Raw genomic sequence first — 229,181 nt, 5'->3', positions numbered from 1 at the left:
GCCGAAAACGGCGCGCATACCTTGCCCCGGGTCAAGCCCGGGGTGACACGGTGGGGGTGAGGCAGGACGCTGCCCCGTCTCCGCCCCCTCACCCCGCTCCACAACCGAGGTTTTCAGCAGCCCAACTGCTTATCCCCACCATCACACCACCCCCCCAACCGTCATCCCGGCCTTGAGCCGGGATCCAGTACACTCAGCGCCTGAGCCCAAGCGCAGCGCTTCCCAAGAGCCCTCCTCCCCTTGAGGGAGAGGGTAAGAGGGAAAACACAACACCGTGCTTGTTATCCCCAGCGCTCCCCCAAGAGCCCCCTTCTCCCCTGGTGGGAGACTTCGAGCCGTCCTTTGGCCAATCGTGCCGGTGGCACGATTGGAGGTGAGAAGGCCATGAGAGCTACGCTCGAATGGCAGGGGATGAGGGGGCGCTGAGCTTCCACAAACACCGGCGCAAAAACTTATCCCCGCCCTCCCGGTTTCCCCCATACTCTCTCTCACGATCCCGCGCATATGGACGCAAGCGCTACGAACGTTTGGGCGGGATCGGTTCGGGTTCCTCACGGGTCGCCGTGGGGAAGGCCCAAAGCGGACAGATGGCCGGATGTGGATAAAAGGTGTGAGCGGACCACCAATCCAATCACTCCCACGTCGCACCGGGGAAACCCGGAGGGGCAGCGAGGGGACGGCCGGGAGGTTGGCAGAAAAAGTGGTCCCCACTTTTTCGGTTCGACCAACCGACCCACTAAACACTCTCAACAACCCCCAGCCCGAGAAGCCGCCATAAGCCAAAATCCCGGACGCATGGGGCGATGATCGCTTCATACTAACAAATACAGCACGAGGCGTTCATCGCCCCATGCCGTCTATTGAAATCGCGATGACCCGAAGGCGCCGCCGGAGGGCGGTTTGGCATGCCCTGCCGGCAGCTTACCCCACGAACTTGTTGTTGCGCGGGAAGCCCGTCGGCGGTTGCCGGCCCGCTTGCGCACGGTCTCCAACCCAATCGCGCAATTCGTCCATCGACTTCGAAAAGGTCCGCCCAGACGAGTCCGTCCAGGTCAGCCCATCCGCCGCCCGGAACAGCTTGGCATCGGAAATCCCGCCGTCCTTGTACTTTTGCAGCCGCACGCCCTTGCCTCGGCTCATCTCCGGCAACTGATCGGCAGGGAACACCAGAAGTTTGCGGTTCTGCCCGATCACCGCGACCATGTCGCCCTCGGCCGGGACGCACAGCTTGGCTTCCTGGCCGGTGGAAACGTTGAGCACCTGCTTGCCCTTGCGGGTGTTGGCGATCATGTCGTCCTCGCCAACCACGAACCCGTTGCCGACGTCCGAGGCGATCAGCCGCTTTGCGCCGGGCTTATAGACGAAGAGGTGGACGATATCGGCTCCCTCTTCGATATCGACCATGATGCGCACCGGTTCGCCATGCCCGCGCCCGCCGGGTAGCTTATCGGCGCCCAGCGTATAGACCTTGCCGCCCGTGGTCAGCACCAGCAGCTTGTCGGTCGTCTCGCAGGTAAGCGCCAGTTTCAGCCGGTCATCGGTCTTGAAGCTCTGGCTCGCGACGTCGTTGTTGTGGCCCTTGAGCGCCCGGATCCATCCCTTCTGCGACAGGATCACCGTGATCGGCTCACGCTCGATCATCGCGGTTTCGATGTCGGCGAGATCGGTCTGCGGCGCGGCGGCGAACTGCGTCCGGCGCCGGCCGAGCTCGGTATCAGGCCCATACGCCTTCTTGAGTTCGCTCACTTCCGTGGTGATCACGCCCCATTGCTTCTTTTCCGAAGCCAGCAGCCCTTCGAGATGCCCTTTTTCCTCGGTGAGCTTGTCGAACTCGGTGCGGATCTCGATCTCTTCGAGCTTGCGCAAGCTGCGCAGCCGCATGTTGAGGATCGCATCGGCCTGAACCTCCGTGAGGTCCCAGCGCGCCATCATCACCGCCTTGGCATCATCCTCCTCCCGGATGATCCGGATCACCTCGTCGAGGTTGAGATAGGCGACAAGGTAGCCGCCCAGCACCTCGAGACGATGTTCGATCTGTTCGAGCCGATGCTGCGAGCGGCGGATCAGCACATCCTTGCGGTGGTTGAGCCAAGCCTTGAGCGCTTCGGCAAGGTTCATCACCCGAGGGGTAACGCCCTTGTCGAGCACGTTCATGTTCAGCGAGAACCGGCTTTCCAGCTCGGTCAGCTTGAACATCGATTCCATGAGCAGCACCGGATCGACGGTCCGCGCCCGTGGCTCGAGCACCAGCCGGATATCCTCGGCGCTTTCGTCGCGCACGTCCTTCAACAGCGGCAGCCGGCGCGCCAGCAGCAGTTCGGCGATCTTTTCGACCAGCCGCGATTTCTGCACGCCATAGGGAATTTCGGAGATGACGATGTTGTAGGTGCCGCGTCCGTTGTCTTCCACCTCCCACTTGGCACGAATACGGAAGCCGCCGCGCCCGGTGGTATAGGCCTGCTCGGTCGCCGCGGGATCATCCACCAGGATGCCGCCGGTCGGGAAATCCGGCCCGGGGACGAAGCGGATCAGGTCCTTTGCCGTCGCGTCGGGATTGGCCAACAGGTGCAGGCACGCGTCGCACAGTTCGGCGACGTTATGGGGCGGGATCGAAGTAGCCATCCCCACGGCGATGCCACTCGAACCATTGGCGAGCAGGTTGGGGAAATTGGAGGGCAGGACGACAGGCTCTTCATCCTCGCCGTCGTAGTTCGGCCGGAAATCGACGGCGTTCTCGGTGATCGCCTCGAGCAGCCGCGAGGCCACCTCGGTCATCCGGCTTTCGGTATAGCGCATGGCCGCTGCGCTATCGCCGTCGATCGAACCGAAATTGCCCTGCCCGTCCACCAGCGGATATCGCACGGCGAAATCCTGCGCCAGACGCACCAGCGCGTCATAGACCGACTGGTCGCCATGGGGGTGGTACTTACCGATCACGTCACCGACGATACGCGCCGATTTCTTGTACCCCTGCCCCGGATCGAGCTTCAAAAGCCGCATGGCGTGCAGGATGCGCCGGTGCACGGGCTTGAGGCCATCACGTGCATCGGGCAGAGCGCGCTGGGTGATCGTCGAGATCGCATAGGAAAGATAGCGCTCCTCTAGCGCACTCCTCAGATCGACGATGCGCTCATCCCCACCGGGCGGTTCCATGATGTCGGCCATAAGCCATCCTTGCGTGTTGGCGAATCAATTGCAGATTATAGCGCCGGAGCGATCCGATCGGCGCTGGGAAGAAAAAATCTTGTCCCCGTGTCGGCCAAGCTGAAGCACTATCGTCCTAGAAGCGCAATGCCGAAAACGGCCTCAAGGAGAGATCAATGCCCAAGATGATTTTCATCAACCTTCCCGTCACCGACCTGGCCGCCTCGGCCAAATTCTACGAAGCCCTCGGTTGTGAGAAGAACGCCCAGTTCAGCGACGAGAATGCCACATCCATGGTGTGGTCAGATGCCATTACCTTCATGCTCCTGAAACGCGACTATTTCGCCACGTTCACCAGCCGGCCCGTCGCCGAACCCAAGGATGCGGTCGGCGTGCTGCTCGCGCTTTCGTGCGACAGCCGCGAGGACGTGGACAAGACCGCCGAGGCTGCCGGCGCGGCGGGCGGCAAGCTCGACGTGCGCGAACCGCAGGATTTGGGCTTCATGTACCAGCGCGCCGTCGAAGATCCCGACGGGCACACCTTCGAGCTGGCCCACATGGATATGTCCAAGGTCGATTGGTAACGCTCACGCGCTCCGGGTCAGTTGCTCAATCAACCATTCCCGCGTCGAGGGCGGCTCGATCTGTCGGGCCGCCCAGACGTGCCGATCGAGGAAATGACCGGTCAGCCGGAATGCGGCGGCGACATCGCCATCATCGAGCGGCGCATTGCCCATTAGAAAACCGGGGAGTCGGAGCAGCCTGTCGCCATAGGGCTCGGCGGCTTCGCGGCATACCGCCCGGCCCGTCCGGGGCGAAACATGGGTGAGATTTTCATGCACCCCGGTCACCGCGCAGGTTTCCAGATCGAGCCCGAACCCCAACTCTTCCAAGAGGAACATCTCGAAACGGGCCAGTTCCGCCCCCAGCCACCGCCCTTCCCACTCGCCGTCGATCAGCGCCACGACCTCGCGCAGCAGCTCGTCATGCGGATCGCGCTCGGGCAAAAGCCGCAAATGGTCGGCCAGCAATTGCACGAGATAGAGCCGCTGGCGATCGGCCAGCATCTGGGCAGCCCGCACGCGCGTGGCTTCGGCCGTAAACGTCCCCAGATGGTCCTCAAGCCTTGCACGCCATGTCAACTGCGCCGAATTCCCCGGCTGCAGAAACGCCGCCTGCTTGGGCGACCGCCCGCCCCGCACCAGCCCCAGGCAGCGGCCGCGCTGGGGCACCATGGCTTCGAGGATAAGCGCCGACTCCCCGTGCCGCCTCACTCCGATGATCAGGCCTTCAGCAGACCATTCCATCTATTTCGTCCAGTCGAGACCCATCTCGCGGTAGCGCTCGGGATCGTCGGCCCAGTTGGCTCTCACCTTCACGAACAGGAACAGATGCACGTCGGTCTCGAACATCTCGATCAGCTCCTTGCGCGCCTCGGCCCCAATCGTCTTGATCGTTTGTCCCTTGGCACCGAGCACGATCATCTTATGGCTGTCGCGGGTGACATAGACCACCTGCTCGATCCGGTAGCTGCCGTCCTTCTGGACCTTGAAGCTCTCCGTCTCGACGGTGGCCTGATAGGGAATCTCATCGTGGATGCGCAGGAAAAGCTTCTCCCGCGTCACCTCGGCCGCAGTCAGCGCCAGGGTCAGGTCGGTCAAATGCTCCTCGGGGAAGTGCCATTCGCCCAGCGGCGCCTTTTCCCTGCACCATGCGATGAAATCGGCAACGCCGTCACCATTGAGCGCCGAGATCATGAAGGTGGTCTCGAACCGCGCTTTTTCGTTGATCGTTTGGGACAGTGCCAAAAGCGTGTCGCGCTTGACCTTGTCGATCTTGTTGAGCACCAGAACCTTGGGCTGGCGGATATTTTCCAGTCCGGCCAGCAGCGCCTCGACTTCGCCGTTCAGCCCTTTCTGGGCATCGACGATCAGCGCCACCATGTCGGCGTCCCCCGCTCCGGTCCAGGCCGACTGCACCATGGCGCGGTCAAGCCTGCGCTTGGGGGAAAAGATGCCCGGCGTGTCGATGAAGACGAGCTGCGTCTCATCGGTCGAGACAACGCCGCGCACCTGCGCCCGCGTCGTCTGCGCCTTGTGGGTGACGATCGACACCTTGGTTCCGACCAGCGAGTTCAGAAGCGTCGATTTACCGGCATTCGGAGCGCCGACGAGCGCCACGAAACCGCATTTGCTGGCCAATGTCTCGTTCTCGCTCATGCCTGGCTCTTCCATACGCCCTCGCGGAGCAGAAATCTTTCGGCCGCCTGGTGTTCGGCCAGTTTCTTCGACGTGCCTTCGGCCGTGATCGGCTCATGCCCGCGGACGACCACCGAAATGGTGAAAACAGGCGCATGATCGGGGCCCGACCGCGCGGTTTCCAGATAGGTTGGAGGTTCGAGCCCCTTGGCTTGCGCCCATTCCTGCAGCGCGGTTTTCGCGTCCGCCCTGCGGGCCTGCGCGACGTCGAGATTATCCCCGAACATGCGCGAAACAAAGGTATAGGCCGGCTCCAGCCCGCCATCGGCGTAAATTGCCCCGATCACCGCCTCGCAAACATCACCCAGGATCGCGTCCTTGTCGGCGCCCCCAGTCCGCGCTTCGCTCTCGCCAAGCTTGACGAACGAGCCCATGCCCAGCCGGCGGGCGACCTTGGCGCAGGTTTCCTTGCGCACGAGGCTGTTGAGGGTGCGCGAAAGCTCGCCCTCATTGGCCTTGGGCAGCCGTTTGCTGAGCATGTCGGCAACCACCAGCCCCAGCACCCGATCGCCCAGAAACTCGAAGCGTTGATATGATTCCGCTGTCCGTTTGGAAGGCGATACAGCGCTCGAATGGGTCAGGGCGCGCTGGAGCAAGGCGGGGTCGGCAAAGACATAACCCAGCCTGGCTTCCAGTGTTTCCCGATCGCGCGCCCGCAAACTCATTCGTAGACCGAGGTGAACATCCGGTCGAGACGGACGTTGCCCGGCCAGCGCCAGATCTGCCAGGGCGGGATGTTGTCGTTGATCGAGAAGAACCGCCACTCGGCCTTGCCCACGAAATTCTCGAACGGCACGAAGCCGACCGAGGACAGCGAGCGGCTGTCGAGCGAGCGGTCGCGATTGTCGCCCATCATGAAATAATGCCCCGGCGGAACCGTATAGACCCCGGTGTTGTCGAACTGGGTGTTGTCGGAAATTTCCTGAACCGTGTAGCTCACCCCGTTGGGCAGCGTTTCGCGATAGATGGTAACGGGCAGATCGACCCCGGTGCTGTCGCGGTCGGTGGTGGTGCCCACCTGCTCGCGCGGCACGGCCTCGCCGTTGATGTGCAGGATTCCCTCGATCATCTGGATCTGATCACCCGGCAGGCCGATCACGCGCTTGACGTAGTTGTCGCTCTGGGGCACCGGCCGGAAAACGGCGATATCGCCACGATTGGGCGCATTGCCCAGGATGCGACCATTCCAGGGCACCTCTGAATAAGGCAGCGAATAGCGCGAATAACCATAGGTGTATTTGGACGCCAGAATATAGTCGCCAATCAGCAGGTTGGACTGCATCGAGGCAGTCGGAATGGAGAACGGCTCAAAGGCGAATGTGCGGAAAACCAGGGCGATCAGCAGCGCTTGAACGATGATGACGATGGTTTCGCGCAATTCACCCTTGCCGGTCTTCTTCTTGGCGGCGTCCGACATAGGGGTACTCATGGTGCGAAAGATCTCGGGGCTCGTGTTACGGGACCGGTCCGGCCGGGTCAACCGGCAGGGCCTCGATGATGACGAAGGCCTGTGCCATGCCGTTATCGTCTGTGATGCTGACGTGAATATGGGCCGTATGTCCAGCAGGCACAAGGCGTGCAAGGCGCCGAGCCGCTCCGCCAGTCAGATGCATGGTCGGCTTGCCGCTGGGCAGGTTAACCACGCCCATGTCGCGCCAGAAGACACCGTTGGAAAGTCCAGTGCCCAAGGCTTTGGCACAAGCCTCCTTGGCGGCAAACCGCTTGGCGTAAGAAGCTGCGCGCAGACGGCGCCTGTCCGATTTCGCCCGTTCGATTTCGGTGAAACACCGATGCGTGAACCGCTCGCCGAAGCGCGCAAGCGTGCGCTCCACATGCGCGATCTCGCAAATGTCATTGCCCAATCCGATGATCATGCCGGCTCATCCTCGCTCTCCTGCGCCTTGGGTTCAAGCGCTCCCTCTATGCCCGAGATCGCATTGGCCTGGGCAAGACTGGCGCGTTGGACCCTCGATAGGCCCGGCGTGCGCTTGAGGGTGGCCAGAACGTCGGTCAACTGCGTCAGGTCGCGCACATCGAGTTCGAAGATCAACTCGTGCGAATCCGCAGCTAGGGCCCGCATCACAAGGTTGGAGATGTTGGCGTCGCACGCTGCGATGGCGCCGGTGATCTGGGCGAGAGAGCCCGGACGATTCTGCGAATACATCGAAACGATCGCCTTGAAGGTTTGCTCGGGCTTGCCCTTGAGGTCCCAGCGGACGTCGATCCAGCCCACATCCTTGTCATGGAAATCAGCCAGCGCTTCGGAATCCATGGGATACACCTCCATGCGGCCGCTCTGGTGGAAGATGCCGATGATGCGATCCCCCGGCACCACGCCTTCACGCGAAATATCGACCGGCATGTTGAAATCAAATCCCACCAGCGCCGCGAACTTCTTGATCGAGCTGTGTTGCCCGCCCGGCATGCGGAACTTGAAGTATTGCGCATTGCGCAGCGAGAACCATCCCTCGGCGTCATTGGCGACCGGCAGCGTCAGGCGCCCCTTGCGGCGGCGTTTGCCCTTCAGAGCGGTCGTTTCCTCGGCCAGATCGTCGGCGGTAATCCGCCCCTCCCCGATCGCGGCCAGCATCGAATTGCGGTCTCCGATATTGAAGCGGGCCGCAAGCGCCACGATCTCGTCCTCGTTGAGGTCGAGACCTTCGCGTTCGATCACCGCCATCAGCACCTGCTCGCCCAGGGAGATTGCCCGCTGGAACGCACCCGCTCGCACAGCACGGCGGATCGCGGAACGCGCCTTGCCGGTTACCGCGATATTTTCCCAATTGGGTGGTGGGGTGTGATTGGGATCACGCAGGATTTCCACTTCGTCCCCCGAATGGAGCTGGGTGATGAGCGGCATGACCGTGCCGTTGATCTTGCAGCCTACGCAGGTGTCGCCGACATCGGTATGGACGGCATAGGCGAAATCGATCGGCGTTGCTCCCCTGGGCAGCGCAATCAACCGACCGCGCGGGGTAAAACAGAACACCTGGTCCTGGAAGAGTTCGAGCTTGGTGTGCTCGACGAACTCTTCGGGGTTATCACCCTCGGTGAGGCGGGCGATCGTCGAACGCAGCCAGGTATAGGCCTGGCTTTCTTCCTCGAGCTTGTGCATGTCGCCCGAGAGCGCTTCCTTGTAGAGCTGGTGCGCCGCGATGCCGAATTCGGCGATGGCGTGCATTTCCATGGTGCGGATCTGCAGCTCCACCCGCTGCCGTCCCGGCCCCACGATCGTGGTGTGGATCGAGCGATAATCGTTGGCCTTGGGGACGGAGATGTAGTCCTTGAACCGGCCGGGCACGACCTTCCAGCTCGTGTGGATCACGCCCAGGGTCCGGTAACACTGATCGATGGTATCGACGATCACGCGAAAGCCGATCATGTCGGAAAGCTGTTCCAGAGCGATCGCCTTGCGCTCGATCTTGGAGTAGATCGACCATGCCGATTTGAGCCGGGCCGACACCTTGGCCTTGATCCCCTGCTCGCTCAGATGGTCTTCCAGTTCGGCCCGGATTTCGGCGATGATCTCCCGGCTCGATGTTTCCATCTGCGCCAGACGGCTGGTGATGGCGTTGTAGTGCTCGGGGTGAAGCGTCTTGAACGAGAGATCCTCAAGCTCGTTGCGCATGTCCTGCATGCCCATGCGGCCGGCAAGCGGCGCATAGATATCCATGGTTTCCTGGGCGATGCGGGCGCGCTTGTGCACCGGCATGAATTCGAGCGTGCGCATGTTGTGCAGCCGGTCGGCCAGCTTGACCAGCAACACACGCACATCCTGCGATATGGCCAGCAGCAGCTTGCGTAGGTTCTCGGCTTGCGCCTCTTCCCTGGAAACGAGATTGAGCCGCTCGATCTTTGTCAGCCCGTCGACGATCTGGCCGATCTCGGTGCCGAACATCTCATCGATTTCGGCGCGGGTGGCGTCGGTATCCTCGATGGTATCATGGAGCAATGCGACGGCGATAGTCGCGTCGTCGAGCTTGAGGTCGGTCAGGATTGCGGCCACTTCGAGCGGATGGGCGAAGTACGGATCTCCCGAGGCGCGTGTCTGGCTGCCATGCTTTTGCATGCCATAGACATAGGCCTTGTTGAGCAGATTTTCGTCGGCGTGGGGATTGTAGGCCAACACGCGTTCGACAAGCTCGTACTGACGCATCATGCGTCCGAATACTCCGAAAAAAGGAACCGCAAACTAGAAAGGCGCCCGACCGTGAGCCAGACGCCTTTCTAAAATATATAGATAAAGGCTTGCGCCGATCAATCGTCGCGACGCTCGGGGGGCGCCAGCGACTCGATGCCGCGGAGCAGTTCTTCTTCGCTGATCGTGTCGAACACCGGTCCATCCTCGTCCGAGGAGGTCTCGATACGCGGGGCGATTTCCTGCTCGGGCTCGTCCACTTCGACGTATTTCTGCAGCGAGTGGATCAGATCTTCCTGGAGATCGTCGGGCGAAATCGTGCCGTCACCGATTTCGCGCAGGGCAACGACCGGGTTCTTGTCGTTGTCGCGATCCACGGTGATCGCGCCACCCGAGGAAATCATGCGGGCGCGATGGGCGGCCATGAGAACCAGTTCGAAGCGGTTCGGAATCTTTTCGATGCAATCTTCTACGGTGACGCGTGCCACAGCCGGTCTCCATTGCTTTGAGGGAAGCGAGCGGCCCTCTTACACGAGTGTCCGGTCAATGACAAGCATGCGTTCGCCCGAAGTCCTCACCCTAATTTTACACGGGCGGCGTGAACTTCTTTCCAACCTGCGGCGTTGAGCGAGATACACGCCTGCAAGATTTTTTCTGCCTTGATATTGTTTGGAGCTTTTGCCGGTAATGTTCGATCCACGGGAAAAGGTGGTCCTCTTCATCGACGGCGCCAATCTCTACGCCACGTCCCGGGCGCTCAGCGTCGATATCGACTATAAGCGGCTTCTGAGCCAGTTCCAGGATACCGGCTATTTGTTGCGCGCCTACTATTATACCGCCCTTGTCGAAGATCAGGAATATTCCTCGATCCGGCCCCTCATCGATTGGCTGGACTATAACGGCTATACCGTCGTCACCAAACCCGCCAAGGAGTTCACCGATGCCCAGGGCAGGCGCAAGATCAAGGGCAACATGGATATCGAGCTCACCATCGATGCGCTGGAAATGGCGCCCTATTACGACCATCTCGTGTTGTTTTCCGGCGATGGGGATTTTACGGCCCTGGTGGCGGCCCTCCAGCGCCGCGGCAAGAAGGTGACGGTGGCCTCCACCCTCACTACCCCTACCCCCATGATCTCGGACGATTTGCGCCGCCAGGCCGACTATTTCCTTGAGATCGCAACCCTCGCCAAAACGGTAGGCCGGCCCCAGGTTGACCGGCAGCAATCGGCCAAAGAGGATGTCACGCATTGATTCCAAGGCGTGAGACAACTCGTTCGTGACCACTCCCAATCCGCCATCCGATTGCCCCCTCTGCCCCCGGCTGGCCGAGTTCCGTCATCTCAACCGCGCCCAGTTTCCCGGCTGGCACAACGCACCGGTAGACAATTGGGGCGATGCAGCCCCCAGCCTTTTGATCGTGGGCCTCGCCCCCGGCCTGCGCGGCGCCAATCGCACCGGCCGCCCCTTTACCGGCGACTATGCGGGCGATCTCCTCTACGACACGCTCAAGATGTATGGGTTGGCTCAGGGCGAATACCGCGCCGACCCCAATGACGGGTTCGAGCTTGTCGACACCATGATCGTCAATTCGGTGCGCTGCGTTCCCCCGCAGAACAAGCCGACCGGGCCTGAGATCGCCACTTGCCGTCGGTTCCTGATCGCCACGTTGGCGGCAAACCCGCAGGCCAAAGCCTATTTTGCCCTCGGCCGCATCGCTCATGATTCCCTTCTGAGCGCGCTTGGCGAGCGCCGCGCGGCCTTCCCCTTCTCACATGGGGCCGAGCACAGGCTGAGCGATGGCCGAACGCTGATCGATAGCTTCCATTGCTCGCGCTACAACACCAACACCGGCCGACTGACGCCGGAGATGTTCCAAAGCGCCATGGGGAAAGCTGTAGCGGTGATAAGGAACTGATTTCTGGCGTTCTTTGCCGGAAGGATGCGGGGCAAGCAGAGGCGGAGCCCCGCCTACCCCTGCTTCAACAACCGTTGCTTGTCGCGCGACCAGTCCCGATCCTTCTGGACCTCACGTTTGTCGTAGGATTTACGCCCCTTGGCGAGCCCGATCGACAATTTGGCCATGCCGCGCTCGTTGAAATAGAGCTTGAGCGGCACGATGGTGTTGCCCTGCCGCTCCACGCCGCGGGCCAGCTTGGCCATTTCGCGTGCCGAAACCAGAAGTTTGCGCCGGCGCTTCTCGTCATGGTTGAAGCGGTTGGCCTGTACATATTCAGGGATATTGGCGTTGATCAGCCAAAGCTCCCCATCTTCGGGCGAAACATAGGATTCCGCGATCTGCGCCTTGCCGTTTCGCAGCGACTTGACCTCTGTTCCGCGCAGGACAAGGCCCGCTTCGAGCGTTTCGAGTATCTCATAGTCGAACCGGGCGCGGCGGTTCTCCGCCACGACCCCGGTCTCGAGCAGTCCTTTTTCTTTCTTCGGTGCCATAATAGACCGATCAGTTGATTAGGCCCGCGTGGACCAACGCTGCGTCGATGACCTGCTTGGCGCCCTCGGAGACCGGCACCAGCGGCAAGCGGACCTCGTCACCACAGAGCCCCAGGCGCGAGGCGGCATATTTCACGCCCTGCGGATTGGGTTCGATGAACAGCGCCTTGTGCAACGGCGCCAGACGGTCCTGAATGGTGAGTGCAGTGGCGAAATCGCCGGATTGGCACGCCGCCTGGAAGGCTGCGCAAAGCTTGGGAGCGACATTGGAGGTCACCGAGATGCACCCCCTGCCGCCATGAGCATTGAATCCGAGCGCGGTGATGTCCTCACCCGAAAGCATGATGAAATCGGGGCCTAGAGCCGCCCGCGTCATGCTTGCCTTGCTCATATCGGCGGTAGCGTCCTTGACACCCACTATATTGGGGCACGCATCGCGCAGGCGCTTGATGGTATCGACAGCGATATCGACCACCGTCCGCCCGGGCACGCTATAAAGGATCACCGGCAGGCTGGTGGCCTTGGCGATGGCGGAGAAATGCTGGAACAGCCCCTCCTGACTGGGCTTGTTGTAATAGGGAACGATGGTGAGAATCCCGTCGGCCCCGGCCTTTTCCGCGAACTCGGCGAGGTGGATCGCTTCCCGAGTGGAGTTGGAACCCGCCCCGGCGATGACCGGCACCCGGCCCTTGGCGACATCGATGGTGATCTCGATTACACGCCGGTGTTCTTCGTGGCTGACAGTGGGACTTTCGCCGGTGGTGCCGACCGGAACCAGCCCGTTCGTCCCCTCGTCGATCTGCCATTTGACGAAACGCGCCATCGCATCTTCGTCAACAGCACCATTGTGGAACGGCGTTATCAGCGCCGTGATCGACCCGCTAAACATGCGAAACAGTCCTCGATTTGAACCGCCGGCGCGCCCGACAGCCCCTCATTATACGTATCGGTGTCAACCGTTGCGGCGGACACCCTCTTGATGACGCGAGATGACGAATTTGTCACCCCGAAAACTGGCGCACCATAGTGGCACTTGCATGGCGCGACAAGCGTATGCGCGCCGCTCTCAGGCTAGAGGAACCGAGATTGTCCAACGCGCTGGGCATGCTATGAAGCGTCATGCTCAAGCGCGCCAAGACAATGCCGGAAAGTCCGATCTTTTCTCAGTTGCCCGTCCGGATGATTACAAGCGGCCCGGCCGGAGTGCAGGTCGCCGTCCATGTCCATGGAACCCTTAGCGACGATATTTTACCTGTCATCTGCATCCCCGGCTATGTCCGCAACATGGCCGATTTCAGGCATTTGCCGGCGGCCATCAACCAGGTCCCCGGCACGGGGCTGGCGTTCGTGTTGGTCGACCTGCCAGGCCGCGGCCGCTCTACTCCTCTCCCCAGGGATTTGGCCTATTCCACATTGCTGGACGCCGATTGCGTCCTTGATGTCCTCAACGCGCTGGACATCGGCCCCGCCGTGTTGATCGGCGAAGGCCATGGTGGGCAGGTGGCGATGCTGGCGGCGGCGCGTCAGCCGACCAGGATCGCGGGCACCGTTCTTGTCGATTCCGGACCGGTTACCGACTCCAGGGGGCTGGTGCGTACCCGCACCAATTTCCGCCACATCACCGATTTGCGGAGCCCTCCCGCCGCCCGAGCGGCACTCCACAAGATGCTGAGCACCGACTACCCCGGCGAAAGCGAAGCGCGGCTCGATGAGCTTGCCGAAAGGCTCTATGTGCAAAATCCGCGTGGGCGCCTCGAGGCACTGTTCGACGATCGGCTCATCGAACAACTCGAGCAGTTCGAATTCGATGATGTGCTCGAACCGCAATGGCAGTTGTTCAGCGCCCTTGCCCATGCACCACTGATGATCGTCCGCACTCAGCTCAGCGACCAACTCCGCCGCGCGACATTTGACGAAATGCTGCGCCAGCGACCGGATGCAGCAACCCTGGCGATCTCGGGCCAGGGTTCACCGGCGCTTTTGGACGGAGCAGAAGAGCGCGACGCTCTAGCTCAATTTCTTATCGAGGTTTGCCGATCGCCTTCGGACGAAAACTAATGAGCTTCGTCCCTGACGATCGCCTGGGCCTGCGAAACCCAACGCTCTCGCTCGATCCGCCCCCTAAACGATAGCCGGTCGTTCATGACGGCAATTGCATGCTCATCCCAAGCGGCGATCTGGTGAAAATGGTAGATGCCGTTCTCATGCAGAACCGCTTCAAGTTTCGGTCCTATCCCCTTGATCTTCTTAAGGTCGTCTGGTCGCCCCTCCAACGGAGCTGAAAGCAGGCCGAGGCCGGTATCGTCAGCATCAGGCGCGGCGGCGGGTTCGGCAGTTTTGGCTGGCGCCTGTTTCGGACCCAACATGCGCTTGAGCAGATAGCCGATCACGCAGCCGATAAGGAATGCGGCCAGCAGAAGCAAAGCGCTGGGAATAATGTGCGGCGTGGGATTCATTGCGGGGCCCTCACTCCAAATCTTCGGGCGCGCCATACCATCCGGCAGCAATGCCGATGAGCAGCGCCATGAGCAGGAAAGGCCAGTTGATGATGATGAGATAGGCGATATCGCTCAATGCCCTGCCCCCGTTTCTGTGCCAGCCGCATCTTCAAAGCTGAAGACGATCCGGCGATTGGCTGCCTTGCCCGCTGCCGTTTCGTTCGATGCGACCGGCAGGCTTGCGCCATAGCCTACGGCGTAGAGCCGCTGCGGGTCGATACCCAATTCGGTCAGTTTGAAGACGACAGCTTCGGCCCGCGATAGCGAAAGGATCAGATTGGCGTCCTCCCCACCATCGGCGTCGGTATGACCTTCTACATAAACGGGGGCCGATGGACAATCGGCGAGAATCTCGGCCACACCCTCCAGGGATTCTTCCGACTCCGCCGTAAGGCGCGCGCTCCCCGAGGCAAACAGAATGGATCGACCGGCCATAAAATCATCGATCCTGTCGCGGCAAAGCTGGTCCCGATCGTCTCCGGTCATCGACGTCGCTCGTTCCGCTTCCATCGTTGCCGCATCTTCGGCGACCGGATCGCCGGCAATCGCTTCCGCAGGTGATCCAGCATCGCCGACCGCCTCAATGTGTGCCGCCTCGTCGCCTAGATCGATGCTCGTTTCCGTGTCTTCGGATAGCTCTCCCGTCGCGGGGGTCTCGATCTCGGAATCCTCGGCACGCACCGGCTCGTAGCCGGTCTCTTGCTCAGCGACGGCATTCGAGTCGCCTTCGTTAAGCGGCTCCGGCTTGAGCTCGATTTGCCAGTCAGATCCCAGGCCGGTCTCTGCCCCCAGTATAGTCTCCACCGAGGAGCGTTCGCTGGGGTGGATCAGTATGCCCGTTATCGTCCAGTCGCCGTCCTCATAGGTGACGGCTCCTTCGTCGAGCAACCCGCTCACTTCGACCGCCTTGACAGCGTCGGTGAAAAACCCGGAAGGTGCTCCTTCGGACACTCCCATGCGATCGATCGCCTGCTCCCCTGCCCGCTGGATCAGCATCTCCTTGACGGTCAGGTGGGGAACGTCGCCGGCCAGTACGGTTTCACCATTCGCAACGCGCACCGACCACGAAAACTCAGCTTCCACCGGACGCTCTTCATCGGCTACGTCTCCAAGCGTCTGAAACTGCGCCACCGCAGGCCCGCTCGCGAGCAGAACAACCGAAATCAATGCAAGAGTGGTAAGCCTGGGCGAAATCATGGACCGTTATTATCTGAAGGGCAGCATGCGAGGCCGGGAATGCCCGACTCATGAAACGCGCACAGTGTAGTGCAGTTAACTTCCCGGTGTCGCGGCGATCTCTTCAAGTGGCCGTGAGCTCCACAGACTATTGCGACGAGTGAGGGGCAATCTCTGATTACCACACCTTTGCGCAGCGCTTAGGCTCTCCGAACTGCCAAAGGTTTGCCGAAAATATTCCAAAAGCAAAAGAAAAGGGCCCGGCAAGCCGGGCCCTTCATAATTCCAGTTCGGTAGAACCGAATTAGAACGTCTTTTCCATCGAGAAGACGACCTGGTAGTTTTCGTTGGAAGCAACGAAACCTTCGAGGCTGGTTTCGAAATTGCCACCCGGAGCGTAGGTCACGCCGCCAGCACCGTAGACGTAGTCGTCCAGGCCTTCCGGATCGGTGTAACCGAGTTCGGCAAAAGCAGTGATGGTTTCCGTCACGTCCACATCGACACCGCCGTAAACGGTGAAGATCTCGACAGAGGCAAGCTCTTCATAGCCAGCGCCGAGGTAAACGGCCACGGTTTCGGTCGCGTCGAACGAACCTTCACCCATGATCGCGAAGTCTTCGTCATCGTTGAACAGCGCATCGGCCTTCAGCGAGAACATGTCGAAGGTGGCGTCGGCGCCGACGTTCGCAACCCAGTTGCCGTCATCGTCGGCGATGAAGCCGGCGCGAGCAGCGAAGTTGTCGAACTCAGCCGAAACCTTACCGTAGTAGTTGACCTGCTGGTCAGTGCTACCCAGCGGGTCGGCATTGCTGTAAAGATTACCGAACAGAACACCGGCTTCAGCGGAGATACCGGAAGCGTCATAGGCAACGCCGAGACCGGCAGTGCCATCACCTTCGAGGTCTTCGAGCGAAGCAAGAACGGTGAAACCATCAGCAACAACGGCTTCAAGCTGAATGCCGTGGCCACCGGTGGTTGCGGCAAACTCTTCACCGAAAGCTTCTTCGTTGTCGATTTCGAAATCGAACCAGTCGTGCTTATCGTTGCCGTAGGTGTCATCGAAGATTTCGGTATCGAAGATCGAGTCACGCAGGCCAGCCGACAGGGCAGTACCGTTGGAAAGGATGAACTGAGCATAGGCTTCGTTCACGTTGATGTCGTCGGTGCCATCTTCGTCGAACGAAATATAAGCAACAGCAACGCCGTCATCGGTCTGGGTCTGAGCTTCGAAAGCCAGGTCCCAGTTCAGGTCCGACTCGGTATCAGCAACGTCGCTAGCACCGAAGGAGAAGTTCTCCACGGTGTAGTCATACTGCACGCCGCCCGAGATGAGCAGGCAGGTGTCGTCGGATTCGATGGTCAGGCCGGACATGCCGAGCGCATCGCAAACGCCGAGCGAGACGAACTCGACGACCGGATCAGCGGCCTGGGCACCCGTCGACAGGGCCAGAACGGCTGCAGAACCCAAAAGAAGGCTCTTAAGTTTCATAATTGACCTCCAAAGTCAGTCATTCAGTTTTGTTGCCGGGCTATCCGGCAGTTTGTCGAAACGCGACCACATTTTTGTTTGGTGTCGTGTGTTGCCGCCGCGTTGCGACCGACAAACGATCCCATGCATGGATTCGCAAGACCCACTCTAGCGATGGCGGATGCCCGTGCAACAGCCGTTATACGCCTTCAACAGGCCCTAGCATGGGTTGCGAAGTGAATGTTGCAAAATGTCCACACATCCGGAAACCACTCGTTAAGACTTTTGGCAAATAGCGTTAACAACCCGTTTAGACTTGCCCTGCGACAAGCGATCTCGCCTCCCGATCCGTAAAACAGCCACATTGGTCATATGCTAGATTTGAGGGGCCTCTATCGTTGGGAAGGACCACTTTTGCCTGATCGATTGTCCCCTCGCCTGGGCGCATGCATTGCCATTGCTCTTTTTGGTCTTGCCTGCAGCGACGTGGCGGTTGGTCAGCAGCCCAGCGGCAGCGAGCAGATGCTGATCGACATCGATGCGCTGATCGTGGGCACCGAAGTCACGACCCGTTGCGCCCTGTTCGATTCCTCGCTTCAATATCTCACGCCTCTCGAACAGGTCGGCGCGACGCTTCGGCTGCAGGAAATCGTTGTCGCCGCCTCCTCACTTGTCGAAGACATGCCCGACCGTGTCGCCCGCATGCATGCAGATGCCGCCGAGATCGAGTGCGGCAACAGCGATCTGGTGCCTTACATGGATTTCAGCCGGCAGATCGCGCGCGATATGATCGACATCGCGCTCGTGGCTTGGCGATCCATCGATATCGACCGGTGCAACTATTTCGCCGACGATGGTTTCATGGTCGCCGTCGATCGCGCGCGCGCAGCGGCCGAACAAGCCACGATCGAGGGCGAGGCGAACCGGGTGGCCTATATCGAGCACGGAGCTGCGATGTGGGTAGAGATATTCAACGACAATTGCAGGAACCTGCAGTTCGAGCCGGTGGAAACCGTTCCCGGCCAGATCGCCCTCGCCCTTCCGACAGAATAGTCGTTTGACCCTCTTCCAGTGCCAAACAAATTGCGATAATAGCGGTCGCTGAATGGGGCTGTAGCTCAGTTGGGAGAGCGCGTCGTTCGCAATGACGAGGTCAGGGGTTCGATTCCCCTCAGCTCCACCATTCATTCTTCCTCGAATTTCCGAAATTTAGTCGGTCGGCTTAAGCGTGTAGCCGATTGTTTGGCCGCCGGCACCACTGCATGTCGAAAGCGCCCCAAGTAGGACGCCGGCAATGACCGACGACGACAGAAGTACCCGTACTATTCGCAAGTAAAATCCACTAAAACGGCCTAATCATTACGATTTAGAATCGCCCATTTTAGTGGCCGCATTATTGACAGCATTTCTGCTCGAGGGCGCAAAAAGCGCCGTGCAGGCTTGGTGCGACGTGCGCAAAAAACGTCGCCCAAAACTGGCCGCACCTACATCTATAGGCGGAAGTGCGCCCGCGAGCCAATGCTCGTAATGTCGATGGGAGGCGAAAAGCGGGAGCAGTCGCGCGCCATGTCGACGGGAGCAGTCGCAACAACGTTATTTCTCGGGCTCGAGTTCGAAGCCTCGGGGGCCGTCTTGCGACCGCGGACCGAGACGGAACTCCTCGCCATGGAAGCGCTCTCCCGGCTCGACGAGGAGTCCGGCGACCTCTCGATCATCGACATGTGTTGCGGCGCGGGCAATCTTGCCGCCGCCATTCAGGTAAACAGGCCGAACGCAAGGGTGTGGGCCTGCGATCTCACCGATGGCGCCATTGAAGCAACGCGGAGCAACATAGGGCGGCTGGGCCTGGGGCAAAAGGTGTCTGCGTGTCAGGGAGATCTGTTCGCCGCCCTGGACGGCCTGACTCTCGAAGGCTCGATCGACATGATCATTGCCAATCCTCCCTACATCTCCACCAAGCGGCTGACCCAAGGCGATCGCGCATATCTGCTCTCAAAGGAGCCGCGGGAAGCTTTTGATGGTGGCCCCTATGGCATTGCACTGCATCAACGGATTCTTGCCGATGCCCCGACCTTCCTCAAGGCGGGCGGATGGCTGGGGCTCGAGTTCGGGCTCGGCCAGGCCCGCCAGATCTTCGCGCTGATCAAACGCTCAAAGGTGTGGAGCGATCCGCAGTGGGCCCATGACGCGGACGGTCAGGAACGTGTCGTCTTCATCCAGTTAATCGCCCGAGGCCGTGGATGAACGCGCCGGTAAACACAGTGCGGGGCGACTTGATCCGGCCCTTCGCGCGCAAGGACGCCGAAGCGGTTTCGCTGCTCTTCCATGCCTTGATGCACCATGCCAGGGACGCTGCACCCAGGCGTCTTGCGGCCTATCTCGGCTCACATTTCATCGACGGGCCTTTTGCCGATCCCGAAATCCCCTCCCTTGTCTATGTTTCGGATGAGGAAGAAGTCGAAGGGTTCGTCGGGGTCGTGGTGCAGCCGATGGTTTATCGCCAAAAGACGATCCGCGCGGCGATCCTCGGGACGCTGATGGTAAAGGGACATGACCGGGCTCCCACGATCGGCGCCCGCCTGCTCAGAAAGGCCGTAAGCGGGCCGCAGGATGTCACGCTCAGCGAAACGGCCGGAGAGGCCTCGCTGGCGATGTGGCGGCAGTTGCACGGGACGGTCCTTGACCGATACAGCTACGACTATTTCCGCGTCCTCAGGCCGGTGAGCTTTGCCATTGCCCTGATGGCACGACGGGTTCCCTGGCTGGCTTATGCAACACCAGTCGCGCAGTTGCTGGACAGGCTGGCGCCGCGAGACGGCAGCCGGTTGGGTTGGACAGGGCTTCCGGGCGAATTCCGCACCCATGGCGGCGTGTACGCAAGGCGTGTCTCGGTCTCGGATTTCGCGCGGCTGACGGAGGTTCTGCTGTCTGCGGATGCCGTGAGGCCTGTATGGCCAGACGGGTGTTTGCCGGCGTTGATCGCCGAGGCGATGGACAAACCCGAATATGGCGCGCCGCACCTTTGCGAGGTCGTGACGCGGGCGGGGCATCCGATCGGGGGGTTCCTGCTGCATTTCGCTCCCAGTGCCTTGGCCCAAGTGCTCGACGTCCTGCATGCTCCGGGACAGGCGGGCCCCGTTTTCGATGCCATGCTGTGCTACGCGCGCGATCTGGGGGCCTGTGGCGTACGCGGCAGGATTACCCCATCGCTGTTCGACGCCCTTGTGAGTCGCAAGACTCCGCTGGCTCACGCGGGGGCCAGCGTCATCCACGGCAAGGATACGGCGCTCGTTGCCGCGTTTGCGGAGGGGCGGGCGCATTTCAATGGGCTGGTTGGAGAAAGCTGGACGCGAATTATCGGGGGGACGTTCAACTGAACCGACCGCCACAACGACTTTGGCGCGCGTCGCGCCAAGTCCCATAGTTTGATGAAACCGGGTACGACGACAGGATCTGAGGGAGACTTTCCAGCATGTGCGGCATAGCCGGCTATCGGGACGATGCGTTGGGTGCGCCAGAAGGGCTCGCCCTGCTCGTTGCCATGACGCGGGCTATCGCGCATCGCGGCCCGGATGCCGCGGGTCATTGGGCGGAAGCAGGGATCGGGTTGGGACATCGCCGCCTGTCCATCGTTGGGCTGGCCGACGGGCAGCAACCCATGGCCGATCCCGAGGCGGGGCTGATGCTGAGCTATAACGGTGAGGTGTTCAACTTTCCCGAACTGCGAGCCGAACTCGAACAGCGCGGACATCGGTTCCGTACCCATAGCGATACCGAAGTCATCCTCAAGCTCTACCGGGAATACGGCGCCGACTGCGTGAGCCATATCAATGGCGATTTCGCGTTCGCTCTATGGGACAGGCCCAACCGCCGCTTGCTCCTGGCCCGGGACCGCATGGGCGTACGCCCGCTATATTGGGCACGGACCGGAACAGGGATCGTCTTTGCTTCGGAAGCCAAGGCGCTGTTCTGTCACCCGCAGCTTTCAGCCGAACTCGATCCGCCGGCCCTCGACCAGATTTTCACCCTGTGGTCGCCGCTGGCCCCGCGCACCATCTTCAAGGGCATCTTCGAGCTTCCGCCCGCGCATCTGATGCTTTTCCAGGGCGGTAAGCCGCAGATCCGCCCCTATTGGCAGCTCGACTATCCCGATGAAGCCGACGCCTCGCAAACCGGCAGTGCGCAAAGCGTCGCCGAGGAGGTTCTGGACCTTCTGACCGATGCGACGCGCATCCGGCTGCGAGCCGATGTGCCGGTTGGGTCCTATCTTTCGGGCGGGCTCGACTCTGCGATCGTTGCGGCACTGGCGGCGCGGGAAAAACCCGATGGCCTGTCCACCTTCTCGGTCGCCTTTGAAAGCGCCGAGTATGACGAAAGCGCTTACCAGCACGAGATGGTTTCGGCTCTGGGAACCGAACACGCCCAGGTGCTCTGTCGCAATGCTGATATTGCCGATGTATTTCCCGATGTCGTGCGCATGGTCGAGCGTCCTGTTTTGCGCACGGCCCCTGCGCCGCTCCACCTGCTGTCGGCACTTGTACGAGCAAAGGGTTACAAGGTCGTGCTCACCGGAGAGGGGGCCGATGAGGTCTTTGCCGGCTACGATATCTTCAAGGAGGCCAAGGTGCGCCGCTTCTGCGCCCGCGATCCGAAATCGCAAGGCCGCGCGCTGCTGTTCAAACGGCTCTATCCCTACCTGCCCGAGTTCCAAAAGCAGAATGCCAGTTATCTTGCCGCCTATTTCGGGGTCGAGGCGGCAAGGCTGGACGATCCGCTGTTTTCCCATCGTCCGCGCTTCCGTTCGACGTCGGCGGCAAAACTGTTCTTTTCCGCCGATCTCAAGGCCACGCTTGCGGGCTATGATGCTGCCGAAGAATTGGCCGCCCAGCTCCCGGCCCGATTTGGCCATTGGCATCCGCTACATCAGGCGCAATTTCTCGAAACGCGCTATCTCCTGCCCGGCTATATTCTCTCCGCGCAGGGCGACCGGATGGCCATGGCGCATGGGGTGGAGGGGCGATTTCCCTTCCTCGATCACCGGCTTGTTGAGCTGGCGGCAGGGATTTCCCCGGCGCTCAAACTCAGAGGACTGGAAGAAAAGCACATCCTGCGCCGCGCGACAGCGCATCTGATGCCTAAAACGATTGGCAGGCGCACCAAGCAACCCTATCGCGCGCCCGACAGCGCCGCATTCGCGGCAAGCGATGCCCCCTATGACGCTGCCGCGCTTTCCCGCAGGGCCGTTGCCCAAGCGGGCATGTTCAATCCTGACGCGGTGCAAAAACTGCAGGCAAAGCTGGCTGCGGGCAAGCTTTCGGGCTTTCGCGACAATGCCGGTTTCGTCGGCGTTTTGTCGGGTCAGCTCTGGCACGGCCAGTTCTCGGTCACCAACACGCTCGACCAATCACAACCAACCTACGGCAGGGAATTGACATGACTGCACACGATCGCATCCGCGCCTTCATCATTGAAAACTTCCTGTTCGGGGATGCCGACTCCATGGTCGAGAATTCCGCCTCGCTGATCGATAACGAGATCATCGATTCAACGGCGGTGCTTGAGCTGGTGGCGTTCATCGAGGAGAGCTTGGCGGTCCCGGTCGCCGATTCAGACATCGTGCCCGCCAATCTGGACTCGGTCGATGCCATCGCGCGGTTCGTGGCTGAAAGGGGCGCAGGCCCCGCCACCCGAGGAAATCCAGAATGCGTGTCGAGAGCTTTCTGAGCCAAAGTGCTGCGCGCCTGCCCGGCAAGACGGCCCTGGTCGCCGGGCTGACGCGGCTCGATTATTCAGAGCTCGATCGCCTGTCCAGCGCTCTCGCCGGGGGGCTGGCGCAAGCGGGGGTCAGGCGTGGAGACCGGGTGCTGGTCTTTCTGGACAATTGCTGGGAAGCGGTCGTCGCGATTTTCGCAATCCTCAAGGCCGGGGCGGTCTTTTCGCCGATCAATGCCTCAACCAAATCGGCCAAGCTCGCCTATATCATCGACAATTGCCGTGCCACGGCGGTGATCACCGGGACGCGCACAGCGCCGGTGCTCGCCGAGGCGCTTGAACATGCCCAGGCACAACCCCTTGCGGTGCTCGCTGGAAACCCATCCCCGGCCCTGCCCCAGGCGCGCCATTTGCCGGCGTTGATCGGTGAGGGCAGGCCCGTACCGGACCATGGTGGCGGTGCGGACGATCTCGCCATGCTGATCTATACGTCTGGCTCGACCGGGAGCCCCAAGGGCGTGATGATGACTCACGCCAATATCGATGCTGCGTCGCGGTCCATTACCACCTATCTGGAAAATACCGAGGACGACATCATCCTCAACGTCCTGCCGCTCGCTTTCGACTATGGGCTCTACCAGGTTCTGATGGCGGTCCGCATGGGCGCGACACTGGTGCTCGAAAAATCCTTCGCCTTCCCGCAGGCCATTTTCGAGACCATGCGCGCCGAACGGGTGACCGGTCTGCCCCTTGTGCCGACCATGGCGGCGATGATCCTCAATATCGAGGGGCTTGAGCCCGGCGGTTTCCCTGCGCTGCGCTATATCACCAACACCGCTGCGGCCCTCCCGCCCGCCCATATCGAGAAATTGCAGGCCCTGTTCCCCACGACCGCAATTTTTTCGATGTATGGGCTCACCGAATGCAAGCGCTGCACCTGGCTGCCTCCGGCCCGGCTCAAGGACAAGATCGGCTCGGTCGGCATCGCCATTCCGGGCACACGGGCCTACGTGGTGGACGATGACGGCAAGCCCGTGCCTGCCGGAGTGAGAGGAGAACTGGTCATTTCGGGGCCGCATGTCATGCAGGGCTATTGGGAGAATCCCGAAGCCACCGCCAGGGCGCTGCGGCCCGGCCCCAATCCAGGCGAAAGGGTGCTTGCGACGGGCGACCTGTTTTATGCCGACAGCGAAGGCTTCCTCTATTTCGTGGGGCGCAAGGACGACATCATCAAGACGCGCGGCGAGAAGGTCGCGCCCAAGGAAGTCGAAGCCGTCCTCGCCGCTCATCCGGGAATTTCCGAGGCCATCGTGGTGGGCCGCGAGGACCCCGTGCTCGGGCAGGCGATCTGCGCGCTCGTTATCGCGCGAGACCCAAGCCTTACCGAGCAGGACGTGATCCGCCACTGCGCCAGGCTGCTCGAGGATTTCATGGTCCCCAAGCACGTCGTGTTCCGCCAGAGCCTGCCCACCACCGACACCGGTAAACTCAGCCGCCGCCTTGCGGCAGACAGTCTTCTCTGATGTCCAACCTTGCCCCTTCCTTCGCCGCGCCGTTCTCAAGGGATGCCCTGGTCCTCGATGCCGAGGCTGAGGTCGAGCGCATCGTCCTGGCCATGCGCCGGCAGCTGCGCACCGACCTCAAGCGCCGGGGATTGGTTCTGGGCGTATCCGGAGGCATCGATTCGAGCGTCTGCGCCGCGCTGGCGGCCCGCGCGGTGGGTCCCGAACGGGCGTTCGCCGTCATGATGCCGGAAAACGATTCCGACCCCGAAAGCCAGAAGCTCGCGGAAATGCTGCTGGCCCATTTCGGCATCGCGGGCGTGGTCGAGAATATCGGGGAAACACTCGACGCCATGGGCTGCTATCGCCGCCGCGATGACGCCATCCGCGCCCTTGTGCCCGAGTTCGGGCCGGGCTGGGGCTGCAAGGTCGTCATCGCCAATGCGCTCGAAAGCGACAGCTTGGCCATTTCCTTTCTTGTCGTGCAATCGCCGGCGGGCGAAACCCGCAAGCTGCGCATGCCCGCCGAAATCTATCTGGCGATCATCGCCGCCACCAACATGAAGCAACGTACCCGCAAGCAGCTCGAATATTTCCATGCCGACCGGCTCAACTACGCGGTGATCGGCACGCCCAACAGGCTCGAATACGATCAGGGCTTTTTCGTCAAGAATGGCGACGGGGCGGCTGACATAAAGCCCATCGCCCATCTTCTGAAGTCGCAGGTTTATCAGCTTGCCGAGTATCTTGGCGTGCCCAAGGAGATATGCCGCCGCCCGCCCACCACCGACACCTGGTCCCTGGCCCAGTCGCAGGAAGAGTTTTATTTCTCAGTGCCTTATGCCCAAATGGACCTGTGCCTTCTCGGCCTTGACCTGGGCGTCTCCCGCGAGGAGGTGGCCACGGCCACCGGGCTGACCCCGGACCAGGTGACCCGTGTCTGGGCCGATATCGAGAGCAAGCGCAAGGCGACACGCTATCTGCACCTTCCCCCCTTGCTTATCGACTAGCTCGAAGCACTTTGACAAGGACCAGCGCAGGAGGGTCGGCCTTAGGCAATGAAAGCCGCCAGTTCGGGATCGGGCTCGGTTCCCACCGCATCCATGAAGGCGTTGGTCGCCATCATTATCCCCGCCAAGGCCGTGAGGTCGACAAGCGTCTTCTCCGGCAGCGCCTGCGAGAGATTCGACCATACTGCCGGAGGAATTGCCTTGGCATCGGCCGCAAAAGCCCTGCCGAAGGCTTCGACGATGCCAAGATCGATCGCGATGGCCGGGGCCTCGTCGGTCAGGCCCGCCAGTCCCCGGCGCATGAAGGCCATGCCCACGACATTGTCCATCTCGGCGCTAATCGCCAGGCAAAGCGTCAGGACGGCGCGATCGCCGATCACGGGGGCCAGCTCGTCGCGCAGCGCGAACCATTCGCCATAAACCCTGAGCGCCACGGGAGAATGAACGAGAGTGCGCTTCATATTGGTCATGCGTCCGCGCAGACGCAATTCTTCATCATGGGCCGCCTTCTGCTCGGGTCGGGCACGATCGAGATCGAGTTGGCCGATATAGGGTTTTCCGATCATTCGACGTCCACGATGCTGGCGCCGCGCTCGAGGGTGTTGCCCACCGTGCAGACGGCATGGGACTCCGCGATGAGCTGCCGGCGCTCCTCATCGGTAAAGTCTCCCCCGATGTTGAAGTCGCAAGCAAATTCGGCGACCCTCGAGGGCGCGCCTTCGCCTTTGGTGTGCGTTACATCGACCGATACACCCTCGAGCCGGTCCTGCCAGCCGAATTTGCGGGCCGCGATGCGCACGCTCAAGACGAGACACCCGGCGAGCGCCGCGTCCATCAGTTCGAGCGGGGTCATCCCCTCGTCCCGGGCCATCGCAGCCAGCGCCATGCGCGCGCCCGACCGGGCTTCGACTTCCCCCTGCCCCTCCTTGTCGAGATGGGCAGAAACGGTGGTGGGGCGTGCTGTGATGGTAACCATGATCTGTCGCTATGCTCGTTATAGGGTAGATATGTTTGATGTAAGCAATTGTATGCGGCAATCACAGCCCGCAGGATAGATTGGGCTTCGACACGCAGCCGACCGACAGGAATGTCATTCCCGCGTTGGTTCGAAATACGGCAAAGATTGTCATTGGCGTGTGGATGAAGCGCATGACCTGGCGCGCTAGATATGGAAACCACTTGGCGCTCGATGCCGTCGGCGCCAGCAGACAAGGAGCTGGATGCATGTCTCATTTCGTTTCAACGTGGCGCATGGCAGCGCTTTCGGGCGCCGCTGTCCTCGCGCTCGCCGCCGCAGCGCCGGCGGGGCTCGCCCAGGAGGCCGATCCCAGTGCCGTCATCCGCATCGGCTCGCTCTACGAGCCCCAGAATCTCGACAACACCGCCGGTGCCGGCCAGGGCGTCACCGAAGCTTTCAACGGCAATGTCTATGAGGGCCTGTTCAGGCTCACCGACGATGGCGAGGTCGAGGAGGTTCTGGTCGAAAGCTATGAGATCAGCGAGGACGGCCTCACCTACACCTTCACTCTGCGCGAAGGCGTCACCTTCCATTCGGGCGATCCGCTGACAGCGGCCGATGTCAAATATTCGATCGAACGCGTGACTGCCCCCGAATCGCAAAGCTCGCGCCGCAATTCCCTCGCGGCCATCGAAAGCATCGAAGCGCCGGATGATCGCACCGTGGTCATAACGCTCGGCGAACGCTCGATCTCGCTTCCCTACAATCTGAGCTATGTCTGGATCGTCAACGACGCGGCGACCGAATTGACCGCCTCCGCCGACGGCACCGGCCCGTACCGCCTCGACGACTGGCGCCGCGGCACGTCGCTGACGCTCACCCCCTTTGCGGATTATTGGGGCGAAGCCCCCAGCAATGGCGGGGTGGTCTTTACCTATTTCACCGAAGCCACCGCCCAGAACAACGCCCTGCTCACCGGTGCGATCGACATCATTCCTTCGGTGCAGAGCCCCGATTCCCTGGCCCTTTTCGACGGCAATCCGCAATTCACCGTCACCGAAGGCGCTTCCACCACCAAGGAATTGCTGGCCTATAACGACCGCATCGAGCCGTTCAACAACGTCCAGGTGCGCAAGGCTCTGGCCCGCGCCATCGACAAGGAACGCCTCCTGGCTTCGATCTGGGGCGAATATGGAACGCTGATCGGCTCCTTCGTGCCGCCCACCGATCCCTGGTATGTCGATCTGACCGACGTCGATCCCTATGATCCCGAAAGCGCCCGCCAGCTTCTTGAAGAGGCCGGTTATGGCGATGGCTTCAGCTTTACCCTTGATACGCCGAATTACGATCCGCATCCGCTGGTCGCCCAATTCATCCAGAACGAGCTCGCCCAGATCGGCGTGACGGTCGAGATCAACATCATCACCGCCAACGAGTGGTACACGAAGATCTACCAGGCCCAGGATTTCGAGGCGACGCTGCAGGAACACGTCAACCACCGCGACATCGTCTTCTACGGCAACCCCGACTTCTACTGGGGCTACGACAATCCCGAAGTGATCGAGTTGATCGCCTCGGCCGAAGCGAGCGAGACCGTCGAAGAGCAGGTCGAAAAGCTGACCGAGGCGAACCGGATCATCGCCGAGGACGCGGCCAGCAACTGGCTTTATCTCTATCCGCAGATCGTGGTATCGAGCGCCAACGTCAGCGGGTATCCGATCAACGGCCTGAACTCTCAGTTCTTCGCCTACGATATCGAAAAGAGCCAGTAGTCCCACCAGCCCGGCGGAAAGGAGAGCGACATTCTCGTCTATCTTTTGCGCCGGTCCCTGATCCTGGTGTTTTCCCTGGCGATCGCTGCGGCAGTGCTGTTCGTGCTGCTGCGGCTTTTGCCGGGCGATCCGGCCAGCGCGCTGATTTCGGTGGGGGCCGACCCCGAACAGATCGCGGCTGCCCGCCGTCAGGTCGGCTCGGACCTGCCGCTTTTCGAGCAGTTCATCCATTTCGTTTCGAGCCTGATGCGGTTCGATCTGGGCACGTCCTTTGTCAGCCGCACCTCGGTGGCGGCCGAGATTGCCGCCCGTCTGGCGGTTACCGTCCCCCTGACGCTCATGGCCTTTGCCCTTGCCGTGGTGATCGCGGTGCCGCTCGGTATCGTCGCGGCGGTCAGAGCCGACAAATGGTATGGGGCCGCGATTTCCGTCGTTTCCCAGCTCGGCATCGCCATTCCCGTCTTCTGGGTCGGCATTCTTCTCGTGGCGGTCTTTGCCGTCAATTTCAGGATATTCCCCTCTGGCGGTTTCCCCCCGGCCGGATGGTCGGACCCGGTGGCCACGCTGCGCGCCCTGGCGCTGCCGACCATCACCATCGCCATCGTCATGGCCGCTTCGCTTCTGCGCTATGTCCGCTCGGCCACCCAGGACGTTCTGGGCAGCGACTATCTGCGCACCGCCAGGGCGCTGGGATCGGGCTTTGCCGAAGCGCTCGTGCGTCACGGATTGCGGAATGGCGCGGTGCCGGTCGTTTCCATCCTCGGGATCGAACTGGCGACCACCTTCCTCGGCGCGGTCGTCGTCGAGCGGGTGTTCACCCTTCCGGGGCTGGGGTCGATGCTCCTGCTCGGCATCGAGCAGCGCGATTATCCCAACGTCCAGGGCGTATTGCTCATTTCAACGCTTATCGTGCTGCTCGTCGGGTTTGTCGCCGATATCATCCAGCGTCTCATCGACCCCCGGCTGCGCCGCTCGAAACGGAGTGAGGGACGATGAGCGCCGTGGACCTCGATAGCCCCGCGCCAACCCGCAAGCGGTCCCGCCTGCCGCTGACGCTGATCGTGGGCCTTGCACTCGTCGGCATCCATGTTGCCATCGCGCTGCTGACGCTGTTCTGGACGCCTTACGATCCCAACGACATGGCGGGGATGCGGCTCGAAGGCCCGTCGCTCGCCCATTGGGCGGGAACCGACCGTCTGGGCCGCGACCTGTTCACTCAGATCATGATAGGCTCGCGCATCGCCATTCAGGTGGGCGCCGGTGCCGTGGCGATCGGCGCGGCCATCGGCGTGACGCTCGGCGTCATCGCCGCCTTCGCCACACGAACGCTCGACGATGCGTTGGCGGCGACGCTCGATATCCTCATTGCCTTCCCCACATTGCTGCTCGCCATGCTGGTGGTGGCCGCCGGCGACGGGGCCAACCTCGGATCGGCGATCATTGCGCTCGGGGTCGCCATTTCCGCCATCGTCGCCCGGCTCACGCGCATTCTTGCCAAGCGCGTGCTGGAGATGGACTACATCACGGCGGCCCGCACCTCGGGCACGTCCTGGCTGGCCATCGTCTTCATCCACCTCCTGCCCAATATCTGGCCCACATTGATGGTCAATTTCGCGCTCCAGTTTGGGCTGGCCGTGATTGCCGAGGCGTCGCTCTCCTATCTGGGCCTCGGCGCGCCCCCGCCCAATGCGTCCTGGGGACGGCTGCTGCAGGAGGCGCAGGGCACCGTCTATACAGCTCCCTTCGGGGCGGTCGCGCCGGGCATCGCGCTGGTCATCCTTGTTATCGGCATGAACCTCCTCGCCGACGGCCTGCGCGATTTCGCCGATCCGACGCGGAGGCGCAGCCAGTGAGCCCCATTCTCGAAATCGACGGCCTCACCATATCGGCCAGGGGACAGAAGCTGGTTTCCGATATCGACCTCGCCATCGCGCCCGGAGAGCGCTGGGGCGTGATCGGGGAGTCCGGATCGGGCAAGTCGCTCACCGCCCTCGCCAGCATCGGCCTTCTGCCGGCCGGGCTCGAGCAAACCGGCTCCGTCACCCTCGACGGCCAGCCGCTCCATGCCCTGTCGGAGCAGGAGATCACCCGCCTGCGCGGCCAGGCGGCTTCGGTCATCTTCCAGGAGCCGCTGACCGCGCTCGACCCCCTGATGCGCCTGGGCAAACAGACGGCCGAACCGGTCGCGCGCCGGCTGCGGCGTGAAGGAAAGACGGTGGATCGGAAATCCGTCGATGCCGAAGTGATGGACCTTTTCGAGCGCGTGGCCCTGCCCGAACCGGCCCGCATCGCCCGCTCCTACCCATTCGAGGTCTCGGGCGGGCAGCGTCAGCGGGTGGCGATCGCAATGGCGCTCGCCTGCCGTCCCAAACTGCTGATCGCCGACGAACCCACCACGGCGCTGGACGTGACGACGCAAGCCGAGGTGCTCGCCCTTCTCAAGCAATTGGTGAGAGAAATGGACATGGCGCTGCTGTTCATCAGCCATGACCTTGCCGTGGTCAATTCCATCGCCGAGCGGATCGTCGTGATGCGCCAGGGCAATATCGTCGAGCAAGGTGACGCGGCGCGCGTGCTGGCCGAACCGCAGCACGATTATACCCGATCGCTCGTCGCGGCCGCGGCCGCCTTCGAAAACGCATTGGCGGGGCGACCATGAGCCTGCTTGCTCTCGACAAGGTCAGCTTCGGCTACGACAAGACCCAACAGGTTCTGCACGAGGTGTCCTTCGCCGTGCGCAAGGGCGTCAATGTGGGTCTCGTCGGGGAATCGGGCTCGGGGAAATCCACCATCCTTCGCCTGCTCCTGGGTCTCGATATCGCCGGCTCGGGCAGCATCACCTTTTCAGGCCAGCCGCTGGACCCGCGCGACAAGAGCTTCATGCGCGGCTATCGCAAATCGGTACAGCCGGTGTTCCAGGACCCATATTCCTCCCTGGACCCGCGCCAGCGCGTCGATCGGATCATCGCCGAACCGCTGCGCTCGCTCCGGATCGCCGGCGATCACGACGCGGCAATCGCCGCAGCGCTCGACGCAGTCGGTCTGCCGCCCGACGCCGCCCATCGCTATCCCCACGCGTTTTCGGGCGGGCAGCGCCAGCGCATCGCCATCGCGCGGGCCATAGCCCCCGGCCCCCAGGTGCTATTGGCCGATGAAGCCGTCAGCGCCCTGGACCTTTCCACCCGCGTCCGCATCGTCGATCTCCTCAAGACTCTCTCGGCTTCCCTGACCGTCCTCCTGGTCTCCCACGACCTCGGCGTCGTCGCCGCCCTCTGCGAGGAGATCGTCATCCTCGAAAAGGGAAGAGTGGTCGAGGCAGGCAGAACCAGCGACATCCTCGCCCACCCTCGCCATCCCTACACACGCAAACTCCTCTCCAGCGTTCCAAGACTGCGGTGACCACGACACCCCGCTGAGGAAATCGATTTCACGACAGGCTGGTCTGGCCCGCCTCGGCTTCAGATCTTTGGAACCTCTTGCCGCTGCACCGCATTGGCCGGAGACGACGAGGGTTACCGCCGGGGGCAAGTCCATGATGGGGGATATCGGCCCGCTGAGCAGCCACATGCTGCAGCACATCGCGCTCATGAACCTAGCGGTTCCCGCGCTGATCTTTTTTGTCGTCAAGTACCGCTCCCAGCTTCTGGCGCGCTCCTGGCCGTTCGCGACGGCCCTCCAGCTCATCCTGCTCTGGGGCTGGCACGCGCCGACCGTGCTCGAAGCGGCCATGGCATCGCCCCTGCTGATGGCGCTGATGCATCTGAGCCTCGTCATCTCGGCCGCCTGGTTCTGGCTCGCCATCGCCTCCATGCCGGCTACCGGATTGTGGCGGTCGATCTTCGCGCTGCTCGTTACGGGCAAGCTCTTCTGCCTTTTGGGCGCGCTCCTGGTCTTTTCGCCCCGCCTGGTATTCGGGCAGATGACCCATCATGGGCACGCCATGACCGCCTCGCTCGCCGACCAACAGATCGCGGGCTTGATGATGCTCATCGCCTGTCCCCTCACCTACGTTCTCGCCGGCGTATGGATCACTGCCCGCTGGTTCCTGGCCCTGGAAGCGCAGGGGCGTGCCGATGCCTGACAAGCGGGACGAAGGGGTCGAGATGGTGCGCGCGCTCACGCGCTGGCAACGTCTCGGCCTGGCCGTTCTGTTCGTGGTCGGCGTGTTCGCGGTAGGCGCCGGCGTATTCGTCTGGACTGGCTATTACAACATCAGCGCCAAGGCACAGCACTGGGATATCACCACCGAAATCCTCGAAACGGTCCGCGATCAGTCGATCCGCGCCCGTGCCGATACGGTCGATGTTCCCAATCTCGACGACCCCGACATGATCGCGCTGGGCCGCGAGCACTTCCTCGGCGGATGCTCGAGCTGTCATGGATTGCCCGGCGAAGTGCTCAACCCGGTCATTTCAGCCATGCTGCCCAACCCGCCGGATCTGACCTACGCCCCCGAGCACTACGATGCGGGCGCCCTGTTCTGGCTGATCGACAACGGCATAAAATATACCGGCATGCCCGCCTGGCCGGCGGATAACCGGTCCGACGAGGTCTGGCCGCTCGTGGCCTATCTCGTCGATCTCAATCGCCGGCAGGAGGAAAGCGCGGTGATTGCCGATCGCAGTCCCGACGGGCAGCCGACCGCCGAGTTCGGTTTCCAGGTTCTCACCCAATGCAGCCGCTGTCACGGAGATGCCGAAACCCCGCCGATCAGCACCCTGGTGCCCGAACTGGCGGGCCAGCCGGTCCAATATCTCGAGCGCGCCCTGCGCGAATATCGCGACGGCATCCGGCCCAGCGGCTACATGCTTCCCGTTGCCTATGGGCTAACGGATGACGACATCACCGAACTGGCGGAATATTACGCTGGTCTGCCGCCGCGCGCGTCGCAGACCTCGCCCGATCCGGACAGCATCGCACGCGGCGGACAGATCGCCGCCCAGGGCGTGCCGGCGGACGATGTGCCGGCCTGCCTGAGCTGTCATGGCAATGGCAATCCGCAATTCCCCGAGCTTGCCGGTCAGTCGGCGCGCTATCTCGAAGGCCAGCTCGAACTGTGGCGCAGAGGCGGGCGAGCGCAAACCGGCTATGGCGAGATCATGTCGATTGTCGGCCAGCGGATGAGTCCCGAACAGATCAGGGATGTGAGCGCCTTTTTCGTCAGTCTGACGCCGCCTGAAGCCGAGTCGTCACAATGAAGCTGATTGCCGCCTTCCTCCTCGTCGCGTTGACGCTTTCCGGCTGCTCGCCAATGCAGTCGGCATTTCATCCCACGGGCGAGGAGGCCGAGCGGGTCGCCACCCTGTTCTGGATCATGACGGCGGGCGGCACCGTCATACTGCTGATCGTGCTCGCGGCGACCGCGCTCGCCCTTTTTGGCGGAAAGGTCAGACGAACGCTTTCGTCCGAGCGGTTCATTACCGTCATGGGCCTCGCCTTTCCGGTCGTGGTCCTCACGGCCCTGCTGATCTACGGCTTTGTGCTCATGCGCGCCGGCGACCGGCCGCAAGCGGCCGAAGGTGGCCTCCGCGTCGAGATCGCCGGAGAATTGTGGTGGTGGCGGGTAACCTATCACACCCCGGATGGGCAAACCGTGGTTTCGGCCAACGAACTGCATCTGCCGGTCGGCGAGCCGGTGGAGATCGCACTGTCCAGTACCAATGTCATCCACAGTTTCTGGGCCCCACAGATCGCGGGCAAGCTCGACATGATTCCGGGGCGTACCAACACCCTGACGGTGACGGCGACCCAGCAGGGTATCAGCCGGGGGCAATGCGCCGAATATTGCGGCGGTGCCCATGCGCTGATGGCTTTCCATCTCGTCGCTCAATCGCCTGTGGACTTTGCCGCCTGGCTGGAGAGGGAAGCGGCGTCTGCGGCCGCTCCGGCAAGCGAGGCGGCAGCGCGTGGCGAAGAGCTTTTCAATCAGGCCGGCTGCGGCGCCTGTCATGCGGTGCGCGGAACCGCGGCCCGAGGCGTCGTGGGTCCCGATCTTTCCCATGTGGGCAGCCGCCATAGCCTTGCCGCCGCGACGCTGCCCAATACCCAGGCGGCGTTTGCCCAATGGATTGTCGACAACCAGCACATCAAGCCGGAAAACCGCATGCCGGCCTATGACATCTTTTCGGAAGAACAGATTTCCGATCTCGCTGCCTATCTCGAAGGATTACAGTGATGATCGATTTCACCGGCTTCAATCCATTCATCAATTTCGGCATTTTCGCCGTTGCCGCCGTTGTCGTTTGGTTCGCCGGCGCCCGGGTCACGCGTTATGCGAACGCCATCAGCGACAAGACGGGAATCGGCCAGGCGGCAATCGGGCTGTTGCTGCTTGCCGGGATCACCTCCCTGCCCGAGATCGGCGCAACCGTCACCTCGGCGGCCACCGGCGCGTCGGCCTTGGCCGTCAACAACCTTTTCGGCTCGATCGCCGTTCAGGTCGTCATTCTCGCCATCGTCGATTTGGCCATTGGCCGGCGCGCGCTGACTTCGTCTATTCCCGATCCCATGGTCCTCCTGCAGGGCGGGCTGAACGTGTTGCTCATCGCGATCGCCACCGCCGGCATGATCGTCGGTGATTTTCCGATCCTGGGAATTGGCGCCTGGGCCTGGGTCAGCATCGCCGCTTATGGTTTTTCGGTCTATATCCTCGCCAACTCCCAGGGCCGGAGATCGTGGCTGGCGGCTCAGCACGGCAAGGTCGACAAAGACCTTTCGGAACAACAGGCCGAAGCCGAAAAGCGCGCCAGCCAGGAGCATTCCGAACGCTCGTTGCGTGGCCTGCTGCTGCGAACCGCCGGGCTGGCGCTGGTCATTCTGGTCGCCGGCTACCTGCTCTCGCGCACCGGCGATGCGCTGGCCAACCAGACCGGGCTGGGCGGAGGCGTCATCGGGTTCGTGCTGCTGGCATTCGCAACGTCCCTGCCCGAGTTCAGCACCACGATCACGGCCGCCCGCGCCGGACTCTACACCCTGGCCGTCTCAGACATTCTGGGCACCAACCTTATCAATGTCGGGCTGGTCTTCGTCATCGATCTGGTGGCGACCGGCGAGCCGGTCCTGTCGCAAGTCGATACCTTCGCCACGTTCGGCGCGCTGCTGGGTATCGCGGTGACGGCGCTGTTCATCATCGGCATGGCCGAGCGGGGCGACAAGACGATTTTCCGGATGGGGCTGGATTCGGCCGCCGTTCTCCTCTGTTACGCGGCGGGCCTCGTCGTGATGTTCTTCCTGCGGTGAGCGATGACTGACACCCTCGATAAATTACCGAACCAAGGCCCTCGCCCCGAGCAGGAGATCGAGGATCTCAAGCGCATTTGGGCCACGCCCAAGGGCTGGCGGCTGCCCACGGCGGTCAACAACACGGTGATCGGCACCTTCTATATCGGGATCGCGTTCCTGTTCTTCGTGCTCGCCGGGATTCTCGCCCTGGTGATGCGGGCACAATTGGCTGTGGGCGACAACAGCCTGGTTTCCCAGGATCTCTACAACCAGCTCTTCACCGTGCACGGCACGACGATGATGTTCCTGTTCGCCGTTCCGGCCGTCGAAGCGCTGGGAGTGATGCTGCTGCCGCAGATGCTGGCGGCGCGCGACCTGCCCTTCCCGCGCCTTTCCGCCTTCGCCATCTGGGCCTATGTGATCGGCGGATTGGTGTTCTTTTCCACCATCTTCTACGACCTGGCGCCCAAGGGCGGCTGGTTCATGTATCCGCCCAACACGCTCACCGAATATTCGCCCGGCAATAATGCCGATTTCTGGCTGCTGGGTATCGGCTTCATCGAAATTTCGGCCATCGCCGGGGCCATCGAAATCATCATTGGCGTGCTCCGCACCCGCCCGCCGGGCATGACGCTCGACAAGATGCCGATCTTTGCCTGGGCGATGCTGATCTTTGCGGCGATGATCGTTTTCGCCTTCCCCGCCGTGATCCTCGCCACCATGCTGCTCGAGATCGAACGCGCCTTCGGCTGGCCGTTCTTCTCGCACGAATTGGGCGGGGATTCGCTGCTCTGGCAGCACCTGTTCTGGTTCTTCGGGCACCCGGAAGTCTACATCATCTTCCTGCCCGCCGCCGGGCTGGTCTCGATGATGATCCCCACCATGGCCCAGACCCCGCTGGTGGGTTATCGGCTGATCGTCGTGGCGTTGATCGCGACGGGATTTTTCAGCTTCGGGTTGTGGGTCCACCACATGTTCACGACCGGAATTCCGGGCCTGAGCCTCGCCTTCTTCTCGGCGGCGAGCATGGCGGTCGCCATCCCCTCAGGCATTCAGGTGTTCTCCTGGATCGCGACCATGGCGGCGGGACGGCAGCGTTTTCGGATAACGGTGCCCTCGCTCTTCATCCTGGGCTTTCTGTTCATCTTCACCCTGGGTGGGCTGACCGGGGTGATGGTGGCCGTCGTGCCCTTCGATTTCCAGGCCCATGACAGCTATTTCATCGTCGCTCATTTCCACTACGTCCTGATCGGCGGCATGGTGTTCCCGCTGTTTGCCACCTTCTACTATTGGGCGCCGATGGTGAGCAAGAAGACGCTCTCGGAACGCCTCGGCAGATGGGCGTTCTGGCTGATGTTCATCGGCTTCAACGTCACATTCTTTCCCATGCACATCACCGGGCTTGCCGGCATGCCCCGGCGGGTCTGGACCTATCCGTCAAACCTTGGCTGGGACATCCTCAACATGATCTCGACGGTCGGCTCGTTCGTGATCGCAGCGGGCGTCGCGGTCTTCATTATCGACCTCATCCGCAATTTCCGCTTCGGCAACAGTGAACTGCAGAACCCATGGGGTGCGGGAACGCTGGAGTTCCTGCCCAACGACGTCTATTCCACCCGCTCCATCCCACACGTCACCAGCCGCGAGCCCGTTTGGGACCGCCCCAGCCTCCCCGAGGAAGTGGAACAGGGCCTGCACTATCTTCCCGGCGCCCCCACCGGCGGACGGGAAACGCTGGTGACATCGGCCGTCGAGGCCAAGCCACAATATGTGCTGCAGATGCCGGGGCCGAGCTGGACCCATTTCTTCGCGGCCGCTTTCACGGCGGCATTCTTCCTGCTTTTGACCGTCAAGCAGGTGGAAATCGCCCTCACCTGCGCCGTGCTGGCCATCGTCTCGTGCATCGTCTGGACCTGGCACCTGGACAAGCCGGGGATCGGCGAGGTGGATATCGGGGGCGGCATCAAGGTGCCCACCTATGTCACCGGGCCGCTATCGCATAGCTGGTGGGCCATGGTGGTGCTGATGCTGGTCGCCGCCTCGCTTTATATAAGCTACGTCTTTTCCTACCTCTATCTCTGGACGGTTTCCCCCGAGGTCTGGGCGCCAAACGGTTCGCCGGCGCCGCCCGCGCTGCTCTATCCACTGGCCAGCGCGGCCATGATCATCGGCGGCTCGGCGCTGATCTACTGGATCGGGCGCAACCTGCCGCCCCAAGGCCGCAAGAGCATTGCCGCGATTGGCGGTCTGGTGGTCGCCGCGCTCCTGCTGGCGGGCGCTATCGGGCTGGAGATCTGGGGACATATGCAGACCGGCCTCGACCCAAGAGCGTCCTCCTATGGCGCCATGGTCTATATGGGCGCAGTACTCACCGCGCAGTGTGCTTTCGCGGTGGTGATCATGTGTCTGTTCGCGGCCGCGCGGCACGTGACGGGGCAGATGGACGCGATGCGGCGGGTGACTTTCGATAACGCCGCGCTTTTCTACTACTACACCGCCGCCCAAGGGCTTTTCGGCCTTGTGCTGATCCATGGCTTCCCACGGCTGACAGGGTGAACCGATGAGCGATATCGCCTCCTCCCGCCGCATGATGGCTGCCTTCGTCTTCATCGTCTACGGCCCGATCTGCTGGGCCTTGCAGCTTCTGATGATCTATGGCGGCCAATCGGCCCTCTGCGTCTTCGGCACGATAAGCCAGCCGGCGATAACGATCTATGTCGTCGTGGCCAGCATCGTCGCTGCGGCGCTTGCAGCGGCCGGGATGATCTGGCCCGGCGGACTTTATCGTCTCATGGCCGGCGAGCCGCCTGCCCCCGATCAGCGCGGCTTCCTCTTTTGGGTTATGCGGGCGCTAAACGCGCTTTCGCTGCTCGCCATGCTCTATGCCGCGTTGGGCTCGGTGATGCTGCCGGCCTGTGGCGCGCTGCGGTAAGAGGCCTGCCGAACCATCAGTTCGCATTGGCGAGATACGCCTCGAGCGCACCGACATCGATCCGCCCGGCATGCAGCCCGTATTTCGTCCGGCGCCAAAGGATGTCCTCGACCGTTCGGGCCCACTCGTTGCGCACGAGAAAATCCACTTCTGCCGCATAGAGCCCGGCGCCGAAATTGTGGCCGAGATCATCGGCGGATTCTGCCGATCCCAGAATCACTTGCGCCTCGGTGCCGTAGCGACGGATCAACTTTTCGGCTTCGCTGCCGGAAAGAAAACCGTACCGCGCCTTGAGCCCGGCGACTTCGGCTTCGAACCCCTCGACGCCAAAGGCCCCGCCCAGCAATTGCGCCCCGGCAGTCCATTTGCTCTTCCGCGTGCCCAGCGCCGATTCCACATGCTCCAGCGCAGCCTCGGCCAACCGGCGATAGGTGGTGATCTTGCCGCCGATCACGGTCAGCAGCTTGGGCTCCTCCCCCTCGCCTGTGACCTTGAGCACATAGTCCCGCGTCGCCTCCTGCGCCTTGGACGCGCCGTCATCATAGAGCGGGCGCACGCCGGAATAGGTCCAGACAATATCATCGCGGCCGATCTCGCTGGCGAAGTAGCCATTGGCGGCTGCGATCAGGTAATCGATCTCGGCTTCGGAAATCGAAACCTCCGCCGGATCGCCGGAGAAATCGGCGTCCGTGGTGCCGATCAGGGTGAAATCGCGCTCATAGGGAATGGCAAAGAAGATGCGGCCATCCGCGTTCTGGAAGAAGAAACAGCGTGGATCGTCGTAGAGCCGCCTGACGACGATATGACTGCCCTTGACCAGACGCACCGCATGGCTGTGCGCCGAGCCGAGGACCTGTTCCACCCACGGCCCCGCCGCGTTGACGAGCATTTTGGCCGTGATCGTCTCCTGAATACCGGTGATCCGGTCTAGCATCTCGATATGCCACATCCCGCCCTCACGGCGCGCCCCAACCACCTTGGTCCGGGTGCGGATCGTCGCGCCTCGGGCGGCAGCGTCGCGGGCGTTGAGCACGACGAGGCGCGCATCGTCCACCCAGCAATCGGAGTATTCGAACGCCGTGGCGTGGCCGGGCTTCAGGACCTTGCCGAGCGGATCCTGCGTCAGGTCGCGCGTCGTTGTAGGCGGCAGGCGCTTGCGGCCGCCGAGATGGTCGTAAAGGAAGAGGCCGAGCCGCAGCAGCCATTTGGGCCGCAGGCCCTGGTGATGCGGCAGAACGAACCGCAACGGCCAGATGATGTGCGGGGCCATCGACCAGAGGATTTCCCGCTCGATCAGCGCCTCACGCACCAGGCGGAACTCATAGTGCTCGAGATAGCGCAGCCCGCCATGGATCAGCTTGGTCGAAGCCGATGAGGTGCCCGAGGCCAGATCGTCCATTTCGGCCAGGAACACCGAAAACCCCCGTCCCGCCGCATCGCGCGCGATGCCGCTTCCATTGATACCACCGCCGATGATGAAGAGATCGACCGGAGCCGATGGGGAAGGTGAACCAGAAGACATGCCGCAATCCGTAGCGCGAATTGGGCGCCAATACGAAGGGAAAGTTACGGTTTGATGGCAGCCAATTCCAGCAGCCGCCGCGCCGATTTGAGATGCGGGCGGTCGACCATCCTGCCGTCGAGCTTGATGGCGCCGGCCCCCGGATTGTCGGCAAACGCGGCGACCACCGCCTGGGCATGGGCGATTTCGGCGTCGGTGGGCGCAAAGGCGTCGTTGATGACGCCGATCTGGCTGGGGTGGATGGCCAGCATGCCCGTGAACCCATCCCGCCGCCCGCGCTTGGCATAGGCCGCGAGCCCGTCCTTGTCCGCGATGTCGGGATAGACCGTCTCGATGGCCGGAACGCCGGCGGCGTGAGCGGCGAAAAGCGCCAGGTTGCGCACCAGTTGATAGGGGGCGGTATAGCTGCCATCTTCCTCGCGCGCGCTGGTGGCGCCGATGGCGGCGGGCAGGTCCTCGGCGCCCCAGGTGAGCCCGCACAGCCGGCTGGCAACCGCGCCATAGGTGCCCAGCCCGAAGATGGATTTCGGCGTCTCGGTGGCGATGGGCAGGATCTTTGTATCGAGCAGGCCCAGCATCGCCGCGAGTTCAGCGACCGAACTTCCCGATTCCGATTTCGGCAGAACCAGCCCGTCCGGGCGGGCCGGCAAGATGGCTTCGAGATCGGCCGCCACCTCGGAGCCGCCCAGCGGATTGACGCGGACAAAGAGCGCAACAGGCCGGGTAGCAGAGCCGAGAAAGCGGGCGACATCCTTGCGCGCCCACGGCTTTCGCTCGGGCAGCACGGAATCCTCGAGATCGAGGATCACCGCATCGGCACCGCTGGCCACCGCCTTTTCCATGCGATCTGCCCGGTCACCGGGCACGAAAAGCAGCGAGCGCAGCCTCATTGCGGCCTCCGCTGGACGAGCGCGGTGCGCGTGCAGGTGCAAACGACCTCGTCTCGCTGATTTATCGCGTGGTGCGAAAAGGTGACGATGCCAGCCCTTGGGCGGCTTTCCGAGGCGCGCAGTGAAATCACCTGGGATTCGGCGCGCAGGGTATCGCCGACAAACACCGGCCGGGGCATCTTCACCGCGTCATAGCCAAGATTGGCGACGAGGGTACCCAAGGTGGTTTCCCCCACCGTAAGCCCTACCATCAGCGCGAATGTGAAAGTCCCGTTGACCACGATGCGGCCGAATTCGGTATCGGCGGCATATTCCGCATCGAGATGCAGCGGCTGGGGGTTATGGGTGAGCGCGGTGATGAGGAGATTATCCGTCTCGGTCACGGTGCGGCGGATGGGGTGGGCGATGACATCGCCCACGGTCCATTCCTCATAATAACGTCCACTCATCGCCCTTCCTCCCCGATCCGCACCAGCACCGCGCCTTCGGTGACCTGATCGCCCACCGCCGCCGTGACCTCCTCGACCGCCCCATCGAACGGTGCGGACAGAGTGTACTCCATCTTCATCGCTTCGAGGATGAGCAACGTGTCGCCCTTGGCGACAGCCTGGCCCTCCTGCGCGGTGATGGCGCTGATCTTGCCCGGAATTGGCGCGGTTATGACGCCATCCCCAGCAGATGCACTGTGGGTGGCTTCGGTGTGATCGGTGGTAAAGGCGAATATTTCGCCAAGGTGGGCGATGAGGGTTTGGTGTGGCGTGCGGCGGATAATCCGGGGCGCTTGCGGCATGCTCCCCTTCTCCCCTTGAGGGAGAAGGTGGCCGCGAAGCGGTCGGATGAGGGGTGTGCTGAGTTTCCGCATATACCCCGGCTGATGGGGCGGGCTCAGCGCACCCCTCATCCCCATCCCTTCTCCCTCAAGGGGAGAAGGGGGCTCTTGGGGAAGCGCCACAGATATTAACCTCCCATCATACCGCATCCGCACCTCACGCCGCTGCTCGGCGTTCATGCGGAAACCGACAAGCCGCTGCCACGGCCCCTGCCCTTCGGGCAGGAAGGATTGCGCCGCCAGTTCAAGCACTTGCGCCGATGGCTCACCAGATCGAGTCAACGCCTCGCCGTGCCGCTCGATGAAGCCCGTATCGACTCCTCCCGCGCGGAACTCGGCATTGCCAAGCACGCGGGCGAGGAAGGCGGCGTTGGTTTTGACCGGATAAATCGCGACGGCCTCACACGCCGCACGAAGCCGGTCGACCGCCTGCTCCCGCGTTTCGCCGGTAGCGATCAGCTTGGCGATCATCGGGTCGTAGAACGAGGTGATGGCGTCGCCCTGCTCCACCCCGGTTTCCACGCGCACGCCCTCTGGAAGATCGAAAATCTCGAGACGCCCCGTCGAAGGCATGAAGTCCCTGGCGGGGTCTTCGGCATAAAGCCGCGCTTCGACAGACCAACCCGAAAAACGCAGATCTTCCTGCGACTTGGGGAGATGTTCTCCCGCAGCGATTCTCAATTGCCACTCGACCAGATCGACGCCGGTGATCTCTTCGGTGACGGGGTGCTCGACCTGCAATCGCGTGTTCATTTCCATGAACCAGACCCGGTCTGCCCGCAGCCCGTCTGAAGCGTCGGCGATGAACTCCACCGTGCCCGCCCCCACGTAATCCACCGCCTGTGCGGCCCTGACGGCGGCGGCGCAGATCGCCTCGCGCGTGGCGGCGTCCATGCCCGGCGCCGGAGCCTCCTCGATCACCTTCTGGTGCCGTCGCTGCACCGAGCAGTCGCGCTCGAACAGGTGTACCACGTTCCCGTTCCGGTCGCCGAACACCTGCACCTCGATATGGCGCGGGCGGGTGATGTATTTTTCGATCAGAACCCGATCGTCGCCGAACGCCGCTTTCGCTTCACGTTTGCAGCTTTCGAGCGCGGCGGCAAAATCCTCTTTCCGTTCGACCCGCCGCATCCCCTTGCCGCCACCGCCTGCGACGGCTTTGATCAGCACAGGATAGCCGATCTCGTCGGCGGCGGAGATAAGTCGGTCGAGCGACTGGTCCTCGCCCATATATCCCGGGGTCACCGGCACACCGGCATCGGCCATCAGCCTCTTGGCGGCATCCTTCAAACCCATGGCCTCGATGGATGCCGGATCGGGGCCGACCCAGGTCAGGCCCGCATCCATAACCGCCTGCGCGAACTGCGCATTTTCCGAAAGAAACCCGAAACCGGGATGGATGGCATCCGCGCCTGATTCCTTGGCCGCCGCGATGATCTTCGCGCCATCGAGATAGCTCTCGCTGGCGGGCGACGGGCCGATATGGACCGCTCCGTCGGCCATGCGCACATGCAACGCACCGGCATCGGCATCGGAAAAAACCGCAATCGTTTCAACGCCCATGCGCCGAGCGGTGCGGATGATGCGGCAGGCGATTTCGCCGCGATTGGCGATGAGGAGACGCTTGACCATCGCTTACATCCTGAAAAGCCCGAATTGCGGGCGGTCGGGGATCGGTGCGTTGAGCGTCACGCGGAAGGCCAGGCCCAGAATATCGCGGGTTTGCGCCGGATCGATGATGCCGTCGTCCCACATTCTGGCCGTTGCGTAATAGGGGTTGCCCTCGGCTTCGTATCGCTCGCGGATGGGGTTCTTGAAGGCTTCCTCGTCCTCCGCGCTCCAGTTTTCGCCCTTGGCTTCAAGGCCATCGCGCTTGACGGTGGCCAGCACCGAGGCGGCCTGTTCCCCGCCCATGACGGAAATCCGGGCGTTGGGCCAGGTGAACAGGAAGCGGGGGGAATAGGCGCGTCCGCACATGCCGTAATTGCCGGCGCCGAAACTGCCGCCGATGATGACAGTGATTTTCGGCACCGTGGCGGTGGCGACGGCGGTGACCAGCTTGGCGCCGTCCTTGGCGATTCCGCCGGCCTCGTACTTGCCGCCGACCATGAAGCCGGAAATATTTTGCAGGAAAAGCAAGGGGATACGGCGCTGGCAGCACAGTTCGATAAAGTGCGCACCCTTCAGAGCGCTTTCGGAGAACAGCACGCCATTGTTGGCGATGATGCCGATTTTTGTGCCCCAGATCTCGGCAAATCCGGTGACGAGCGTTGTGCCATATGCGGCCTTGAACTCCTGAAACCGGGCGTTGTCGGCCAATCGGGCGATCACCTCACGAACATCGTATGGAGCCCGGACATCGGGGGGAATGATCCCGTAGAGCGCCTGCATATCGTCAATATACGGGTCGGGATCGGGGAGTGTGTCCGTGATCGACGCCTCTGTTCGGGGTAGCGTATCAACGATGTGCCGAACGATGGTCAGGGCGTGCTCGTCGCTCTCGGCGATGTGGTCGACGACGCCCGATTTTCTCCCATGCGTATCGGCGCCGCCCAGTTCTTCCGCGCTTATGATTTCTCCCGTCGCGGCCTTTACCAATGGTGGACCGGCAAGGAAGATCGTTCCCTGATTGCGAACGATCACCGTCTCGTCGCTCATGGCCGGCACGTATGCGCCGCCCGCCGTGCATGATCCCATGACGCAGGCAATCTGCGGAATGGATTGGGCGGACATCTGCGCCTGATTGAAGAAGATGCGGCCGAAATGGTCGCGGTCGGGGAAGACTTCGGCCTGGTAGGGCAGATTGGCGCCGCCGGAATCGACCAGATAGATGCAGGGGAGCCGGTTCTCCAGCGCGATCTCCTGGGCGCGGAGGTGCTTTTTGACCGTCATGGGGAAATAGGCGCCGCCTTTGACGGTGGGATCGTTGCAGACGATCATCACGAACCGGCCCGAGACCAGCCCGATGCCGCAGATCAGCCCGGCGCCGGGGGCTTCGCCATTGTAAAGGCCGTGGGCGGCGAGCTGGCCGATTTCGAGGAAAGGCGAGCCGGGATCGAGCAGACGTTCGACGCGCTCACGCGGGAGGAGCTTTCCGCGTGCCGCGTGGCGCTGACGCGCGTGCTCCGGGCCGCCAAGCGCGGCCCTGGCGATTTGCTCGCGGAGCTCGGCCGCGAGGGTGCGGTTTTTCTCCGCGTTGGCGCGAAAAGTGAGGTCGGCCGGGTTGATGGCGGAGTGGAGGATGGGGCCGGTCATCAGGCGCCTCCATCCGTTTTTTGCCCCCACGCCAGCGGCGCTCTACCCTTCTCCCCTGGTGGGAGAAGGTGGCCGCGAAGCGGTCGGATGAGGGGGGCGCTGAGGCTGATCCGCGAACGAGGGCTTGTGTGGAAACTCAGCGCCCCCCTCATCCGCCCCTTCGGGGCACCTTCTCCCACCAAGGGAGAAGGGTAAGGGGCAAACGCAACCGTCGTCATCGGGGATCTAGTCATATCCCGATCACCTCGCGCCCAATCAAAAACCGTCTGATCTCGTTGGTCCCCGCGCCGATATCATAGAGCTTGGCATCGCGGACGAAGCGTTCCACGGGCCATTCCTTGGTATAGCCGGCGCCGCCCAGCGCCTGAACGGCTTCGAGGGAAACCTTCACGGCGTTCTCGGAGGCCAGCAAAATGGCGCCGGCGGCGTCGAAGCGGGTGGTCTTACCGGAGTCGCACGCTTTGGCGACGGAATAGACATAGGCGCGGGCCGAGTTGAGCGCGACATACATATCGGCGATCTTAGCCTGCATGAGCTGGAACGACCCGACAGGCTGGCCGAACTGCTTGCGGTCGCGGATATAGGGGAGGACGGTATCGAGGCACGCCTGCATGATGCCGAGCGGCCCGGCGGCGAGGACGACGCGTTCGTAGTCGAGTCCTGACATCAGGATCTTCGCCCCCTGCCCTTCGCTCCCCATCACGTTTTCGGCCGGCACCTCGCAGTCGGCGAAGACGAGTTCGGCTGTGTCCGAGCCGCGCATGCCCATCTTGTCGAGCTTGGGGGAGACGGAAAAGCTTTTCATGCCCTTTTCAATGATGAAGGCGGTGATGCCTTTGGGGCCTGCGGCGGGGTCGGTCTTGGCGTAAACCACCAGCACGTCGGCCTTGGGCGCGTTGGTGATCCAGAATTTGGTGCCGTTGAGGGTGTAGCGATCGCCCTTCTTTTCGGCCCGCAGGGCCATGGAGACGACATCGGAGCCCGAGCCGGCCTCGGACATGGCCAGCGCGCCCAAATGTTCGCCCGAGATGAGCTCAGGCAAATATTTGCGCTTCTGCTCCTCGCTGCCCCATCGGCGGATCTGATTGACCGCGAGATTGGAGTGCGCGCCATAGGAGAGCCCGACCGAAGCCGAGGCGCGGGAGACTTCCTCCATCGCGACGCAATGTTCGAGATAGCCAAGGCCGAGGCCGCCATGCTCCTCCTCGACGGTGATGCCGTGCAGGCCGAGTTCGCCCATTTCCGGCCAGAGATCGATGGGAAAAGTGTTGGTCTCGTCGATGTCGGCGGCGCGCGGGGCGATCTTGTCGGTGGCGAAACGGTAGGTGGTTTCGCGGATGGTATCGGCCATTTCGCCGAGGGAGAAGTCGAATTGGGTCATGTTAGTGGGTCTCCGCGATGGCTTCCGGATTTTGCTGCAGCGCCAGCGGCAATCTTCCCTTCTCCCCTTGAGGGAGAAGGTGGCCGCGAAGCGGTCGGATGAGGGGTGTGCTGAGTTTCCGCATATACCCCGGCTGATGGGGCGGGCTCAGCGCACCCCTCATCCGACCTTTCGCTTCGCGAAAGCCCACCTTCTCCCTCAAGGGGAGAAGGGGATCTGGGACAAACATCGACGTTGAAGGTTGTGCCGGCTCAGAGCCCCCCTCATCCGCCCCTTCGGGGCACCTTCTCCCACCAGGGGAGAAGGGTAGTGCTGGGCGGCGTTTCGGCAAGAACCGAGACGTTGCCAAAAGAGCCCCCTTCTCCCCTGGTGGGAGAAGGGATGGGGATGAGGGGGGCGCTGAGGTGGTGGTGGACAGCGGGACTGCGCTCATCCCCAACTCCGTTTCTCGACAAAGATCAGCGCGGGGTTCTCCAGCAACCGCTTCAGCCGCTGGATGAACTTCGCTGCCTCATAGCCATCCACGATGCGATGGTCGAAGCTCGATGACAAATTCATCATGGTGCGGACCGTCACCTGATTGTTGATGAACACCGGGCGGCCCATCAGCTTGTTGGGGCCGATGATCGCGACTTCGGGGTGGTTGATGATCGGCGTCGCCGCCACGCCGCCGAGAGCGCCAAGGCTGGTCAATGTGATGGTGGAGCCCGAGAGTTCATCCCGCGACGCCCTGCCCTCGCGGGCCGCGTTGGTAACGCGGCTCATTTCGCGGGCGCAGTCCCAGATGTCCAGCGCCTCGACGTGGCGGACGACGGGGACCATCAGGCCATCGGCGGTTTGCGTCGCGATGCCGATGTGGATGGGCTCAAACTGGCGCAACACGCCGGCTTCGGAATCGAATTGGGCGTTGATGAAAGGGAATTCGGGGAGCAGTTGCGCCAGCGCCCGCATGAAGAACGGCAGCAGCGTGAGCTTGGGCTGGGCACCTTGGCGCGAGGCGTTGATCTCCCGGCGCAGGCCCTCGAGCGCCGTCATGTCGCAATCCTCCACATAGGAGAAATGCGGGATGGTGCGGGCGGAGAGCTCCATGCGCTCGGCGATCTTGCGGCGCAGGCCGATGATCTTGACCTCATTGACGCCATGGCGCTCACGGGCCGCCGGCGCAGGGGCGCGGGATTTGAGATAGGCGTCGAGGTCCGCGTCGGTGATGCGCCCTTCCGGGCCGGTGCCGGTGACGTCGGCGAGATCGATCGAGAGGTCCTCGGCACGTCGGCGCGTGGCCGGGGCGGCGAGGATGGGGGAGGCGTTTTCCATGGGATCGCCGGCCCCTCCCTCCCCCGGTGTCCTCCCGGCCTCGAGCCGGGATCCAGTACGCTCGGAGGATGTGGCGGAATCACCGGCGCCGAGTGTCCCGGCCCTCCGGTCTTCGTCCGGGATGACAGGCTGGGTATTGGGTGAGGTCGGGGATGAAGCCGCAGCTTCGGTCGCTTCGACACCGCCCTCTCCCTCGATCTCCAGCTCCACCAACACCGAACCCACCGGCGCCTTGTCGCCTTCGGCGCCGTGCAACTTCAGCACCTTGCCGGCCACCGGCGAGGTCATGTCGATCGTCGCCTTGTCGGTCATGACGTCAACGAGGGTTTGGTCCTCCTCGACAATATCGCCGACCTTGACGTACCAGGCGGTGATCTCGGCTTCGGCGACGCCCTCGCCGATGTCTGGAAGTCGGAACTCAAACGTCTTCATGCGACGGCCTCCACGCAGCGCTTCAAAGCCTTCATCACGCGGGCCGGGCCGGGGAAATAATCCCATTCGAAGGCGTGGGGGTATGGCGTGTCCCAGCCGGCGACGCGCTCGATGGGCGCGCGCAGGTGGTAAAAGCAGCGCTCCTGCACCAGCGCGGAGAGTTCGGCGCCGAAGCCGCCATAGCGCGAAGCCTCGTGGACGATGACGCAGCGGCCGGTCTTTCTGACCGAGGCGGCGACGGTGTCGATATCGAGCGGCACGATGGAGCGCAGGTCGATGAGTTCGGCGTCGATCCCCGATTCCTTGATGGCGGCGGCGCAGACATGGACCATGGTGCCATAGGCGAGGACGGTGGCCTCGCGGCCCTCGCGGACGATGGCCGCAGAGCCGAGGGGGATGGTGTAATGGCCGGCAGGGACTTCGCCGGATGGGTGCTCGGCCCAGGTGGTCAGCGGCTTGTCGTGATGGCCGTCGAAGGGGCCGTTATAAAGGCGCTTGGGTTCGAGGAAGATGACCGGATCGTCCTCCTCGATGGCAGCGAGGAGCAGGCCCTTGGCGTCGTAGGGGTTAGACGGGATCACGGTTTTCAGCCCCGTGACATGGGCGAAGATCGCCTCGGGGCTTTGCGAATGGGTCTGGCCGCCGAAGATGCCGCCGCCATATGGCGAGCGCACGGTGATGGGGCACCAGAATTCGCCATTGGAGCGATAGCGCAGGCGGGCGGCTTCTGAGACGAGCTGGTCGTAGGCGGGCAGGATATAGTCGGCGAACTGGATTTCGATAATCGGGCGCAGCCCATAGGCGCCCATGCCGATGGCGGTGGCGACGATGCCGCCTTCGGAAATGGGGGAGTCGAAACAGCGGGTTAGCCCGTGTTTTTGCTGCAGGCCTTCAGTGACGCGGAACACTCCGCCGAAATAGCCTACGTCCTCGCCGAAGATCAGGGTGTCGGGGTCGGTGGCGAGCTTGATGTCGAGGGCGGAGTTGAGCGCCTGGATCATGTTCATGCGGGGCATGGGGAAAGCTCCGAGGCGTGAGAAATGGACTTGGCGCTCGCCCCAAACTCCGCGAGGGGAAGCGGGCGGAACAGAGCCACCCGGCCCGCCCCAAATCCCACCGTCATCCCGGCCTTGAGCCGGGATCCAGTATGCTCAGCGGTCAAGGGAGCCTCAGCGGGTGCATCGCCAGCGCGGAGTGTACTGGATCCCGGGTCTTCGCCCGGGATGACGGGTTGGCGGTGGGGAGGTGTTGGGGATCGAAGGTAGGACAGCGCAGTCATCCTCAGACTCCCGCCTCGCGCCGCTGCTCCAGAATCCGCCAATCCGGCTCGGCGAAGACGTCTTCGAACATTTCGCGCGGGTTAGGCTTGGACACGCCCAGGGTGCCGATGGCTTCGGCGTGTTTGACGGCGGCTTTGATCTCGGCCGTCAGTTCGGAGGTCAGCGCCTCGTGGCGCTCGTCGGACCATTCGCCGAGGGCGATGAGGTGCTGTTTCAGCCGCTCCAGGGGATCGCCCAGGGGCCATTTGCTCGCCTCGTCCTCGGGGCGATAGCGGGTGGGATCGTCGGAGGTGGAATGCCCGGCGGCGCGGTAGGTGAAGAATTCGATCAGCGTGGGACCGAAATTGGCGCGGGCGCGGTCGGCGGCCCAGAGGGTGGCGGCGTAGACGGCGAGGAAATCGTTGCCGTCTACCCGCAACCCCGGAATTCCGTAAGCCAACGCCTTGGCGGCGAAGGTGGTGGCCCCTGCCCCGGCGATGCCGGAAAAGGACGAGATGGCCCATTGGTTGTTCTCGACGCAGAGAATAACCGGAGCCTTATAGACCGATGCGAAGGTCAAGGCTTCGTGGAAATCGCCCTCGGCGGTGGTGCCATCGCCCACATGGCCGACCGCGATGGCGTCGTCGTGCTTATAGGCCGAGGCCATCGCCCAGCCTACGGCGTGGCCGAAGCGGGAACCGACATTGCCCGAGAGGGAATAAAAGCCGTAATCGCGGGCCGAATAGAGGATGGGAAGCTGGCGGCCGCGCAGAGGGTCGCGCTCGTTGGAAAAGATCTGGTTGCAAAGGTCGAGCAGCGGATAGCCGCGCGCCATCAGCCAGGAGAGCATGCGGTAGGACGGGAAGTTCATGTCGCCCGCTTCCAGGGCAAGCGCCTGCGCGGCGCCGATGGCTTCCTCGCCCAGGGACTTCATGTAGAAGCTGGTCTTGCCCTGGCGGTGGGCGCGGAACATGCGGTCATCGAAAAGGCGCGTCTTGAGAATGGTGCGCAGGCCGGCGCGCAGCGTGTCGGGATCGAGGCGCGGATCCCACGGGCCGACCGCCCTGCCCGCCTCGTCGAGGACGCGGACCAGGCCATAGGGCAGATCGCGCAGGGCGGATTCAGGCTCGGCGATGTCGGGGCAGCGGGTGGCGCCCGCTTCGGGGACCATGATGTGGGAAAAATCGGGCTCCTGCCCGGGGCGCGCCGGCGGTTCGGGCACATGCAGCGAAAGCCGTGGCCGATTGGGCTTGGCAGCGGATGCGCGGTCGTCCATGTTGCTCTCCTCCCCGATTGCAACATTCCAACAATCCGAATACTACTACCAATCGAGGGGGAAGTTATGACTTCGTTTTCGACATTTTCCCCGATCTGTAGATAGATTGTCCTCAATATTGGGACAGTTTGAGGAGGCAATCACATGGACGATATGGATCGCAAAATCCTCTCGGTTCTACAATCGGATTCGAGCCAGTCGGTTGCCGAGATGGCCGAAAAAGTGGGACTTTCCCATACCCCGTTCTGGCGGCGATTGAAGCGGCTGGAGAAGGACGGGGTGATCCGCGAGCGGGTTTCGATCCTCGATCCGCAAAAGCTCGGGCTCGACATCACGGTGTTCGCCAACATCAAATTGCGCCAGCATGACGAGGAGACGCTTGAAGCCTTCGAGCGCGAGGTGGCGGCGTTTCCCGAGGTGGTGGAATGTTATTCCATGAGCGGAGAGACCGACTATGTGGTTCGTGCGCTGGTCGCCTCGATCGAGGAATATGAGCGGCTTTTGAAGCGCAAGCTGTTGCATTTGCCGGGCGTTGTGGCCATCAACTCGCATTTCGCGCTCAAGTGCATAAAGCTGACGACGCGCCTACCGCTTTAAGCAGGGAGAGACGGTTTGAAAATTCTTGTACCGGTCAAGCGGGTGCTCGATGCCAATGTCGCCGTGCGGGTGAAATCCGACGGCACGGGGGTCGAGCTCGCGAACCTGAAAATGAGCATGAACCCCTTTGACGAGATCGCCGTCGAAGAGGCGGTCAAGCTCAAGGAAGCGGGTGTGGCGAGCGAGATCGTCGCGGTCTCCATCGGGCCGGCGCAGGCCCAGGATACGCTGCGCACGGCGCTGGCGATGGGGGCTGATACTGCGGTGCTGGTCAAGACCGACGAGACGGTGGAACCGCTGGCTGTGGCCAAGCTGCTCAGGGCGATTATCGAGCAGCAGAACCCGGATATGGTGATCATGGGCAAGCAGGCGATCGACGACGATTCCAACCAGACAGCGCAGATGCTCGCCGCCCTGCTCGGCTGGCCGCAGGCGACGTTTGCTTCGAAAGTGGTGATCGATGGCGGCAAGGCGATCGTGACGCGCGAGGTCGATGGCGGGCTCGAGACGCTGGAGATGGCGCTGCCGGCGGTGATCTCCACCGATCTGCGCTTGAATACGCCGCGCTATGCCTCGCTGCCCAATGTGATGAAGGCCAAGAAAAAGCCGCTCGACGACGTGGATGCGGCGAGCCTGGGCGTTTCCCTCGCGCCGACGCTGAAGGTGGTTTCGACGGCCAGGCCAGCCGATCGCAAGCCGGGGTCGAAGGTGGCCTCGGTGGCCGAATTGGTCGACAAGCTCAAGAATGAGGCGCGGGTGATATGACGATTCTGGTTGTTGCCGAACACGACAATACCGATCTGGCGATTGCCACCGGTAAGGCGGTCGCCGCCGCACAGAAGATCGGCGGGGATATCCATGTGCTGGTGGCTGGCGCGGGCTGCGCCGCCGTGGGCGAGGCGGCGGCGAGGCTCGATGGCGTGGCCAAGGTGCTGGTGGCGGACAATACCGTTTATGAGCATCAGTTGGCCGAGCCGGTTTCCGAGCTGATCGTCAACCTTGCCGGCGGGTATAGTCACATCGTTGCGGCGGCGACGACTTCGGGCAAGAACACGCTGCCGCGCGTCGCGGCGCTGCTCGATGTGATGCAGGTGTCCGACATCACCGCCGTGCTGGGCGAAAAGACCTTCGAGCGGCCGGTCTATGCCGGGGCCGCCATCCAGACCGTGGAGGCAAGCGCCGACAAGGTTGTGGTCACCGTGCGCGCTTCGGCGTTCGATGCGGTCAGCATGGGCGGATCGGCGAGTATCGAGGCGGTGGATTTCATCGCGTCCGAGCCCAAGGCCAAATTCGTTTCGCGCGAAACCGCCGCGAGCGAGGGGCCGGAACTGGCCAATGCGCGGATCGTGGTGTCCGGCGGGCGGGCGCTGGGTTCGGAAGAAAAATTCAACGAAGTGATCAAGCCGCTGGCCGAAAAGCTCGGCGCCGCCATCGGGGCATCCCGCGCCGCCGTCGATGCCGGCTATGCGCCCAATGACTGGCAGGTGGGCCAGACCGGCAAGGTCGTCGCGCCAGACCTTTATATCGCGGTGGGGATTTCCGGGGCAATCCAGCACCTGGCGGGGATGAAGAACTCCAAGGTCATCGTCGCCATCGACAAGGACCCCGAGGCGCCGATCTTCGGGGTTGCCGATTATGGGCTGGTGGGGGATTTGTTCGAGATCGTGCCTGAGCTGACGAGGGCGCTGTAGACCCGCTTCAAGCCTTGCCTCCCCCTTCCTTCTCCCCTGGTGGGAGAAGGTGGCCGCGAAGTGGTCGGTGAGGGGGCCGCCGCGTTTCAGGAAGCACCGATAGTGGAGGCGCGGGAGAACCATCGATGGTTCCTGGAGCACCGCTTCTGAGTTCGAGTTAGCTCCTCCCCATCCACCTCGTCGTCTTCGGGCTTGACCCGGAGACCCGCAACCTGGCCGGCTCCGCTGAAGATGTTTTCTAACTCAGCCCGGCTGCGCTCCCAGCCGGACGACGGCGCGGGCGCCGGTGGAAATGGCGGCGGCGAGGCATGCCGCTGGCGCCTCTCCGCGCAGTTCGGCGGCCAGAAACCCGGCGAGGAAAGCATCGCCGGCGCCTGTGGTATCGATCACCTCGACGGCCTGCGCAGGCAAAGCGATGGGTGCCGCGTCGCGCGCAGCGAGGATTGCGCCGTCACGGCCTCGCTTGAGGACGATCCGAGGGAAGCTGGCGAGAAGCCGATCGATCTGGCCTTGCGGATCCGCAGTGCCGGTCAGCAGCGCAGCCTCTTCCGCATTGGGGAAAAGAGTTTCCACGCCGTCGAGCCAATCGAGGAAGGATTGGGGACCGACCGCCTGGAGCGGGCTGGTAGAGGCCGGATCGACGCTGACGGGAATGTTTTTTGCCCGCGCGGCGGCGGTCAACGCACGAACGGCGGCACGCGGCGTTGGCTCAAACAGGGCGTAACCTGAGATGTGGAGGCGGTCGGTGCCCTCGAGCAGACTCGCGGGGAGATCGTCTTCGGCGAGGTGAGCATTCGCCCCCCGATCGGTCAAAAAGCTGCGCTCGCCGTCGGGATCGACCATGCAGATCAGGGTGCCGGTGGGGTGGGCCTCGTCTGCGGCGAGGTGGGCAGTCACGCCCTGCCCTTCGAAATGGCTGTCGAGCCGGGCGGCATCGGCGCTGCCGACCCGTGCGGCGAAATGGGCATCGACGCCCAGGGCGGCGAGCCAGACGGCCTGATTGGCACCCGAACCGCCGGGCATCTGGCGGATGGTCGCGGGCGTGTCGGTGCCGCGCGCGATGGGAGCATCGGGGCGGACGAGGATGTCGGTGATAACATCACCGACCACGAGGATGCGGGCGGTCATCGCCGCACCCAGGGATGCGATATCGCTCCTGGCATGAGCGTCAGTCCTGCGCCGAAAGCGCGACGGCGATTTTGGCGGCCACGGCGGCGTTGTTTTTGACCAGCGCGATATTGGCGACGAGGCTCTTACCGTCGGTCAACTCGAAAATCCGGTTGAGCAGGTATGGCGTCAGGTCCTTGCGGGTGACGCCCTGTGCGTCGGCATCGGCGATGGCGGCGGCGATGCGGGTGTTGATCTCGTCGGCATCGAGCGCGTCGGCCTCGGGGATGGGATTGGCAACGAGAACGCCGCCGTTCATGCCGAGCTGGGCCTGGGTGGCGATCAGGGCCGCGACCTCCTCGGGAGTGTCGAGGCGGTAGTCGACGCCGTGGCCGGATTCACGCGCGAAGAAGGCCGGGAACGCGTCGGTACCGTAACCGATAACCGGAACGCCATTGGATTCAAGAACTTCCAGGGTTTTGGGAATGTCGAGAATCGACTTGGCGCCGGCACAGACCACGGCGACGGGGGTTTGGGCCAGCTCGGTCAAATCGGCGGAAATGTCGAAAGTGGTCTCCGCGCCGCGATGCACGCCGCCGATGCCGCCGGTGGCGAACACCTTGATGCCGGCCATGTGGGCGATCTGCATTGTGGTGGCGACCGTGGTGCCGGCGGTGAGCCCCCTGACCAGGATGGCGGCAAGGTCGCGGCGGGAGGCCTTGGCGGCCTTGAGCCCGGTCTGGGCGAGTTCCTCCAGCGTTTCCCCCGCGACGCCCACATGGCACTTGCCGCCCATCACCGCGATGGTCGCGGGCAGCGCGCCATTGTCGCGCACCACCTGTTCGACCGCCAGCGCGGTCTCAAGGTTCTGCGGATAGGGCATGCCGTGGGTGATGATCGTCGATTCGAGCGCCACGACCGGCTGGCGGTCGGCCAGCGCGTATCTGACCTCGGGGGAGATGGAAAGGAAATCGGACATGGGATGGCGCCTCTGTGTTTCGCGGCGATGCAGAGCACAGGTGGGAAGGGAGTGCAAGCGGGACCATTCTGCCCCTCAAGGCATCGGAGCATATCGAGGCTCGAATCGACATGTTGCCAACCGACCCCTCAACACCGCAGACGCGGCCATTCAACACCATCAATATGGGGACGTTGTTGCCATCGATGCGCGGCTTTGCCGTTTCATCGCTAACGCGCTGGAAGAGCTGACGAAACTGATCGTCACCTATCTCGCCAGCGATCTGGTTCCCCTGCCCGTCTGAGGGAACCGGCGCAGCAGCAAGCTCGTTACCCGATCACGCTTTCGGAGGCGAGTTTGCCAGCAACCAGCAGCAGCGGAAGAGACGGTGGCAGCATGATGCCGATGGGCCTGCTGCGCGGCGTGGGGGCGGCGCTGATCTTTGCGCTGCCCATGCTGATGACCATGGAGATGTGGGAGCTGGGCGTCACGCTGGACCGCTGGCGGCTGGTGGGCCTTTTGGCCGTGAGCTTCCCGCTTTTCCTGCTGCTCTCGCGCGAGATCGGGTTCGAGCCTACGCGGGAATGGCATGAGGATGTGCGCGACGTGACGATCGCCTATGGCATCGGGATCGTCACCAGTGCCGCCATCATGAGCGTCCTCGCCATTCTTGGAGATCCGGGAACGCCCAGCGAGATCGCCGGGCGGATCGCCATCCAGACCGTCCCCGCCGCGTTGGGCGCCATGCTGGGGCGCGCGCAATTCAGCGACGAGGAGGGCGATCCGGGCCAGAAGGAGGAAACCTTCGGGGGCGAATTGATCATCATGGCGGCGGGGGCGCTGTTCCTGTCGTTCAACGTGGCGCCGACCGAGGAGATGCAGCTTATCTCCTTCCGCATGGGTGCCTGGCACGCGCTGGCGCTGATCCCGCTGTCGCTGGCCATCATGCACGCCTTCGTCTTCGCCGCGTCTTTCGCGGGTGGCAGCGAGCTTTCGCCCGACACGCCGTGGTGGAGCGCGTTCCTGCGCTTTACGGTTTCCGGCTATGTGACCGCGTTGGCGATCAGCGTGGTGGTGCTGTTTTTGCTCGGCCAGCTCGATGGAATGAGCATCGAACGCGCGTTGCGGGTGACCGTGGTGCTCGGATTTCCCGCCGCTATCGGCGCGGCAGCGGCGCGGCTGATATTGTAGAGGATCCAATGGCGACCAAGGCGCAGACGCAAACCAGGACACGGCGGCAGACCAAGGATAAGAGCGGCGAGGGCGAGCCGCGCCAGCAGAACGGGCAGGCCGAAAGAATTGAATGGATCGTGGCCGCATTCAGTTCGGTGATCGTTCTCGCGCTGGCCGGGTTCATTCTCTATGAGGCGATCACCAAGACAGGCAGCGAACCCGATATCAGGTTCGAATTTGCCAAAGCGGTGCCCATGAGCGAAGGCCACGCCATCGAGTTCCTTGTGCACAATGATGGCCATGTCACAGTGGCCGACGTGCAGATCGAGGGAACGGCAGAACTGGGCGGCGGCGAGAGCGAAACCAGCACGGTGACGCTGGATTATCTGCCAGCGGAAAGCGACACCGAAATCGGCCTGGGATTCTCCCAAGAGGTGAACCCGGAGCAGGTTACGCTCCGGGTTCTTGGCTATACCTATCCGTAGTGGTTGCGGCCCCGCCTATCGCGGACCGCTCTTCACCCCTGAAGGTCGGCCGGCAGCAGATCGGCCGGGATGTTCTGGTAGGAGACGGGCCGCAGGAAGCGGCGGATTGAGAGGGTGCCGACCGAGGTGGCGCCGAAGTTTGTCGAAGCGGGATACGGGCCGCCATGCACCATGGCATCTGCAACTTCAACGCCGGTGGGGAAGCCATTGGCGAGGATGCGGCCTGCCTTGCGCTCGAGCACCGGCATCAGCTTCTGGCCCAGTTCGGTGTCGCCGCCTTCCATATGCAGGGTACAGGTGAGCTGACCCTGGAGGCTCCTGGCGACCTTGAGCATCTCATCGGCGTCCTTGACACGCACCACGAGGCCCAGGGGACCGAAGACTTCCTCGCCCAGTTCATGGTTTCCGAGCCAGGTCTCGCCGTCCGTCTCGAAGAGATAGGGCGTGGCGTTGCGCAGGTCGCAGGTCGAGGTCAAAAGCTCACGCACGCCGGCCGAGCCGGCGATGCGATCACGACCCGAGCGATAGGCCGTGGCGATGCCGTCGGTGAGCATGGTCTGGGGACCGACTTCCGAGAGCGCGCCCTTGGCGGTTTCGACGAAGGTGTCGGCGTCGGGGCCGTCGACCACCACGGCGATACCGGGATTGGTGCAGAACTGGCCGGCGCCCATGGAGAGCGAACCCGCCCAGCCCGTACCGATTTCGGCGCCGCGCGCCTTGGTAGCGCCGGGGAGCACGAACATGGGATTGACCGAGCCGAGCTCGCCGAAGAACGGGATGGGTTCGGGGCGGGCGGCGCAGAGGTCATAGAGCGCCCTGCCCCCGCCGAGCGACCCGGTGAAGCCCACGGCCTTGATCAGCGGGTGCTGGACGAGGCTGCCGCCGACTTCGCGGTTGCCGCCCTGGATCAGCGAGAAGACGCCGGGATGCAAATTGAGCTTCTGCCGCGCGGCGTGGATGGCCTCGGCGACGATCTCGCCGGTGCCGGGATGGGCCGAGTGGCCCTTGACCACGACGGGGCAGCCGGCGGCCAGCGCGGCGGCGGTGTCGCCACCGGCGGTGGAGAAGGCCAGCGGGAAGTTGGATGCGCCGAATACGGCAACCGGGCCGATGGGGCGCTGGACCATCTTCAGATCCGGGCGCGGCAGCGGCTTGCGGTCGGGCAGCGCTTCATCATGACGGCGATCGAGATAGTCGCCCTTGAGGATGTGGGAGGCAAAGAGGCGAAGCTGACCGGTGGTGCGGCCACGTTCGGATTCGAGCCGGGCGGGTGGCAGGCCGGTTTCCTGGCTGCCGATTTCTGTGATCTCGGCGCCGCGCGCTTCGATCTCGTCAGCGATGGCATTGAGGAATGCCGCGCGATCCTCGCGGGACGAATAGCCATAGGACCAGAACGCTTCTTCGGCCGCCTTGGCGGCGCGGTCCACGAGTTCGGGCGTGCCCACGGCGAAATCGTGGGACGGCCCGGTCGCCGGCTCGGACGCGAAGGTCCCTGCCCCTTCGACCCATTCGCCCGCGATCAAGTGCTTCCCGTGCGGTGTGAACGCCATGGTGTAATCTCCTCGGTTTTACGCTGAATGGCCATGGGCGACTGCCCTTGGGCCGTATGAGTAGTGCAGGCATACAAGCATTTCAATTGCCGCCAGACCAGAGCGACAATCGTATAAGCGAAACGTATAAGCGAAATCACGCGCGAGCGGCGGTCCAGCTCACGATCTGACGCAGCAGGCCGTCGAGGGCGGAATTGAGCGCGGCGACGACCTCCACCTGCTCAAGCGAAGCAGCGGGCACATCGGCCGAGAAGGTCTGGCTGGCCATGACGTTGCGGCTGCGGTCATCGACGAGCTGGATGGCGAGCGACACCCGGGCCAGCGCACCGCCGGTGGTGGTATCGAGCTCGAAAGCGCGAATATCGGTGGAGAGGATCACATCGAGCGCGATGGGATCAGTGGGCTTGCCGATATTGGTGACGCCGGCATCGCGGAAGGTTTGCAGCATGCGGGCCTGGACGAGCAGCGGCAGGGTGTCGGACCATTGGGAGTCGCTGAGATAGCTCAGCACGCCGCCCGGCTGGCGGACGACGATGCGCTGGGTGTCGTAGGTGGCGACGGTGGACGGCTCGCGCACGACGATGGCGCGGTTGGACCGGCGTGGAACGGCGCCGGGGGAGCCGGGGGTGAGGTCATAGGTGACGGGTGCCGAGGCGCCGAGGCTGAGACAGCCGGCCAGGGTCGATGTCAGGCCGATGGCGGCGACGGAAAGAAAGGCGCGGCGTCCGAGTTTGGCTGTCATCTGGCTCTTCCCTTGCTTGTGGTCGTCGCGCTGCTACGGCGTGAAATCGCGCACCGTCTCGCCGCCGAACACCAGGGACTGCGGATTGCGCTCGATTTGTTGCATAACGCGGTTGAACAGCTCAAGGCTCCGTATCGCTTCGGTCGCGAGCGTCTGATAGGCGCCCAGGCCATTGTTGGTGAAGCCGATGATGCCATCGGAGATGGCCAGCGTACGATCATCCAGAGCATTGGCGAGTTCTTCGATCGAGACCGCGGCGGCCGAGATGTCGGAAATGAAGCGCTGACCTTCGCTCGACTGCGCGATAGCGTTGAGGCTTTCGGACAGCTCACGGATCGAGGTGGCGGCGGCCGAGAAATCGGCGAACAGATTCTGCCCGTCCTCGGAAGCGACCATGGAATCGACGCGCTGGATGAGCTGGCGCAAGGCGGTCGCTGTCTCTCCGATTTCGGCGAACAGCATCTCCCCATCCTCGGTCGTGATCATGCCATCGATGCGGGCGATGATGGTATCGGCGCGCTCGGTGGCGTTGCCCAGGGTTTCGGTGAATGCGCGGGTGTTGGTCAGGATCTCATCGACATTGGCGGCATTGTTGCCGAGGGCCTGGGAGAAGGCGTCGATATTTTCCATGGCGCGGGCGATGACGTCGGGATCGACCGAGGCCGATGCCCGGTCGATGAGATCGAGCGTGCTCTGGAGCCCGTCCGACACGCCGGACAGGTTGCTGGCCAGCGCCCGGGCATCGGTGAAAAAGCCCTCGATGTTGTCGTTGTTGTCGGCCAGGGTCTGGGCGAAGCTGCCGACATTGGCGACGGTGGAGCGCACCTCGTCGGGCGGGATGGCGGCAACGATCTCGCGTATTTGGACGGTGAGATCGCGCAACTCGTCCGCGAGCGGACCGATGCGCTCGCTGGTTTGCGTCATCGAGGCGAGGAAGCCGTCGATGGATTCTGAATTGGACGCCAGGGCCGTCGAGAAGGTTTCCGCATTGGCGATGGTGGTCGAAAGGCTTTCGCGGTTTTCAGATACCAGGATCTCGAGTTCGGCGAAGGTCGAGGAAACGCTTTCGAGCGTGTCGGTAAAATGGCTCACCACGGCGTTGACGTCGAAATCCCCGGCGCCTCCTGCCCCGTTCACGAGTTGGGCGAGACCGGCGGAAAGCTGGTCGATGTTGTTCAGCGTCGAGGCGAGGCTTTCCTCATTGTCGGCGAAAAAGCCGTCGATGCGGGCAAAAGTGGATTCGGCACTGGCCACGATATCGCGGGCGCCCTCCATGATCATCTGGAAGTCGGAAGCCTCGCCCATCATGGTAGGGATGGTTTCACCCGGGCCGGGCTCGAGCGGGCCTGCTTCGAGCGTTCCGCCCAGGAGCTGGATGTTGGCGATTCCGGTGAGGCCCTGCACTTCGAGCAGGGCGCGGGTGTCGGCCATCACCGGCGCATCCGCTTCCACGCCAATACGGGCGACGACCTGGCTGGGGTCTTCGGGATTGATGGCCACCATCTCGACGGTGCCGACCGGCAGGCCGTTGAACAGCACATTGGTGCCGACGTTGAGCCCGGTCACGGCGCCGTCGAAGATGATACGATAGGCGGTGCGCTCACGAACGCTGTCGGCAATGGTGAACCAGTAGATAAAGCCCATAAACCCGGCGATCACCAAGGTCACGAAGGCGCCGACGATGGCGTAGTTTGCTTTGTTTTCCATCGTTCACCTTTGCTCTAGGTGCTTGGCGCGCGGCCCGTGAAAGTACTCGACCAGCCAGGGATCGTCCGCGCCTAAAAGCTCATCGAGCGTACCCACCTTCAAAAGCTTTCCTTTCCCCAATGCAGCGATACGGTCGCAAACCGTGACGAGGCTGTCGAGGTCATGAGTCACCATATAGACCGTCAGTCCCAGCGCGTCCTTGAGATTGAGGACCAGTTCGTCGAACCTGGCGGCGCCGATGGGATCAAGCCCGGCGGTGGGTTCGTCGAGGAATACGATATCGGGATCGAGCGCCAGGGCGCGGGCGAGCGCGGCGCGCTTGATCATGCCGCCGGAAAGCTCGGACGGATAAAGGTTTTCCGAGCCGGGATTGAGGCCCACGAGGTCGATCTTGAAGCGGGCGATCTCGCGGCGGAGCTTTTTGGGGATGCCAAGGTGCTCACGCATGGGAAATTCGACGTTTTCGAGCACGGTCAGCGAGGAGAACAACGCGCCCTGCTGGAAGAGAACGCCCCAGCGCCGCTCGATAGCGACGCGTTCCTTGGTGGGAAGATTGGCGTAGTTCTCGCCGAAAACCTCAATGGCGCCGCCCGTCTTGGGCAGCAGGCCGATGATGGTGCGAAGAGTGACGGACTTCCCCGAGCCCGACGGGCCGATAATGCCGAGCACTTCGCCGCGGCGGACATCAAGGCTGAAGCCGTCGATGACCTTGCGGTCGCCAAAGGCGACGACGAGGTTCTTGATCGAGATGATGGGATCGGGGAGCGCGCTATCGACCATGACTAGAACCCGATGGCGGCAAAGAACATGGCGAACAGGCCATCGGCCACGATGACCAGGAAAATGGCGCGGACCACCGAAGCGGTGGTGTGACGGCCCAGGGACTCCGAGCTGCCGGCGACCTTGAAGCCTTCATTGACGGCGACGAGCCCGATGATGACAGCCATGAAGGGAGCCTTGACCAGTCCGACCATCAGCGTACGCACGTTCAGGGCGCCCTGGAGGCGATCCAAGAAGATATCGAGCGGAATGCCGCCATAGATGAGGGCAACGATGGCGGCGCCGGCCAAGCCCGAAAGGGCGCCGATGAAGGCCAGGAATGGCAGGCCGATCAACAGGGCCAGCATGCGCGGCAGGATCAACACCTGATAGGGATCGACGCCCATGACCGAGAGGGCGTCGAGTTCCTCGCGCATGCGCATGGAGCCCAATTCGGCGGTGATGGCCGAGCCCGAGCGGCCCGCTATCATAATGGCGGCGAGCAGCAGGCCGACCTCGCGCAGCATCAGAATGGCGGCGAGATCGACGACGTAGATGGCGACGCCGAAATTGTTGAGTTGAAGGATGGATTGCTGGGTGATGATGGCACCTACCACCACCGAAATCAGCACCACGATGGGCACGGCGCGCAGGGCGATCAGATCGAACTGATTGACTACCGCTGCAAAGCGGAACGGTGCGCGAAACGCAAGCGTCGCGCCGACGGCCGCGAGGGTGCGGCCAAGAACGGCGTGGATGGTCACGAGATCATCGAGCGCGTTGAAGCTCATATGGCCGAGACTGTCGAAGGGGCGAAGCAGCCAGGGCAGCTTTGCCGGTCGCTCGATCGGGTGCGCTTCAACCGAATTGACATGGGACAGCAGCGCCGCCTGGGCCGGGCTGGCGCCGACGATGGAGGTTTCCACGCCCTCCCCGAAAGCATCACGCCGGCGCACGAGCATCCAGGCACCGACGGTATCGAGGGCGACCACATTGCCAAGATCGAATTCGAGATGATCGGGTCTGCCGACATCGGCGAAGGCGGCATCGATGCGCGACTGAAGCTGCCTGGCGCGGCGGGTGGTCCATGCTCCAGAGAGCCGCACCACGGTTTTGCCGTCGGCGCGCGAAAGCTCGATCTGCGGCTCCCGGTCTTCGCTCATCAGTTCGGAATCGCCCCTGGCATCCGGCACAATGGCCTCAGTTAGCACGCCAATTTCCCATTGTCACAATCGGAGCGTGCTCGGCCGGCGCAAGGACGGCGAGTGATGCATTTGTGCACGTCGAGGCTCATGCCCGGCCGCTTCATAACCGGCATCTAGTTGGCGAAGCGGCGGGCTCCGGCGACGCAGAGGATCACGGCAACGGTGACCAGCAACATCAGCGGAGTCACCGACTCGCGCAGCAGCGTTGCCGCCAGGGCAAGGCCGAAGAAGGGCTGGAGCAGTTGAAGCTGACCGACGGCGGCGATGCCACCCTGGGCAAGCCCGCGATACCAGAAGACAAAGCCGATCAGCATGGAAAACAGCGAAACATAGGCAAGGCTGAGCCAGGCCGGGGTTCCGATGTCCTCCAAAGTAGGAGGCAGGTAGAGCAGCGTCAGCAATGCCATGATCGGCAGCGAGAGGACGAGAGCCCAGGAGATGACCTGCCAGCCGCCGAGCCTGCGCGAAAGCCTTGCGCCTTCCGCATAGCCCAGCCCGCAGACGATGATGGCGGCGAGCATCAAGAGGTCACCCGTGGGTGAGGCCGATACCCCCTGCGCGAGCGCAAAGCCAGCGACCAGGACGCTGCCGAGTACGGAGAAGATCCAAAAAACAGGTCGGGGCCGTTCGCCGCCGCGCACGACCCCAAAGATGGCAGTCGCCAACGGCAAAAGGCCGATGAACACGATGGAATGAGCGGATGTTACATGCTGCAGTGCCAGAGCGGTGAGCAGCGGGAAACCGACGACAACGCCTAACGAGACGATGAACAGGGAAAATAGATCGGCTCGTGCGGGCCGCTTCTGGCGGAAGACAACCAGAAGAACAAACGCCAGAACGCCGGCGATTGCGGCGCGCGCGACGGTGAGAAACACCGGATCGAACTCCTGCACGGCGATCCGGGTGGCGGGCAAGGACCCGCTGAAGATGATGACGCCAACAAGTCCGTTGATCCAACCGCTCGCCGATCTGTCCATTGCCGGGACTCCTATCATATCGCGCGGTCTTTTCGGCTGGAGGCGCTGGATTTTCCAGATACGGATCAGTACAATTCTGAAGAACTGTACTGAGGCAAAGAGCAATACGGGATGGGCGCGCGGATCGAATTGGTGATGAAAACGGTTCGGCAGCGGATCGTGACGCGGAACCTGACGCCCGGAGCGAGGCTGCCTTCGATCCGAGCTTTGGCGGGTACGCTCCAGGTATCGGCCTCGACCGTCGCAGAAGCCTACGAACGGTTGGTCGCCGAGGGTGCAATCGTATCGCGGCCCGGCTCGGGGTTTTTCGTTGCCAACAAGACCGCTCCGCTCTGTCTGGCTGGTGCAGGGCCCAAGCTCGACCGGGCTATCGATCCGTTCTGGGTGTCAAGGCAATCACTCGAAGCCGGTGGGGACGATCTCAAACCCGGTTGCGGATGGTTGCCGCCATCATGGCTCGCCGAGGGTGATTTGCGGCGCGCATTGCGAACGGTCGCGCGGGGGCCGATCACCGATCTTTCCGACTATGGTACGCCGCTCGGTCACCCGGCGCTGCGCGGGCTTATTGCCCGGCGGGCGGCCGAGCAGGGTATCGAGGTGCCGCCCGACCAGATCGTGCTCGTTGAATCGGGAACGCAGGCGATCGATCTATTGTGCCGGTTCCTGCTCGAACCTGGCGACACGGTGCTGGTCGACGATCCATGCTACTTCAACTTTCATGCGCTGTTGCGAGCTCACCGCGCCCGCATGATAAGCGTGCCGTACACGCCGAATGGGCCGGACGTCGAGGCATTGGCGAGTGTGCTGGCCGAACATCGGCCGCGGCTCTACATCACCAATTCGGCCATCCACAATCCCACGGGTGCAACGCTTTCGCCGGTCATCGCGCATCGGGTACTCAAGCTGGCCGAGGAATTCGGGCTCACAATCATCGAGGACGAGATTTTCGCCGATTTCGAGGAAGCCCCCGCCCCGCGGCTGGCTGCATTCGATGGGTTGGAGCGGGTGATCCAAATCGGGAGCTTTTCCAAGACGCTGTCGGCTTCGGCGCGCTGCGGATACATCACGGCGCGGCGCGATTGGATCGAGGGGTTGATCGACCTCAAGATCGCCACCTCGTTCGGCGGCGGACGGCTCAACGCGGAACTGGTGCATGGCGTCCTGAGCGATGGCGGTTATCGCAAGCACATGAACGGGCTCCGGCGCCGCCTCGCCAAGGCGATGTTCGAGACCACCGCGAAACTGAACGATATCGGCATCGAGCCGTGGGTGGAGCCGCGGGCAGGTCTGTTTCTGTGGTGCAGGCTACCCGGCGGCCGCGATGCAGCGGAGATGGCGCGGGCGGCACTGACTCGAAACGTGGTGCTTGCTCCAGGCAATGCCTTCAGCCTCTCGCAATCGGCTGGCGGCTTCATGCGCTTCAACGTCTCGCAAATGCGCGACGAGCGAATCTTCGAGGTGCTGCGCGCGGTTGTCGCGTAGGCGTAGACCGGGCCGAAGCGCGACATTTTTACACATGCCTGATCGGTGTCGGGAGCGCGAGTTGGCGCAGACAAAAACCGGCTAAATCGATCACAGTTGCGTCATAAGTTCGTACATTTGGATTTCAGCACAAAAGTTGCTCATGTGCTTTCAGTTGCATTTTCCGTAAGCACAAGCGCTTGACGGTGCTGCATTATTCCGCTTGCATTCACATCAGATGGTCGGATGGACGGCGCCTTGTTTGCCGCCTCCCGGCCAGCACGAACGAAATCACCGAGGGGTCGGAGTTTTGTTCGTACAAAGGAGGGACTGCATGGACAGGGTGGATACGCGGCGTTCGACGCCGCTGCATCGGCAATTGGCCACGGTCATGCGCGGGCGGATCGCTTCGGGCCAGTATGCGGTCGGCACCACCATCCCAACCGAACAGGCCCTCGCCCAATCGTTCAATGTCAGCCGAGCTACCGTGCGGCAGGCGATCAAGTCTCTGACCACCGAAGGGCTGCTCAAGGCCAAGGCGGGGGTGGGCACGCTGGTCATCAGGGCGCAGGCCCCGGTGAAAGCGGCGACGCTGCGCGGGCTGACCGAGGATCTGCGCCAGCAGGGTATCGCCACCTACGCGCGCACGCTCTCGGCCCAGTTCGAAACCGCTACACCGGCGATCCGCAAGGCGCTGGAACTGGTGCGCGACGAACAGGTGCTGCACCTGACGCGGGTGCGAGACATCGCCGGGTCACCGTTGGCCCTGCTCAACTCCTACATCCCGGAATCGGTGGGGCTGATGCCTGACGAGAATTTTTCCGGGCCGCTCTACGAACTCGTCGAGCGCAGCCACCGCCTGCACATCATCTACGGCAAGGATTCGATCGGCGCGCGCGTGCCCACCACGCTGGAGCGCGAACTGCTGCAGATCACCGACGACACACCGGTCCTCACCATCCGCCGCACCGCGTATCTCGAGTTCGACCGGCCCATCGAATACGTGGAGGCCGCGATCCGCTCCGACCTCTACGAGTACAACATTACCCTTAGTAGATAAAGGACTGATCTTTATGACTAATCTCACCGCCGAGCTTCTCGGGTCGATCTCGGTCGACGAGATGTGGAAGCATCTGGAAAAACTGTGCGAATGGGATCGCAGCACCGGCACCGAGGGAGAGCTTGCCGCGGTCGACTACGTCAGGTCCGTCCTTGAATCCTATGGCTTGCCGGTCACCGTTCACGAATACCGGGCCTATATCTCCCACCCGATCAAGGGCGGGCTGGAGGTCGAGATCGGCGGCGAAAAGCAGACGATCGCCGCCAAGACCCGCGCCTTCAGCGCCAATACGCCGGCCGAAGGTGTTTCGGGCGCGCTGGTTTCGATCCAGGGCGGCAAGAATATGTTCAAGGCCGACAACGCGGTGAACCTCATTTCGCCCGAGACCGTGGGCGGCAAGATCGTCATTTCCGAATCCGGCTCTCGCGGATCGATGCTGGCGGCCAAGAATGCCGGCGCTTTGGGCTATATCCATATGTGGCCGAGCGACGAGGACGTGATCCACGAGGGAATCGTCACCCCCGTCTGGGGGACGCCGACGCCGGAATCGGCGGGCAATATACCGAACTTTCCGATCATCTCGATCAAGCACAATGACGGCGTGCGGCTGCGCGAGGCCCTGGAGAAGGGCACGGTTAACGCCACGCTGCATTCGGTGACCAAGACCGGATGGGCGAACGTCAAGATGCCGGTGACGGAAATCGCAGGGAAAGAAGACGATTTCGTCCTCGTCGCCGGCCATATCGACTCCTGGCACTATGGCGCGACCGACAACGCGACCGGCAATGTCTCCTGCCTCGAATTGGCCCGCGTGCTCAAGCAGCATCAGTCTCAGCTCCGCCGTGGCGTGCGCATCGCCTGGTGGGTGGGACACTCGACCGGCCGCTATTCGGGATCGACCTGGTATGCGGACAATCATTGGGACGAACTCGATGCCAATTGCGTCGCCTACATCAATATCGACTCGCCCGGCTCGCTCGGTGCCACCGACTATTCTGAAGTGACCGCCGTGCCAGAGACGGCTGCGTTGGTGACCGATGCGGTGGTCGAACTCACCGGGCAGACGCCCAATATCGACCGTCCGATGCGGGCCGGCGACCAGTCGTTCTGGGGCGTGGGGCTGCCGTCGCTGTTCATGCTGCTCTCGAACCGCCCCGAAGGCCAGCGCGCCGCCGTGGGCGGGTGCGGCATGGGTTGGTGGTGGCATGCCGAGGAAGACCTCGTCGACAAGGCCGACCGCGACGTGCTGCTCAAGGACACCAAAATCTACGCCCATGCGCTGCTGCGGCTGACGCAGGACGAGGTGTTGCCACTCGATCTCGATGCCCAGGTCGCAGACCTCAAGCAGCAGGTGAGCGCCATCGCCCAGGAAGCGGGCAGCCATATCGACCTTTCGAGCGTCACGGCGAACCTCGATGCGCTGGGCGGCGAAGTGGCCAAGATCAAATCCATGGAGCCGGGCAAGGCGAACGAAGCGATCAAAACGGTTTCGCACGCGCTGACGGCACTCTCATTCACCTATGGCCACCGGTTCGACCACGACCCGGCCATGCCGCTGCCTGCTTTTCCGACGCTTGATGGCGCGAAAAAGCTGGCCAAGCTCGATCCGGAGTCCAACGACTACGGGTTTCTTTTCAACCGGCTGATCCGCAACCGCAACATGGTCAACCATGAAATCAAGCGGGCAATCGCGGCCTGCCAGGCCTAGACGCGCTGAACGCGACAAAGCCCGGGCGGGGAGATCGCCCGGGCCAATAACAACAAGACGACAAGCGGACTTTCAAAGAGAGGACTTCAAGATGCTCAGACTCGCCGCAGGACTTGCGGCCCTGGCCATGCTTCTGCCGGGTGCCATGCCCGCACAGGCTCAGACGACGGGCGGCACGTTCAGCCTGCCCATCAATGATGACCCGCAGATCTGGCCGGTTGCCGGCGGTCTCTACAACATCCTCGTCAACAAGGTCGTCTATAGCGGGCTGGTACGCTATGACCTCGAAACGCTCGAGCCGGTCGGCGATCTCGCCGAGAGCTGGGAGGTTTCCGAGGACGGGCTGACCTATACCTTCACGCTGCGCGACAATGTGCTCTGGCACGATGGCGAGCCGTTCAACGCCGATGACGTGGTCTTCACGATCAACGAAATCTGGACCAATGAGGAGGTGCCCTACTACCTCGCCAACAATTTCCGCCTGATCGAGGAGGCGACCAGGGTCAACGACTTTACGGTGGAGGTTTCCCTCAGCCAGCCGCAGCCTTCGCTGCCGGTGCTGATGGGATACAATGCGGCGGTGCTGCCCGAACATCTGCTGTCGGAACTGACGCCGGAGCAGTTGGTCAATCCGACCGAATTCCTGCAGAACCCGGTGGGGACGGGGCCGTTCAAGTTCGTCGAATATTCGCCGGGCGCATATGTGCAGCTCGCGCGCAACGAGGATTATTTCGACGGCGTACCTCATCTCGACGCGATGACGTTCCGCATTGTGCCTGACGCGAACGCGCAGCTTGCGCTGTTGCAGTCGGGTGAGGTCGACCTGGTGGTGATTGAGCCGTTCCAGCTCGAAGCGATCGAAAACAACCCCAACGTCCAGATCCAGAGCGTGCCGGTCAACCGCCACGAATTCGTGGCGATCAACAACGGGGTCGAAGCGCTCTCGGATGTCAACGTCCGCAAGGCGCTGACCATGGGGCTGGATCGCGAGACGCTGCTGCAGGCGGTGTTTGCCGGTCGCGGCACCGTTGCAACCGGGCCGTTCACGCCGGCAGTGGGCTGGGCCTATGACACGAGCATAGAACCCCTGCCCTATGATCCCGAAGCCGCCGCCGCGCTGCTCGACGAAGCCGGTTGGGTTTTGGGGGGCGACGGCATCCGGGCGAAGGACGGCGTGCCGCTGAGCTTTACGCTGCTCTACGATCCGTCAAACCCCACGCGGGCCCGCACGGCCCTGGTGGCACAACAGCAATGGGGCGCGCTGGGCATCCAGATCGGGTTCGAGACCTCGGAATACCGCGCGATCGTCGAGCGTATCCGGCAGTCGCCGCCGGACTACGAACTCAACCCCAACTACCTGATCGCTCCGCCCGATCCGGACGGCATCGCCAACTATTATCTTTCGGACTCGCTGGCCAACTCCTGGGCCTACAACAATCCGGAAGTCGATGCGCTGCTCAACGAAGGGGCGACGACGGGGGATCAGGCTGCTCGCGCCGAGATCTACAAGCAGGTGCAGGCGATCATGCATGAAGACCAGCCCAATGTCTTCACGGTCTATCCCGACGAAATCCAGGCCCTGAGCGCCGCAGTCGAGCGGTTCCCGGAGGCGGGGTATCGCGACGCCCTGGGGTGGGCGCACCTGATCTCGAAGAGCCAGTAAGAAGCGAGAACGAACGTGGGCAGGTACGCCATCCGCAGAATACTGGAAGCGACGGCTCTGATCCTGGTGATCACCATGGCCACGTTCGCGCTCATCAGCTCGGCCCCCGGTGGGCCGAGCATCCTTCTCGATCCCAACATGACGCCCGAGGACACGGAACGGCTTCGGACGCTCTACGGGCTGGATCGCCCGATCCACGAGCAGTACTTTCGCTGGCTGTGGCAGGTGCTGCAAGGAAATCTGGGCTTTTCTCTGGGGGTGGGCCGGCCGGTGGCCGAACTCATCGCCGGGGCGTTGCCCGCCACGTTGCTGCTTTCGGGGCTGGCTCTTCTGGTTGCCGTGCTGGTCGCCGTTCCCCTCGGCATCGTGGCGGCCGTCCGGCGCAATAGCTGGATCGACCGGACGCTCACGACCGTCAGCTTTTTTGGGCTATCGCTGCCCGTGTTCTGGTACGGGCTGATGCTCATCATCATTTTCGCGGTGATCCTGCGATGGCTGCCGGCGGGCGGCATGTTCACGCCCGGCAATGGATCGCCGCTCGACCTGCTGCTCCATCTCATTTTGCCGGTGATCGCGCTCTCAACTTCACTGATGGCAGAGCTGGTGCGCTATACGCGCTCGGCCATGATCGGCGTACTGCGCCAGGATTATGTGCGCACCGCGCGCGCCAAGGGGGTCGCCGAAAACGTGGTGATCACCCGGCACGCGTTCCGCACGGCGATGATCCCGGTGGTGACGCTGTTGGGGCTGCTCATTCCGCGATTGATCGGCGGGGCGGCGGTGACCGAGACGGTATTCACCTGGCCGGGCATGGGGCGGCTGGCCGTTTCGGCGGCGTTCAATCAGGACTTCCCCACCATCATGGGCATCACGCTGGTGATTTCGGTGACCGTTGTCCTTTCCAACCTCATCGTCGACCTCCTCTACGCAAAGTTGGATCCCCGTGTCAGCTATCGATAAACCTTCCACCGCTGTCGCCAAGCGCTCGACCTCGCCGCTGGCCAGGAGCTGGCGCAGCTTCTGGCACCGACCGGGCACCGTGATTTCGGTGGCGGTGCTTGCGCTATTGACGCTGGCGGCGGTCTTCGCGCCGTGGGTTGCGCCGTATGAACCGGCCGAACTCGACATGTTCAACATGCTCGCCGGACCCTCGGCCACGCACTGGCTGGGGACGGACGAAAATGGCCGCGATATCCTCTCTCGCCTGATCTATGGCGGGCAGGCCTCGCTCTCGGTGGGGCTGGCGAGCGTGGTGGGCGCGGTGATCATCGGGGCGACGCTGGGCGGGCTGGCGGGCTTTCTCGGCGGCTGGGTGGATTCGGTGATCAGCCGGTTCATCGACGGCATGCTGTCGATCCCGATGTTCTTTTTCCTGCTTACTACGCTGTCGCTGTTCGGATCGTCGCTCACCAATCTGATCCTTGTGATCGCGGCGACCACATGGATGCCGGTGGCGCGGATCGTGCGCGGAGAAATCACCGCCAATCGCGAGCATCAGTACGTAGAAGCTGCCACCGCGCTTGGTGTGCCCAGGCTGACGATCCTGTTCCGCCATGTGCTGCCGCAATCGACGCCATCGATCATCGTGGCGGCGACGCTGGGGATTGCCGAAGCGATCATCGTGGAATCGGCGCTCTCCTATCTCGGATTCGGCGTGCGTCCGCCCACCCCTTCCTGGGGCAACATGCTGGCGGATGCGCGCGGCTACATTTTCCAGAATCCGGCCATGACCGTCTATCCCGGTGCGCTGATCTTCATCTGCGTGCTGGCCTTCAACACCATCGGCGACGCCCTGCGCGACGCGACCGACCCTCGCAAATAGGATCCCTCACAATGCGTATCTGCTTTCTGGGCACCAACGAACGGCTCGAATATCTTAAAGGACATGCGAGCCCCGGCGTCGAACTCGACAATATGGCCGACTATGTGGGCAAAGCTTCCCGCCCCTCCTCGATCGAGAGCCGCATGGAAGAGATCGAGTTGGCCCAATGGGTGATCGAGAGGTCGATGGAGGCCGAGCGGCGGGGTTTCGATGCTGTGATTACCGGCTGTTTTGCCGATCCGGGCGTGGACGCGGCGCGGGAGCGAGTGCGCATCCCGGTAATCGCGCCCGGAGAGACGGCGCTTTTGACGGCGCGGATGCTGGCGCACCATTTCTCGGTGATCACGCCGCTGACCCAGACAATACCCATTGCGCGCGAGCAGGTGCACAAGGTGGGGATCGAGCGGTTCGTCGCCTCGATCCGTCCGTTCGGCGTGGCGGTGGAGAAAATCCGCGACCGCGATCCCGAAACGATCGACAAGCTGATCGCGCTGGGGCGCCGTTGCGTGGAGCGGGATGGCGCGGAAGCCATAGTCTTTGCGTGCGCGAGCATGTCGCTGCTCACCGATATCGTGCAGCCGGAGATCGGGGTGCCTTGCGTCAATTCCGTACGCCTGTCGCTGCGGGCGGCCGAGATGCTGGTGGGAGCCGGGCTGACTCATAGCCCGGTGACCTTCCCTGTCCCCGTCAAACTCGATCACCAGGCCTAGACCATGCATATCCGTTCCGTCGCGGTTGCGATTGCCGAATTGGCCAACCAGACGCTCAAGACATCATATGGGTCGAACGTTTCGATCCGCCGCCATATCTTCGTTGCGGTGACCGCCGAGGACGGAACCGTCGGTTATGGGGAGGGCTCTCCCCTGCCCCATTTCAGCGGCGAGCGCGCCGAGGAGATGAAAAGCGTCATCGAAGCGGTGTTCGCGCCAGCGCTGATCGGGCTGGAGGTGTTCGAAACCGAGCGGGCGCAATTGGCGCTGGAAACAGCGCTGCCGCACCATCATGCGTCCAAGGCGGCGCTGATGAATGCGCTGGTCGACCTGCAAGGCAAGCTGGCCGGCCTGCCGGCGGCGGCATTGCTGGGCGGCGCGGTTTCCAAGCGCATTCCGGTGGGCGGGGCCGTCGGCATCGAGGACCGGGAGGCGGTTGCCGCGCGGGTGCGGGAGTTGTGGGCGCAGGGGACCAGGACGTTCAAGTTCAAGATCGGCGCCGATGTTGGCCGAGACATCGACGTGATCCGCATGCTGCGGGGGGAGTTTCCCGAGAGCCTGGAAATCCGGGCCGACGCCAATGCGGGGTTCACCTTTCCCGAGGCGCAGCAATTCCTCCGCGCCGTGGCCGATTGCCGGCTGCAATATCTCGAGCAGCCCTTAAAGCCCCATGACCGCAAGGGATTGGCGCGGCTGCGCGAGTTCGGGACGAGGATCGCGGCTGACGAGAGTCTGTTCGGGCTCGAGGACGCCTTCGAGTTGGCGGCGGAACGAGCGGTGGATGTGTTCATCGTCAAGCTGATCAAGCTGGGCGGGCTGCATCAGGCGCGCAAGGTGGTGGCGCTGGCCGAGGCGGCGGGGATCGCCTGCGTGGCGGTGAGCCCATATGAAACGGCGTTGGGCGTGGCGGCGAACTTGCACTTGACGGCGACATCGACGGCTTTCCCGTTTGCGGCGGAGCTTGGCGTGGGCGTTTCTTCGGTGGCGCTGGAAGGGAGCGACGGGATCGTCGTCGAGGATGGTTTCGCGCTGCTGCCCGAGGGAACGGGCCTGGGCATTGGCCTGCCCGCCGCATTGTTCGATGCCGCGCCACCTCAACGCGGGGCGGTTGCATGATTGACGACGAACAGCTCCTCTCGATCCGGGATCTTCGGACCTATTTCGACGCCGATGGGGAGACGGTGCGGGCCGTCGACGGGCTGAGCCTTGACGTGGGTTATGGGGAAACGGTCGCGATTGTCGGCGAATCCGGTTCGGGCAAGTCGGTGACTAGTCTTTCCATCATGCGCCTGCTCGATCAGGCGAGCCGGATCGCTAGCGGCAGCATCGTTTTCGAAGGCTCGGACCTGCTGGCCAAATCTGCCGACGAGATGCGGGCGATCCGTGGCAACGAGATCTCGATGATCTTTCAGGAGCCGATGACAAGTCTCAATCCGGTCTATACGGTGGGCGAACAGATCGCCGAGGCGGTGCGGCTGCATCAACGGCTTTCTCCCGAAAGGGCGCTGGACAGGGCGGCGGAAATGCTCGACCTGGTGGGGATATCCGAACCGCGCAAGCGGCTGGGGTCATTTCCGCACGAGATGTCGGGCGGCATGCGGCAGCGCGTGATGATCGCCATCGCGCTCTCGTGCAATCCCAAGCTGCTGATCGCCGACGAGCCGACGACGGCGCTGGACGTGACCATCCAGGCGCAGATCCTCGACCTGATGCAGACTCTGCAAAAGCAGGTGGGAATGTCGATCCTGTTCATTACCCACGATCTGGGGGTGGTGGCCGAAATCGCCGACAAGGTGGTGGTGATGTATGCGGGACGTGCGGTGGAAGACGGGCCGGTGGAGGAAATTTTCGCCCACCCGCGCATGCCTTATACCGCCGGGCTGCTGCGCTCCGTGCCACGGGTCGACCGGGCTGCCGAACATCAAGAGCGGCTCTATGCCATCCCCGGCAACATACCGGCGCCGACCAATCTGCCCGAGGGGTGCAGTTTCCATCCGCGGTGCGATTATTGCCAGCCGCGCTGCGTTGCGGCATTGCCGCCGCTGGAAACGGTCAACGCGCAGCATCGGGCCAGATGCGTACGCTGGCGCGAACTCGATTTGCGCCAGGAGGTCCCGGCATGAGCGCCCCTGCCCCGCTTCTAAAAATCGAAGACCTTTCCAAGCTCTATCCGGTCAAGTCGGGGGCGTTCTCGCGCAGCCGGGAGACCGTCAAGGCGGTTCAGGATTTCAGCCTCGATATCGACAAGGGCGAGGTGATCGGGCTGGTGGGGGAATCGGGCTCGGGCAAGACCACGCTTGGCCGATCCATCCTGCGGCTGATCGAGCCGACATCTGGCGCCGTGCGGTTCGATGGCGTGGACATCACCAAGCTCGGGCCGCGCGAGATGCGGGAGTACCGGCGCAGGATGCAGATCATTTTCCAGGACCCGTTCGGAAGCCTCAACCCGCGCTTTACGGCCGAGCAGATCATAGGCGAAGCCATCGACACGCACAGGTTGGCCCGGAACAAGGGCGAGCGGCGGGCGCGGATCGTGGATCTGCTGGAGAAGACGGGACTCAGTTCCAGCCATCTGACGCGTTATCCGCACGAGTTCTCGGGCGGACAGCGCCAGCGCATCGGTATCGCGCGAGCACTGGCGGTGGGACCGCAGTTTATCGTGGCGGACGAGCCGGTTTCAGCGCTGGACGTGTCGGTGCAGGCGCAGGTGCTCAACCTGCTGCAGGATCTAAAGCGCGATCTCGACCTCACCATGTTGATGGTGGCGCACGATCTGGGCGTTGTGGAATACGTGTCGGACCGGGTGGTGGTGATGTATCTGGGGCGGATCATGGAGGTGGCGCCGGCGCGCAAGCTTTACGCCAATCCGATGCATCCCTATACGCGGGCACTGCTTTCAGCGGTGCCGGTGCCTGATCCCACCAAACGCCGGACGCGCACGATCCTGCGAGGGGAAATTCCGAGCCCTATCCACCCGCCGTCCGGGTGCGTATTCCGCACGCGATGTCCGCTGGCTATCGATGAATGCGCCAAGGTCGTCCCGCCGCTCGAGGCGGTGAGCGAGGGGCATTTGAAGGCCTGTATCAGGACTTAGGCTGCTTGGGCTTGCGTCGGGCTGCCGCTGGATTCCGGGAATGAACAAATCCCGGAATGACAGTTGGTTAGTGCAAGATCTTCCGTCCAAATCGATTGGAGGCTGACAGCATGCTGTCAGCCTAATCGCTTCAGTTCGTCTTGACGCCGGGCAGGTCGAAGGTTGCGACCATGTTGGCGAATGCGAGCTTGTCGGTGTCGGAGGCCGAGGTGATCTCGGTTGCCTTGTTCAGCAGATCGCGGAATTCCACGATGGCATCGCTGGCGTTATCGACCGGTAGCGGCTCACCCTCATAGCGGGCAACGAAACGGGCTGCGACGCGGCCGAGCAGTGCGAGAATGGCGGCGTTTTCGGCGTCCTCTCGCGCGAGCTGCTGTGCCTTGCGGTGAAATTCGGCGTAGGTCCGAATGCCGCCGTTCTGCTCGTTTAGCCATCCGTAGAGGTCGTGCACACCAAGTCTCCTATCCTTTGTGCCCGGTGGCCAGTTCTCTGGACACCGGAAACCGGCGTGTATATCAAAAGTGAGACGCTGAGGAAAGGGGACCGGATGCCGAACCAATTCGAGGAAATCGGAAGCCGCTTGCGGGCCTATCGCATGGGCAAAAACCTAAGCGCCGACGATATCGCAGCCCATCTGGGCATATCCCGGGCGGCGGTCTATCGCCTGGAGAAGGGCGAGATCGTCAAGATCCAGATTCTCGAGTCGATTTCCAAATTTTTGGACGTTTCCCTGCCCTCCCTGCTCGGCGTGGGCGTCGAGTATTACAGCAATGCCTTGTCGTTTTTTGAACGAATGCGGCAACTCGAGGAAAAATCGCTGCACCTGTTGGGCAATTTTTCGCCGGTGTCCTCATTGCTGCTGTCCCCTGATTATATGAATTATCTGCGGCTGATGCTGATCGAGGCGATTTCGGGCACGGTGGCCGACCGCGAGGCCGAGATCGCGAGAATCGACAAGATTCTCGATCTGCTCAGAGAACGTCGCGCGAGCGTGATTCGTCGGCGGGTCCCCGTGGTTTCGATCGTGGGCAGCCAGGATATCGAACGCTTCCTGCTGCTCGGCATGGTGGGGCGGTTCGACCTGCCGCCCGAAGTGGTCGCCGAACGGCGGGCGGCGGCCCGCGCCGAGATCGAGCGGCTGTGCGAAACCATGGAGCGCCAGCCGATCGGAACCCAGATCGGCATCGTCGACGGACAACCTCCAAGCCAGACCTTCCAGATCTATGAGCGCGAAGACGATTCAGCGGTGACACTCTCGCCCTACCGGCTGGGGGACCAGCCCAATATCTCCTCCGGGATCGCCATCGTCACATCGGCACCCGAAGCAGTACGGCACTTCAAGGAAACGCTCGACGCACAATGGGCATTGGCGAGAAAAGGCGTGGACGGAGCGGAGATGCTGCGGCGTATTCTTGACCGGACCGGAAGCATTGCCGCCTGACCCGAGCGATTGACAAAATCAGCCGGTTCACGCATTGTCTCAAAAATGAGACAGCACAGTTTTGCCGACGTTCCGCCGGTTGCGGACGCCTTTTCAGCCCAGGTCGCCGACACCGCCGCGCGGGTGGTCGCCAACGACTGGGTGAACGCCGAATACAAGCTTATCGTCCTCGATGCGCCGGGGCTGGCCGCGACGGCTGAGGCCGGGCAGTTTTTCAACATCGAATGCCCGGTGGTGGGCGAGGACAAGCCGTTCTTCCGCCGGCCGATGAGCACCTATGCAGCCGACTCGGTGAGCGGGCGAGTGGCATTTCTCTATAAGGTGGCCGGTGCCGGAACGCGGGGGTTGGCAGCGTTGGAGGCCGGTGAAACGACACGCATTCTCGGCCCCCTTGGGGTCGGCTTCACCTTGCCCGAGGACATCGGGTCCATTGTCGTGCTGGGTCGCGGGGTTGGCTTGGCGACACTCGCGCCTCTGGCGGAAATGGCGCGCGAGCGCGGGGTGGCGGTTACGGCCATCGTCAGCGCACGCGGCCCTGAGCAGGTGCTCTCGGTCGAGCGCTTCCGCAATGCGGGAGCCCAGGTGGAAATCGTGCTCGACAGCGACGGGACGAGCGACATCGCCAATGTGGAAGCCATTTTGCGGCGGCTGCATGCCGAGGGGCGAGCCGATGGGTTCTATACCTGCGGCTCGAACCGGCTGATGCTTTTGATGCAGAATCTGGCGGCTGAACTGGGCATCTATGGCGAGGTGGCCATGGAGCAGCAGATGGCCTGCGGATTGGGCATGTGCTTTTGCTGCGTCCGCAATTTCAATGTCGAAGGCGAGATCGTTTCCAAGCGCGTCTGCTGGGACGGACCGGTGTTTCCGCTGGCGGAGGCGACCTCATGGTAGATCTCGCCGTCGACATGGGCCGTGGGCTGGTGCTGGCCAATCCGGTGATGCCCGCTTCGGGAACCTTCGCCGAGGGGCTGGCCAAGGTGGTCGACCTCAACGGGATCGGCGCACTGGTCACCAAGACGATCACCGCCGAGCTGCGCGGAGGCAATCCGGTGCCGCGCGTTTCCGAAGTCGCCAACGGGATGCTCAATTCGATCGGCATTCCTTCCAAGGGCATCGATCATTTTCTCGATGAGACCCTGCCCTTCTATCGGCAATTCTCCAGCCCGCTGATCGTTTCGATTTCGGCGCCGACGGTGGATGACTTCGCGCGGGCGGCCGAGCGCCTCAATGTCGAGGGCGTTGCGGGTATCGAAGCCAATATTTCGTGCCCCAATATCGAAGAGGACGGTAAGGCGTTCGCCATGCGACCCGGCACGACCGAGCAGGCGGTTTCCGCCATGCGCAAGGTGACCGAATTGCCGCTCTGGGCCAAGCTCACGCCCAACACGGGCGACATTGCCGCCGTGGCGCGCGCGGCCGAGGCGGCCGGGGCGGATGGCCTGGTGGTAGGCAATACGATCCTGGCGATGAGCGTGGACATCGAAACCATGCGGCCGACGCTGGGCAATGTGATGGGGGGCCTGTCAGGCCCGGCGGTCAAGCCGATCATGCTGCGCATGACGTATCAATGCGCGCGGGCTGTGGACATTCCAGTGATCGGCTGTGGCGGGATCGCCAGCGCCAATGATGCCGTGGAATACCTGCTGGCCGGGGCGCGCGCCGTTCAGGTCGGGACGGCGACCTTTATCAAGCCGGGAACCATGGACGAGGTGATCGCCGGGATTGCCGCCTATTGCCGGCGCAAGGGGTTCAACCGCGTGGTCGAGATGATCGGGGCGCTCAACGCCGAGATGATGGCGCCCGACGTGATGGAGGCGGCGCAATGAATGTCGTCTCGCCGGTGCCCGAGATCGCTTGGGCGGGCTTTGACTCCGAACACGCGCTTGCCGAGGCGATTTTCGCCGAGCTGGCGCGCCAGACCGGAGATGGCGTGGGCATCACGCGCGAATGCTATTCCGACCGCGAGGACGCGGCGCTAGCCATTTTCTCCGCAGTGGCGGAGGCGCACGGGCTCCTGATCGACATCGATCCGGCTGGAAACCTCATAGTTCGGACGCCTGAGGATGATGGGTCTCGGCCCGCGCACTATATCGGCTCGCATGCGGATTCGGTGCCGCAGGGCGGCAATTACGATGGCGCGGCTGGAATCGTTGCGGGGCTGATCTGCCTTGTGCGACTGCGTCAGGCGGGACGCGAACTCACAACGCCGGTGCGGGTGATGATGCTGCGCGGCGAGGAAAGCGCCTTTTACGGGCGGGCTAACATCGGGTCGCGGGCGCTGTTTGGCATTCTGGACGGCAAGGATCTCGCTGCCCGCTCGCGCGGCGTGGGGCGGACGCTGGCCGAAGCCATGGAAGCGACGGGCATCGATATCGAGCCGATCCGCGAGGGCAGAACTCTGTTCGATGTGAAAAAGGCCGCGAGTTATCTCGAGCTGCATATCGAACAGGGTCCCGTGATGACCGACCGCGAGTTGCCCGCGGCGGTCGTCTCGGGCATCCGTGGCAATCTACGGCACCGGTGCGTGGTGTGCCGAGGAGAGGCCGGGCATTCGGGCACCATTCCGCGCTGGCTACGCAAGGATGCGGTGTTCGCCTTCGCCGACCTGGTGGGCCGGCTGGACGAGCACTGGCGCGTGCTGCTGGAACGCGGGCTTGATCTGGTGGTGACCACGGGGATCGTGGGCACCGATCCGGACGAGCACGCGATCAGCCGTATTCCGGGCGAGGTCATGTTCTCGTTCGAGGTCCGTAGCCAGAGCCATGATACGCTGGAAGGGTTTTACGAGCTGTTCCGCTCCGAATGCCGAGCCGTCGGGCAGCAGCGGGGCGTGGTGTTCGAATTCGACGATCGGGTCTATACCGAGCCTGCGCGAATGGATACCAAGGTGATCGAGATGCTTTCCAAAGCGGCCAGCGAATGCGGGCTCGACCCGCAGACCCTGCCCTCGGGCGCCGGGCACGACGCGGCGGTATTCGCCAATGCGGGCATTCCCTCGGGGATGGTGTTCGTGCGCAACGCCAACGGCTCGCACAACCCGCATGAAGCCATGGATATCGATGACCTCATCAAAGGCACCGATGTGCTCTATAAGGCCGTGACGTCGTCCAACTGATTCTCGTTTCTTGTCGCGAGGTCGAACCGAAAAAGTTTGCAACTTTTTCTGACCCACTCCGAAAGGCACCCTATGAGATCGATCACCCTGCGCAAGCCCGTGGACTTGCACGTTCATTTCCGCGACGGGGCAGTGCTGCAATCGGTGGTGCCCTATACGGCGCGGCAGTTCGAGCGGGCGATTGTCATGCCCAATCTCGTGCCGCCGGTGACGACGGCGGCGATGGCGGAAGCTTATCGCGAGCGGGTGCTGGCGGCAGTGCCCGAAGGGGTCGATTTCACGCCGATGATGACGTGCTATCTGACCGATGACACCAACCCCGGTGATCTGGTCGCCGGGCACCGGGACGGCATTTTTGCGGCGGCCAAGCTTTATCCAGCGCATGCGACGACCAATTCGGCGCATGGGGTGACTTCGGTAGAAGGCCTCGATCCGGTGTTTGCGGCCATGGCGGAAGCAGGGATGCCGCTGTTGACGCATGGGGAACTGGTGCATCCGGAAGTCGATATCTTTGACCGGGAAGCGCGGTTCATCGACGATATTCTCGCGCCCCTACTCGACCGGCATCCTACGCTCAAGGTGGTGATGGAGCACATCACGACCGAGCAAGGGGCGCAGTTCGTGGCCAGCCGCGGCGATCGGATCGCGGCAACGATCACGCCGCAGCATCTGCTCTATGACCGCAACGTGCTGTTCGAGGGCGGGATCAGGCCGCACTATTACTGCCTGCCCATTCTCAAGCGGCGCACGCATCAGCTCGCCCTGCGCAAGGCGGCAACGAGCGGGTCCGCAAACTATTTCCTGGGCACCGATACCGCGCCGCATCTCAAGCACTTGAAAGAAGCGGCATGTGGGTGCGCCGGGGTGTTTTCGGCGCCGGTAGCGGTCGAGGCGTATCTGAAAGTGTTTGCCGAAGAAGGTGCGCTGGACCAGTTCGAGGCTTTCGCTTCGCTCAACGGGCCGGCCTTCTACGGCTTTGCACCCTCGGAAACCCGCGTCACCTATGAAGAGCGCGCATGGACGGCACCGGAAAGCGTTTCGGTGGAAGATCGGGAAATAGTCCCGTTGTTTGCCGGCGAGCGTGTTGACTGGACTTTAAGCACAGGGTTATAGCGAACCGGTTGCACTCAATTTAACCGCCGTGGCGGCGCTGGACCTTCCGTCTGGCGGCCGCGATTTTGCGCGACCGCACAAAGGACAAGATGAAGGGACCCTCATAGCATGAGCACATTGCGCCTCAGCGACGACAAGAAAGCCATCGCCCGGCAAACCGCCCGGATGATGCTCGAAATCAACGCCATCCATTTCAACGCCGAGCATCCCTTCGTCTTTACGTCCGGCTGGGCCAGCCCAGTTTATGTCGACTGCCGCAAGCTCATCTCCTACCCGCGCCTGCGCTCGAAACTGATGGATCTGGCCGCGCATACCATCGCTACCGAGATTGGGTACGAGTCGATCGACGTGGTGACCGGTGGCGAGACGGCGGGCATTCCCTTCGCAGCCTGGATCGCCGACAATCTGATGCTGCCCATGCAATATGTGCGCAAAAAGGCCAAGGGGTTCGGCCGCAATGCTCAGATCGAGGGTGAAGTGGTGACCGGCGCGCGCACGCTGCTGGTGGAGGACCTTGCAACCGACGGGCGCTCGAAGGTGATGTTCGCCGATGCGCTGCGCACGGCCGGCGCAAAGGTCGATCATTGCTTTGTGGTGTTCTTTTACGACATTTTCCCCAAGAGCCGTGACCTGATGAAGGAGCTGGGGATCGAGCTGCATTACCTTGCCACCTGGTGGGACGTGCTCGATGCAGCCAAGGAATCCGGGCATTTCGACGCCAATACGCTCAATGAGGTGGAGAGCTTCCTCAACGATCCGGCGACGTGGTCGGCGGCGCATGGGGGGATTTCGGAGTTTGCGCCGGCCAGCAAGGGCTGAGCGCTTCAAAGCTTCAAATGAAAAGGGCCGCCCAGTGGGCGGCCCATTTCTTTAGGGCGCCAGGAGGCGCGGGAGGAACATAGAGATATCAGGCAGATAGCTGATGACCAGCAGGGCCAGAAGGTTCACGATGATGAACGGCATGATGCCCGAGATGATCTTGGTGACCGACTCCCCGAGGGTCGAGGAGGCGACAAATATGTCGAGTCCAAAGGGTGGTGTTATCATGCCGATGCATGTGTTGAGGCATACGATGATGCCAAAGTGAATCGGATCGATTCCGAAGCTCTGCGCCACCGGAAAGAGAGCGGGGACCAGGATCAACATCGTCGAGTTGGGATCGATGAACATGCCTGCGACGAGGAACAAGACGTTCACGATCAGCAGGAACACGATCCAGTTGGCATCGATCATCTCGAGGAAATCGATGACCATGGCGGGAAGCTGGGCCAGGGTGATGAAGTAGGCAACGATCGAGCCCATGGCGAGGAGCACGAATATGGTGCCCGTGGTCACCGCGGCGCCGGTCGCGACATTGATCACGTCCTTAAAGCCCATATGGCGGTAGATGACCACTTCGACAAGCAGGGCGTAGGCGACGCTGACGGCTGCGGCCTCGGTGGGGGTGAAGAGGCCAGAATAGATACCGCCCAGCATCACCACCGGCAGACCGATGGCCCAGATGCTGCGGCCGATCACCTTCATGCGTTCGCTCCAGGGCAGCGGAGCATCGCCGGTCAACCCGTTGCGATAGGCGTAGATCAGCACATAGGCACAAAAGACCAGCGAGAGGAAAACACCAACGACAAGGCCGGCGGCAAAGAGCGAGGCCACCGAGGTGCCGGTAAGCCAGGCATAGATGATCAGCGTGATCGAGGGTGGGATCAGCAGCGCAACCTCCGAGGAGGAAACGATGAGGCCCAGGGAGAATTTGTCGGAATAGCCCTGGCGCTTGAGTTCGGGATAAACGATGCCGCCCAACGCGGCCACGGTAGCGGGCGCGGAACCGGAAACCGAGCCGAAAGCTGCGGCGGTCGCGACTGTGGTCAGGCCCATGCCGCCACGGCGATGGCCGAGAAAGGCGCCGACCAGGTTGGTGAGGTGCCGGGCGATGGAGCCCTTGGACATGATCTCGGCGGCGAAGATGAAGAAGGGGATGGCGAGCAGCGTCGAATGATTGATGCCGCCGACGATGCGCTGACCGTAGATGAGGTCGGGCATCGTTGAATAGAAGAATTCCTTGGTGAGAATCCCCGGCAAGCCGAGAACGATGAGCATCTCAAAGCCGAGGAAAAGCAGCGCCATGGCGCCGATAACGATAGCGGCGATCAACATCAGTGCGCGGCTCCAGAGGGTTGCGACCAGCGGTCAAAAAGGCCGAACAGGCTCAAGGCGTAGCGCAGCGCCAGGAGCAGGAAGCCGGCGGGGAGCGCGTAGTAAAGAATGGAGGCGGGAATCCTCAGAGTGGGGCTGAACTGGCCTGTTCGGGCCACGTTCTGAGCCATTTCCAGCCCGACCCAGGCGATATAGAGCGAGAGGACGAGGCCAGTCAGATCGATGACCCGTCCAAGCCAAAGCCGGACCGTGGGGCTCATGCGCTCGAGGAAGCTGGTCATGGCGATCTGCCGGCCTTCCTGTAGCGCGAGGCCAAGCGAGAGGAACACCAGCCAGACCATCATGTAGCGAGCGCCCTCATCGACCCAGGCGACGTTGCGCGAATAGGCGGGCACGATTTCGCGCACCAGAACGCCACCGACGGTGATGATCACCATGGTCAGCATCAACAAGGCGAGCGCTATGCGCTCGAACGAAGCAAGGGCGCCCAGCGCTCTTGCAACTGCATCTTTCGGGTTCATCTGATTGGCACCCCTATTTAACAAGAAGAGGCGCCAAGCTGTATCCAACTCGGCGCCCGTTCGAAACTTGCGGGGCGCTTGTTTCAGCGCATCCGCATTGGCAACAGGCGATTACTCGCCGACGACGGCAGCGTATTCGGCTTCGTAGGTATCGACGATCCCCTGACCGGCATCACCAGCACCGGCAAGATAGGCGTCACGGGCCGGGCCGTACATGGTTTCGCGGAACGCGGCGCGCTGGGCGTCGTCGAGCTCGTAAATGGTGATGTCGCTCTCGCGGATGGCTGCGAGGGCAGTTTCCTGCGCGGCTTCCTTGAGGGCTTCCACTTCCGGACGGACTTCTTCGAAAGCTTCGACGATCACGGTCTGGTACTCGGCAGGAAGCGAATCCCACCAGCCCTGGTTGAACATCACGATGTCTTCATTGGCGCCGTGCTCGGAGATCAGGAGGTAATCCTGTACTTCCTGATACTTCATGGTGGCGATGGTATCGAGGGCGTTTTCCTGCCCGTCGACCACACCGGTCTGGAGGGCGGTATAGAGCTCGCCGAAAGGCAGCGCGATGGCAGAAGCGCCAACGGCATTGAACTGCTCGATCAGCACCTGGGAATCCATGACGCGGAAGCTCTGGCCGGCAAAGTTCTCGAGCGCGGCGATGTCCTCGTTCGAGGTGATTGACTTGCGCCCGTTCGGCCAGATGGCAATGGCCTTGAGACCTAGCGGCGCGAAGCTATCGAGGACAGCCTGGCCAAAAGGTCCGGTGCGCAACGCGTTGGCCTGCTCGCGATCGGCAGGATAGAGGAAGGGCACGTCGAGGATCGAAACGGCGGGGTTGAAGCCGGCGAGGAAGGCGGCAGGCGACACGGTGCCTTCCAAGAGGCCAAGCTGGGTGCCTTCGTTCATTTCGCGGGCCTGGCCGAGCTGGCCGGCCGGGAAAAGCTGGAACTCGACGGCGCCATCGGTGCGCTCGGAGACGAGCTCGGCAACCATTTCGAGGCCTTGGTGGCGCGGCTGCTGATCGGATTCAAGGTGACCGATGCGGGCGACGAATTCCTGGGCAGAGGCGGGAAGTGCCCCGGCGAGCACTGCACAGATTGCTGCCGAAGCAAGCAGGACACGGCGATTCATGATGTTCCCCTTTTGAACGCCAGAGTGATGGTGAAGCTACAAGACACTTGCGTCACAATCGCTGTCAAGATCAATTCTCAAAAAGTAGACAAGCTTGCATAATGTGCGCAAAGCTTGTGCAACGCGCCGAAAAATGTCGCTCCGACACCTTAAGTCCTCTTACCTGCGACCGTTTCATCAACATCTCCAAAAATTTAGACAGTATCCTGAGCCGCCTTCATGTCGAGTTCGACCGACATGGTAGCTAGCACGACTGCCGCTTCTGAAGGCAACAGAGCAGTGACTGCGGCACCTTTGTCGAAGCCGGGCAATAGGGAGATGATGACCAAACCTTGAGGCTCCAGCACCTCCCTGCCCTGTCGCTCGACGGTCGGCAATGCGGACGTTGCGGCATCAGACAAGCCGACATGACAGCCGGAGACACCTTCGACAGTCATGATCTTGTCGAAAAGCGATCCGTCAGTTACCGGGCCGTGCAGCCGGCAGACGATGACCTCCCTGCCCGGCAGTTCTCCCAAACTGGCAACGAAATCGCCGACGCAACGGGAATTATCGCGAAACGTATTCATGACACGCCGTGTCCATGGCGTGGGAGCGTTGAGGCGATCAAGGTAAGGCGATGAGCGCGCTATCTCGGGCCCGCTCAATGTGTAGAGCGTGAAATAGCGCGGCCGTGCCTGCGCGCTACCCCAGCGCGTGCCCCGCAAAAAGCCGGGGATGGCCAGCCGTTCGGGCATGTGCTCGTGAGCGTGCCAGTCCTTGAAATCTTCTTCCGTGCCCCGCGACACATCGTTCCATATCGCTACGAAGCCACAGCCGCTAAGCGTGTTCATCCGCATTTCACCTCGGTTGCCTGCGCATCTGCGCGTCGGGAGATTGCCTATTTTAACGCCAATCGCAAGACGATGCCGGCACGTTGGGCAAAAATTTGCAGCCACTCTTGACGCCGGCGATTTCCTGCTGTCTCACTAATTAGACAAAACGGCCACCGGTCTTAAAATTGATACGCACTTGGGAGTGCCTGCGTTGAAACTGCTTCAAGCCACCGACGTCGCCAAGACCTTTCAGTCGCGTGGCGGTCAATCCGTCCAAGCCCTCGCCCCCACGACCTTCGAAATCGAGGAAGGCGAGTTTCTGAGCCTTATCGGCCCATCGGGCTGCGGCAAGTCCACCCTGCTGCGTATTCTCGCCGGATTGATCACGCCGAGCGCGGGAACACTGGAATGGCAATCAGGCGCACCCGCCAAGGGATCGGATATCGGTTTCGTGTTCCAGGAAGCCGTGCTGCTGCCCTGGCTCAACATTCTGGACAATGTCCGCTTCCCGCTCGACACCTTCGGCGAGCCGCGCAAGGAAAGTGACGAGAAGGCGCGGCAGATGCTCGAACTTGTCGGACTCAAGGATTTCGCCAAGGCCCTGCCCAAAGAGCTCTCGGGCGGCATGCGCCAGCGCGCCGCGATCGCTCGGGCGCTGGTCTATCGGCCCAAGATCGTGCTGATGGATGAGCCCTTCGGCGCGCTGGACCTTCTCACCCGTGACCGGATGAACGATGAATTGCTGCGCATCCGCCGGGAAGTGGGCGCGACGATCGTGTTCGTGACGCACTCGATCGAAGAAGCCGCGTACCTTTCGGATCGCGTGGCGGTGATGTCGGCGCGGCCGGGGCGGGTGCGGACGATCCATACGGTCGACCTGCCCAAGCCGCGCAGCGAAGCGACCAAGGATTTGCCCGGCTTCCACAACTGGCTTTCGGTGCTGCGCAAGGAGCTGAAATGACCCAGTCTCCGCTTGTCCGCATCGCCTCCTTCATCATCACCCCGATCGTTCTGATTGCGGCGTGGTGGGGCTATGTCACCGCGTTCGACGTGCCGCGTTTCGTTTTGCCCGGCCCCGATGCCGTGTGGGACGAACTGGTGCGACTGTTCACGACCGGCGAGATCTGGCCGCATCTGGGCCATACGCTGGGGGTGATCGTCGCCGGATTTGCGCTCGGTTCGCTGGGCGGCTTCGCCGTTGGGTTCGTGCTCGCCAAATGGCCGCGCGTCGAACGTGTCGTGGCGCCGTATCTGCTGTTCTTCCAGACGGCGCCCAAGATCGCGCTGGCGCCGCTGTTCATCCTGTGGTTCGGGCTGGGGCTGACCTCGAAGATCGTCCTCACCGTATCGCTGGTGTTCTTCCCGGTGATGATCGGCACGATCCTGGGGCTGCGCTCGCTCTCGCCCAACCTGCATCAGCTTTGCGAAATCCTGCGGCTCAACCGGTGGCAGAAGCTCAGGCGGGTGGAAATGCCGGCGGCTGTGCCGGAGATTTTCGCAGGCCTCAAGATCGGCGCCATCCAGGCGACGATCGGGGCGATCCTGGCCGAATGGCTCTCGGGCGGCATGGGGCTCGGCTATCTCATGGTGTTCGCCGGCACGACGTATAAATCGTCGCTGCTGTTTGCGATGGTTCTGGTCACCTCGCTGCTGGGCATCCTGGTTTATCAGGTGCTGGCGCAGGCTGAAAAATGGTTGCTGTCATGGCGATGATCGACCGTTCGGCAACCTGGCCCTGGAAGGGCGACAGCCCTGTGCACCTGCCCCGGCCCGAGATCGTGCCGACCGACTTCCTTTTGCCGGGCGATCCGGCGCGGGTGGATATGGCGGCGAGCGTGCTCTCCGATTTCGAGATCGTGGGGCAGAACCGCGAATTCCGCATGGGCGTGGGATATTTCGGCGGCCACCGGATTGGCATCTGCTCGACCGGGATTGGCGGCGCCTCCACCGAGATCGCCATGGTGGAATTGGCGGCACTCGGGGTGAAGCGGATCGTGCGCATCGGCGGCATGGGGGCGCTTTCGGACGATCTAGCGCTTGGCGATTTCGTGGTGGTGGAGAAAACCCCGGCCAACAGCGCCTGTGCCCGCCCCTACTCGCCCGCGGGTGAGCCCGTTCATGCGGCGGCGGCGATCGTTTCGGCGCTCGACGGAAAGCGCTCCAGCATGGGACTGGCTGGACGCACCGGGTCGGTGGTGACTGCCGATGGATATTACCGCGCCCAGGGCCGCCCGGATCACCGCGACGGCAACGCCAATCCTGATCTTGTCGATGCGCTTGCCGCGCTCGGCGTCGACGGGATCGAAATGGAAGCGGAAATCGTCCTCGCTGTCGGCGCGGCTCTCGGGGTCGAAGCCGGTGCAATCCTGGCCGTCCATGCTCACCGGCGCAGCGACGGGTGGCTGGAAGACTACGAACAGACCCAGCGCAACCTCATCGCCATTGCGGCCGGTGCGCTCGCGGACCTCGCCTCTTCATCGCCTGCTTAACCCTGAAAGGATGCCTACAATGAAGCGACTTACTCTGCTTGCGACAGCTTCGGTTCTGGCCCTCGGCCTTGCCGCTCCCGCCTCGGCCCAGGACCTGGCCCCGGTGACCATCCAGATCGACGGCGCCGCCGTGCCGTACTACCTGCCGCTGTTCGTGGCGGACCATTACGGCTATTTCGCCGAAGAAGGCCTGGACGTCGATTTCCTCTATGCCAACGCCGCCGACATACTGACCAACGTTGCCGTGGGCAACGTGCAGTTCGGCTTCCCCAATGGTGACGCGGTGATCGCCGCGCGTGCCAACGACCTGCCCGTCAAGATTATCCACACCACATATCAGAACGGCATCGGCGCGGTGCTGTTCAAGACCGAATCCGGGATCGAAACGCCGGCTGACCTCGCCGGAAAGACGGTGGCGGTGACGAGCTATGGCAGCCCCAATTACATCCAGCTCCAGGTGATGATGGCCCAGGAAGGGTTGTCCATCAACGACGTCAATGTCGAGATCGTGGGCACGGGCGCCATCGTGGAAGCGCTTTCGTCCGACCAGGTGGACGCCATCGTGTTCTCGATGCTGCGCTACTACAACCTGCAGGCCGATGGCATCGATGTGGGCATGATCCGCTCGGACGACTACCTGCCCTCCAAGGGCAATGTGCTGGTGACCTCGGAATCCTTCCTCGAGAACAGCAGCGCCGAAGTGGCCGGCTTCATCGCCGCGCTCAACAAGGGCATCGAGCACATCGTCGAGGGCGACGTTCGGACCGAAGTGGACATGGCGGTCGCCGAGTACACCCCGACCTTTGCCGGGCAGGAAGAGATCGTGACCGAGATCATCTCCGAAGTCTTCGTGGAAACGCTCTGGCAGAGTGAGGACACCGAAGCTCATGAGCTGGGCTATGGCAACCTCGAGAGCTGGCAAACGACGATCGATACCGCCGTCGAATATGAAGTGATCCCGGAAGGTTTCGAGGCCGGCGACCTCGTCGTCGAATCCCCTTCCTCGATCCAGTAATCCGCGCGGCCCGGCGGTTCGCTGCCGGGCCAACATATCTTTTTTCGGTCGTGCTTCCGAACCGCAAAACCGGTTGCACTCCGTAATTCGGAGCCCCGCCCATGGTCAGAACCATCGTCTCGCTCGCCGTATTCCTGGCGCTTTGGCAGATCCTCTTGATCGTGTTCAACGTGCCGGCCTATCTCGTGCCCGGACCATGGGCGCTGGTGCAGGAGGCATGGTTCCTGACCACCGAGGCGGGGCTGTTCAGCCATATTCCGATCACGCTGGCGGAAATCGTCATCGGGCTGGTGATCGGCGGGGTCATCGGGGTGTTGGCGGCGCTGCTGTTCCAGCGGTTCCCGGTGGTCGAGATGCTGCTTAACCCGATCATCGTGTTTTTGCAGACGGCGCCCAAGATCGCCATTGCGCCGTTGCTGCTGCTGTGGCTGGGGCTCGATATGACGCCCAAGATCGTGCTGGTGGCGATCGTCACCTTCTTTCCCATTCTTTCCAACATGCTCTCCTCGCTGCGGGCGATGCCTTCGCAGATGGAGGAGCTGGCGCGGATTTTGAGGCTCAATCCGATCCAGCGGGTGTGGCGGCTGGAATTGCCGATGTCGCTGCCCATGCTGTTTTCTGGCGCAAAGGTGGCGGTGACGCTGGCGGTGACGGCGGCGGTGATCGGCGAGCTGATGGGCGCGCGGGCCGGGCTCGGTTATCTCCTGGCGCTCGGCCAGGAGACGTCGGATGTCGAGCTGGTGCTGGTCACCGTGTTCGTGCTCTCGTTTATCGGGTACGGGCTGTATCTGCTGGTGCTCGCCGCCGAGAAGCGGCTGTTGCGCTGGCATGACAGCACGGCGGACCTGCAGGTCGAGAAGGCCTAGCGGCGTATCGCGGGGGTCTCGATTTCGAGGCCCTCGGCGCGGGCTTTGAGGAAAAGCTCGAGATCGACATAGCTTTGCGAGCCGGCTTCGAACGGTTCGGCACGGACGGCCTCGTTGCACCAGGCGAACATGCGGTGGGTCGAGGCCGGGCTGTTCCAGAGCAGGCGGTAGATGGGGAAGCCGTTGATCTGGCCCTGGCTGATGGGTTCACCGCGCAATCTGTTGCCGACATTTTCCACGTGGCAGTTCTGGCAGGACATGTTGAGCTGGCCAATGCGCTGGCTGAATTGGGCCGCGCCGCGCTCGTAGCTTTCGCGGGCGGGTCCGTCGATGTCCACATCGATGGGCATGCCGTCGGACTGGGCGGTGACGTAAAGGGTGAGCGCGAGGAGCGCGTCGGATTCGTAGGGGAGTGGATCGAGCCCCTGGCGCTCGGAGCGGCACTGGTTGATCTGCTGTTCGAGATTGATGACGTGGCCGAGTTCGGGATCGAAGGCGGGATAGCGGGCGGCGACGCCGGCCATGGAGACCGCTGCATCGTCATGGCAGGACGCGCAGGATTGCTGGCTTTGTGGGCCGGCTTCTGTCCAGAGTTGCGCCCCCTGATCGAGCCAGAGGATGCCCGGGTTCGAGAATTCGTCATCCTGAAGCGCCTGCAGTTCCGGGCCCAAAAAGGTGTAGCCGGAGCGGGGTTCCTGCTCGAGCTGCAGTTCCTGGGCGAACCAGGCGGAGCTGAACACCGCGAGGATTCCAACCAGCGGGACGAGAGCGGTTTTCATTGTGCTTCGTCCGTCAGGGTTTGCAGGAAGGCGATGAGGTCTTCGATCTGCTGGGCGGTGAGAATGGGCTCGCCGGCGTATCCATCGGCGACGCGCTCCAAGCCTTGGGTGCGATGATAGGGCGGCATGACGGTCGCGGGATTGATGCGGCTGGAATCGACGATCCGCAAGCGCAGCTCGCCCTCGCTAAGACGGCTGCCGACGCCGGCGAGGGATGGGCCCACCGAGCCGAAGGCACCGGCGGGGACATCGGGCAGCGGAATGTGATGGCAGATGATGCAATTGCCGAGATCGGTGTTGGCGGCGACGGTCATGCCGCGCCTTATGTCGCCTGGCTCATCGGTGAGAGGTTCGGGAATGGCGTTGCCCGACTGGGCAAGCGCACCGGCAAGGACGATGCCGGAAGCAGCCATTGCGATCGCGACGATGGATATGGATCGCACGCCATCCTCCTGAGCGGGAGCGGCGAGGAACGCCGCTCCCCAATGGCGATCAGGACCAGGTGAGGTCCGCCGTGCGGAACGGCAGGCTGCGGATGCGCTTGCCGATGGCCGCATAGATGGCGTTGCCGATGGCCGGACCGACCGGGCCGACGGGCGGCTCGCCAATCTCGTTGATGCGTTCGTGACCCGAAGTGCCGTCGAGATGGACGCGGATATTGGTGGGCACGTCCGCCATGCGGAGCATCGGGTAGCGATGGAAATTATCGCTCACGATGGCGCCGTTCTCGATCTCGAGTTCCTCGTTCATCGACATGTTGAGCCCGAAAATGGTGCCGCCCTGGATCTGGGCGAGAACGGCATCGGGATTGACGATGGTGCCGACGTCGCAGGTGGCATCGATCTGCAGGATCTTGAGCTGCCCTTCCGGGCTCACCTCAACACGGGCCACCGCTGCCGCGGTGGTGCCGAAGAACGGCCGGCCGCCGCCGCCCCAGTTGCAGACCGCGATGCCCATGCCCTGCCCGCGCGGCAGCGACTCGCCCCATCCGGCCCGTTCGGCCACGGTTTCGAGCGCCTTAACCCAGCCCTTGTCTTCCCAGGGCTCCATGAGCTTGATCCGATATTCGAGCGGATCGACGCCAGCTTCATGGGCCAATTCGTCAATGAAGGATTCCATGATGAAGGAATTGACGTTGTAGCTGGGGCCCCGGTAGGGGCCAGTCATGAAGTTGAGCGGCAGGATGTGCTCTTCGACCTGGAGGGCCGGGATGCCCTTGCCCGCCACATAAGCGGTGTCGGACAAAACGTTTGGACCCTGGCCACGGCCGGCGTGACGCACGAGGAATGCGGTGGGATAACCATCCTCGCCCAGGCTGGCCTTGAGCTTGGCGCCGATCATGGCACGGAAGCGGCCCTGGCGCATGGATTCCTCACGCGACCAGATGACATGAACCGGCACGCCCGGATGCTTCTTGGCAACGGCGACCACCATGCGGGTATCATCGCCGAAGACGCGCCGGCCGAAGCCGCCGCCGACGAAGGTCTGGTGGACATAGACGTTTTCCGGCGCGATCCCGGATTCCTCGGCAGCGACCATGTGGCTCTGCTGAGTGTGCTGGGTGGGCATCCAGACATCGACCCGTTCATCGGTGACGAGCGCGGTGCCGTTGAGGGGTTCCATGTTCACGTGGTCGGCATAGCCTGTGAAGTAATCGGCTTCCACGACGCGATCGGCATTGGCGATCACCTCGGCGGCATCGCCTTCCGAAACGGTGATCTCACCCTCGTTTTGAACCGCGTCCATGACCGTCTGGCGGATATGGGCGTTGTCGGTCCACTGCACGCCATCGCCCAGATCCCATTCGACCGGGAGGGCTTCAAGCGCGGTCTTGGCCTGCCAATAGTGCTCGGCGATGACCGCGACGGCAGCCTGGGGTGCCGCGGCGCCGATGGGGAATGGCGGGGGAACCGGAAGCGGTTCACGCGGCTCGTCGGGATCGACGACCACGACATCGAGCACGCCGGGCATGCTCATGACCGCCTCGCGATCAACATTCAACAGCCGGCCGCCCTGCACCGGCACCTGGCGGAGTGCGGCATAGACCTTGCCGGGGAGCTGAACGTCGATACCGAATACCGCCTTGCCGTTGACCAGCATCGGGTTCTGCAGCTTGGGGCGGGAAACCTTACCCAGCGTGGTCCATTCCGAACGCGGCTTGAGCGTGACTTCCCCGTCGAGTTCGACGGTTGCCGCAGCTTCGGCGACCTCGCCATAGGTGAGCGTATCGCCGGTTGCGGTATTGGTGAGGATGCTGTTTTCGGCAGTCACCTCGCTGACCGGGACACCCCACTGATCGGCGGCGGCCTTTTTAAGGCGTTCGCGGGCCGTGGCGCCGACCATCAAAGCGGTTTCGAGACGTTCCGGGCCCGTGGAGCGTCCGCTGAAATAGGCCAGCGGGCCGCCGACGTTGCCGTAGACATTGTCCTCGCGATAGTTGCGGTTGGTATCGGCGAATTCGGCCCGGACCATGGACCAGTCGGCCTGAAGCTCCTCATTGAGGTTCATGGCGATCTGAGTCATCACGCCATTGCCGATATCGGGCGGGGTCACGCGGACGACGATCTCGCCGTTGGACAGGATGGACAGCCAGGGGCTGAATTCCTCGCCAAGGACCTCACCGGCCCACGGTTCGGGGTTGTGAGTCGCGGCGGCCATTGCCGGGCGCGAGATGCCGATGGCCATGCCGCCGGCGAAGGCCATCGCGCCGATGACGAAGCCGCGGCGTGTAATCGTCAATTCATTCATTTCATCCTCCCTCAGGCGCTCTGCGCCTCGGCTGCCGCATGAATGGCTTCGCGTACCCTGAGGTAGGTGCCGCAGCGGCAGATGTTGCTCACGCGGGCGTCGATGTCCGCGTCGGTCGGATTGGGATTTTCCTGCAGCAACGCCGCCGCAGCCATCAGCATTCCCGATTGGCAGTAGCCGCATTGCGGCACGGCCTTTTCGAGCCAGGCGACCTGGAGGGGGTGGGAGTTGTCATCCGAAAGCCCTTCGATGGTCGTCACTTGCGCCTCGCCCACCGATTGGACGGGGAACGAGCAAGAGCGGGTGGCGCGACCATCCACCATGACGGTACAGGCACCACATTGGGCAATGCCGCAGCCGAATTTGGTGCCGGTCATTCCGAGATAGTCACGGATGACCCAAAGCAGCGGTGTCGTGCCGTCGACGTCGACGGTTTTCGACTCGCCATTGATCGTGAGGTTAAATTCAGCCATGCCCCTCCTCCTCGAGCGGGTGTAGTCAAGAAACAGCGTCCATAACGCGCCCGTTCCTGATCCCCGGACGGCAAAATGGACAATGATCGCCAAAGTTGATTACCAGCTCACGATGGCACCTCAGATTCCCCTCGTCAATTATTTTGGAGCGGCCCTTTATCTTTCCGGCGGGGCTCGGCTAGTCTCTGGGCGAGTGAGGAGTGAGACCATGCGCATGAGACTGGCGGCGCTTGCCATTTTGGCTTGCGCGGCACCGGTGGGCGGATTTGCCCAGGCCTTTTGCCCGGCAGCGATCAACGCCCAAGCGTGTTCAAGCTGTCACGGCGATGACGAACAATCGAGCATTCCAAATTTGGCTGGCATGGAGCGCGAGAGCTTCATCGCCGCCATGGAAGCGTTCAAGAGCGGTGAGCGGGAAAGCACGATCATGGGGCGGCTGGCGCCGGCCTATTCGACCGAGGACATCGAGGCGCTTGCGGACTATTTCGCGGCGGGTGGGCAGTGCCAGTGATCACGATTTCACGCCGGAAGGCAATCAAGCTCGCCACCGCTGCCCTCGTTTCGGCGCCGGCGATTCTGCGGGCGCAGGAACAGGCGCGCGTAGTGATCGTGGGCGGAGGGTTCGGGGGCGCGAGCCTGGCGCGTACGCTTCGCGCCATCGCGCCCGAGATTTCGGTGACGCTGATCGAAAGGCAACCTCGCTTTACCACCTGTCCATTCTCCAATGCGGTGCTCGGTGGACTGCGGGATCTCGACAGCATCAGCTTCGGGTATGACGCGCTGGTCGCCGAAGGCGTGGAGCTGATTGCCGGCGAGGCGATCGAGATCGATCCCGATGCGCGGAGTGTCCGGCTCGCCGACGGAGAAAGCGTCAGCTATGACCGGCTGGTGCTTTCGCCGGGCGTGCAAATGATCTGGGATGCGATCGAAGGATATGACGCGGCGGCGGCCGAGATCATGCCGCATGCCTGGGAGGCCGGGCCGCAGACGCAGCTATTGGCCGACCAATTGCGGGCCATGGAAGACGGAGGCGTGGTGCTGATCGCCTCGCCGCCCAACCCGTTCCGCTGCCCGCCCGGACCGTACGAACGCGCTTCGCTGATCGCCCATTACCTCAGCACCAACAAGCCGCGCTCGAAGATCCTGATTGTCGATGCCAAGGACAGCTTTTCCAAGCAGCCCCTGTTCGAGGAGGCGTGGGCCGAGCTTTATCCGGGCATGATCGAGTGGATACCGGCGGCGATGACGGGGCGGATCGGGAGCGTCGATCCGCAGGCGATGAGCCTTTCGACCGATTTCGATACGTTCACCGCCGATGTGGCCAATATCATCCCGCCGCAAAGGGCCGGAGCGATTGCCCTGGCGCTGGGGCTCGATGAAGGGCGCGGCTATTGCACGGTGGATCCGCTGACGTTCGAATCCGCCGTGGTGCCGGGCATCCATATCCTGGGTGATGCGGCCATCATGGGCGCGATGCCCAAATCGGGGTTCAGCGCCAACAGCCAGGCCAAGGCCTGCGCCCATGCGCTCGTGGCGCTGATCCGGGGTGAAGAGGTTGCCGACCCGGTACTGCTCAACACCTGCTATTCGCTGGTGGCACCCGAATACGGGATATCGGTTTCGGGCGCTTATCGCGGGCTTGCGGAAATCGAAGGCACGGGCGGGGCGAGCCCGGTCGGGGCGGAGACCGGGGTTCGCCAGCAGGAGGCACGGGACGCCATGAGCTGGTATGCAAACATAACCAGGGAAATGTTCGGGGCACGAGGCGTTTGACAGGAAAACGAGGTCCGATCATGAGCCCGTTCACGCGACGGCATTTTCTGGCGACCGGTGGCGCCCTTGCACTCACGGCGACGACGCCGGGGCTTGGCTTAGCCGCTATCGCGCCGCTCGACGCCGACGGGATTGCCGAACTGATTGCCGAGCGGCTGGGGGATGTATCGCCCGTTTCCGGGGCGCTAACCCTGGACCTTCCCGCTTTGGCCGAGAGCGGCAATTCGGTGCCGATGAGCGTGAGCGTGGATCAGGGCCAACTCGATGGCGATCGGGTGCGGCGCATTCTCGTCATTGCAACGCGCAATCCACGGCCCATGGTGCTCGACGCCCATTTCGGCCCGCGCTCGGCCCTGCCCCAGCTCACTACGAATGTGAGGCTGGCCGAGACGCAGACGATCCGCGCGCTGGCGCAGCTCGAGTCCGGGACAGTGTGGGAGGCCCAAAGCGATATCGAGGTGACGATCGGCGCCTGTCAGATTCTCGATTTCAGGTATTGAGGCCCGGCCATGGCAACGACCCGCATCAATGTCCCCTCACCTGTTGCGCGCGGCGAGATGGTCGAGATCAAGACCATCATCATGCATCCCATGGAGAGCGGCTTCCGCTACGATTCCATGGGCACGCGCTATCCCAAGCGGATCATCCACACTTTCGAGTGCTTCTATAATGGGGAAGAAGTGATCACCATCGACCTCAACACCGGCGTGGCCTCCAATCCGCTGATCACCTTTTTTACCGAGGCAACCGAATCCGGAACACTGACCTTTCGTTGGCATGACGACGACGGCAGCGTCTATGAGGAGACGGCCGAAATCGAGGTGACGGACGCTTAGCGTTTGGCGCGGCCGAAATCGTCGATAGTGTCGAAATCGGAGAGGCTTGCTGCATCCACTTCAACTGTCGCTGCACCTTTTAGGAGCGCGCGTGCGCCCGTATCGCCGGACGTGGCGAGGAGATCAGGGAAGGCTGCCGCGCTGAAGATGGCAGGTGGTGTTATCCAGCTCTCGGAAGCGGCGGCGCGCGACGCGATGGCTTTGGGCCGACCGGTTTCGAGCCATCTGGCGCGGAGACGCTGGAGATGGCTGAGCGGCACGAAGGGCATGTCGGCGAGGCAGATGATGAGGGCATCCAGGCCGGTATCATGTGCGTGGCTGGCGGCGAGCTTGAGGGAGCCGGAGAGACCTTCCTCGGGGCGAGGATTTTCGATGATCCCAAATCCGTGGGCAGTGAAGACCGTGCTGGCGGCACTGCCGGGGGCGCAGACCGCCAGCCTGGACGCCGCAGCAAACGCGGCCGTGGTTTGCGCGATGTGATCGCATAAAGGGCGGCCATCCAGGGGGGCCATCAGCTTGTCCTGGGGGCCAAATCGCCGCGACAAGCCGGCGGCAAGGATGGCCAACCCGATCCTGGGGGGCATCAGAGGGCGGGCCGGAGGGCGCGCTCCTGCGCGATTTCCGCGAGGATGGAAATGGCGAGCGTGCCCGGATCGCGGGCCGGCGAGATGAGCCCTACGGGGCCTTTGATCCTCTCCAACTCAGCTTCCGCGACGCCGTGAGCCAGGAGCTTTTCGCGGCGCTGGCGATGGGTCTTGGGACTGCCGAGGGCACCGATATAGAAGCCGTCGGCGGCCAGCGCCTTTTGCAGCACGCGGAGCTCCCAATCGTGATCGTGGAAGAGAAGGACGGTTGCGGTCCAAGGATCGATGGGGGGCAACCAGTTCTGCTCGGGGCTGGTAAGGGCCGTCATGGGGACGCCCAACGGCGCCAGCGCGGCCAGGCTCTCGGGCGCGGGGCTGGCGACGTGAAGATCGAGACCGGCGGCGTGGGCCGTGCGGGCCGTCGCTTCGAGCTCCTGGCCGCGACCGATCAGCAGGGCGCGGGTTTTTGGGGCAAACCGGCGCCGGAATGCGCCTTCGTGCCAGCCTGTCATCGCGTTAGGATCAGCGGCGATATCGGTGCGGCCGCCATTGGGATGCTGGACCAATGCGAACGGGCGGCGTTCCGCAATGAGGGTGAGCGCGCGCTGGAGAATTGCCGGGTCCGGCGCGGTGTGGACGAGCACATCGACCCCACCGCCGCAGGGGAACTGGATATCGATGGCCTTGGCGCCACGGCCAAATCTGAGGATCGCGTCCCTGCCGGCGGCGATCACCGCCATGACCTCGGCCGCGATGGCGGGTTCAACACAGCCGCCGGAAATCTGACCTTCAAACCGGCCATCGGCCAGCACAGCCATTTGCGTGCCCACGGGACGCGGGGCGCCGCCATCGATGCCCACGATGGTGACCAGAGCGCCAGCCATGCCAGTGCGGGCGTGATCGAGCAGCCAGGCGAGTGGCGCTTCCTCCAGATCGGCCAGGCCCATGCGAAGCGGGGTCAGTGGCAATTCTACCGATGCGGTCACAGATTCCTCCAGTGCTCGCTCGATTAGTAGGTTTATGGCGCCGTTCGTCAAGGCTGGCGCCCTGCCCTATTAGGTCCGTTCCGCCTGGAACGCGGTATCGGTGATCTTCTCGGAAACGTCCCAAAGGCGGGCGGCGACGGACCGGTCGGTGGCTTGCTGGGGAACTCGGGACGGTGCGGGGTAGCCGCGCGTCTCGCCTATGCCGTTGGGACCGTAATAAGCACCGCCTTCGGCATCGGGAGCCGTGGCGGCATAGAGCGTGGGCAGCGCTCCCTGGGCGGGCGGCTGGAACAGGAACCAGAGAAGGGAGCGCGTAAGGCCCGTCAAACTCCAGCGTCCGGGCGCGTTGTAGAGGAGTTCGGTGCGCGAGATGCCGGGGTGGGCGGCAACGCTGGTGATACCCCATTGGCCCGCATCGCTGCGCCGCTGGAGTTCGAATGCGAACATCAGGCAGGCGAGTTTGGATTGGCTGTAGGCGCGCATCGGATTGTAGCCCTTGGCGCTCTGCAGATCGTCGAAATCAATCTGACCCTGACGGGCGGCGACGCTCGAAAGCGTGACCACGCGAGGCGCGCTGCCCTTGCGCAGCAGCGGCAGCAGGCGCGCCGTGAGCGCGAAGTGGCCGAGATAGTTGGTGCCGAGCTGCAGTTCGAACCGGTCGGATGTTTCCTGCCTGGTGGGCGGCACCATCACGCCGGCATTGTTGATCAGCAGATCCAGACTGTCGCGCTGCCGGGACAATCTTGCTGCGAAATCTTGCACTGATTTGAGGCTGGCCAGGTCGAGCTGCTCGAATCTCACATTGGCCGAAGGCACCTGAGCGCGAATTTGCTCGACCGCCTGAGCTCCCTTCTGCGGATTGCGCCCGGCGATGATAACCTCACCTCCGGCACGCGCCAATGCCAGCGCATCCTCAAAGCCCAGGCCGCCCGTCCCCGTTACAACCGCCGTGCGCCCCGTCTGAGAGGGAATATCCGATCCTGTCCACCTTGCCATCAACGCTGTCCTTTCCGAACGTCCGGTTGGTGCAACGAACCATATGGCAGGATTGCAGGACATGCCGGAACTCGCAGAAAACTTGCCTGATCCTACAATTCTGTTCGCAAGCTCATCCCGCCTACCTGGGTTTTCCGGCCTGTTTTTGCTCGATCCGCGAAGAGTGGCGGCGATATCTCGGCCTGTCGCTTTTTCCCTGCGCCACCACTATGGTTCAGGTCTTTACGCGGAATTGCAGCCCAGGCACCCCATGACCATCACTCTTGAAATTTGCGTCGATGATGTTGGGGGGCTCGATCGGGCCATTGCGGGGGGAGCCGATCGGATCGAATTGTGTTCGGCGCTGGCCGTCGGTGGCCTCACGCCCTCCGCAGGGCTCATGGCGGCTGCGGCGCAACGCGCCGTCCCAGCCTACGTCATGATCCGCCCGCGCGCCGGCAGCTTCGTCTTTTCTCCTGCCGAGGTCGACCAGATGCTCGTGGAGATCGACTACGCGCGATCCGCCGGGCTTGCGGGAGTGGTTTTGGGGGCGAGCGACACCGATGGGCGCCTTGACGCCCTGGTGCTCGAAAGGCTGGTCCGCCATGCTGACGGGCTGGGGCTCACATTGCACCGTGCCTTCGATCTCGTGCCCGATTTCGCCCAGGCTGTGGATCTGGCTGCTTCATTGGGCTTTGAACGAATATTGACTTCGGGCGGGGCGGGAACGGTCATTGCCGGGCTCGACGCGTTAAAGCAGATCGTTTCCCATGCCGGGCAACGCATCGCCATCATGCCGGGCTCGGGGATCACGGCCACCAACGCGGCGGAGATCGTAACGCGGCTGGGCATATGCGAGATTCATGCTTCGGGCAGCACGCAGCGCATGGCCGATGACCAGCGTCTCGCCGAGCTCGGTTTCATGCCTGCGACATTCAAAACCACCGATACCCAAGCTGTCGCTGCGCTAAAGGCCATATTGAGTGAACTGAGCACCGGACAAGCCTCAGCGCCGTAAGGCCTGTGGGCAAGCGAGCGCTTCTATTGACTTGAACGGCTCCCTCGTTCGTTCTGATGGATGCAATTCGCTATCCTAAGGGTAAGGGGCTGTCATTATGAGCGATCAAGCTGCAAGCCGGGGCGGTGGTGTCCTGGAATCGTATTTCAAACTGGCCGAGCACGGCACAACGGTGCGGACGGAGGTGCTGGCGGGCCTCACCACGTTCCTGACCATGGCCTACATCGTCTTCGTCAATCCCGCTGTGCTTTCAGAAGCCGGTATGCCGTTCGGGCCGGTCTTCGTTGCGACCTGCGTCGCCGCTGTCATCGGCACGCTGATCATGGGGCTCTACGCCAATCTGCCCATAGCACAGGCCCCCGGCATGGGGCTCAATGCGTTTTTCGCTTTCACGGTGGTGATCACCTACGGCTATAGCTGGCAGGAAGCGCTGGCATGCGTCTTCCTTTCGGGCGTGCTGTTCATGATCTTGAGCTTGCTGCCGATCCGCGAATACGTCATCAACTCCATTCCGATGACGCTCAAGCTGGCGATATCCGCCGGTATCGGCTTCTTCCTGGGCATTATCGCGCTCTCCAATGCGGGCGTGATCGTCGACCACCCCTCAACGCTGCTTACGTCGGGTGACTTCATGTCGCCGGCGGTGATCCTGGCGATCCTGGGTTTTGCGCTGATCGCGGCGCTGAACTTCCGCAACGTGCCGGGCGCGACCATCATCGGCATTCTCATTGTTGCCGTGCTGGGCATTCCGTTCGGCGTGGCCCAGTTCTCGGGCGTGGTTTCCATGCCGCCCAATCCCTCCGAAACCATTTTCGCCATGGATTTCGGACGCATCGCGGAAGGCACGTTCTGGATCGTCGTGCTGTCGATGCTGTTTGTCGACCTTTTCGACACGGCCGGAACCCTGGTGGGGGTCGCCCATCGCGGCGGACTTCTCGACAAGGACGGCAAACTGCCGCGCATGCGTCAGGCGCTTTTGGCAGACTCGACGGCAACCACGCTGGGCGCGCTGGTGGGCACCTCCAATACGACCAGCTATGTGGAAAGCGCGGCGGGCGTCGCGGCCGGCGGCAGGACCGGGCTGGCTTCGGTGGTGACGGCGATCTGTTTCGCGCTCGCGCTGTTCTTTTCGCCGCTCGCCGGCTCGATACCGACCTATGCGACGGCAGCGGCGTTGTTCTTCGTTGCGGTCGTCATGGCGCGCGGTCTTTCCGAAATCAATTGGGACGACCTCACCGAAGCGGCTCCGGCGGCGGCGGTAGCGATCAGCATGCCCCTCACCTATTCGATCGCGACGGGCATCGGTATCGGCTTTATCACCTATGTCCTCGTCAAGGCACTGGCGGGACGGCTCTCCGAACTCACCCCCGCCGTCTGGGGACTGGCGCTGGTGTTCGCCGTCATGCTGGCGATTATCTGAACCGGAAAGGAGCGTCCCTCGGGACGCTCCTACCGCATATAGGCCGACAAGGCCTTCAGGCTCATTGCATCGCGCTTGGGGGCAACGCCGAACATGCGCGAATATTCCCGGCTGAACTGGGAGGCGCTCTCATAGCCGACCTGATAGGCGGCGTCCGCGACATTGGCCCCAGCGGCCACCATCAGGCGTCTCGCTTCGAGCAGGCGAAGCTGCTTTTGATATTGAAGCGGGGTCATCGAGGTCAGCGCCTTGAAGTGCTGATGAAACGATGAAACGCTCATCCGCGCAGTTTCGGCCAACTGCTCGATGCGCAGCGTCTGGGTAAAGTTGGCACGCAGGAAATAGATGGCGTTCACCAGCCGCTCGGTATGGGTTTCCGGCAAGGCCAATTGGCGCAATTGGGCGCCATGCGAACCGCTCAACAGCCAATAACAGATCTCTCGCATCACAGACGGATAGAGGATCGGAATCGCCTTCGGCGTATCGAGCATCCGGATCAGACGCAGGATGCAGTCGGCCAACGGCTCATCGACATCGGCAACGAAGGGACGTGGCCCGGCATCACTGGGTTTGACCTGCGGCAGATCCATCTGCGCCATGACCTCACGCAGCATCGCAACGTCGAAATCAATGGTGATGCTGAGAAAGGGTACGTCCCTGCTCGCCTGGACGATGCGGCCACCGGCCGGAAGCTGCACGCTGACGACCAGGCACTGCATCGTCTTGTAGTCGAGGACCTCGTCCCCGAACTGAATCTGCTTGGCGCCCTGGAGGACGACGCACAGCGCGGGATTATAGAGCCGGTAGCGGCGCTCCATTTCCTGGAAGGAGCGGAGAATGATCACACCGTCGATCGCTGTTTGAAAATGGCCCTGATCGCCGCCGCGAGCGTCAACAAAGGCATTCGCCGCCGTCATGAGCGCAGAATGCGCGCGATCCACGGGGGCCGCGAAGGGACCACGATCATCTACAACGTCGTTTGCAGGATCAGGCAAGTTTCTTGACGTTTCGGGCATTCTGAACATGCGGCTTTCCCTGTAGCTTGATGATGTCAAACCGAACCAAGCCGACAATCAGAATGACAGAATACGATCGCAAGTCAAGAGACTTACAGTATTCATCAAATAATATCACACGAAAGTAAGCAACATATCATTATGTTGCGAATTTATCCCGAAATACCCCTCTATTTTCCAAATACTCTCACGCCCTAATTCCCGTGATCGTTTCGCGGGGCGATTAGACGCGCCCTTATGTAATGCAAATTTAGCGAGGTTGCATGGTATCGCTCACTGTCAACGGCTCTCGCATGGACATCGATGCCGATGAGAACAAGCCACTTTTATGGGTGCTTCGCGAGGACCTCGGGCTGCTTGGCCCGAAATACGGCTGCGGCATTGCTCAATGCGGCGCTTGTCGCGTGCTCATCGACGGTGAATCCACCCCCTCCTGCGTGACCCCGCTCGGCGCTGTTACCGGAGCGAGCGTGGTCACGATCGAAGGGCTCACCCGCCCGGACGGGACGCTCTCGGATGTGCAGCAGGCCTGGATCGACGAGCAGGTTCCGCAATGCGGCTTCTGCCAACCCGGCTTCATCATTGCCGCCACGGCTCTTCTCGATAGCATACCACAGCCCACCGACGCCGATATCGACGAGGCGATTTCCAATATCTGCCGCTGCGGCACCTATCCCCGCATTCGCCGCGCCATCCATCGCGCCGCGGCCGCGCGGGCTCAGGCCTGAGGAGTACGATCCATGCCTCGTCTTTTGTCCCGGCGCGCCTTTCTCTTTACCGGCGCCGCCCTTGGCGGCACCGCGCTGGTCGCAGCGGTGGGTGGAACAGGTCTCCTCGCCAGTGTCGATCTGAACGGCCCCGATGGGTTCGTGGATGGCGAGCGCGCCGTCTTCAACGCCTTCGTCACCATCCACAATGACGGGCGGGTGACGGTCCAATCGCCGCGAACCGAAATGGGGCAAGGCATCCATACCGGGCTCGCCATGCTGGTTGCCGAGGAACTGGATATCCCGTTCGACGAACGGATCACCGTCGAGCACGCTGTCGAGAACCTGCCGGTTTATTCCAACTATACCGGCCCGCTTCAGATGCGGCCCGAAGATCCGCCCAATCCCGTGCAATGGGTTGCTCAACGTGTCATCGGCTTGATCGGGCTCAACAACACGAGCGGCTCGAACTCCACCATGGGGCTTTGGGTTCCCATGCGGCTGGCCGGAGCATCGGCGCGGCACATGCTGATCGCTGCCGCCGCCGATCGGCTGGGCGTGCCCGCGGAAGAGCTCTCGACTGCCGATGGCACCGTACGGCACGAGGCGTCGGGGCGCATCGTCCCCTATGGCGAACTCGCCAGCGCGGCCGCATTGCTGACGCCTCCAGATAATCCAGAACTCAAGCCAGCTTCCGCCTGGAGAGTGATCGGCAGGCGTCAGCAGCGTGTCGACATACCCGCCAAGGTCAGAGGCGAACCGGTGTTCGGCATGGATGTTGTGCTGTCCGACATGCTCCACGCCTCTCTCCGGCAGGCTCCGGTGCCCGGCGCACATGTCGTGCGCGTGGTCAATGAAGCCGACATCCGCGCCCGAGAAGGCATTCGCGACGTGGCTATAATCAACGAAGAAAGCGTTGGCGTCGTCGCGGACTCCTGGTGGCAGGCCGAGTCGGCAGCGCGCAGCCTGGAGATCGAATGGACGACCACCCAAGCCGACGGCGTGGATAGCGCGCAACTCAGCGACGCCCTGCAATCGGGGCTCGATGCCGAAGATCCGCACCAGCACCTTGCTGAAGGAGACGTTGAGGGGGCTCTCACCGATGGAGGAGAGCGCATCGTGGAGGCCGAATACAGCGTTCCGTTCGTAACCCATGCTTGCATGGAATCGATGAACGCCACTGTCCTCATCCGCGAGGACGGCTCGGCCGAAGGCTGGGTTCCATCGCAATCGCCCACGACCATAAGCTGGGGTGTGGAACGAGGAGCCGGATGGGCGGGGATCAGCGTTTCTTCGGTTGCTCCTCATATCACCATGAACGGAGGTGCCTTCGGGCGCCGCAGCGACATGGACGTCATCTGCCAGGCCGCCTTTCTTGCGGCGCGGCACCGGGGACGGCCGGTGAAACTGTTGTGGCCACGCGAGCAGGATATCAGCCGCGGCATGTTCCGCAGCCACGCTAGTGGTCGTATGCGGGCATTTCTGGGGACGGATGGCCTACCGGTCGCGTACGATGCGCTGGTCGCCGCGCAGTCGCTGATGCAATCGTTTTCCAGCCGCAACATGCCTATCGGTAATGGAGCGAGTCCGCATGGAGACCGGTTCTCGGCGGAAGGGTTGGACAAGGCCTATTACAGCTTTCCGAACCGGCGCGTGCGCAGCGTGCATGTGCCCAGCCATATGCCACTGATGTTCTGGCGTTCGAACGGGTACTCGTTCGGGACTTTCTTTGCCGAGTCCTTTGTGGACGAATGCGCGTTCGCCGCGGGAACCGATCCACTCGAGTACCGGCGCGCGCTCCTGCGCGAAAGCCCGCGTCACCTTGCCATGCTCGACCGCGTGGCAGCGCTCTCGGGTTGGGGTGAGGCCATGGAGCCGGGTCGCGGGCGCGGTATCGCCATTGAAGAAGCCTATCAGAGCGTTGTGGCCCAGGTGGCCGAAGTGACGGTTGCCGATGACGGCGAGATCACTGTCGACCGCATATTCTGCGCGGTCGATGCGGGCACCGTGGTTAATCCGGACGCGGTGGCGGCGCAGATGGAAGGCAGCATTATCTATGGCCTTTCGGCGACCTTGATGAACACCATCACGATCGAGGGCGGCGCAGTGGTTCAATCGAACTTCCACGATTTCCCGATGCTGCGAATTGCAAACGCACCGGAAATTGTCGTTGAAATCATGCCGAGCGATCTTCCTCCGGGCGGCGCCGGGGAGCCTGGTGTCATCCCGGTCGCCCCCGCCGTTGCCAATGCGATTTATGCCGCCACCGGCAGACGATTGCGCTCGCTGCCGCTGGCGGTCACTGAGACGACCAGCGCAGGGCGAACGCGCACGATGCTGCGGCAGGAGCCGGCGCAGGCGGTCTGAGGCTCAGAACTGCGGGTCGTAATTGAAATAGATGGGGTTGGAGAGCGCGACCGTATCGCCGCTTTGCGCCATGGAGAACGGGACTTGCGGATAGGGCGTCTGCGGGCCGTAGATTTCCACGCGGTAATAGCTCCGCATGCCGACCTCGGGGATATCGATGAAACGCGCAAGGCCGGTTTGCGGGTCGGTGAGGACGGTGCATAGCGGCTCACGGTTCTTGATGACATGGGCCCGGTATTGCACTCCCGCCATCGGCTCGCCGGCGAGGGCGATTTCAAACTCGACCGGCCGGCCGTCCGAAGGGGCGTTGTCACCCATCATCAGCCGGCCATCCTCGGAACAAGCGTGAAGTTCGACACGAGGGTTGAAGGGATTGGCGCTGATTGACGCGCGCCCGGCTACCAACGCTTCGAGGATGGCCGATTTGCTGCGCTCGCGCGCATATATCCAGGTGGTCGGCGTGCCCACATAGTTGTAGCTCGCTTCGATGGTAAGCGGCGTCTCCACTTCTTCGCCCACGGGCGTGCCGTGATGGGAATCGCTGCCGCCTCTCGCGCCCAGCATGCGGCCCGATTTCAGCATGTCGTCCCAGATCCGCAGAGCCGGAACGTTCTTGGGCCAGACGCTGGTATTCCAAACCTCGATCGAATCCGCGAGGTCGAAGGAAAAGCCGTAATGGTTCTTGGTGCTGGGATGGTTGGCCGACATGTGAACCCCCAACGCGCGCTTTACCTCCCGCAGATCCCAGTCGCGCGCGTCGCGGGCATCGAACAGGCGCTGGTGGTCATAAGGTTCGGGCGAGAAGATGTTGATATGCCCGCGCGCCGCGGTGAGTTCGGCGCCATAAAACAGCATCAGACGATCGGATTTGAAGCCCGGATCGGCCCATGTATTGGCCGCGACGTTGCCCAGGACATGCACGTCATGATCGGTGATGGCGAGATAGTCGAACCCCATCCGTTCAGCGAAGGCGATGATCTTTGCCGGCGGGTTGTTCGAGGAATCGAGGCTGTGATGGGAGTGCATATGCCAATCGCCCTTGAGCCAGACCCCACCGGCGTTGGATGTATCGGGGCGTGCTGAGGACTGGAGTGGTTCGGTCATGGAAGTCTCTTGGGCGGTTCAGATGCGGGAGAGCCGGATCGTGCGGATCTGGAAGGGAGAGAGGTCGAGTTCGAGGATGCCGTTGGTCATCGGCAAGGGGACAGGATTGCGCTCGAGAAGGTCGGTTTCGACAGCGGCCATGAAACCCCGAGGCAAGGTGAGCCGGGCGTGCGTGTAGGCGCCGTGCGTTTCCCAGACTCTCGCTATGACGTCCGTACCTGTCTCGGCGATCTTGATGCTTTCGACGGTGCAGCCGGTACCCTCCAGCGCCAGAAGACTTTCGCCGGAGACGGCTATTTCGCCCGGAGTGCCGATCAGCCGAAGCGGAAGGTTGAACTCTTCGGCTTTAGCCGGAACCCCCTCTCCGGCGAGGGTGCCGCGATGAACGAGGATGGCATAGCGGAAGCGGTGCTCGCCCTGGTCGGCCTCGGCCCACGGAAAGGTGGGTGAGCGAAGCAGGGTCAGACGCAGCGTCGTGCCCTTGGCGTCATAGCCATATTTGCAATCGTTGAGGAGCGCGACACCGAAGCCGGGTTCGGCAATATCCACCCAACGATGCATCAGTGTTTCAAACCGCGCCTGATCCCAGGACGTATTGCGGTGTGTCGGGCGGCGCACATGGCCGAACTGGATTTCCGCGGTCGTAGCGTCAGCCACCACATCGAGGGGGAACGCCGCTTTGACCAGAGTGTGGTGCTCGCGCCAATCGATGAACCCGTCGATGTCGATCTGGTCCGCGCCGGCTTCCAGCGCCACCACCTGCACGATGCGCGAGGCTTCATAAGCCCACTCAAACCGCACGGCGGCCCGATAGGGTCCGGTCTCGACCACCTCGGCGGAGACCAACTCGTCGATATCCCAACTCTGGTCCTCGAACCCCGGATCGATATCCCAGGCGTCGTATTGCGGCGGCATATCCCGGAAAGCCTGAAGCCGATTGGCAAGCTGGCCGGGCTTTACGACTTCACGGCCCGAGCGTTTGTCGAGAATCGAGGTGATCCGACCGCGCGTGTCGAAGAGTACCTTGAGAAAGGCGTTTTCGAGATGGCCGGTAGAAACGGAGAGTTCATCACTGACTTGCCCGGCCTCCCCTGGGTTCAGGGAGACCGGAACCACGCCGGTGGGCGGCAGGTCACGGACCGGGACTGCCTGCTCATACGATCCGTCGGCGCGGACGAGCGTCTGGCTGGCGGCGCTATATTCGCCAATGGTAGCTGTGGCCGACCGATCGCCGGACCAGGTGAGCAGGCCTGAACGTGGACGCGGCAGGACGTTGAACACCATGGCGCCCTCCCCGCTCAACTGGGCGGCGAGTTCAGTCCTGAGGCTTTCGATCTCGTCGAAGAACCAGGCATAGTCCACGTCGCTATCGTCGTAGACCGGGCCGATGGAAGAGCCGGGCAGAATGTCGTGGAACTGGTTGAGCAGCACGACACGCCAGAGTGCGTGCAGCCGCTGCTGCGGATAGGGATTTCCCTTGGCGACGGTGGCGAGCGTTGCCAGCGCCTCGATCTCGCGCATCGCGGTTTCGGCAAGCCGGTTGCTGCGCTTGTTCTTGGCGATGGATGTGAGCGTGCCGCGGTGGAATTCGAGATAGAGTTCACCCACCCAATGGGGGAAGCGCTCCGGTTCTTTTTCCATGCGCGCCAGAAGGCGCTCGAAGAATGGGCGCATATGCCCATGCCGCACCGTCGGCAGCCCCGGAATGCCGCGCTCCATGCGGCGTATGTTTTCAAGCATCTCGCGGGTTGGGCCACCTCCGCCATCGCCATGGCCATAGACGAGGAACAGCTCGGAAATGGCGTCCTTTTGTCCATAACGCCGCCATGTGCCCATCACGTGGGACGGCTTGAGATCGGGGCCGTAGGTCGTGTTGATGGATTTGGCGTCATAGGGCTGGGCGGTGAGGAAATATGCCGCGACGCTGGACCCGTCGATGCCCTGCCAGAAGAAGGTATCGCTGGGCATCTTGTTGGTGTCGTTCCAGCTCATCTTATGAGTGACGAACACATCGAGGCCGGAGAGGCGCATGATTTGCGGCAATGCGGCGGAATAGCCGAAGGTGTCGGGCAGCCACATGATGCGCGGGCGCACCCCGAAGGTCTGCTCGTGATAGTTTACGCCGTGCATGATGTGGCGCACGAAGGACTCGCCGCTGGTGATATTCGCGTCAGGCTCGAGCCACAACGCGCCCTCAATCTCGAACTGTCCTCTCGCCACGGCGCCGGAAAGACGCTCGAACAGTTCGGGGTAATCAGCCTTCAGGTGATCGAGCAGCACTCCCTGATTGTACATGAAGCGGTAGTCCGGATACTGCTCCATCAGGGCCAGCGCCGTGGACATGGAGCGCGCCATCTTCTGACGCGTTTCGCGCATCCGCCACAGCCAGGCAACGTCGATGTGGGTATGGCCGGTGACGGTAATGACCGGCTTGTCCTCGAAATCGGCGGCCTCGTAGATCGTGCGCGCCATGTCCCGTGCCGCCTCGAGCGATCGGGCGAAGCGCTCGGGGCCGGGCCGGAAATCGATCACGGCCAAAGCGGCGTCGATGGTGTTTATCAGAAACGGCTTTCGGGGATCGTCATCGGCCAGGAGGCGCGCAACATCCATGGGCGCGCGCAGGTCGTAGTAGACCTGCTCGGACAGCGCGTCGTGCACCATCAGCCGACAGCCGAACCCCACCTGACGGCGATCTTCGATGGTTCCAGCCTCGATCATGATCTCGTAGCGGGTGCCGGTGGTCGCGTGTTCGGTGAGCAGCAGTTCGCGATGGTTGCCGTCGACGCCCTGGGCCAGCTTGCCGTCGACCCTGACGAGGCATTGCGGATCCGAACGGCCCATCATCGAGCCGAACTGGGCGTCCACGTGGAGGAACACCCGCCTGCCTTGTGCCTCCTCTGGAATGGTGACGCTGCCGGCAAACCAGAAATAGGCGTCGGGCTCGCCCCAGGCGAGATCGCCCGTGACCTGGCGCCAATCCTCAGTGTCGCCACTGAGAGCGCGGGGGCGATCATCGGCGGTGCCGGCGAGGAACTTTAGCGCAACCGGCGTATCGAGCGGGGTGAAAATCCGGCTACGAAGCGTCGCCAGTGTGTGGTCGATCTTGTTGATACGCAGCATTGTGACCCTCCTAGCGCCAGATATCGGGGACCGTGCCGACATGTATGGGATTGGTGATGGCGTGGAGCCCAGCTGTCCGGTCGCGCAGCTCGCATACGAACCAATCGCCATCTTCGGCCTCGACCTCGAAAGTACCCGCCCCGGCTTCTCCGCAAGTCCAACTCTCGATGCGCCGTCCGCGCCGGATCAGTCCGGCGACAAGGCCGTCCTCTCCGGCGCCGGCCCAATCGCAGCGCAGCGTTAGCCGCCCCGCGGCCATGGCCTGCCCCATTCCCGCCTTGCCGCCATCGGCGCCCTGCGCCGAAAGCTTGAGCTCGGGACCGCTGGAAATAAAGCTGCGGCCGGCGCGGATTCCGGCGAGAATTTCGTCCTGGGTATTGTCGAGCGCATAAACCACATTGGCCGCAATGCGCCCGCCAGTGGCGGCGCGGCGATGGGTGTCGGTGCCGGCGGTTGCCACCATCCGATAACCGGCGTTGAGCCAGCGGTAGAAGAGGTAGACGCTCTCTTCATTGTGGGTCCGCTCGGACCAAAAACGGTTCCATACCTCGATATGCCGGGCCGGTCCCGGCATCAGGTCGGAAAACGCCCAGCGGCAGCCGGTGCAGAACGGATGACCTTCGGCTTTTGGATGAGCGATGACGAAGAGTTTTCCCTCATCGGTGAGAGCTTCGGCACGCCCGCTCATGGTTTCGCCATCACGCACGCGCCAATCGACGAGTTCGCGCGTGCCCAAAACGAGTGCGTGACCGTTATAGGTGGTGAGTTCGGTGCCGCCGATGATGGTGATCGCCTCGCCGGCACGCCTGTCGAGCTCGGGGAGCCCTGTAACCGTGTTGTGGTCGGTTAGAGCGACGAAATCATATCCGCGTTCGACCGCGTATTGGAGATATTCAGCGACGCTGAGCTGGCCGTCGGAGTGGATGGTATGGCCGTGAAGGTCACCGCGATACCAGCCGGGTCCGCGCCGACGTTGGCCAGTGAGCGGAACGAGGGGATCGACTGGCTGGAAGGTCTCCGTTTGCGCCCAGTCGATCTCAAGCCGATAGCTGACATGGCCCGGGGGAAGAATGCGATGCACATCGATCTCGATCTGCCATGTTCCCGGTTCGGGCGCGCCTGGAACAATGCCGGGAGAGGCTTGGCGGGTCGAAATCCAGACACTCTGGTCCACATTGTTGTGGCGTGTTCCACGCGGCCCGGCCGGTCCATAGAGGGACACCGATATCTGATGGGGAATATCGCCGACGCCCGGATGGGTCGGGCTGTGGGTGAACCTTGCCCGGAGCGTTTCGACACCCGGCGGCAGGGTAAACGTGTGGGGCACATGGGACGACATAGTATCGAGCGTGAGGAGCCCTTCGAAGACGATGCTCATCGTGAAGCTGCTTGAAAATAGAGGGGGTTGGAGAGTGCGCGGCAGCGAGGATCTGGAGCGCCGGACATGATCTGGGCACGGACGAAGCGCAGACCCGAGGGGAGAGGTATCTGGTAGTCCCAATCGTCGGCATCGATCGGCAGCTGTACGAAAACGCCGTGATCGCCGATGAGCTGCAGGAGGTCGCCCCCTGCCCCGCGCGCGACGATCCGGAGGTCGGCGCCGTCCGATTGGGCGCAGGTTCCTCCCATCGGCGTACCATTGGACGAAATTTCCAGATGGGGGCCGTCGGGCGTCTCGGTGATGTAGGCCAGTCCGGACCGCAGGGCGGCGATCACGCCCTGGCGGTCGAGCCGTTCGGCATGAATGACGGTCGTGGGCGAGCCAAGACTGCGGGGGCCGCCCAGGCGAACTTCGGCGGCTTGATGATAGTCACTGCCTCCGATCGCCGTGATCTTCAGGCCCTGACGCAAAAGAGCATCATAGCGGGCACCGAGACCGCTGTTGCCGTCGGCCCATTCCTGGTGCCAAACCTCCATGCAGTCGACTGCCGGCCAGCGATAGCGCCAGGGGATCGGCGGCTTGTCGTGGTTGACCGTCAGCAGCGCGCCGCGCGCCCGAGCCGCGTCCTCCAGGGCCGCGATATCGGCATCGCCTTCAAGCCGGAAATCGATCCACTCGTCGGCGCCCAGGACATTGGCGTGCCCGTCCGCCGTCGTGATCTCCACGCCGGGAATGAAGACAAGATCGGGGCTGGAGGCGGTCTCGAAATAAGCCGTCCAGGCCGTTGTGGTGTTGTGGTCGGTGATGAAGAGGAAATCGAGACCCGCTTTCCGCGCCGTCCGGTGCAGCAGTTCGGGACTTCCCTTGGCGTCGCTGTGGAAGGTGTGGCTATGGCAATCGCCGCGATACCAGCCGATGCCGCGCGGGGTAGACGCGGTGGGCGCCGGTTGAGGCCTGGCGAGCGGGCCGGTCCTCAGCGCGCGTGCCGCAAGGGTGACCTCGACGGTCTCGGAGGGGATTTTGTAGAGCCCCAGGACGATCAGCCAGCGTCCGGCTTGAAGCGGACCAGCCACATAGCCGGGAGTTGCCGCATCCGCTGCAATGGAAAATTGCGATCGTGCGCCCCCGCTCCAGCCGCGAAACCCTGCCGTGGTGGGATATTCGGTTACGCGAGGGTCGAATGCGCCCAGATCAATGATGCAGCCGGGGCCCTTTGGATACTGCAGGTCGACAGTGATCGCCTCCACCGCTTCGCCCAAGTCGAGCGGCACATAGAAATAGGCGCTCGCCTCCTGGTCGGAGCGCGTGATGCGGACATGCGCGATGTCCTCGCTGCCGGTGAGCAGCGATAGTCCAGTCTGGCTGATACGCATCAGGCGGTTTCCTGCAGGCCTTCGAGGTTCAACTCGTCCTTGCGGTGACAGGCTGCCAGCCGGCCCTGCGGATCGGTGGTCAACTCCGGCGCAACCGAGCGGCAAAGGTCGGTGGCGAAAGGACAACGGGCGGCGAAGGCGCAACCGGGTGGCAGGTCGGCCGGATTGGGCGGATGCCCGCGTAGACGCTGCCGGCCGGAACGCTTGTGCCCGTATTCGGGAGTCAGCACCGCGCTGAGCAGAGCCGCCGTGTAGGGATGTTGCGGCCGATTGTAGATATCGGTCGTATCGGCCAGTTCCACGATGCGGCCGGCATACATCACCGCCACCCGATCGGCGATGTTGGAGACGACGTTGAGATCGTGGGAAACGAAAAGATAAGTGAGCGAAAACTCGCGCTGCAGATCGCGGAACAGGTTGAGGATCTGGGCCTGGACCGAGACGTCAAGCGCTGAAACCGGCTCGTCGGCAATGATGATCCTGGGGTTGGGCACGAGGGCTCGCGCAATGCCGATCCGCTGGCGCTGGCCACCGGAAAAGGCATGCGGGTAGCGATCTCCCAATGCGGGATCGAGCCCTACCCGCGCCAAGGTTTCGTTGACGCGCCGGGCCAGTTCATGGCGATCCGTCACCGGTTGCGGACCTGCCCTGAGCGGTTCGGCAACGATGTCGAAAACGCTCATGCGGGGGTTGAGGGATGCGAACGGATCCTGGAACACGATCCGCAGATCTCGCCAGACCGACCGCCGCTCGGCTTCGGAAATGTCGGTCACGTCAACCAGGCTGCCATCCCGCTTGAGGCGGATGGAACCGCCCGTCGGCTCGTGCAAGCCAGCCAGGGTGAAGCCCAGCGTGGACTTGCCGCAACCGGACTCCCCGACCAGCCCCAGCGTTTCGCCACCGCGCAAGGTGAGCGAAACGTCCGAAACAGCCTCGATGGTTTTGGTCTTGCGCTTGAACAGCCCCGATTTCTTGACGAAATGCTTGGTGATCGCTTCGGCTTCGAAGACCGTGCCGTCGACCGGCGGGCGCGCGAAAGGAACGATCTCAGCCTCCACCGCCACCGGCAACGGCTTGCGCGCATCGAGTTCGTCAGCGGTGAAGACGCACCGCGATTGCGTTTCCCCTGGCATCATGGGCGGGCGGATCGCATCGCAACTGCCGGGCTCGAAATAGGCGCAGCGGGTGGAGAATACGCATCCTGCGGGGCGCTGCCAAAGGGCCGGCACCGTGCCCGGAATCACCGGCAGCCGCTCGCCGTGACGCTGATCATAATGCGGGGCGGCCTTGAGCAGTGCGCGCGTGTAAGGATGCCGTGGGCGATTGAATATCTGCTCGACCGGGCCGCGTTCGACCACCTCGCCCAAATACATGACGACGACTTCGTCGGCGATGTCGGCAACAACACCCAGATCATGGGTAATGAACAAAATGGACATGCCGAACCGGTCCTGCAGGTCGCGCATCAATTCGAGAGTTACGGCCTGGGTCGTGACGTCGAGCGCGGTGGTCGGCTCGTCGGCGATCAGCAATTGCGGATTGTTGGCGAGCGCCATGGCGATCATGGCACGCTGGCGTTGTCCGCCGGAGAGTTCAAACGTATAGGCATCGAGCCGAGCCTCGGCGTCAGGCATGCCGACAGCCTCCAGCACTTCGAGGGCACGCGCCCGCGCCTGGCCCTTGCTCATCGACGAGTGCTGGCAGATGCCCTCGATGATCTGATCGCCGATCGTGTGGTAGACCGACATGGCCGACATCGGCTCCTGGAAAATCATGGTGATCTCGTTGCCGCGAATGGCCCGCAATTGCTGGCCCTTATCGGGAAGAGAGGCGAGATCGACGACGCCGTTGGCGCTTTCGAATGTGATCGCGCCCCCATCGATGCGGGCGTTGTTGTCAAGGATGCGCAGGATGGAGCGCGCCGTCAGCGATTTCCCACACCCGGACTCCCCAACGAGGCAAACCGTCTTGCCGCGCGGAATATCGAAGCTCACCTTGTTGAGCGCCTGGGTCTGCCGGCCGTCCTGAACGAAAGAAATTGAAACGTCCTTTAAGGACATGAGCAGGTCAGTTTGCATGGGGATCTCCTGCATCGCGCAGGCCGTCGCCGAAGAAATTGAGGGCCAGCACGGCGACGACTACCGCTCCGCCCGGCGCGAACAACCATGGCGCAGCGGCGATCGAACGCAGGTTCTGTGCTTCCTGCAGCAGCACGCCCCAACTCACCACCGGCTGGCGCAGGCCAATGCCCAAAAAACTCAGCGCGGTTTCGGCAATGATCATCCCCGGTATGGCGAGGGTCACCGCAGCGATGATGTGACTTAGAAAATTGGGCACCATGTGCCGCATGATGATGCGCGAGGGCTTGCAGCCATCGACACGGGCGGCGATCACGAACTCCTCGTTCTTGAGCTGCATGAATTTACCGCGCACGATGCGAGCCAGACCTGTCCAGCCGAGCACCGAAAGGATCACGGTGATCATGAAATAGGTCTGCATCGGGGGCACCGTGGGCGGAATCGCCGCGGCCAGGCCGATCCAGAGCGGAATGGCCGGAAGCGACTGTAGAAACTCGATGACGCGCTGAATGCCCACATCGGCCCAGCCGCCGAAATAGCCCGAAGCACCGCCGATGATGATGCCGAGGAACAGGCTCAGACCGACCCCGATCAGCCCGATGGTCATCGAAACACGCGTTGCATAGACAGTGCGGCTGAAAACATCGCGCCCCAACCGGTCGGAACCGAAAAAGTACACGGTTTGGTTGGGATCGACTGCGCCCAGCAGGTGCCGATCCATCTCGAAAAGGCCCCAGAGCCGGTAAGGATCGCCCTGTACGAAGAAGCCGATCTCTATGATCTTTTCGGGATCCGCTTCGTAGATGCGCTGGCCGGTGTTGTAATCGACCGTAGAGGAATAGCCCAGAACATGGGGCTGGAACCGCATGCCGCCCTCGGGATTCTCGACGAAAAGGCGGACCATCTGTGGCGGCGTATAGAGCGCTGTGGGCGAGAACTGCTCCGGATCACCCGTGGCGATGAATTCGCAGAACAGTGCCACCAGATAGATCAGTATCGTCAGGGCAGCGCCGAACACGCCCAGCTTGTGGCGTTTGAACCGACGCCAGACGAGGGCGCCGTAGCTGGCGCGATCGATCGCATCGGCCGTTGCGGTCCGTGTTTCGGGTATCGTCCGCACGGCTTGCGGCGCAGAGGGCATCTGAGGGTGTGACGCGGTCATAGCACTTCTCCCTCTCGAGCCTGGCGACGAATGCGAGGATCAAGCGCCATAAGCAGCACGTCGGAGAACAGCGTGCCCAGAACAGCGAGAAAGCTTAGAAACATGATGAGGGTGGCCGCCAGGTACATGTCCTGACCGCGCAACGCGTCGAGCAGCAGCGGGCCTGTCGTTTGCAGGCCCAGGACCACGGCGACGATGGTTTCGCCCGAAATGATGGTGACGAAGATATCGTTGAGGCCGCTCACGAAGGGGTTGAGCGAATAGCGCACGGGGTATTTGAGCGTCAGGCGACGCTCCTCCAAACCCTTGGCGCGGGCGGTGAGCACGTAGGGCTTGTGCAACTCGTCGAGCAGATTAGCGCGAATTGTCCGGATCACGCTCGCTGTACCGGCGGTGCCCAGAACCACCATGGGTATCCAAAGGTGGCTGATGAGGTCGAGCACCTTGCCCAGCGACCAGGGCGCATTGACATATTCGGGTGAAAAAAGGCCGCCAACACTTTGCCCCATATATCGAAATGAGATGTAGAGCAGGATCAGTGCCAGGAGAAAATTGGGAATGGCGAGGCCGATGAAGCCCGCGGTCGTGAACACATAATCGCCCAGCGAGTACTTCTTGACGGCCGAATAAATGCCGATCGGAATGGCGACGACCCAGATAAACACCAAGGTCAACACCGAAAGCAGCGTCGTCATACCCAAGCGCTGCCAGATGATTTCGGAGACCGGCACTTCCCAGAAGAAGGAGCGCCCGAAATCGCCCCGGGTCACGATCCCCCATATCCAGGAGAGGTATTGCTCGGGCAGGCTGCGATCGAGACCCAATTGCGTGCGCAGCGCGTCGATCTCGCTGGCGGTCATCACGTCACCGACCTTGCGCGCGTCGGCAACCACCTTGTCCACATAGTCCCCCGGCGGCAGGGCGATAATCGCGTATGAGACGATGCTGATCGCGATGACCGTAAAGATCATCAGCACCAGCCGCCGGAGGAAGAATTCAGCCATGATACCGGTTCTTGCAGTGCCGAGCGGGCCCCGAAATCAAGGCCCGCTCCCGTTTGGATTGGAGGCTGGTGCCTACTGCTGGTCGGGCTCGAAATAGAAGGTCGAGAAATTGGCCGGAGCGATGCCCGGATAGAGCCACCCCTCGATCAGCGGTTCGGGCAGATTGCGCAGATTATTCTTGACGGCGCGGTAGTTGCCTTCGGGCAGCGCTATACCGACGGTGGGGAAGAACTCGGCGACCATGTCGAGATATTCGTGCATGCGCTCGGCCTGTTCTTCGCCCGCCGTCGTGGCGATGGAATTGGCAGCATCGAGAAGCTCGATCACCTCGGTCGGAGGCTCGATGGGCTCGACATCGCCGGCAACGTCGGATCCGCGGTTAACCAGCCCGCGCTCCTGGTTGTACCAGAGCTCCCAGGCATCCCAATTGCCTGCCATGCCGGGGCCACCGAGGAAAACGTGCGTGGCCATCAGCGGGAGGCTGCCCGAACCGTTTTCGGCGATCCAGAGATTAAGGTCGCGGTTCGGAGCGGTGCTACGCTGTTCATAGACCTCGTCGGCAACGACATCGACCACCACGTCGATACCCACCGCTTCCCAATAGCTTTCCACCAGGAGAGCCATATCGACCCAATCGGAACGGAAGCCTTCATTGACTGAAATCACGATCTGGAAAGGCTCTCCATTCTCATCGAGGCGCATGCCCTCGGCGTTCTTTTCCGGCAGCACCTCGTCGAGATGTTCGTTCGCAAGTGCGACGTCGTACTCGGTGTACTGCGTTGCCAACTGCTCGTCGTAAAAAGGCGAGTTCGGGCGGGGAGCGACCTGATAAGGACGTCCCTGGCCGAGATAGACGACGTCGATAATCTCCGGCCGATTGATGGCCAGCGACAGGCCGATGCGGAAATCCTTGTTCTGATAGACCGAAGCCTTGAACGGATCGGGATGGTTCAGCGCAAACATGAAGTATGCGGTGTTCATGTCGGCGCTTTCCGCCGAGATCAGGCGATAATCACCCTGCTCCTGGTTCTCGAAGAAGATCGCCCGGTTTGAAGGATTGGAGATATTGACCTGGCTGATGTCGACCTGGCCCGAGAGCGACATGGCAAGCTGAACCTCTGAATCCTGAACCAGTACCCAGGTGCGCGTGTCGATGTAGGGGAGCTGGTTGCACTCGGTATCGACCTTGAAGAAATACGGATTGCGCTCGAAGGTGAAGCGCTCCTTGCCCAGGAACGGCTCGGTGGGGAGCCACGCATGGATATGGGGACGGTCCGGATTGTTGTATTCGGACTGCATGCCGTACGTACCCACGGTATCGCGCCACCAGGTGGTGTAGTCGGTCGCGCCGGCCTCTTCCATCATCTGGGCCACGCCCTCGGGGTTGAGATCGCGATCGAACTGGGAAACGTAGTGCTCGGCGAACTGAACGACGCGCTGGCCATAGGAAGTCGCCAGGTCGTTGAGGAACAGACCGTTGGGGTTGGACCATTTGAATTCGACCGTATAGTCGTCGATGGCAGTGACGGTCGCGAGTTCGCCATCGACGACGAACATCCCACGCGGAGATTCGTTGATGTCGGTGTTGGTTTCGACCCGCTCCCACCAGAAGACGATGTCGTCAGCCGTGAAGTCTTCCCCATCGGACCACTTCATGCCCTCACGCAGGTGGAACGTGTATGTGGTCGCATCCTCGGAGACGTCCCAGCCCTTGGCAACGTTGGGGACTACTTCCGAACCGTCCACCGACCAGCGCACCAGCGGCTCATAGCCATAGTGGCGGAACTCCGCCAGGCGGCTGCCGCCGTTGGTGTCGATGAGATCGCCGCCATAAACGCCGATCTGTTCGGCCGGGGTGAGGACGAGCGGCTCGAGCGGCAAACGCTCTTCGACCGGCGGCAGTTCGCCCGCTGCCACGGCTTCTGCGAGCTGCGGGGCTTCCGAATACGCGTTGCAGGTTTGCGCGAGCGCGGGCGAAGCGGCCATGACCAAAGCCACGGTACCCGCCAGAGCGTTCAGGCGCTTGTTGAGAAGGTTCATGATGGCATCCCACTTTTATTGCCATGGAGGGCGGAAACGATGATCGGCGCGCCAATCATTGTGCACGCGCTTGCATATGTGCGTTTTGTATCTCCCCCATGACAACTTCATTACGCTCGTATGATAGCGTTTTGAAAACTGCACGCGCGTCCACTTGCTCACGCGTGTGACGCGAGCTGGTGGAGGCCATTTATGGAGGTCTTGCCGTGTTTTACCGCCGCAATGCTACGGTCGTGCGACGTATGTATTCGGTCCGCACCCGGAATTGACCGGGCTGCTGGCGTGGTTCGGTCAACAGCGAGAGGATCTGACCGATCACATCGTCGGAGCTTTGGCGGATCGTGGAGAGTTGATAGGCGCCCCAGCGCGCCGAGATGTTGTCATCATAGCCGATAACACTGATGTCGTCGGGCACGTTGCGCCCGAGTTTGTAACGCAGCGCATCCATGGCCGCGAAAGCCATGATGTCGTTGGCGCAGAATAGCGCATCGGGCAATTTCCCGGCCGAGAACATCCTTATGGCTTCTTCATGGGCCTGGTCATATTTGAAATCGCCGTTGCCCTCGGCAACCAGCGTCAATCCGTGCGCCACCATGGCATCGATCAGCGCGCTCCGCCGATCACGGGCGATGAGGGCGGTGGAACGCCCCCCCATGAAAGCAACGGTGCGGTGGCCGGTGGCGGCGAGATCGGCAACCATGTCGGATATTCCCTGACGCTGATCGATCACGACAGCGTCGACTTCGTCGTCACCTGTCCATTGACCGTTGAGAATGATTGGGCGCGTCATGGAGACAATACTACCGGTTGCAGCGGGATGTACGCTGTCACCCATCACCACCATGCCCCGCACAGGATAAGCCGCCGCCCTGTTGAGCGTACGAATGCCATCCTCGCCCGGCTCGACCATCACCATGAGCGGCAAGAGGCCTTGCTCCTGAATCGCATTCATCAGTGCATTGTAGAAATAGGGCGAGCGACCATCGGGGAGTTTATTGATGATCACCGCGACCATATTGCTCTGCCGGCTGGCAAGGCTGCTGGCGATAGCGTTGGGGCGATAGTCGAGTTGCTGGGCCGCCTTGAGGATTTTTTCGCGCTTTTCGCTTGAGACGAACCCGTTGCCGGAAAATGTGCGGGACACGGCAGACCGGGAAACACCCGCCAATCGCGCAACGTCGTTCGCTGTCGCAGATTTCAACGCACCCTCCCCACAGAATCGGCCGCCCGGCCCAGCTTATGGGCACTGGTAGTCGACCTCACTGTCAAGGTGAAGCGTCTTTCGGCGCTGCAAGCGCCTAGGATGGGAATGATGAAAAGGGCAATGGCGGAGAGGAAGGGATTCGAACCCTCGAGACAGTTACCCGCCTACGCCCTTAGCAGGGGCGCGCCTTCGACCACTCGGCCACCTCTCCGAGGCGGGTGGTAGCCCGGAACGTCACGGGAGTGCAAGGGCTTTTTGCCCAGCGCGACGAAAATGCCGGGGACGATGCAGAAAGCTCCGCCGGGAACTTCCAACAGTGCTCAGCCGTTTCCACGGTAACGGTATCAAAAGGAGAAACACGATGAACCGCGATCAGATGGAAGGCAACTGGAAGCAGTTTACCGGCAAGGTGAAAGAGCAGTGGGGCAAGCTCACTGACGACGATCTCGATCAGATCGGTGGCAAGCGCGAACAACTTGAAGGCAAGATCCAGGAACGCTACGGCAAATCCAAGGAAGATGCACGCCGCGACGTCGACTCGTGGTTCGATCGCAACGGCTGGTAAGCCGGTCCTCCTGATAAAAACGGCACCCTCGCGGGTGCCGTTTTTTATGTTCAGAATCAGCGAGCGCGCTGGTTGAACATCACTTTCTGCGCTTCCTTGTCTTCAGCCAGGTTCATGGTCTGATCTTCGGGCAACTTCACCGCGAGACCGCGTTGGACGCCCGGACGGGCCTTGAGGCGCTCCTGCCAAGCGGCAACATTGGGAAATTCGGCAATATCCATGCCCTGCTTTTCCCAGCCGAGCGACCAACTCAGCGTCGCCATGTCGGCAATCGAGTAGTCGCCGGCAATATAATCCTTGCCCTCGAGCTGCTTGTTCAGCACGCCGTAGAGGCGGTGAGTTTCATTGACGTAACGATCGATGGCGTACTGGATCTTTTCCGGCGCGTATTGCTTGAAATGATGGTTCTGGCCGAGCATCGGGCCAAATCCGCCCATCTGCCAGAACAGCCACTCATCAACTTTGACGCGAGCCCGCGGATCGGTCGGATAGAATCTGCCGAACTTCTCGGCGAGGTATTTTAGGATGGCGCCGGATTCAAAAACCGAGATCGGCTCGCCGCCGGGGCCTTCCGGATCGACGATTGCCGGGATCTTGTTGTTGGGTGAGATGGCCAGAAACTCTGGCTTGAACTGATCACCCTTGCCGATATGAATGGCATGGACGGTATAGGGCACGCCAAGCTCTTCGAGCATGATCGAGATCTTGTGCCCGTTGGGCGTGGGGAAATAATAAAGATCGATCGGCTTGGTTTGTTCAGTCATGACGACTCCTTGGACACCGGACAACTCGCCTCAATTCATCGTATGTTGCCGATGAACGCAACCCTGTTCGAAAAAGCCGGCGCAGCTTTCGATGCGCCGGCTTCGATATTCAGCCTCTCGAGGTAATCACCATGTGCGGTTCACCGTCGCTGGTGCGGCTGGGCGAGACGCCCTCGCGGGTGACGGTGGCTTCAACCCGTTGACGGAAAGCGGAAAAGCTTTCGAACGAGACGACGTCGACGGGTTCATCGAACTGGACGGTGAGGCGGAACATGTCCCCTGCCCCCAGGGCGGCGAGGCCGATGATGGTGCCGCTAAAGGGTTGTTTCAGATAGGTTCCGCTGATCCGCTGGCTCAGGGCAAAGGCGGGCGCGCGGGTCATGGGGAGCACGCCGGAGGCGGTGTTCCAATCGCGGAAGCCGTGAAAACGCGCAACCATTTCAAGGGCTTGGGCATGAGAAACGGTGCGGCCAGCTTCGAGCTGGGCGGCACGATACTGACGCGCCTCGGTCTTGAGGTCGGTCGTGGTCAGATGGGATGCAGGTTTGCGCATCGTCATGTCTCCACGGCGGATTTCTTGTCTTGGGCGTCCGCATTGCCAAGCACCGCCAATGAGTTAGGACGATGTTTGCAGAATTCACGCGGGCCGGAAAACGGCATGGCGTGGAAGACTTCACCTCAAGGCTCTTGCCTCGCGGACGGCTGGCTCTTCGACCGAGACGGGAGATAGGAGCGACCGCCGCCCGTGTCAACCTCATGTCCGCCATGCGGAAAATTCATGGTATTGAATTGAGCATTGATGCCAGTGTTGGCTAGATGTTGATTTCCAACGTTTCCCGGAACTGTTTTCGTGACATTTTTACTGCTTTTCGCCGCCGGTCTGATCGGCGGGATGATCAACTCGCTCGCCGGTGGCGGCTCGTTCGTGATCTTTCCGGCGCTGTTGTTCGCCGGCGTTCCGCCGGTGCTCGCCAATGCGTCAAATACCTATGCGTGTTTGCCCGGCTATGTGAGCGGCACTGTCGGGTACTGGAAGCACATCGCGCCCTATCGCGACCGGATGGTGCTCTATTGCGCGATCGGGCTGGTGGGTGGCTATCTGGGCGCCGAGGCGCTGATGCGGATTTCGGACGAGCAGTTCTCCGGGATCATCCCGTGGCTGATGGCGTTCGCTGTGGCGATCTATATCTTCGGGCAGCGGATCAACCGCTTCCTCGCGTCGCGGTCGAGCGGCAGCCGGCATGCGGCGCGGGCGGGGGCGATCGGGCTTTCGGCGCTTCTGCTGGCGACGAGCTTTTATGGCGGGTTCTTCAATGCGGGCCTGGGCATCGTGCTGCTGGCCTGGCTGGCGCTGGCCGGATTCGAGGACGTTCACGTGATGAACGGGCTCAAGCTTTTGCTGTCCTCGGTGATCTCGGTGGTGGCCGTGGTGCGGTTTGCCGCGACGGGGTCGATTGCCTGGGTGGACGGTTCGGTGGCGCTGGCGGGAGCAGTGGTCGGGGGCTTTGCGGCGGCCTATTTCTCGCATCTGGTGCCGGCCAAGGCGATCAGGGGGTTCGTGATCGTCTATGGGATCGGGCTGACGCTCTATTTTTTCTGGACGACTTATGGGTAGCCGGTGCGCGGGAGGAACCGCCGGCGCTGCCGGCTACTGGATCCCGGCTCAAGGCCGGGATGACGGTGGTGCGGTGGGCCGGCGCAGGTGGCCCTAAGGCGCCAGCAGCCTTTCGTCGAGCACCTGAGTCGCGCATTGGTTGGCGAGCGTCTGGAGCGTCGCGTCCTGGTCGGGTGTGCGCTCGGGTGCTTCGAGCATGGCCCACAGGCTATCGCCTTCAATGCGGTCGAGCGTGCAGGCGCAATAGGCGGTGCAATAGCTCTGGTCGGGCGCCGACTGGCCGCAGGTGGCTTCGCAGCTTGCGAGGAAATTGTTGGCGCGGTTGGCTTCGCTCACGCCGGTGAGCGAGGAAATGCCCATCAGGACGCCGATCATGATCGGTTGATGCAAGACGTAGATGACCAGACTCCAGCGGCCCATTCGCGCAAGAAAGCGCGCCGGGGACGTGGTGCCCTGGATTTCAGCGAGGCGGGTGGCAAAGCCGCTGGCCAGAGCCAAGCGGGCGGCGGCAATGCCGGCGAGCGCGACGCCGAACCATGGGAAGATGGGAACGAGATCCTCGGTGGGCGGGGGAACGTCCCACAGGCCGATCCAGGACCAGAGCTTTTCGCCGAACAGCGGGTCTTGCACGAACAGCGGCAATAGGCTGATCGCGATCGCCGGAACGATGACCAACGCCAGCGGCGCGCGCAGGAAAACGAGCCCTAAAAGGCTGAAAAGCGCGATGGCGTGCAGGACGCCGAAATAGACGAAGGTTTCGGCGTAGAACGTATAGGTGCCGGCCGTGACCAGCAGCGCGGCGCCAAGGATTATGGCGAAGCGCCGCCAGAACGCGGGCCAGCGGATGCCGGCGCCATGGCCGAGCACGAGCGAAACGCCGGTCAAAAAGATGAAGGTGCCCACGATCGATTTCTGGAAAACGATCCAGGGGAGCGACTGGGTGGGGTCGAAATCCACGAAGCCGAGGAAAGCCAGGTCCCAGGAGAAGTGATAGATGACCATCGCGACGATGGCGATGCCGCGCGCGATATCGACTGCCGCGATACGCGGGCGGGAGGCGGGAGCGATCTCGGTCATGCGGCCGATGCCCTGACCCAAACGGCGGCATCGTGGAAAGCCGCTCCACCGAACGGCTTGACGGGATCGGAGCCGATCAAGGTGTTGATCCCCCTGCCCTTGCGATGCGCCTTGTGCGGATGCAGGCCCTCGGCAACGACGACGCCGGGACGCAGGCCATCGAAGACGCGCAAGGTCAGTTCAACGCTTCCACGGTGATTGCCGACGGTGACGGGTGCGCCATCGGAGAGGTCGAGGCGGGAGGCATCGTCAGGGTGCATAAGGAGCGATGGTGCCCCCTCCCGCTTCTGGCTGCCGGGGGTTTCGATGAAGGTGGAGTTGAGGAACGTCCGCGCCGGAGAGGTGGTGAGGCGGAACGGGACCTCGGCGGAAGTCGGTTCGTTCCAATCGGTGAAATCGACAAGTTTTGGCATCTCGGATGGATCGCAGACCCATTCCACGCCGCGCTTGATCCGCGTGGCCTCCCAATCGGGCTTGAAGCGGAACTTGCCATCCGGCCAGGCAAAGCCAGCGGCATAGCGGGCCCTGTCATCGGGCAAGGCGCGGTCGACGAAGCCGGATTTTTCGATCTCTTCGAGGTCGCCATAACCTGATTTGGCAAAGGTTTCCGCGACCATCTCGCGGTCGGTCTTTTCGGTTGCGGCGTGAGGGGCGCCGACGCGCCTGGCGATTTCGTTGATGACGAAGTGGTTCGGCATGGCTTCGCCCGGAGCGTCGATCAGCTTGGGACCATAGAGTACGCGGGTGTGACCGCCGCGAGTGTAATAGTCGTTGTGCTCGACGAACATGGTCGCGGGCAGGACGATATCGGCCATCTGGGCCGTTTCGGTCGTGAACTGCTCGTGGACGACGGTGAAAAGATCTTCGCGCTCAAAGCCCCGGCGGGTGAGGCTGTGATCGGGCGTCACCACCATGGGATTGGTGTTCTGGATCAGCAGCGCCTTGACCGGCCCGCCGCCCTTGAGCGCTTCGACATCGCCGGTGAGGATCGGGCCGATGCGGCACATGTCCAATTCGCGCACATCGGGTTTTTTGAGCGAAGCGCCGGTGATCTGGGATTTGTCGAGCCCCCAGGTGCCGGAATTGGAATGAAAGGCGCCGCCGCCGCGATGCTTCCATGCGCCCAGCATTGTGGGGACACAAAGCGCGGCGTGCATGTTGGTCGCGCCATTACGCTGGCGGGAAAAGCCATAGCCGAGGCGGAAATAGGCGCGCGGGTTTTCGCCGAGCACTTGGGCGAAAGCCTCGATTTCCTCGACCGACAGGCCGGTGATGGACGCTGCCCATTCCGGGGTCTTATCCGCAAGGTGCGATTCAACTTCGGCGTCGAAATCGGTGTGGCTCAAGAGAAATTCGCGGTCCGCCAATCCATCGCGGAACAGCACATGCATCACCGCCAAAGCCAGGGCGCCATCGGTGCCCGGACGGATGAGCAGCGGCATATCCGCCTGCTCCATGGTCGCGGTGCGGTAGATATCGACGACGACGAGCCTGGCGCCCCTCTCGCGCCGGGCGCGGATGGCATGGGTCATGACGTTGATCTGGGTGTTGACCGGATTGGTGCCCCAAATGACCACGCAGTCGCTCTCGGCCATCTGCTCGGGATTGGGCCCGGCCAGAAGCCCGGTGCCGGCGATGTAGCCGGTCCAGGAGATCATGACGCAAATGGTGTCGTACTGGCCGGCATAGCCCTTGGCGTGGCGCAGCCGATTTATGCCGTCGCGCTGCACATGGCCCATGGTGCCCGCATAGTAATAAGGCCAGATGGAATCGGCGCCGAACTCGTTCTCGATCTCCAGAAACCGGCGGCCGATCTCGTCAAGCGCTTCGTCCCAGGTGATCCGCTCGAACCGCCCCGATCCCTTCGGGCCGGTGCGGCGCATGGGATAGAGCAGCCTGTCGGGGTGATGCGCGCGCTCCGCATAGCGGGCGACCTTCTCGCAGATCACCCCGGCCGTATAGGGATCGTCCTTGGCGCCGCGCACACGGCCGATGGTGCCGGTATCGAGCACTTCGACATCGAGAGCGCAGGTTGACGGGCAATCGTGAGGGCAGACGGTGCGGGCAGTGCGAACGACGAGGGGCTTGTTCATTCAGGTGCAGTTCATGCTGGTTTGGTGACCATACTATGGCGTTCGAACGGATGTGTCAGCCTGTTGGGGCCAGATTGCAACACCGCTGCTTTCAAACGTCCATGACTCGGAACTTCCACATTCGGGCCGCATTGTTGCCCGGACAGTGAAGGTCTACTCGACCCGACCACTCAAGGAGGACAACTCATGACCACCCGATTCGCAGTACTTTCCACCACTCTCGCGACACTCGCCCTAGCCGGGTGTTCTAGTTCGGGGTCCAATCCGCCTCCTCCTGAACAGTCTCCGCTAACCTATTCAGCTCTGCGGATGCAAAATGGCTCGTCCACGACTCAAACGGGAACGGGAACCATCAGCGGTTCGCCACAAAACACATCAGTTCAAGTGGCGGGTGCGACCTACAATTTCACGCGTTCAACCGGACCTGACGACACCTACAGCGGGATCGATGCCTACGCTTATCCCACGAGCACCAATCATGACGGTGCAATTCTCTATGTCGGAGACTACACAAGGGCGGCGCTGATCGCGGATAACACCGTCAACCAGCAGGCAGTGGTAGTGCTCAACGGCAACAGAACTGCTCCCGGCAGTATGCCTAATCAGACCGCTATCTATGATGGGTTGTGGTCTCTTTCGTCCTCTACTGGGACAGGCACTGCCGGTCAATTCATCGCCGGTGTCGATTTCGATGCACGGACGTATTCGATGGATTTCAACGACGGAAACATTCCGATTGGTACTGGCTCGGGTGTGATCAGAGGCACCGGTTTCACCGGAAACATGACCACGCAAGGCGCGCTTCAGTCCACAAACCGTGTGGACGGCCAGTTCTACGGCCCGGGAGCGGCGGAAATGGGCGGCTTGATCAGAGGGCAGTCAGGCAACGCCGCAACCGCCGGCGCGCTCGTCGGAAGCAAACGTTAGTGATCGACGTGGGGTGGACTTTCGAGGAGTCCATCCCTCATTGCATTCACCTTGCACGGCGCGCAAGCGCGCTTTCGTTAGTTGGCGTATGGGTTTGCTTGGGAATGATGCACCGAATTGGACGCTTGATTGTGGGGGTGCTTTTGAGCGGGCTGACGGTTGGCACGGTCCAGGCGCAAGAGTTTTCCCTCGTTTCGCTCGATCAGGCCCTGACGGTTAGGGATTGGCAACGGGCCGACGCGATTGCCGCGCAACTCGATGCGCAGGCGGGGCAAGGCGATATCATGGCTGCCTACGCCGCCTCGGTGCGTCACGCCGAGAGCGGGCAATGTTCCGATGCGGTGATCCTTGCCGATCTCGTGATCGAGGCGATACCGTTTTTCATGCCGCCCTATCTCGTCGCTTATCGCTGCCATAGCCAATTGGGGCGGTACGACGTTGCTGCCGCCCGGCTCGGTTCGTTACAGGCGATCCTGCCCGACGGCCCGGAACGCGACCTCGTTACTCAGCTTCTCCAAAACGAACAGTCGCGGGGCCAGCCCTCCCTGAGTGGTTACTTCACCGCCGCGCCTTCCACCAACGTCAACCGGGCCACGTCCGAGCGGACCATCGATGGCGGTCTCTGGGGACCTGGGACGATTCCCGACGAGGCGCGCGAGCAGCGCGGGGTGCTGTTTGAGTTCGGCGGCTCGGTGGCCGTCGAATTGGCGCGGACCGAGGCGCTGACCGTTTCGGGCGTGCTGCGTTCGGACGTGCGGTTTACGACAGACGACGAGCGGTTCGAGCCGAGTTTTACCGTGGAAACCCCCGTTTCATTCAGCGTGACCGATACCGCGCGTGCCGTGGTTGCCCCCTATCTGACCTTCGGGCTCGACGAGGAGCGGCTGACACGGATCGAAGCCGGCGCGCGGGGTACGTTCACCCTGCCGATCACGGCGCAGCAGCGGCTGGCCGTCAACCTCAAGGTCGCGGCGATCGAGCGCCCGCATTTTCCGCAACGGAGCGGCTATCTGGCCGACGGCGCGGTGTCGCTATCGAACACACTGGCGCCGAACATCAATCTCACCACGACCGCCCGGGCCATCTACCACCACACCGATGACGAGAGTTTCCGCACGCTGGAAGGCACGCTCGAAGCGCGGCTCGATACGCTGCTCGAAGGCGGATTGCTGCTGGGTCTGGAAGGCACCGTCGGCCAGCGCTGGCACTGGCGCCCTGCCCCGTTCCAGACCGAAAAAGATCAGGTCGATACGTTCGTCACCGGCCGCATCGATGCCAGCCATCGCGACATCACGTTCGGGCCGCTGATGCCCTCGATCTATTACGAGTACACCAATAGCTGGTCGGACAACGTGTTCTACGACTATGAGAGCCACGATATCGGGCTTTCGCTGCGGGCCAGCTTCTAAAAGCAACGCCCCTGGGGAAATCCCAGGGGCGTTGATAGTTTGATTCAGGCGTCTATCGACTTGATTCCGGGAAGGCCGTTAAGCCGTTGATCCGATGCAGCTATTCCGCCGCCTGTGCTTCCGGTTCGAGATCCATGCGCTCGGGCCGCCGGTCGGAAAGCGGGATTTCGACCAGGAGCCAGCCGATGACGAAGGCGACGACGGCAGCGATGGCGGCGATCCAGAAGATCGGATGGAGCGCCGAGACATAGGCCTGCAGCATGGCGGCCTGCTCGGCCGCCGGCATCGTGGCGAGAATGTCGGCATTAAAGCCCGCGGTTCCTTCCGGGTGCCCGATTGCGGCCGTTTCATAAGCCAGCCGATTGGCGAAGATGGCGCCGAGCACGGCCACGCCCAGCGAGCCGCCGATCTGGCGGAACATCTGCGCGCTGGCCGTCGCGACACCCAGCACCGAATGGGGGACCGCGTTCTGGATCGCGGCGACGCCCACGCTCATCACCGGCCCGATGCCGATGCCGACCAGCAGGACGTAGAGCATGACCAGCGGGAACGGCGTATCGGTGCCGAGCGTGCCCAGCAGCAGCGCGCCAACGGCGAGGACGGCCGAGGACACGATGGGCAATAGCTTGTAGCGTCCGGTGCGCGACATATACATGCCCGAAAGCGTGGACGTGCCGATCAGGCCGATCATCAGCGGCAGGAGCGCCAGCCCGGCCTGGGTGGGGGCAAAGCCCTGAACGATCAGCAGGTATGAGGGCATGTATGTGATGGTGCCGAACATGACCGTGCCGACGATGAAGCCGACGCCGTTGGAAACCAGAAACGCGTTGTTGCGGAAGAGGTAGAGGGGCAGAATCGGCTCGGCGGCCTTGCGCTCGACCAGAACGAAGGCGATGAGCGACACTATGCCGACGACCGGTAGCGACAGCGCCAGGGGGTCGAGCCATGGCATGACCGTGCCGCCGATGCTGGTGTAGATCACCAGCGATGAGAGCGAGACGGTGAGCAGGATGGCGCCGGCATAGTCGATCTTGCGCTTTACGCTGGTGGCGTGCGGCTGGAAGGCCACGGCGATGACGGCGAAGGCGATGAGGCCGATGGGCAGGTTGACCAGGAACAGCCAGCGCCAGGAGAGAGTCTGGACGATCAGCCCGCCGATCAGCGGCCCGATGGCCGTCGATACGCCGAAGGACGCGCCGATGAAGCCCTGCGCCTTGCCGCGCTCGCGGGCGGGCAGCACGTCGCCGACCGCGGCCATGGCGGTGACGATCAGCCCGCCGCCGCCGAACCCTTGCAGGAAGCGACAGGCGACCAGCATGGTCAGATCGACCGACAGCGCCGCGATCACCGAGGCGACCATGAACAGTCCCAAGCCGACCTGGAGCATCAGCTTGCGGCCGTACATATCGCCCAGCTTGCCGAAGACCGGCGCGGCGACGGTGGCGGCGAGAAGATAGGCCGTGATGGCCCATGAGATGTGTTCGATCCCACCCAATTCGCCTACGATGATGGGCAGAGCGGTGGTTATGATCGTCTGGCCCAGCGAGGCTACGAGCAGGGTCGCGATGACCGCACCGATCACCAACCTGACGTTGGCGGGCTTTTCCTCCGGTGCGGGTGGAATGGATTGCGACATATTAAACTCCGGGAATAACGTGCTTGAGATATCTGCCTATGGCATTTACATGTCAATAGCATGCATTTGCTTTCGGCATGCATTTAAGGAGCATCGCCTATGCCATCGCGACAGGAAACGATACGCGAGATCCTCGCCCAGCGCCGCAAGGACCCCGACCTTGCCGAGGCGCTGCTGCGGATAGATGCCGTGGCGCAGAACTGGCGTCGCCAGATGCACAAGCGCGAATTGGGTCATCGCGCCTTGCGGGCGCTTGGGCTCGACATCGATCTCGCTCAGGTGGATGTGCTGTTTGCCATCGCTCCGCCGTCCTTTGCCATGGGGTCCAACGACGAAGACGAGACGATGGTTTCAACGGTGGCCGAGCGCCTTGCCATCGATCCATCGCGCGCCAGCCGCCTGGTGGCCGAGATGGTCAATGCAGGCTATGCGCGCCGCGCCGTCTCCCAGCGCGATGCCCGCCGCGCGATTCTCAAGCTGACCCCGGCCGGGCAGGCCGTGGTCGATGCGGTGCTCAAATTCAAATGGCTGCTGTTGGGCGAGTTTTTCAGCGGATGGTCCAAGGACGACATCGCAGCATTCGTCCCCCTGCTCGAACGCTATTCGACCTGGATGCGGACGAGCGAGAACGCTGAGGAAAAATTTGCCGACGACATCGCGCAATTGTCCCGCTCGATCGCAAGGGCCAAAAGCGACGTTCCCTCAAGCAGCCAGAGCGGGTGAGCCCAATTGGGCCTTTGCGTAGGACAGGAAGAGTTCGCGCACGGGATTTTCCGCTCCGGCAGCGCGCTTTATGCCGATCTCGGCAACGCCGAGGGGATAGCGCGCATCCATTTCCTCCAAAATCCGCAAACCGGGGCTGACAAACCACGCCGGCGCCACCGCCACGCCAAGACCGTCCCGGACGGTGAGCGTAATGAGCGCTGCATTGGAGGTGGTGACCACGAGGCGCGACCTGCGGCCATCGCGCGCCAAGGCCGCCGACGCCATCTCGCGCCAGGAGCAGCCGGAAGACCAGGCGCAGAACGGCAGTGGATCGTCGAAATGAGGTGAGCCCACATCGCTACCGAACCAATGAAGGCGATCGGAGCGCAGCACCTCGATCTCGGTATCCCCTGCCCGGCAGGACAGGATGGCCGCGTCGAGCTGGCGGTCCGCCAGAAGATCGAGCAGGTGGCCGGTGTTGCCGGTCGCGACTTCCACCTGCACTGCCGGATGGGCAAGATTGAAGGCACGCAGGATCGCCGGGAGGAACGCCTGGGCATATTCATCGATGGCACCCAGGCGCACGCGCCCGCTGACCTCGGGTGGACGGAAGGCACGGATGGCCTCATCGTTGAGCCGGACCATGGACGCGGCATATTCGAGGAGCTTGAGGCCATCGGCGGTGAGAACGTTGCGCCGCCCCTCCTTTTCGAACAGCGGCACGCCGACGATCTCTTCGAGCCGCTTCATCTGGGCCGAGACCGTGGACTGCGTCTTGTTCACCTTCTCCCCGGCCCCGCCGAAGCTGCCGGTTTCGGAGATGGCGAGAAAGGTGCGGAGGAAATCAGGATCGAGAGAGAACATGGCCTTTGCCTCACATCGGATTTATCGATCTTTATAGCCAAAAACATTCGTTAGATCAATCGATGCGAGAGGCGCAGGATGATTTCGTCAGGAGAAAGGACGGAACCATGCATCTCATGTTCGAAAGCAGCAAGCACGTAGGCAGCCGGCCTAATTTCTGGGACGAACTCAGGGGATATGTCGTCAACCTGTGGGTTGCGCACCGGACGAGCGCGGGCAGAAGGCGTTCACTGATCCGGCTCGCCGATATGGAAGAATGGCAATTGCGCGATATCGGGCTGACGCGCGTCGACGTGGAACGCGCGCTGGCCCGCAACCACATCGGGCGTGATCTTGTCGAGCCCGTGCAGCCGCATTGAAAAAGGCCGCTCCGTGGGGAGCGGCCTTGATGATTTTGGCGGCGTTGTGCCTTCCGGCCCGTCGCCTATGCTCGGGGCGTTCGGCGTAGCCTCGCGCATTCGGCACTCAAATCGCTCCACCGGAGCGATTTGACCTCACATGCGTGAGGTCGTGCCTATCCCGGCCCGTCGCCTATGCTCCGGGCGTTCGGCGCTCAAATCATGCCACCGGCATGATTTGCCCCTTCGGGTCGCGCCTCACCCCACGATTTCTTCGTCTTTGAAGAAGAATTTGATTTCTTCTGCTGCGGTTTCCGGGGCATCCGAACCGTGAACCGAGTTTTCGCCGACCGAGAGGGCGAATTCCTTGCGGATGGTGCCTTCGGCAGCGTTTTCCGGGTTGGTGGCGCCCATCACTTCGCGGTTCTTGGCGATGGCGTCTTCACCTTCGAGCACCTGAACGACGACCGGGCCGGAGATCATGAAATCCACCAGTTCGCCGAAGAACGGGCGGTCCTTGTGGACGGCGTAGAAGCCTTCGGCCTGCTCGCGGGTCATGCGGATGCGCTTGGAAGCAACGACGCGAAGACCGGCGTCCTCGAACTTGGAGATGATCTTGCCGGTGAGGTTGCGAGCCGTGGCGTCCGGCTTGATGATCGAAAAGGTGCGCTGAATGGCCATGTGGTCGATGTCCTGTTTAGGAATGGGATCGGAAAGGTGGCGCCTTTTAGCGTCCCTCAATGGCAGTGGCAAGACGGCGCGAGAGAGGTTACGGCCAGCGCTGGGCGGCGTGGATGACGGTGAGGATTTCAATGAGATCGGGCTTTAGCCGATAGACAAGAATATAATTGGGGTGGACAACCAATTCCCGCGTGCCGGCTATCCGGCCGCTACGGCCTCGCTCCGGATAGTCGATGAGCCCAAGCGCAGCCTGCTTGAATATCAGATCAAGCTGCTGCGCAGACTTCGGCGCGTTTGCATATATATAGCGATAGATGCGTTCGCGATCTTGTCGAGCACTCGGCTGCCAGACCAGCTTCACGAGGCTGTCTCAATCTTACGCGACATCTCGGCTTTGAGTTTGGCGAAATATTCTTCGACTTCCTCGTGCGGTATACCCAATCCGGCATCGGCTTCATCCAGCCCTTGCTGTACCTTGGCCCGAAACCAGGCATCATACTCGGCCTCTTCCTGCTGTTTTGCGATCGTCTCACGCATGAAGTCACGGATGAGTTGGGCTCCGGTGCGATCCTTGGACTTGGCGATGTCGGCGAATTGGCGTTTCAGATCTTCGTCGACGCGAAAGGTGAAAGTGGACTCAGCCATGTGCGCTCTCCGCATTGCAAGGTAGTGACACTGTAACACATAGGCATACCGGAACCAATCACAAGGCTTGCGCCCTGCCCTTTCCGCCTATACTCACCGCGCCATCATGCTCACCATCACCAATCTCCATTACAAGATCGCCGGACGGCCGCTGTTCGAAGGGGCGTCGGTGACGTTGCCGACCGGGTCCAAGACCGGCTTTGTGGGCAAGAACGGGTCGGGCAAGACCACGCTGTTCCAGTTGATCCAGGGTTTTCTCGCTCCCGAGCAGGGATCGATCGAGCTTGCCAAGCGCGCCCGGATCGGGGCCGTGGCGCAGGAAGCTCCGGCGAGCGAGATGAGCGTGCTCGACATGGTGCTCACCGCCGACAAGGAGCGGACGGCGCTGCTTGCCGAGGCCGAGACGGCCGAGGACCCGCACCGGATCGCGGAAATCCATACGCGGCTGGCCGACATCGACGCGCACACCGCCGAGGCACGGGCAAGCGCCATCCTCAAGGGTCTCGGTTTTTCGCTCGAGCGCCAGAGCGGACCGTGCAGCGAACTGTCGGGCGGCTGGCGCATGCGCGTTGCCCTGGCCGGTGTGCTGTTCAGCCAGCCCGACCTGCTGCTGCTCGACGAACCCACCAACTATCTCGACCTCGAAGGCACGCTGTGGCTGGAGCGCTATCTGGCGACCTATCCCTACACCGTCTTCATGATCTCCCACGACCGCGACCTGCTCAACAAGGCGGTCAATTCGATCATCCATCTCGAACGGGGCAAGCTGACCTTCTACAAGGGCAATTACGACACGTTCGAGGAAACGCGCCGCATGCAGATGGAGCTGCAGAACAAGGCGCGGGAAAAGACGCTCGCCCAGATCGAGCACATGCAGAAATTCGTCGACCGCTTCCGCGCCAAGGCCACCAAGGCCAAGCAGGCGCAGAGCCGCTTGAAGGCGATCCAGAAGCTCAGGCCGCCCGAAGCGCTGTTTGACGAATATGCGGCGCCGTTCAGCTTCCAACAGCCGAAAAAGGCGCCGGCGACGCCGATGATCACCTTCGACAACGTTTCGGTGGGTTATGGCGACAAGGTTATCCTCTCACGCATCACCAACCGCATCGATCCCGACGACCGGATCGCGCTAATCGGCCCGAACGGCAACGGCAAATCGACGTTCGCCAAGCTGCTCTCGGGCGAGCTCAAGCCCATGGGCGGCCAGATGCTCAAGGCCAAGACGCTGGAGGTCGCCTATTTCGCGCAGCACCAGCTCGACCACCTCAAGCCCGAGCAGACGCCCTACGAGCATGTCATCGATCTGATGCCCATGGAGAGCGAAGCCAAGCGCCGCGCGCGCGTGGCCCAGATGGGCCTGTCCACCACGCGGATGGACACCAAGGCCAAGAACCTCTCGGGCGGGGAACGGGCACGGCTTCTGATGGGGCTGATTACATTCAACGGCCCGGGAATGCTGGTGCTCGACGAACCGACCAACCACCTGGACATCGACAGCCGGGATGCGCTGGTCCACGCGCTCAACGACTACAAGGGCGCGGTGCTGATCATCTCGCACGACCGGCACCTGATCGAGGCGACATGCGACACGCTTTGGATCGCCGAGAACGGCACCGTCTCGCTCTTTGAAGACGATCTCGACGGCTACCAGCGCAACCTGACCTCCGGCGGTTCCGGCAATGGCAACGGAGCCGGCGCTTCGGCATCCGACCGCAAGCGGGAGCGCCAGGAAGCGGCGGCAAGGCGGGCAGAGCTGGCGCCGCTGCGCAAGGAGATCAAATCGATCGAGCAGAAGCTCGAATGGAAGCGCAAGGACCTCGCCAAGATCGACAAGCAGCTCGACGACCCCGCGCTCTATACCGGCGATCCGGACAAGGCCATAAAGCTGGGCATCGAGAAATCGCGCTTCGAAGACGATATCGCCGCACTGGAAGATAGCTGGCTGGAAAAGAGCGCCGAACTGGAAGCGGCGCAGGCTGATGCGCAATAGTGGACCAGTTATTTACTGCTCCGGCCGCACGATCTAGCCTCTCGAAAAGGTGCAGGCTAAAGTGCTGCCACGCCCATCAGTGCCGGACGAGGGACCAATGGCCAAACGTTTGATCGCTGCCGCAATGGTGCTGCTGGCGAGCGTCGCACCAAGCAGCGCCCAGCAGCCCCGGCTGACCAACGAGCAGCACGAGGCTGCGGTCCAGTTCGTCATGGGCAATGTGCGGCACACCATGCTTCATGAGATCGGCCACCTTCTGGTCGACCAACTCAACCTTCCCGTATTGGGGCGCGAGGAAGATGCCGTCGATACGATGGCAACGGTCATGATGCTCGAAACCGGCACGCAGGCCGATGTCGCAGCCCTGCAGGACACCGTGGACGGCTGGCTCTATTCGGAAGCGACCCGGCCGACGCGCGGCTATGTGAACGCCGATTTTTACGGCGCCCACAGCCTGGATATCCAGCGTTCCTACGCCATCGCCTGCCTTATGGTGGGAAGCGACTACGACAAGCACACCCATTATGCGACGCGCATTTCGCTGCCCATCGATCGGCAGAACAGTTGCGCCGAAGATTATCGCATCGCCGAACAGGGCTGGAACACCGTTCTCGAACCTTATCGCCGGGTGGGCGCGATCGATGCGGCGATCGATATTCAGTATCGCGACAGCCGCGGGGAATATCCGGACGTCGAAGCCCTGCTCCGGCAAGAACGCGTGCTTGAATTCTATGCGGACTGGGTAGCCAAGAACTTCGTTCTGCCCAACCCCGTGCGGATGACTGCCGAGAGTTGCGGCGAGGTCAATGCGTTCTACGACCTCGAAACGCGCGAAGTGATCCTGTGCTACGAATGGGTCGACTTCTTCTACGATCTGTTCGTGACCGAAGTCATGCCGGTGCGTGAGCACTTCGCGCTGGTGCGCAAGCTCAAGCTCGAAAAGCTCGGACGACCGGAATAATCTAACTCACCCCCATATAGCGGCCGGGCTTGTGGTTGAGAATGATCACGAGGCTCATGAACGCCGCCCCGACCAGCGAGAGCGCGACGCGGTCCAGAGGCAGGATGAACAGGGCGGCGACCAGGATCAGGAAATCGATGCCCAACTGCACATAGCCGGCGGGAATATTGTGATTGTCCTGGAGATAGAGCGCCAGGATGTTGACCCCGCCCAGGCTGGCGCGGTGGCGGAACAGGGCCAGAATGCCCATGCCCATCATGGCGCCGCCGGCAATGGCGGCAAAGAGCGGATCGATGCCTCCGATATTGAGCCAGCCGGGCATGAGTGCCGGATAGATCGAAACCAGGCCGACGGCGATGAAGGTCTTGAGCGTAAACCGCCAGCCCATGCGCAGGAACGCCAGGATGTAGAACGGCAGGTTGACCACGAAAAACACGGCGCCGAACGGCAGGCCGGTGGCGTATTGCACCAGAAGCGCCAATCCCGCCGTGCTGCCCGTGGTGATCTGGGCTTCGGAGTAGAACGTGACGCCAAGGCCCACGAACAAGGTGCCGAGCAGGATGGCAAGGATATCCTCGAGCGGAGTGTGGCGGACCTTGGTGTCGAACGGGGCGTCCATCAGGCCTTCTTGCTCCACCGCCCGCCGGCGTCCTGCTGCCAGTAGGTAAGATCGTAGGTTGATCGGAGATTGCGCCAGACGTCTCGCGCTTCGGTCACGGCGTCCGGGTCGTGGCCGTTGAAGATATAGACCAGCCGCTCATAGCCATGGAGCTCGCGCGGGGTGGCGCGATCGACAAAAAAGCGGATCGCCGCGTGGTTCGGGTTTTCGTCGCCTGCCGTCAGGATCACGGGCTGATCGGCGTCATGCTCGTTCCCCCGCGCGATGCCGTGCGGGAGGAAACCGTCGTCGGTATAGGTCCAGAGCGCACTGTCGAGCGCTTCGAGGCGCTCGCCGCTTCCGACTTCCACCACCGCGCGCCAGCCGCGATCGAGCGTTTTTTCGAGCAGCGCGGGCAGCACCGATTCCAGCGGACGGGTTTCGAGGTGGTAGAACAAGAGGTCGGTCATTGCGGTTCCTGCCTACCCTTCATAATTGTCTCGGACGAACCTGTCGAAAAGCGCCACCCCGAAGCCGGTGCCCCAGGAGGAGTTGGTTTCCGAGGACGGAACGCCAAAGCCCGTGCCGGCGATATCCACATGGGCCCAGGGCACGTCGCCGACGAAATGGGAAAGGAACTGGGCGGCGATGGACGCTCCGCCATTGCGGCCACCCTGGTTCTTGATGTCGGCGAACCGGCTTTCGATGAGCTTGTCGTAAGCGTGGCCGATGGGCAGATGCCAGACTTTTTCGCCGGTGGCGAGGCCGGCCTGCTGCAAACCCGCGGCAAGGGAGTCGGTGTTGGTGAAAACCCCGGCATAGTCGTTGCCGAGCGCGACGAGGATAGCGCCAGTGAGGGTTGCGATGTCCACCATGGCCTGGGGCTTGAATCTTTCGCGGCAGTACCAGAGGGCATCGGCAAGGACCAGCCGGCCTTCGGCGTCGGTCGAGATGATCTCGATCGTTTCGCCCGACATCGCGGTGATGATGTCGCCCGGGCGGAAGGCATTGCCGTCGGGCATGTTCTCGGCGAGTGCGAGGATGCCGATCGCGTTGACCTTTGCCTTTCGGCTGGCAAGGGCTTGCATGACGCCGATAATTGCGGCGGCGCCGGCCATGTCGCCCTTCATATTTTCCATCGACGCGGCGCCCTTGATGGAAATGCCGCCGGTGTCGAAAACAATGCCCTTGCCGACAAAGGCCACCGGGTCCTGCTGCTTTTTGCCGCCGTTCCACTGCATGACCACCAGCCGGGGTGGGCGGACCGAGCCCCGGCCGACAGCCAGCAACGCTCCCATGCCGAGCTTTTGCATTTCCTTTTCGGTCAGGACTTCGACGGAAACCCCGATTTCCGAAAGGCCCTGCGCGACTTGCGCCATCTCCTCGGGGCCCAGAAGGTTGGCTGGTTCGTTGACGAGATCGCGGGCGAGAATGGTTCCGGTGGCCACGGCAAGCGCCTGATCCAGCTCTGCCCCGATATCCTTGGGCGCGCCGGCGGCAATGGTGAGCGAGAGCCGGTCATGGACGCGGCCATTGCCGCGCTTGATGTATTTGTCGAAGCGGTATGAGCGGAGCGTGGCGCCGGCGGCGAGAGCGGCGACCTGCCGGGGCGCGATACCGGGCTCGTCCAGAATGACGGCCGCATCGCGAATCCTGGCGCCATCGAGCTTGGCGAAAAGCGATCCACCGCGGTCGGCCCAGGCCGCTTCGGTTTGTGCCTGGCCATCTTCGCCGCGCCCGAGCACGACGAGGCGTTCGCAGTCGAGCCCGGCAGGCGCGGCGATATCGATCATATGCCCCGGCCGGCCGGAAAAACCGGTGGCTTTGGCGATCCTCGCGAAATCGAGCCCTGTCCGCGCCCAGATTGCGCCTCCAACCGGCCCCAATGGCCCGCTTTCATCGGCGTAGAAAACGAGAGCTTGCGCTGTCTGCGGCGGTTGTTCGGAAAGGCTGATGGAAAGGAATTCGGGCATGGAAGAACCTGGGCAAGAGAAGCACCATCCGGCGGATTCGCCGGCAGCACGCCGCTGAGCATTATCGCCCGCCAGCGCCGCGTCAATGCGCGAAGGAGATGTTTGCACGCCGCGTGTTGCTCTCGTGCGCTTTTGCCCGGCGGATGAACAGGCTAGAAGACCAACGCACCGACCGGCAAAGGATTCCATGGACAGGCTGTCGCGTTACCTGCAGAGCCAATTTTTCGCGCAGGCGCTCACCATCTTTGCGGCGGGCGGCGCGCTGATCTGGCTCATGCAGCTTTTGCGCCTGTTCGACCTGGTTTCGGCCCAGGGGCAGAATTTTCTCACGCTCATGGGCCAGAGCGCCCTTACCACGCCCACCTTCGCGCGCTCGATTCTCTATGTCTGCTTCGCCATCGGGCTGGTACGCGGGCTGCGGGCGCTCCAATCGTCGCGGGAACTGCACACCATCCATGCCGCGCAGCGGACCGGATCCTTGTGGCAAGCCATTGTTTCGTTCACGCTTGTCGGCGCGGCTGCCGTGACATTGGTGGCCAATTGGATCGAGCCCAATGCACGGCGGATTTCCGCCGATTGGTCCGCTCAGATCGCCGCCGACATCGTCGGGCGCGCCCTTGTGCCGGGACGGTTCACGGAAGTCGAAGAGGGGCTGGTGTTTTCGATCGCGGCCCGAGAGCGCGACGGCACGCTTGTCGACTTCTTTTTCGATGATACGACAAACGAGACCCGCCGCACCTATTTCGCTGAAACCGCTTCGGTGTTTCAGGACGAGACCGGTTACCAGCTCATCCTCAACAACGGCGCCATTCAATATGAAAGCGCCGGCCAGTCCGGCCTGAGCCAGATCCAGTTTTCACAATACCATATCAGCCTTGCGAGCCTGCTCGATGCGGCGTCGGCGACACAGGGGCTCGACCAGACCGACAGCATCTCGCTGCTCATGGCCGTAGCGGCTGGAGACGAAGGCGAGCGGGCCATGAGGATCGTTCACGCCCGGCTTGCCGATACGCTGCGCGCGCTGGCCATCTGTGCGCTCGCCGCCGCCCTCTGCGCCTATCCCGATGGCGGGCGCGGCCGGCGGCGGATACCCGTCGAGCTCGTCATTTTGCTGATCGCCTTTGCCGAGCAGGCTATCGGCGCCTTTTCGGGCGGCGGCGCCCGGCAGTACATCGCTCCAACGCTCATTCTGGCCGGAGCGCTCGTGCTGCTTTGGGTCCGCAGCCGGCGTGCCTTCATCCTGCCGCGATGGAGGCTGGCGCCATGAACAGGGTCGGTCGCGTCATATGCGTGCGGCTGGCGGCCCGTATCGGGCTGGTGGTCGGGATTTTCTTCGGCATCATTCTGCTGGTCGAATTTCTCGATACCGGGCGCTTCAATCAGACAGCCGAGATCGCCGGCCCGTGGACGTCCACCGGCCTTGCTTTCCTGAGCGCCCTGCGATGGAGCCTTCTCGGCCTGCCGGTCACGGTACTGATCGGCGCGATCGTGGGATTGATCGACCTTCATTCGCACCGCGAGATGGTGATCATCAGCGCATCGGGACGCTCGATCTGGTCGGCGATGCGATGGCCGATCCTGATGATCCTTATTTCCGGCGTTGTGGTCACCACCGTCGTCGACAGCTTTGCGATCCGGGTCTATCAGCAGCTCGACGCTGCCCAGATCGGCTGGGGCCGGGCCTATGGCGTGCAGAATCGCGAGACGTGGTTCAACCAGACCGGCACCGACGGCGATTACATGCTCTACGCGCGCAGCGTGCTGCGCGGGGGGACCGAATTGCGGGACATCACCATCCTGCGCTACCTGCCTGAGGGCGGCACGGGCACACGCATACATGCCCAGAACGCCACGCTGGAGCCGGGCGCCTGGCACATTCGCGATGGGGTGGTTCTCGATGTCGACAGCCCTCCCCGTCCCTTTTCCGAGATGACGCTGGCAACCATCGCCACCCCGTCCGAACTCAGTCTCAAGCTGGGCACGGCCGAGGACATGAGCTGGTTCGACCTGCGCGAGGCGCTTGGGGTCGGAATCGCCGATCCTTTCGCGCTGGCCGCGGCGGAAACGCGATTCCATAAACTCAATGCCATTCCTTTCGTTCTTGTCGGTTCTTTGCTGATTGCGTTTGCCTTTACCGCCGGTTATCGAAGAGCAGGGCATTATGGGTGGACCATCGTCTATGGCATCGTCCTCGGGCTGGTGGTTTTTGTAATCACGGAGATGGCTGACCGGGCTGGCTCGGCAGGCGTTCTCAACCCGATTGCAGCGGCGTGGGGTCCAGCGCTCACCGCCATTGTCATCGGATTGACCGTGATCCTGCGTAGAGAAGACGGGCGCGTTTGATGGTCAAACCACCCAAGGGGAAAAATATCGTGCGGCACGGCGCACTTATCGCATGCGCTCTGGCTGCGGGGCTGGCGTTTGCGCCGGCAGCGTCGGCACAGCAAATCATTCCAGCCGATTTCTTTTCGCAAGTTCCTTCCGGTTCGGGCGGCGACATGGCCGTTGCGGCCGACACCATGGTCTTCAATTCCCGCAATGATACCGTGGTTGCCCAAGGCAATGTCGGCATCAGCTTCGAAGGCTTCCGCGCTACCGCCGACCGGGCAATTTATTATCAAACCACTGGCCGCGTGGAGCTTGTGGGCAATGTCGCCATCGTCGATCCCGATGGGGTCGAGTACGTGGCCGATCGCGTCGATCTCGAAGACGGCTTCCGCGAAGGCTTCCTGCGCGCCCTTACCGTCGCCTTTCCCGATGGCAGTCAGTTCACCGCCGCCGAAACCAATTTCCATGAGGGCGTGGAGCGCGTCTATGTCGACGGGACCTACAGGCCCTGCGGCACCTGCATCGACGAGAACGGCAACCGCATCGGCTGGTCGGTCAAGGCGGCCCGCATCGTCACCGACGAGGCCGAGCGCATTATCCATTTCGAACAGCCCTCGCTGCAGCTTTTGGGCGTCTCGGTGCTCTGGCTGCCGTGGCTGACGATGCCGTCGGACGAAGAGATAGACTTTCCGGTTCTCTCATTCGACGAGGACTACGGGGTGGGCATCTCCCTGCCCTTCTTCCGCTATCGCATCGCCAACGGCACGCTCGCGGTGACGCCAAACATCTACACCAACCAGGGTGGCGGTGTGGAGCTCGACTGGCGGCAGACGGTGGGCGACGTCTCCTACAGGGTGTGGACGGCTGGCGTTTATCAAGGCAATCCCGGCGTCTATGACGGGCTGGCCGATCGAAATTTCCGTGGCGCCATGCAGACCACAGGGCAGTTCACGCCAACCGACGAGTGGACACTGGGCTGGTCGTATACGGCTTTCACCGATCCCGCCTATCTCGACGATTACTACAATCAGTCGCGCACCACGCAGCAGGTCTATGCCACCTATCTGGACAATGACAGCTACGGGGATATCCGCATCCAGCAGTTCGTGCCGTTCGATGATGCTGCTGATTGGGACGCGTACCAAAGGCTCTTGGACCGGCAGGCGCTGACGCATCCCAACGCAGTCTATGAGCGAATCGTCGAATTGGCCGAAGACGCCGGACGGATCGAGCTTTCGGGAAAACTGCTGGGATTGACGCGGCAGGCCGATCATCTTTCAGGCTCGTATAGCGGCAACCGATATGTTCGCGGCTACGAAGGCCAATCCGTCCATGCCATGGTGCAGGCCGCGTGGACCAACCAATATATCGTGCCGGGCGGGCTGGCGGTTTCACCCTATTTGGGGCTTCGCGCGGACGGAGCCAATTACGATGGCGCCAGCGATCTCGATGGCGCACCTGAAGCCCAATCCCTGTTCTCAGCCACGCCCATCGCCGCGCTGGATGTGCGCTACCCTCTCCTGGCCCGGACCACGGGCGCAAGCCATGTGATCGAGCCCATAGCACAGCTCGTCTATCGCGAAGGCCCTGCCGTTCCCGGCATCATCAACAATGACGCGCAGAGCTTCGTGTTCGAAGATTCCAACCTCTTCAGCTTCAACCGCTTCTCGGGCGCCGATCGCCAGGAGACCGGCCTGAGGGCGAACGTGGGCGGCCAGTTCCAGACGAGTTTCGACAATGGAGCGTGGATCGGCGGGCTGGCCGGACAGTCCTTCCACCTGGCCGGGACCAATGCCTTCAACGTCACCGATGGCAGCACGGCCGGGGTGGGCTCGGGCATGAACGCCGACGCATCCTATATCGTAGCCGGCGTGCAGGCGGGCTATGGCGTTCTGCGCGCGGGAGCAAAGGCCCAGATCGACCCTGAGACCGGCGATATCCCTCGCGGCCAGATCTCTGCGGCCGGTGAATTTCATGACATCGGGCTTTCGGCCAACTATGTCTATATCGCCGAAAATCCCGTTCTGGGCACGACCCAGGACCTGCACGAAATTTCCGTGGGCACCCGAATCCCGCTTGCCGATTATTGGACGGCCAATGTTGGCATCGCGTGGGATCTGGCGACCAGCCAGTGGCTCGAGACGACGGCCGGCCTCCGGTACGACGACAACTTCCTTGCCTATGGCATTCAGGCCCGAGCCACCGGGCCGACCCACGACACCGCCGACGACCTTCGCATCGGCGTAAACTTCAGCCTGAGCGGTCCTCAGAACCAGAATGTGCTCGACCTGGGATATTCCTTCACCGAGTTTTAAGGTGGCTCAGGTCCTCGAAAGGGCCGTGCCAAGGTGAGGGAAACGTGATAGGCACGGGACCCAAACCATGCCACCTCTGCCGAATTTGGCCGTATTTGTGCTAGAGGACGAGACCAAAAGCGCTTTAGGGAGCGGAATACCATGAGAGAATGGCTCGTTTTGAGAACCGCCGGCATCTGTCTGGCCGTTGGGTTGGCATTGATGGCGTTCGCCGTTCAGGCCCAGAGCGTAAGGGTCACCGTCAACGGCAGCTCCATCACCGATCAGCAGATCAACGACCGCGCCAACCTGTTGCGCATCGAAGGCCAGGGCTCGAGCAATTCCAACCGCATTCAGCTCGCCACCGAGCAGCTGATCGACGACCAGCTCCGGCTGAACGAAGCCCAGCGCATCGGGGTCACGATTTCCGACGCTCAGGTGGATTCGGCGTTCGCGAACGTTGCGACCAATATGCGTTCGAGCGCTTCCAACCTCACCAACCTTCTGACCCAGAACGGGGTCAACCCCGAAACCCTGCGCGACCGGCTTCGCGCGACACTGGCCTGGCAGCAGGTGGTGCAGCAGGTGCTGCGCTCCCGCGTGCAGATTTCCGAGCTCGAGCTTGAAACCCAAGCCGCCCAGCAAGTGACGCCTGCCCTGAGCTTCGACTATATCCTCAAGGAAGTGCTGTTCGTCATTCCCGAGGGCTCGGGCGTTTCCGCATCGCGCCGCACGGCCGAGGCAAACCAGTACCGCAGCCGCTATTCGGGGTGCGATACCGCAGTCGATCTCGCCATTCAGTTCACCGACGCGGCGGTTCGCGATCTCGGCCGTCGTCATGCCACGCAGTTGCCTGAAGCTGTCGCCAATGAATTGGCCGGGCTGACGGTTGGCCAGATCAGCACCCCCCGCGTCGTGGCGGGTGGCGTTTCCATGCTGGCGATCTGCGAGAAGGCCCAGGCCGAAGACCTCGCCTTCCTCACCGACGATCTGCGCCAGGAAGCCGGCGCCGACGAGCTGCAGGCACAGGCCGAGGAATATCTCGCCCAGCTTCGCTCCCAGGCGACCATCATCCGCCGCTAGGAGGCAGGGCAGTGCCGCCGCTTGCATTGACCATGGGCGAGCCGGCGGGCATTGGCCCCGATTTGATCCTCAGGCTTTATGCCGACCGGCAGTCCCTCGGGCTGCCGGTCTTTGCCGTTTACGGGCATGCCGAGTTCCTCGCCGCCCGAGCCGCTCGATTGGGCCTGGACCTGGACGTGGCGACGGTGGCGCCCGAAGCGGCAGAGGAGACATATGAGCGCGCGCTTCCCGTGATTACCATCGAGGGCGACGTTGCCGATACGCCGGGGGTGCCCGATCCCAACACCGCGCCGGTGGTGGTGAGCGCTATCGCGCAGGCGGTCGAGGCGATCCAGGCGGGCGTTTTCCGAGGGCTGGTGACTGCGCCCATCCACAAGGCCGCGCTCTATGGCGCTGGGTTCGAATATCCCGGCCATACCGAGTTTCTGGCAGCTCTTTGCGCCGAGGATGGCGAAATACCGCTGCCGGTGATGATGCTGGCCCATGACGATCTGCGCGCGGTGCCGCTGACCATTCATATCCCGTTGGCCGATGTGCCAGGCCAGATCACGCCCGAGTTGATAACGGCAACGATCCGCGTGATCGCGCGTGACCTTGCAAGCCGCTTCGGGATTGCCGCGCCGCGGATCGGGGTTGCCGGCCTCAATCCTCACGCCGGGGAAGAGGGACGGATCGGAAGCGAGGAGCTCGATATCATCGTGCCGGCTCTGGCCAAGCTTCGCACCGAGGGCATCGACGTTTTCGGTCCGCTTTCGGCCGATACGCTTTTTTACCCCCCGCACTGGCGCAATTACGATTGTGTCGTGGCCATGTATCACGATCAGGCGCTGATCCCCATAAAGACGATCGCGTTCGATGCCGGGGTGAACGTCACGCTCGGCCTGCCGATTGTGCGCACCTCGCCCGATCACGGCACCGCGTTTTCGCTGGCCGGCACGGGCCGCGCCTCGGCCAATTCGATGCTGGCGGCAATCCGGCTGGCGGACGCCATTTCATGAGCCAGATCGATGACCTGCCTCCGCTGCGCGAGGTGATCGCGGAACATGGGCTGCGCGCGAAAAAGGAGCTGGGCCAGAATTTTCTGCTCGATCTCAACCTCACGGCGCGGATCGCCCGCAGCGCGGGCGAGCTTGCCGATGTCACGGTGATCGAGGTCGGGCCCGGCCCAGGCGGGCTGACGCGGGCATTGCTGGCTGCCGGAGCCAGGCGGGTGATCGCCATCGAACGGGACGAGCGGACGCTGCCGGCGCTGGCGCAGATATCTTCGGCTTATCCGGGACGCCTCGAAGTGGTGTCTGCCGATGCGCTCGAGATCGACTACCGTGCGCTGGCCGATGGCCGAACCAAGATCGTCGCCAACCTGCCCTACAACATCGCCACGCCGCTGCTGACCGGCTGGTTGTCGGCGGAACCGTGGCCGGCGTGGTTCGAGAGCCTTACTCTGATGTTTCAGCGCGAGGTGGCCGAGCGCATCGTGGCGCATCCGGGGGACAAGGCCTATGGGCGGCTCGGGGTTCTCGCAGGCTGGCGAGCGGAGGCACGGATCGCCATGAACCTCGACCGCAACGCGTTCACCCCACCGCCGAAGGTGACCTCGTCGGTGGTGCATCTGACACCGAAGGCCGTGGAAGCCGATGTGCCCGTGCGGGCGCTGGAGGAAGTGACACGCCACGCTTTCGGCCAGCGCCGGAAGATGATCCGGCAGAGTCTTAAGGGGTTGTCGGTGCCGCTCGAGGCCCTCTTCGCGGCGGCGGATCTCCAGGGCGACGAGCGGGCGGAGAATTTGCCTGTCGCTACCTATGTGACGCTGGCTCGGGAAGTGGCGCGGTTGCGCACGCTCTAGGCGAGGGCGTCTATCTGGCCCTTGAGCTCCTGAACGAAACTGTCGAGGGTCGTCTGGCGCGAACGATGCAGGCGGGCGCTGGCGAGAATTGAGCGCACCATCTGGACGGACTGCTCCAGATCCTCATTGACCAGCACGTAGTCGTATTCCGAATAGTGCTCCATCTCGATGCGCGCATTGCGCAAGCGCTTCTCGATGGTGCCGATGCTATCCTGTGCCCTCCGCTCCAGCCGCGCGCGCAGCTCTGCGATCGAGGGCGGCAGGATGAAGACGGTGACCATATCGCCACGGCATTTCTCATAGAGCTGGAGCGTGCCCTGGTAGTCGATGTCGAAGAGGATGTCCTTGCCGGTCGAAAGGCGCTCCTCGACCTTGGAACGGGGCGTGCCGTAGTAGTTGCCGTGCACTTCGGCCCATTCGAGCAGATCGTCATTGTCGCGCATCTTCTCGAAGGTCGGGACATCGATGAAGTGATAGTGCGTTCCGTCGATTTCGTCAGTGCGGCGCGCGCGGGTCGTCACCGAGACCGAAAGGCGGATGTTGGGATCCTGGGCGAACAGGGCTCGCGAGATCGAGGATTTCCCAGCCCCCGACGGCGAAGCGATGACCAGCATGACGCCGCGTCGCGTAAAATCCATCATTGATCGTGTCCCTGCCCTGCCCGGCTTATGACGGCTACGCCGACTATTCGAGGTTTTGAACCTGCTCTCGTAACTGATCGATCGCCGCCTTGAGGTCAAGACCGATGGCGGTCAGGCTCACATCATTGCTCTTGGAGCACAGCGTATTGGCTTCGCGGTTGAATTCCTGGCTCAGGAAATCGAGCTTGCGCCCCACCGGGCCGCCCTTGCGCAACAATTCGCGGGCCGCGGTGACGTGAGCCGTGAAGCGATCGAGTTCTTCGGCTATATCGGCCTTGGTCGCGAGCAGCGCCGCTTCCTGGTGCAGGCGGTCTTCGCTCAGGCTGTTGTCGGCATCGGTCAATGCGGCGATCTGCTCGCGCAGGCGGGCCAGAATGGCTTCGCGCGAGCGGGCCGGATGCGCGCGGGCGGCATCGGCGAGGGTGGAGATTTCCTCGATACGTTGGGCGAGAATGGCCCCGATGCGCTCCCCTTCGGCGCAACGTGCATCGGAGAGCATGCCGACGGCGGCCCGAACGCAATCGAGGATGGCTGCATGCAACCGCGCCTCTTCGTCCGGCCCGAGTTCGGGCTCTTTGGCTTCCATCACGCCCTTGAGCGCCAGGATGGTCTCGATCGAGGGTTTGCGGGCATCAAGCCGCTTGCTCAGCGATTCGATGACCGTAAGGACGCGGTTCAGGGCGCGCTCGTTGACGACCAGTTCGTCCTCGGCGGCGAGGCGTTGGACGTTGAGGAAAACCGAGACGGAGCCCCGCGCCACGCGTTCCGAGATCAGCCGCCGTATGTCGGCCTCAAGCACGTCGAAACCGGGGGTAAGGCGCGAACGGACGTCAAGGCCCCGGCCATTGACCGATTTGATCTCGACGAGAATGAGGTAGTTGTCGCTTTGCGCGCTCGCGCGCCCAAAGCCGGTCATGCTGGCGAGCGGCTCACTCACCGAACTACTGCCCTTCGGTGGGCACGGTTTCGCCCTCTTCGGGCGCAGCCTCATCCTCGGCGGTTTCGTCGCCGGCTTCGGCGGCTTCCTCGGCGGCGATCTCGTCCATGGCCGCCTGCGCTTCCGCCTCGGCCGCAGCTTCAGCAGCGGCCCGCTCGATCTCGCGATAGGCGGCGACGTTCACCTGATGGTCCGAATAGTTTTCCGCGAAGACGTGCCCGTCGGTCGGCACGGCACCGGCAGCGACGAAGTAGAGATAATCATGCTCTTCGGGATTGGCGACAGCGCGCAGTGACTCGATCCCCGGATTGGCGATGGGTCCGGGGGGAAGTCCATCGATCTGATAGGTGTTGTATGGCGTCACCTGCTCGATCTCGGAGCGGCGCAGACCGCGTCCAAGCGAGCCCTGGCCGAGGGTGATGCCGTAAATGATGGTGGGATCGGACTGCAGCCGCATGCCAACATTCAGCCGGTTGACGAAGACGCCGGCCACGCGCGGGCGTTCCTCTGCAAGCCCGGTTTCACGTTCCACGATCGAGGCGAGGGTTACCAGTTCGGCCGGGGTTTCGATCGGCAGGTCCGGGTCACGCCCTTCCCAAATCTCGGCCAACGCTTCGTCCATCGCGGTAGTCATCGAATCGATGATCGATTGGCGCGTATCTCCGCGCTGATAGGAATAGGCTCCTGGAAGCAGGCTACCCTCGGGCGGAAGAACTTCGATATTGCCGGTCAAGTCAGGATCGGCGTTGACGCGCTCGACCACTTGCCATGACGTGAAGCCCTCGGGCACCACAACCTGGTGCTGGATGGGCGTTCCCTCCGTCAACTCGCGGATGATATCGAACATCGAGGAATTGGCCGCGATGTTGAATTCGCCGGCGCGCAGATCGTCGCCGCGGCGCAAGAGGCGCGATCCGTAGTTGAAGACATCGGCGTTGGAGATGAACCCCTGCTCCTCGAGCCGCTGGGCAACCGTGGCCAGAACGTTGCCCGGCTCGACAACGAAGCTGCGGTCCTCGTTGATCGGCCCGTCCGCATTGAACACCGTGGCACCGTAGACGGCAACGCCGGCGACGCCAAGCAGAGCGAGAAGAACCAGGGTGAGCAACCCATTCAGGGCTTCGAAGAACCCGTTCTGGGAACGGCGGCGGTTTTTTTTCTTGCGTTCGGCCATGCGGTCGATTTCCGTCCCGTAGGTCGCGGGCTGAGCTGCCCGTCATCTTGTGGAATTGTCGCGTGAGCGGGGAATCCCTGATGTCACACGGCCATATGGTGCAAGAAATCCGGCAAAAACAAGAGCCAAAAGGGCCGCAGCCAGCCCCTATGCCACCTTGCGGAATATGAGAGACGCGTTCGTGCCGCCAAAGCCGAAGGAGTTGGACAGCGCAACGTTGATTTCCTTTTGCACCGGCTTGTGCGGAGCGAGGTTTATCACCGTCTCGACGGAGGGGTTGTCGAGGTTGATGGTGGGCGGGGCAACGCTGTCACGCATGGCTAGCAGCGAGAAGATCGCCTCCACCGCGCCGGCGGCACCAAGCAGATGACCGACCGCCGATTTGGTCGAGCTCATCACCACGTCCGAGGTCGCATCGCCCAACAGGCGTGTCACCGCGCCCAGCTCGATTTCATCGCCCAAGGGCGTGGATGTGCCATGGGCATTGATGTAGTCGATGTCGGATGGCTGGATGCCGGCGCGCTTGATGGCCGCCGACATGGAGCGGAAACCGCCATTGCCGTCATCGGCGGGAGCGGTGATGTGATGGGCATCACCCGAAAGCCCATAGCCGATCACTTCGCCATAGATCTTGGCGCCACGTGCCTTGGCGTGCTCATATTCCTCGAGCACCACGACACCAGCGCCTTCGCCCATGACGAACCCGTCGCGGTCCTTGTCATAAGGACGAGAGGCTTTTTCCGGGGCGTCGTTGAAGCCGGTGGACAGCGCACGGCAGGCGGCAAATCCGGCCAGGGAGAGGCGATTGACCGGCGATTCGGCCCCGCCGGCAACCATCACGTCGGCATCGCCGAGCATGATAAGCCGTGCGGCATCGCCAATGGCGTGCGCCCCGGTCGAGCAAGCCGTCACCACCGAATGATTGGGGCCCTTGAGCCCGTGTTCGATAGAGACGTAACCGGACGCGAGATTGATCAGACGCCCGGGAATGAAGAAGGGGCTGATGCGGCGCGGGCCTTTTTCGGCCAGCGTGATGGAGGCATCGTAGATGCCGCCGATGCCGCCAATGCCCGAACCGATCAGAACGCCGGTGCGTTCCTGCTGCTCGAGCGTTTCCGCCTTGTAGCCGGCATCCTGGAGCGCCTGGGTCGAGGCAGCCATGGCAAAGACGATGAACGGATCGACCTTGCGCTGTTCCTTGGGTTCCATCCAATCATCGGGATTGAACTTGCCCTCGGCGGTATCGCCCAGCGGAATGCGGCAGGCGATCTGGCAAGCCAGATCGCCGACCTCGAAATCGGTAACGCGTTGCGCGCCGCTCTTGGACGCAAGAATATTGGACCAGACAGTCTCGTGACCGACGCCCAGAGGACTGACGATTCCGAGACCGGTGACGACGACGCGACGCATTTCCATGTGCGAACCGATCGGTGGTTACGCAGTGGCCTTGGAGAGGAAGGCGACGGCGTCACCGAAGGTCTGGATCGACTCAGCGGCGTCGTCGGGGATTTCCACGCCGAATTCTTCTTCGAAGGCCATCACGAGTTCGACCTGATCGAGCGAATCCGCTCCCAGATCATCCATGAAGCTGGCCTTTTCGGTGACCTTGTCGGCTTCGACGTTCAGGTGCTCCACGACGATCTTACGGACGCGATCTTCGATGTCGCTCATAGTGTCTTCCTTTTTGCAGACTTAAAGAGTTCGTTGTTTAACGCTCTGCCCCTGGGCAGGATGGAATTGCCTATTGGCTCCCTTATTGCGCAGCGGCGGGAATTTCCGGGGCTTTCAATCGCCTTCGTTTCAAGCTCCCGGCCACAACGTGCCGGCGCAACTATCACACTTTCTCGAGGATGACCATATCGTCAACGCAATCGGACGCAAGCCCTTTCGGCGGTCAGATCATCACCATGCCGCCGTTGACATTGAGGGTGTGGCCGGTGATGTACGCAGCCCCTTCGCTGGCAAGGAATACAGCGCATGCCGCAACTTCCTCTGCGGTCCCGAGACGACCGGTCGGCACCTTGGCGAGAATGGTTTCCTGCTGCTTGTCGTTGAGCTCGTCGGTCATTGCCGAGGCGATAAAGCCCGGAGCGATGGTATTGACGGTAACGCCCCGGCTCGCAACCTCATAGGCAAGCGCCTTCGACATGCCGGCCAGCCCCGCCTTGGAGGCGGCATAGTTGCCCTGCCCCGGATTGCCAACGACGCCCACGACCGAGGTGATCGAGATGATGCGGCCGAAACGGCGCTTCATCATGCCCTTGACGGCGGCGCGGGTGAGGCGGAACGGCGCGGTCAGATTGATCGAGAGAACATCGTCCCACTCCTCGTCCTTCATGCGCATGAAGAGATTGTCGCGGGTCATGCCGGCATTGTTGACGAGGATATCGATACCGCCCATCGCCTCCTCGGCCTGGGGCACCAGGCGTTCGACCGAATCGGGGTCGGCGAGGTTGCACGGCAGGATGTGATTCTTGCCGATGATGTCCTTGGCCACATCCTCGAGCGCGCCCACGCGCGTGCCGCTCAACGCAACTTCAGCACCCTGAGTGGCGAGCGCCTTGGCAATGGCCGATCCGATGCCGCCGCTTGCGCCGGTTACCAGTGCGCGTTTTCCCGAAAGATCGAACATCGTCCGCTCTCCTTTGATCGTGCTCAGCCGCGCGCGGCGAGAAAGGCTTCGATATCGTCGGCCGTTCCGACGGACTGTGCCGAGACATCCTTGTCGATGCGCTTGGCCAGCCCCGTCAGTACCTTACCGGTCCCGAGTTCGTAAAGCTCGGTAACGCCACCAGCGCCGGTGAGCCAGGAAACCGACTCCGTCCAGCGCACCATGCCGGTCACCTGTTCCACCAGACGCCGACGGATTTCGTCCGAGTCGGTGATGGGTGCGGCCAGCACGTTGGAAACGAGAGGAACAACCGGGGCTTTCATCTCGACCTCGGCCAGCGCGGTCTGCATGGCTTCAGCGGCCGGCGCCATGAGCGCGCAGTGAAACGGCGCGCTGACCGGCAGCGGCAGCGCTCGTTTGGCGCCTCGCTCCTTGGCCAGTTCCATGGCGCGTTCGATCGCTGCAACCTCGCCGGAAATCACCACCTGGCCGGGCGAATTGTCATTGGCGACATCGCAAACCGCACCCTGGGCCGCAGTCGCGGCAATTTCCTTGACCGCATCCATCTCAAGCCCGAGAATCGCAGCCATCGCCCCCTGCCCGACGGGCACGGCCTGCTGCATGGCGCGCCCGCGAATCTGGAGCAGCCGCGCCGTATCCGCCAAAGAGAAGGTGCCGGCGGCGCAGAGTGCGGAATATTCGCCCAGGGAGTGACCGGCGACGTAGCTGGCCTCTTCGGCAACGGAAACGCCCCTGGCTTCGAGCACCCGGATCACGGCGATCGAGGCAGCCATCAAGGCCGGCTGGGCATTTTCCGTGAGACGCAGCGCGTCGTCGGGACCTTCGAACATGATCTTCGAAAGCCCTGCGCCCAGCGCGCTGTCGACCTCCTCGAAGACAGCGCGCGCCTCGGGAAAAGCGGCGGCAAGGTCCCGGCCCATACCGACGGCCTGACTGCCCTGCCCGGGAAAGGTAAATGCCGGTTTGGTCATGGTTCCTCTCGCGCATGTTGGTTTGAATTGGCCGGCGAGGTGCCCGCAAAACCGGGCCAAGTCAAGGCGAGCAGCGTACGGGTGGCGTTATTTCTGTGCGAAGCGTCCTCAGCGTCCTTCATCGTTGCCTCGAGGTGCCGGCGTCCGAGGCCCAGGATAAACCTTGCAATCGAAGCCATTCCGCTATAGAGACGCGCTGCATTCGTTTGGCCGGGGGCTGAACGGAGGGTTGTTCCTTGCGCCTGTTCGCCAAGAACAATGGATCGGTAGATGGATGATCCGGCCTCCCGTGTTCCCGCTCTTTAGTAGAACCTTTGTCGCCTTTCCATTGGCTGCAAAGAGGCTCCGCGCCGGCGATGCTATCTGAAGCAAGTTCTCAAGAAAGGCACTTTATGCCCCTTTACGAACACATCTTTCTGTCGCGGCAGGACGTCTCCGCGCAGCAGGTCGAAGACCTGACCAAGACCTATACCGACCTGCTCGCCGAAAACGGCGGCAGGGTTGCCAACAGCGAGTACTGGGGCGTCAAGTCGCTCTCTTACCGCATCAACAAGAACCGCAAGGCGCACTACACGCTTATGAACATCGAAGCTCCGGCTGCCGCCGTTGCCGAGATGGAGCGCCAGATGCGCATCAACGAAGACGTGCTCCGCTTCATGACCATCCGCGTGGACAAGCATGAAGAAGGTCCGTCGGTGATGATGCAGAAGCGTGACCGCGACGACCGCCCCGGTGGCGACCGTCCCCGTGGCCCGCGTCGTTTCTAAGGAGTGATAAGATATGGCTATTCGTGACCTTACCACTTCGCAGGCCCGCCGCCCCTTTCAGCGCCGCCGCAAGACCTGTCCGTTCTCGGGCGCCAATGCACCGGTCATCGACTACAAGGATGTCCGCCTGCTGCAGCGCTATGTTTCCGAGCGCGGCAAGATCGTTCCTTCGCGCATCACCGCCGTTTCGGCCAAGAAGCAGCGCGAGCTCGCCCGCGCCATCAAGCGCGCCCGCTTCCTGGGCCTTCTGCCCTACGCGGTGAAATAACCCCTCGGGGTCGTTGGAGGCCGGGAATGGTCCCGGCTTTCTAACCGCTCGCCATGAGCGGGACAGCATTGGAGAAATGAAATGAAAGTCATCCTTCTCGAGCGCGTGGGCCGTCTGGGCACCATCGGCGACGAAGTCACCGTTAAAGACGGGTTCGCCCGCAACTTCCTGCTGCCGCAGGGCAAGGCGCTTCGCGCCTCGGACGCCAACCGCTCCAAGTTCGAAGCCGAGCGCCAGGTGATCGAAGCCCGCAACGCCGAGCGCCGTTCGGACGCGGAAAAGATCGCTTCCGACCTCGACGGCAAGACCATCGTCATGGTGCGTCAGGCTGGTGAAACCGGCCAGCTCTACGGCTCGGTCTCGGCCCGCGACATCGCGGACGCGCTCGTCGCCGACGGCGAAAAGGTCGAACGCAACCAGGTGGACCTGGGCGCGCCGATCAAGACCGTGGGTCTGCACTCGGTTGCACTCAACCTGCACGCCGAAGTTGCCGTGAGCATCACCGTCAATGTGGCTCGCTCGGCCGACGAAGCCGAGCGCCAGGCCAATGGCGAGGATCTGGCCCGCAAGGACTATAACGACGAGGAAGAAGAATTCGTCTCTCTCGCCGATATGGACGACGAGGAATACGAAGCTTCCCAGCAGGGCGAAGCTGCCGAATCCGCTACCGAAGAAGAGCGCCAGGCCGACGCGTAAGCGTTTTCCCTGGGCAGAATCAGAAGGGCCGGGCCTTTGGGCTCGGCCCTTTCTCTTTGTCGAGACAGGGCAAAGTTTTCCCCGCAATTAGCCACCATGTATTTCGGGGCTGTGAATGAGAGGCGGGAGGGGACGGAAATGCAAAAACACCGTTGCACCGTGTCTCATGTGGGGTAAGAAGGACCCCTACCCCAGTTCACGAGATCGTCATGGAAGCTGTGAGGCGGCTGACGCCTGTCCCCTCCGATTCCGAGCCCCAGTACAAAACGGCCCCGCACAACATCGAGGCGGAGCAGGCCCTGCTGGGCGCGATTCTGGTCAACAACGAAGCGTTCTATCGCGTCTCGGACTTTCTCGAGCCGATCCACTTTTACGAGCCGATCCACCGCGAGATTTATGAGGTCTGCGGCAAGATCATCCGCGCCGGCAAGACCGCGACGCCGGTTACGGCCAAAACCTACCTGCCGGACGACCTCCTCGAGGGCGTCACCATGGCGCAATACCTGGCGCGCCTGGCGGCAGAGGCGACGACGGTGCTCAACGCCAGCGACTACGGGCAGGCGATCTACGACCTCGCCATCCGGCGCAACATCATCCTCATCTCCGAGGAAATGAACGACCGCGCCTATAGTGCCGATGTCGACACCTCGGCGCAAAAGCAGATCGAAGAAGCTGAAAAGTCACTGTTCGATCTGGCCGAAAAAGGCCGCTACGACGGCGGTTTCCAGGGCTTCAACCAGGCGCTTGCCGAAGCGATCAACATGGCGGGCGAGGCTTACAGCCGCGATGGCTCGCTTTCCGGCACCGCAACGGGGCTGACCGATCTCGACCGCCTCATGGGCGGGCTGCAGCGCTCGGACTTGATCATCCTCGCCGCCCGTCCCGCCATGGGCAAGACATCGCTGGCCACCAATATCGCATTTTCGGTCGCCAAGGCCTATAAGGCGGAACCCATGCCGGACGGCCACATGAAGACCGTCAATGGCGGCGTGGTCGGCTTTTTCTCGCTCGAAATGAGCGCCGAGCAGCTCGCTACGCGTGTTCTTGCCGAACAAGCCGAGATCTCCTCTTCCGACATCCGGCGCGGCAATATCCACGAGAGCCAGTACACCAAACTGGTCGATACATCGAACATCATGGCGCAAGTGCCTCTCTATATCGATGACACGGGCGGCATTTCCATCGCCCAGCTCGCAGCCCGCGCCCGGCGATTGAAGCGCCAGAAGGGACTGGACCTGCTGATCGTCGACTACCTCCAGCTTCTTTCCGGCTCCAAAAAGGCAGGTGAAAACCGCGTACAAGAGCTGACGGAAATCACCACCGGCCTCAAGGCGCTGGCCAAGGAACTCGAGGTTCCCATCATCGCGCTTTCCCAGCTCTCCCGTCAGGTGGAAAACCGTGAAGACAAACGTCCGCAACTCGCCGACCTTCGCGAATCAGGCTCGATCGAGCAGGACGCCGACGTGGTGCTGTTCGTCTATCGTGACGAATACTATCTGGGCAACAAGGAGCCCAAGCAGGGCACGCAGGAACATCTCGAATGGCAGGCCGAGATGGAAAAGGTGCATGGCAAGGCCGAAGTGATCATCGCCAAGCAGCGCCACGGCCCCACGGGCACCGTGCAGCTCCAGTTCCAGGCCAACCTCACCCGCTTCTCGGATCTGGCACGCGAGGACTATCTTCCGACCCGCATGGAATAGGAAGTCCCCACGCCTTGCCGCGAGACATAAATCCGCGCTAGCTCAAGGACGCGAAGGGGAATCGGCGGACGGATATGACCAGCTCAACGACAATCCTCGGTGGCGGGATTACCATCGACCTCGAAGCGATCGTTCGCAACTGGAAGGCGCTCGATACGGTATCGGGCAAGTCGCTGACCGGCGCGGTCCTCAAAGCTGACGCCTATGGCACCGGCGCGAAGGTGGTCGGCCGCGCGCTCTACAAGGCAGGCGCCCGGTTCTTCTTCGTTGCGACACCGGACGAAGGGGTAATGCTGCGCCAGGCGGTGCCGGATGCCTTCATCTTCGTGCTCGACGGGCTCGTTCCCCGCGCGGCGGCGGACTATGCCGCTCATGGCCTGATGCCGGTGCTTGCCTCGATGAGCCAATTGACCGAATGGCTCGATTTCTGCCTCAATCGCGGCAAGGCCGTCCCGGCCGCGCTGCATTTCGATACGGGCTTCAATCGCGTCGGCTTCCGCATCAAGGAAGCCGAATTGGTCAAGCGCGAGCTGGACCAGTCCGGTTTCGAGCCGCAAATGATCATGAGCCACTTCGCCTGCGCCGATCAGCCCAGCCATGAGATGACCCGCAAGCAGAACGGGCTATTTCAGGGCCTATTGAACACCTTCCCCGACATTCCCGCTTCGATCGCCAACTCGGCGGCGGTGATGACATCCAAGGATTACCATTATCATCTCGTGCGCCCCGGTATCGCCATGTATGGCGGACGGGCCATCAACGGACGCCCCAACCCCATGGCGCCGGTGATCTCGATGCATGTCCCTATTCTGCAGATCAAAGAGGCACGGATCGGGGAAACCGTTGGCTATGGCGCGGCGTACCGGCTACGCCGGGATACGCGGATCGCCATCATGGCCCTTGGTTATGCGGATGGATATTTCCGCTCGCTGTCGGGGATCGGCGGGCAGATCGGTGGCCGCGTGGCCGTCAACGGCACGATCGTGCCGGTGCTCGGGCGCGTTTCGATGGACATGACGGCGATCGACATCACCGACGTCGAGGGGCTGGTGCAGCCGGGCGATTCAGTGGAGATTCTGGGGCCCAACATCAGCATCGACGATATAGCCGACGCTGCCCGCACCATCGGATACGAAGTTCTCACCACGCTCAACGGCCGCTTCCCACGTTCCTACGTCAATGCCCCGGACGGCGTTGATCTCGACTAATTTGTTCCTTGTTTGTTCTTTACGTCGCAGCCGAGTTGAGCTAGCTTTGCGGCGAACGATCCGGAGGCGAGCTGGTCATGGGCGTATATGTCGTGTTGCTGCGGGCCATCGGACCGGCAACGCACAAGGTGATGTCCATGGCCGATTGGCGCGGCGCGAGCGAGGATGCAGGCTTCCTGGAACCTGAAACGTACGTCGCCACGGGAAACATGATCGTAGAGGCTGGCGGTACGTTGCATGAGGTGACCGCACGTATGGATGCCGTGGTGAAGCGCTGCGGGCTCGGCGATGGCAACAAGGTGTTCGTGCGCAAACCGGCGACCTTGCGGAGACTGGTCAAATCCAATCCCTTTCCCGACGCGGCGACCGAGCGTCCCGGGCAGGTCGGCATCTATTTCATGGCGCGCGCACGTCCCGATTTCGGTTGGGTCAAAGACTATGATGGTTCCGAACCAATCCACATCGAGGGCAATCACCTGATCGTCGACCATGGCGATACCGAAGGTCAATCGCAGCGATTGCCGGGGATTATCGAGAAGCGGTCCGGCCCGGCCACTGCGCGCAATTGGAACACGCTGCAGAATCTGGCGCGGCGCGCTACTGAACGAGAACGCAAAAGCAGGGAATAAAGCGGCTTGGCCAAGCTCAAATCCACCTACGTCTGCCAGTCCTGCGGCAATGTCACGCCGCGCTGGGCCGGACGCTGCGAAGCATGCGGGGAATGGAACTCGATTGTCGAGGAAATCGCATCCTCGGGCGTGGGCGCTGGTCCAAAAGCCGCGGTGTCATCGGGCCGCCCCGTAGAACTGGTTCCGCTTTCTGGCGAGAGCGAAGACGCCATCCGCATCGTTACCAGGAACAGTGAACTCGATCGCGTGCTGGGCGGCGGCTTCGTCATGGGATCGGCCATTCTCGTGGGCGGGGATCCGGGAATCGGCAAATCCACCCTGTTGCTGCAGGCGGCGGCAGCCCTGGCGCGGCAGGGCAAGCGGGTGATCTACATCTCGGGCGAAGAAGCCATCGCCCAGGTCCGCTTGCGTGCGACGAGGCTAGGTGTCGCCGATGCGCCGGTGGAACTGGCCAGCGAAACCCATGTCGAAACGATCCTCGCCACCATCGAAAAAGGCAAGGCGCCCGATCTGGTCATCATCGACTCCATCCAGACCTGCTGGACCGAGCGCATCGACAGCGCGCCAGGAACGGTGACGCAGGTGCGCACCAGCGCCCAGGCGCTGACACGCTTTGCCAAGAAATCGGGCTCGGCCGTGGTGCTGGTGGGGCACGTCACCAAGGACGGGCAGATCGCCGGGCCGCGCGTGGTCGAGCACATGGTCGATGCAGTGCTTTATTTCGAGGGCGATACGTCGCTGACCTACCGCATCCTGCGCGGGGTCAAGAACCGCTATGGCGCCACCGACGAAATCGGCGTGTTCGAGATGGTCGGTTCGGGGCTGCGGGAGGTGCCCAACCCCTCTGCCCTGTTCCTCGACCAGCGCGATTCCGGCGCTGCCGGCTCGGCGGTGTTCGCCGGCGTGGAAGGCACGCGGCCGGTACTGGTGGAAATCCAGGCCCTTGTCGCCCCCTCCCCGCTCGGCACGCCGCGCCGGGCCGTCGTAGGATGGGATTCCTCGCGGCTCTCGATGGTGCTCGCCGTGCTCGAAACCCGCTGCGGAGTGCGGATTGGTGCCAACGACATCTATCTCAACGTCGCTGGCGGCCTCAAAGTCAACGAACCGGCTGCCGATCTGGCCGTAGCCGCCGCGCTTATCTCCTCGCTCACCAACTCTCCGCTTCCCGCTGACGCCGTCTATTTTGGCGAGGTGAGCCTTTCGGGCAGCGTAAGGCCGGTGGTGCACGCCAATCTGCGGGTGCGAGAAGCCGCCAAGCTGGGGTTCGGATCGGTCCATACCGCAAAGCTCAATGCGGCTGACCGCACCGATGGCGTCGCGCTCAACGAGTTCTCAGCCCTCGCCGAACTGGTGGGTCGGATCGCCGCCGGCGGCACGGCGCAACCTGTGGGTGAAACGGCCTAATCCCAAGCAATCGCTTGGCTTTGACACATTTAGCGGCTAAACGAGCCTTAGAGCTTGATCACTCCGATGGAATCGGAGTGAGCGCTCTAAGTCATTGATCGGTCGTGCGACCGAACCGGAAAAGTCTGCAACTTTTCCTGATCGCACTCTAAAAGGGCTTGCTGGAGAACCATTCTCATGCTGACCGCTTTCGACATCGCCGTCGGAATCCTCGTTCTGATTTCCGCACTACTGGCGACGGCGCGCGGATTGACCCGCGAAGTGCTTTCCCTGGTCACATGGGCCGGCGCAGCAGCCTTCGCCGCCTATATGTTCTTCTATCAGCCACAGATCGCGCAGGAATTCGTTGCCGATCCGCTATGGGCCAATATCGCAACGGTGGTGGTCAGCTTCATCGTGGCGTTGATCGTGCTGCATCTCCTCACCATGAAAATCGGCGACTTCATCACCGACAGCAAACTCGGGCCGCTCGACCGGACCCTGGGCTTCGTCTTCGGCGCGTTGCGCGGCATTCTGATCGCCGTAGTGGTCGTGATCTTCGCCGACTGGCTGATCGGTCCCAACCCGCCCAATTTGCAGTGGTATGGCGAAGCCCAATCGTTGCCGACCTTGCGCTCGCTGGGCGAGGGCCTTATCTCGCTGTTGCCGGAAAATCTCGAGGAACAGGTCAATGACCTGCTCCAGGGCGGCGGCCCGATCGAAGATCCGGTCATCGACGAAGAGAGTACCGAACTGCAACCGGCACCCGAGCAGGCGACGCCCGCACCGCCTTCGACGATCAACGGAGTGTGATATCGCCGCACGCGGCCTGCGGTCGTGTTGACTTGACCACGCCGGGAGCGTAAGCCCCCGGTGAACGAGCGGTTTTTCCGAACCGGGCGAGAACCCGTTATTTCGAACCGCTCCTTAGTCTTCGCAATCATGGTGGATTAATTTGAGCACGCTCCACGCGACGACAGGCGATCATCTTTCGGGATTGGCGCTGGATATGGATGGGGACACGCTGCGCGAGGAGTGCGGCGTGTTCGGCATTTTGGGCCATGGTGATGCTGCGGCTCTGACTGCGCTAGGCCTGCACGCCCTCCAGCACCGCGGACAGGAAGCGGCCGGTATCGTCACCTTCGACGGCAAGCGCTTCAGTTCTGAGCGCCATCTGGGGCTGGTGGGCGATCACTTCACCGACGCCGCTACCCTGGGCCGCCTGCCCGGCAACATTGCCATGGGGCATGTGCGCTATTCAACCACCGGCGAAACCGTGCTGCGCAACGTGCAGCCGCTTTTTGCCGAGCTCGAGGTCGGCGGCATCGCCATCGCGCATAACGGCAATCTCACCAACGGGTTGTCGCTGCGCAAACGATTGATCGCTCAAGGGGCCATCTGCCAATCGACCTCGGACACCGAGGTCGTTTTGCATCTGATCGCCCGCTCGCAGCGCTCGGGCTCTGCGGACCGCTTCATCGATGCGCTCGGCGCCATCGAGGGCGCATATGCCATGGTGGCCATGACACGCACCAAGCTCATCGGCGCGCGGGACCCCAATGGCATCCGCCCCCTGGTGCTAGGGGAACTCGATGGCAAGCCGATTTTTGCGTCCGAAACCTGCGCGCTCGACATCATCGGCGCCAAATTCGTTCGCGACGTCGAAAACGGCGAAGTGATCGTTTGCGAGATTCAGAAGGACGGCTCGATCACCATCGACAGTTTCAAGCCGTTCAAGGCGCGCCACGAGCGGGTTTGCCTTTTCGAATATGTCTATTTCGCCCGTCCCGACTCCGTGGTTGCGGGCCGCTCGGTCTATGCGGCGCGCAAGGCGATGGGCGTCAATCTCGCCAAGGAAGCGCCGATCGAAGCCGACGTGATCGTGCCCGTCCCCGATGGGGGCACGCCGGCCGCGCTCGGTTATGCCCAGCAATCGGGCATTCCGTTCGAATACGGCATCATCCGCAACCATTACGTGGGCCGCACGTTTATCGAGCCGACCCAGTCCATCCGCGCGCTGGGCGTCAAGCTCAAGCATTCGGCCAACCGCGCGGTGATCGAGGGCAAGCGCGTGGTGCTGGTCGACGATTCCATCGTGCGCGGGACGACTTCGCTCAAGATCGTGCAGATGATCCGCGACGCCGGCGCCAAGGAAGTCCACATCCGGGTCGCCAGTCCGATGATCTATCATTCGGACTATTACGGCATCGATACGCCCGATCCTGAAAAGCTGCTGGCCAACCAGTATGCGACGCTTGAAGACATGTGCCGCTATATCGGCGCGGATTCGCTTCAGTTCCTGTCGATCGACGGGCTGTATCTCGCGGTAGGCGGGGAAAAGCGCAACGCGCAGGCGCCGCAGTTCACCGATCACTACTTCACGGGGGACTACCCCACGCCGCTCACCGATCTGGACGGTCGCGACAAGAACGACCCCAAGCAGGTCTCGATGCTGAGGGAAGCCGTATAGAATGACCGACAACAAGGACCTCGCCGGCCGCGTCGTGCTGGTCACCGGCGCTTCGCGGGGGCTGGGTTATGCTGCCGCCAAGAACGCCGCCGCCCGCGGCGCCCACATCATCGCCGTGGCACGAACGGTGGGGGGTCTTGAAGATCTGGACGACGAGATTCAGGCACTGGGCTCCGCGACGACGCTGGTGCCCATGGATCTGACTGACGGGGAAGCCATCGACCGCCTGGGAGCCGCCATCTTCGAGCGCTGGGGCCAGCTCGACGGGCTGATTGGCAATGCCGGGGCCTTGGGGACACTCAGCCCCCTCGCCCACATCCAGCCCAAGGATTTCGCTAATGTGTTCGGCGTCAATGTCGGCGCCAACTACCGGCTGATCCGCTCGCTCGACCTTCTGCTGCGCCAATCCGATGCCGGCCGCGCCGTGTTCATCTCCTCGGGCGCGGCGCTTTCGGCCAAGCCCTATTGGGGCCTCTATGCCGCCTCGAAGGCCGCGCTCGACGCCATGGTCAAGGCCTATGCCGGCGAGATGGCCATCACCGAAGTCAAGGTCAACGTCTTCTATCCCGGCCAGGTCCGCACCGCCATGCGGGCGAAAGCCATGCCCGGCGAGGACCCGCTGACGCTGCCGACGCCCGATGAGGTTGCGCCCAGGATCGTCGATCTGGTTTCGCCGGCATATGACAGGACCGGCATGCGAGTGGATGTACTGAGGGGCGAGGAGCCGCTCTAGATAGACCAAAGCGCCCTGGACAAAGCCCGGCAGTTGCCGGGCTTTTTTGTTGCCTACTTTCCGTCCTCGTCCACATAGGGGTTCTTGCCCCCACGCACCCAGAGCCGAATTGGCGTCCCAGGCAGGTTGAAATCCTGCCGGATGCCGTTGACGATATAACGCTGATAGGCTTTCGGCAGCGCGTCGGGACGCGAAGCGAAGACGATGAAGCTGGGGGGCCGGGTCTTGGCCTGTGTCATGTAGCGGAGCTTGAGCCGCCGCCCCGACACCGCCGGAGGCGGGTGGTGTTCTGTCATGGCCGAGAGCCAGCGGTTGAGCTTGGCAGTGCGGATCTTGACGTTCCAGACACGCTCGATATCGAAGATCGCCTTCATCAGCTTATCGATATTGCGACCCTGCAAGCCCGACATGGTGACAAGCGGAATGCCGCGAAGCTGCGGCAAAAGCCGCTCGCATTGCTCGCGCAGTTCTAGGATCTTGGCGTTCTTGTCCTCGATCAGATCCCATTTGTTGACGGCGATCACCATCGCCCGCCCCTCGCGCTCGACGAGGTCGGCCAGTGCCAAGTCCTGCTTTTCGAACGGAATGGTCGCGTCGAGCAGCAGCACCACCACTTCGGCATACTGGATCGAGCGCAGGCTGTCGGCCACCGAGAGCTTTTCGAGCTTGCCCTGCACGCGCGCCTTGCGCCGGATGCCGGCGGTATCGACGAGATTGATGACGCGGCCTTCCCATTCCCAGGGCACCATGATGGAATCGCGGGTGATCCCCGCCTCCGGCCCTGTCAAAAGCCGGTCTTCGCCCACCATGCGATTGATGAGCGTCGATTTTCCCGCATTGGGGCGTCCTACGATGGCAACGTTGAGGTAGCGGTTGGGATCCCACCGCATGGGCGCGGTTTCGCCTGCCTGATCCTCGCCTTCATCCTCATCGACATCGACGTCGACCTCGGGCCTGCGGACCATCTCGTAATCGAATTCGTCGGCTTCGGCCGCTGCCTTGGCTTCTTCGGCGCGATCCACTGCCTGGGAGACGATTGTGTAAAGATCGGCGAGCCCCAGCCCGTGTTCGGCCGAAAGGGGCACCGGCTCGCCAAAGCCGAGCGAAAAAGCCTCCATCAACCCTGCGTCGGAGGCCCTGCCTTCGGCCTTGTTGCCGATGACGTGGATTTCCTTGTCCGCCTTGCGCAACAATCGCGCGAAATGCTCGTCGGTCGGCGTGATGCCGGCGCGCGCATCAATCATGAACAGAATGACATCGGCTTCGGCGATCGCCATCTCGGTCTGGCGCCGCATGCGGGCTTCGAGGCTGTCGTCATTGGCATCTTCATAGCCAGCCGTGTCGACAAGCGTGAAGGTGAGGTCGCCGATCCGCCCCACGCCCTCCCGCCTGTCGCGCGTCACGCCAGGCGTGTCGTCGACAATAGCGAGCTTCCTGCCCACCAGCCTGTTGAACAGCGTGGATTTGCCTACATTGGGTCTGCCGACAATGGCAACGGTAACGGTCATTCCGTTTGGGCCTGCCCAGCATCGGATTCAAGCGGCTGTCCCAGCGTTTCAAGGCTCGGCGTCTCGGCGGGAATCACGATTTCCTCGGGCGCAGCCTCGACCGGGGCAGCAGCATCGACGAGTTCCTCGCTGACATCGACCCCTGTGGAGGCAAGTTGCTCGAGATAGACGAACGCGCGAAGCTGCATGTCCTGCCCGGCAGCCGGATCGGCAGCAATCGCCTCGAAGTTGGCGCGCGCCTCCTCGATGTTTCCGGCCTTGTAGTGAGCGAGCCCCAGGGCCTCGCGCGCGCTGTTGCGCATCGGGTTATCTTCGCCGGTGAGGCCACCCACACGCTGCTCAACGGCAGCGGCATCAAGGTGATCGACGGCCAGATACCCGGCAAAGACATAGGCAAGCTCACGCAGACGAGGCTGGTCAAGGCTCGCGGCCAGCGCGTCGTAGGCGGCAATGGCGCCCTCGATATCGCCCGATTCAACCAACAGGGCCGCTTCCTGGAAGCGCGCCAGCGTGGCGTAGCCCGCAGGCCCACTCGCCTGCAGTTCGGCAAAGGCGGCCTGCGCCCCCTCGATATCGCCCTGCTCGGCAAGGTCGGCAGCGGCGTAATACTGGTCGGACGCCGTCGCGGCGGTGTTCGAACTCCACCACTTCCAAATTTCGTTGGCGGCAACCAGCAGCACGATCAGCACGGCAGCGCCGATAATGAAGGGCGCAAAGCGCCTCCAGAAGGCTTTCAGCTTATCGCTGCGCAGTTCTTCTTCGACTTCGCGCAGGAAGGAATCTTCGCTCATTACGGCATCCGGACTGTCTTAAAAAAGTGGCCGGACAATAGTGGTCCCGTCCCTATAATGCAATCGCACGTAAGACCGGATTCGCAGCGGATTTGAGACAATGGACAAGACCGAGCGGCTATTTGCCATCATGGATGCGCTCCGACGCCATCGACGCCCCGTAACGGCGGCGCAATTGGCTGACGATCAGGGCGTTTCCGTGCGCACGCTCTACCGCGATATCCAAACACTGGTCGGGCTCGGCGCACCGATCGAGGGCGAGGCCGGCATAGGATACATGCTGCGCCCAGGATTCTTCCTGCCGCCGCTGATGTTTTCGGCCGACGAGCTCGAAGCGCTGGTGCTCGGCGCGCGCTGGGTGGAAGTGCAGCCCGACGTCGAACTCTCGAACGCAGCGCGCAACGCATTGGCCAAGATCGCCACCGCCTCGCCCGAGGACCTGCGGGATCGGATTTCCGATACAGGGCTCTGGCCCGTCCGGGTTGAGGGCGATCGCGAGCCCCTGCCCCTGCTGGCCCTGGTGCGCCGCGCGATGCGGGCCGAGAGAGCGCTGCGGATCGCCTATGAGGATGAAAAGGGCAATCCGTCCGAGCGTGACATCTGGCCGGTGCAGATCGCCTTTTATGAAAACAAGCAGATCATCGCCGCCTGGTGCACCCTGCGCGAAGCGTTTCGGCATTTCCGCACCGAACGGATCGCTTCAGCTGAGCTGACGGAAATGCGCTATGGCCGCCGTAGGGCTGTTCTTGCTGACGACTGGTACACGCAATGGCAGGCCGAACGGCACTGGCACTAGCGGCATTCGCGCATTTATGCTGGCTCCATGACGCATGACCATCGCACGTATCCGCCGCTCGACACCTTTAAGCCGATTGCCCAGGACATCTGGATCGTCGACGGCCCAATCATTGAGTTCGGCATGCCGTGGCCAAGGATGGGCTTTCCTACCCGGATGACGGTGGTGCGCCTTTCGGATGGAACGTTGTTCATCCACTCCCCAACGCCGCTTTCTGCCGGTCTCAAATCCGAGATCGAGGCGGAGGGTGCTCCGGCCTATGTCATCGGGCCTAACCGGATCCACTATTGGTGGGTGCCCGAATGGCACACGGCTTATCCAGAAGCAAAGGTCTATCTCGCCCCGCGCATTCGTGAACAGGCGGGCAAGCGGATCACCTTCCCCACGAATGAAATCTCCAACCCTTCCGGCTTTCCCTGGGATGCAGAGATCGCCACTCTGCCGATCAGCGGCGACTTCATGACCGAGATCGTGTTCTTCCACCGCAGGTCCCGCACTCTGATCCTGACCGACCTCATCGAAAACTTCGAACCCGAGAAGCTTTCCAATCCGCTCATGCGGCTGGTGACCAGGCTGGGAGGCGTACAGGCCCCGGATGGGCAGATGCCGCGCGACATGCGCCTCACCTATCGCCGCAACAAAACCGACCTTCGGAACGCTGTCGAAACGATGATCAGTTGGAATCCGGAACGCATCGTTATTGCGCACGGCCGCTGGTTTCCCGCCGATGGCGCCAACGAGCTTCGCCGTGCCTTTCGTTGGCTGCTCTAGGCGAGCCCCTTCGTTTAACCTTGGGCAAATTTGCGGAACGGGGTTCGCCGCCTCCCGATTTTCCTTTCGACGGTCCGATACAAGCGCGGGCCACTAACCCAATCATGGAGAGAGGAATATGGCACAGGATCGCTGGAACCCCGAACGCGAATACGACCGCCGCCAGAGAGCGGAACGGCGCGATTGGCGCGATCGGAACGACGCCGATTATGAAAGCCAAGGCTACGATCCCTATGCCGACGATTTCGACCGCGAAGGCGGCTATTACGATCGTCGTCCAGATTATGGTAGCCAGTACAACACCGGCAATTTCGGTGTGCCTGGCGCGCTCGGCATGGGTGGACGATACTACACCGGCGGGGGCTTTTTCGGTTCCCGCGGGCGGCAGGGCATGGAGCCCGGTTATCGCGGCAATCGCGGGTATGCGGACCGCTTCCGCGCCGAACGGCACCGCGATGAGGATCGCGGGTTCTGGGACAAGGCAAGTGACGAGGTCCAGTCCTGGATGGGTGATGAAGACGCCGAACGGCGTCGGCGCATGGATCGGGAAAATCACCATCGCGGCCGCGGTCCGCGCGGCTACACCCGATCTGATGACCGTATCAGCGAGGACGTCCATGACCGGTTGACCGACGACTGGGCGCTTGATGCCTCCAATATCGAGGTCTCGGTTTCAGGCGGCGAGGTGACCTTGAGCGGCACCGTCAGCAGCCGTCAGGACAAGCGCCGCGCCGAGGATATCGTCGACGATATTTCCGGCGTTTCTCATGTGCAGAACAACCTGCGGGTGAATACGGAAACCGGAACCGGCGAGCGCCGGTTCACCACCGGCTAGCCCGCCGCTCTATTCTTCTGTCCTGGCCCCGCCCGCTTGGCGGGGCCGTTTGCATTGGCCGGACGGATCGCCAAATCCGGGTCGCGGGCTCTGATGGCCGATGCAATACTGGCGGCTTCCAAGGAGCGCCGCATGTCCTTATCCAGCAAAACGATCACTTCCCCTGTTGGCGCCCTCACACTCGTCGCAAACGCCAGTGAGTTGGTCGCCATTCTTTGGGAGAATGACGATCCACGCCGCGTGCCGCTCGGGCCGCTCCGTTCCGTCGGCGACCACGCCATCCTGAACCTGGCTCAGCAGCAGCTCGATCAATATTTTACCGGACAACGCACCCGGTTCGAACTGCCGCTCGCCTCTTCGGGAACGCGCTTTCAGCAGGCCGTCTGGAGCGCGCTGCTCGACATTCCTTATGGCAAAACACAAAGCTATGGCGATCTGGCAGCGGCCCTGGGCAAGCCATTCGCTGCCCGTGCGGTCGGCGCCGCCAATGGCCGCAATCCTCTCTCGATCATCGTGCCGTGCCATCGCCTTGTTGGCGCCGATGGCAGCCTTACCGGATTTGCCGGCGGCCTCGAGGCCAAGCGTTACCTGCTCGATCTGGAAAAGGCGCACAGTTCAACGCGGGCGGAAGCGCAGGCACTTGTTTAGTGCAACTCGCCCCCGATTTTCGGGCGGAGCGGCCAATGACCGATATCGAAAATCCTTCCTTTACCCAACTGCGCCAGCACGAAATCGCGCACGACCCACTGGATCGGCTCCTCCAGCGAGATTTCCCGAATCCGCTCGGCCGGCCGTAAGATGGTCATATGCGGACAAATTGTTGACTGCCCGGGCGGCAGCGCCACCTTGATGAGTGCGCGCTGCACGCTTTTCCTCAGGGCCAATATCGCGGGCGACGATTGGCGGCTGCGCAGCACGACGCAAGGCCCATTGAATACCGAAATAGTATCGAAGCGCACCGCAAAGGCCTCGGCCACCACAAGAGCTCCGGCGGCAAGTGCAGCGTCGATGTCGCCCTTAAGATGGCGCCGACCTGCCCCCACCGCGCATAGCGAAACATGCAACCGGTCAGCGTGACAGATCCGACCATCGAGGCCGTACCGTCCCTTCATTTGGCCGGCCAAACGTTCGACTGCCCTCGCCACCGGCCCGGTGGGCCGCAAGGCGAAATAATAGCGTGGCACCGGTGCTTTTGCCGCGAACAAATCCTGCTGCGAGAACATCGCAATGCCTCCTCGACATCAATGTTCTCTTTATGTTCTCACTGGTAGCAGCTTTTGTCCAGCCAGAAGCGGCGCTCACGCCCGGAGCGCCACCGCCTGCCAGCACATATCGGCGATCTGCTCCACTTCAGCCCGGCTGATCGGCCGCGGGTCAAGCCGCCGGCGCTTTATCGCGTGACGGATCGCCCCGCGCACAAAACTGGCGAGGAGGTAGGACTGTCCCTCGCGGACCACGCCGGCCTTTTGTGCTCCTTCGAACAATGCTCGCGTATAATCGAGAAAACCCGCAAAGGTCGCAGCGATATCGGCACGGCTGAGTTCGGGGGAGTTGTCGAGGTATTCGAACAGCCGCGCCCGCTCCGGCCCTTCCAGAATGAAGTCGATGTAGTCGGCAATATAACGCCGGACACGCGTGCCGAAATCGACGCTGTTTTGATGCTCGACCATCATGGCCTTTGCCATCTCTTCGCCCACGCGCACATAGACGCCCAAGACGAGCGCCTTCTTGGAGGGGAAGTAGTTGTAGAGCGATCCTGTCGCCACCCCCGCTCGTACGGCAATGGCGGCCATCGAGCATTGCAGGCCGTTTTCAACGATCAGTTCGGCGGCGGCATCGAGAATCCGATCCCGCTTATTCACAGGTGCGTCCATACTGAATGAACCTTCATTCATCCGTCATGTTGGTAAGGTAGCTGTGTTCGCGACCGGGCACAAGCCGTCTTTGAAAACGCCGAGTTGACCGGGCACCACGCCCTCGAAGCGCAGCATCAACAGCAGGACAAGCGTCATGACCGAACTCTACACTTTCGTTCACCTTACCGATCTGCACATCGGCAACCCCGATATCGTCGACGATCATCTTTTTTCCGATACGACTGCAAATCTCAAGGCGCTGCTGGCCGATGTCAAAGCGCTCGTACCGCAACCCAAATTCATCGTTGCTACGGGTGATCTCACCAATCAGGGCGATGAAGGCAGCTACCGCAACCTCAAGACCATTCTCACCGAAGCCGCGCTCGATATCCCGGTAATTTTCGCGCTCGGCAATCATGACAAGCGCGAGGGCTTTTATGCCGGCATGCTCGGCCAGACCGAAAATCTCGCCGCCCCCTACTTCCACGCTCAGGTGATCGACGGCGTTCATGTGATCGCGCTCGATTCCAGCGCGCCGGGCAAGATCGGCGGCTCCATCGAGCCCGAGCAGTTCGAATGGCTCGAGGCCGAACTCAACGCCCACCCCGACCTACCCAAGCTGATCGCCGTTCACCATGCCCCCGCGCTCGACGAGGATCGGCCGGACACCGAATGGGAAAGCCTCACCATTGCCGATTCGCTCAAGCTGCGTGACATGCTCAAGGGCAAGAACGTGCTGGGCATCCTCTCGGGCCACATCCACTTCGACCGCGTGACCAACTGGTACGGCATTCCGGTGGTCGTCGGCATCGGCACGCATGCAGCTACGGACGTCACCTATCTGCACGAAGGCATGCGCATGCTCGCCGGCGCGTCCCTTGCCATTGGTCAGGTTCGGTCGTCCGGACTCACCATCTCCTTCGTGCCGCAGCCGTCCGACCGGCGCGAGTTGCACAGCTTCACCTTCGCGGACATGGCCGAGATGCTCAAGAAGTACGAAGCCGCCAACGTCGCGGCTGAGTAAGGGAGCGCTAAAAATGCACCGCAGAAACCTTCTGGCCGCGGCTCTGGCGTCCTTGGCCCTGCCGGCCATCGGCCAGACCATTCCCGACACCGTCGATGAGCCGGTGACGATCACTTTCTACAACTACAACCTCGCCATGGCGGGTAACGGTGCCGACGCCACGCGCCGGCTGATCGACCAGTTCATGGCCGAAAATCCCAATATCACCGTGGACGCCATTCCGGTAGGGGCCGCTGAATCCACCACCACGGTGCAGGCCGACCTCGCCGCCGGCCAGCCGGTCGATCTGGTGCAGATGGGCTTTTCCACCCTCTCGTATGCCGTGGACAATTACGGCGCGGTGGCGCTCGAGGACATCATCCCCCAGGATGAACTCGACGGGCATTTCGAAGGCATGGTGCCAAACGGGCTCGATCTGGGCCGCTTGAATGACAAGACCTACGGCCTCGCCTACACGTTTTCGACCCCGGTTCTGTTCTACAATGCCAACCTCTTCCGGGAGGCTGGCCTGGATCCTGATCAGCCACCTGAAACCTGGGACGAAATTCGTGAAACGGCGCTCGCCATCGAAGACGCCACAGGCAAGGAGGGCTTTGCCGCCGGTATCTTCGGCCCCAGTGCCGCCGACTGGCTGTTCCAGGGGGTGGTGCGCTCCAATGGTGGCGAGGTGATTTCGCGCGACCGCACGACCCTGACCTTCGCCGAACCTCCGGCTGTAGAAGCCGTACAAATGCTGCGCGATCTTTATGACGCGGGCGCTTTCGATCCCATGGACATCACCGCCGCGCTCGAAGGCATGTCCTCGGGCAATATCGGCATGTATCTCCAGACCAGCGCCATCCAGGGCGCGCTGGTCTCAGGCGCCGAAGGCAATTTCGAGCTACGCGCCTCCACCATGCCGAGCTTCGGCGACAAGCCGGTGCGGCCGAACAATTCGGGCAGCGCACTGGTGATCCTTTCCCAGGATCCGCTCAAGCAGCGCGCCGCTTGGGAGCTGATGAAGTTCCTCACCTCCGAAGAGGGTTACACCGTCATCACCTCGGAAATCGGCTATCTGCCGCTTCGCCCGGCCATTGTCGACGATCCGCGCTACCTCAAGGATTGGGTGGAGGAGCATCCGCTGGTGCAGCCCAATCTCGACCAACTCGCCATTCTCGAGCCGTGGGAATCCATGCCCGGCCCCAACTATCTCCAGATCGTCTCCATCATGATGGATGCCGCCGAGATGGCCGTCTATGGCGGGGTCGATGTGGAAGCCACGCTCCGTGACGCGCAGGCCAACGCTCAGGCGCTGATGCCCTAACCAGCATGCCTGGCGGGTTCCGCCGGGCGCCCTTCTCTCTCCCAAGGACGAGCGCAATGGTTCGCAATCTCCCTCTTTCAACGGTCCTCGTGACAGCCGCCCTCATGTCCGGAACAGCGGGCGTGGCGGCACAGGCCATGCCGGCCGCCGTCGATGAACAGGTCGAAATCACCTATTACAACTACAATCTGGCCTCCGCGGGCATTGGCGCGGAAGCCACGCAACAACTCATTGCCGATTTCGAAGCCGCGCACCCCAACATCACCGTCAACGCCGTAGGCGTGCAATCAACCGAGATGGTTTCACGGATCCAGGCGGATATGGCCGCCGGCATCGGGCCGGACGTGACCCAAACGATTTTCGACGATCTCGCCTACACGATCGACAATTTCGGCGCCGTCGCACTCGAGGACATCGTGCCGCCCGAAGAACTCGCCGCCCATTTCGAGGGCATGTCGGAAAACGGTCTGGAGCTGGGCCGCCTCAATGGCAAGACCTATGCCCTCGCCTATACTTTCTCCACCCCGGTCCTGTTCTACAACGCGGACCTGTTCCGCGCTGCGGGCCTCGATCCGAATCAACCACCCCGCACCTGGGAAGAGCTCAAGATGGCGGGTCTTGCCATTGAGGAAAGCACCGACGCCCGCGCCTTCGAAGCAGCGATCGTTGGTCCCGGTTCGGGCGGCGATGACTGGATGCTCCAGAGTGTCGTCCTCTCCAATGGCGGCCGCACGCTTTCGGAAGACCGCATCACACTCACTTTCCATGAGCCTGAAGCCGTCGAGGCCATCGCCATGTTGCAGGATCTTTACGAATCCGGCGTCTTCTATCCCGGCGAGTTGGGCTCGAGCATGGAGAGCATGGCGGGTGGCCAGGTCGGTATGTATCTCACCTCCTCGGTGCTGCAGGCCTATCTGATCGCCGGCTCGGAAGGCAATTTCGAGCTGCGTTCGGCGCAGATGCCCGGCTTCGGCGATCGCCCCGCTTCGCCCACCAATTCGGGCAGTGGCCTGGTGATTCACACCACCGACCCGGTCAAGCAGCGCGCTGCCTGGGAATTGATGAAGTTCATGACCTCGCCCGAGGCCTATACCGTCATCACCTCGCAGATCGGCTATGTGCCCCTGCGCACCGACATCGTGACTGATCCCACCTACCTCGCAGACTGGGTGGCCGAGCATCCGCTGGTCCAACCCAATCTCGATCAGCTCGAACGGCTGGAACCTTGGGTCGCCTATCCCGGCCCCAATTACCGACAGATCAATTCGATCATGATGGATGCCATGGATATGGCCGTGTTCGGCGGCGTCGATGTCGAAGCGACGTTGCGCGATGCCCAGGCCAATGCACAGGCCCTCATGCCCTGAAACAAGCGCCGCGTGCCTCGCGTGCGCGGCGGTTCTCCACAGCAATAGGTGCCCCAATGGCTGACCTGTCCCTTTCATCGCCGATTGTCCGGCCGCGCAAGAAGCGGAGGCTGGCGGCTGATGACCGGTATCAATTCGCTCCCTGGCTCTATCTCCTGCCGGCCATCGCCACGCTCGTCATCTGGGTCTATTGGCCCCTCGTCGACGCTTTCCGGCTCAGCATGTTCCAGTGGAACATGCTGCCCACTACCGAGCCCAAATTCGTCGGCTGGACCAATTTCGCCAATATCTTCTCCCTGCCGAAATTCTGGCAGGCGGTTCGCAATACCGGCATCTACGTCATCGGTCTTCTGCCGCTGGCCGTGCTGATCCCTCTGGCGCTGGCCATCTATACACACGACCTGCCGGCGCGGGCTCGAAACATCTATCGCGCCATCATTTTCGTGCCGATGATCATTGCCCCAGTGGTCGCCGCCGCGGTCTGGCGCTGGCTGCTCGACCCCGGCCACGGCATGGTCAACCAAGCGATCACCGGGCTGGGCGGGGAACCTGTGCGGTTCCTGGCCGATCCCAACTTCGCCATCTGGACCATAATCCTGCTCACTGGCTGGAAGCTCATCGGCTTTTCCACGCTCATCCTTTCCGCCGCCAACGCCAACATCAATCCCTCGCTGGTCGAAGCCGCCCGCATGGACGGCGCGAGCAAGTGGGAGATCATCCGCGACATTCGCCTGCCGCTTCTGATGAACACCGTGCTGTTCCTGGTGATGATGACCATCCTGCTCGGCGCCCAGTGGAGCTTTTCCTACATCAACGTCCTCACCGGCGGCGGCCCGCTAGGGTCGACCACCAACATCTTCTACGTGCTCTGGGAGTTCGGCTTTTCGTCCATGTCGGTGGGCTGGAGTTCGGCTGCCGCGGTCATCCTCTTCCTCGCCTTCGGCGCACTGGCCTTCGTGCTGTTCCGCCTCATCGAGAGGTATTCCTTCTATGACAACTGATGCTCTTTCCGCTCCCACCACAGGTTTCGCCGTCCGTCCGCGCCGCCGGGCCCGCCGGCTGGGAAACAGCCCCGCCTTCGGCCATGTGCTGATGGCGCTCCTCTCGATCTTCTGCCTGTTCCCGGTCTACTGGATGGTGGTAACCTCGTTCCGCCCGGCCAATGCGATTTTCGAGACATCGCTGCTGCCGACATCGGGGTCGCTCGAGAACTATATCTACGCGCTCAACGCCATCCCGGTCGCCCAGATGCTGGTGAATACGCTGGTGGTGTCCGCCGCGGTCACGGTCATTCAGCTCGCCACCGGACTTTTTGCGGCTTACGCCTTCGCTCGCTGGCGCTTTCCCTTCGACAAGGCGATCTATGCCCTGGTGGCGCTGACCTGGCTCGTGCCGTTCCAGGTCGTGATGATCCCCAACTACCTTATCGTCGCCCGACTCGGCCTGCTCGACTCCATCGTCGCGCTCATCCTGCCAAATTTCGCCTCGGCCCTCGCCATCATGCTGCTCTACCAGACCATGCGGTCTTTCCCCCGCGAGGTGATCGAGGCGGCGCGCATGGACGGCGCCCGGAGCTGGCGGATCCTGTGGGATGTGCTTACGCCCAATCTGCGCGGCATTCTGGCCTCGCTCGCCATCCTCATCTTCATTTCCACCTGGAACGAATATTTCTGGCCCCTGCTCCTCACCCGCTCGGCCGAAAACAGCGTCATCCAGATCGGCATTCAGATGTTCATGACCTCCGAGGGCACCCAATGGGGACCGCTCATGGCGGCCTCGACAATGGCCAGCCTGCCGATCCTTGCCATCTACATCGTCCTGCAGCGTCAGGTCATCCAGTCCTTCATGAAATCAGGTATTCGATAAATGAACACCCCTCTCTCCCGCCACATAGCCGTCGCCGGCGCCTATAACATCCGCGACCTGGGTGGCTATCGCACGCCCAACGGGGAAACCGCTTGGCGCCGCATCCTGCGCTCGGACGGCCTGCACCGTATCGACGCCGAAGGCATGGCCATGCTTGTCGAAGCCGGCGTCGTGACGGTCATCGATCTTCGTCACGACACCGAATGCGCCACCCAGCCCAACCCGCTCGCGGGCCATGACGCCGTGCGCTACCACAATGTTTCGCTGTTTGCCGATCTCGCCCCCACGGGCACATCTTCAGGCGACGTCCTGCTCGATCTCTACATCAAGGCGTTGGACGAGCGCGGGACCGTTATCGCCCAGGTGCTCAAGCTGATCGCCGAGGCACAGGACGGCGCCGTCCTCTTCCACTGCACCGCTGGCAAGGACCGCACCGGCATCATCGCGGCTCTGCTGCTCGCGCTGGCCGGCGTCGAGACGACGCTTATCCTTGAGGACTATGCCCTCACCGCAACGATGATTGCTCCCATGGTCGAAGAACTGATCGCTGGCGCGCGCGAGCGCGGCGTCGATCCGGAAGCCTTCATGCCTTTACTCGCGGCCGAGCCAGTCACCATGGAGCGCACTATCGCCCATATCCAAGCCAATTACGGGTCGGTCGAGGCCTATCTCGCCGGCATCGGGCTGAGCGGGGAAACTGTCGCCAAACTGAAAAATCGCCTGTCGGGAGAATGAAGATGGCTGAACTTTCCATTTCCGGCGTCAAGAAGTCCTATGAGGGCAAGCAGGTCCTCCATGGCGTCGACGTCGAGATCGAACCGGGCCAGTTCGTAGTGATCGTCGGCCCCTCTGGCTGCGGGAAATCCACGCTGCTGCGCATGATCGCCGGGCTTGAGACGATCACAGCGGGCGAAATCGCCATCGCCGGCGAGGTGGTCAACGATATCGATCCCGCCGACCGCGGCTGTGCCATGGTGTTCCAGAACTATGCGCTCTATCCGCATATGACGGTGGCCGATAACATCGGCTATCCCCTCAAGATCGCCCGCATCGAGAAAACCGAGCGCGAGCGCCGCATCCGCGAGGCAGCGGCCATTCTGGATCTTTCCGACTACCTCGACCGCCGGCCCGGACAGCTCTCGGGCGGCCAACGCCAGCGCGTCGCCATGGGCCGCGCCATCGTGCGCGAGCCGGCCGTATTTCTGTTCGACGAGCCGCTTTCCAATCTCGACGCCAAGCTGCGTGTGCAGATGCGCATCGAGATCAAAAAGCTGCACAAACGCCTTGGCGCCACCTCGATCTTCGTCACTCACGATCAGGTCGAGGCCATGACCCTGGCCGACAAGCTGATCGTCATGAACAAGGGGCATATCGAGCAGGTCGGCTCACCCAGCAGCGTTTACAAGACGCCCGCCTCCACGTTCGTCGCCGGGTTCATGGGCGCTCCGGCCATGAACCTCACCGATGGCGAGCTGCTCGATGCAACCACAGTTGCCCTCGATTTCGCCCCTTATGAGCATTTCCGCCTGCCCCAGCCGGTCCCCGGCATCAACGGCCGGGTGACCGTCGGCTTCCGGCCGGAAGAAATCCGGATTTCCAAAGGGGGCAAGGGGCTCAAGACGCAGGTCGAGCTCATCGAGGAACTCGGCGGCAGCCGCGTCGCCTATTGCACCGCCGGCTCGAACGAATTCGCCGTAGTCGTGCCGCCCACGGTCGACCTGGATGAAGGCGAGACCGTAGCGCTCGATATCCCAAGCGCTGCCATTCACCTGTTCGACGCCGAAACCGGCAAAAGGTTGCAGACCGGCGCCGCTGTCACAAAGCTGGCCGTTCCAGCCTGACGCCTCAGGCCGCGGGCGCGCCGCGGCCTGTCCTTATCTCGCCAAAAGCCGTCACCAGATGATCGAACACCGCTCGGATTCTTGGCACGCGTGAGAGGTTCTCATGCGTCACGATCCAGGTATCGAGAAGATGGATGGAGAAATCCGGGATTACCCGGACCAGGCGAAGATCGGCCTCCCCCAAAGGCACCTGGCACACCGCGATGCCGACGCCGGCTCGTGCAGCGGCCACTTGAGCGGGGTGGCTGTCGGTGCGCAGCACGAAACGGTCAAGTGAGAATTGCGGCCCCAGCCCCTCGGCGATCATGATATCGCTGCGGCTGCGATCCGGCCCGATAACGTCGTGCTCGGCGAGATCGTCCAGCGTTTCCGGCATTCCGCGCCGCGCGATATAATCGGGCGAAGCGAAAAGGCCGATCGGAATCGCGGCGACCTTGCGCGCCACCAGCGCTCCCTGCCTGGGCGCCACCGTCCTCACCGCCAGATCGACTTCATGAGCGAGAATGTCGGCCTGAGCATTGCTGAGCGACAGCTCAACCCTCAACCGAGGATGCTTTTCGCGCAGCGTCCGCAGCATTGGCGGAACGACTTCAACGCCCATCATCTCGGGCACGCTGATGCGCACGGTCCCCGCGATCTCGCCGTGGGGTGCCGAAGCCTGCCGCACAAAGAGGTCAGAGGCCAGCGCCATGGTGCGGGCCGTCTCCCGCAGCGCCTCGGCAGTCTCGGTGGGCGTCAGTCCGTTGACCGACCGCGTGAACAACACCGCGCCCAGCACATGCTCCAACGCCTCTATTCGTGTCCGTACCGTGGGATGCGACAGCCCCAATTGCCGTGCAGCCGCTGAAAGGCTGCCGGTTTCAAGCACCGCCAGGAAGATACGCTGGTCATCCCAAGAGATCGGGGAACTCATAAGAAATCTTACAGCGACTGAAGGGCCGACGGCAAATTCTTTAGGAGTCCCGTTTCAGCAATGTGAGCGCGCCGGCCTCACTCCCACTCGATTGTTTACGGCTCTCATAGCACGTTGAATTTCTTCGACAAAAATTTTTTCGGTTCGCTCAATACCGTCAGACACGCCGTCAAAAATCACGCCTTCTGAAATCACTGGATTTTTTCGCCGAGAAACGAAAAGCGTGCTTCCGCCATCTATCGCGCAGCACGGCCAATTGCCTCCGCTGCGCGAACGAGTTTCGCGGCGTCAGAACCCACACAGCGAACGAGCGTGTCCTCGTCGAGAACGTATACGGCGTCGACCGTACCTGCACCAGCCGCAAACAGTCCGAGATACTGCCCGCGAGACAGTGCAACGGGCAGATCGATCAGCTTGAGCGCGCCTTTCGGCAGCCCGAACTCCAGCCTGCGTAGCAACTCATCGAGGGTTTCCAGGAACGCTGGCTGGTCGGGAAATAGCGCGGAAAGGATCTGATGCGCGGATCGTAGGTGAAAGCGCGCACCGTCGGCGATCCGAATGATATCCCCGTAGCCAACCGCACCTTGGAACGGAGTGGTCGAATAGCGACGCTCCAGCTCATCAATCGATGTACCCTCGACCCAGTCGAACAGGATCGACGCACGCTTGCATCGGGCCCAAAACTCAAACTCGTCACGGCAGTATCTTTGAAGTCCTTGCGCCATCGCATTTCCGAAGCGTTGTGCGACGTCACCTGCGCGCGCGCTCTCCGACCGCCCGCGCTTCATGACCGGCGTGTAGATGCCGTCCATCTCGGCCAAGACCTGAATGGTGCCGAGCACCTGGACCGGATCGGTCTGCGCTACATTGAGCTGCCGCATCAGTTCGATAAGGCGCAGGCTCGATTCAAAAGACAGCGACGACGCACCGCAGGCTCTTCCAAGCAGCGTGAGATGCACCAACTCGCCATCAAGCTCGGCAAGGCCCGCCTGCAGCAGTCGCGCCACCAGCGCCGACACGTCCCCTTCTACAAGGCGGATCCATTGCGGATTGGCGCGCGAAGCGGAGTAGCCGCCGAAGGTATTCACAAGAAGCCCGGGGATTTCTTCGGGGCGCACGCCGCGCACCTGGCTCAGCAAGCGCAGCGTCCACGTTGGCAGGTCGCGTTGCTGGAACGACGATCTCACGTCTTCCGGCGTGCCTAGGACATATTTCTGGAAGAGCTGGGCGCGCTCGACCGGCGTGTCGGCCAGGATAATCGCCTTTCCGATCTCATTGTAGCCGAGGCGACCCGCCCGGCCTGCCATGTTCTTGTATTCCGCAATGGTGAACGGCCGACCATCCTCACCGACAAATTCGTTCTCCGCTAAAACGACGGTCGAAGCTGGCGTGTTGATCCCCGCGGCAAGCGTCGTCGTGGCCGCCAAGACATGGATGCCACCGTTGACGTTGCGATAGCCTCGTTCGATCGCTTCGCGCTCCGCCCGAAGCAGGTTTGTGTTGTGGAACGCCGTACCACCCTGCAAGCATTCACGCAGATCCTGCGAAGCTCCAGTCAGGTCCTGTGTTGGCAGGGCGGCGATGACGTTCGTGGCAGGTGCGAGACCGAGTTCCCTGGAAAGATATCGGGCGCAGCCCTGCGCTGGACCGCGCATGTTCCGAAAGACAAGAAGCTTCTCGCCTTTGGCGACCAATTGCTTGGCTAGCGGAACAATGACGTCTTGCGACGACGGCTTGTCTCTTCGCTGCACGATTTGATGTGACGGCAGCAGCGCTTCCGTCTTGGTCGTTCCGTCGACATCGACAAACTGAAAGACACCTCGCCGATCGAGAACGCCTTCGATCAACGGAACTGGTCGTTCCCGCGAAGTCAGAAGCGGCAGACCCAGCCAACTGTCGAAGCTGTTGAGATTGCCGATCACAGCGGACAACACGACGAGTTGGGGTTCGACGCCACGCTCCCGAGCCCGGAGCAACAGCGCAAAGATCAATTCGACGGTGATGCCGCGCGTGGGGTCGGTGATGAACTGGCCCTCGTCAAGGACCACCAGCCCGAGCTGATTCAAGAGACGCGGCGATGCGAGCGCCAGATTGAGGAACATCTCGTAGGTGAAGAAGGCAAGGTCATATCGGCCGCTCATGACCGGACCGACACCGTCCGACGCATCGCCGCTGCATCGCATGACTCGTAGCCCGGCAGGCGCAAATCGCGCACTGAAATCCTCGAATTTTTCGTTCACGAGGGCTCGGTACGGCAGAAGGAATACAGCCTTCTTCCCCGCCGTGACGGCGCGGATCGCGGCCACTTCGCCGATCAGCGTCTTACCTGAACTGGTCGGCGCCACCACGAGCAACGACTTGCCTTCAAGGACGCCATGTTCATTGACGGCCTTGAGCTGCAGCGCATTCAACCCCTGCGGAAAGTGCTCCACCCACTGGTGGACGACTTCCTGCGGGAAACCGTGTTCGGCCAGTTCAGTGAAGGAGCCGGACATTTGCCGAACCGCGACCGTCGGGAACGCGGCTGCAAAGTTGTCGCCACGTTTGAGCACGGGGAAGACAAGCCCACCCTGTACGGTGCCGAGAAACACCGGCGTCTGAGTCACGCTAATTCTCTCGGCTTCGACGCGCGTGAGCCGGATGATCTCGCCAGCTATCTCCGGGAAGCTGACCGTCTCGCCCGCAGCCTTGGTCAGGGCCTCTATGGTGGCGTGGGTCAAAAGGCCGTGGCCCGTCCCGGGCTGCTCCCATGCAGCTTCGTTGGTAGCGCAGGCCGCCAGGAGAATCCGACCTTCGCCGTAGACCTCCGCCAACGCGAAGGCATTGCGTGGGCGGGCCTCTGTTTCGAGGACGCGCGCCGGTGCCTGGCCACTAAAGCAGCAGTCCAAGATGCACAGCACTGCTCTGGCCTTGGTCCGCTTGAACGCCTCGGCCAACGCCGCCATCGGAAGCGCGGTGTGCGCGAGGTCGGCGGCATCCGTGTCGAAGAGTACCAAGCTGCCATCCGGAGAGCCGTGGCCCGCGAAGCCCACGATGACGACGTCTTCCTCTAGGGCCGAGTCAAGAGCGCCGAGGATGGCACCGGACACGTCCGCATGCGTCGCCCGCCCGTCGACGAGTAGATGCGCAGAAAGTCCTTCGATCGTGTCAGTGAACAGCGCCCAGAGAGCTGTCGCATCCCGCCGCGCGCCCCCGAGCTCCGGAATCGTGGGGTCCCGGTGCTTGTTGACGCCGACAAAGATCGCCCTCGTCGCCATGTCGCCTCCTAATGGCTTCGAATTGGGAGATGCTGAACCAAGTCGTTGACCTCCACGCTCATCGCTCCAACCTCACGCGCAGCCTTCGCGCTCGCTCCTGGAATGCGCCTTCACCACCCTCGAGGATGTCGCAGACCGCTTTCCTGATTTCCGCGTTCTCCAGCCCGCCAGACCTGTATGAGATCGGCGGCAGGGAGCCGTGCGGATGCGGCCCGGCGTCGGCAATAATGATCTGATCCGCATCGGTATTGATCACGAGGTTCGCGTTGTGCGTGACCATGATCACCTGGCGGTGGGCCTTCGCCTCGATAAAGAGGTGGACCAACTCATCGAAAACCGACTTGGGGTCGAGGTTCTCCTCGGGCTGGTCGATCACCAGCGGCCGGTTATCGCTGTCGTCCAGCGCCAAATAGAGAAGTAGGAGTACGATGCCGCGGGTGCCCGGCGACAGCTTGCGGATGTCGACACCATCGTAATCGATCCCGTAGCGGATCGCGATGTGATCGGTGCTGAACAGCCATTGCGCGAAGCGCTTCGACCAAGCGCGGAATTCGGCCTGGTCGGTGTGCGCGACGGGGGAATGATCCAGCAGGTCCTTCTGATAGAGCCGTCGGAACTCCGCCATTGCCGCGATGACGGCCGCCGAATCCCCGGTCTCCCATGCGCCCTTCAATACCTCGTTCGCCTTCTGCAGCAGCGTGCCCTTGCCACGGAAAGCGCCAGCTTTCCTAAGGTCGATTAGACCGTCTTCCGCCTCAGACGCCCACTGCTCCACGTTGGCGACACGCGTGACGGAAAAGGAGAGCTTCTTGAGTGTACCAGACGCCGCAGCGAGCCGCGCCATCAGCGGCGCGTACAGACCTTCGAGAACAGATTGCTCCGCGACAAGCGCGTCGAAGGCCCTGCCATAGGCCTCCTCGCGCTGCGCCTGCAGCTCACGCGCTCGATCTCGGGCGCCCTGCGCGTCTTTCAGTTTATCGGTAAGCGTTTGCAGCGCAGCGGTCTCGGTCGCGATGCTGCCCGAAAGCGCTGTGTAGCGCCGCTGCGTCTCCTTGTCGGCGCTGACCAGCTTCTCCAGCCGCGCCATCTCGGCCTCGAGGACAGCTTGTGACAACGTGCTCAGATCGACGTCGTCGCGAAAGTACGGCGTGTTCGGATCGCTCGGCGCCGGCGCCGTTCCCTTGAGCTTGGCGATCTCGCCATCGACCCATTTCACATAGCCGGCGAGATCGTTGTCGACGGGTCCCTTGTAGTCCAGCAGGAACGACGCCCACTGCTCTGCTGACATGCCGCTGTGGGTATGACGCGACTGGGCCTGCCTCAGCGCTTCAGGGGCTTGGTTGCGCCGCAGGTCCTTCACCTCGTCCTGCATTGCCAGGAAGGTCTGCCGCTGCCCGGCGAACTGCCGGAGCTTCGCCCGAACCTGGTTTGCGGCGCCCGCCAACTCGGTGTGACGCTGGGCTCGCTTCTCGCTGCCGGCCGATACAAGCTTGGCCCGATCGGCCGTGTAGGCGTCGACCAGCTTCTTCTTCTGCGCAACCTGCCCCTCGTAGGTCGCGATGAGCTTTTCCTTCTCCAGCTCGGTGCCGATGCGCTCAGAAATCTGCGACACCGCCTCGGCCTCGCGTTCGCGCGCGAGGCGATGACGCGACGCGCGGTGATCAAGAAGCTCGGCGAAGTCCAAGGTGCCGTCCCGAGCATCGTCTGGATGGGCCTCAAAGATCACCCGTTCGATTTCGCGCAGCAGTCCGTCGGTCAGCCCGCTCGACGAGCACAGCTCCTCCACGAACTGCTGCGACAGATATCGCACGCGCTCATAGCTGAACGGCCCGTTCGCATCCGAGCCATCGAGCGCGCGGATGCTCGGTTCGCCGGACGCCCAACTCACCCTGACCTTCCCATCGCCGACAAGGGGCCGGGCGCGGATGAGAAAAGAGGGATTGGCCCATTCCTCGGCGTTCCACGCCTCGTCCGAGATCGAGTCGCATCCCGCCGCGATCATGTCAGCCAGTGCGGTCTTGCCGGAGCCGCGGGCACCGATAATGGCGACCAGCCCAGGATTGAGCGGAATGACCGGCGTCGTCATCCACGGCGCATCGAGGATCTCGATTCCCGAGATCACCTGCGATGGCGTTGCTGATGCCGGCGGTTCGGCACCCACATGCGCGCGGCCGCCGGGGTCGATGCACGCCTGGCGCAGGGCGTCGAACTCCAACCCACCCTTGATCCAGGAGAACCGGTCCCCGAATGGAGAGGCGACATCGTCGAGCTTGTGGGCGTCACTCCCGTGCAGACAGGGTTTCAACCCACCGTATCGGGCTCGCATTTCATGAGGGGCAAGATCCCTTTGGCCGAGCCAGAACTCGCGCTGCGCCGGGCTGCTGGCAAAGATCACATGCGCGAAGCCTTCAATTTCGCGTCGGATCGTCTGGTCCGCAGCCTCCCGCACGCCCGACGTGCCGTCGGTCGCGCCGCCCGCGACCGCAATCAGGATGTTCTTCTTCGCCCATCCGCTCTCCGAGAACACCTCGCGCAACTTCTGGAAATTGACCTTGAACTGGTTGGCTCCATAGGCCAGCGCCGCGTTGTCGTCGGTGATGCTCGGGTCGGCCTTCTTGCCAAGCCTGATGAGGTCCGCGCGCGTGCAGTCGAAGCGGTCCTGCATGACGTTGAACTGCAGGCGCGACAGCAGTCGCTGCAGTTCCTCGACGTGCTTTGGATCCTCCGGGCTGACAAACAGGTGAAGATTGACGAACCCGCCCCTGGCCGTGGCCACGTCGAGCCGGAGTTCGACATTCGGGAAGATCAGCTTGGTGGCAGGCAACCGGCCAGCGGCCTTGTGCCTCAGCACCTCCTCATAGGTATCCGTGACGTAATAGTCGGTGACGGCGATCGCCTCGATGACCGGGGCGGCCCTCTCCAGCGCGGTGAGATAGTCAGTCCAGGCTGTGGGGCCGCTGAACTGGTTGTTCATCACCGTACCCGGTGCATGAATATGCGGCTCCCACCTCCGCCATTCCGATCCCCGACTGAGCATTCGCCTCCCCTTCTATGCGCCCGCGCGGTTGGCCCGCGCGGCGATATCGGCGCAGCGCGCCATCAGCGCCTCGAAGGGTTCGGCATCGTCCAAGAGCAACCCGTCCTCGACCATACGGCCGTAGTCTTCTTGCAGTGCCTTGGAGGCATCGCCGCCGGGCACAAGCTGCAAACCGCCATTCACGGCGGCCACGTAATCGATCGGACTACGGTCGGCGGCCTTCTCGGCGAAGAACATGCCCTTGTGGCGCGCGACAGCGTTCGCCAGCTCACGATCCGTGAAAGCCGCCTGCGCCAGATCGGCCTCATCGAGCCGCACGACGTCGTGCCAGTGTCGCGCGAAGCGATCGCCGCGGAGCCGCTCCTGCAGGCAGAAGACGTGGATCGCCGTCGCTTTTTCCCAGAAGGTTCGCTCGGCGTGCATCACGCGAGGCCGTGCCGTTGGGAACACCACGCCTTCGACCAGGCCCGATGCATCGCAGGCAATATCCCGCAAACTTGCCGGCTCGCCCGTCGATCGAGCGCCGAACTCCAGCATCACGCTTGGCGCCACGTAGCCGGAGCCTGCGGCAGCAGTCGCCTCATAGTCGATGAACAGCTTCTCGCCCTCGACGCGGATCGTGGCGACCAACGCCTGCGCGGCCAGCGCGTCCGCGATGACCGGCTGTGCTGCCCCCGCCACCCACTCCGGCAGGCGCTTACGCACCTCGCTCGACCAGCGCTTCTCCTCGCTGCGAGTTTTCGGCAACGCCTCGCCGTTACCGTCTACCAGATCGGGCGCGATCGCCCGGATGTCGTAGGTCAGGTCGACGTCCTCGGAAAACCGCCGGATGACCCCATAGGCCTTCGACAGTGACGTGCCGCCCTTGAACACCAGATGCTCGCCGAGCGCCGATCCGTAGAGCGTGGCAAGCGCCCACACCACCCATACATCCTTCTCGAGAAGGTGCGCTGGTCGTCCCGACTGATCGGCCGCGACGCTCAGCGCCTCGCGGCGATCAGCGACCGGGAGGTGGAGAAAGGCGTCAGCCATGCGCCGCCTTTCCCACACTGCGCGCGAGCCAGGTCGGAAGCTGCGGCGCTGCCGCGACCAGTTCGCTGAAGGTGGTCGGCGAGAGCTTCCGCTTCAGTGTTTTCAATGCGGCTTCCGCCTTCTCCGGCCCGAGCCAGGCCAGCGCCCGCACCGCCTCGCCAGCCGGCTTATGAGCCAGGGCGAGCTGCCAGCGCGGAGCATGACGAAGCTCAACGACCTGCTTGCCGAGATTCATCGTTCGGCTGCGACCGGAGGTCAGATAGACCGACCGAACCGGCACCTGGGTCGTCAGGCCGAGGGTGTTAGCGGCCGCCGCCCCGCTCGGGACGATGACTTCACCACGCTGGTTGGCGAGCGCCTCGACCGCCTGCTGGACGGAGGGAGCCCTCGTGCCGAACCTGCTTGTGACGGGACGGAGATAGACTCCGCGACCGGCCCGGATCAGTTGACCCCGCTCGGTCAGACGCGACAACGCCTGATCCACTGCGGCGCGATTACCGAGGTGGAGTAAGCTCTTAGCCGCCACGGGCGTGCCTTCCGGCAACCCTTCGGCATGCGCAAGAATCTGTTCGGTCAACCGTTGCATGGCCATTCTCCTGTCAGAAATATACGCGGTTTTCTGACAGTTTTCAAGCCGGCGGGACCGCCTTGGATCGTCCATTTCCGGCTAGATCAAGGGTGCGCCCCTATCGAGCAAGTCGTCGAGGAAGTCCTCCCGCGAGCGGATCGGTCCCGAGAGCGTCGCAAGGATCAGCGCCTCGACGACCTGGCGGGCCAATGACCGCGCCATCACCCGCTCTTTCGTCGAAATGGCGGTCATGGCGCGTCCGTGCAGGAAGGCGCTCCGCACGTTGAAGAGGTGCTCATACTGGTCGGCGAAGCGTCGATCGGCCAGCAGGCCGGCTAACCGTCCCCGCATTCTGTTCGTGGCGCGCATCCCCTTGTGGCGGTCAGGCGCGACGCGAAAGTTCTTCTGATAGTCCGCACGCAAGCCGAGCGCCGCCTCGATCGTCGTGATGTGCGCAAGGAATTCATCCACGCCCTCGGCCAGGAACGCGCGGACGAGGAAGTGTGGGATCGGCGTCTCGAACAAAACCGATCGCTTCGCCTGCTCGACGGTCTCCCATCGGCTCTGGTCCCAGACAGTCAGCTCGGTCTTTGCATCATCCTCCAAGTGCAGCTCGACAGGGCGCTCTTCCTCGTATGTCCCGCCATAGCCATCGTCGTAGACCCGGTCCTCCCAGCTCAAAGTGTCGGGGGACAGCGGCGAACTGGGACGAACGAAGATGTCGCTGTCGATCGTGTAGACCCATGGCACACGGAAGCCGCGCCAATCGACTTCCTGCATGGTCGACCAACTCTCCCAGGGTGCCAGCAGGAGGAAGAACAGTGCTTCTTCCAAGGCAGTCGGGAACCGCCCTTTATGCGGTTCGATCCGCCCCAGATCCTGGCTCAGGTCCATGAACAGGACCGGGACCGCGCGCTCCTCCGGCTCCTGCTCGAGCACCACGACCTCCTCAACAATCAGCCAGTGGAATTCGGAAAAGCGCTCGGCATCGAAGTCCTGACGCGGATAAAGCCGCTTCAGCCGCGGCGCGTCGATCACGCCGCGCAGCTCGTCCGCGCTCAACCGGCACACCCTGGCCGGACCGAATGCGAGCGGCGGCAGGTCGGCGGCAAGATCGAGCGGCGCAAGGTGCATGCGCCTGGCGCGGGTAGCGCGCAGCGCCGCGTCCAGTCCCTTCGCAGCTTCCTCCACAGGCAAGGCAAGATGGGCCGTGTCCTTCTGGAGGTGACACGGAAGGCCCAAGGCTCGCAATGCGGTCGAGAGCGCGAAGTTCGGCCCCTTCTTGCCGGCGTTTGGATAGCCGTCGCGGCAGGTCTCGCGCAGCCGCACGAAGGCCGGGTGCGCGAGAATATTGTCGGGCCCGGGCGGACGTAGCCGCCACAGGTCCGTCATCGCCGTGAGCATCGCCATGCTCGGATCGGTCTCGCTCATCAGGAGATCCGGAGCCGCCGCAAAAGCTTGCCGAGAACTGCCTCGTACTCCTCGGGCTTGGAGAAATCGGCGTAGAGCTTGCCTTTCAGGAATTCGGGCAGCTCACATTCTTCATAGAGCAGCGGCAGCACCACCACCTCGCCGCTAGCGATCTCGCGGTTCATCGCCACGTCGAGCTCCTTCTTCACCCACGGGGCGCCGATCGACTTTTTCGACAGGACGACGGCAATGTAGCGGCTGAGCTTCATCCCCTCTTCGATCTTGGCGATCAGCGAGTCGCCTATGTCGATTTCGGCCTCGTCCAGCCACACATGCTCCACGCCATGGGCGAGCAGATCCTTGCGAAGCTGGCGCACGAAAGGCTTGTCGACGCCGGTGTGGCTCAGGAAGATGCCGTGATACTTCTCATGCACCGGATCAGCCTTCTCCAGCGCGAGGCTGTCGCGGACGAGCTGGTTCTGGGCTTCCTGCGACGTCGGCGGCGTCAGCAGCCAGCCCGTCGTGGTCCCGAGCATCACCTGACCGCCGAGGCTGTAGCCTTCCGGCGTCGCGGCGATTGACGCATAGCCTTCGCCGGGATCGGACAGGCACAGCGTCCAGCCGCCGGTCCGCGACAGAACCTCGAAATAGCGCGCGAAGGGGCTGTCGGGATCGACCGTCCCCATCCTGCGCCCCTTCTTCACGAGAAGCTCCGAACGCTTTACGAAGCTCGCCACTTTCGGCGTCACATACCCAAGATGGGTTTCGCGATAGCCGAAGAAGTTCACCCGCTTCGGCTCGGACAGGCACCAAACGACCGTCGCACCACCCGCAATCGCAGCCTCCATCTCCTTGCGCCGATCCTCGCCATCGAAGGCGGAGTCGAGATCGTAGCGGTCGTTCTGCCCCTTCAGCTTACCCAGCTCGTAGAGTTCGTTCGAAAACTCTCCGGCCTTGCCGAACAGGAAATGCGTGTAGCTCTCCGGATTGATGATGATCGTGTCGTATTCATAGAGGGGATAGGCCGCCCGCTCTCGATCGACATCGGGTTGGCAGAGCCCGAGATTTTCGATCTCCACCCCTTCGATTTTGTCGCCGGTGTAGGTCAACCCGACAGTCAGCACCCGTTTCATGCGTCGTTCCTTCCCGCCGCCTGCTCGGCTGCCTCTTTCGCTTTCACTTCCAAAACCTCGCCACGGATGCCGACGAGCGCGATCTCGATGCCGGCCAATGCGCAACGAGGAGCAAGGCGTTCGGCCAGGCGTAAAGTGCCGTCCGTCAGCGGAACGACGGCGACCTGACGCCCTTGCGATGGCGTCGCCATCAGCAGCATCCCGACCGTCTCGCAAAGGCCGCGGTAGAGCCGAGACACCTGGCCCGGATGCCGCGTGTTGATGATGCCGCCCTTGCACTCGGCCGAGATGACGTGGTCGCCGACATCCGCGACGACATCACCGAGCCCGGACTTTGGGTTGATGGTGATCGTCTGACCCGCCGGATCTCGATAGACCCCGCCATAGGCGGTGCTCCCGAGATTGGAGACTTTGGCGAACGCTCGCCGCCCCAGCCAGCCCGTGAAGTCAAACTGCTTTCCGTGCTCGCCGTCGGGATGGACGCGGACATCCCGTGCGCCCTGGGTGCGGAGCAGGTGCATCGCGTAAGCGACCATGACGGCGCCTTCGTAGAGATGATGTTCGTGGGCGCCGACAGACTTTCCGACGCGGTTCGGCGGCGGCTCCAGCGCCGTCACGAGATCCTCGAAATCCAATCCAGCCTCCCTGTCCGGCCAGCAGACGCTCCGCGCGGCCACCATTGACAGCAGCTTATAACCGTCCATATATGCCCGGTAAAGGAGGGCCTGTCATGTTTACCTATAGCCCCGAAAAATTTGCGTCGCTTTACGCGTCGGAACTTGGCCAGCGCATCTGGGCCTTTCTCACGCAGCCCGAGAATGTCGCCCGCCTCGAGACCGCCTCCGAACTCGGCAAGCCCGCGGTCGAAGGCATCGAGGAGCAGCTCCTCGCGGAGTTCCGCGAAGAGGTGCTGGCCGACCGCGTGAAGCAGATGGTCGGTCATATGGTGCGGCAGATTCTGGAGCAGCGCGATTGGGTGCTCGACCAGACGGACGTGAAGGTCCAGTCCGTCCCCTTCAGCAAGGCGGCGCGCTATCGCCGGCCTGACTGGTTCACCTTTCACGCCTTCCGCAACAGCAGCGATCCACGCGACGTCGCGATCACTGACCGGCGGCAGAATCCGACGCTACCGAAAGGCCCGCGCTGGACCTTTTACGCAACCTTCGCCAGCCCGCTAAAAGCGGCGGTGGCCTTCGGCGTCCACGACATCAAGCAGCTTCGCCAGCAGGTCCATTCGCACGGTTTCCACCGCGTCCGGGTCGAGCGGATGCTGCGCCGGGCATGAGACGACCAGACAATGAGTGATCTTTTCGACGTTGACGGCGCCAATCTCGATCGCGGTTTCGAAAACCTGAAAACTGCCGAGCATCCGATCGAGCAGCAGCTTCATGCCATGCTGCAAGAGGCGTGGGAGCGTTACGAACCCTATGCCGATCCCGACTTTCGGCAGGGGTTCGCGCGCGATGTCGATGGGCGCTTCTGGGAGATGTATCTGGGCTGCACGTTGCTCGATGCAGGCGGCACCTTGCTTCCCGTCGTCGAGCGCCAGCGCGAAGGCGGCCAGCCGGATCTCTGCGTCATGGAAGACGGCCGCCGAATCTGGATCGAGGCCATCACCCCGGATGAAGGCGCCCCCGGTCCTGACCAGATCGTGCGTCCGGTTCCCCTCAACGAGGGCGGCGGCCTCTTTGCCGCACCGATCCGGCAGGCGCAATTGCGCACGTCCGGGGCTTTCTGGACCAAGGCGCAGAGGATCGCGCGCTATCTTGAGCAGGGCGTGATCGCCGCCGAGGATACGAGGATCATCGCGATCAGTGCGAGCCGCTTTGGTGTCTATGTTGCCGAGCAGCCGTTGCCGTTGATCATGACCACGTTGTTTCCGATCGGAGACGCCTACATCACCATCGATCGCGAGAGCGGCGACGTGGTCGAAGAAGGATTTCATCCGGCCCCCTTCATCAACCGCGAACGCAATCCGATCCCGCGCACGGCATTTCTCGACGAACGCTTTGCCGACATCTCCGGTGTGATCTGGTCGCGTGTTGGCCTCGGCAACCTGTCGCGCCGTACCCGCCCGCTAACCTATGTCCATAACCCGCTGGCGCAGGTTCCGCTGGCGACAAACTGGGGTGCCTGGGATCGCGAGTTCGTCATTTCGTCGCGTGGCGACGAGTGGGAGGCCCACGACATCCTGGCCCAGGCTGCGGCGGAGGCGACGTGACGATGCGGACGCATCGCCGCGCCCGGCGCTCGCCGACCCGTGAGGTAGATCATGGCCGTCGGCGATGAGCAGAAACTGATCACGCCGATCAGCCAGCGCCAATTCGAGCTTTATGCGCTGTCGCTCGAACGCGGGCCGAATTTTGATCCCGCGCAGATCTTCGGGAGCTACCAGGCAGGGCGCGGCAGCGTGAGCGGCTGCATCCTCCTCGATCCTGAACGCGGGACCTTCACCACTCTGGCCTTGCGGCGGCGCGTCGATCATCGCTGGGTCCGCGTCGGCGAAGGTGGCCCCTATCCCACTCCCGAGGCCGCGCTGGATCACCTCGGCCTCAGAATGCGCGCCGGCGCGCCGCCGGAACCGTTGCCGCCTGGCGCGCGGCGGCGCCCGCTTCTGCTGAAGACCGGGCCGCGCGGGACATCGCCGGAGTTCGACCTGCTGACGAGCACGATCAGCCATTTTCCGGCGCTGATGGCGGTCGGCGAATGCTACCTCGCGCTTCCCAATCCGGACGCTAACTTTGTCACCGATCTGCAGACCAACAATTTCGCGTCCCGCCTCTTCGAACTCTACCTTCTTGCTTGCTTCCGCGAGCAAGGCCTGACCGTCCGGCAGAAGCATGTCTCACCCGACTTTCTGATCGAGAACGATCGCGCCGCCTGCTGGATCGAGGCGGTGACCGCGAACTCCGAGGTGCCTCGCTCGGGCGGGATCGGCGACTGGGTGCATGCTCCGGTCGACCGGAACGAACGTCTAACCGGCGCGCCCGCCGAGCGCTTCGCCAAGACGCTGCGCGGCAAGCTTCAGCGCAACTATCATGAGCTGGATCATGTGAAGGGGCAGCCCTTCGCCCTGGCGGTCGCCGACTTCCACGAATCCGGCTCGATGGTATGGAGCCGCGAGGCCTTGCCGACCTATCTCTACGGTCTGCGGGCAGACGTCGAAGGCGATGGCGCCGGGCGACGTGCGGTCGGCACGCCGATCAGCAACCTTACGGGCAAGCACGGCATTCCGGCGGGGCTGTTCCGCGATCCCGAATTCGCCCACCTCTCCGGCGTCATCTTCAGCAATGCAGGGACGTTGGCGAAATTCAACCGCATGGGTTTTCTCGCCGGATGGCGGCCGCCCGGGCTGACGATGACCCGCCGCGGAATTCTTTTTGATCGAAACCCAGGCGCGCTGGAGCCCATTGATTTCGATCTGTCGGTCGACAGCGCTGAATACCAGGCGCTCTGGCCTTGGGGCGAAGCTTGGTGTCAGGAGCTGGAAGTCTTTCACAATCCGCAGGCGACGCACCCTATTCCGTTCGATCTCATACCGGGCGCGACGCATTGGTTCGATCGCGGCGGCGACGTCGAGTGCAGCACCATGTGGGCGAACTCGGTCATATCGTCGATCACCCATCTGCATATGGCCGGCGAGCCCGCGAAGACGGACGCCGCACCAGGCGAAGGCGAGCGGACGTGACCTGTCCGCGAGACAGGCGCCGCCGTCGTCGCCCATCACAGGAGGAGCTTTGTACATGGCGACCGAACCATCCGACCGGACGATCGTACTCCACCTCTTGCGAGGCGCTGTCCCGGAGCGCGCCGTTGAAATCAGCGGTCTATGGAGCCAATACGGCCATGCGGTCGAAGTCGCACCGAGCACCAAGGGCGTGACGATGAATGCGAACGCCAGCCGCATTAAGTTCGACACCAAGACGATCGACTTCTTCTGGCTGCTCGGCTTCAGCGCCTGGCGCGCAATCGAGGTCTATTCGCCCGCCCTGGTACTCGCGACGCTCACCGGGACGCCGCTCGATCAGGCGCTCAACATCGATGCCGAACGGGGGCAATACGAGCTCGACTACAAACAGCGCATCGCCAGCGCCCAATCGCTTATTGCTGCCGAGCAAACCCCGGACGTTTCCTGGCCGACGGACGTTCCTCAGCCGACCGCCGACCGCGACGGCCTAGGCGACAATCAACGCAAGGCCGTCTTCGACCTGGTCGCACTGGCCCTTGCCTTCGCGCTGCTGCACGAGTTTCGACACGTCATGTACTGCGCCGACAACAGCGCGCCCTCGACGCTGCCCGAGGAGGAAATCGGCTGCGACACCTGGGCCCGCGAGTTCATGACCAGCGGCCTTGCTGCTTACGCGAAGGAACACGGGCACCATTACGCACACGTCCAGCAAAAGCGTGCGATGGGAATAGCGCTCGCCGCCGTGATCATTCACGCGATGACACCCACCCACGCGCACTGGGGCAACCGGCAGTATCCGCCGATTGCCGAACGGCTGACCGCGATGATCGGCGGCTACAACCTGCCGCCGGGCTCGTCCTTCTGGCCCTTCACGGCCTGCCTTCTGATCGCACTCATGAGGCAGGAAGACCGTCCGCTCGACATCGTCGCGCACTCAAACCACGAAATGGTCGAAACCCTGCTCGACCGGCTCCGTTGACGCCGCGAGGAACGCGTGCCGGTCTATTTCATTGGCGAAGATGAAACGGATGCTCACCGATCAAGATCGGCGTGGCGAAGAACATCGAGGCGCGCCAGCGCAACCTTCAGACAGGCAATCCTTTGGAGCTGCGGCTGCTCGGATGGATCGAAGCGACCGACGCCTTCCAGCTTGAACGAGAGCTGCACCGGCATTTTGGATCGACCCATGTGCGAGGAGAATGGTTCGACATCGAGCCGGCTGACATTCTGGCAATTCTCAAGCGCGCCGGCCGCGATGGATTTGTCGCCAAGAACGCCGACGCGTTTCAGATCGTCGGATATGATCGCGACGCCATTCCCGAATATCTCGGCGTGTGGGAATGGGCCGACCTAGAGATCGACGAATGCTGCCCCTTCTGCGGATGCCTGTGCGGCATGCATTTTCAGGAAGCGTCGCAGATGTACTATTGCATCCGATGCGACACGCTGACCGACTTTTCTGAGCTCGATCCGCATGACGAGCCTCCGGAGAACTAGGGCTCACGATAGGCTGAGCCAGTAGATCAATTTAGCTGAACTACCCGGAAAGCAGGAATACGCCGATCATGATAGACGTGGTTCCGGTTTTACGCTTTTGAGGGGAAAGCCTTCCCCTGCGCCCGAGCCTCGTCTCGGTCGACCCCTTCTGCGGGGAGACCCCGCAACGCCCCCGTCAGAGTGAGAGTGCGGACCGGCTTTGCCGTGACGGGTTGAGGGTCGGGAGAGAGGCTCCTGGCGCCCGTCGCGGAGATCCGCGATGTCCAAAAAGACCGTATCCGCTCGCGCCGGTCAGGACCGGGCGAGCCTCTATGACGAAATCACCGACAAGATCATCGCCGAGTTGGAGGCCGGCCGCGTGCCCTGGGTCCAGCCATGGGGGACGGCGGCGGCGAAGGCGCCGCTGGCGATGCCAAGGAACGCCGCCACCGGCCGCCATTATTCCGGAATCAATGTTCTGATCCTTTGGGGCGCCGTCGTCGAACACGGCTTTCCCGGCCAGAGCTGGCTCACCTTCCGCCAGGCGCTCGCGCTCGGCGGCAATGTCCGCAAGGGCGAGCGCGGCACGACCGTCGTCTATGCCGACCGTTTCGTACCTGACGACGAAAAGCGGCGCGCCCGCGAGACCGGCGAGGAACCCCAGGCGATCCCGTTCCTGAAACGCTTCACGGTGTTCAACGCCGCGCAGTGCGAGAACCTGCCGGATGACATCGCGATCGTCGCGCCGCCACCGCCGCCGGGCCTGATCGAGCCCCATGTTGAAGCCCTGATCCGCGCATCCGGCATCGACTTCCGCATCGGCGGCAACCGCGCCTTCTACGTCCCGGCGCTCGACTATGTGCAGGTCCCGCCGCCCCAGGCCTATTTCGAACCGATCAACTGGCACCGCACCGCGCTCCACGAGCTCGGCCACGCCACGGGCCATCCGTCGCGTCTCGGCCGGGATATGGACGGCAGCTTCGGTTCCAAGAAATACGCGTTCGAGGAACTGGTAGCCGAGATGAACGCCGCCTTCTGCTGTGCCTCGCTCGGCATCGTTCCGACCGTGCGCCATGCCGACTACATCGGTTCGTGGCTTCAGGTGCTCCGGGAAGACAACCGCTCCATCGTCCGCGCAGCCTCGCAGGCGAGCAAGGCTGCCGACTGGCTCCTCGGCTTCGCCGCCGATCTCGCGCTGCGAACGCCGGAGCCGAACGATGAACGCGATGCGGCGTGAGGGAAGCTTCGGCGGATATCGGTGTATCGCCTCGGGGCACGTCCATTTTTGCTCGCAACTTCCCGTGATTCCTGGGGTAATTAGGAATCGGAGCTGAGACGGTGCGCCAATGGAGAAGTACCACATCAAACTTACGAAAGAGGAGGCCGAGCTATTATCGAAGATCGACCTCCGCTCTCATCATTCCAATCATGACGATGGTCGTGCAGCATATCTGAATAACCGGGAGCCGATCCTGGCACTTCTCAAGTTGCTGAGCGCGCGGAAGGCCGTGCCGGAGGTGCGCCTCAGCTATTGGAATGATCCCAACTATCGGACCGGCCGCGTGAAGGGCTCCCGCAAGGGCTTGTTTGAGCGGAACGGATGCACCGGCTCCGATATCTACACGCATCCTCATTTCCTTGAGCATTTACGTTATTTTCTGTTCGGGACCGAATTGCCGGACCCCGTTGTCAAAGAGTTCGAGGCGAAGGTCGGCAACCCTGAATGGGTTTCTTCGAGCGACATCGTTCCGATCGGCAAAGCGGCGCGTGAGCTGACGCGGAGATACCGCTTGGATATCGCCGATGCACCGGAGGAGTTTTTTAAGCTCTGCTTGGATATGGGGCTCGGTCTCAGCACGGCTGAGAGCGTGATGCGATCGGTCAAGCAGGTGCGCTAGCGCGGTAATCGCGATGAATGCAAGAACAGCAATAGCCCCGACGACGGCCGACTGGATGCTCGGTTCCTTAGTCGGCGAGACGCTCGTCGCCCGTCCCGATCGCGAGGCGGCCTGAAACGGCCCGGGCCTTGATCGGCGCGTTGTCGAACCTATCTATTGCTCTGCTTCGAATGATGGCGCTTCGCCGTCAGCCCCGATTCCGATCAGGGCCCCGTCCTCCCAAGTGTGGAGGTTAACCGGCGCAGCCCCGCGGAGGGGCGCGTCGTATGCGGCAGTTTTCTCCGAGGGCCACTTTCAACCTTGGAGAACATCCATGCCACGTAAGTCAGCCCCCTATACCAATGCAGAAATTGCGCTTGCGAAGCGCCTCTTTGCTCAAGCGCAGGCCAGTGGGACGCTAAAGCCCCCGCGCGGCCTTATCGCGATCGCACTGAGCAACGGATATCGTCAATCCGTCTCGCAGACCGTGACCTATCGAGACTACCTGCGTGACGCGCGGCAGAGGCTTTCGCTTCGTGTCGGCGTCAGTCGTGGGCATCGCCGGAAGTAGAGGAAGAGAGCGGACGGGATTTCGTGACGGGTTGGAGGTCGAGAGAGAGGCTCTCGGCCGCCCGTCGCGGAGTACATCCCGATGGCTACTGCCGTTCAGAAGATCACCCTGTCGTCCTCGCGCGACATCCCTTTCAACAAGCTGGTGCTCAGCCAGTCCAACGTCCGGCGCGTGAAGGCCGGCATCTCGATCGAGGACCTGGCGTCCTCGATCATCCGACGCGGCCTGATCCAGAGCCTCAGCGTCTTCCCCGTCGTCGACACCGAGGGCAACGAGACCGGCATGTTCGAGGTGCCCGCCGGCGGCCGCCGCTTCCGGGCGCTGGAACTGCTGGTCAAGCAGAAGCGCCTCGCCAAGATCGCGCCGGTTCCCTGCGTCGTCCGTCAGCGCGATGGCGGCATCCTCGCCGAAGAGGTCTCGCTCGCCGAGAATATCGAGCGCGCGCCGCTCCATCCCCTCGATCAGTTTCGCGCCTTCCAGGACATGCGCAACAAGGGCATGAGCGAGGAAGAGATCGCGGCCGCCTTCTTCGTCCCGGCGCAGATCGTGAAGCAGCGGCTGCGCCTCGCCTCCGCGTCGCCGGCGCTGCTCGACGTCTATGCCGAGGACGGCATGACGCTGGAGCAGCTCATGGCCTTCACCGTGTCGGCCGATCATGCTCGCCAGGAACAGGTCTGGGAGGCGATCAAGGACGACTGGTCGAAGGAGCCGTATCAGATCCGCCGCATGCTCACCGAGACCACGGTGCGCGCCTCCGACAAGCGCGCCGTCTTCGTCGGCGTCGAGGCCTACGAGGCGGCCGGCGGCGTCACCATGCGCGATCTCTTCCAGTCCGACGACGGCGGCTGGCTGCAGGACCCGGCGCTCCTCGACCGCCTGGTCGCCGAGAAGCTGAAGACCACGGCCGAGACGGTCGCCGCCGAGGGCTGGAAGTGGATCGAGGTCGCGGTCAGCTTCCCCTATGACGCCACGCGCGGCCTGCGCGAGCTGCAGGGCGAACCGCTCGACCTCACGTCCGAGGAACAGGCGACGATCGAGGCGCTCAACGGCAAGTATCGGAAGCTCGAGGCCGAATATGAAGGCGCCGACGAGCTGCCCGACGAAGTCGACCAGCGCCTCGGGGAGATCGAAACGGCGCTCGCAGCCTTCGAGACCCGAGCCGTCCGCTTCAAGGCCGAAGATATTGCTCGCGCAGGCGTGTTCATCAGCATCGCGCATGATGGCCGGCTCGACATCGATCGCGGTTACGTCCGAGCCGCGGACGAAGCACCGATCGTCCCCGAGGGCGAGACTGGTGTGGAGCCCGGCGGCGATACCGAGCTGGTCGTGCAGCGGGCCGTGATCACGATCGGCGGCCAGCCTGCCGAGCCGGAGGACGACGAGGACGATGCCATCAAGCCGCTGCCGGATCGCCTCGTCACCGAGCTGACGGCCCATCGCACCCTGGCGCTCCGCAATGCGCTGGCCGAGAACCCGCATGTCGCGATGACCGCGCTCCTGCATAAGCTGGTCTCCGACGCCTTCCAGCATCGCATGTACAAGGGCGCTATGGAGGCCTCGGTAAGCCACGTCTTCTTCCCGGTGCAGGACGACGCGTTGAAGGACAGCCCGTCGGCGCGGGCCGTGCATGAGCGTCACGAGGCCTGGGCGGACGACATTCCCGCCGAGGACGACGCGCTTTGGGACTGGCTGGCGGCGCTCGACGACGCCAGCCGCATGGCGCTGCTGGCGCATTGCGTGAGCTACGGCGTCAACGCGCTCTACGAGAAGCCGAACCCCTATGGCGGCAACGGCGTCTCGCAGCACGGCCTCGACATGCGGCTCGGCCAGGCCGACCGGCTCGCCCGCGCCACCGGCCTCGACATGGTGGACGTCGGCTGGCGTCCGACCGTTGGCAACTATCTCGGTCGGGTCACCAAGCCTCGCATCCTTCAGGCGGTCCGCGAGGGCGCCGGCGAACAGGCCGCGCAGCTCATCGACCACCTGAAGAAGGGCGACATGGCCAAGGAGGCGGAACGCCTGCTCGCCGACACCGGCTGGCTGCCCGGACCGCTGCGGCTGGTCGACGACATCGACGCGCCGACGGCCGAAGTTCAGACCGGCAGCGAGGACGACGGCGCCGCGCTGCCCGACTTCCTGGCTGGCGACGACGAGGACGTTACCGCCGCCGGCGACGACGAAGAACGCCACCTTGTTGCTGCCGAGTGAGCGCATCGCGGAGCGGCTTCGGCCGCTCCGCCCCTCCCTATCACCGAAGGAGCTGCGTCGTGTCGCAATCTAACCCAGCGCCCAGGCGCGTCATTTTCTAGTATCTCGTGCCCGTGCATGTCGAAGTCGAGGATGGCCTTGTGGCCCGCGTGACCGTCATCGACGAGACGCCGGTCCAACACCCAACCGTCGTCGAGGGCGATCCCTCCTATCTCGACGAAGCGGTGCGCGCCGCCGACGACGGGCAGCCTTGGCCGTCCTGGCAGTTCGGTTACTAGCCGACCCATACCCCGCCCCCTCCGAGCCCGGCCCCAGTGCCGGGCTTTTTTCGTTTCAGGAGTCTCGACGTGACCGATTTTCTCACCCGTTTTTCGTGCTTGTTCGACGTCGGCACGGCCGCAAACGCCGCGCGCGCCTTCGATATCTACTCGGCGCTGATCGCCGAGAACGCGCGGGAGGACCCGCAAGCGGAGGCGTTCCTGCTGTCGCTTACGCCCCAGCACGGGCCGGCCCGCCTTTGGCTCCGGGATCCCGGCAGCGCCGATCAGCAGCTTGCGATCACCTTCGTGACACGCTGCGCAGCGGCCTTCGGGCTGACTGGTCGTTGGGGATTCCAATGGGCAAACATCGCCTCGGACCCCGTCGTCGACGGTTTCTCCGGCGGAGCCCATGTCCTCGATCTCGCAACTGGTCAAACGGTGGAGTGGATCAGCACCGGCCGCTGGCTTGTCGATCACCTTACCGAGTGAGGCGCACGATGAGCGTCCCCGATCCCGCTGACCGCCGCTACCAGACCGCCACCTCCCACTGACCGTTGACTCGCGCGAAGCCAATCGGCCGGTTCTGCGGGGCCGCGCCCGCCTTGCTCGGGTCCATGACGAGCTGCGTCATGCAAGTTACGCCCGGCCCGACACCGCCCGGCGAGCAATCGCCAAGCTTCAGCGTGGCTTGTTCCAGCGACGTGCCCGTGAAGCGGCGATACCGCCTGACGGCCGCCGTCGCTTCTTCCTCGCTCGGCTGTGCAACACCGGCGGCCATGGCCGGCGACGCTGCGGGCGATGCCGCAACCGGCGAAATCACTGGCCGGAGTACGAAGCCCGCGCCGAAATCCGACTGCAAGGCACCCTGCCGCAATGATGCCGATCGCGCTTCCCTTCATACCGTCTGCCTCTTGCTCGTTTGGCACGACGAGCCCGAGAGAGGAGACGCCGCAGCTTCTTTTCCCACAAAGACTAGCGCCCTATCGCCGCCGCCGGAAGGCAGCGCCATGAGCCGGGCGACGTCCGCGCCAGAGTGAGAGGACGGCCGGGACGGGTTTGAGCCCGTCCGGTCGAGAGAGAGCGCCGGGCCGGCTCGTCCGTCTCCCGCTCTCCGAGGTATCCCCATGCTCCAAGCTCAGCTTCCGCCGGCCGCCGAGGCGGCATCGCTCCCGCTTGCGCTCAAGACGCCGCGGGCGATGGCCATCCTTTCCGCCGCCGAGCATCTCCAACCGCTTCTCGCACAGGGCCGCCCGGTTGATGCCGCGACCCTGCGTTCCGCCATGGAGCAGGCCTTCGGTTCGTCCGACGCCACCGGCGCCTGGGACTGGAAGACGGCCTATGATGCCTGCGAGGCCGCGACCGTCCTGTTCTTGCGCAAATACGGAAAGGCGGTTTTCCGCAAAGCCGCGTCTCCGGCTTCCCGGCTTGCCGCACTGACCAAGGTCGCCGGCTTGCTGCCGACCCACACGCGCAGGTCCGAGGAGGCGCAGACCTTCCAACAGTTCTCGACGCCAATCCAGCTCGGCTTGGCAGCGTTGACCGCCGCGTCACTCACGCCCGCCGACCGCGTGCTTGAGCCCTCGGCCGGCACAGGCCTGCTGGCGATCCTCGCGGAAATCGCCGGCGCCCATCTCACCCTCAACGAGCTCGCCGAGGTCCGCGCTGATCTGCTCACCTCTCTCTTTCCGGCCGCTTCCGTGGCACGCTTCGACGCCGCCCAGATCGACGATCATCTCGACCGCGCCGCCATCCCGAGCGTCGTCGTCATGAACCCGCCGTTCTCTGTGATGGCGAATGTCACCGCGCGCGTGGCCGATGCCGCCTATCGCCACATCGCCTCGGCGCTGGCGCGCCTGACTCCGGGCGGACGGCTTGTCGCGATCACCGGGGCGAATTTCTCACCTGAGCTACCGGCTTGGCGGGACAGTTTCATCCGCCTGCAGGAGCGCGGCCGCGTCGTGTTCACCGCGGCGATCGCCGGCTCCGTCTATGCGAAGCACGGCACGGCCATCGAGACGCGCCTGACCGTCATCGACAAGGCGCCGGCCGACGATCCCGGTCACTTTCCGGATTCCGCCGGCGTGGCGCCCGATGTGGCGACACTGCTGACCTGGATCCAGAGCCAAGTCCCGGCACGGATGACCGTCGCGCTTCCGAAGGTCCCAGCCGACACAGCGATGCCGCGCACCGTGCGCGGCTATCTCGCCCGGGCCGCGTCCGCAGCGCCCGCGCGTCGCATCGCTCAGCTCGACGGCGTGCCGCTCGACTATGAGACGATGGACTGGACGCCGCCCGAGAGCGACCGCCTATCGGACTCGATCTACGAGCCCTATGCACTCCAGTCGATCCGCATTCCCGGCGCTCAGCCCCATCCCACCAAGCTCGTGCAATCAGCGGCCATGGCCTCGGTGGCGCCGCCGAAGCCGAGCTACCGGCCGACCCTGCCCGCCACGATCGTCACCGCCGGCGTTCTGTCCGACGCCCAGCTCGAGACGGTGATCTATGCCGGCGAGGCTCATGGCGAATGTCTAGCCGGGGCATGGACGGTGGACGAGACCAGCGATCTCGTCACCGCCGCGGCCGATGACACCGCAAACGCCGTCCGCTTCCGCCGCGGCTTCATGCTCGGCGACGGCACGGGCGCCGGCAAAGGACGCCAGTCGGCCGGCATCATTCTCGACAACTGGCTCCAGGGCCGGCGCAAGGCCATCTGGATCTCGAAGTCGGACAAGCTCCTCGAGGATGCACAGCGCGACTGGTCGGTCGTCGGCATGGAGCGTCTGCTGGTCACGCCACTGTCGCGCTTTCCGCAAGGCACCGCCATTCGGCTTGGTGAAGGCATCCTTTTTACCACCTACGCCACGCTACGGTCCGACGACCGCGGCGAGAAGCTTTCGCGCGTCAAGCAGATCGTCGAATGGTTGGGCTCCGATTTCGACGGAGTGATCATTTTCGACGAGTCCCATGCGATGCAGAACGCCGGCGGCGGCAAGGGAGAGCGGGGCGATGTCGCCCCCTCACAGCAGGGCCGTGCGGGGCTGCGGCTCCAGCACGCGCTCCCCAACGCCCGCGTCGTCTACGTCTCCGCAACGGGCGCGACCACCGTCCACAATCTTGCCTATGCCCAGCGGCTCGGCCTGTGGGGCGGCGAGGATTTCCCCTTCGCCAACCGCGCCGAGTTCGTCGAGGCCGTGGAGAACGGCGGCGTTGCGGCCATGGAGGTGCTCGCTCGCGATCTGCGCTCGCTCGGTCTCTACACGGCCCGGTCGCTGTCCTATGACGGCGTCGAATACGAGTTGGTCGAGCATCAGCTCACGCCCGAGCAGACCCGCATCTACGACGTCTATGCCGGCGCTTTCGCCATCATCCACAACCATCTCGACGCGGCGATGCAGGCCGCCAACATCACCGGCTACAGCGGCACGCTGAACCGTCAGGCGAAGTCAGCCGCGCGCTCGGCCTTCGAGAGCGCCAAGCAGCGCTTCTTCGGCCATCTCCTGACCAGCATGAAGACCCCGACGCTGATCCGCTCGATCGAGCAGGACCTGGCCGACGGGCACGCCGCCGTCATCCAGATCGTGTCGACCGGCGAAGCGCTCATGGAACGGCGCCTGGCAGAGATCCCGACTGAGGAATGGAACGACGTGCGTGTCGACATCACGCCGCGGGAATATGTCCTCGACTATCTCGCCCATTCCTTCCCGGTGCAGCTCTACGAGCCATTCTCGGACAGCGAGGGCAATCTGTCGTCGCGGCCGGTTTATCGGGACGGCCAGCCCGTCGAGAGCCGGGAGGCCGTCGCCCGCCGCGACGAGCTGATCGACCGGCTCGCATCGCTGGAGCCTGTGCCCGGCGCGCTAGACCAGATCGTCCAGCGCTTCGGCACCGATGTCGTGGCCGAGGTCACTGGCCGATCGCGGCGCGTGGTGCGCAAGGGCGAACGTCTCGCCGTCGAGAACCGGGCGGCGTCGGCCAATCTCGCCGAGGCGGCCGCCTTCATGGATGACCAGAAGCGCGTCCTCGTCTTCTCAGACGCCGGCGGCACTGGGCGCAGCTATCACGCGGACCTTGCCGCCAGGAACCAGCGCCTGCGCATCCACTATCTGCTGGAGCCTGGCTGGAAAGCCGACGCCGCGATCCAGGGGCTCGGCCGCACCAACCGCACCAACCAGGCGCAGCCGCCGCTGTTCCGGCCGATCGCCAGCGACGTGAAGGCCGAGAAGCGCTTCCTGTCGACGATTGCGCGCCGGCTCGACACGCTCGGCGCCATCACGCGCGGGCAGCGCCAGACCGGCGGCCAGGGCCTGTTCCGTCCCGAGGACAATCTGGAAAGCCCATACGCCCGCGATGCGCTTCGCCAGCTCTACCTGCTGCTGGTCCGCGGCAAGGTCGAAGGCTGCTCGCTCGACCGCTTCGAGTCTGCCACCGGGCTGAAGCTCATGGACGACAACGGCATCAAGGACGAGCTGCCGCCGATCACCACCTTCCTCAATCGCTTGCTGGCGCTCACCATCGACCTGCAGAGCGTGCTCTTCACGGCCTTTGAGCAACTCCTAACCGCCAAGGTCGAGGGCGCGATCCGCAGCGGTGTCTATGACATTGGGCTCGAGACGCTGCAGGCCGAGAGCTTCGTCGTCACCGACGGCCAAGTGATCCACACCCATGCGGGCACCGGCGCGGAGACGCGGCTGCTCACCATCACCCGCCGGGAGCGCAATCGGCCGACGACCCTGGCCGATGCGCTCGACCATCTCTCCGATCCACGGGCGCGGCTGCTGATCAACGGCCGCTCCGGGCGCGCCGCCGTGCAGGTCTCCGCACCGTCGATGATGCTCGACGATGGCGAAATCGAGCGCCGCGTCTGCCTGATCCGGCCGATGGAGCAGCACTATGCGCCGTTGCGCATGATGGACGAGAGCCATTGGGAGGAAGCCGATCGCGCCGCCTTCGCGAGCGCATGGGAGGCTGAACTCGCCGAGGTGCCGGAGTTCTCCGATAGCACGATCCATATCGTCGCTGGCCTGCTGCTGCCGATCTGGAAGCGCCTTCCGAACGAGTCGACCCGCGTCTACCGGCTCCAGACCGATGCCGGCGAGCGCATCATCGGCCGCCGTGTCTCGCCGGCCTGGGCGGCAAACGCCGTGAAGACGGGCGCCGTGTCGCTGACCCCGGAGCAGGCCTTCGCCGCGCTGATGGACGGCACGACGATCCTCGATCTGACCGAAGGCCTCCAGCTCCGCCGCGCTCGCGTGATGAGCGCCTATCGGCTGGAGCTGACCGGATTCACCGAGGCCATGCGCGACCGTCTGCGGGCTTATGGTCTCTTCAGCGAGATCATCTCGTGGAAGCTGCGCTTCTTCGTGCCGGCCGACGCCGCTGGGCCGGACGTGCTCGCCAAGCTGCTCGACACCTTCCCGGTCGCGCGCATCTCCGAGCGGGAGGCCGCGTGATGGCACGCCAGGACGCCTCCGATCTCGCGCATCGTCTCGGCCGGCAGGCCGAGGCGGTGTGCCGGCACTATCTATCCAGCGGCCGCCGCGAAGGCGGTTACTGGCTCGTAGGCGACGTGCGCAACACACCGGGCCGCTCGATGTATGTCCGCCTCAAGGACACGCCGAAGGGTCTTGCCGGCAAATGGACCGACGCCGCGACCGGCGAGCATGGCGATCTCCTCGACGTCATCCGCGAGAGCTGCGGCCTGGTCGATTTCAAGGATGTCGCCGACGAGGCGCGGACTTTCCTCAGCATGCCGCCACCCGAGCCGGAACCTCGCCAGCAGCAGCGGCAACGCCCGGCGTCGCACGGCTCACCCGAGGCGGCACGGCGGCTCATTCGGATGTCGCTGCCTATCTTCGGCACGCACGTACAAGCGTACTTACGTGAACGCGGCATTACGGATTTGCGCGGAACCGGAAGCCTGCACTACCATCCGCGCTGCTATTATCGCCCCGACGAGCATTCGACGACCGAGACTTGGCCCGCGATGATTGCAGCCGTCACCAACCTCGACGGCAACATCACAGGGGCACATCGTACCTGGCTCGATCCGCACCGTCTCGACAAGGCTCCGATCGACACGCCGCGGCGGGCAATGGGCGATCTTCTCGGCAACGCGGTCCGCTTCGGCATCGGTGGCGAGGTGATGGCGGCAGGCGAAGGTATCGAAACCGTTCTGTCGATCCGGCAAGTCCTTCCCGATATACCGATGCTCGCGGCGCTCTCGGCGGCGCATCTCGCAGCCATCCTGTTCCCCGACACACTGCGGCGGCTCTACATCATCCGCGACAACGATCCGGCCGGTGACGGGGCGCGTGACACCCTCATCGAACGGGCCAACGCGGCCGGGATCGAGGCGATCGTCATCTCTCCGGAGCTTGGGGATTTCAACGAGGATCTCCGCACCCTCGGCCTGGACGCGCTGCGAATGGAAGCCCGGTTGCAGGTCGCGCCGCAGGACGTGGCGCGCTTCATGGCGTTGGCGGCATAGCCGGCAGAGAGAACGGGGTGGCGGACCGCGCCGTGACCGCAGAATGCATCGACCGTCGGAGAGGACCGCGCCTCGGCCTTCGAGAGGGCGATCGGCCCACAAGCCGGCCAACCGGGCAATGGCGGCGGCCGACTATTTTCCGGCGGCGCGTGCCGCGCCTTTCCATCGCGAGACAAAATAGCCGGCCTTAGCCATCGAGCCCTGCGCTTGCGCTCCGGGTGCCCGGCCGTCCGGCTGGTGGGCTTCGTCGCCATGAAGGCCGCGACGGTCGCGGTCCAACCGACGGAGCATCCCATGCGCAAGCACGACGACTACGAACCGCACCACGAATCCTCACCCACCGACCATGTCCTCAACGAACTCCAGCTCCACGGATACCGACCCTTCGCCGACGAGCCCGACCAGCGACTTCTGCCCGACGGCAACCAAGTCGCGGGCGCTGTCGCCGACATCTTCGACGCCCTGATCGGCACCTTGGAGGACACGCGCCTCGAGCCCGACCTCGATGATCTCCTGTGGTCGACGGTCAACGTCTTCCACCGCGCCACCGACCGGATCGGCCGGGAACTGGACGACAATGAGCAGGCCCAGAGGCGCGCGCAGCGGGAACAGGACGGCAGCGAGGTGAAGTCGGTCGAGCTGGAGCGCATGATCGCCGAAGGCAAGACGTTGATCGAGCGCCAGAACGCGTTCGAGCTGATGCGCGACCAGGCCGCCGAACACTACGAACGCCACGTCGGCAAGGCTTGGCTCCCGCGCAGCGGATCGAAGGTCAACCATCGCAATCTCACTGCGGCGATGATCGACAGCCGAGACTTCCTCATGGCGAAGAAGCGCGCCGATCAAGAAGTGCTACTTCCGCCCGGTCCCAAGATCGTCGTCACCGGCGGGCTCGACTTCGACGATCACCGCCTGATCTGGGCCAAGCTCGACCAGGTCCACGAGAAGCATCCCGACATGGTGCTGGTCCACGGCAAATCACCAAAGGGCGTGGAGAAGATCGCCTCTCTCTGGGCGAAGAATCGCAACGTGCCGCAGATCGGCTTTGCCCCCGACTGGACGAAACACGGCCGCGCGGCGCCCTTCAAGCGCAACGACCAGATGTTGCAGATCGTGCCGAAAGGCGTGATGCACTTCCCCGGCACGGGCATCAACGACAACGTCGCCGACAAGGCCAAGAAGCTCGGCATCCCGGTCTGGAAATTCGGCGGCGCGTAAGCGCCGCCATCTCTCACCTCCAACCGTCCTGACAGGCGAAGGCGTTCAAGGCTGCTGGCGCCAGAACTGCGTGCTGTAATTGTTCAGCCCACCGCTATGAGAATCCACCGTCGCCTGAAAGGTGTCCGGGATCTTGTCCCCATCGCCGCCGTCCCTGAAATAGTCCCTGACCGAATAGAGCGCGCCTCTCATCAGGTGCTCCCAGGTTTGATAGAGCGTGTTTTGCAGGTCCTGCTCTTGCTTGGCGGCGCTCGGCTTTCGCTTGGGGGCCGGCCTCGTATAGTCCGGACGCAGATCGACGTCGTGGACGAAGGTTATGTGGCCGAACTTCCACTCGTCGTCGACCGTCCCACGCCAACGATAGCTCACCCTGACACTCAGATGTTTGCTAAAGCGATACGGCGGCATGATCTGGTCATCGACGACGAAGAGCTGCGCGTCTTTCTGTTCAGCTTCCAGTCGGCGCTTCATGGCCCCGACTGCGAAGGTCAAATCATGCCCTGCGCGGCGGAGAGCGTCTTCCGTTTGCGCGCGCTTTCGCGGCGCCTTGGCCTCGCGGTGTCTCGCCAAGGCCTGTTCGAAGGCACGGAGTTTCGTTGCAATGTAGGTGCCGCAATTTCCGAGATGCAGACGGTGCAGATCACCCGATCTTTCCTCTCGGATCGCCTGATCGATGAGCCTGTCCAACTCGCTGGCGTCGATCGTCGCGATGGCGACCTGTTCATCGCGTGGGATGGTGATCTCTCCCATGCCGGATATCCTCTTTGTTTCTGGTGAGGCATTGCTGTTACCGCCTCGGGGCTCCAGGCGCAGACACCGAGTCACCCGGTGCAAGAATAGCCGACACGCAGCGACTTCGCACGACGAAGCGCATGAGGTCTGTGGACCTGATCAATGCCTCCACGTTGAGCAAAGCACCCCCCGCTTATCTGCGCTGATCCTTGGTCCGACTGATCGCTTGACGCCATCAACCCGTAAAGGGTCGGCTATGCGAGCATGCCGCCGCTTCGGCTGCGCCTGCGCGGTGATTGCAGCGCTCAGTCCGACACTTCGGGCGCCTGTCAGCGGGGGATGGTCCTCCGCTCGAACAGGAGCCGGATCAATGTCCCTCAACGACGCTCACGCCTTCGCCTTCAGCCTCGCCACCACGCTCATGGCCGCCATCATCATCTTCCAGGCTGGTGACGGCACCCTCTCGGTTACGCCCGCTAGCGAGTACGACGGCGATCTCGCCGCCATCGTCCATGAGATCGATCCCTTCGCCCCCTAATGCGCGGCGCCGGCCGGCACAGCGGAGATCGCCGAAGATTTCCGCTCCCGGCACTGCCGGTCTTGCGCTATATTTCGGGTGCGCCGTGGTGGTGGTGGAAGGCGCGACCGTCAGACTTTGTCCTTACGGAGGCCACCACCATGATCATCCTCGCAATACTTGCATCCCTCGCAGCGGTCGGCCTGCTTTGCTGGCTGCTGTTCACGCTCGCCGTCTTCGCGTTGCCGGCGTTCATCGGCGTAACCGCGGGCGCCTGGGCGCATGGCACGGGCGCCGGCATTCCGGGCGCGATCCTGATCGGCGCCATCGCGGCCGCCATCACGCTGGCGTCCGGACATCTGCTCATCACCTTCGCTCGGCCCGCGTGGCTGAAGCTGATTGTGGCCGCCGTTTTCGTCGCGCCGGCGGCGATCGCTGGCTTCCATGCGACCCATGGCATAGTGAAGCACCTCATGCCGTCCGACGGATGGCAGCTCACGTTCTCCGTCATCGGCGCGGTCGCAGTCGGCATCACCGCCTTCGTGCGGGTCGCGGGAATGGCGGCGGCCCGAAGCCCATCCGGTCAGGGTCTCGCACGAGCCTGATCTTCGTCTTTGCCGTTGCAAGGGCCGGAACAGCGATGGCTGGTGCCGTCCACGTCCTCCGAGCTGTTGTGATGCAAGCGTGGGCGCGGATCGATGCTGGATCCGGGAAGCGGCCCTCGTCGGAGCGCTGCCGTGGCAGGCGCATGTCTGGTCGGCACACCGGACATCCGGCGCGGCGATCTCCCTGAGCACGGTGGAGGCCAAGATGCAGCAGCAATGGCCTGCCGGGAGGAGACGAAGCCGGTGAGCATTGCCGTGACGCCGGTTTGCCAGTGCGCGATGGCCGCCATCTTTTCCGTCTCTGACCGTGCCTTGACCGCTCCAAACGGCCTCTTCAATGGCCTGATCTGGCCGAAGGTCGGCTGCGCCTCGATCGCCTATGACGCAACAGCCGCGTCAAACTTTCTTCCCCTGCCGGCTTCGCCGCCATTCCTCGCGAGACAAGAAAGTCCTCCTTAGCTGTCAGGCCCCTTCGGGGTGCGCCGTCGATCGCCTCCGGCCAACCGATCGCCATCGAGGCCGCAATGGTGCGGGCTCGGGAACGGAGAACGGAGACTTACAATGGCGACCATCGGCACCTTCAAGAAGACCGGCTCGAATGAGTTCACCGGCGAAATCGTCACCCTCAGCGTTCAGGCGAAGAACGTGCGCATCGTCCCCGACCAGCGCGCCACCGGCGAGAACGCCCCAAGCCACCGGGTCCTGGTCGGCCGCGCCGAGATCGGCGCCGCCTGGTCCAAGCGCTCCAACGAGGGCCGCGACTATCTGGGTCTCAAGCTCGACGATCCGAGCTTCAACGCCCCGATCTACGCCAACCTCTTCGACGACGAGGACGGCGAGAGCTTCTCGCTGATCTGGTCCCGCCCCAACGGGCGGCGCGGCGACTGAGGCACGCGCAAGGCCCCGGCCGGAAGGCCGGGGCCTTTGGCGAACAAAGCGACCGAATCAGTCAGATCCTGAAAGCGCCTTGTGCGGTCCGATAGCCGCTTAGAGGTAGCAAGGCGGCTCTAGAACGACTATTATAGTCGTAGTTCTGGCGTGCGGGTTCGCGTCGATGGGAGGTGATCATGCATGATCACCGCCCGACAATCGCGGGCCGCACGCGCGTTGCTTGGATGGAATCAGGAGACGCTCGCTGACAAGGCCCAGGTCTCGCTGACCGCGCTCAAGCGCCTCGAATCCATAAATGGGCTCGAGGTGTATGAGAGCACGCGCGACCAAGTTCGACGGGTACTTGAGCGACACGGCATCGTCTTCCTGACGTCCGACCAGGGCGAAGGAGTCATGCTTGTCCGAGCCAAAATCACCTCTTCGACCTCCTAGTCTAACTGCAGGCTTCAGCGGCGATGCCGAGCGCACATCGTGCGATGCCTCCCGTCACCCTCGCACTTCGTCGCAAAACGAGTATGGTTAACAATTGATTCAGAGGCGACCATAGCGGCTGCCGGGGGATCAGCATGATGCAAGAACAATTTCTCGATGAGCCGCCACAGAGCCCCGCGCTTACCAGTTACGACCGCACGCACATGAAGGTCTACCTGCGATTGCTCGACGCTGAAACCGACGGCGCTGACTGGCGGGAAGCCGTCTCCGTGCTGTTCGGCATCGACCCGGAACGCGAGCCGGAGCGCGCCCAGATCGTTCACCGCAGTCATCTCGCCCGCGCTCGCTGGATGACCGAGCAAGGCTACCGCGAGCTCGTCCGCGAAAGTCGGCACTGATTTGGTTCGTGGTGCCGCTCCGGCATCACCCGTTGCCGTCGGCCGTACTTCACGCGACAAACTCAACCGGGAATCGTGTCCGCCCAAACATGCACGCGGCGTGCGGTCAGGAGGATGCGGATGACTCTCGATACATCCCGGTGGCGCTCTTCATCGACCTACGATTACGTTGACGGTCTCGTAGCTGCCGACCTCGCTTGGGAATGGCTGCGGCGCAACGCCGACTACCAGCGCGACTACGCTGAAATCGAACGCGGAGTAGTCGATCCTCAACGTTACAGGGATTTGGTGCGTGCTCGATGGGGGCTGCAATTTCGAAGTCCCTCCAACGCTCAACGCCACCGAAACCACAGTCTTCTGGGCGCCGGAGGCCGATCCGGGCACAGTCATCCTCACAGCGCTTCCGCCGATACCGGGCTTGCAGAGTGTTGCGCCGCCTGACCTGAATCGCGAAACCGGGCGCAACTCGGCCGACGGCCTGAGCACCTTCCACGGCCACGGCGCCAGCGCTGTGCGGGTGCTCCTGACCGACGACGTCGCTCCTGATCACCCTGTCGCTGCACTCGTTCCGCTCGGCGCCGACGGCCTCGATCGTATCGAAGCCGCCACGAGGCTCTGGCGCGCCTTCAACAATCGCCCCGTGCCCCCGGACTCCCGGCTCACCGCCCAGCAACGCCGCCGCCTGCGCCATATGCTGCAGGCAGTCGACGGTCGCATGGACGGGGCGAGCTATCGAGAGATCGCCGACACGATCTACGGGACCTCTCGCGTTGCCGAAGATCCATGGAAGACCTCGGCTCTTCGAGACAGCACCATCGATCTCGTCAAGGACGGCTTCGCACTGATCGCCGGCGGCTATCGCAAGCTGCTTCGCCATCGCCGGCGCTCATGACGCGCTCCGCATCTCGCTAGGGGTGCGATTTAAGCCTTCCCATCTTCGCCATCCCCCCGCGCGGCAGCTCTTCGCCACCGTTGCCTTCGCCCGCCGCTGTTCGCCAGCGGCCCCAACGAACGCCCCGGAGACCCGATCATGTCCGCCAACATAGCCGGCTTGCCGCCGCGCTTTCTCCGCACCCCCGAAGCTGCACGATTCTTGGGCCTTTCCGGTCGAACGCTGGAGAAGCATCGGACCTACGGGACCGGCCCGGCATACCGCAAGCTGGGCGGTCGCGTTGTCTACGCCATCGACGATCTGCAGGCCTGGGCCGATAGCGGCGCCGTCACCTCCACCTCCGATCCGCGCGGTGCGGTCCTTCCCGCCAAGCGCCACGATGCGACGACGCAGGCTCGTCCCGTCCGCCACGCCCGCTGAGACGTGCCCGCATGTCATCCCGCCATCACAGCAGCGAACGCGAGCAGCTCGACCTCTTCCGAGCGCTGCCGGGCGACCTCGCGCCGCGAGATGCACAGGACCTTATGGCCTATCCGTTCTTCTCCCTCGCCAAGTCGAAGCGCCTGGCGCCGATCGACTTCAAGGCGGGATCGATCGTCATCCGCGTCGAGGCCGTGCCCGAGCATGGCATGGCCACCATCTGGGACGCCGACGTGCTGATCTGGGCGGCCAGCCAGATCGTCGAAGCGCGGGACGCCGGCCTGCGGCCATCACGACTCATGGGTACGACGCCGTATGAGATCTTGAACTTCATCGGCCGCGGCGTGTCGCTACGTGACTACAACCGTCTCAAGGCCGCACTCGACCGCCTCCAATCCACCACCGTGGCGACCTCGATCCGTCAGCCCACAGAGCGGCGGATGCATCGCTTCTCCTGGATCAACGAGTGGAAGGAGAAGGCCGATCCTCACGGCCGGCCACTCGGCCTCGAGCTGATCGTGCCCGACTGGTTCTACGCCGCTCTCCTCGACGACGCACTCGTGCTCACCATCGATCGTGCGTATTTCGACCTCACCGGCGGCCTGGAGCGCTGGCTCTACCGGCTGGTGCGCAAGCATGGCGGCCGGCAGGAGTTCGGCTGGAGCTTCGACTTCGTCCACCTCCACGCCAAGTCCGGTTCGCTCTCTCCTCTCAAGCACTTCGCCTATGACCTGCGCGACATCGTCCGACGCCAGGCGCTGCCGGGCTACCGGTTGACCATCGAGCAGCCGGCCAGCGGACGCGAACGTCTTTCCTTCGCTCCGACCGACCCGGCGTCCTTCGGCACGCCGCGACGCCGCCGGTCCAAAGCTCGCACTGGGGATAAGCTGTGAATTGCCTCGTGCTATCGAGGACCGCGTCTATCGTGCCATCGAGGACCCGATCCTCGTGCTATCGGGGACCGGAATCGTCGATTCTCCGCGCAAACTCAAAGGCTTGCGGCTCCCGTAACTTCTCTAACCTAGATTCCTACGGAATCTTTCTAACGGGCCCCGTGATTTGCCCGCCTGCGGATAAACCGCAGGCAGCGGCCGGGAGCGCGTCATGATCGTCGCGCTCCTCAATCAGAAGGGTGGCGTCGGCAAGACCACACTCGCGCTGCATCTCGCCGGTGAATGGGCGCGACGCGGCCAACGCGTCACGGTCATCGACGCGGACCCCCAAGGCTCTTCGCTCGACTGGTCGCAGCAACGCGCACGCGAGTGTTTGCCGCGCCTGTTCGGAGTTGTCGGCCTGGCGCGGGACACGCTCCATCGCGAAGCGCCGGAGCTGGCGCGGGACGCCGATCACATCGTCATCGACGGACCGCCCCGGGTCGCCGGGCTGATGCGGTCCGCCTTGCTCGCCGCCGACCTGGTCCTGATCCCGGTGCAGCCATCGCCGTTCGACGGCTGGGCCTCGGCGGAGATGCTGTTACTGCTCCGCGAAGCGCGCATCTACCGCCCCCAGCTCGTGGCCCGCTTTGTGCTCAACCGGTGCGGCGCGCGCACAATCATCGCCCGCGAGACGGCTGAGACGCTCGCCGACCATGACCCGCCGGTGCTCGTGTCCACGATCGGGCAGCGCGTCGCCTTCGCCGACACAGCGCGGTCTGGACAACTCGTTTCAGAAATTGACGAGGACAGCCCGGCGGCGCGCGAGATCGCCGCCCTCTGCGCCGAGATCGCGAGGATCGCATTATGACCGAGCGATCCCAGAAGCGCGCTTTCGCCGCACGCCCCGCCGATCCCGAGACTTGGGTCAAAGCTTCCGATCCGCCACTGCTTCGCGGCGGCGACGCATCCGCATTCACGGCGCGGCTCACGATCGACGTCACGCCCGACATGCGCGGCCGGCTCAAGATCGCCGCGTTCCAGCGCGGCGTCACCGTCGCCGACATGCTCCGCGAACTGCTCGCCCGCGAATTCCCCCCAGCCGAAGGAGGTACGCCATGAATGGGGCTCCTCACTTGCGCCGTGCGCCGGCGGCGCTCTCACCCGACGGTCTGACCCGCGTTGAGCTGACATGGATCGAGAAGAAGGTCGAGTACTGGATTCGGTTCGGCCAGGACGTCCACGAACAGATTCTCGACCGGCGTCGGCGCGTGGTCAGTTTCCCGCCCCATAGTGTCTTCGCCTTTGTCCGTTGGGCGGCCAATGACTTTGGGACGATCATCTCGCGCATCGACATCGTGCGCGCGATCTCGCCAGGCGAACCTTACCAGACTCTGCCTTTCGTGCGTCCCGGCGGCGACATTCTGCTGAAGGTGGACGGCTGGCCGAAGGTCGAGCGCGTCCTGCAGATCGTCGACGCCATCGAGTCGATCGGCATCAATCCAGCCGAGGTCTCGCCGCATCATTGGCGGCACGTTCACAATCGTTTCGCTGCCGGCCAGGAGCCGCGCAGCTACACGGCCGAGCAGCATAGGGCCATCCTTCTCCGTCGAAAGGTCGAGTCATGACGCGGTTCGGCTACGTCATGACGACGTACTTCACCGTGATACTGATCGGCGGTCTGTCGTTCGTTCACATCGCGCCGAAGCTGATCTGGAACGCCTCGGCCAGCACGCCGATCGGGCTCTATTCGATCGATCGGTCGCCGCGTCTTGAGGTGACCGACCTCGTCGCCGTGGACGCCCCCGAGCCGCTCGCGTCGTTCCTGGCCGATCGCGGTTATCTGCCGCGGGGCGTCCCTCTCATGAAGCGCGTCGCTGGCCTTCCTGGGCAACAGATCTGCCGTATCGGCGCACGCATTGCCGTCGACGGCATCGCCATGGGCGAGGCGCTCGACCGCGACCGGCTCGGCCGTCATCTGCCGGTCTGGCAGGGCTGCCGACGGATAGCGGACGGCGAGATCTTCCTCATGAACTGGTCCGTCCGCGACAGCCTCGACGGTCGCTACTTCGGTCCGATTTCCACCGGCTCGATCATCGGCCGCGCGATGCCGGTGTGGACCGACGAAGACGGCAGCGGCCGCTTCGAATGGCGCGCCCCAACACGATGAACGGCGCGCCGAGCCTCTCCCTCATAAACAGCAGAAGGAACTTTCCCATGCCACAGATCGGCCAATTCACGCGCACGAAGTCCGGCTATTCCGGTCACGTACGGACGCTCACGCTCGACATCGCGCTCTCCCTCCTTCCGGCCGAACCTTCCGATGCCGACAACACGCCGGACTTCCGCGTCCATCTCGGCGGCGAGGATGGTCCGGAGATCGGCGCCGGCTGGAAGCGCACCAGCGAGAAAGCCGGCGAGTATGTCTCGCTGCTTCTCGACGATCCCATGCTCGCGCGACCACTGCGCGCCAACCTGTTCCAGTCCGGCGACAACAAATCGGCCTGGGGCCTGCACTGGAACCGTCCGCCGAAGCACGGCGAGCGAGACTGAGGCCATGCGGACGCTTCGCCTATCGCGCTGGCATTCCGTGGAGACCGGGCGGACGCGCGCCGCCCGGCGTCTCTCCACCCTTTTCCTTTCCGGCCTGCTGTTCGTCGCCGGACCGCCCGGAGCCACGCTGGCGCAGAGCGCGCCAATCGTGCAGACCAATCCTGCCGATCCGTTTGCCGCCTTCATCGCCGAGGCGTCGCGACGCTTTTCCATTCCGGAGACCTGGATTCGCGCCGTCATGCGTACCGAGAGCGCAGGCAATGTGCGCGCGATCTCCCGGGCCGGCGCCATAGGGCTGATGCAGATCATGCCCGACACCTGGGCCGAGCTGCGCACTCGCCACCGGCTCGGGAGCGATCCTTACGAGCCGCGCGACAACATTCTAGCGGGTGCGGCTTATCTGCGGGAAATGCACGACCGATACGGTTCGCCGGGCTTTCTCGCGGCGTATAACGCCGGCCCCGGTCGCTACAATGAATATCTTGCGAGCGGCCGTGCGTTGCCGGCCGAAACGCGGGCCTATGTCGCGGTCCTCGCACCTCTTGTCGGCGGCGGCGAGATCGCGGGCCCCGTCACCGTTGCGGCCGCAGATCCGCTGGCGTGGACGCGCGCGCCACTGTTCATCGCGCGCATCGAAGGTCCGCCTTCTGCCGATCTTATGTGGACCGAAGGCCGTCCGGACGGCGCTCCGGCTGCAGCTCCGGAGCGCGAGGTTCCCGCGATCACGCCGCAGTCTGTCGGCCTGTTCGTCGCGCGACCGTACGGTGGAGGGCCGCGATGACGGCGCTTGCACCGGATCGCGGTATGGCGTGCCCCAGCGCATCATGGAGAACGCCGACGGGGGAGCAAGGCAACACGACCGCACGATGGCAGGATAAAGGGGCGCGATGTGCGCGTCGGTTCGGTCGTGGTTTTTCAGGGGCTTACGCGGCGAAATCGCGAGGCGCGCCTGATCGGCGCAGCCTGCGGCATCGGCGATTTCATAAGCAAATCAGCGCTATCGCGCGATGTGCGGTCTTGCCGCCATGAGCGAGGAGAACGATTTCCGCATCCGGCCAGGCCGCATCCGCTCCCCCCACGTGCAGCGCGCCAGACCGTTCATCGCCCAGGCGCTCGCCGCCGCCCAGCGCGCAGGCGGATCGGTCTCCCGCAAGGGGACAATCGGGCCGGGCCATCGCTCTCGGTTCGGCAAGGGTCAGCGCGCGTCGGTGCAGGCCAACCGGCTCATCACCTCCCGATCGCGCGGCGCCGTCGTCAAGGCGCGCGTCGTCCGTCACGCCGGACGCGGCGCGCCGCTCGCCACCCATCTCAATTATCTACGCCGCGAGGGCGTCACCCGGGACGGAGAGAAGGCTAGGCTGTTCGGTCCCGGCGCAGACGATGCCGATCCGAAGGAATTCGCCGAGCGCTGCGAGGATGACCGGCATCATTTCCGGTTCATCGTATCGCCCGACGACGCCGTGGAGATGGCGGACCTCAAGACCTTTACGCATGATCTCGTCGGGCAGATGGAAAAGGACCTCAGCACCAAGCTCGATTGGGTCGCCGTCGATCACTGGAATACCGAGCATCCCCACGTCCACCTGATTGTGCGCGGCGTGCGCGACGATGGCGAGAACCTCGTCATCTCACGCGACTACATCAAGGAGGGGATGCGGGATCGGGCACGGGATCTGATTACCAAAGAACTCGGACCGCGCACCGATCATGAAATTCGCCGCACGCTCGAGCGCCAGATCGACACGGAGCGCTGGACCAACCTCGATCGTCAGCTTGCGCGCGACGGCTACCGCACTGGTGTCGTCGACCTCGCGCCGCGGCCCGACCGCCAGCCCGACGAATTTCACGCGCTCAAGGTCGGACGCCTGCGCAAACTAGAATCGCTCGGCCTCGCCGATCAGATCGGTCCCGGCCAGTGGACGATTTCGGAGAACGCCGAGACGACGCTGCGCCAGCTCGGCGAACGCGGCGACATCATCAAGCGCATCCATCGCGGTCTGACCGAACACGGGATCGAACGCGGTGCGTCCAACTATGTGCTCGCCGGGGAAAGCCTGGACGATCCTGTCGTCGGCCGGCTGGTCGCCCGCGGACTCGACGATGAGCTGAAGGGTACGGCCTATGCCGTGGTCGATGGCACGGACGGCCGCACGCATCACATCAAACTGCCCGACCTCGACGCCGCCGGCGACAGCGCGCGCGGCTCGATCGTCGAGCTGCGCAGGTTCGACGACGCGAAGGGGCAGCGTCGCGTCGCAATCGCAGTCCGGTCCGACCTCACCATCGAGCAGCAGGTCACGGCGAATGGTGCGACTTGGCTTGATCGGCAGGCGATCGCCCGCGAGCCGATTGCACTCGGCGGCGGGGGCTTCGGCGCGGAAGTGCGCGCCGCCCTCGACCGGCGCGCCGAACACTTAGTTGGGCAAGGTCTGGCCGAACGTCAGAACCGCGGCGTCAGCTTCAGCCGCAACCTGATTGAGACGCTGCGGCGGCGCGAACTCGACGCCGTGGGCGCCAAGCTCGCGACAGAGACCGGCCGCGTATTCCACAAGGCCGCGGCGGGGGAATATGTCGCCGGCGCCTATCAGCGGCGCATCGCGCTCGCCTCTGGCCGCTTCGCGATGATCGACGACGGCCTTGGCTTCCAGCTCGTGCCCTGGGCGCCCTCACTCGAAAAACAGCTCGGCCGTCATGTCTCCGGCCTCGGCCGAAGCGACGGCGGCATCGATTGGAGCTTCGGCCGCAAGCGAGGGCTGGGCCTGTGAACAGCGCGCCTCATCAAGAAAGGACTCCGCCATGTCGGCCACCAAAATCCTCTGGGGCCAAATCCTTGTCGTCTCCCTGATCGTGCTCGCCACCACCTGGGCCGCGACGCAGTGGACGGCATGGCAGCTCGGATTCCAGCCGCAGCTCGGCCGGCCATGGTTCGAACTCTTCGGCTGGCCGATCTACTATCCACCGGCCTTCTTCTGGTGGTGGTACTTCTACGATGCGTATGCACCACGGATCTTCGTTGAGGGTGCGTACATTGCCGCGTCCGGCGGCTTCATCGCGATCGCGGTCGCGATCGGCATGTCGGTCTGGCGAGCGCGCGAAACCAAGAACGTCGAGACCTACGGCTCGGCGCGGTGGGCGAAAGCCGATGAAGTGAAGGCCGCCGGGCTGCTTGGACCCGACGGAGTGGTGCTAGGTAAGTTCGACCGCGCCTATCTGCGCCACGACGGTCCCGAGCATGTGCTCTGCTTCGCGCCAACGCGCTCCGGCAAGGGCGTCGGCCTCGTCGTGCCGTCGCTGCTAACCTGGCCGGGCTCCGCGATTGTCCACGACATCAAGGGCGAGAACTGGCAGCTCACCGCAGGCTTCCGCGCTCGCCATGGCCGGGTGCTGCTCTTCGATCCCACCAACGCGAAGTCGGCCGCCTACAACCCGCTCCTCGAGGTCCGCCGCGGCGAGTGGGAGGTCCGCGACGTCCAGAACATCGCCGACATCCTGGTCGATCCCGAAGGAAGCCTGGAGAAGCGGAACCACTGGGAGAAGACCAGCCACGCGCTCCTCGTCGGCGCGATCCTGCATGTGCTCTACGCCGAGGCTGACAAGACGCTCGCCGGCGTCGCCGCCTTCCTGTCCGACCCGAAACGCCCGATCGAGTCGACGCTCGCCGCCATGATGAAGACCGCGCATCTCGGCGCGGCCGGACCGCATCCCGTCATCGCCTCCGCTGCCCGCGAGCTACTGAACAAATCGGACAACGAGCGCTCGGGCGTTCTCTCGACCGCCATGTCATTTCTCGGCCTCTATCGCGATCCAGTCGTCGCCGCGGTCACGCGGCGCTGCGATTGGCGCATCACCGACATCGCCGGCGGAGCGCAGCCGTCGACGCTCTATCTCGTGGTGCCGCCCTCCGACATCGCGCGCACCAAGCCATTGATCCGCCTGATCCTCAATCAGATCGGACGCCGATTGACGGAGGATCTCAACGCCAAAAGCAGCCGGCATCGGCTGCTGCTCATGCTCGACGAGTTTCCCGCGCTCGGGCGCCTCGACTTCTTCGAGAGCGCCTTGGCGTTCATGGCGGGCTATGGGCTGAAGAGCTTTTTGATCGCCCAATCGCTGAATCAGATCGAGAAAGCCTATGGGCCGAACAATTCGATCCTCGACAACAGCCATGTCCGCGTCAGCTTCGCCACCAACGACGAACGGACGGCTAGGCGCGTGTCCGATGCGCTGGGGACCGCGACCGAGATGCGCGCGATGCGCAACTATGCCGGACACCGGCTCAGCCCGTGGCTTGGCCATTTGATGGTGTCGCGATCGGAGACCGCGCGCCCGCTGCTGACGCCGGGCGAGGTAATGCAGCTCCCGCCCGCTGACGAGATCGTCATGGTCGCCGGCACGCCGCCGATCCGCGCGAAGAAGGCGCGTTACTTCGAGGATCGCCGCTTTCAGGAGCGCGTGCTGCCGCCGCCGGCGCTTGCGAAGCCATCCGAGGGAAAGCCGGACGATTGGAGCGTCCTGCCATTGCCGTCGCGGCCGCAACTCGATGCAGCCGCGCAGCAGGACGGTACCGGCGACGACGACTCGACCGGCTCCGAACGGCGTCAGCAACCGGAGCTGACCGCGGTGAAGCCTGTCGAGAGGAAGGCGCCGATCGACAACGAGTTCGACCTCGACGGTCCCGACGACGCTGATGACGACGCCGCGCGCGCAGGCCGGCTGAACCAGGTGATGCAGGGCGTCGCGCGGCAGGTCTCGCTCGATCCCAACGACGGGATGGACCTCTGAGCGTGGCGATCATGAAGATTCCGAAGAAGCAGCGCCTCTCGGTCTATCTCGATGCGGACATCATGAAGGCGCTCGCCGCTTATGCCGCGCGTCGCGATCAATCGCGATCCTTGGTCGCGGAAGCGGCGATCGCATCCTTCCTGTCGCCCGATGCCCCCGAGCGCCAGGAAGCCGCGACCACCAAGCGATTGGACCAGCTCGACCGGCGCATGACGCGCATGGAACGCGACCTCGGCATTTCCGTGGAAATGTTGGCCGTTTTCGTCCGCCACTGGCTCACCACCAATCCGCCGTTACCGGAGCCAGCCCAGGCAGCCGCACGCGCACAGGCGGGCGAGCGGTACGACGCCTTCGTCGCAGCACTCGGGCGGCGACTCGCGAAGGGACCGAAAGTGCGTGAGGAGATTTCCGAAGACGTCGCAGGTGTCCCGGGCGCGGAATAATCGTCGCTCCGGGCATCGCAAGAGTTTGTCAGTTCCGCCGTGGCCCTGTCTTTGTACGCCAGAGCACTACGACCCCATCCTGCTTGTTGTCATGACCTGATTTCTGCCTCTTCTACTCATCCCCGATCAGGGCCGCATGTTTGCGGTCCCGCGCAGAACGGGGACGACATGGCGGCTTCTCACCAGCAATCAGAGGCGATCCTACGAGGCGCGCGCATGTTACGCACGGCCCTCGGCCCCGCCATCGCCGGATTTCTGGAAGACCCGTCGATCGTCGAGGTGATGCTCAATCCCGACGGGCGGCTCTGGATCGACCGGCTGTCCGAAGGGCTCTCGGACACCGGAGAGCGCCTGTCGCCCGCCGACGGCGAGCGCATCGTCCGCCTCGTTGCGCATCACGTCGGCGCCGAGGTTCATTCCGGTTCACCGCGCGTGTCGGCGGAGCTTCCCGAGACGGGAGAGCGGTTCGAGGGCTTGCTGCCTCCGGTCGTGGCGGCCCCGGCGTTCGCAATCCGCAAGCCTGCCGTCGCCGTCTTCACGCTCGCTGACTACGTCGCCGCCGAGATCATGTCGGCTGAACAGGCTGAGATCCTCCGCCGCGCCGTCGCAGACCGCCACAACATCCTCGTCGCCGGCGGCACTTCGACCGGCAAAACCACGCTCACCAACGCGTTGCTTGCCGAAGTCTCGAAGACCTTCGACCGCGTCGTGCTGATCGAGGACACGCGCGAACTGCAATGCGCCGCGCCCAACCTGGTCGCCATGCGGACGAAGGATGGCGTCGCATCGCTCTCCGATCTCGTCCGCTCATCGCTTCGCCTGCGCCCCGATCGCATTCCGATCGGAGAGGTGCGCGGCGCCGAGGCGCTGGATTTGCTCAAGGCCTGGGGGACGGGCCACCCGGGCGGCATTGGCACGATTCACGCCGGCACCGCGCTCGGCGCGCTGCGCCGCCTCGAGCAGCTCATTCAGGAAGCCGTCATCACCGTCCCGCGCGCGCTGATCGCAGAGACCATCGATTTCGTCGCGGTCCTCAGCGGCCGCGGCTCGACCCGTCGCCTCGCCGAACTCGCCCGCGTCGAAGGTCTTCAGCCCCATGGCGACTACCGCGTCATCCCCGCAACCCAGTCCGCCTCAGGAGATCCCGCATGATCCGCCATGCCTTGCGTATTCGCCGTCATATCGCGACGGCAACGGCTGTCGCCTTCGTCACCTTGATGATCGCGCCTGCTGCCCATGCTTCTGGGTCGTCGATGCCATGGGAAGCGCCGCTCCAGAAGATTCTCGAATCCATCGAGGGTCCGGTCGCCAAGATCATCGCGGTGATGATCATCATCATCACCGGCCTGACGCTGGCCTTCGGCGACACGTCAGGCGGCACCCGCAAGCTGATCCAGATCGTGTTCGGGCTCAGCATCGCTTTCGCCGCGTCGAGCTTCTTCCTGTCGTTCTTCTCTTTCGGCGGCGGAGCGCTCGTTTGATGGCGAGCCTGATCGACAGCGCCGGCGACGTGCCAGGCTATGCCGTCCCGGTTCATCGCGCGCTCACCGAGCACATCCTTCTCGGCGGCGCGCCGCGCTCCATCGCAATCCTCAACGGCACGCTGGCGGCGGCGCTCGGCCTTGGCCTCCGCCTCTGGCTGGTCGGTCTCGGGCTCTGGGCGGTCGGGCATTTCGCCGCCGTGTGGGCGGCCAAACGCGATCCGCAATTCGTCGACGTGGTGCGCCGTCACCTTCGCATTCCCGGCCACCTGAGCGCGTGAGACCCCGATGATGAACCTTGACGAATATCGCCGGACCTCAACCCGCCTCGCAGATTTCCTGCCCTGGGCTGCGCTCGTGGGCGAGGGCATCATCCTCAACAAGGACGGCAGCTTCCAACGCACCGCCCGCTTTCGCGGTCCCGACCTGGATTCCGCGGTGCCGGCCGAACTCGTCGCCGTCGCCGGCCGCCTCAACAACGCCTTCCGCCGGCTCGGCTCGGGATGGGCAATCTTTGTCGAAGCGCAGCGCCATGGCGCCGGCGCCTATCCGGCGAGCCGTTTTCCCGAGGCGGCGTCCGCCCTGGTCGACGCCGAGCGTAAGGCCGATTTCGAGGAAGACGCCTCGCACTTCGAGTCGAGCTACTTCCTGACGTTCGTTTACCTGCCGCCGGCCGAGGACGCCGCTCGCGCCGAGGGCTGGCTCTATGAAGGCAAGGCCGACAATGGTCTCGACCCTCGTGAAGTGTTGCGCGGCTTCGCTGATCGCACCGACCGCGTGCTTCAGCTCATCGAGAACTTCATGCCGGAATGTGTATGGCTCGATGACGGCGAGACGCTGACCTATCTGCATTCGACCGTCTCGACCAAGCGCCATCGCGTGCGTGTGCCAGAGACGCCGATGTATCTCGACGCGTTGCTGGCCGATCAACCGCTCACCGGTGGACTGGAGCCGCGCCTCGACGACACGCATCTCCGCATCCTCACCATTGTCGGTTTTCCGACCGCGACCACGCCCGGGCTGCTCGACGACCTCAACCGGCTCGCCTTTCCGTATCGCTGGTCGACGCGCGCCGTCCTGCTCGACAAGACCGACGCCACCAGGCTGCTCACCAAGATCCGGCGGCAATGGTTCGCCAAGCGCAAGAGCATCATGGCGATCCTGAAAGAGGTGATGACCAATGAGGCATCGGTGCTCGTCGACACCGATGCGGCGAACAAGGCGGCCGATGCCGACCTCGCGCTCCAGGAACTCGGCGCGGACTATGCCGGTCAGGCCTATGTCACCGCAACGGTCGCCGTTTGGGACGCCGATCCACGCATCGCAGCCGAGAAGCTGCGCTTGGTGGAGAAGATTGTTCAGGGCCGCGACTTCACGGCGATGGCAGAGACGATCAACGCCGTCGACGCCTGGCTTGGCTCGCTGCCAGGCCATGTCTACGCCAACGTTCGGCAACCGCCGATCTCGACGCTCAATCTCGCCCACATGATTCCGCTGTCGGCGGTGTGGGCGGGGCCGGAACGGGACGAGCATTTCGGGCAACCCCCCTTGCTTTATGGCAGGACCGAAGGATCGACCCCGTTCCGGTTTTCCCTTCATGTCGGCGACGTCGGCCACACGCTCGTCGTCGGGCCGACGGGCGCCGGCAAGTCCGTGCTGCTGGCGCTCATGGCGCTCCAGTTCCGGCGCTACGCGAGGTCCCAGGTCTTCGCCTTCGACTTCGGCGGATCGATCCGCGCGGCGGCGCTCGCCATGGGTGGCGACTGGCATGATCTCGGCGGCGGTTTGACCGAGGGCGCGGCCGACAGCGTATCGCTGCAACCACTCGCCGGCATCCACCACGTGCCGGAGCGCGCCTGGGCGGCCGATTGGGTCGTCGCCATCCTGATGCGCGAGGGCGTGACGATCTCGCCCGAGGTGAAGGAGCATATCTGGACGGCGCTGACCTCGCTTGCGAGCGCGCCCGTCGCCGAACGCACCATCACGGGGCTCGCCGTCCTCCTCCAGTCTAACGACCTCAAGCAGGCGCTGCGGCCATATTGCGTCGGTGGTGCCTACGGCCGGCTGCTCGACGCCGAGAGCGAGCATCTCGGCGCAGCCTCGGTGCAGGCCTTCGAGACGGAGGGCCTGATCGGCACTGGCGCGGCGCCGGCCGTGCTGGCCTACCTGTTCCACCGCATCGAGGACCGTCTCGACGGCCGCCCCACGCTGCTGATCGTCGACGAGGGTTGGCTTGCCCTCGACGACGAAGGTTTCGCCGGCCAGCTCCGCGAGTGGCTGAAGACGTTGCGCAAGAAGAATGCCTCGGTCGTCTTCGCCACCCAATCGCTGTCCGACATCGACGGTTCGGCCATCGCGCCGGCCATCATCGAGAGCTGCCCGACCCGACTGCTGCTGCCGAACGAGCGCGCGATCGAACCGCAGATCACCGCGATCTATCGGCGCTTCGGACTCAACGACCGCCAGATCGAGATCCTCGCCCGCGCGATGCCCAAGCGCGACTACTACTGCCAATCCCGGCGGGGCAACCGGCTCTTCGAACTCGGTCTGTCCGACGTGGCGCTGGCGCTCTGCGCGGCTTCCTCGAAGACCGATCAGGCCGCGATCGAACGCATCGTGGCCGAGAACGGCCGCGAAGGATTCCTGCCGGCCTGGCTGCGCCTGCGCGGCGTCGCCTGGGCCGCCGACATCATCCCCAACCTCAACAACCTGGAGACACAGCCATGATCTTCCGCCGCTCACGCGCGGCGCTTCTTGCCGCGTCGATCCTTTCCATTCCCGTTGCGATGTCACCCGTGATGGTCCAGCCGGCGTCCGCGCAATGGATCGTTTACGATCCGACGAACTACGTGCAGAACGTTCTCTCCGCCGCTCGCGCGCTCGAGCAGATCAACAATCAGATCACATCGCTTCAGAACGAAGCGACGATGCTGATCAATCAGGCGCGCAATCTGGCGAGCCTGCCTTACTCCTCGCTCCAGCGGCTGCAGCAGTCCGTCCAGCGCACGCAACAACTCCTCGGTCAGGCGCAGCGCATCGCCTACGATGTCCAGCAGATCGATCAGGCGTTCACGACGACCTACGGCAACGCGTCGCTCTCCGCCTCCGACCAGCAGCTCGTGGCGCAGGCGCGCGAGCGATGGCAGAACACGGTCGGCGGCCTGCAGGACGCCATGCGGGTGCAGGCCGGCGTCGTCGGCAACATTGACACCAACCGTGCGGAGATGTCGGCGCTCGTCGGCCAGAGCCAAGGCGCGACCGGCGCCCTGCAGGCTGCACAGGCCGGCAACCAGCTCCTCGCGCTCCAGGCCCAGCAGCTCGCCGACCTCACCGCTGTCGTCGCCGCCAACGGTCGCGCGCAGGCGCTGTCGGAAGCCGAACGCGCAGCAGCCGCCGAGCAAGGCCGCGAGCAGCGCCGGCGCTTCCTGACGCCGGGTGTGGGCTACCAGCCCGGCAACGCCCGAATGTTCCCGAACGGCAACTGAGGGCGGCGTCATGGACGGAAAGATGCTGGCCCGTCTCGGCGCGGTGGTGTTCGTCGCGGTCGCGATCACCGCGACCGCGATCGAGCTGACCCGGCAGGAGGAAGAGCCGGCAACGCCGTTGGCGGCCCCCGCCGTCGCGGCCGCGGACCCGCATCGCGCCGAGTTGATCCGGTGCCAGCGCCTCGGGGAGGCTGGGCCCCGTGACCCGGCCTGCCTTCGCGCCTGGGCGGAAAACCGCGAGCGCTTCCTGGCCCCCGGCGCGCGGCCAGTGGCGCGCTTGCCCGAGGCGGCGGAGGCTCCGCCGCCTCCGCCTGAAGCGCCCATCCAAAGCGCAATCACGGAGGATCCGATCCGCAAGGAGATGGCGCCGCAGCTGGACGAGGACCGATAGTCATCATGGGCGGCACCGGCGTCATCGACCATTTCCTAGAGGTCTTCACCCGCTATATCGACTCCGGCTTCGGCCTGCTCGGGGGCGAGGTCGCGTTCATCGCGACCACCCTGATCGTCATCGACGTGACGCTGGCCGCCCTGTTCTGGAGCTGGGGCGCTGACGACGACATCATGGGACGTCTGGTCAAGAAGACGCTGTTCGTCGGCGTCTTCGCCTACATCATCAGCAACTGGAACAATCTCGCCCGCATCGTCTTCGAGAGCTTCGCCGGCCTCGGTCTGAAGGCCTCCGGCACAGGGTTCACGACGGCCGACCTCTTGCGCCCCGGCAAGGTCGCGCAGACCGGTCTCGACGCCGGCAGGCCGCTCCTCGAGTCCATCTCCAGCCTGATGGGCTATTGGAGCTTCTTCGAAAACTTCATCCAGATCGCGTGCATGTTCCTCGCCTGGGCGCTGGTGCTGCTCGCCTTCTTCATCCTAGCCGTCCAGCTCTTCGTCACCCTGATCGAGTTCAAGCTGACGACGCTCGCCGGCTTCGTGCTCATTCCCTTTGGTCTCTTCGGCAAGTCCGCCTTCATGGCCGAGCGCGTTCTCGGCAACGTGATCTCCTCGGGGATCAAGGTGCTGGTGCTGGCCGTCATCATCGGCATCGGCTCGACGCTGTTTTCCGAATTCACCGCCGGTTTTGGTGGGGCCAATCCGACCATCGACCAGGCGATGGCGATCGTGCTCGCGGCGCTGTCGCTGCTCGGTCTCGGCATCTTCGGGCCCGGCATCGCCAACGGCCTCGTCGCGGGCGGACCGCAGCTCGGCGCCGGCGCGGCAGTCGGAACGGGGCTCGCAGCGGGCGGCATGGTGGCCGCCGGCGCCGCCACCGTTGGCGCTGCCGCTGCCGGCGGCGCTACGCTCGCCGGCGGGGCGGCCGCCGCAGCGCGCGGTGGCGCCGCGCTCGCCGGAGGCGCTTCGACCGCCTACAGCCTCGGCGCCGCCGGACAAACGGGCGCGGCGGGCGTCGCCTCGGGCCTTAGCGGCGTCGCACGCGCCGCAGGTGGCGCGGCGACCTCGCCACTCCGTCGCGCCGCGTCGCGGACCGCCGACAGCATGCGGTCGAGCTTCTCGGGCGGCGCCAAGTCCGCCTTCGAAGCCACCGGCGGCACATCGACCATGGGCTCTATCGGCGGGAGTGCGGCCGATGCTGCCGCGTCGCCGGCCGCTGACGGGCCGCCTGCCTGGGCCCGCCGCATGAAGCGCTCCCAGGCTTTGAGCCACGGCGTGACGGCGGCCGCCCACGCCGTGCGCAGCGGCGACAGTCATGGCGGCGGCTCCTCCATCAACCTCTCCGAAAGCGACCGCTGATGTTCAAACGACCCTCCACCCACTACGGCAAGACTCCCGAACCAGAGACGCCCTACCGGCGCGCCGCGCAGGTCTGGGACGAGCGCATCGGCTCCGCCCGCGTCCAGGCGAAGAATTGGCGCCTCATGGCGTTCGGATCGCTGATTCTCTCGGCCGGCTTTGCCGCCGCGCTTGTCTGGCAATCGGCGCGTGGGACGATCGTGCCTTGGGTTGTTCAGGTCGACAGGCTCGGCCAGGCTCAGGCGGTCGCGCCCGCGGTCGCTGACTATCGCCCCACCGATCCGCAGATCGCCTTCCATCTGGCGCGCTTCATCGAGCAGGTCCGCTCGATTCCGTCCGACGCCATCATCGTCCGGCAGAACTGGCTGCGCGCCTACGACTTCACGACCGATCGCGGCGCGATGGCGCTAAATGACTATGCGCGCTCGAACGACCCCTTCACCAAGGTCGGCCGGCAGCAGATCGCCGTCGATGTCTCGAGCGTGATCCGCGCTTCGCCGGATAGCTTTCGCGTCGCCTGGACCGAGCGCCGCTACGAGAACGGCCAGCTCGCCGAGACGACCCGCTGGACCGCCATCCTCACCATCGTCGTGCAGGTCCCTCGCAACGCCGATCGGCTGCGAGCGAACCCGCTCGGCATCTACGTCAACGCCATCAACTGGTCACGGGAGCTTGGGCAATGAAGCCGTCTTTCCGTAAAGCCGGAAATCCGGCTTATCGCACATCCACACTCACGGCTCTGCTGCTTTCGGCGACCGCGCTCGCCGGCTGCGCCACCACGCAGAGACCGCCCGAGATCTCCTATGACGACGCGGCGCCGGCCGTGCAGACGGCCGATCCGCCGGGACCGGTGCAGGTGGTGGAGCTTCCGCGTCCGCTGCCGCTACCGGGGCAGATGAAGCCCGTCGAAGAATCGCGCCGAACCCCAGAGCCCGCCGATCCGACGGCCCGTGTCAATCAGGCCAACGCCGCCGCGCGCGTGCAGCCGGTGCGCGACGGTTTCATCAACGCCATGCAAGTCTACCCTTACACCGGCGGCGCGCTCTATCAGGTCTATACGGCCGTCGGGCAGATCACCGATATCGCCCTCCAGCCCGGCGAGCAGCTCGTCGGCTCCGGGCCGGTCGCCGCCGGCGACACGGTCCGCTGGATCATCGGCGACACGCAGAGCGGCTCGGGCGCAACGATGCAAGTCCACATCCTGGTGAAGCCGACCCGCGCGGACCTGATGACCAACCTGGTCATCAACACCAATCTGCGCACGTACCACATGGAGCTGCGCTCGACCGAGCGCACTTACATGGCCTCTGTCTCCTGGCAGTATCCGCAGGATCAGCTCATCGCCCTGCGCCGCCAGAATGCGCAGGCCGATGCCGCACGCCCCGTCGCCACCGGCGTCGACCTGGCCAACATCAACTTCCGCTATGCCATCGAGGGTGATCGCGCCCCATGGCGCCCGCTACGGGCCTATGACGACGGCCGGCAGGTCTTCATTGAGTTTCCGCGTGGCATCGGCCAGGGGGAAATGCCGCCGCTCTTCGTGGTCGGCCCCGAGGGCAACACCTCCGAACTCGTGAACTACCGTGTCCGCGGTAATTACATAATCGTCGACCGTCTCTTCGCAGCCGCCGAGCTGCGCTTCGGCGCCGGCGACCGTCAGAAACGCGTGCGGATCGTACGCACCGACGGGAGGCCGACATCGTGAGCGAGCCTGAACCCCGGAAAGAGGAAGAAGACGCGCCGCTGCTCGGGCCGGCCGGCGACGCGGCCGCCCCGATGCGGCTCCGGGGCGAGGCGCCGCGCGTCACGCGGCTCTCGCGCAAGGTGCTCGCCGGCATCGGTCTCATCGCGAGCGTGGGCATCGGCGGCGCGCTGATCTACGCGCTTCAGACGCGCGATGGCGGCAAGCCCGCCGAGGAACTCTATTCGACCGAGAACCGATCGACCGCCGACGGCTTGGCCGAGCTGCCGCGTGACTACAGTGCTGTTCCGCGGCTCGGCCCGCCTCTACCCGGCGACCTCGGTCGACCGATTCTGGGCGCGCAGAATCGCGGCCAGCCGGTGCCCGTGGGCGTCGCGACACCCCCCGGCCTCAGCGCCGAGGAGCAGCGCCGCCTGCAGGAGATCGAGACCGCGCGCACCAGCAGGCTCTTCGCCGGCACGGAGAGCCGGCCGACGGGGTCGTCAAGCCCCGGGACGGCGGCGAGCGCGCCGCCACTGGCGCCCGACCTCGCCAGCCTCGGACTTGCGCCGCAGCCCACCACACCGACGGCTCAAGAGCGGCAACTCGCGTTTCTCAACGCCGCCGCCGATCGGCGCACCCTCGCGCCGGATCGCGTCGCCGCTCCGGCGTCGCCCAATATCCTTCAGGCGGGCGCCGTGATCTCGGCTGCGCTCATCACCGGCATCCGCTCCGATCTTCCGGGCCAGCTCACCGCGCAAGTGACTGAGAATATTTACGACAGCCCGACCGGCCGCATACTTCTCGTGCCGCAGGGCACGAGGATCATCGGCCAGTACGACAACAATGTTCAATTCGGCCAAAGCCGCGTGCTGCTGGTCTGGAACAGGCTGATATTCCCGAACGGGCGGTCGATCGTGCTCGAGCGCCAGCCAGGCGCGGACACCGAAGGCTATGCCGGCCTGCAGGATGGCGTCGACTATCACTGGTGGGATCTGGCCAAAGCGGCAGGTCTCTCCACGCTGCTGAGCATCGGGGCCGAGCTCGCCACGAACGATGACGACCGCCTGATCCAGGCGATCCGCAACGGCGGGCAGGACACCATCAACGATGCGGGCCAGCAGATCGTCCGTCGCCAGTTGAACGTCGCGCCGACGCTGACCATCCGCCCGGGATTCCCTGTGCGCGTCATTGTCACGCGAGACCTCGTCCTCGAACCTTACGGAGGCTGAGCCATGGCGAAACTCAAACTTGGGGCAATCGATGACGACAAGCCGGTGAAGGTTGCGCTCGAACTGCCGGCGGCCGTCCACCGCGACCTGGTCGCCTACGCCGAGGTGCTTGCCAGAGAGACGGGACGATCCGCGGGCGACCCCGTCAAATTGATTTGCCCGATGATCGAGCGCTTCATGGCGACAGATCGGGGCTTTGCAAGGGCACGCCGAGAAGGCGGTGGTAGTCGTCAGCCAGTTACGTCAAGCGGGACGCCGCGGCAGTAACCCTCGATGCTCCCACCAGGCCGGACTTCGATCGCTTTGACATGGTTCTGGCAAGACTGAGCAGGCGCCTCAGGGCTGGATTGTCATTCTGTGGCGACCATATTGCGCAAAACGGCAAGATCTCCTCGGACAGCGGGCGATAGACCACGCCGGGAAAGCACGCTGCCGTCGTCGCCTCGCTCGTAAGGGTGAGACCTTGCCCCATCGCCACGAGATGCATGAGGTTGTCTCTGCCCACGCGATGACGCTCGACGCTAGGATGACGGCCCAGGTCGGCGAGATGCTTGATCAGGTAGTCGTGAATTTCCGGACCGGGGTCGATCTCGCTGATGATGAACTGCCTGTCTGCCAGATCGCTCCACGAGATCTCGGAGCCTAACGCTAGC

At 63.2% G+C, this 229,181-nt stretch carries 222 protein-coding genes and 2 tRNA genes (1 of these 224 cut by a window edge); 135 read left to right on the top strand and 89 right to left on the bottom strand.

Going from position 1 to position 229,181, the window contains the following annotated elements; all coding sequences use genetic code 11:
• Positions 1–921: 921 nt before the first annotated feature.
• On the bottom strand, positions 922–3,165 hold the full coding sequence (parC, locus tag NO932_RS07945; RefSeq protein WP_309210637.1) for a DNA topoisomerase IV subunit A: 2,244 nt from the start codon (positions 3,163–3,165) through the stop codon (positions 922–924).
• Between the two features lie 155 nt (positions 3,166–3,320).
• Here parC and NO932_RS07940 point away from each other — a divergent pair, with 155 nt between their 5' ends.
• Positions 3,321–3,728, top strand: a complete 408-nt coding sequence (locus tag NO932_RS07940) for a VOC family protein (protein WP_309210636.1) — start codon at positions 3,321–3,323, stop codon at positions 3,726–3,728.
• Between the two features lie 3 nt (positions 3,729–3,731).
• On the opposite strand, the gene recO is transcribed toward NO932_RS07940, so the two are convergent.
• The 7 genes from recO to rpoZ form a co-directional block, all read right to left on the bottom strand.
• Entirely contained in the window at positions 3,732–4,451 is a 720-nt protein-coding gene (recO, locus tag NO932_RS07935; protein WP_309210635.1) for a DNA repair protein RecO, read from the bottom strand.
• Positions 4,452–5,363, bottom strand: coding sequence for a GTPase Era (era, locus tag NO932_RS07930; RefSeq protein WP_309210633.1), 912 nt, complete (start codon positions 5,361–5,363; stop codon positions 4,452–4,454).
• Positions 5,360–6,067, bottom strand: coding sequence for a ribonuclease III (rnc, locus tag NO932_RS07925; protein ID WP_309161573.1), 708 nt, complete (start codon positions 6,065–6,067; stop codon positions 5,360–5,362). Before rnc ends, era begins: the two co-directional genes overlap by 4 nt.
• The gene (gene lepB / locus NO932_RS07920; protein ID WP_309211001.1) at positions 6,064–6,819 is read right to left on the bottom strand and encodes a signal peptidase I; all 756 of its coding nucleotides are present in this window, start codon (positions 6,817–6,819) and stop codon (positions 6,064–6,066) included. The genes rnc and lepB overlap by 4 nt, the downstream gene beginning before the upstream one ends.
• Before the next feature lie 37 nt (positions 6,820–6,856).
• Positions 6,857–7,276, bottom strand: a complete 420-nt coding sequence (acpS, locus tag NO932_RS07915; RefSeq protein WP_309161575.1) for a holo-ACP synthase — start codon at positions 7,274–7,276, stop codon at positions 6,857–6,859.
• Complete coding sequence (locus NO932_RS07910; protein WP_309210632.1) at positions 7,273–9,561, bottom strand: bifunctional (p)ppGpp synthetase/guanosine-3',5'-bis(diphosphate) 3'-pyrophosphohydrolase; 2,289 nt, start codon at positions 9,559–9,561, stop codon at positions 7,273–7,275. The genes acpS and NO932_RS07910 overlap by 4 nt, the downstream gene beginning before the upstream one ends.
• Before the next feature lie 98 nt (positions 9,562–9,659).
• Positions 9,660–10,028: a DNA-directed RNA polymerase subunit omega gene (rpoZ, locus tag NO932_RS07905; protein WP_309161577.1), complete on the bottom strand. Its 369-nt coding sequence runs from the start codon at positions 10,026–10,028 to the stop codon at positions 9,660–9,662.
• A gap of 199 nt (positions 10,029–10,227) precedes the next feature.
• Between rpoZ and NO932_RS07900 the strand changes: the two genes are divergently transcribed.
• Entirely contained in the window at positions 10,228–10,794 is a 567-nt protein-coding gene (locus tag NO932_RS07900) for an NYN domain-containing protein (RefSeq protein WP_309210630.1), read from the top strand.
• A 25-nt stretch (positions 10,795–10,819) separates the two neighbouring features.
• Positions 10,820–11,458: a uracil-DNA glycosylase gene (locus NO932_RS07895; RefSeq protein ID WP_309210628.1), complete on the top strand. Its 639-nt coding sequence runs from the start codon at positions 10,820–10,822 to the stop codon at positions 11,456–11,458.
• A 53-nt stretch (positions 11,459–11,511) separates the two neighbouring features.
• Here the strand turns inward: NO932_RS07895 and smpB are convergent, their stop codons facing one another.
• Together smpB and dapA are read right to left on the bottom strand one after the other, a co-directional pair.
• On the bottom strand, positions 11,512–11,991 hold the full coding sequence (gene smpB, locus NO932_RS07890; RefSeq protein ID WP_309161580.1) for an SsrA-binding protein SmpB: 480 nt from the start codon (positions 11,989–11,991) through the stop codon (positions 11,512–11,514).
• Between the two features lie 10 nt (positions 11,992–12,001).
• Positions 12,002–12,880, bottom strand: a complete 879-nt coding sequence (dapA, locus tag NO932_RS07885; RefSeq protein WP_309161581.1) for a 4-hydroxy-tetrahydrodipicolinate synthase — start codon at positions 12,878–12,880, stop codon at positions 12,002–12,004.
• 230 nt (positions 12,881–13,110) lie between these two features.
• On the opposite strand from dapA, the gene NO932_RS07880 reads away from it, so the two are divergent.
• The gene (locus NO932_RS07880) at positions 13,111–14,049 is read left to right on the top strand and encodes an alpha/beta hydrolase (protein WP_309210626.1); all 939 of its coding nucleotides are present in this window, start codon (positions 13,111–13,113) and stop codon (positions 14,047–14,049) included.
• Here the strand turns inward: NO932_RS07880 and NO932_RS07875 are convergent.
• From NO932_RS07875 to NO932_RS07865, 3 genes are all read right to left on the bottom strand, one after another.
• The gene (locus tag NO932_RS07875) at positions 14,046–14,447 is read right to left on the bottom strand and encodes a hypothetical protein (protein WP_309210625.1); all 402 of its coding nucleotides are present in this window, start codon (positions 14,445–14,447) and stop codon (positions 14,046–14,048) included. The two genes, NO932_RS07880 and NO932_RS07875, sit on opposite strands and share 4 nt — an antisense overlap.
• 114 nt (positions 14,448–14,561) lie before the next feature.
• Positions 14,562–15,620, bottom strand: a complete 1,059-nt coding sequence (locus NO932_RS07870; RefSeq protein ID WP_309210623.1) for an OmpA family protein — start codon at positions 15,618–15,620, stop codon at positions 14,562–14,564.
• A 349-nt stretch (positions 15,621–15,969) separates the two neighbouring features.
• Positions 15,970–17,154: a hypothetical protein gene (locus NO932_RS07865; RefSeq protein ID WP_309210622.1), complete on the bottom strand. Its 1,185-nt coding sequence runs from the start codon at positions 17,152–17,154 to the stop codon at positions 15,970–15,972.
• A 465-nt stretch (positions 17,155–17,619) separates the two neighbouring features.
• On the opposite strand from NO932_RS07865, the gene NO932_RS07860 reads away from it, so the two are divergent.
• The 8 genes from NO932_RS07860 (at position 17,620) to nadE (ending at position 25,357) form a co-directional block, all read left to right on the top strand.
• The gene (locus NO932_RS07860; RefSeq protein WP_309210621.1) at positions 17,620–18,186 is read left to right on the top strand and encodes a hypothetical protein; all 567 of its coding nucleotides are present in this window, start codon (positions 17,620–17,622) and stop codon (positions 18,184–18,186) included.
• A gap of 54 nt (positions 18,187–18,240) precedes the next feature.
• Positions 18,241–18,316: transfer RNA gene (locus tag NO932_RS07855), tRNA-Ala, on the top strand.
• A gap of 344 nt (positions 18,317–18,660) precedes the next feature.
• The gene (locus NO932_RS07850; protein ID WP_375142877.1) at positions 18,661–19,377 is read left to right on the top strand and encodes a N5-glutamine methyltransferase family protein; all 717 of its coding nucleotides are present in this window, start codon (positions 18,661–18,663) and stop codon (positions 19,375–19,377) included.
• A complete protein-coding gene (locus NO932_RS07845) occupies positions 19,374–20,510 on the top strand; it encodes a hypothetical protein (RefSeq protein ID WP_309210620.1) in 1,137 nt (378 codons plus the stop codon). The genes NO932_RS07850 and NO932_RS07845 overlap by 4 nt, the downstream gene beginning before the upstream one ends.
• A gap of 95 nt (positions 20,511–20,605) precedes the next feature.
• Complete coding sequence (gene asnB, locus NO932_RS07840) at positions 20,606–22,570, top strand: asparagine synthase (glutamine-hydrolyzing) (protein WP_309210619.1); 1,965 nt, start codon at positions 20,606–20,608, stop codon at positions 22,568–22,570.
• The gene (locus NO932_RS07835) at positions 22,561–22,857 is read left to right on the top strand and encodes an acyl carrier protein (protein ID WP_375142876.1); all 297 of its coding nucleotides are present in this window, start codon (positions 22,561–22,563) and stop codon (positions 22,855–22,857) included. Before asnB ends, NO932_RS07835 begins: the two co-directional genes overlap by 10 nt.
• On the top strand, positions 22,836–24,368 hold the full coding sequence (locus NO932_RS07830) for a class I adenylate-forming enzyme family protein (protein ID WP_309210617.1): 1,533 nt from the start codon (positions 22,836–22,838) through the stop codon (positions 24,366–24,368). The genes NO932_RS07835 and NO932_RS07830 overlap by 22 nt, the downstream gene beginning before the upstream one ends.
• A complete protein-coding gene (gene nadE / locus NO932_RS07825; protein ID WP_309210616.1) occupies positions 24,368–25,357 on the top strand; it encodes an NAD(+) synthase in 990 nt (329 codons plus the stop codon). Before NO932_RS07830 ends, nadE begins: the two co-directional genes overlap by 1 nt.
• Before the next feature lie 41 nt (positions 25,358–25,398).
• Here nadE and NO932_RS07820 read toward each other — a convergent pair whose 3' ends face one another.
• Positions 25,399–25,923: a hypothetical protein gene (locus tag NO932_RS07820; protein WP_309210615.1), complete on the bottom strand. Its 525-nt coding sequence runs from the start codon at positions 25,921–25,923 to the stop codon at positions 25,399–25,401.
• Positions 25,920–26,333 (bottom strand): OsmC family protein, encoded by a 414-nt coding sequence (locus tag NO932_RS07815; protein WP_309161597.1) that lies wholly within the window; start codon positions 26,331–26,333, stop codon positions 25,920–25,922. The genes NO932_RS07820 and NO932_RS07815 overlap by 4 nt, the downstream gene beginning before the upstream one ends.
• A gap of 248 nt (positions 26,334–26,581) precedes the next feature.
• Between NO932_RS07815 and NO932_RS07810 the strand changes: the two genes are divergently transcribed.
• The 11 genes from NO932_RS07810 to NO932_RS07760 all read left to right on the top strand — a co-directional run bounded on the left by NO932_RS07810 (position 26,582) and on the right by NO932_RS07760 (position 38,240).
• Positions 26,582–28,087: an ABC transporter substrate-binding protein gene (locus tag NO932_RS07810; RefSeq protein WP_375142858.1), complete on the top strand. Its 1,506-nt coding sequence runs from the start codon at positions 26,582–26,584 to the stop codon at positions 28,085–28,087.
• Between the two features lie 45 nt (positions 28,088–28,132).
• The gene (locus NO932_RS07805; RefSeq protein WP_309210614.1) at positions 28,133–29,083 is read left to right on the top strand and encodes an ABC transporter permease; all 951 of its coding nucleotides are present in this window, start codon (positions 28,133–28,135) and stop codon (positions 29,081–29,083) included.
• Complete coding sequence (locus tag NO932_RS07800; protein ID WP_309210613.1) at positions 29,080–29,940, top strand: ABC transporter permease; 861 nt, start codon at positions 29,080–29,082, stop codon at positions 29,938–29,940. The genes NO932_RS07805 and NO932_RS07800 overlap by 4 nt, the downstream gene beginning before the upstream one ends.
• Entirely contained in the window at positions 29,937–30,746 is an 810-nt protein-coding gene (locus NO932_RS07795; protein WP_309210612.1) for an ABC transporter ATP-binding protein, read from the top strand. The genes NO932_RS07800 and NO932_RS07795 overlap by 4 nt, the downstream gene beginning before the upstream one ends.
• On the top strand, positions 30,743–31,486 hold the full coding sequence (locus NO932_RS07790) for an ATP-binding cassette domain-containing protein (protein ID WP_309210611.1): 744 nt from the start codon (positions 30,743–30,745) through the stop codon (positions 31,484–31,486). Before NO932_RS07795 ends, NO932_RS07790 begins: the two co-directional genes overlap by 4 nt.
• A gap of 133 nt (positions 31,487–31,619) precedes the next feature.
• Positions 31,620–32,168, top strand: a complete 549-nt coding sequence (locus NO932_RS07785) for a cytochrome c oxidase assembly protein (RefSeq protein ID WP_309210610.1) — start codon at positions 31,620–31,622, stop codon at positions 32,166–32,168.
• Entirely contained in the window at positions 32,161–33,285 is a 1,125-nt protein-coding gene (locus NO932_RS07780) for a c-type cytochrome (RefSeq protein WP_309210608.1), read from the top strand. Before NO932_RS07785 ends, NO932_RS07780 begins: the two co-directional genes overlap by 8 nt.
• A complete protein-coding gene (locus tag NO932_RS07775) occupies positions 33,282–34,262 on the top strand; it encodes a c-type cytochrome (RefSeq protein ID WP_309210606.1) in 981 nt (326 codons plus the stop codon). Before NO932_RS07780 ends, NO932_RS07775 begins: the two co-directional genes overlap by 4 nt.
• Positions 34,262–35,326 carry a sodium:calcium antiporter gene (locus NO932_RS07770; protein WP_309210605.1) on the top strand — a complete coding sequence of 355 codons (1,065 nt, stop codon included), beginning with the start codon at positions 34,262–34,264 and terminating at the stop codon, positions 35,324–35,326. The genes NO932_RS07775 and NO932_RS07770 overlap by 1 nt, the downstream gene beginning before the upstream one ends.
• Before the next feature lie 3 nt (positions 35,327–35,329).
• Positions 35,330–37,864: a cytochrome c oxidase subunit I gene (gene ctaD, locus NO932_RS07765; protein ID WP_309210604.1), complete on the top strand. Its 2,535-nt coding sequence runs from the start codon at positions 35,330–35,332 to the stop codon at positions 37,862–37,864.
• Positions 37,865–37,868: 4 nt separating this feature from the next.
• Entirely contained in the window at positions 37,869–38,240 is a 372-nt protein-coding gene (locus tag NO932_RS07760) for a hypothetical protein (RefSeq protein WP_309210603.1), read from the top strand.
• A 16-nt stretch (positions 38,241–38,256) separates the two neighbouring features.
• Here NO932_RS07760 and glpD read toward each other — a convergent pair whose 3' ends face one another.
• The 9 genes from glpD to NO932_RS07715 all read right to left on the bottom strand — a co-directional run bounded on the left by glpD (position 38,257) and on the right by NO932_RS07715 (position 50,398).
• On the bottom strand, positions 38,257–39,762 hold the full coding sequence (glpD, locus tag NO932_RS07755) for a glycerol-3-phosphate dehydrogenase (RefSeq protein WP_309210602.1): 1,506 nt from the start codon (positions 39,760–39,762) through the stop codon (positions 38,257–38,259).
• A 44-nt stretch (positions 39,763–39,806) separates the two neighbouring features.
• Complete coding sequence (locus tag NO932_RS07750) at positions 39,807–40,652, bottom strand: CoA ester lyase (protein WP_309210600.1); 846 nt, start codon at positions 40,650–40,652, stop codon at positions 39,807–39,809.
• Positions 40,649–41,101, bottom strand: a complete 453-nt coding sequence (locus tag NO932_RS07745) for a MaoC family dehydratase (protein WP_309210599.1) — start codon at positions 41,099–41,101, stop codon at positions 40,649–40,651. Before NO932_RS07745 ends, NO932_RS07750 begins: the two co-directional genes overlap by 4 nt.
• The gene (locus NO932_RS07740; protein WP_309210598.1) at positions 41,098–43,113 is read right to left on the bottom strand and encodes an acetyl/propionyl/methylcrotonyl-CoA carboxylase subunit alpha; all 2,016 of its coding nucleotides are present in this window, start codon (positions 43,111–43,113) and stop codon (positions 41,098–41,100) included. The genes NO932_RS07745 and NO932_RS07740 overlap by 4 nt, the downstream gene beginning before the upstream one ends.
• A 3-nt stretch (positions 43,114–43,116) precedes the next feature.
• Positions 43,117–44,736, bottom strand: coding sequence for a carboxyl transferase domain-containing protein (locus NO932_RS07735; RefSeq protein ID WP_309210597.1), 1,620 nt, complete (start codon positions 44,734–44,736; stop codon positions 43,117–43,119).
• 229 nt (positions 44,737–44,965) lie between these two features.
• Positions 44,966–46,117: an isovaleryl-CoA dehydrogenase gene (locus NO932_RS07730; protein ID WP_309210595.1), complete on the bottom strand. Its 1,152-nt coding sequence runs from the start codon at positions 46,115–46,117 to the stop codon at positions 44,966–44,968.
• Between the two features lie 429 nt (positions 46,118–46,546).
• Complete coding sequence (locus NO932_RS07725; RefSeq protein WP_309210594.1) at positions 46,547–47,863, bottom strand: dihydrolipoamide acetyltransferase family protein; 1,317 nt, start codon at positions 47,861–47,863, stop codon at positions 46,547–46,549.
• Positions 47,860–48,879, bottom strand: coding sequence for an alpha-ketoacid dehydrogenase subunit beta (locus NO932_RS07720; RefSeq protein WP_309210593.1), 1,020 nt, complete (start codon positions 48,877–48,879; stop codon positions 47,860–47,862). The genes NO932_RS07725 and NO932_RS07720 overlap by 4 nt, the downstream gene beginning before the upstream one ends.
• Positions 48,880–49,144: 265 nt before the next feature.
• Positions 49,145–50,398: a thiamine pyrophosphate-dependent enzyme gene (locus NO932_RS07715; protein ID WP_309210592.1), complete on the bottom strand. Its 1,254-nt coding sequence runs from the start codon at positions 50,396–50,398 to the stop codon at positions 49,145–49,147.
• Positions 50,399–50,542: 144 nt separating this feature from the next.
• On the opposite strand from NO932_RS07715, the gene NO932_RS07710 reads away from it, so the two are divergent.
• From NO932_RS07710 to NO932_RS07700, 3 genes are read left to right on the top strand one after another with little or no spacing between them, the layout of a single operon-like run.
• The gene (locus NO932_RS07710) at positions 50,543–50,995 is read left to right on the top strand and encodes an Lrp/AsnC family transcriptional regulator (protein ID WP_309210591.1); all 453 of its coding nucleotides are present in this window, start codon (positions 50,543–50,545) and stop codon (positions 50,993–50,995) included.
• A gap of 15 nt (positions 50,996–51,010) precedes the next feature.
• Positions 51,011–51,760, top strand: coding sequence for an electron transfer flavoprotein subunit beta/FixA family protein (locus tag NO932_RS07705; protein ID WP_309210590.1), 750 nt, complete (start codon positions 51,011–51,013; stop codon positions 51,758–51,760).
• Positions 51,757–52,686 carry an FAD-binding protein gene (locus tag NO932_RS07700; protein WP_309210589.1) on the top strand — a complete coding sequence of 310 codons (930 nt, stop codon included), beginning with the start codon at positions 51,757–51,759 and terminating at the stop codon, positions 52,684–52,686. Before NO932_RS07705 ends, NO932_RS07700 begins: the two co-directional genes overlap by 4 nt.
• Before the next feature lie 243 nt (positions 52,687–52,929).
• Here NO932_RS07700 and NO932_RS07695 read toward each other — a convergent pair whose 3' ends face one another.
• Complete coding sequence (locus tag NO932_RS07695) at positions 52,930–53,814, bottom strand: PfkB family carbohydrate kinase (protein ID WP_309210587.1); 885 nt, start codon at positions 53,812–53,814, stop codon at positions 52,930–52,932.
• A gap of 40 nt (positions 53,815–53,854) precedes the next feature.
• Positions 53,855–54,772, bottom strand: coding sequence for a pseudouridine-5'-phosphate glycosidase (locus NO932_RS07690; RefSeq protein WP_309210586.1), 918 nt, complete (start codon positions 54,770–54,772; stop codon positions 53,855–53,857).
• A gap of 375 nt (positions 54,773–55,147) precedes the next feature.
• On the opposite strand from NO932_RS07690, the gene NO932_RS07685 reads away from it, so the two are divergent.
• Complete coding sequence (locus tag NO932_RS07685) at positions 55,148–55,942, top strand: TIGR02587 family membrane protein (RefSeq protein ID WP_309210585.1); 795 nt, start codon at positions 55,148–55,150, stop codon at positions 55,940–55,942.
• Between the two features lie 8 nt (positions 55,943–55,950).
• Positions 55,951–56,409, top strand: coding sequence for a hypothetical protein (locus NO932_RS07680; protein ID WP_309161634.1), 459 nt, complete (start codon positions 55,951–55,953; stop codon positions 56,407–56,409).
• Positions 56,410–56,441: 32 nt separating this feature from the next.
• On the opposite strand, the gene NO932_RS07675 is transcribed toward NO932_RS07680, so the two are convergent.
• The 6 genes from NO932_RS07675 to NO932_RS07650 all read right to left on the bottom strand — a co-directional run bounded on the left by NO932_RS07675 (position 56,442) and on the right by NO932_RS07650 (position 63,349).
• The gene (locus NO932_RS07675; RefSeq protein ID WP_309210584.1) at positions 56,442–57,959 is read right to left on the bottom strand and encodes an aldehyde dehydrogenase (NADP(+)); all 1,518 of its coding nucleotides are present in this window, start codon (positions 57,957–57,959) and stop codon (positions 56,442–56,444) included.
• Between the two features lie 136 nt (positions 57,960–58,095).
• Entirely contained in the window at positions 58,096–58,701 is a 606-nt protein-coding gene (locus NO932_RS07670; RefSeq protein WP_309210583.1) for an ABC-type transport auxiliary lipoprotein family protein, read from the bottom strand.
• 33 nt (positions 58,702–58,734) lie between these two features.
• Positions 58,735–60,408, bottom strand: coding sequence for an MlaD family protein (locus NO932_RS07665; protein WP_309210582.1), 1,674 nt, complete (start codon positions 60,406–60,408; stop codon positions 58,735–58,737).
• 3 nt (positions 60,409–60,411) lie between these two features.
• Entirely contained in the window at positions 60,412–61,188 is a 777-nt protein-coding gene (locus NO932_RS07660) for an ATP-binding cassette domain-containing protein (RefSeq protein ID WP_309210581.1), read from the bottom strand.
• A gap of 2 nt (positions 61,189–61,190) precedes the next feature.
• The gene (locus NO932_RS07655) at positions 61,191–62,378 is read right to left on the bottom strand and encodes an ABC transporter permease (protein ID WP_309210579.1); all 1,188 of its coding nucleotides are present in this window, start codon (positions 62,376–62,378) and stop codon (positions 61,191–61,193) included.
• A gap of 107 nt (positions 62,379–62,485) precedes the next feature.
• Positions 62,486–63,349 (bottom strand): DMT family transporter, encoded by an 864-nt coding sequence (locus tag NO932_RS07650; RefSeq protein ID WP_309210577.1) that lies wholly within the window; start codon positions 63,347–63,349, stop codon positions 62,486–62,488.
• Between the two features lie 111 nt (positions 63,350–63,460).
• Here NO932_RS07650 and NO932_RS07645 point away from each other — a divergent pair, with 111 nt between their 5' ends.
• The 10 genes from NO932_RS07645 (at position 63,461) to NO932_RS07600 (ending at position 74,867) form a co-directional block, all read left to right on the top strand.
• Positions 63,461–64,831 carry a PLP-dependent aminotransferase family protein gene (locus tag NO932_RS07645; RefSeq protein ID WP_309210575.1) on the top strand — a complete coding sequence of 457 codons (1,371 nt, stop codon included), beginning with the start codon at positions 63,461–63,463 and terminating at the stop codon, positions 64,829–64,831.
• A gap of 313 nt (positions 64,832–65,144) precedes the next feature.
• Positions 65,145–65,870 carry a GntR family transcriptional regulator gene (locus NO932_RS07640; protein ID WP_309210573.1) on the top strand — a complete coding sequence of 242 codons (726 nt, stop codon included), beginning with the start codon at positions 65,145–65,147 and terminating at the stop codon, positions 65,868–65,870.
• A 13-nt stretch (positions 65,871–65,883) separates the two neighbouring features.
• A complete protein-coding gene (locus NO932_RS07635; protein WP_309210571.1) occupies positions 65,884–67,578 on the top strand; it encodes a M28 family peptidase in 1,695 nt (564 codons plus the stop codon).
• A gap of 91 nt (positions 67,579–67,669) precedes the next feature.
• Positions 67,670–69,241 carry an ABC transporter substrate-binding protein gene (locus NO932_RS07630; RefSeq protein ID WP_309210569.1) on the top strand — a complete coding sequence of 524 codons (1,572 nt, stop codon included), beginning with the start codon at positions 67,670–67,672 and terminating at the stop codon, positions 69,239–69,241.
• A gap of 15 nt (positions 69,242–69,256) precedes the next feature.
• Positions 69,257–70,201, top strand: coding sequence for an ABC transporter permease (locus NO932_RS07625; protein WP_309210566.1), 945 nt, complete (start codon positions 69,257–69,259; stop codon positions 70,199–70,201).
• Positions 70,185–71,063, top strand: a complete 879-nt coding sequence (locus tag NO932_RS07620; protein WP_309210564.1) for an ABC transporter permease — start codon at positions 70,185–70,187, stop codon at positions 71,061–71,063. The genes NO932_RS07625 and NO932_RS07620 overlap by 17 nt, the downstream gene beginning before the upstream one ends.
• Positions 71,064–71,074: 11 nt before the next feature.
• The gene (locus NO932_RS07615; RefSeq protein WP_309210562.1) at positions 71,075–71,773 is read left to right on the top strand and encodes an aspartate/glutamate racemase family protein; all 699 of its coding nucleotides are present in this window, start codon (positions 71,075–71,077) and stop codon (positions 71,771–71,773) included.
• A gap of 3 nt (positions 71,774–71,776) precedes the next feature.
• Positions 71,777–72,889, top strand: coding sequence for an enolase C-terminal domain-like protein (locus tag NO932_RS07610; RefSeq protein WP_309210560.1), 1,113 nt, complete (start codon positions 71,777–71,779; stop codon positions 72,887–72,889).
• A complete protein-coding gene (locus tag NO932_RS07605) occupies positions 72,886–73,896 on the top strand; it encodes an ABC transporter ATP-binding protein (protein ID WP_309210558.1) in 1,011 nt (336 codons plus the stop codon). Before NO932_RS07610 ends, NO932_RS07605 begins: the two co-directional genes overlap by 4 nt.
• A complete protein-coding gene (locus NO932_RS07600; protein WP_309210557.1) occupies positions 73,893–74,867 on the top strand; it encodes an ABC transporter ATP-binding protein in 975 nt (324 codons plus the stop codon). The genes NO932_RS07605 and NO932_RS07600 overlap by 4 nt, the downstream gene beginning before the upstream one ends.
• A 130-nt stretch (positions 74,868–74,997) precedes the next feature.
• On the opposite strand, the gene NO932_RS07595 is transcribed toward NO932_RS07600, so the two are convergent.
• A complete protein-coding gene (locus NO932_RS07595) occupies positions 74,998–75,318 on the bottom strand; it encodes a hypothetical protein (RefSeq protein WP_309210555.1) in 321 nt (106 codons plus the stop codon).
• 96 nt (positions 75,319–75,414) lie between these two features.
• On the opposite strand from NO932_RS07595, the gene NO932_RS07590 reads away from it, so the two are divergent.
• The 6 genes from NO932_RS07590 (at position 75,415) to NO932_RS07565 (ending at position 81,358) form a co-directional block, all read left to right on the top strand.
• Positions 75,415–76,308, top strand: a complete 894-nt coding sequence (locus NO932_RS07590) for a helix-turn-helix transcriptional regulator (RefSeq protein ID WP_309210553.1) — start codon at positions 75,415–75,417, stop codon at positions 76,306–76,308.
• A gap of 45 nt (positions 76,309–76,353) precedes the next feature.
• A complete protein-coding gene (locus NO932_RS07585; RefSeq protein WP_309210551.1) occupies positions 76,354–77,202 on the top strand; it encodes a dihydroorotate dehydrogenase electron transfer subunit in 849 nt (282 codons plus the stop codon).
• The gene (locus NO932_RS07580) at positions 77,196–78,137 is read left to right on the top strand and encodes a dihydroorotate dehydrogenase (RefSeq protein ID WP_309210550.1); all 942 of its coding nucleotides are present in this window, start codon (positions 77,196–77,198) and stop codon (positions 78,135–78,137) included. Before NO932_RS07585 ends, NO932_RS07580 begins: the two co-directional genes overlap by 7 nt.
• Positions 78,134–79,426, top strand: coding sequence for a hydantoinase/carbamoylase family amidase (locus NO932_RS07575; protein ID WP_309210548.1), 1,293 nt, complete (start codon positions 78,134–78,136; stop codon positions 79,424–79,426). The genes NO932_RS07580 and NO932_RS07575 overlap by 4 nt, the downstream gene beginning before the upstream one ends.
• 72 nt (positions 79,427–79,498) lie before the next feature.
• Positions 79,499–80,539, top strand: coding sequence for a dihydroorotase (gene pyrC, locus NO932_RS07570; protein WP_309210546.1), 1,041 nt, complete (start codon positions 79,499–79,501; stop codon positions 80,537–80,539).
• Positions 80,540–80,647: 108 nt separating this feature from the next.
• Positions 80,648–81,358: an orotate phosphoribosyltransferase gene (locus tag NO932_RS07565; RefSeq protein WP_309210545.1), complete on the top strand. Its 711-nt coding sequence runs from the start codon at positions 80,648–80,650 to the stop codon at positions 81,356–81,358.
• 51 nt (positions 81,359–81,409) lie between these two features.
• On the opposite strand, the gene NO932_RS07560 is transcribed toward NO932_RS07565, so the two are convergent.
• The 4 genes from NO932_RS07560 to NO932_RS07545 all read right to left on the bottom strand — a co-directional run bounded on the left by NO932_RS07560 (position 81,410) and on the right by NO932_RS07545 (position 85,175).
• The gene (locus tag NO932_RS07560) at positions 81,410–82,693 is read right to left on the bottom strand and encodes a TRAP transporter large permease (RefSeq protein WP_309210544.1); all 1,284 of its coding nucleotides are present in this window, start codon (positions 82,691–82,693) and stop codon (positions 81,410–81,412) included.
• Positions 82,693–83,214: a TRAP transporter small permease gene (locus NO932_RS07555; RefSeq protein ID WP_309210543.1), complete on the bottom strand. Its 522-nt coding sequence runs from the start codon at positions 83,212–83,214 to the stop codon at positions 82,693–82,695. The genes NO932_RS07560 and NO932_RS07555 overlap by 1 nt, the downstream gene beginning before the upstream one ends.
• A 111-nt stretch (positions 83,215–83,325) precedes the next feature.
• Positions 83,326–84,342, bottom strand: coding sequence for a TRAP transporter substrate-binding protein (locus tag NO932_RS07550; RefSeq protein ID WP_309210541.1), 1,017 nt, complete (start codon positions 84,340–84,342; stop codon positions 83,326–83,328).
• 194 nt (positions 84,343–84,536) lie between these two features.
• Positions 84,537–85,175: a hypothetical protein gene (locus NO932_RS07545; protein WP_309210539.1), complete on the bottom strand. Its 639-nt coding sequence runs from the start codon at positions 85,173–85,175 to the stop codon at positions 84,537–84,539.
• A 184-nt stretch (positions 85,176–85,359) separates the two neighbouring features.
• Here NO932_RS07545 and NO932_RS07540 point away from each other — a divergent pair, with 184 nt between their 5' ends.
• From NO932_RS07540 to NO932_RS07520, 5 genes are all read left to right on the top strand, one after another.
• Positions 85,360–86,118, top strand: coding sequence for an ABC transporter ATP-binding protein (locus NO932_RS07540; RefSeq protein WP_309210538.1), 759 nt, complete (start codon positions 85,360–85,362; stop codon positions 86,116–86,118).
• Entirely contained in the window at positions 86,115–86,870 is a 756-nt protein-coding gene (locus NO932_RS07535) for an ABC transporter permease (protein ID WP_309210537.1), read from the top strand. The genes NO932_RS07540 and NO932_RS07535 overlap by 4 nt, the downstream gene beginning before the upstream one ends.
• On the top strand, positions 86,849–87,646 hold the full coding sequence (locus NO932_RS07530) for a uridine phosphorylase (RefSeq protein ID WP_309210536.1): 798 nt from the start codon (positions 86,849–86,851) through the stop codon (positions 87,644–87,646). The genes NO932_RS07535 and NO932_RS07530 overlap by 22 nt, the downstream gene beginning before the upstream one ends.
• A 19-nt stretch (positions 87,647–87,665) precedes the next feature.
• Positions 87,666–88,661, top strand: coding sequence for an ABC transporter substrate-binding protein (locus NO932_RS07525; RefSeq protein WP_309210535.1), 996 nt, complete (start codon positions 87,666–87,668; stop codon positions 88,659–88,661).
• Positions 88,662–88,762: 101 nt separating this feature from the next.
• Positions 88,763–89,527 carry an ABC transporter permease gene (locus tag NO932_RS07520; RefSeq protein ID WP_309161676.1) on the top strand — a complete coding sequence of 255 codons (765 nt, stop codon included), beginning with the start codon at positions 88,763–88,765 and terminating at the stop codon, positions 89,525–89,527.
• Here NO932_RS07520 and soxA read toward each other — a convergent pair.
• Genes soxA through NO932_RS07500 form a run of 4 tightly spaced genes read right to left on the bottom strand, consistent with a single transcriptional unit; the run spans position 89,524 to position 93,527 of the window.
• Positions 89,524–90,306 (bottom strand): sulfur oxidation c-type cytochrome SoxA, encoded by a 783-nt coding sequence (gene soxA / locus NO932_RS07515; protein WP_309210533.1) that lies wholly within the window; start codon positions 90,304–90,306, stop codon positions 89,524–89,526. The two genes, NO932_RS07520 and soxA, sit on opposite strands and share 4 nt — an antisense overlap.
• Positions 90,303–90,749: a sulfur oxidation c-type cytochrome SoxX gene (soxX, locus tag NO932_RS07510; RefSeq protein WP_309210532.1), complete on the bottom strand. Its 447-nt coding sequence runs from the start codon at positions 90,747–90,749 to the stop codon at positions 90,303–90,305. Before soxX ends, soxA begins: the two co-directional genes overlap by 4 nt.
• 49 nt (positions 90,750–90,798) lie before the next feature.
• Positions 90,799–93,054 carry a molybdopterin cofactor-binding domain-containing protein gene (locus tag NO932_RS07505; RefSeq protein ID WP_309210531.1) on the bottom strand — a complete coding sequence of 752 codons (2,256 nt, stop codon included), beginning with the start codon at positions 93,052–93,054 and terminating at the stop codon, positions 90,799–90,801.
• Between the two features lie 11 nt (positions 93,055–93,065).
• Positions 93,066–93,527: a 2Fe-2S iron-sulfur cluster-binding protein gene (locus tag NO932_RS07500; protein ID WP_309161682.1), complete on the bottom strand. Its 462-nt coding sequence runs from the start codon at positions 93,525–93,527 to the stop codon at positions 93,066–93,068.
• A 208-nt stretch (positions 93,528–93,735) separates the two neighbouring features.
• On the opposite strand from NO932_RS07500, the gene NO932_RS07495 reads away from it, so the two are divergent.
• The 4 genes from NO932_RS07495 to soxZ are packed head-to-tail and all read left to right on the top strand — an operon-like array spanning position 93,736 to position 96,136.
• Complete coding sequence (locus tag NO932_RS07495; protein WP_309210529.1) at positions 93,736–94,038, top strand: c-type cytochrome; 303 nt, start codon at positions 93,736–93,738, stop codon at positions 94,036–94,038.
• Positions 94,038–95,300, top strand: a complete 1,263-nt coding sequence (locus tag NO932_RS07490; RefSeq protein WP_375142875.1) for an FCSD flavin-binding domain-containing protein — start codon at positions 94,038–94,040, stop codon at positions 95,298–95,300. The genes NO932_RS07495 and NO932_RS07490 overlap by 1 nt, the downstream gene beginning before the upstream one ends.
• Positions 95,301–95,320: 20 nt before the next feature.
• Complete coding sequence (locus tag NO932_RS07485) at positions 95,321–95,800, top strand: thiosulfate oxidation carrier protein SoxY (RefSeq protein WP_309210526.1); 480 nt, start codon at positions 95,321–95,323, stop codon at positions 95,798–95,800.
• A gap of 9 nt (positions 95,801–95,809) precedes the next feature.
• On the top strand, positions 95,810–96,136 hold the full coding sequence (soxZ, locus tag NO932_RS07480; protein ID WP_309210525.1) for a thiosulfate oxidation carrier complex protein SoxZ: 327 nt from the start codon (positions 95,810–95,812) through the stop codon (positions 96,134–96,136).
• Here soxZ and NO932_RS07475 read toward each other — a convergent pair.
• The 3 genes from NO932_RS07475 to NO932_RS07465 all read right to left on the bottom strand — a co-directional run bounded on the left by NO932_RS07475 (position 96,133) and on the right by NO932_RS07465 (position 98,702).
• A complete protein-coding gene (locus NO932_RS07475; RefSeq protein WP_309210524.1) occupies positions 96,133–96,648 on the bottom strand; it encodes an NTP transferase domain-containing protein in 516 nt (171 codons plus the stop codon). The genes soxZ and NO932_RS07475 overlap by 4 nt on opposite strands.
• A gap of 71 nt (positions 96,649–96,719) precedes the next feature.
• Positions 96,720–97,706 (bottom strand): XdhC family protein, encoded by a 987-nt coding sequence (locus NO932_RS07470; RefSeq protein WP_309210523.1) that lies wholly within the window; start codon positions 97,704–97,706, stop codon positions 96,720–96,722.
• Positions 97,707–97,775: 69 nt separating this feature from the next.
• On the bottom strand, positions 97,776–98,702 hold the full coding sequence (locus tag NO932_RS07465; RefSeq protein WP_309210522.1) for an SDR family oxidoreductase: 927 nt from the start codon (positions 98,700–98,702) through the stop codon (positions 97,776–97,778).
• Between the two features lie 250 nt (positions 98,703–98,952).
• Between NO932_RS07465 and NO932_RS07460 the strand changes: the two genes are divergently transcribed.
• Both NO932_RS07460 and NO932_RS07455 read left to right on the top strand, forming a co-directional pair.
• Entirely contained in the window at positions 98,953–99,699 is a 747-nt protein-coding gene (locus NO932_RS07460; protein ID WP_309210521.1) for a copper homeostasis protein CutC, read from the top strand.
• Between the two features lie 97 nt (positions 99,700–99,796).
• Complete coding sequence (locus NO932_RS07455; protein WP_309210520.1) at positions 99,797–101,119, top strand: NCS2 family permease; 1,323 nt, start codon at positions 99,797–99,799, stop codon at positions 101,117–101,119.
• A gap of 29 nt (positions 101,120–101,148) precedes the next feature.
• On the opposite strand, the gene NO932_RS07450 is transcribed toward NO932_RS07455, so the two are convergent.
• Positions 101,149–102,036 carry an AraC family transcriptional regulator gene (locus NO932_RS07450; RefSeq protein ID WP_309210998.1) on the bottom strand — a complete coding sequence of 296 codons (888 nt, stop codon included), beginning with the start codon at positions 102,034–102,036 and terminating at the stop codon, positions 101,149–101,151.
• Positions 102,037–102,398: 362 nt separating this feature from the next.
• Here NO932_RS07450 and NO932_RS07445 point away from each other — a divergent pair, with 362 nt between their 5' ends.
• Positions 102,399–102,863 carry a 2Fe-2S iron-sulfur cluster-binding protein gene (locus tag NO932_RS07445; protein ID WP_309210518.1) on the top strand — a complete coding sequence of 155 codons (465 nt, stop codon included), beginning with the start codon at positions 102,399–102,401 and terminating at the stop codon, positions 102,861–102,863.
• 12 nt (positions 102,864–102,875) lie between these two features.
• A complete protein-coding gene (locus NO932_RS07440) occupies positions 102,876–105,209 on the top strand; it encodes a molybdopterin cofactor-binding domain-containing protein (protein ID WP_309210517.1) in 2,334 nt (777 codons plus the stop codon).
• A gap of 3 nt (positions 105,210–105,212) precedes the next feature.
• On the opposite strand, the gene NO932_RS07435 is transcribed toward NO932_RS07440, so the two are convergent.
• From NO932_RS07435 to NO932_RS07390, 10 genes are all read right to left on the bottom strand, one after another.
• A complete protein-coding gene (locus tag NO932_RS07435) occupies positions 105,213–106,313 on the bottom strand; it encodes a CehA/McbA family metallohydrolase (RefSeq protein ID WP_309210516.1) in 1,101 nt (366 codons plus the stop codon).
• 18 nt (positions 106,314–106,331) lie between these two features.
• Entirely contained in the window at positions 106,332–109,433 is a 3,102-nt protein-coding gene (locus tag NO932_RS07430; protein ID WP_309210515.1) for a glycoside hydrolase family 38 C-terminal domain-containing protein, read from the bottom strand.
• 10 nt (positions 109,434–109,443) lie between these two features.
• The gene (locus NO932_RS07425; protein ID WP_309210513.1) at positions 109,444–110,811 is read right to left on the bottom strand and encodes a CehA/McbA family metallohydrolase; all 1,368 of its coding nucleotides are present in this window, start codon (positions 110,809–110,811) and stop codon (positions 109,444–109,446) included.
• The gene (locus NO932_RS07420; protein WP_309210512.1) at positions 110,808–112,187 is read right to left on the bottom strand and encodes a CehA/McbA family metallohydrolase; all 1,380 of its coding nucleotides are present in this window, start codon (positions 112,185–112,187) and stop codon (positions 110,808–110,810) included. Before NO932_RS07420 ends, NO932_RS07425 begins: the two co-directional genes overlap by 4 nt.
• Complete coding sequence (locus NO932_RS07415) at positions 112,187–114,265, bottom strand: ABC transporter ATP-binding protein (RefSeq protein ID WP_309210511.1); 2,079 nt, start codon at positions 114,263–114,265, stop codon at positions 112,187–112,189. Before NO932_RS07415 ends, NO932_RS07420 begins: the two co-directional genes overlap by 1 nt.
• Positions 114,255–115,427: an ABC transporter permease gene (locus NO932_RS07410; protein ID WP_309210510.1), complete on the bottom strand. Its 1,173-nt coding sequence runs from the start codon at positions 115,425–115,427 to the stop codon at positions 114,255–114,257. Before NO932_RS07410 ends, NO932_RS07415 begins: the two co-directional genes overlap by 11 nt.
• Positions 115,424–116,431, bottom strand: a complete 1,008-nt coding sequence (locus NO932_RS07405) for an ABC transporter permease (RefSeq protein ID WP_309210509.1) — start codon at positions 116,429–116,431, stop codon at positions 115,424–115,426. The genes NO932_RS07410 and NO932_RS07405 overlap by 4 nt, the downstream gene beginning before the upstream one ends.
• 72 nt (positions 116,432–116,503) lie before the next feature.
• Positions 116,504–118,471: an ABC transporter substrate-binding protein gene (locus tag NO932_RS07400; RefSeq protein ID WP_309210508.1), complete on the bottom strand. Its 1,968-nt coding sequence runs from the start codon at positions 118,469–118,471 to the stop codon at positions 116,504–116,506.
• 211 nt (positions 118,472–118,682) lie between these two features.
• Entirely contained in the window at positions 118,683–119,672 is a 990-nt protein-coding gene (locus tag NO932_RS07395) for a LacI family DNA-binding transcriptional regulator (protein ID WP_309210507.1), read from the bottom strand.
• Positions 119,673–119,796: 124 nt separating this feature from the next.
• Positions 119,797–119,886: transfer RNA gene (locus NO932_RS07390), tRNA-Ser, on the bottom strand.
• Between the two features lie 150 nt (positions 119,887–120,036).
• Here NO932_RS07390 and NO932_RS07385 point away from each other — a divergent pair.
• Positions 120,037–120,240: a CsbD family protein gene (locus NO932_RS07385; RefSeq protein ID WP_309161715.1), complete on the top strand. Its 204-nt coding sequence runs from the start codon at positions 120,037–120,039 to the stop codon at positions 120,238–120,240.
• A 56-nt stretch (positions 120,241–120,296) separates the two neighbouring features.
• On the opposite strand, the gene NO932_RS07380 is transcribed toward NO932_RS07385, so the two are convergent.
• Positions 120,297–121,004, bottom strand: a complete 708-nt coding sequence (locus tag NO932_RS07380; RefSeq protein WP_309210505.1) for a glutathione S-transferase N-terminal domain-containing protein — start codon at positions 121,002–121,004, stop codon at positions 120,297–120,299.
• Positions 121,005–121,113: 109 nt separating this feature from the next.
• A complete protein-coding gene (locus NO932_RS07375; protein ID WP_309210504.1) occupies positions 121,114–121,557 on the bottom strand; it encodes a glyoxalase superfamily protein in 444 nt (147 codons plus the stop codon).
• Positions 121,558–121,854: 297 nt separating this feature from the next.
• Between NO932_RS07375 and NO932_RS07370 the strand changes: the two genes are divergently transcribed.
• Positions 121,855–122,619 (top strand): sulfite exporter TauE/SafE family protein, encoded by a 765-nt coding sequence (locus NO932_RS07370; RefSeq protein ID WP_309210503.1) that lies wholly within the window; start codon positions 121,855–121,857, stop codon positions 122,617–122,619.
• A gap of 93 nt (positions 122,620–122,712) precedes the next feature.
• On the opposite strand, the gene NO932_RS07365 is transcribed toward NO932_RS07370, so the two are convergent.
• A complete protein-coding gene (locus NO932_RS07365; RefSeq protein ID WP_309210501.1) occupies positions 122,713–123,696 on the bottom strand; it encodes a heparan-alpha-glucosaminide N-acetyltransferase in 984 nt (327 codons plus the stop codon).
• Complete coding sequence (locus tag NO932_RS07360; protein ID WP_309210500.1) at positions 123,693–125,789, bottom strand: molybdopterin oxidoreductase family protein; 2,097 nt, start codon at positions 125,787–125,789, stop codon at positions 123,693–123,695. The genes NO932_RS07365 and NO932_RS07360 overlap by 4 nt, the downstream gene beginning before the upstream one ends.
• Positions 125,790–125,975: 186 nt before the next feature.
• On the opposite strand from NO932_RS07360, the gene NO932_RS07355 reads away from it, so the two are divergent.
• Together NO932_RS07355 and NO932_RS07350 are read left to right on the top strand one after the other, a co-directional pair.
• The gene (locus NO932_RS07355) at positions 125,976–126,716 is read left to right on the top strand and encodes a transferrin-binding protein-like solute binding protein (protein WP_309210499.1); all 741 of its coding nucleotides are present in this window, start codon (positions 125,976–125,978) and stop codon (positions 126,714–126,716) included.
• 104 nt (positions 126,717–126,820) lie between these two features.
• On the top strand, positions 126,821–128,125 hold the full coding sequence (locus tag NO932_RS07350; protein WP_309210497.1) for a surface lipoprotein assembly modifier: 1,305 nt from the start codon (positions 126,821–126,823) through the stop codon (positions 128,123–128,125).
• A gap of 100 nt (positions 128,126–128,225) precedes the next feature.
• Here NO932_RS07350 and NO932_RS07345 read toward each other — a convergent pair whose 3' ends face one another.
• Positions 128,226–129,761, bottom strand: a complete 1,536-nt coding sequence (locus tag NO932_RS07345) for an MDR family MFS transporter (RefSeq protein WP_309210495.1) — start codon at positions 129,759–129,761, stop codon at positions 128,226–128,228.
• A gap of 99 nt (positions 129,762–129,860) precedes the next feature.
• Between NO932_RS07345 and NO932_RS07340 the strand changes: the two genes are divergently transcribed.
• The gene (locus NO932_RS07340; RefSeq protein ID WP_309210494.1) at positions 129,861–130,484 is read left to right on the top strand and encodes a MarR family winged helix-turn-helix transcriptional regulator; all 624 of its coding nucleotides are present in this window, start codon (positions 129,861–129,863) and stop codon (positions 130,482–130,484) included.
• Here the strand turns inward: NO932_RS07340 and NO932_RS07335 are convergent.
• Complete coding sequence (locus tag NO932_RS07335; protein WP_309210492.1) at positions 130,464–131,330, bottom strand: LysR substrate-binding domain-containing protein; 867 nt, start codon at positions 131,328–131,330, stop codon at positions 130,464–130,466. The two genes, NO932_RS07340 and NO932_RS07335, sit on opposite strands and share 21 nt — an antisense overlap.
• A 107-nt stretch (positions 131,331–131,437) precedes the next feature.
• Here NO932_RS07335 and NO932_RS07330 point away from each other — a divergent pair, with 107 nt between their 5' ends.
• Complete coding sequence (locus NO932_RS07330) at positions 131,438–131,689, top strand: DUF1127 domain-containing protein (protein ID WP_309210490.1); 252 nt, start codon at positions 131,438–131,440, stop codon at positions 131,687–131,689.
• Positions 131,690–131,926: 237 nt separating this feature from the next.
• Here NO932_RS07330 and ndk read toward each other — a convergent pair whose 3' ends face one another.
• The 3 genes from ndk to NO932_RS07315 form a co-directional block, all read right to left on the bottom strand.
• Positions 131,927–132,349, bottom strand: a complete 423-nt coding sequence (gene ndk / locus NO932_RS07325; RefSeq protein WP_309161735.1) for a nucleoside-diphosphate kinase — start codon at positions 132,347–132,349, stop codon at positions 131,927–131,929.
• An 88-nt stretch (positions 132,350–132,437) separates the two neighbouring features.
• Complete coding sequence (locus NO932_RS07320; protein ID WP_309210488.1) at positions 132,438–132,710, bottom strand: type II toxin-antitoxin system RelE/ParE family toxin; 273 nt, start codon at positions 132,708–132,710, stop codon at positions 132,438–132,440.
• Positions 132,707–132,994: a hypothetical protein gene (locus NO932_RS07315; RefSeq protein ID WP_309210486.1), complete on the bottom strand. Its 288-nt coding sequence runs from the start codon at positions 132,992–132,994 to the stop codon at positions 132,707–132,709. Before NO932_RS07315 ends, NO932_RS07320 begins: the two co-directional genes overlap by 4 nt.
• Positions 132,995–133,100: 106 nt before the next feature.
• Between NO932_RS07315 and NO932_RS07310 the strand changes: the two genes are divergently transcribed.
• Positions 133,101–134,981, top strand: coding sequence for an ABC-F family ATP-binding cassette domain-containing protein (locus NO932_RS07310; RefSeq protein ID WP_309210997.1), 1,881 nt, complete (start codon positions 133,101–133,103; stop codon positions 134,979–134,981).
• 97 nt (positions 134,982–135,078) lie between these two features.
• Positions 135,079–135,942: a DUF4344 domain-containing metallopeptidase gene (locus tag NO932_RS07305; protein ID WP_309210485.1), complete on the top strand. Its 864-nt coding sequence runs from the start codon at positions 135,079–135,081 to the stop codon at positions 135,940–135,942.
• A gap of 1 nt (position 135,943) precedes the next feature.
• Here the strand turns inward: NO932_RS07305 and NO932_RS07300 are convergent, their stop codons facing one another.
• Genes NO932_RS07300 through NO932_RS07290 form a run of 3 tightly spaced genes read right to left on the bottom strand, consistent with a single transcriptional unit; the run spans position 135,944 to position 138,513 of the window.
• Positions 135,944–136,561: a YitT family protein gene (locus tag NO932_RS07300; protein WP_309161742.1), complete on the bottom strand. Its 618-nt coding sequence runs from the start codon at positions 136,559–136,561 to the stop codon at positions 135,944–135,946.
• Positions 136,561–137,010, bottom strand: a complete 450-nt coding sequence (locus NO932_RS07295) for a DNA polymerase III subunit chi (protein WP_309210484.1) — start codon at positions 137,008–137,010, stop codon at positions 136,561–136,563. Before NO932_RS07295 ends, NO932_RS07300 begins: the two co-directional genes overlap by 1 nt.
• Positions 137,011–137,022: 12 nt before the next feature.
• Positions 137,023–138,513: a leucyl aminopeptidase gene (locus NO932_RS07290; RefSeq protein ID WP_309210483.1), complete on the bottom strand. Its 1,491-nt coding sequence runs from the start codon at positions 138,511–138,513 to the stop codon at positions 137,023–137,025.
• A 187-nt stretch (positions 138,514–138,700) separates the two neighbouring features.
• Between NO932_RS07290 and NO932_RS07285 the strand changes: the two genes are divergently transcribed.
• The 6 genes from NO932_RS07285 to rsmA all read left to right on the top strand — a co-directional run bounded on the left by NO932_RS07285 (position 138,701) and on the right by rsmA (position 146,061).
• Positions 138,701–139,780, top strand: a complete 1,080-nt coding sequence (locus tag NO932_RS07285) for an LptF/LptG family permease (RefSeq protein WP_309210482.1) — start codon at positions 138,701–138,703, stop codon at positions 139,778–139,780.
• The gene (locus NO932_RS07280; RefSeq protein ID WP_309210481.1) at positions 139,777–140,856 is read left to right on the top strand and encodes an LptF/LptG family permease; all 1,080 of its coding nucleotides are present in this window, start codon (positions 139,777–139,779) and stop codon (positions 140,854–140,856) included. Before NO932_RS07285 ends, NO932_RS07280 begins: the two co-directional genes overlap by 4 nt.
• Entirely contained in the window at positions 140,856–143,156 is a 2,301-nt protein-coding gene (locus NO932_RS07275; RefSeq protein WP_309210480.1) for an LPS assembly protein LptD, read from the top strand. The genes NO932_RS07280 and NO932_RS07275 overlap by 1 nt, the downstream gene beginning before the upstream one ends.
• A 141-nt stretch (positions 143,157–143,297) precedes the next feature.
• Positions 143,298–144,218: a SurA N-terminal domain-containing protein gene (locus NO932_RS07270; protein ID WP_309161749.1), complete on the top strand. Its 921-nt coding sequence runs from the start codon at positions 143,298–143,300 to the stop codon at positions 144,216–144,218.
• 11 nt (positions 144,219–144,229) lie between these two features.
• Positions 144,230–145,216 (top strand): 4-hydroxythreonine-4-phosphate dehydrogenase PdxA, encoded by a 987-nt coding sequence (gene pdxA, locus NO932_RS07265; protein WP_309210479.1) that lies wholly within the window; start codon positions 144,230–144,232, stop codon positions 145,214–145,216.
• Positions 145,213–146,061 carry a 16S rRNA (adenine(1518)-N(6)/adenine(1519)-N(6))-dimethyltransferase RsmA gene (gene rsmA / locus NO932_RS07260; protein ID WP_309210478.1) on the top strand — a complete coding sequence of 283 codons (849 nt, stop codon included), beginning with the start codon at positions 145,213–145,215 and terminating at the stop codon, positions 146,059–146,061. The genes pdxA and rsmA overlap by 4 nt, the downstream gene beginning before the upstream one ends.
• Here the strand turns inward: rsmA and gmk are convergent.
• The 7 genes from gmk to fabD all read right to left on the bottom strand — a co-directional run bounded on the left by gmk (position 146,058) and on the right by fabD (position 152,416).
• Positions 146,058–146,702, bottom strand: coding sequence for a guanylate kinase (gene gmk, locus NO932_RS07255; RefSeq protein WP_309161753.1), 645 nt, complete (start codon positions 146,700–146,702; stop codon positions 146,058–146,060). The two genes, rsmA and gmk, sit on opposite strands and share 4 nt — an antisense overlap.
• Before the next feature lie 43 nt (positions 146,703–146,745).
• Positions 146,746–147,639, bottom strand: coding sequence for a YicC/YloC family endoribonuclease (locus NO932_RS07250; RefSeq protein ID WP_309210475.1), 894 nt, complete (start codon positions 147,637–147,639; stop codon positions 146,746–146,748).
• Positions 147,640–147,643: 4 nt separating this feature from the next.
• On the bottom strand, positions 147,644–148,813 hold the full coding sequence (gene mltG, locus NO932_RS07245) for an endolytic transglycosylase MltG (RefSeq protein ID WP_309161755.1): 1,170 nt from the start codon (positions 148,811–148,813) through the stop codon (positions 147,644–147,646).
• 147 nt (positions 148,814–148,960) lie between these two features.
• Positions 148,961–150,223, bottom strand: coding sequence for a beta-ketoacyl-ACP synthase II (fabF, locus tag NO932_RS07240; protein ID WP_309210996.1), 1,263 nt, complete (start codon positions 150,221–150,223; stop codon positions 148,961–148,963).
• Between the two features lie 24 nt (positions 150,224–150,247).
• Entirely contained in the window at positions 150,248–150,484 is a 237-nt protein-coding gene (locus tag NO932_RS07235; protein WP_309161756.1) for an acyl carrier protein, read from the bottom strand.
• A gap of 223 nt (positions 150,485–150,707) precedes the next feature.
• Positions 150,708–151,445, bottom strand: a complete 738-nt coding sequence (fabG, locus tag NO932_RS07230; RefSeq protein ID WP_309210473.1) for a 3-oxoacyl-[acyl-carrier-protein] reductase — start codon at positions 151,443–151,445, stop codon at positions 150,708–150,710.
• A 23-nt stretch (positions 151,446–151,468) separates the two neighbouring features.
• A complete protein-coding gene (gene fabD / locus NO932_RS07225; protein WP_309210471.1) occupies positions 151,469–152,416 on the bottom strand; it encodes an ACP S-malonyltransferase in 948 nt (315 codons plus the stop codon).
• Between the two features lie 392 nt (positions 152,417–152,808).
• Here fabD and rpsF point away from each other — a divergent pair, with 392 nt between their 5' ends.
• From rpsF to NO932_RS07175, 10 genes are all read left to right on the top strand, one after another.
• Positions 152,809–153,183, top strand: coding sequence for a 30S ribosomal protein S6 (gene rpsF, locus NO932_RS07220; RefSeq protein ID WP_309210470.1), 375 nt, complete (start codon positions 152,809–152,811; stop codon positions 153,181–153,183).
• Between the two features lie 13 nt (positions 153,184–153,196).
• The gene (rpsR, locus tag NO932_RS07215) at positions 153,197–153,451 is read left to right on the top strand and encodes a 30S ribosomal protein S18 (protein WP_375142857.1); all 255 of its coding nucleotides are present in this window, start codon (positions 153,197–153,199) and stop codon (positions 153,449–153,451) included.
• Positions 153,452–153,532: 81 nt separating this feature from the next.
• The gene (gene rplI / locus NO932_RS07210) at positions 153,533–154,147 is read left to right on the top strand and encodes a 50S ribosomal protein L9 (protein ID WP_309210469.1); all 615 of its coding nucleotides are present in this window, start codon (positions 153,533–153,535) and stop codon (positions 154,145–154,147) included.
• A 209-nt stretch (positions 154,148–154,356) separates the two neighbouring features.
• The gene (locus NO932_RS07205) at positions 154,357–155,847 is read left to right on the top strand and encodes a replicative DNA helicase (RefSeq protein ID WP_309210467.1); all 1,491 of its coding nucleotides are present in this window, start codon (positions 154,357–154,359) and stop codon (positions 155,845–155,847) included.
• A 74-nt stretch (positions 155,848–155,921) separates the two neighbouring features.
• A complete protein-coding gene (alr, locus tag NO932_RS07200) occupies positions 155,922–157,055 on the top strand; it encodes an alanine racemase (protein ID WP_309210466.1) in 1,134 nt (377 codons plus the stop codon).
• Between the two features lie 137 nt (positions 157,056–157,192).
• Entirely contained in the window at positions 157,193–157,684 is a 492-nt protein-coding gene (locus NO932_RS07195; RefSeq protein WP_309210465.1) for a DUF1697 domain-containing protein, read from the top strand.
• A gap of 6 nt (positions 157,685–157,690) precedes the next feature.
• Entirely contained in the window at positions 157,691–159,088 is a 1,398-nt protein-coding gene (radA, locus tag NO932_RS07190; RefSeq protein WP_309210463.1) for a DNA repair protein RadA, read from the top strand.
• Positions 159,089–159,265: 177 nt separating this feature from the next.
• Positions 159,266–159,880, top strand: coding sequence for a CvpA family protein (locus NO932_RS07185; protein WP_309210462.1), 615 nt, complete (start codon positions 159,266–159,268; stop codon positions 159,878–159,880).
• A gap of 196 nt (positions 159,881–160,076) precedes the next feature.
• A complete protein-coding gene (gene purF / locus NO932_RS07180; RefSeq protein WP_309210995.1) occupies positions 160,077–161,537 on the top strand; it encodes an amidophosphoribosyltransferase in 1,461 nt (486 codons plus the stop codon).
• A 1-nt stretch (position 161,538) separates the two neighbouring features.
• Positions 161,539–162,270, top strand: a complete 732-nt coding sequence (locus NO932_RS07175) for an SDR family NAD(P)-dependent oxidoreductase (protein ID WP_309210461.1) — start codon at positions 161,539–161,541, stop codon at positions 162,268–162,270.
• A gap of 53 nt (positions 162,271–162,323) precedes the next feature.
• On the opposite strand, the gene der is transcribed toward NO932_RS07175, so the two are convergent.
• Positions 162,324–163,778 carry a ribosome biogenesis GTPase Der gene (der, locus tag NO932_RS07170; protein ID WP_309210460.1) on the bottom strand — a complete coding sequence of 485 codons (1,455 nt, stop codon included), beginning with the start codon at positions 163,776–163,778 and terminating at the stop codon, positions 162,324–162,326.
• On the bottom strand, positions 163,775–164,569 hold the full coding sequence (locus NO932_RS07165; RefSeq protein ID WP_309210459.1) for a tetratricopeptide repeat protein: 795 nt from the start codon (positions 164,567–164,569) through the stop codon (positions 163,775–163,777). Before NO932_RS07165 ends, der begins: the two co-directional genes overlap by 4 nt.
• A gap of 100 nt (positions 164,570–164,669) precedes the next feature.
• Between NO932_RS07165 and NO932_RS07160 the strand changes: the two genes are divergently transcribed.
• The 4 genes from NO932_RS07160 (at position 164,670) to NO932_RS07145 (ending at position 167,619) form a co-directional block, all read left to right on the top strand.
• Positions 164,670–165,365 (top strand): YafY family protein, encoded by a 696-nt coding sequence (locus tag NO932_RS07160; protein WP_309161781.1) that lies wholly within the window; start codon positions 164,670–164,672, stop codon positions 165,363–165,365.
• A 27-nt stretch (positions 165,366–165,392) separates the two neighbouring features.
• On the top strand, positions 165,393–166,136 hold the full coding sequence (locus NO932_RS07155) for a DUF4336 domain-containing protein (RefSeq protein WP_309210457.1): 744 nt from the start codon (positions 165,393–165,395) through the stop codon (positions 166,134–166,136).
• 118 nt (positions 166,137–166,254) lie between these two features.
• On the top strand, positions 166,255–166,971 hold the full coding sequence (locus tag NO932_RS07150) for a BON domain-containing protein (RefSeq protein WP_309210456.1): 717 nt from the start codon (positions 166,255–166,257) through the stop codon (positions 166,969–166,971).
• Between the two features lie 132 nt (positions 166,972–167,103).
• Positions 167,104–167,619, top strand: a complete 516-nt coding sequence (locus NO932_RS07145; protein ID WP_309210455.1) for a methylated-DNA--[protein]-cysteine S-methyltransferase — start codon at positions 167,104–167,106, stop codon at positions 167,617–167,619.
• Here the strand turns inward: NO932_RS07145 and NO932_RS07140 are convergent.
• Both NO932_RS07140 and NO932_RS07135 read right to left on the bottom strand, forming a co-directional pair.
• Positions 167,616–168,194, bottom strand: coding sequence for a 2'-5' RNA ligase family protein (locus NO932_RS07140; protein WP_309210454.1), 579 nt, complete (start codon positions 168,192–168,194; stop codon positions 167,616–167,618). The genes NO932_RS07145 and NO932_RS07140 overlap by 4 nt on opposite strands.
• A gap of 75 nt (positions 168,195–168,269) precedes the next feature.
• On the bottom strand, positions 168,270–168,833 hold the full coding sequence (locus NO932_RS07135) for a TetR/AcrR family transcriptional regulator (RefSeq protein WP_309210452.1): 564 nt from the start codon (positions 168,831–168,833) through the stop codon (positions 168,270–168,272).
• A gap of 148 nt (positions 168,834–168,981) precedes the next feature.
• On the opposite strand from NO932_RS07135, the gene NO932_RS07130 reads away from it, so the two are divergent.
• Genes NO932_RS07130 through ugpC form a run of 7 tightly spaced genes read left to right on the top strand, consistent with a single transcriptional unit; the run spans position 168,982 to position 176,228 of the window.
• Positions 168,982–169,851 (top strand): metallophosphoesterase, encoded by an 870-nt coding sequence (locus tag NO932_RS07130; protein ID WP_309210451.1) that lies wholly within the window; start codon positions 168,982–168,984, stop codon positions 169,849–169,851.
• A gap of 13 nt (positions 169,852–169,864) precedes the next feature.
• The gene (locus NO932_RS07125) at positions 169,865–171,154 is read left to right on the top strand and encodes an ABC transporter substrate-binding protein (protein ID WP_309210450.1); all 1,290 of its coding nucleotides are present in this window, start codon (positions 169,865–169,867) and stop codon (positions 171,152–171,154) included.
• A 56-nt stretch (positions 171,155–171,210) separates the two neighbouring features.
• Positions 171,211–172,521: an ABC transporter substrate-binding protein gene (locus NO932_RS07120; RefSeq protein WP_309210448.1), complete on the top strand. Its 1,311-nt coding sequence runs from the start codon at positions 171,211–171,213 to the stop codon at positions 172,519–172,521.
• Between the two features lie 56 nt (positions 172,522–172,577).
• The gene (locus tag NO932_RS07115) at positions 172,578–173,522 is read left to right on the top strand and encodes a sugar ABC transporter permease (protein WP_309161794.1); all 945 of its coding nucleotides are present in this window, start codon (positions 172,578–172,580) and stop codon (positions 173,520–173,522) included.
• Complete coding sequence (locus NO932_RS07110) at positions 173,512–174,387, top strand: carbohydrate ABC transporter permease (RefSeq protein ID WP_309210447.1); 876 nt, start codon at positions 173,512–173,514, stop codon at positions 174,385–174,387. Before NO932_RS07115 ends, NO932_RS07110 begins: the two co-directional genes overlap by 11 nt.
• Positions 174,388–175,122, top strand: coding sequence for a tyrosine-protein phosphatase (locus NO932_RS07105; protein ID WP_309210446.1), 735 nt, complete (start codon positions 174,388–174,390; stop codon positions 175,120–175,122).
• A gap of 2 nt (positions 175,123–175,124) precedes the next feature.
• A complete protein-coding gene (gene ugpC / locus NO932_RS07100; protein WP_309210444.1) occupies positions 175,125–176,228 on the top strand; it encodes a sn-glycerol-3-phosphate ABC transporter ATP-binding protein UgpC in 1,104 nt (367 codons plus the stop codon).
• A 4-nt stretch (positions 176,229–176,232) separates the two neighbouring features.
• Here the strand turns inward: ugpC and NO932_RS07095 are convergent, their stop codons facing one another.
• The 8 genes from NO932_RS07095 to NO932_RS07060 all read right to left on the bottom strand — a co-directional run bounded on the left by NO932_RS07095 (position 176,233) and on the right by NO932_RS07060 (position 188,213).
• Entirely contained in the window at positions 176,233–177,141 is a 909-nt protein-coding gene (locus tag NO932_RS07095; protein WP_309210443.1) for a LysR family transcriptional regulator, read from the bottom strand.
• A gap of 236 nt (positions 177,142–177,377) precedes the next feature.
• Positions 177,378–180,398, bottom strand: coding sequence for a DEAD/DEAH box helicase (locus NO932_RS07090; protein WP_309210442.1), 3,021 nt, complete (start codon positions 180,396–180,398; stop codon positions 177,378–177,380).
• A gap of 58 nt (positions 180,399–180,456) precedes the next feature.
• Positions 180,457–183,435 carry a TrlF family AAA-like ATPase gene (locus tag NO932_RS07085; protein WP_309210441.1) on the bottom strand — a complete coding sequence of 993 codons (2,979 nt, stop codon included), beginning with the start codon at positions 183,433–183,435 and terminating at the stop codon, positions 180,457–180,459.
• A gap of 12 nt (positions 183,436–183,447) precedes the next feature.
• Complete coding sequence (locus NO932_RS07080; protein ID WP_309210439.1) at positions 183,448–184,467, bottom strand: nucleotidyl transferase AbiEii/AbiGii toxin family protein; 1,020 nt, start codon at positions 184,465–184,467, stop codon at positions 183,448–183,450.
• Positions 184,460–185,053 (bottom strand): DUF6088 family protein, encoded by a 594-nt coding sequence (locus NO932_RS07075; RefSeq protein WP_309210438.1) that lies wholly within the window; start codon positions 185,051–185,053, stop codon positions 184,460–184,462. The genes NO932_RS07080 and NO932_RS07075 overlap by 8 nt, the downstream gene beginning before the upstream one ends.
• Before the next feature lie 81 nt (positions 185,054–185,134).
• Positions 185,135–186,466: a hypothetical protein gene (locus NO932_RS07070; RefSeq protein WP_309210437.1), complete on the bottom strand. Its 1,332-nt coding sequence runs from the start codon at positions 186,464–186,466 to the stop codon at positions 185,135–185,137.
• Positions 186,466–187,578 carry a toll/interleukin-1 receptor domain-containing protein gene (locus NO932_RS07065; RefSeq protein WP_309210436.1) on the bottom strand — a complete coding sequence of 371 codons (1,113 nt, stop codon included), beginning with the start codon at positions 187,576–187,578 and terminating at the stop codon, positions 186,466–186,468. The genes NO932_RS07070 and NO932_RS07065 overlap by 1 nt, the downstream gene beginning before the upstream one ends.
• Positions 187,575–188,213 carry a hypothetical protein gene (locus tag NO932_RS07060; protein WP_309210435.1) on the bottom strand — a complete coding sequence of 213 codons (639 nt, stop codon included), beginning with the start codon at positions 188,211–188,213 and terminating at the stop codon, positions 187,575–187,577. The genes NO932_RS07065 and NO932_RS07060 overlap by 4 nt, the downstream gene beginning before the upstream one ends.
• 95 nt (positions 188,214–188,308) lie before the next feature.
• On the opposite strand from NO932_RS07060, the gene NO932_RS07055 reads away from it, so the two are divergent.
• The 10 genes from NO932_RS07055 to NO932_RS07010 all read left to right on the top strand — a co-directional run bounded on the left by NO932_RS07055 (position 188,309) and on the right by NO932_RS07010 (position 198,147).
• Positions 188,309–188,863: a hypothetical protein gene (locus tag NO932_RS07055; RefSeq protein WP_309210434.1), complete on the top strand. Its 555-nt coding sequence runs from the start codon at positions 188,309–188,311 to the stop codon at positions 188,861–188,863.
• Positions 188,864–188,875: 12 nt separating this feature from the next.
• Entirely contained in the window at positions 188,876–189,799 is a 924-nt protein-coding gene (locus NO932_RS07050; RefSeq protein ID WP_309210433.1) for a hypothetical protein, read from the top strand.
• 51 nt (positions 189,800–189,850) lie between these two features.
• Positions 189,851–191,266, top strand: a complete 1,416-nt coding sequence (locus NO932_RS07045; protein WP_309210432.1) for a hypothetical protein — start codon at positions 189,851–189,853, stop codon at positions 191,264–191,266.
• A gap of 55 nt (positions 191,267–191,321) precedes the next feature.
• Complete coding sequence (locus NO932_RS07040) at positions 191,322–192,245, top strand: phage exclusion protein Lit family protein (RefSeq protein ID WP_309210431.1); 924 nt, start codon at positions 191,322–191,324, stop codon at positions 192,243–192,245.
• Positions 192,246–192,316: 71 nt separating this feature from the next.
• Entirely contained in the window at positions 192,317–192,763 is a 447-nt protein-coding gene (locus tag NO932_RS07035) for a GIY-YIG nuclease family protein (RefSeq protein ID WP_309210430.1), read from the top strand.
• Between the two features lie 259 nt (positions 192,764–193,022).
• Positions 193,023–193,979, top strand: coding sequence for a zincin-like metallopeptidase domain-containing protein (locus NO932_RS07030; RefSeq protein ID WP_309210429.1), 957 nt, complete (start codon positions 193,023–193,025; stop codon positions 193,977–193,979).
• Positions 193,980–194,088: 109 nt separating this feature from the next.
• The gene (locus NO932_RS07025; protein ID WP_309210428.1) at positions 194,089–194,640 is read left to right on the top strand and encodes a hypothetical protein; all 552 of its coding nucleotides are present in this window, start codon (positions 194,089–194,091) and stop codon (positions 194,638–194,640) included.
• A gap of 631 nt (positions 194,641–195,271) precedes the next feature.
• On the top strand, positions 195,272–197,398 hold the full coding sequence (locus tag NO932_RS07020; RefSeq protein WP_309210426.1) for a ParB N-terminal domain-containing protein: 2,127 nt from the start codon (positions 195,272–195,274) through the stop codon (positions 197,396–197,398).
• A 140-nt stretch (positions 197,399–197,538) separates the two neighbouring features.
• Positions 197,539–197,676, top strand: coding sequence for a hypothetical protein (locus NO932_RS07015; RefSeq protein ID WP_309210424.1), 138 nt, complete (start codon positions 197,539–197,541; stop codon positions 197,674–197,676).
• A gap of 69 nt (positions 197,677–197,745) precedes the next feature.
• Positions 197,746–198,147 (top strand): hypothetical protein, encoded by a 402-nt coding sequence (locus tag NO932_RS07010; RefSeq protein WP_309210423.1) that lies wholly within the window; start codon positions 197,746–197,748, stop codon positions 198,145–198,147.
• A gap of 37 nt (positions 198,148–198,184) precedes the next feature.
• Here NO932_RS07010 and NO932_RS07005 read toward each other — a convergent pair whose 3' ends face one another.
• The gene (locus tag NO932_RS07005) at positions 198,185–198,517 is read right to left on the bottom strand and encodes a hypothetical protein (RefSeq protein WP_309210422.1); all 333 of its coding nucleotides are present in this window, start codon (positions 198,515–198,517) and stop codon (positions 198,185–198,187) included.
• A 337-nt stretch (positions 198,518–198,854) separates the two neighbouring features.
• Between NO932_RS07005 and NO932_RS07000 the strand changes: the two genes are divergently transcribed.
• The 3 genes from NO932_RS07000 to NO932_RS06990 all read left to right on the top strand — a co-directional run bounded on the left by NO932_RS07000 (position 198,855) and on the right by NO932_RS06990 (position 205,363).
• Positions 198,855–203,108 carry a strawberry notch-like NTP hydrolase domain-containing protein gene (locus NO932_RS07000; protein ID WP_375142874.1) on the top strand — a complete coding sequence of 1,418 codons (4,254 nt, stop codon included), beginning with the start codon at positions 198,855–198,857 and terminating at the stop codon, positions 203,106–203,108.
• Positions 203,108–204,145, top strand: a complete 1,038-nt coding sequence (locus NO932_RS06995) for a toprim domain-containing protein (RefSeq protein ID WP_309210420.1) — start codon at positions 203,108–203,110, stop codon at positions 204,143–204,145. The genes NO932_RS07000 and NO932_RS06995 overlap by 1 nt, the downstream gene beginning before the upstream one ends.
• A gap of 294 nt (positions 204,146–204,439) precedes the next feature.
• Positions 204,440–205,363, top strand: coding sequence for a DUF2493 domain-containing protein (locus NO932_RS06990; RefSeq protein ID WP_309210419.1), 924 nt, complete (start codon positions 204,440–204,442; stop codon positions 205,361–205,363).
• A gap of 45 nt (positions 205,364–205,408) precedes the next feature.
• Here the strand turns inward: NO932_RS06990 and NO932_RS06985 are convergent, their stop codons facing one another.
• Positions 205,409–206,113, bottom strand: a complete 705-nt coding sequence (locus NO932_RS06985; RefSeq protein WP_309210418.1) for a hypothetical protein — start codon at positions 206,111–206,113, stop codon at positions 205,409–205,411.
• Between the two features lie 352 nt (positions 206,114–206,465).
• Between NO932_RS06985 and NO932_RS06980 the strand changes: the two genes are divergently transcribed.
• The 30 genes from NO932_RS06980 (at position 206,466) to NO932_RS06840 (ending at position 228,795) form a co-directional block, all read left to right on the top strand.
• Positions 206,466–206,633: a hypothetical protein gene (locus tag NO932_RS06980; protein WP_183079439.1), complete on the top strand. Its 168-nt coding sequence runs from the start codon at positions 206,466–206,468 to the stop codon at positions 206,631–206,633.
• A gap of 140 nt (positions 206,634–206,773) precedes the next feature.
• Positions 206,774–207,217, top strand: coding sequence for a hypothetical protein (locus tag NO932_RS06975; protein ID WP_309210417.1), 444 nt, complete (start codon positions 206,774–206,776; stop codon positions 207,215–207,217).
• 243 nt (positions 207,218–207,460) lie between these two features.
• Positions 207,461–207,676: a hypothetical protein gene (locus NO932_RS06970; RefSeq protein WP_309210416.1), complete on the top strand. Its 216-nt coding sequence runs from the start codon at positions 207,461–207,463 to the stop codon at positions 207,674–207,676.
• 102 nt (positions 207,677–207,778) lie between these two features.
• Complete coding sequence (locus tag NO932_RS06965) at positions 207,779–208,105, top strand: DUF736 domain-containing protein (RefSeq protein WP_309210415.1); 327 nt, start codon at positions 207,779–207,781, stop codon at positions 208,103–208,105.
• A 183-nt stretch (positions 208,106–208,288) separates the two neighbouring features.
• A complete protein-coding gene (locus tag NO932_RS06960) occupies positions 208,289–208,540 on the top strand; it encodes a hypothetical protein (RefSeq protein WP_309210414.1) in 252 nt (83 codons plus the stop codon).
• A gap of 134 nt (positions 208,541–208,674) precedes the next feature.
• Positions 208,675–208,938, top strand: a complete 264-nt coding sequence (locus NO932_RS06955) for a DNA -binding domain-containing protein (protein ID WP_309210413.1) — start codon at positions 208,675–208,677, stop codon at positions 208,936–208,938.
• 114 nt (positions 208,939–209,052) lie between these two features.
• The gene (locus NO932_RS19360) at positions 209,053–209,379 is read left to right on the top strand and encodes a transcriptional regulator domain-containing protein (protein WP_375142855.1); all 327 of its coding nucleotides are present in this window, start codon (positions 209,053–209,055) and stop codon (positions 209,377–209,379) included.
• A complete protein-coding gene (locus tag NO932_RS06950; RefSeq protein WP_375142854.1) occupies positions 209,357–209,830 on the top strand; it encodes a DUF2285 domain-containing protein in 474 nt (157 codons plus the stop codon). The genes NO932_RS19360 and NO932_RS06950 overlap by 23 nt, the downstream gene beginning before the upstream one ends.
• Positions 209,831–209,968: 138 nt before the next feature.
• Complete coding sequence (locus NO932_RS06945; protein ID WP_309210411.1) at positions 209,969–210,250, top strand: helix-turn-helix domain-containing protein; 282 nt, start codon at positions 209,969–209,971, stop codon at positions 210,248–210,250.
• 11 nt (positions 210,251–210,261) lie between these two features.
• Complete coding sequence (locus NO932_RS06940; protein WP_309210410.1) at positions 210,262–211,143, top strand: replication initiator protein A; 882 nt, start codon at positions 210,262–210,264, stop codon at positions 211,141–211,143.
• Positions 211,144–211,354: 211 nt separating this feature from the next.
• Positions 211,355–211,993: a ParA family partition ATPase gene (parA, locus tag NO932_RS06935; RefSeq protein WP_309210408.1), complete on the top strand. Its 639-nt coding sequence runs from the start codon at positions 211,355–211,357 to the stop codon at positions 211,991–211,993.
• Positions 211,990–212,244, top strand: a complete 255-nt coding sequence (locus NO932_RS06930) for a hypothetical protein (RefSeq protein WP_309210406.1) — start codon at positions 211,990–211,992, stop codon at positions 212,242–212,244. Before parA ends, NO932_RS06930 begins: the two co-directional genes overlap by 4 nt.
• Positions 212,241–212,750 (top strand): DUF2840 domain-containing protein, encoded by a 510-nt coding sequence (locus NO932_RS06925; protein WP_309210404.1) that lies wholly within the window; start codon positions 212,241–212,243, stop codon positions 212,748–212,750. The genes NO932_RS06930 and NO932_RS06925 overlap by 4 nt, the downstream gene beginning before the upstream one ends.
• Positions 212,747–213,292 (top strand): S26 family signal peptidase, encoded by a 546-nt coding sequence (locus NO932_RS06920; RefSeq protein WP_309210403.1) that lies wholly within the window; start codon positions 212,747–212,749, stop codon positions 213,290–213,292. The genes NO932_RS06925 and NO932_RS06920 overlap by 4 nt, the downstream gene beginning before the upstream one ends.
• A gap of 47 nt (positions 213,293–213,339) precedes the next feature.
• Entirely contained in the window at positions 213,340–213,675 is a 336-nt protein-coding gene (locus NO932_RS06915) for a DUF736 domain-containing protein (RefSeq protein ID WP_309210402.1), read from the top strand.
• Between the two features lie 4 nt (positions 213,676–213,679).
• Positions 213,680–214,456 carry a lytic transglycosylase domain-containing protein gene (locus tag NO932_RS06910; protein ID WP_309210401.1) on the top strand — a complete coding sequence of 259 codons (777 nt, stop codon included), beginning with the start codon at positions 213,680–213,682 and terminating at the stop codon, positions 214,454–214,456.
• Positions 214,457–214,700: 244 nt separating this feature from the next.
• Positions 214,701–216,440, top strand: a complete 1,740-nt coding sequence (locus tag NO932_RS06905) for a DUF3363 domain-containing protein (RefSeq protein WP_309210400.1) — start codon at positions 214,701–214,703, stop codon at positions 216,438–216,440.
• Between the two features lie 31 nt (positions 216,441–216,471).
• Positions 216,472–218,457 (top strand): conjugal transfer protein TraG, encoded by a 1,986-nt coding sequence (locus NO932_RS06900; protein WP_309210399.1) that lies wholly within the window; start codon positions 216,472–216,474, stop codon positions 218,455–218,457.
• A gap of 8 nt (positions 218,458–218,465) precedes the next feature.
• Positions 218,466–218,900 carry a ribbon-helix-helix protein, CopG family gene (locus tag NO932_RS06895; protein ID WP_309210994.1) on the top strand — a complete coding sequence of 145 codons (435 nt, stop codon included), beginning with the start codon at positions 218,466–218,468 and terminating at the stop codon, positions 218,898–218,900.
• Between the two features lie 168 nt (positions 218,901–219,068).
• Complete coding sequence (gene trbB, locus NO932_RS06890) at positions 219,069–220,052, top strand: P-type conjugative transfer ATPase TrbB (protein ID WP_309210398.1); 984 nt, start codon at positions 219,069–219,071, stop codon at positions 220,050–220,052.
• A complete protein-coding gene (locus NO932_RS06885) occupies positions 220,049–220,381 on the top strand; it encodes a TrbC/VirB2 family protein (protein WP_309210397.1) in 333 nt (110 codons plus the stop codon). The genes trbB and NO932_RS06885 overlap by 4 nt, the downstream gene beginning before the upstream one ends.
• Positions 220,381–220,662: a VirB3 family type IV secretion system protein gene (locus NO932_RS06880; protein WP_309210396.1), complete on the top strand. Its 282-nt coding sequence runs from the start codon at positions 220,381–220,383 to the stop codon at positions 220,660–220,662. The genes NO932_RS06885 and NO932_RS06880 overlap by 1 nt, the downstream gene beginning before the upstream one ends.
• Positions 220,663–220,669: 7 nt before the next feature.
• On the top strand, positions 220,670–223,108 hold the full coding sequence (gene trbE, locus NO932_RS06875) for a conjugal transfer protein TrbE (RefSeq protein ID WP_309210395.1): 2,439 nt from the start codon (positions 220,670–220,672) through the stop codon (positions 223,106–223,108).
• On the top strand, positions 223,105–223,866 hold the full coding sequence (trbJ, locus tag NO932_RS06870) for a P-type conjugative transfer protein TrbJ (RefSeq protein ID WP_309210393.1): 762 nt from the start codon (positions 223,105–223,107) through the stop codon (positions 223,864–223,866). The genes trbE and trbJ overlap by 4 nt, the downstream gene beginning before the upstream one ends.
• Positions 223,867–223,876: 10 nt before the next feature.
• Positions 223,877–224,257 (top strand): putative entry exclusion protein TrbK-alt, encoded by a 381-nt coding sequence (gene trbK-alt / locus NO932_RS06865; protein WP_309210392.1) that lies wholly within the window; start codon positions 223,877–223,879, stop codon positions 224,255–224,257.
• Positions 224,258–224,262: 5 nt separating this feature from the next.
• Entirely contained in the window at positions 224,263–225,615 is a 1,353-nt protein-coding gene (trbL, locus tag NO932_RS06860; RefSeq protein WP_309210391.1) for a P-type conjugative transfer protein TrbL, read from the top strand.
• Complete coding sequence (gene trbF / locus NO932_RS06855; RefSeq protein ID WP_309210389.1) at positions 225,615–226,298, top strand: conjugal transfer protein TrbF; 684 nt, start codon at positions 225,615–225,617, stop codon at positions 226,296–226,298. Before trbL ends, trbF begins: the two co-directional genes overlap by 1 nt.
• Positions 226,295–227,320, top strand: a complete 1,026-nt coding sequence (gene trbG / locus NO932_RS06850) for a P-type conjugative transfer protein TrbG (protein ID WP_309210387.1) — start codon at positions 226,295–226,297, stop codon at positions 227,318–227,320. Before trbF ends, trbG begins: the two co-directional genes overlap by 4 nt.
• Complete coding sequence (locus NO932_RS06845) at positions 227,317–228,528, top strand: TrbI/VirB10 family protein (RefSeq protein WP_309210384.1); 1,212 nt, start codon at positions 227,317–227,319, stop codon at positions 228,526–228,528. The genes trbG and NO932_RS06845 overlap by 4 nt, the downstream gene beginning before the upstream one ends.
• A 3-nt stretch (positions 228,529–228,531) precedes the next feature.
• Entirely contained in the window at positions 228,532–228,795 is a 264-nt protein-coding gene (locus NO932_RS06840; RefSeq protein WP_309210382.1) for a DUF2274 domain-containing protein, read from the top strand.
• On the opposite strand, the gene NO932_RS06835 is transcribed toward NO932_RS06840, so the two are convergent.
• Positions 228,767–229,181: the end of a LysR substrate-binding domain-containing protein gene (locus NO932_RS06835; protein WP_309210380.1), read on the bottom strand. The gene runs 530 nt beyond the window's last position; only the last 415 of its 945 coding nucleotides appear in the window; its start codon lies off the right edge, out of view; the stop codon is at positions 228,767–228,769. The genes NO932_RS06840 and NO932_RS06835 overlap by 29 nt on opposite strands.

The organism is Pelagibacterium sp. 26DY04, assembly GCF_031202305.1.
Classification (GTDB): Bacteria; Pseudomonadota; Alphaproteobacteria; order Rhizobiales; family Devosiaceae; genus Pelagibacterium.
This window is presented reverse-complemented; position numbering and strand designations above follow the sequence as displayed.

Coding starts and splice junctions, on each gene's coding strand:
- NO932_RS07730 (WP_309210595.1), bottom strand. CDS start 46,117: ATGACCCAATTCGACTTCTCCCTCGGCGAAATGGCCGATACCATCCGC.
- NO932_RS07660 (WP_309210581.1), bottom strand. CDS start 61,188: ATGGTCGATAGCGCGCTCCCCGATCCCATCATCTCGATCAAGAACCTC.
- NO932_RS07495 (WP_309210529.1), top strand. CDS start 93,736: ATGCGCATGAGACTGGCGGCGCTTGCCATTTTGGCTTGCGCGGCACCG.
- NO932_RS07700 (WP_309210589.1), top strand. CDS start 51,757: ATGACGATTCTGGTTGTTGCCGAACACGACAATACCGATCTGGCGATT.
- NO932_RS07545 (WP_309210539.1), bottom strand. CDS start 85,175: ATGAACACGCTTAGCGGCTGTGGCTTCGTAGCGATATGGAACGATGTG.
- NO932_RS07680 (WP_309161634.1), top strand. CDS start 55,951: ATGGCGACCAAGGCGCAGACGCAAACCAGGACACGGCGGCAGACCAAG.
- NO932_RS07630 (WP_309210569.1), top strand. CDS start 67,670: ATGCTCAGACTCGCCGCAGGACTTGCGGCCCTGGCCATGCTTCTGCCG.
- NO932_RS06985 (WP_309210418.1), bottom strand. CDS start 206,113: ATGGGAGAGATCACCATCCCACGCGATGAACAGGTCGCCATCGCGACG.
- NO932_RS07585 (WP_309210551.1), top strand. CDS start 76,354: ATGAGACAGCACAGTTTTGCCGACGTTCCGCCGGTTGCGGACGCCTTT.
- fabD (WP_309210471.1), bottom strand. CDS start 152,416: ATGACCAAACCGGCATTTACCTTTCCCGGGCAGGGCAGTCAGGCCGTC.
- NO932_RS07880 (WP_309210626.1), top strand. CDS start 13,111: ATGCTCAAGCGCGCCAAGACAATGCCGGAAAGTCCGATCTTTTCTCAG.
- era (WP_309210633.1), bottom strand. CDS start 5,363: ATGAGCGAGAACGAGACATTGGCCAGCAAATGCGGTTTCGTGGCGCTC.
- NO932_RS07065 (WP_309210436.1), bottom strand. CDS start 187,578: ATGAAACGGGTGCTGACTGTCGGGTTGACCTACACCGGCGACAAAATC.
- der (WP_309210460.1), bottom strand. CDS start 163,778: ATGACCGTTACCGTTGCCATTGTCGGCAGACCCAATGTAGGCAAATCC.
- NO932_RS07685 (WP_309210585.1), top strand. CDS start 55,148: ATGATGCCGATGGGCCTGCTGCGCGGCGTGGGGGCGGCGCTGATCTTT.
- NO932_RS07830 (WP_309210617.1), top strand. CDS start 22,836: ATGCGTGTCGAGAGCTTTCTGAGCCAAAGTGCTGCGCGCCTGCCCGGC.
- NO932_RS07055 (WP_309210434.1), top strand. CDS start 188,309: ATGTTTACCTATAGCCCCGAAAAATTTGCGTCGCTTTACGCGTCGGAA.
- NO932_RS07690 (WP_309210586.1), bottom strand. CDS start 54,772: ATGTCCGATTTCCTTTCCATCTCCCCCGAGGTCAGATACGCGCTGGCC.
- NO932_RS07580 (WP_309210550.1), top strand. CDS start 77,196: ATGGTAGATCTCGCCGTCGACATGGGCCGTGGGCTGGTGCTGGCCAAT.
- NO932_RS06940 (WP_309210410.1), top strand. CDS start 210,262: ATGTCATCCCGCCATCACAGCAGCGAACGCGAGCAGCTCGACCTCTTC.
- NO932_RS07670 (WP_309210583.1), bottom strand. CDS start 58,701: ATGACAGCCAAACTCGGACGCCGCGCCTTTCTTTCCGTCGCCGCCATC.
- rplI (WP_309210469.1), top strand. CDS start 153,533: ATGAAAGTCATCCTTCTCGAGCGCGTGGGCCGTCTGGGCACCATCGGC.
- NO932_RS07450 (WP_309210998.1), bottom strand. CDS start 102,036: ATGACGGCGGCGAATGCCTTTGTTGACGCTCGCGGCGGCGATCAGGGC.
- NO932_RS06885 (WP_309210397.1), top strand. CDS start 220,049: ATGATCCGCCATGCCTTGCGTATTCGCCGTCATATCGCGACGGCAACG.
- NO932_RS06990 (WP_309210419.1), top strand. CDS start 204,440: ATGCGCAAGCACGACGACTACGAACCGCACCACGAATCCTCACCCACC.
- NO932_RS07380 (WP_309210505.1), bottom strand. CDS start 121,004: ATGACTGAACAAACCAAGCCGATCGATCTTTATTATTTCCCCACGCCC.
- NO932_RS07750 (WP_309210600.1), bottom strand. CDS start 40,652: ATGAGGCTGCGCTCGCTGCTTTTCGTGCCCGGTGACCGGGCAGATCGC.
- NO932_RS07910 (WP_309210632.1), bottom strand. CDS start 9,561: ATGATGCGTCAGTACGAGCTTGTCGAACGCGTGTTGGCCTACAATCCC.
- NO932_RS07285 (WP_309210482.1), top strand. CDS start 138,701: ATGGACAGGCTGTCGCGTTACCTGCAGAGCCAATTTTTCGCGCAGGCG.
- fabG (WP_309210473.1), bottom strand. CDS start 151,445: ATGTTCGATCTTTCGGGAAAACGCGCACTGGTAACCGGCGCAAGCGGC.
- NO932_RS07465 (WP_309210522.1), bottom strand. CDS start 98,702: ATGGCAAGGTGGACAGGATCGGATATTCCCTCTCAGACGGGGCGCACG.
- NO932_RS07675 (WP_309210584.1), bottom strand. CDS start 57,959: ATGGCGTTCACACCGCACGGGAAGCACTTGATCGCGGGCGAATGGGTC.
- NO932_RS07140 (WP_309210454.1), bottom strand. CDS start 168,194: ATGTTCTCGCAGCAGGATTTGTTCGCGGCAAAAGCACCGGTGCCACGC.
- NO932_RS07900 (WP_309210630.1), top strand. CDS start 10,228: ATGTTCGATCCACGGGAAAAGGTGGTCCTCTTCATCGACGGCGCCAAT.
- NO932_RS07095 (WP_309210443.1), bottom strand. CDS start 177,141: ATGAGTTCCCCGATCTCTTGGGATGACCAGCGTATCTTCCTGGCGGTG.
- NO932_RS06840 (WP_309210382.1), top strand. CDS start 228,532: ATGGCGAAACTCAAACTTGGGGCAATCGATGACGACAAGCCGGTGAAG.
- rsmA (WP_309210478.1), top strand. CDS start 145,213: ATGAGCCAGATCGATGACCTGCCTCCGCTGCGCGAGGTGATCGCGGAA.
- NO932_RS07090 (WP_309210442.1), bottom strand. CDS start 180,398: ATGGCGACGAGGGCGATCTTTGTCGGCGTCAACAAGCACCGGGACCCC.
- NO932_RS06945 (WP_309210411.1), top strand. CDS start 209,969: ATGTCCGCCAACATAGCCGGCTTGCCGCCGCGCTTTCTCCGCACCCCC.
- NO932_RS06995 (WP_309210420.1), top strand. CDS start 203,108: ATGGCACGCCAGGACGCCTCCGATCTCGCGCATCGTCTCGGCCGGCAG.
- NO932_RS07155 (WP_309210457.1), top strand. CDS start 165,393: ATGACGCATGACCATCGCACGTATCCGCCGCTCGACACCTTTAAGCCG.
- gmk (WP_309161753.1), bottom strand. CDS start 146,702: ATGATGGATTTTACGCGACGCGGCGTCATGCTGGTCATCGCTTCGCCG.
- NO932_RS07080 (WP_309210439.1), bottom strand. CDS start 184,467: ATGGCTGACGCCTTTCTCCACCTCCCGGTCGCTGATCGCCGCGAGGCG.
- trbL (WP_309210391.1), top strand. CDS start 224,263: ATGGGCGGCACCGGCGTCATCGACCATTTCCTAGAGGTCTTCACCCGC.
- NO932_RS07435 (WP_309210516.1), bottom strand. CDS start 106,313: ATGACCGAACCACTCCAGTCCTCAGCACGCCCCGATACATCCAACGCC.
- NO932_RS07405 (WP_309210509.1), bottom strand. CDS start 116,431: ATGGCTGAATTCTTCCTCCGGCGGCTGGTGCTGATGATCTTTACGGTC.
- glpD (WP_309210602.1), bottom strand. CDS start 39,762: ATGTCTTCTGGTTCACCTTCCCCATCGGCTCCGGTCGATCTCTTCATC.
- recO (WP_309210635.1), bottom strand. CDS start 4,451: ATGGAATGGTCTGCTGAAGGCCTGATCATCGGAGTGAGGCGGCACGGG.
- NO932_RS07430 (WP_309210515.1), bottom strand. CDS start 109,433: ATGCTGCGTATCAACAAGATCGACCACACACTGGCGACGCTTCGTAGC.
- NO932_RS07725 (WP_309210594.1), bottom strand. CDS start 47,863: ATGAAGACGTTTGAGTTCCGACTTCCAGACATCGGCGAGGGCGTCGCC.
- NO932_RS07745 (WP_309210599.1), bottom strand. CDS start 41,101: ATGAGTGGACGTTATTATGAGGAATGGACCGTGGGCGATGTCATCGCC.
- smpB (WP_309161580.1), bottom strand. CDS start 11,991: ATGGCACCGAAGAAAGAAAAAGGACTGCTCGAGACCGGGGTCGTGGCG.
- NO932_RS07590 (WP_309210553.1), top strand. CDS start 75,415: ATGCCGAACCAATTCGAGGAAATCGGAAGCCGCTTGCGGGCCTATCGC.
- NO932_RS07375 (WP_309210504.1), bottom strand. CDS start 121,557: ATGCGCAAACCTGCATCCCATCTGACCACGACCGACCTCAAGACCGAG.
- NO932_RS07940 (WP_309210636.1), top strand. CDS start 3,321: ATGCCCAAGATGATTTTCATCAACCTTCCCGTCACCGACCTGGCCGCC.
- NO932_RS06915 (WP_309210402.1), top strand. CDS start 213,340: ATGCCACAGATCGGCCAATTCACGCGCACGAAGTCCGGCTATTCCGGT.
- NO932_RS07330 (WP_309210490.1), top strand. CDS start 131,438: ATGCATCTCATGTTCGAAAGCAGCAAGCACGTAGGCAGCCGGCCTAAT.
- NO932_RS07535 (WP_309210537.1), top strand. CDS start 86,115: ATGACCCAGTCTCCGCTTGTCCGCATCGCCTCCTTCATCATCACCCCG.
- NO932_RS07710 (WP_309210591.1), top strand. CDS start 50,543: ATGGACGATATGGATCGCAAAATCCTCTCGGTTCTACAATCGGATTCG.
- NO932_RS07400 (WP_309210508.1), bottom strand. CDS start 118,471: ATGAACCTTCTCAACAAGCGCCTGAACGCTCTGGCGGGTACCGTGGCT.
- NO932_RS07410 (WP_309210510.1), bottom strand. CDS start 115,427: ATGACCGCGTCACACCCTCAGATGCCCTCTGCGCCGCAAGCCGTGCGG.
- NO932_RS07160 (WP_309161781.1), top strand. CDS start 164,670: ATGGACAAGACCGAGCGGCTATTTGCCATCATGGATGCGCTCCGACGC.
- rnc (WP_309161573.1), bottom strand. CDS start 6,067: ATGAGTTTGCGGGCGCGCGATCGGGAAACACTGGAAGCCAGGCTGGGT.
- NO932_RS07785 (WP_309210610.1), top strand. CDS start 31,620: ATGATGGGGGATATCGGCCCGCTGAGCAGCCACATGCTGCAGCACATC.
- NO932_RS07615 (WP_309210562.1), top strand. CDS start 71,075: ATGCGTATCTGCTTTCTGGGCACCAACGAACGGCTCGAATATCTTAAA.
- NO932_RS07865 (WP_309210622.1), bottom strand. CDS start 17,154: ATGAAACTTAAGAGCCTTCTTTTGGGTTCTGCAGCCGTTCTGGCCCTG.
- NO932_RS19360 (WP_375142855.1), top strand. CDS start 209,053: ATGCGGATGACTCTCGATACATCCCGGTGGCGCTCTTCATCGACCTAC.
- NO932_RS07610 (WP_309210560.1), top strand. CDS start 71,777: ATGCATATCCGTTCCGTCGCGGTTGCGATTGCCGAATTGGCCAACCAG.
- NO932_RS07715 (WP_309210592.1), bottom strand. CDS start 50,398: ATGGACGACCGCGCATCCGCTGCCAAGCCCAATCGGCCACGGCTTTCG.
- NO932_RS07505 (WP_309210531.1), bottom strand. CDS start 93,054: ATGAATGAATTGACGATTACACGCCGCGGCTTCGTCATCGGCGCGATG.
- NO932_RS07235 (WP_309161756.1), bottom strand. CDS start 150,484: ATGAGCGACATCGAAGATCGCGTCCGTAAGATCGTCGTGGAGCACCTG.
- NO932_RS06960 (WP_309210414.1), top strand. CDS start 208,289: ATGATCACCGCCCGACAATCGCGGGCCGCACGCGCGTTGCTTGGATGG.
- NO932_RS07460 (WP_309210521.1), top strand. CDS start 98,953: ATGACCATCACTCTTGAAATTTGCGTCGATGATGTTGGGGGGCTCGAT.
- NO932_RS07475 (WP_309210524.1), bottom strand. CDS start 96,648: ATGGCCCCCCTGGATGGCCGCCCTTTATGCGATCACATCGCGCAAACC.
- asnB (WP_309210619.1), top strand. CDS start 20,606: ATGTGCGGCATAGCCGGCTATCGGGACGATGCGTTGGGTGCGCCAGAA.
- NO932_RS07045 (WP_309210432.1), top strand. CDS start 189,851: ATGGCCGTCGGCGATGAGCAGAAACTGATCACGCCGATCAGCCAGCGC.
- NO932_RS07175 (WP_309210461.1), top strand. CDS start 161,539: ATGACCGACAACAAGGACCTCGCCGGCCGCGTCGTGCTGGTCACCGGC.
- rpsF (WP_309210470.1), top strand. CDS start 152,809: ATGCCCCTTTACGAACACATCTTTCTGTCGCGGCAGGACGTCTCCGCG.
- soxA (WP_309210533.1), bottom strand. CDS start 90,306: ATGAAAACCGCTCTCGTCCCGCTGGTTGGAATCCTCGCGGTGTTCAGC.
- NO932_RS07565 (WP_309210545.1), top strand. CDS start 80,648: ATGAGCACATTGCGCCTCAGCGACGACAAGAAAGCCATCGCCCGGCAA.
- NO932_RS07125 (WP_309210450.1), top strand. CDS start 169,865: ATGCACCGCAGAAACCTTCTGGCCGCGGCTCTGGCGTCCTTGGCCCTG.
- NO932_RS06905 (WP_309210400.1), top strand. CDS start 214,701: ATGAGCGAGGAGAACGATTTCCGCATCCGGCCAGGCCGCATCCGCTCC.
- NO932_RS07145 (WP_309210455.1), top strand. CDS start 167,104: ATGTCCTTATCCAGCAAAACGATCACTTCCCCTGTTGGCGCCCTCACA.
- NO932_RS07455 (WP_309210520.1), top strand. CDS start 99,797: ATGAGCGATCAAGCTGCAAGCCGGGGCGGTGGTGTCCTGGAATCGTAT.
- NO932_RS07365 (WP_309210501.1), bottom strand. CDS start 123,696: ATGACCGAGATCGCTCCCGCCTCCCGCCCGCGTATCGCGGCAGTCGAT.
- NO932_RS07025 (WP_309210428.1), top strand. CDS start 194,089: ATGGAGAAGTACCACATCAAACTTACGAAAGAGGAGGCCGAGCTATTA.
- NO932_RS07635 (WP_309210571.1), top strand. CDS start 65,884: ATGACTAATCTCACCGCCGAGCTTCTCGGGTCGATCTCGGTCGACGAG.
- NO932_RS07185 (WP_309210462.1), top strand. CDS start 159,266: ATGCTGACCGCTTTCGACATCGCCGTCGGAATCCTCGTTCTGATTTCC.
- NO932_RS07550 (WP_309210541.1), bottom strand. CDS start 84,342: ATGAATCGCCGTGTCCTGCTTGCTTCGGCAGCAATCTGTGCAGTGCTC.
- NO932_RS07695 (WP_309210587.1), bottom strand. CDS start 53,814: ATGACCGCCCGCATCCTCGTGGTCGGTGATGTTATCACCGACATCCTC.
- nadE (WP_309210616.1), top strand. CDS start 24,368: ATGTCCAACCTTGCCCCTTCCTTCGCCGCGCCGTTCTCAAGGGATGCC.
- NO932_RS07335 (WP_309210492.1), bottom strand. CDS start 131,330: ATGTTCTCTCTCGATCCTGATTTCCTCCGCACCTTTCTCGCCATCTCC.
- NO932_RS07815 (WP_309161597.1), bottom strand. CDS start 26,333: ATGGTTACCATCACAGCACGCCCCACCACCGTTTCTGCCCATCTCGAC.
- NO932_RS07850 (WP_375142877.1), top strand. CDS start 18,661: ATGTCGATGGGAGGCGAAAAGCGGGAGCAGTCGCGCGCCATGTCGACG.
- NO932_RS07030 (WP_309210429.1), top strand. CDS start 193,023: ATGTCCAAAAAGACCGTATCCGCTCGCGCCGGTCAGGACCGGGCGAGC.
- NO932_RS07720 (WP_309210593.1), bottom strand. CDS start 48,879: ATGCCCCGCATGAACATGATCCAGGCGCTCAACTCCGCCCTCGACATC.
- NO932_RS07350 (WP_309210497.1), top strand. CDS start 126,821: ATGATGCACCGAATTGGACGCTTGATTGTGGGGGTGCTTTTGAGCGGG.
- NO932_RS06910 (WP_309210401.1), top strand. CDS start 213,680: ATGCGGACGCTTCGCCTATCGCGCTGGCATTCCGTGGAGACCGGGCGG.
- NO932_RS07385 (WP_309161715.1), top strand. CDS start 120,037: ATGAACCGCGATCAGATGGAAGGCAACTGGAAGCAGTTTACCGGCAAG.
- NO932_RS07130 (WP_309210451.1), top strand. CDS start 168,982: ATGACCGAACTCTACACTTTCGTTCACCTTACCGATCTGCACATCGGC.
- NO932_RS07110 (WP_309210447.1), top strand. CDS start 173,512: ATGACAACTGATGCTCTTTCCGCTCCCACCACAGGTTTCGCCGTCCGT.
- lepB (WP_309211001.1), bottom strand. CDS start 6,819: ATGTCGGACGCCGCCAAGAAGAAGACCGGCAAGGGTGAATTGCGCGAA.
- trbG (WP_309210387.1), top strand. CDS start 226,295: ATGAAGCCGTCTTTCCGTAAAGCCGGAAATCCGGCTTATCGCACATCC.
- ndk (WP_309161735.1), bottom strand. CDS start 132,349: ATGGCCATTCAGCGCACCTTTTCGATCATCAAGCCGGACGCCACGGCT.
- NO932_RS07775 (WP_309210606.1), top strand. CDS start 33,282: ATGAAGCTGATTGCCGCCTTCCTCCTCGTCGCGTTGACGCTTTCCGGC.
- NO932_RS07640 (WP_309210573.1), top strand. CDS start 65,145: ATGGACAGGGTGGATACGCGGCGTTCGACGCCGCTGCATCGGCAATTG.
- NO932_RS06930 (WP_309210406.1), top strand. CDS start 211,990: ATGACCGAGCGATCCCAGAAGCGCGCTTTCGCCGCACGCCCCGCCGAT.
- NO932_RS07420 (WP_309210512.1), bottom strand. CDS start 112,187: ATGCGTATCAGCCAGACTGGACTATCGCTGCTCACCGGCAGCGAGGAC.
- NO932_RS07280 (WP_309210481.1), top strand. CDS start 139,777: ATGAACAGGGTCGGTCGCGTCATATGCGTGCGGCTGGCGGCCCGTATC.
- NO932_RS07315 (WP_309210486.1), bottom strand. CDS start 132,994: ATGGCTGAGTCCACTTTCACCTTTCGCGTCGACGAAGATCTGAAACGC.
- NO932_RS06955 (WP_309210413.1), top strand. CDS start 208,675: ATGATGCAAGAACAATTTCTCGATGAGCCGCCACAGAGCCCCGCGCTT.
- NO932_RS07165 (WP_309210459.1), bottom strand. CDS start 164,569: ATGAGCGAAGATTCCTTCCTGCGCGAAGTCGAAGAAGAACTGCGCAGC.
- NO932_RS07740 (WP_309210598.1), bottom strand. CDS start 43,113: ATGGTCAAGCGTCTCCTCATCGCCAATCGCGGCGAAATCGCCTGCCGC.
- NO932_RS07020 (WP_309210426.1), top strand. CDS start 195,272: ATGGCTACTGCCGTTCAGAAGATCACCCTGTCGTCCTCGCGCGACATC.
- NO932_RS07760 (WP_309210603.1), top strand. CDS start 37,869: ATGAGCGATATCGCCTCCTCCCGCCGCATGATGGCTGCCTTCGTCTTC.
- NO932_RS07270 (WP_309161749.1), top strand. CDS start 143,298: ATGAGAGAATGGCTCGTTTTGAGAACCGCCGGCATCTGTCTGGCCGTT.
- NO932_RS07425 (WP_309210513.1), bottom strand. CDS start 110,811: ATGAGCATCGTCTTCGAAGGGCTCCTCACGCTCGATACTATGTCGTCC.
- NO932_RS07530 (WP_309210536.1), top strand. CDS start 86,849: ATGGTTGCTGTCATGGCGATGATCGACCGTTCGGCAACCTGGCCCTGG.
- NO932_RS06975 (WP_309210417.1), top strand. CDS start 206,774: ATGATCATCCTCGCAATACTTGCATCCCTCGCAGCGGTCGGCCTGCTT.
- NO932_RS07845 (WP_309210620.1), top strand. CDS start 19,374: ATGAACGCGCCGGTAAACACAGTGCGGGGCGACTTGATCCGGCCCTTC.
- NO932_RS07345 (WP_309210495.1), bottom strand. CDS start 129,761: ATGTCGCAATCCATTCCACCCGCACCGGAGGAAAAGCCCGCCAACGTC.
- NO932_RS07735 (WP_309210597.1), bottom strand. CDS start 44,736: ATGACCGGCCCCATCCTCCACTCCGCCATCAACCCGGCCGACCTCACT.
- trbF (WP_309210389.1), top strand. CDS start 225,615: ATGTTCAAACGACCCTCCACCCACTACGGCAAGACTCCCGAACCAGAG.
- NO932_RS07780 (WP_309210608.1), top strand. CDS start 32,161: ATGCCTGACAAGCGGGACGAAGGGGTCGAGATGGTGCGCGCGCTCACG.
- NO932_RS07120 (WP_309210448.1), top strand. CDS start 171,211: ATGGTTCGCAATCTCCCTCTTTCAACGGTCCTCGTGACAGCCGCCCTC.
- NO932_RS07340 (WP_309210494.1), top strand. CDS start 129,861: ATGCCATCGCGACAGGAAACGATACGCGAGATCCTCGCCCAGCGCCGC.
- alr (WP_309210466.1), top strand. CDS start 155,922: ATGACCAGCTCAACGACAATCCTCGGTGGCGGGATTACCATCGACCTC.
- NO932_RS06925 (WP_309210404.1), top strand. CDS start 212,241: ATGAATGGGGCTCCTCACTTGCGCCGTGCGCCGGCGGCGCTCTCACCC.
- NO932_RS07485 (WP_309210526.1), top strand. CDS start 95,321: ATGAGCCCGTTCACGCGACGGCATTTTCTGGCGACCGGTGGCGCCCTT.
- parC (WP_309210637.1), bottom strand. CDS start 3,165: ATGGCCGACATCATGGAACCGCCCGGTGGGGATGAGCGCATCGTCGAT.
- NO932_RS07085 (WP_309210441.1), bottom strand. CDS start 183,435: ATGCTCAGTCGGGGATCGGAATGGCGGAGGTGGGAGCCGCATATTCAT.
- ctaD (WP_309210604.1), top strand. CDS start 35,330: ATGACTGACACCCTCGATAAATTACCGAACCAAGGCCCTCGCCCCGAG.
- NO932_RS07520 (WP_309161676.1), top strand. CDS start 88,763: ATGGTCAGAACCATCGTCTCGCTCGCCGTATTCCTGGCGCTTTGGCAG.
- acpS (WP_309161575.1), bottom strand. CDS start 7,276: ATGATCATCGGATTGGGCAATGACATTTGCGAGATCGCGCATGTGGAG.
- fabF (WP_309210996.1), bottom strand. CDS start 150,223: ATGCGTCGCGTCGTCGTCACCGGTCTCGGAATCGTCAGTCCTCTGGGC.
- NO932_RS07050 (WP_309210433.1), top strand. CDS start 188,876: ATGAGTGATCTTTTCGACGTTGACGGCGCCAATCTCGATCGCGGTTTC.
- NO932_RS07415 (WP_309210511.1), bottom strand. CDS start 114,265: ATGCAAACTGACCTGCTCATGTCCTTAAAGGACGTTTCAATTTCTTTC.
- NO932_RS07070 (WP_309210437.1), bottom strand. CDS start 186,466: ATGAGCGAGACCGATCCGAGCATGGCGATGCTCACGGCGATGACGGAC.
- NO932_RS07310 (WP_309210997.1), top strand. CDS start 133,101: ATGCTCACCATCACCAATCTCCATTACAAGATCGCCGGACGGCCGCTG.
- NO932_RS07645 (WP_309210575.1), top strand. CDS start 63,461: ATGGGCGCGCGGATCGAATTGGTGATGAAAACGGTTCGGCAGCGGATC.
- NO932_RS07665 (WP_309210582.1), bottom strand. CDS start 60,408: ATGGAAAACAAAGCAAACTACGCCATCGTCGGCGCCTTCGTGACCTTG.
- NO932_RS07290 (WP_309210483.1), bottom strand. CDS start 138,513: ATGCCCGAATTCCTTTCCATCAGCCTTTCCGAACAACCGCCGCAGACA.
- NO932_RS07000 (WP_375142874.1), top strand. CDS start 198,855: ATGGCCATCCTTTCCGCCGCCGAGCATCTCCAACCGCTTCTCGCACAG.
- purF (WP_309210995.1), top strand. CDS start 160,077: ATGGATGGGGACACGCTGCGCGAGGAGTGCGGCGTGTTCGGCATTTTG.
- NO932_RS07300 (WP_309161742.1), bottom strand. CDS start 136,561: ATGGACGCCCCGTTCGACACCAAGGTCCGCCACACTCCGCTCGAGGAT.
- NO932_RS07295 (WP_309210484.1), bottom strand. CDS start 137,010: ATGACCGACCTCTTGTTCTACCACCTCGAAACCCGTCCGCTGGAATCG.
- NO932_RS07790 (WP_309210611.1), top strand. CDS start 30,743: ATGAGCCTGCTTGCTCTCGACAAGGTCAGCTTCGGCTACGACAAGACC.
- rpsR (WP_375142857.1), top strand. CDS start 153,197: ATGGCTATTCGTGACCTTACCACTTCGCAGGCCCGCCGCCCCTTTCAG.
- NO932_RS06920 (WP_309210403.1), top strand. CDS start 212,747: ATGACGCGGTTCGGCTACGTCATGACGACGTACTTCACCGTGATACTG.
- NO932_RS07040 (WP_309210431.1), top strand. CDS start 191,322: ATGGCGACCGAACCATCCGACCGGACGATCGTACTCCACCTCTTGCGA.
- NO932_RS07605 (WP_309210558.1), top strand. CDS start 72,886: ATGATTGACGACGAACAGCTCCTCTCGATCCGGGATCTTCGGACCTAT.
- NO932_RS07445 (WP_309210518.1), top strand. CDS start 102,399: ATGGTATCGCTCACTGTCAACGGCTCTCGCATGGACATCGATGCCGAT.
- mltG (WP_309161755.1), bottom strand. CDS start 148,813: ATGGCCGAACGCAAGAAAAAAAACCGCCGCCGTTCCCAGAACGGGTTC.
- NO932_RS07600 (WP_309210557.1), top strand. CDS start 73,893: ATGAGCGCCCCTGCCCCGCTTCTAAAAATCGAAGACCTTTCCAAGCTC.
- NO932_RS07560 (WP_309210544.1), bottom strand. CDS start 82,693: ATGTTGATCGCCGCTATCGTTATCGGCGCCATGGCGCTGCTTTTCCTC.
- NO932_RS07555 (WP_309210543.1), bottom strand. CDS start 83,214: ATGAACCCGAAAGATGCAGTTGCAAGAGCGCTGGGCGCCCTTGCTTCG.
- NO932_RS07650 (WP_309210577.1), bottom strand. CDS start 63,349: ATGGACAGATCGGCGAGCGGTTGGATCAACGGACTTGTTGGCGTCATC.
- NO932_RS07150 (WP_309210456.1), top strand. CDS start 166,255: ATGGCACAGGATCGCTGGAACCCCGAACGCGAATACGACCGCCGCCAG.
- trbB (WP_309210398.1), top strand. CDS start 219,069: ATGGCGGCTTCTCACCAGCAATCAGAGGCGATCCTACGAGGCGCGCGC.
- NO932_RS07810 (WP_375142858.1), top strand. CDS start 26,582: ATGTCTCATTTCGTTTCAACGTGGCGCATGGCAGCGCTTTCGGGCGCC.
- NO932_RS07205 (WP_309210467.1), top strand. CDS start 154,357: ATGGAAGCTGTGAGGCGGCTGACGCCTGTCCCCTCCGATTCCGAGCCC.
- NO932_RS07770 (WP_309210605.1), top strand. CDS start 34,262: ATGATCGATTTCACCGGCTTCAATCCATTCATCAATTTCGGCATTTTC.
- NO932_RS07105 (WP_309210446.1), top strand. CDS start 174,388: ATGAACACCCCTCTCTCCCGCCACATAGCCGTCGCCGGCGCCTATAAC.
- trbE (WP_309210395.1), top strand. CDS start 220,670: ATGATGAACCTTGACGAATATCGCCGGACCTCAACCCGCCTCGCAGAT.
- dapA (WP_309161581.1), bottom strand. CDS start 12,880: ATGTTTAGCGGGTCGATCACGGCGCTGATAACGCCGTTCCACAATGGT.
- NO932_RS06880 (WP_309210396.1), top strand. CDS start 220,381: ATGGCGAGCCTGATCGACAGCGCCGGCGACGTGCCAGGCTATGCCGTC.
- NO932_RS07075 (WP_309210438.1), bottom strand. CDS start 185,053: ATGCAACGGTTGACCGAACAGATTCTTGCGCATGCCGAAGGGTTGCCG.
- NO932_RS07525 (WP_309210535.1), top strand. CDS start 87,666: ATGAAGCGACTTACTCTGCTTGCGACAGCTTCGGTTCTGGCCCTCGGC.
- ugpC (WP_309210444.1), top strand. CDS start 175,125: ATGGCTGAACTTTCCATTTCCGGCGTCAAGAAGTCCTATGAGGGCAAG.
- NO932_RS07800 (WP_309210613.1), top strand. CDS start 29,080: ATGAGCGCCGTGGACCTCGATAGCCCCGCGCCAACCCGCAAGCGGTCC.
- trbJ (WP_309210393.1), top strand. CDS start 223,105: ATGATCTTCCGCCGCTCACGCGCGGCGCTTCTTGCCGCGTCGATCCTT.
- parA (WP_309210408.1), top strand. CDS start 211,355: ATGATCGTCGCGCTCCTCAATCAGAAGGGTGGCGTCGGCAAGACCACA.
- NO932_RS07195 (WP_309210465.1), top strand. CDS start 157,193: ATGGCCGATTGGCGCGGCGCGAGCGAGGATGCAGGCTTCCTGGAACCT.
- NO932_RS06965 (WP_309210415.1), top strand. CDS start 207,779: ATGGCGACCATCGGCACCTTCAAGAAGACCGGCTCGAATGAGTTCACC.
- soxZ (WP_309210525.1), top strand. CDS start 95,810: ATGGCAACGACCCGCATCAATGTCCCCTCACCTGTTGCGCGCGGCGAG.
- NO932_RS07355 (WP_309210499.1), top strand. CDS start 125,976: ATGACCACCCGATTCGCAGTACTTTCCACCACTCTCGCGACACTCGCC.
- trbK-alt (WP_309210392.1), top strand. CDS start 223,877: ATGGACGGAAAGATGCTGGCCCGTCTCGGCGCGGTGGTGTTCGTCGCG.
- NO932_RS07440 (WP_309210517.1), top strand. CDS start 102,876: ATGCCTCGTCTTTTGTCCCGGCGCGCCTTTCTCTTTACCGGCGCCGCC.
- NO932_RS07360 (WP_309210500.1), bottom strand. CDS start 125,789: ATGAACAAGCCCCTCGTCGTTCGCACTGCCCGCACCGTCTGCCCTCAC.
- NO932_RS07275 (WP_309210480.1), top strand. CDS start 140,856: ATGGTCAAACCACCCAAGGGGAAAAATATCGTGCGGCACGGCGCACTT.
- NO932_RS07820 (WP_309210615.1), bottom strand. CDS start 25,923: ATGATCGGAAAACCCTATATCGGCCAACTCGATCTCGATCGTGCCCGA.
- pyrC (WP_309210546.1), top strand. CDS start 79,499: ATGAGATCGATCACCCTGCGCAAGCCCGTGGACTTGCACGTTCATTTC.
- NO932_RS07500 (WP_309161682.1), bottom strand. CDS start 93,527: ATGGCTGAATTTAACCTCACGATCAATGGCGAGTCGAAAACCGTCGAC.
- NO932_RS07875 (WP_309210625.1), bottom strand. CDS start 14,447: ATGAATCCCACGCCGCACATTATTCCCAGCGCTTTGCTTCTGCTGGCC.
- NO932_RS07575 (WP_309210548.1), top strand. CDS start 78,134: ATGAATGTCGTCTCGCCGGTGCCCGAGATCGCTTGGGCGGGCTTTGAC.
- NO932_RS07115 (WP_309161794.1), top strand. CDS start 172,578: ATGGCTGACCTGTCCCTTTCATCGCCGATTGTCCGGCCGCGCAAGAAG.
- NO932_RS06900 (WP_309210399.1), top strand. CDS start 216,472: ATGTCGGCCACCAAAATCCTCTGGGGCCAAATCCTTGTCGTCTCCCTG.
- NO932_RS07305 (WP_309210485.1), top strand. CDS start 135,079: ATGGCCAAACGTTTGATCGCTGCCGCAATGGTGCTGCTGGCGAGCGTC.
- NO932_RS06980 (WP_183079439.1), top strand. CDS start 206,466: ATGTCCCTCAACGACGCTCACGCCTTCGCCTTCAGCCTCGCCACCACG.